A 230686-nucleotide genomic window follows, 5' to 3' on the forward strand; every position below is an offset into this window, starting at 1 on the left:
CTGTTACTCCAGAAAAAATGCCAATGGACATAGAAACATTTACAATTACTTTTGATGATGTTACTAACAATTCTGCTGTTTTGGGAATTCTTTGGGAGAATATTTATGCTGGTTTAAAATTTGAAACACCAACAGATGCAATGGTTTCTTCTAGTATAGACAAAGTAATGAATGGCCCAACTGCTAACGATATGTATGGAGCTGCGGTATATTATTTGGAAGCTGGAAAAGATATTAAACAAGCCCAAGAATGGATAGATAAAGCTGTTGCTATGACAGCAGACAAACCACGTTTTTGGTATTTACGTCAGCAATCTTTAATTCATGCAAAAGCTGGTAATACAAAAAGTGCAATAGCTGCTGCAAAAAAATCTTTAAAGTACGCCACTGAAGCTGGAAATGCAGGATATATAAAACTGAATACAGCATCTCTAAAAGAATGGGGAGCAATGTAGTTTCTTTCTTTTCTTATAAAATAAAAAAATCTCAAGTATTAACTTGAGATTTTTTTATTTTATATACCTATAAATATCATTAAGTACTAGAAAATGTAAACTAAATCTTAGCTAAAATAGTTTCTATATTATGTTTTTTAGCCAAATCTGAACCTTCACTTAAAGTGGCTGCAACACCACAGGCAACTCCCGAGCGTAACATGTCTTTAGGACTTTTGTTATGCACAATTGCATAAATTAAACCAGCAACCATACTATCTCCAGCACCTATAGTACTTTTTACCTCTATTTTAGGTGCTTGTACATGTACAATTCCGTTTTTATGCGCCATAAATGCTCCGTCTTTCCCTAAAGAAACCACAACATATTTTACTTTTTCAGCAATAATCATTTGCATTGCAAAATCTTCTTTTTCTTTAATTGTCATATCTTCTTTACCCGCCAATGCACACAATTCTTTTTGGTTGGGTTTTATTAAAAACAATTTATTTTTTACAACCTCATGAAAAGCAACTCCAGAAGTATCTACAATTATTTTTACTTTTTTAGCCTGTAGACTTTTTACTATTTTTGAGTAGTAGTTTATTGGAAGTCCTTTTGGTAAACTGCCACTAATTACAAAAATATCTCCAGTAGTTACTTCTTTATTAATTACATTTTCTAAAGCAGTCATATCTTCTTCTAAAAATGTTGTTGTAGGCATTCCAAAACGATATTGTAATTGAGTTTCTGTATTAAAAACCGCAAAATTTTCTCTTGTTAAAACAGATATTTCTGTGTTAACTACATTTACTTTTTGCTCTTGCAATAGCTCTACTAAGTGTTCTCCTGTTTTTCCTCCATAAGGAAACAAACAACTACTTTTTACTTCTAATCTATCTAAAACTCTAGAAATATTAATTCCACCACCTCCAGGGTGATAGGTTATATCATAGCATTCTAATTTATCAAAAGGAGACATTTTATCTATTTTCGCACTTTTGTCTAATGCAGGGTTTACAGTGAGGGTAACTACTTTCATTTCTATTTTTTATATAGTAAAGATAATTAGTTTTTTTACTTTTATTACCTTATTGTTTAAAATAGAAATAGTAGTTGTTAAAAAAATCGGTATTTTAGTAACAAATCATTTGGGTTAATCGTCTTATAAAAGAAAATCAACTTTATTCAAATCATTATGAAAAAATTGCTATTAACACTTTTAGTACTGATATTATGTATTGGATGTACTTCTCAAGAGAATTCTCAAGATTTTATCAAAAAAACCGAAGGAAGGTATTTGTTTAATGCCAATGAAGTTATAGAAATCTATTACAAAGAAAATGTTTTACATGCCAAATGGAGAGGAAATGACGACATTAAACTGCTTAAAGTTGACGATAGTAGTTTTTATATGAAAGAACTTAACGAAAAAATGATATTTGTCAATCAGCCTAAAATGCATATACAATTAGCTGAAAAAACAGAGCATAAAGGAATTAAGTATCATTTTGAAAAGATGAAAGGTGGAGAAAAAACAGCTATGGAATACTTTAAAGATAAAGAGTACGCAAAATCTTTAGAAACTTTTAAATCTATACAACAAAAAGACTCTTTAAATCCAACCATACGTCAGCGCAGAATAAATAGATTAGGCTACACATATATTAGAAACCAAGATTATAATGCAGCTTTAGAAATTTTTAAAATAAACACTATTTTGTACCCAAATAGTTCAAATACTTTTGATAGTTTAGGCGAGGCTTATTTTTTAAAAAAAGATACCCTAAATGCAATTGCTAATTTTAAAAAAGCATTATCTATAAACCCAGAAAACAGAAACTCTAAACGTTTTCTAAAAAAATTAAATACAAAGTAAATGGAATTAGAACAATTAAAATACCCCATTGGAAAAGCTCAGATTCCCGAACATATCACCAAAAAAAATATTGAAACTTGGATTTCTGACATAGAACGTTTTCCTCATGAATTGGAGTTTTTAGTCAAAGAATTATCTGATGCACAACTAGATACACCTTATAGAGATAAGGGTTGGACGATAAGACAAGTGATACATCATTCTTATGATAGTCACCATAACTCTTATACGCGATTTAAGTGGGCATTAACAGAAGATAAACCTATTATAAAAGCATATTATGAAGAACGTTGGGCAGAATTATCAGATTCAAAATCTGGCCCTATCATGTTAACTATAGATGCACTTAAAGCTTTACATGCAAAATGGGTGTTTTTATTGAATGGATTGACTGAAAAAGAACTATTGAAAACGTTTATTCATCCTGATGGGAATAAAGAGGTTTCTATCAAAGAAAATATTGGTATTTACGGTTGGCATTGTCAACATCATTATGCACACATAGAACAATTGATGCTAAGAAAAGGTTGGAAATAATATGAAAGAAGAAATTACTTTTGATGATTTTTGTAAAGTTGATCTTAGAATTGGAACAATTATTAAGGTTGATGATTTTCCGAAGGCCAAAAAAAAAGCGTATAAGCTACAAATTGATTTTGCCAGTTTAGGTATAAAAAAGTCAAGTGCTCAAATCACCAATTTATACACTAAAAACCAATTATTAGGCAAACAAGTTTCGGCAATCATAAATTTTAAACCAAGACAAATTGCTAATTTTTTAAGTGAAGTTTTGGTTTTGGGAGTCTATAATTCTGACGGAGATGTTGTTTTATTACAAGCTTCTACGCCCATAAAAAACGGAACTCAAATTAGTTAATTAACGTGAGTTGGGTTTAAAAAATTGGTTTATATTTTTATTTTTTAAAACGGATGTCATTTCTACTGTAATGGAGAAATCTTACTATAGATATGAGATTTCTCAACTACAATTCGTTTCGCTCGAAGTGATAATCATTTAATTTTCAATTAAATAACACTTAAATAATAGAAAAGTTATATCAAAATCACGTTAATTAAGCAATTATAATAAATAAAATCACGAATATTTAGGGTTATTTAAAATTACCAACGCGCCTATTACTCCAGGAATCCAACCACAAAGTGTCAACAAAAATATAATAATAAAAGAACCACATCCTTTGTCTATTACAGATAACGGGGGAAAAATGACAGCAAATAAAACTCTAAAAAAACTCATGCATCTAATTGGGTTGATTAACGCGAATTCGACCTAAGAAAACTTATAAAATTTAGCCTAATTTTTCATCAATATCATATTAAAATTTGTAAATTTTAAATCGAACTAACATTAGTAGTTATACAAATTTAAGACGAGTTATTCTTTATATTGTTACAGATTTTGTAAAAACTCTAAACCGACTACCAACAAACTTACATCATATCTCCAAAAAAGATTGTATTCATCAACAACTTGTTTGTTCCGAACCAAAAAGCCCTAAAGTTTGTATTGTCTGTAAAAACAATTACATTTCCTTTTCCGAATCGTTGTACTTTAAAAGGTACTGTATTTGGTATAACCTTTGCGTTTTCTTTAGAAATATAACCGCTTAATAACGGATTAGAGGTGTACTGAATAGGATTGTTGTAACTATATTTGTCTGGTTTTAAAAACAAAGTAGAGTTTCTAAATAACGCTATTTTATTGTTTTTGTAACCAAAATTAATAGGATGAGAACGGTCTATTTTTGCTTCAAAAATAGCTCCTCCTATATATTGTGCTCCAGATTGCAATGCTTTATTTTCAAAAGACACATTTTTAATTGTATCTATTTTGGCACTGTCAAATTGTAGAGTAATCATGTTATTACTAGCCAACCATCTTGCTGTATTTTTATAACCAATTACCACTCCTCCATTTTGTACCCAAGACTTTATTTTTTCTATTTCCTTGTTTTGCAAACTACTATTAGGAATAATAATATGAGTATATTTAGAAAGGTCTACGCTACTTAGATAACGTGTATCTATTCTAGTAACATGCATGTCAAAACGTTGGTCAAACAAATGCCAAATTTCTCCTGAGTCGTTTCCTGTAACTCCATCACCAACAATCATTGCTACTTTGGGTGTTGTAATTGCTCTAAAATTTCTACTACCCAAATCTATTCCGTTATTTAAACCTGTAGAAACACCTGTAATGTCTACATGACTTTTTGAAGCCACTTGTTGTAAAAATTGATACAATGCTACATCGTTTAATTTTTGATTTTGAACAGGTATAAAAATGGTTCCATATTCATATGTATTACCTCCATTTTCAAAGTTTTTCATAGAAAATTTAGCACGTAACCCTTTCTGTAAAATAGTGTTTAGGGCTTTGGGAGTATAATATTCGTTCCAAGACATTAAATAACCAACTCCACTTTTTGCAGTTACATTACCTTTTTTTAGCGTTACCTCTGCAACTTCTTTACCAGCTCTAGATAAAGAAATATTTTCTGCAAAATCTACCCCAAAAGCATGATTAAAAGTCCAAGCAGAGACATCATAAAATAAACTATCTTTAAATGAGGTTCTTACATCAAACATAGCTTTTACCAACCTATGATTTTTCTGATTCATAGGAACAATGTAGCTATACCCTTTTTTAAAGGTTTTTCCATTCTGATTAAAATCAGATTTTACTTCGTGAATTTTAATACGATGACGTTGTAAAACCTCTGCCAAATGAAAAGTTTTTGCAGCATCTTTTTCATCACCAAAAACAATAGCTTTTTTTAATGCAGTATTTCTTGAGGTTTCATAAAAATCTTGCTGATATTTTAAGATTTTTACTCGCATTTTATGCGCTGCTTCTAAAGTTGATAGCGCCGCTGTAAACTGATTTCTTATGGTAAACGGAAATGTTAAAATTCCGTTTTCGGTTTCTTGCGCATGCCCCCTAGAGCTACCTTGTTCAAAAAGAATACCTATACTACCGTTAATATCTGGAAATGTTGAGCCTTTGCCGTAATAAAAATCGTCAAAACTTTCTTCAGAATAATATAAAGACCCAATTTTGTCAAGCGCTTTTGCATGATAATTAGCAATTTCTTTGGTTAAATCTTGGTTCATTTGAGGAGTCAAAGGGTTGGTTCTAGAAGGGATTCCTGGTTGAAAAAAGAAAGTAGAATTACTGCCCATTTCATGATGATCTGTTAAAATATTTGGTAACCAATCATGAAAGGTCTGTATTCTTGCCTTACTTTCTGGTAGTTGTACAGGTAACCAATCTCTATTCATATCAAACTGATAGTGATTTGTTCTTCCTCTAGGCCAAATCTCTGCGTATTCTCTATCATTTGGATCTGGATTGATATTTTTACTTTTATTGGTATTTGCCCAATATGCAAAACGTTGCAACCCATCAGGGTTTAAAGAAGGGTCTAATAAAATAACCGTATTTTTTAACAGCTCTTGTACTCCTGCTGTTTCTGATGCAGCCAAATAATAGCCTAATGCCAATACTGCATTAGAACCACTTGCTTCATTACCATGTATAGAAAAACCTTGGTAAACTACTATTGGATCTTTAGTTACATTAACAGATATATCATTAGTTGCCTTACGATGTTTCTCTTTTATTTTTTCTATATTTTCATGATTTTCTGGTGAAGTGATGGTCAATAGCAATAAAGGTCTACCTTCAAAAGTTTTACCTCTATTTTCTATAGAAATTCTGTTAGATGAAGCAGCTAACACCTTCATGTATGCTATCAATTTATCATGCGTTATATGCCACTCTCCTACTTCATGATCTATTACCGACTTTGGTGTCGGAATTTTAGAATTGTAGGTTCCTTGTGGTACATAATATGATAAATCTATATCTTGAGCTAAAACTGAATAAGAAATAAATATAAGTAGAAGTAACGCTTTTTTCATGTAGAAGTAGTTTTAATTACTTAACAAAGATATCAATTCAGAATACGAATAAGATTCACTTTAACAATCATTTAAGAATTCAAAAATTAAAGCTACATTAAAATTATAATAGCTATAGCCACAAAAACAACAATTTGTCCCCATTTTAAATACACACCTATGTTAGTGTATTGTTTTATATACTTAGAAATGTTTCCGGCTAATATTGCTATACTTGCAAAGACAATAAAAGAAATTAAGATAAAAATTAATCCTAAAATATAAAATTGAATTTCTGTTGCCATTGTGTTAGAAAACAAAAACTGAGGAAAAAAGGCTAGAAAGAATAGGGTTACTTTTGGGTTTAAAACATTCATTAAAAACCCTTTTTTAAATAATGATAAAGTACTTTTCTTTTGAGTTTTAGGACTAAACAATACAATTTTAGCATCACTATTATAAACTTTATAAGCCAAATATAATAAGTATGCTGCTCCAAAAAGTTTAATTATAAAAAAAAGGCTTTCGTTTTTTTTAAGAATTGCGGAAACTCCAAAAGCAACAAAAGAAGTATGTACAATGCACCCAGACATTAATCCTAAAACTGTTGCTATTCCATATTTTTTTCCATTTACAATACTTTGTGTGAGTACAAAAATATTATCAGGCCCTGGTGAAATGGCTAGTATAGCTGTTGCTATTGCAAAAGAAATTAAAACCTCTAGCATTGTTTAAAGATACTTAAACTATGCTTTTTTTAAAATAGCTTTATTTATTTTTTTGATTAAACTAGGGCCCTCATAAATAAAACCGGTATAAATTTGTACTAAATCTGCTCCTGCCTCTAATTTCTCTAAAGCATCTTGAGCAGAATGGATACCGCCAACTCCAATAATTGGGAATGCTTTTTTAGATGTATCTGCCAAATATTTAATTACAGCTGTACTTTGCGCTTTTATAGGTTGCCCACTCAAGCCCCCATTCCCTATTTCTTGCAAACGTTTTTCTGAAGCTTTTAAGCCTCCTCTAGTAGTAGAAGTGTTAGATGCTATTACTCCGTCTATTTTTGTTTCATTCACCAATTCAACAATTTCGTCTAATTGATTTTGATTTAAATCTGGAGCAATTTTTAGCAAAATAGGTTTCTGTTTAGATGCTTTTACGTTTAATTTCTGACACTCAGAAATCAACTCTATCAAATAATCTTTGTCATTTAATTTTGCATGACTTCCAACGTTTGGGCAACTTACATTTAAAACAAAATAATCTACATAAGGGTGTAATGCTGTAAAAACTTGGCAATAATCTTCTGTATAATGCTCTGGCTTTGTGGCAGTATTTTTACCCAAATTACCACCAATGATTACATTTCCTTTATTTTTCTTTAAATTGTCTATGGCAGCGGCTATCCCATCGTTATTAAAACCCATTCGGTTTATAATTCCCTTATCATCTTTTAAACGAAACAAACGCTTTTTAGGGTTTCCTGCTTGCCCTTTTGGGGTTATAGTACCTATCTCTATAAATCCGAAACCAAAGTTTGCCAATTCATTATAAAGTACAGCATTTTTATCAAAACCAGCAGCTAATCCAACTGGATTTTCAAAAGTTAACCCAAATAAATTTCGTTCTAATTTTTTATCTTTTACAACATATAAACTTCTAAAAATTGAAGTAACAAAAGGTATTTTAGATAGTGTTTTAATTAATGAAAATGTAAAATAATGGATCTTCTCTGGATCAAATAAGAAAAAGATTGGTCTTATAATAAGGTTGTACATGAGTATCTAGAATTGTTATTTCTAGTTGGCAAATTTACACATTTTTAAACTGATAGCTAACCTCATTGACGCTTCAATTTCTGATTATTTAATTTTCATTACTTTAGTATAAAATACAAATCATTTTGGAGACTATTGTTACTTATTTTAAAACCATACCTTCTTCTCATAGAAGTATTATTCTAGTAGGAGGAATTACTTTTTTTTGGCTTTTAGAAGGAGCTATACCTTTATTTAAGTTTAACTATAAAAAATGGAAACATGCCTTACCAAACTTGTTTTTTACCTTAACTACAGTAGTTATCAATTTTGCTTTGGCTTTTTTATTACTAAACACTGCTGATTGGGTGGCTGCAAATAATTTTGGACTAATCAATTGGCTACCTAAGATGCCATTATGGTTGTATGTTGTGTTAGGTGTGTTATTTTTAGATTTTTTTGGTGCTTACCTTTCTCATTTTGTAGAACACAAAGTAAAACCATTGTGGATGGTGCATTTGGTTCATCATTCTGATCACAAGGTAGATACCACAACTGCCAATAGGCATCATCCAATAGAGAGTTTTATTCGTTTTGCGTTTACATTGTTAGGTATTTTTCTTGTAGGTACACCAATAGCTATTGTAATGTTGTACCAATCTATGTCTTTAATTTTTACACAATTTACTCATGCCAATATTAAAATATCTCCTAAAATTGATAAGTTATTAAGTTATCTTATCGTATCTCCAGACATGCACAAAGTACACCATCATAATATGCTGCCTTATACAGACTCTAACTATGGTAACATTTTTTCTATTTGGGATAGAATATTTGGTACATATATGAAATTAGATCGAGAAAAAATTGTGTATGGTGTAGACACATTTCCTAATGAAGCGACTAACTCTTCTTTAAAAGAGTTATTAAAACAACCATTTCAAGGGTATAGAAAACCAACAGGCATTGAGAAGATGTAATTTTACTCTTTTAAACATCAAATATTTAATCGTAAATCAAATATTTTGTTCTAAGAACCTTAAACGCTTGCAAACCGTTTTCCCAGGTTTTTCGAATTTCTTGTTCAGATAAACCTTGTTCTATTTGTTTTTGCAACGTTTCTGTACCTGCATGAATTGTAAAGGTCTTTCCAAAAAACAATTCTTTTTTAGGTGTTTTTTGGTATGCATCTATTAAAAAAGATAAGTCAATTTTAGACAAACGCTTTGTCTTTCTTAAATCTACACCATAGCATAATTTCTCTTTATGCTTGGGGTATTTGGCTCCTTCATTAGCTTTGGGTGTATAAGAAAAGGGCGTTTTATTAAAAAACGGAGCTCCATATCTTTGAAACTGATAAGCTGTTCCACGTCCCGCATTAATAGTGGTACCCTCAAAAAACCCTAAACTTGGGTATAAATTAATGCTTTTATCATTTGGTAAATTTGGTGAAGGTTTTATAGGCAAACTATATGTAGAATTGTGTGTGTAGTTTCTTAATGGAATAACCGTTAGATCACATTGTATGCCATTCTTCAACCATTTTTCTCCATTTATCATTTGTCCATATTCGCCAATTGTCATTCCGTACACTACAGGAACTTCGTGCTTACCAACAAAACTTGAATGTTTTGCTTCTAAAACAGGGCCATCTATATAGTGCGCATTGGGGTTGGGTCTGTCTAAAATTATTAACGGAATAGCATTTTCTGCACAAGCCTCCATAACATAATGAAGCGTAGAAATGTATGTATAAAAACGAACACCAACATCTTGTATATCAAAAACCAAAACATCTACATCTTTTAAATGTATTTTAGATGGTTTTTTATGCTTACCATGTAAAGATAAAATGGGTAACCCAGTTTTGGCATCTATACCATCTTCTACATCTTCTCCTGCATCTGCTGTTCCTCTAAAGCCATGTTCTGGAGAAAACACTTTTTTTACTGAAAGACCTAGATTTAGTAAAGAATCTACCAAATGTGTTGTTCTATTTTTTGTAACGTCTGTGTCCTTAAAAATTACAGATGTTTGGTTTGCTACCACTGCAATTTTTTTTCCCTTCAATAAATTAAGGTATTTAGAAGTTTGTACTGCTCCTACTTCAACTATTGTATCTGTACTTATTTCGTGTGTTTTTGTGTTTGATTTTTTAGCACTATTAGTACATGAGATCAACTGAAAATTCATCCCCAAAAACAAGAATAAATATGTACTTTTACGAAGGATAAAAACAATCATTAATTTGAATTACGAGTTATTTATTGCAAAACGCATTATTGCTGGCAAAAAGTATAAAAATAGTATTTCATCACCAATAATAAAAATTGCCATTACTGCAATTTCATTGGGTATTATTATTATGCTCATTGCTGTAGCTACTGGTGCAGGTTTGCAATACAAAATTCGTGATAAAATGGCGGGATTTAAAGGACATGTTCAAATTATCAATTACGATACTAACAACTCTAATGTTTCTACAGTTTCTATTGATAAAAACCAAGAGTTTTATCCAAATTTTAAAGAGGTAGAAGGCATTAAAAATGTTCAAGTTTTTGCTAATAAAGGCGGAATTTTAAGAACTCAAACAGATTTTGAAGGTATTATTTTTAAAGGAGTTTCTACAGATTATGATTGGTCTTTTTTTCAGGAATATATCACAGCAGGAAAAATCCCTAATTTTAAGCAACAACGTACTAAAGAAGTATTATTATCACAAACTGTAGTCAATCGTTTACAATTAAAATTGGGCGACACTATTTTAGCAACATTTCTAAAAACTGCTAATAGTAAATTACCATCTAACAGAAAATATACAATTGTTGGCATTTACAATTCTGGGTTTGCTGAATTTGATAAATCGATGATGATTGGAGATCTTAGGGAGGTTCAAAAATTAAACAAATGGACTGAAAACCAAGTAGGTGGTTTTGAAGTTATTTTAGATAATTTTGACAATATTGAAGCAAAAGGCGAAGAAATATATAGTGCTATTTCAGGAACTTTAAATGCAAAAACAATAATAGATAGTTATCCTAACGTTTTTGATTGGATTAAATTGTTTGACAATAATATTTGGTTCATTATTGGAATCATGATTCTTGTAGCGGGTATTAACATGATTACTGCATTATTAGTACTTATTTTAGAAAGAGTACAAATGATTGGTATTTTAAAAGCCTTAGGTAGCACCAACACAAGTATTAGAAAAGTATTTTTATACAATGCATCTTACCTAATTTTAAAAGGATTATTTTGGGGTAATATTATAGGTCTATCGCTTATTTTTATACAACACTATTTTAAAATAATTAGGTTGAATCCAGAAACCTATTATGTAAGTACAATGCCTGTACATATCTCGTTAAACTATATTATTTTATTAAATGTTGGTACTTTAATTATGTGTTTTTTAATGTTGATACTTCCTTCTTTTATCATCACTAAAATTCAGCCTTCAAAATCTATAAAGTTTGCGTAAAATACAATTTTACAAAACTTCTTTTCTTAAAATTTGTCAAATTATAGTTAATCTTAACCTTCAGGTATTAAAATCTTAAAAAATACTTTATTTTTGTTGTAGAACATTAAGGTATGAAATACGCAAAAAACATCTTAGAAACTATAGGTAATACCCCTTTGGTAAAACTAAACACTTTAACCAAAGAATTACCTTGTTTGGTCTTATCTAAATATGAAACTTTTAACCCTGGAAACTCGGTTAAAGATAGAATGGCATTGCAAATGATTGAAGATGCTGAAGCAGATGGTCGCCTAAAACCTGGTGGAACAATTATTGAAGGAACTTCTGGAAATACCGGAATGGGATTAGCCCTAGCAGCTATTGTAAAGGGGTACAAATGTATCTTTGTAATGGCAGACAAGCAGTCTAAAGAAAAGATAGATATTTTACGTGCTGTGGGTGCAGAAGTAGTAGTTTGTCCCACCAATGTAGAGCCTAATGATCCACGTTCTTATTATTCTGTTTCCAAAAGATTAGGAGAAGAAACTCCAAATTCTTGGTATGTTAACCAATACGATAACCCAAGTAATTGTAAAGCGCATTTTTTGAGTACAGGTCCAGAAATTTGGGAACAAACTGAAGGGAAAATTACTCATTTTGTTGTAGGTGTTGGCACTGGAGGAACAGTTTCTGGTGTTGGAAGTTATCTAAAAATGAAGGCCAAAGAAACAGGAAAGACTGTAAAAATCTGGGGAGTAGATACCTATGGATCTGTTTTTAAAAAATATCATGAAACTGGTATTTTTGATGAAAATGAAATCTATCCATACATTACAGAAGGAATTGGAGAAGATATTCTTCCTAAAAACGTAAATTTTAATGTCATAGATGGCTTTACAAAAGTTACGGATAAAGATGCTGCAATTTACACCCAAAAATTAGCCAAAGAAGAAGGTATGTTTTTAGGAAATTCTGCAGGAGCAGCCATAAAAGGAGTGTTGCAATTAAAAGAACATTTTAAACCAGATGATGTTGTTGTTGTATTGTTTCATGATCATGGTAGTAGATATGTTGGTAAAATGTTTAACAACGATTGGATGCGAGAACGAGGCTTTTTAGAAGAAGAAATTAAAACTGCTGCAGATTTGATAAAGTCTCACAAAGAAAGACCTTTGGTAACCGCTCAAACAGAAGAGTTGGTTTCTCATGCAATAGAGCGCATGAAACAGTATAAAATTTCTCAATTACCCGTAAAAGATGCAGATGGTCTTGTGGGTTCTGTTGATGAAACTGATTTGTTAAGAAGTTTTATGAATGACAAAGAAATTGCAGAAAAACCTATTAAAGACATCATGGGAAAACCTTACCCAATTGTAAAAAAATCTGCAAAATTAGAACATATTTCAAGGTTGATTTCCAAGAAAAATGAAGCTGTATTGGTAGATTTAGAAAATGGGAACCATCATATTATTACAAAATATGACATTATTAGCGCTATTTAAGGTTTTACAACTTTAAAAATATTGACTGTTTAAAACCATTAAAATTATCAAATAAAAAACCATCTCTATCGAGATGGTTTTTTTACAATCAAACTAATTCAAATAATTTACACTATGAAAACAATTTACTACGTTGTTTCATTTTATTAGTAACAATCTATATGCCAAAAAATATCTGAATTTTAATTTTTGAAATTTTTAATATTTATTTTCTTCTCATTTTTTTGTTAGATACCTGAGGCAAACGTTCTTTTAGTGCCTCTACTATATTATATGTTGCAGGACATACAAAAGTGTTTGCTACTGTTAAATCTGTAATTTGAATAAACTTTCTTCTATCTGTATGCGGGTATTCTGCACAAGCCTTTGGACGAACATCGTATATAAAACAACTATTATCAGATGTATCTAAAAAAGCACAAGGTGCTGTTTTTAGCACCATAAAATCGTCTGAATCTCTTTCTAAATAGGTATTTATAAAATCTGAAACCTTCATTTTTAAATGCTTAGAAATACGCTCTATGTCTTTATCTATAAAAATAGGACTTGTAGTTTTACAACAATTTCCACAATCTAAACAGTCTGTTTTAGCAAACTCTTTGTCATGTAATTCTTGCATTACATAGTCTAAATTTTTTGGTGTTCTGCGTTTCAAATTTGCAAAATATTTTTTGCTTTCTTTTTCTACTTCTGCTGCTAATTTAGGTAGTTGTTTTAAGCGTTCTTCCATCTTCGAAAAATACAATTATTTCTACTAAAACTTACACTAAAATATGTAATTTTGCATTTCAATTTTCGAGACTTTATGAGCATTCAAAATAGTATAGAAACTAACGTAAAAGAAGCTTTTTTAGCTTTATACAATGTAGAAATTCCTAGTGTAGAGTTCCAAGCAACAAGAAAAGAATTTGAAGGAGATATAACTGTAGTTGTCTTTCCTATGTTGCGTTACAAAAAAGGCAACCCTGCGCAAATTGGTGAAGAATTAGGGCAATACATTGTAAAAAACTTGAAAGAAATTACAGCCTACAATGTGGTAAAGGGCTTCTTGAATTTGGTGATAGATGATGCTTTTTATAGTAATTCTTTTAATACGATATATGCTGATAGCAAATATGGTTTTAAAACGCCAAAAGTAAATGAAAAAGCCATAATGGTAGAGTACTCGTCTCCTAACACTAATAAACCACTGCATTTAGGGCACGTTAGAAATAACTTGTTGGGTTATGGCGTTGCAGAAATTTTAAAAGCTGCTGGCCATAAAGTTTACAAGACCCAAATTATTAACGATAGAGGAATTCATATTTGTAAATCTATGTTGGCTTGGGAAAAATTTGGGAATGGAGAAACTCCTGAATCTACAGGCCTAAAAGGCGATAAATTGGTTGGAAATTACTACGTAAAATTTGATCAAGAATATAAAAAACAAATTGCTGAATTAATAACATCTGGTAAAACTGAAGAAGAGGCTAAAAAAGAAGCACCTTTATTTGTTGAAGCTCAACAAATGTTAAGAGACTGGGAAAATGGCTTACCTAAAGTAGTTGACTTATGGAAAAAAATGAACCAGTGGGTTTATGATGGTTTTGATGTTACTTACAAAAATATGGGTGTCAATTTTGATAACTTGTATTATGAGAGTAATACCTATTTGTTAGGCAAAGATGTTGTTGCACAAGGTTTAAAAAAAGGTGTTTTTTATAAAAAAGAAGACGGCTCTGTCTGGTGTGATTTGACTGACGAAGGTTTAGATGAAAAAATTGTATTGCGTTCTGATGGAACAGCCGTTTACATGACACAAGATATTGGTACTGCCATTCAACGTGTAAAAGATTACTCTGATGTTGGAGGCATGGTGTATACTGTTGGTAATGAACAAGATTACCACTTTCAAGTACTGTTTTTAATATTGAAAAAATTAGGATTCGATTGGGCTAAAAACTTATATCATTTAAGCTATGGTATGGTAGATTTACCATCAGGAAAAATGAAATCTAGAGAAGGTACGGTTGTAGATGCTGATGATTTAATGGTAGAAATGTCTGATACTGCAAAAACTATTTCTGAAGAATTGGGTAAGTTAGATGGTTATTCTGATGAAGAAAAAGAAGAGCTGTACAACACTATTGGTTTAGGGGCATTAAAATATTTTATTTTAAAGGTAGATCCTAAAAAGAGAATATTATTTGATCCAAAATCTTCTGTAGACTTTCAAGGAAATACAGGTCCTTTTATTCAGTATACCTATGCTAGAATTCAATCTATTATTAGAAAAGCTGCGTTTGATTATGCTAGTCCTGTAACCACAGATTTACATGAAAAAGAAAAAGAATTGATAAAACAATTGGCTCTTTTTCCTGAAACAATACAACAAGCGGCAGCAAATTACTCTCCAGCAATTATTGCAAATTATACGTATGATTTGGTAAAAGAATTCAATTCTTTTTATCAAAACGTATCTATTTTAGGAGAAGAAAATCAAGATAAAAAAATATTTAGAGTGCAAATTTCTAAAAAGGTGGCAGACACTATTAAAGCTGCTTTTTCTTTGTTAGGAATTGATGTTCCAGAAAGAATGTAGTTAATATTTTACAGTTACAACAAAAAGTTAGCGGTTAACTCACAAAAGTTAGTAAATTTGCATGCGTTAGGGATTGAACGGTCTGTTTGAGCTCTTTTTTAGATCTGTTCGAGTGAATTTACGAGGAAATCGTAAATTTGTATGTAGAACAGTCCTAAAAAAAGCGAGTAGTGAAAGCCCGTTAAAACGCTCAAATAAAAAGAATAAAGAAAACAAACATCTATCACATGAAATACGATATTATTATAATTGGAAGTGGACCTGGAGGATATGTAACTGCTATTAGAGCATCTCAATTGGGTTTTAAAACTGCTATTGTAGAAAAAGAATCTTTAGGAGGAATTTGCTTAAACTGGGGATGTATACCTACCAAAGCATTATTAAAATCTGCTCAGGTTTATGATTATTTGAAACATGTAGATGCTTATGGTTTAAAAGCAGAGGCTATAGATAAGGATTTTGATGCTGTTATTAAAAGAAGTCGTGGTGTTGCAGAAGGTATGAGCAAAGGTGTACAGTTTTTAATGAAGAAAAACAAAATTGACATTATTGACGGTTTTGGTAAAATTAAAGCTGGTAAAAAAGTAGACGTTACTGCAGAAGATGGTAACATTACAGAATATAGTGCAGATAATATCATTATTGCTACCGGTGCACGTTCTCGTGTATTGCCTAATTTACCACAAGATGGTAAAAAAGTTATTGGCTATAGAGAAGCCATGACCTTACCAAGTCAACCAAAATCTATGATTGTTGTAGGTTCTGGTGCAATTGGTGTAGAGTTTGCTCATTTTTATAATACTATGGGTACAGAGGTAACTATTGTTGAATTTATGCCAAATATAGTACCTGTAGAGGATAAAGATATTTCTAAACAATTTGAGCGTTCTTTAAAGAAATCTGGAGTTAAGATCATGACAAATTCTTCTGTAGAATCTGTTGATACTTCTGGTGATGGTGTTAAAGCAGTTGTAAAAACTAAAAAAGGTGAAGAAGTTTTAGAGGCTGATATTGTTCTTTCTGCTGTTGGTATTAAAACAAATATTGAAAATATAGGTCTAGAAGACGTTGGTATTATTACTGATAGAGATAAAATATTGGTTAACGACTGGTACCAAACAAACATACCTGGCTACTATGCTATTGGAGATGTTGTACCAGGACCTGCATTAGCACACGTAGCTTCTGCTGAAGGAATTACTTGTGTAGAAAAATTAGCTGGTTTACATACAGAGGCTATTGATTACGGTAATATACCAGGTTGTACCTATGCTTCTCCAGAAATAGCTTCCGTTGGATTAACAGAAGAAAAAGCTAAAGAAGCTGGTTACGATTTAAAAATTGGAAAATTTCCATTTTCTGCATCAGGTAAAGCAAAAGCTGCAGGTACACCTGACGGTTTTGTAAAAGTTATTTTTGATGCCAAATATGGTGAGTGGTTAGGTTGCCACATGATTGGTGCTGGTGTTACAGACATGATTGCTGAAGCAGTTTTAGGACGTAAGTTAGAAACTACTGGTCATGAAGTATTAAAAACCATACATCCTCACCCTACAATGAGTGAAGCTGTTATGGAAGCTGTTGCTGATGCTTATGATGAAGTAATACATTTATAAGACTGTATTTAAAGTAAAGGTGATCATTTTTTTATAAAATATTTCATCTTAAAATCATACAGACATAAAATATCTCAAATCTAAAAACAGGTTTGAGATATTTTTTTTATTGAAAATCAATAAGTTATTCTAAACTATTGGTATTCACTACAAAATTTTATCTACAAAAAGTGCTGATTAATCGAAAAACTGAAAATTGTTTATTTCTGTTTTTGTATCTTTAAATCATATAAAAATTATCAATTGTAAAAATTATAAAATGAAAGCAAAATATCAAAGTGTATTGGATCTAGGTGAACAATTAAATATTAAAAACGGTGATGTTAAAGAAGAGGACGGACAATTAAAAATTTATGGAACAGCAAAAACACCTTATGAAAAAGATTTAATTTGGGATGAGATAAAAAAAGCCGGAGGTGAAAACCCTACAGATATTATGGCAGACATACAAATAGAAGATGATTCTGTTTATGCAAGACATACTGTTGCTAGTGGAGAAACTTTAGGGAAAATTGCAAAAAAATACTACGGAAAACCAATGAAATATACTGCTATTTTTGAAGCAAATACAGATATTTTAAAAAACCCCGATGTTATTCATCCAGGGCAAGAGTTGGTCATTCCTAATTTATAAACTTCTATAAATTATTAAAAAGCCGAAGCAATTTGCTTCGGTTTTTTTTATTTTTGATCTTAAATACAACGCATTGATTACCGATAAAAAACAATTTTTTAAAGAAATTTTAAAAGCACTATCTAAACTTATAGTTGCGGGTCTTTTAATTGGCTTTTTAAAACAATATGATCTTATTATTGCTATTCTTTTAGTTCTAAAAATTTGTCATAATATCTATGTTGAAGTTATAAAACCAAAACATAAAAACTGGTTACTTTTGATAGGAATGTTGCTGACGGGGTTTGGAGGAATTATTGGCGAAACTTGGGGTGTAACTAATGAGTATTGGGAATACCATAAAGTGTCTAGAGAGTTACCCTTATGGTTACCTTTTGCTTGGATGCTTGCATTTCATTATTTATACAAATTAGAGCGTAATCTTATACCTTTATTACGAAAGCAATCACCGCAAAGTAAAATTATTCTAGCCATTATTCTAGCATTAATTTTACCTGCTTTTGGTGAAGTGATTACTATTTATATGGGAGTTTGGACTTACTATTGGCCTTATCAAATTTTTGGTGTTCCTTTATACGCCTTTTTGTGTTTATTGTTTGTACACATGCTAGTGTATACTATTTTACATTTTATTTGTAAAAAATATGAAATCAATGATGTTGTTTTTAATTGATGCGTTTTTAAATATTAAAACTGCCAACACACAATTCTGGTAACTTTATTACCCTGATTCATATGGATAACTCTAAATTGACTTACCCCTAATTTTTTAGAGGAATCTCGCAAACTTTCTACATTTTCTTTTTTTGAAACTAAACTTGTAAACCATTTGCTTATTTTTGGATACAAAGAGCTTTCATATAAATAATTATGTAAAAAAGCTTTTTCTCCTCCAATGTACCAAAGTTCATTATTATTCCCAGAAAAGTTTCTTACAGCATTGTTTCCTAAATTTCTTGTTTTTCTTCTGTTTGCACCTCTAGCCTCTTCTGCAGATTTGTAAAAAGGCGGATTACACATAGTGGCCGAAAAAGAATCATTTTCTTCTATAATTCCTTTTAAAATATGTTGTTCATCAAATTGTTGCCTCAGTTTAATAAACCCATCCAAATTATTATAATCTATAATATCTTGAGCAGTATCTAAAGAATCTAAATCAATATCTGTGGCTACAAAATTCCATTTGTATTCTGCAACTCCTAATAAAGGATATATACATGTTGCACCTGTACCTATGTCTAAAATTTTGACTTGGTCTTCTGTTGAGAGTAAATCTGATATATGATGAATGTAATCTAAACGTCCTGGAATTGGTGGACATAGATTTTCATCTGGAAAATCCCAAACAAATATTTCATCATAAGAAAATAATAATGCCTTATTTAACTCTTTTACTGCTTTCGGATTTGAAAAATCAATACTGAAGTTGCCATGTTTGTTTTTGGTTACAAACTGTTCTATTTCTGGATTTTTTTGAATAAGTTCATCAAAATTATATCCTTTATTAAATTTGTTTTTTAAATGCAGCCCTTTATCCTTCATAATTGCAAACTTACAACTCTAAGATTGTAAACTCCAATTGTAACGGTTTTAAAGCAGTTTTTAATGACGCTATAAACGAACTTCCGTATTCTAAATAATATTCAGAAAAATTACGCTGACGTTCCTCTAGACTCTGATTGGGTAATAACTCATTTTGCAACTTTGATATTCTTTCTACCAAATCTTTTTGCCTTCTTTTCTCTGCTCTTATCAACCTTTTTTGTAGATTTTCTAATCCTTTAATCTGCTTTATTTCTTGAGCTTCTACCGCTCCAATAAAAGAAGCATCAGTTTGTTTGGCAACTTTTTTTAACTCTGAAAATTGCTGTTCTAAAAAAAGAATTTTCTTATCAAAATCTACCTTAATATTAGCGTTTTCTATAACTTTTTTTGACAACAACTTGTTTTGATTTAAAAAGATTTCTTCTAATGAAATATTTAACTTGTCAAGTTTCTGTTTTTGTTTTGAAGAGATAACCTGCACAGAATTTCGAAGTAACAGAATAGGAAAAGGTACTTTAACAGCATCAAAAAAGGTTTTTAACTCCAACCAATACGCTTGCTCTCCTCCACCTCCAATATAGCACAAGTTTGGCAATATAACCTCTTGATACAAAGGTCTTAGAATAACGTTTGGAGAAAATGCTTTAGGGTTTTTCGCTAATTCTTCTAAAATTGCTTTTTTTGTAAAAGTTATGTCTGTATTGTTAACTTTATAAACCCCACCCTCATAAACAATACGTTCTCTAAAATTATTTCCTAAATAAAATAAATTAATCTCTCTAGGGTTTACCTGTATTTTATATTCTTTTTCTAACGCTAAAATTGTTTTAGATACCGTTTTAAAAGCGGTTTTATTTTCAAGCTCTTCTTTGATGTATGGGGTAAACACTGTTTTTAATGCATAATCATCACCATCTACTATAACCAAACCATATTTACCAAACAACTCATTAGCAATATAACGTGTTGCTTGTGCTAAATTTTGATGTTTTAAATATGCTTCTGAAAAAAGACTCTTTAAATACTGGGCATTTTTAGAATTTCCTAAATGATTGGAGAACACTCTATAAACAGCTTCTAAACTTTTTGTAGAAAACCGTCCTACAGCACCACCATCTTCACGTTTCCATTGCACTTTTTTTCCATCAAAATTAAAGTAATTGATTTCATCAAAATCATGATCTTCAGTCGCCATCCAATATACAGGTACAAAATTTTGTTTAGGATATTGTTCTGTTAATTCTTCACACAAATTAATGGCTGATACAATCTTGTACAAGAAATACAAAGGACCAGTAAACAAATTTAATTGGTGTCCTGTTGTAATTGTAAATGTATTTTCTTGCTGTAAAAGATTGATATTATCTTTTGTTTTTTCAGTTGCCATGAAGTCAGAATATTGACTTTGCAAGGCTTCTGACAATATTTTTCTTGTTTCTAAACTAAAAGATTGTTTCTTTTCTTTTATTTGATCTTTAAAACCTTCAACATCAGAAAAATTTTTATAAAAAGGTTTTATAGCTTCTTTTTGTGCTAAGTAATCTAGCATTGTTTTTGAAAAAAAACCTGTTTTTTTAAAGGGTATATGTGTTACATTCATAATTACTTACTAATAACACGTTTTATATAACAGTCAGATTCTGAAAAAGAATTCATATGGTTTGATTAATTTTTGATAAAAGTACAAATATTTCACCCTTTTTGTCGAAAAGGAGAAATCAATCTAACAAAGTTTTAACAGGTTAATGTTTTTGTTTTGTTAGATAGAAATATATATTCCTTATTTTTGAAAATCAAACTTTTTTTATGAAAATTAAATCTCTTTTGTTAGTTGCTTTTCTTATTTCCGAAAGCCTATTTTCTCAAACAATACAATCTCCTTCAGAATTTTTGGGTTACGAAATTGGCTCTCGTTTTACAAGGCATCATAAGGTTGTAGAATATTTTACGCATGTTAGTAACTCATTATCTAACGTTGTGCTTGAAAAATATGGAGAAACCAATGAACGTAGGCCTTTGTATTTAAGCTATATTTCATCAGAAAAAAACATCTCTAATCTAGAAACGATTAGAACAAATAATCTTGCTCAGACTGGTATTATTTCTGGTAAAGCCACTAATAATATTGCTATAGTTTGGTTGAGTTATAATGTTCATGGAAACGAAGCATCTAGTACAGAAGCTGCTATGTTGACTCTTTATGAATTGGTGACAAAGAAAAAAGAATGGTTAAAAAACACTGTAGTTATTATAGATCCTTGTATAAATCCTGATGGAAGAGACAGGTATGTAAACTGGTATAATCAAGTAAAAAGTACCCCATTCAATACCAATCAAGATGCAAAAGAACATTCAGAGCCATGGCCTGGAGGTAGGCCAAATCATTATTTATTTGATTTGAATAGAGATTGGGCATGGGCTACTCAAGTAGAATCTCAACAAAGAATAAAAATGTACAACAAATGGATGCCACATATTCATGTAGATTTTCATGAACAAGGAATTAATGATCCGTATTATTTTGCTCCTGCAGCAGAACCTTTTCATGAAATTATTTCTGATTGGCAGCGTAACTTTCAAAACGAAATTGGAAAAAATCATGCAAAATATTTTGACAAAGAAGGCTGGTTATATTTTACCAAAGAGAGTTTCGATTTATTATACCCAAGTTATGGAGATACTTACCCAACCTACATGGGTGCTATTGGAATGACTTATGAACAAGCAGGACATGGAAGAGCCGGTTTAGGCATAAAAACTGACGAAGGTGAGATATTAACACTTAAAGATAGAGCTTTACACCACATGACAACTGGTTTATCTACGGTAGAAATTTCTTCTCAAAATGCTGATCAATTGAATATTGAATTTAAAAATTTTTTTAATAACAACTCTTTACAATATAAAAGTTATGTTTTAAAAAATGATAATGTAGACAAAACAAATCGTCTAAAAGCACTCTTAGATCTCCATGAAATTGAATATGAAGTTGCTAAAAACGGAACTGTTAAAGGCTACAATTATATGAGCCAAAAAGAAGAGAAAATGATTGTTTCTACTTCTGATTTGGTTATTCATACCCAACAACCCAAAGGAAAAATGGTAAAAGTATTGTTTGAACCAAAAACAAAATTAGTAGATTCGTTAACGTACGATATTACAGCTTGGTCTTTACCCTATGCCCATGGTCTTAAAGCCGTTGCTTCTACTACTAAGGTAGCTTCATCAAAAAGTACTATACCCCAATCAACAACAAATACTATTGACACAAATGCTTATGCTTATATTTCAAAATGGAATAGTATTGATGATGCAACTTTTTTAGGAGCATTATTGCAAGCTGATATTACACCTCGTTTTTCTAATCAAGCATTTACAATTGATAAAAAGGTATACGCTGCTGGGAGTTTAATTATTTTAAGAAATGACAATAGAAGTGAAGATTTTGACTCTAAATTAGTTGCTATTGCAAATACGCATAAAAGAAGATTACAGCCTGTTACTACTGGTTTTGTAGACAAAGGTGTAGATTTTGGTTCTTATGCTGTAAACCCCATAAACAAACAAAGAATTGCTGTGTTGTCTGGTAAAGAAACTTCTTCTTTAAGTTTTGGTGAAGTATGGCACTTTTTTGAGACTCAATTACAATACCCTATTACAACCTTGAATTCTGATTATTTTAGTAAAGTAAACTTTTCTAATTATGATGTCATTATTATTCCTAGTGGATACTACAGTAAGGTTTTAAGTAAAACTATTTTAGAAAAATTTGTAAAATGGACCCAATCTGGAGGAACTTTACTGGTTATTGGAGAGGCTCTAAATAGTTTTGCGGATCACAAAAGTTTTGCATTGAAAAAGAAAAAAAATAGAACTAAAATAGAAGAACCCAATTTAACTCCTTATGCAGATAGAGAGCGTAACAATGTTAAAAATTTTATTACTGGAAGCATATTTAACAGCACGCTAGACCACACACATCCTTTGGCTTTTGGTTATGACAAAGAATACTTTTCTTTAAAATTAAGCGGAACGTCTTATGAACTGCTACAAAAAGGAAATAACGTAGGTTATTTTGGAAATTATACTACAAATGTTTCTGGTTTTGCAGGTAACGATGCTTTAAAGAACGTACCTAAATCTTTACTTTTTGGTGAAGAAAAGAAGGGAAGCGGAAGTATTATTTATATGGTAGATAATCCGCTATTTAGATCATTTTGGGAAAACGGAAAACTTTTTGTTGCTAACGCTGTATTTTTACTAAATTCTGATATCTTAAAACATTAGAAACATATTTTGGAAATTATTCTAAAGCTAAATCGCAATACCAAAAATAAGTGTTAAAACTCTTCATTTCTTGGTCTGTAGAGTTGTGATTGGAATCTTTATCATTTTCATTTAAAGTATAAGAGCGTAATACTTTTTCTCCTATTTTAAAGGGAATCGGTTTTGAAAACAAAGGGCCATCAAAAACAAAAGTATGAAACTCTCCATTTTCTCCGCAAACATCTACAGATTCTGGAAGTTCTTCTAAAAATTGTTCGTCTATAATTCTGCCCACAAACTCTTTACCTAACAATGTGGCATTTACACATACCGTTATTGCTTTAAAACCAAGATTTAAAAATTCATTTATGATGTGTTTGGTATCTTTTTTCCATAAAGGATAAACCCCCTTAATACCAACTTGAGTTAATTTAGTATCTCTGTATTTTTTTAAGTCTTCAAGAAAAATATCCCCAAAAACACTATGTGTATAATTTTCCAATACTAAAGAGCTCATGTTTTCCTCCATGATTTCTGAGTAATCATCCATCGTTACTTTTGCAGAAAACGCAATTGTTTTTAACGGTATACCTATTGATTTTACTTGTGCATACAGCAATTCATTTCGCAAACCATGCATAGAAACACGATTAAAATCTTTATTTATAGTAGTTACTAATAAGTCTATTTTATAAGTTTTATGTTGAAGTGTCTTGTAAAGTGCTAATGCAGAATCTTTACCCGTACTCCAATTAAAATAGGCTTTATGCATACAATATTTACTTTTTAATCTTTAATTTTTGATGTAAACTTTTAGGCTTTTCTTGTACGGTAATGGGTGTACCATACAAATCATAATCTCCTGCTTCATGTATTTTTATATCTACAAACTCGCCAATTTTAATGTAATGCGCTCTTGCATCAACTAAAACGTCATTATCTACATCAGGAGAGTCATACTCTGTTCTTCCATAAAAATATTCTCCATCTTTTCTATCAAACAAGCATCTAAATGTTTTTCCTATTTTTTGTTGATTCAGTTCCCAAGAAATTTGAGATTGAATTTCCATAATTTCATTTACTCTTCTAAACTTAACCTCTTCAGGAACATCATCCTCTAAAACATAAGCACCCGTATTTTCTTCGTGAGAATATTCAAAAGCTCCTAAACGCTCAAAGCGCATTTCTTCTACCCAATCTTTCAATTCTTGAAATTTCTCTTCTGTTTCTCCAGGATAACCTACAATTAGTGTAGTTCTAATTGCCATTTCTGGTACAACCTCTCTAAATTTATGTATTAAAGCCGTAGTTTTTTCATGAGTTGTTCCTCTCTTCATAGACTTTAACAGCGCCGTGTTAATATGTTGCAAAGGTATATCTAGGTAATTACAAACTTTAGGCTCTCGCTTCATTACTTCTAAAACATCCATAGGAAAACCTGTAGGAAATGCGTAATGTAAACGAATCCATTCTATACCATCTACTTTAACCAATGCTTCTAATAAAGCTGCTAAAGCCCTTTTTTTGTAGATATCTAAACCGTAATATGTTAAATCTTGCGCAATTAACATAATCTCTTTGATACCGTTAGCGGCTAATTTTTCTGCTTCTGTAACAACATCTTCTATAGGTGTAGATCTGTGTTTACCACGCATTAACGGAATCGCACAAAACGAACAAGGTCTGTCACAACCTTCTGCAATCTTTAAGTATGCATAGTGTTTTGGAGTTGTTGTTAAGCGTTCTCCTATCAATTCATGTTTGTAATCTGCTTCTAATACTTTTAATAAATTTGGTAAATCATGCGTACCAAAATATTGATCTACATTCGGAATTTCTCTCTCTAAATCAGGTTTGTAACGCTCACTCAAACATCCTGATACAAAAACTTTATCTACTTCTCCTGCTTCTTTTTTTTGTGCATAATGCAATATGGTATCTACACTTTCTTCTTTTGCTTTACCTATAAAGCCACATGTATTTATAACAACAATATTTCCATCATCATTTTCATCTTCATGTACTACATTTTTTCCGTTAGCTTTTAACTGCCCCATTAACACCTCACTATCGTAGATGTTTTTAGAGCAACCAAGAGTTACTACATTAATTTTATTTTTTTTGATGGATTTTGTACGCATTACATTGTTTTTAAGCAATTGCAAATATACGTTAATACAGTTCTTTTTTAGGTTAAGTTGTTAAAAACAATTAAGATAAAAAAAGAAAAACTAACTATACAAATTATATATAAAATCTAAAATTCAATATTCTTTGGATAATTTTTGTTGGTATATTGAAAACTGATTTCTATTTTCATACGGTAGCCTATCAATGCGAAAACAGTTATTTTGTATTTAGATGTTCTTCAATATCAGCAATATGGTGTTGCAGTGCCTGAGATGAAATCTGGATTTCTTTGATTAATAACCCTAAAGAAATAATTAATAAAATTAAGGCCAAACCAAATACATAGACTGCAATATCTTGTTGATGTATATAAATTAACAACATGGTAACCACGCAAAATAACAGACTTGTAATTCCAAAAATCTGCATCCAACGTGTTAAATTTAAACGTAACTTTAAATTTTTTATTTGTCGTATTAAAGATGCTTCTTTTCGTTCTAAGTAAATGTCATGTAAATTTCTAATGACAGCTGAATATGCTAAAAACCGATTGGTATATGCTAGCATAATTAAAGAAATTGCAGAAAATAATAATGCTGGTGTAGTTAGTGTTAGTGCCTCCATAGTTACTGCAAAAATACAGAATAATAAAATTGGAAAGAAAAAAAATCTATTTCTTCACTCAATTTATTATTCTATAAATGACAAAAATGATACATTTGTATGTATGCCTAATTTTAAAAACAAGTTGACAATTGGTCGTTTAGACAAAGTAGATTTTCCTGAATTTAATTTAGAGGATCTTGAAGTAAAAATAGACTCTGGCGCTTATACTTCTTCTATTCATTGTGTTAACATTATTGAAGCAAATAACGGAGCTAAAAAACACATTAAATTTACGTTATTAGACCAAAATCATCCTCAATACAGTGGTAAAGAATTTGTTTTTAAAGAATACGATGTTAAAATTGTAAAAAGTTCTAATGGAATATCTGAAAAAAGATTTTTAATTAAAACAAAAATTATTCTTTTTGACACCGAATTCCCTATATATTTGACACTTACTGAACGTAGTAATATGAAGTTTCCTGTTTTATTAGGAAGAAAATTTTTAAATAAAAAATTTGTGATAGACACCTCAAAAAAAGAACTATCTCACGTATCAAAATATAAATAATTATGAAAATTGTTATCCTTTCTAGAAATCCAAAACTTTATTCTACCAAAAGATTGATAGAAGCTGCAGAAAAAAGAAAGCATCAAATAATTGTAGTAGACCACTTAAAGTGCAATATAGAAATAGAAAAAAAAGCGCCAAAAATATTTTACAAAGGAGAATATTTGACAGATATAGACGCAATTATTCCTAGAATTGGAGCCTCTGTTACATTTTATGGTACTGCTGTTATTCGTCAATTTGAGATGATGAAAGTTTTTACTTCTGTATCATCTCAAGCACTAACAAGGTCTAGAGATAAATTAAGTAGTTTGCAAATTTTAGCGAGGGCTGGTGTAGGCTTACCCAAAACAGTATTTACCAATTATACAAAAGACGTAGAGCATGTTGTTAAATCTGTGGGTGGAGCTCCAATGGTTTTAAAATTGTTAGAAGGCACACAAGGTTTAGGAGTTGTTTTAGCAGAAACAAAAAACGCTGCAACTTCTGTACTAGAAGCCTTTAACGGTTTGGGAGCTAGAGTAATTGCTCAAGAGTTTATTAAAGAAGCTGGTGGTGCAGATATTAGAGCTTTTATTATAGACGGAAAAGTCATAGGCGCCATGAAACGCCAAGGTAAAGAAGGCGAGTTTCGTTCAAATTTACATAGAGGTGGTAATGCCACGGTTATAGAGTTAACAGATGAGGAAGAAAAAACAGCTATTAAAGCTGCTAAAGCATTAGGACTAGGAGTTGCAGGTGTAGATATGTTACAATCTTCTAAAGGACCATTGGTATTAGAGGTAAATTCTTCTCCTGGTTTAGAAGGTATAGAAACCGCTACTGGTAAAGATATTGCTAAAGAAATCATCCGTTATTTAGAGATTCATGTCGAATAAACCTTTTGTACTTCTCGGTAAAGAAATTCCGAAAGGAAAACGAACTGTAATTGATTTAAAAATTGCAAAACTACACACAAGAACTACTGTAAATGTTCCTGTGATTATAGAACATTCACACAACCCAGGCCCTGTAGTTTTATTGTTGGCAGGTATACATGGTGATGAAACCAATGGTGTAGGTATTGTTAGAGAAGTTATCAATCAAAAACTAAATAAGCCTAAAAACGGAACTATTATTTGTATTCCTGTTTTTAATATTTTTGGTTACTTGATTCAAACAAGAGAATTCCCTGACGGACGAGATTTAAATAGAATGTTTCCAGGAACTCAAAACGGTTCTTTAGCTAGTCAGTTTGCTTATCAGTTTTCAGAAAAAATAGCCCCTTTTGTAGATTATGTAATCGATTTTCATACAGGTGGAGGAGAACGAGATAACGTAGCTCAGATTAGATGCAACAAAGATGACGAAAGAGGTTTAGAATTGGCTAAAGTTTTTAATCCACCTATCATTGTATTTTCTAATAACATCGTAAAATCTTTAAGAGAAACGCTTTATAAAATGGGCAAAACCGTTTTGCTTTTTGAAGGTGGAAAAACCAAAGAATTGAATCCTGCCATTATTAATGAAGGTGTTAACGGAACACGAAATGTTTTAATTCATTTGGGTTTACTAGAAGGAGAGCTTAATGTTAAAGCAACACCTATTTTTGTAAAAAAAGCAAAATGGTTGCGCGCTCCTGATTCTGGAATGTTTAAAGTTAGAGCTAGCAATGGTACTTTTGTGAAAAAGAAAGAGGTTTTGGGCGTAATACAAGATCCTTTTGGTGAATTTAATAAAAAAATATATGCTCCTTTTGATGGTCATATTTTCTGCATCAACAAAACTCCAATAGTAAATAAGGGTGACGCTTTGTTTCATTTGAGTATTATTTAATGAAGAGTACTTATGTTTATAGCAAAAATATAGAAATGAAAAAAATAATTATTTTACTCTTATTTTTTATTTCCTCCTGCCTTTTTAGTCAAAACTCAGTTTATAAAGCTAATGTAAATGAAGAATTAACAAGATACTTTGAGCAAAAGATATCCAAAGAACTTTTAAAAAACATTACTTACCCTAAAAACGGTTCTAGTATAGAAATCGTTTTTTATGTAAACAAAGAAAATATTCCTTATAATATTCAAATAAGTTATAGTAGAAATTCTAATCTTAACAAAGCACTAAAAAAGGCTTTTGAAGAATATCCAACCGAAGATTTAAAAATAAATTTTGATACCAAAAAAAAATATTCTTTTCAGATTATAAAAAGAGTTTCAGGTTCAAATGTTATTAGTGTCAGCAATTCATTTACCGAAGTTACTCCCCCAAATTGTAATACCTGTAAAGATTTAGACTTTTTTTCTGATATACAAACCTGTATTAACTCTAAATTAAAAAATTATTTTAACGAAACAATTGATTATACTCTTGTCAATAAAAAAAATAAAAGCTCAAATATTTCTTTAGAAATTCATGTATTTATAGATCAAAATGGGTTTTTAAAACTTAAAAAACTAAAAGTTCCTATAGAGTTTGAAGAGCACATTAAACATATTGTAGATCAATATCCAGTTGTGTTTACCCCAAAAACAGTGAATAACAACTCAGAAACTTACAGTTATAGTTTTTATCAATCTTTTGAAGTTGGAAAAAAACCTGAGTTAGACACTAATTTTAATAATTTCGATTCTATTTTTGTTCCTTCTTATACTAACAAATTTGCAAAATACCTTCAAAAAAATCTAACCGAAAAAGAATTAAATTACGCAAATTTAAACAGAATCAACCAAAGGTTATCTTTGTATTTTGAATTGGATAAAAATGGTAATCTTATAGAGATATCTACAAATTCAAGATCAAAAACATTAGAAAAAAAAATAATTACATTATTTAAAAAGTTCGATTTAAATGAGCTTAATTTTATAAACAAAAACCGTTTGAATCGTTATTTTTCTCCAATAATAATTTTTGAAGATGGTAAAAATGTTGTAAAAACATACAATACTATTGGATATAGTAGAATTCCTATCTTTTCAGCTTGTAAAAACATGAAAACCTCTAAAGAAGCAAAAGCTTGCTTTAGTAGAAAAGTACAAATTCATTTTTCAAAAAAATTCAACCCTAAGTTAATTAACAGATTGGGGTTAAGTTCAGGTAGAAAAAGAATTTTTATACAATTTAGGGTCGACAAAAAAGGAAATATTGCAGACATTAAGGCCAAATCTCCTCATAAAAAAATAGAAGAAGAAGTTGTTAGAGTGATGAAAACACTGCCTAAAGCATCTCCAGCCGTTTTTGGCAATAAGCCCGCTAACATAAAATTTTCTATTCCTTTTACGATTATCGTAGAATAATTTAGATTTGTAATTTGTAGTAAAATTCTTATGAGAATAGACATCATTTCCGTAGTTCCTAATTTATTAGAAAGCCCATTTAATCATTCTATTGTTAAACGAGCAAAAGATAAAGGTTTGGTAGAAATTGTAGTACATGATTTAAGAGAATACGGTTTAGGAAACTATAAACAAATTGATGATACTCAATTTGGTGGTGGTGCTGGTATGGTAATGATGATAGAGCCTATTGTTAACTGTATAAAAAAATTACAATTGCAACGTAGTTATGATGAAATTATTTACATGACTCCAGATGCCCAAACACTAAATCAAGCTACTGCAAACACCCTTTCTCTCAAAGAAAATATAGTAATTTTAACTGGGCATTATAAAGGTGTAGACCAACGTATTAGAGACAAGTACATCACTAAAGAAATTTCTATTGGAGATTATGTCTTAACAGGTGGCGAGTTAGCTGCTGCAGTACTTGTAGATGCCACTATTCGCTTAATACCTGGTGTTATTGGTGATGAGCAATCTGCTCTAACAGATTCTTTTCAAGACAATCTATTATCTCCTCCTGTATATACTAGACCTGCCAATTTTGAAGGCATGAAAGTACCAGATATTTTATTGTCTGGCAACTTCCCAAAAATAGAAGACTGGAGAAGCGATAAGGCATACGAAAGAACACAACAAATAAGACCAGATTTGCTAAATGAATAAATTTCTATCTTTCGTAAATACAAACAAAGCAATTTCTTGGGTTTTCGGTTTTCAAATCTTCAGATTATTGCTCCTTCCTTTTATGGGTTTAATGCCTCAAGATGCCTATTATTATTTGTACGGACAAAACCTATCTTTATCTTATTTTGATCACCCTGGTATGATTGGATATATTTTACGGTTCTTTTCTGAAATTTTTGGTCAATCTGTATTTGTCATAAAACTCGCTGATTATACAATAACATCACTTACTATCTTAAGCTTTTACAAATTAGCCTCTTACTTTTTATCCAAAGAAAAAATAAAAAGAGCTTTAGTTTTATTAATTTCTACCATTTTTATCTCCATCTTATCATTTAACTCTACCCCAGATGTCCCCTTACTACTGTTCTGGACGTTGAGTTTAATTTGTCTATACAAGGCTATTTTTGAAGAAAAAAATTGGTTTTGGATATTAGCCGGAATCTCAATGGGGTTAGCTTTTAACAGCAAGTACACTGCGCTTACCCTGCAAATAGGGCTTATAGCTTATCTTTTATTTTCTAATAAACATAGAAAATTAATAGTATCTCCATGGTTATGGTTAAGCCTTTTGATTTCTATAGCCATTACTTTTCCTGTTTGGTATTGGAATATTCAAAACAACTTTGCCTCGTTTGCTTTTCAATCTTCAGAAAGAACAAGTTCTATTACAAAGTTTAAATTTTATCCTAATTTCTTTTTTGGGGCTATAGCACACCAAATTTTTATACTGTTGCCAGTTTTATTTGTCATTTTTATAACTTTTACTTTCAAGTATATAAAACGAGCTTTATTAAAATTTAAACTTCCGAAAGCTAAAACCCTTTTTTTACTCGCTTTTTTTATTCCTACGTTTGTTGGTTTTTTTAGTTTGACTCCTATTTATTGGGTAAAATTGAACTGGATGATGCCTTCTTATATTACAGGAATCATTTTAGCAGCTATGTTTATCAGTAAAAAATTATTGAAAACTCAAATTATCATAGCTATAGTTTTTCACATTTTACTAGGTATACAGGTTTTATTTTATGTAGTACCTATTAAAAGTGATGATACTTGGGTGGGTTGGAAAGATTTATCTACAGAAATTAACAAACTTCAAGAAAAACATTCTAATACATTTGTGTTTTCAGATGATAATTATAAAACAGCTGCCTGTTTAAACTTTTATATGAATCAAAAAGTATATGCACAAAATATTATTGGTTTGCCTGCTTTACATTTTGATTATTTAGGTGATGATTTATCAGACTTAACTTCAAAAAACGCACTATTTATTGATTCTGACAAACGTTTTAAAAACAACAAAAAAAAAGGAACACACCTTAATTTATTAAATAATTATTTTGATACGATTACAGAATTACATCCAATAATAATTAAAGTTAACGGTAGAGAGGTTCGTAAATTTTGGGTCTACTATTGTACTAATTACCAAGCTAAAAAATAATTAATTTTTATTTTTTCAACTCAAAAAAAGTACTATTTTTGCAACCGCTAAATTAACCTCTGACGAAGAAATCGTGAATGTTGTTTTAGAAAAACTATTAAATTAAAAGATATGGAATCTTTAATAAAATTTGTTCAAGACGAATTTGTAACAAAAAAAGAATTTGCAGAATTTGCTGCTGGAGATACAATTACTGTATACTACGAAATTAAGGAAGGTGAAAAAGTAAGAACTCAGTTTTTTAGAGGCGTAGTATTACAAAGAAGAGGTGCTGGTCTTTCTGAAACTTTTACAATTAGAAAAATGTCTGGTACTGTTGGTGTAGAAAGAATTTTTCCTGTAAACTTACCTTCTATACAAAAAATTGAAGTTAACAAAAGAGGTAAAGTACGTAGAGCTCGTATCTTTTACTTTAGAGGCCTTACTGGTAAGAAAGCTAGAATTGCTGAAAAAAGAAGATAATCTCTTTACAAATAACATTAAAAAAGGCGTTGTGAAATTTCACAACGCCTTTTTTAATGTATGATTGTTCAATTTATATTAAAATAACGTATTAGAAAATAACTTTATAAAACCATATCATTCTATGAATTTGTATGATATGGCTTTAATTTTTGTTAATTTAATAAACCTTTAAAAATATTAACAAAAACATAAAAAAACTAACTAATTAATAGCATTTTACCATTAAAAAACTCAAAGAGAATTCATAAATTTGCTCGCTTTCATAATGATGAAATATTTCTTATGAATGCCTATTAAAATCACTTAACATATAATATCAAGCACAATGGCTAAAATTGTTTACACAAAGACCGATGAAGCACCAGCTTTAGCAACACGTTCTTTTTTACCTATAGTAAAGGCATTTACAAAATCTTCTAATATAGATATTGAGGTTAAAGACATATCTCTAGCTGCAAGGATTCTTGCTAACTTTGCAGACTATTTAACAGAAGATCAAAAAGTTGAAGATGCTTTAGCAATCTTAGGTGATTTAGCTAAACAACCAGAAGCTAATATTATAAAATTACCCAACATAAGTGCTTCAGTAGCTCAATTGACGGAAGCAATTTCAGAATTACAAGCACTAGGTTATGCTATTCCAGATTTTCCTGAAGATCCTAAGACAGCCGAAGAAAAAGCAATTTTAGTACGTTATAATAAGGTAAAAGGATCTGCTGTAAACCCTGTATTGCGTGAAGGGAACTCAGACAGAAGAGCGCCTAAAGCTATAAAAAATTACGCTCGTAAGAACCCACATTCTATGGGAGCGTGGACATCTGATTCTAAGACTCATGTAGCAACGATGAATTCTGGTGATTTTGCTCACAATGAAAAATCTGTAACAGTAGCTAACGCAACAAACGTATCTATAAAACATATTGCCACAAACGGTACAGAAACTGTATTAAAAGATACTGTTGCCTTATTAGATGGAGAAATTATTGACGCTACTGTTATGAACAAAAAAGCGTTGGTAGCATTTTTAGAAGCACAAATTACAGAAGCTAAAGAACAAGGTGTTTTGCTTTCTTTACACATGAAAGCAACCATGATGAAGGTTTCTGACCCAATTATTTTTGGTCATGCTGTAAAAGCATTTTTTAAAGATGTTTTTGAAAAACACGCAGAAACTTTTGATAAAATAGGTGTTAATGCTAATGTTGGTTTTGCCAATATTTTAAGTAATTTAAGTGAAGTTTCTGAAGATAAAAAAGCAGAAATTTTAGCAGATATAGATAGTGCATACCAAAATGGTCCTGCTTTAGCTATGGTAAATTCTGATAAAGGAATTACAAATTTACATGTTCCTTCTGATGTTATTATTGATGCATCTATGCCTGCAATGATTAGAACTTCTGGTAGGATGTGGAATACAGAAGGCAAATTACAAGATACAAAAGCAATTATTCCTGATAGTTCTTATGCTGGTATTTATACAGCTACCATAGATTTTTGTAAGAAAAATGGAGCTTTTGACCCAACATCTATGGGTACTGTTCCTAACGTTGGTTTAATGGCTCAAAAAGCAGAAGAGTATGGATCTCATGACAAAACTTTTGAGATTGATGCAGCAGGAAAAGTAGTAGTAACTGATGCAAATGGTTCTGTTTTAATAGAACATGCTGTAGAAGAAGGAGATATTTGGAGAATGTGTCAAACAAAAGATTTACCAATACAAGATTGGATTAAGTTAGCTGTAAACAGAGCTAAAGCCTCTGAAACTCCTGCGGTTTTTTGGTTAGATGAAAATAGAGCACATGATGCAGAAATCATCAAAAAAATAAATACGTACTTACCAAATCATGACACTGAAGGGTTAGATCTTAGAATCTTATCACCTATTAAAGCAACTGAATTTACGTTAGAAAGAATTGTTCAAGGAAAAGATACAATTTCTGTTTCTGGTAACGTTTTACGTGATTATCTAACAGATTTATTTCCTATTTTAGAAGTAGGTACTTCTGCAAAGATGTTATCTATTGTTCCGCTGATGAATGGAGGTGGTTTATTTGAAACAGGTGCAGGAGGTTCAGCTCCAAAACACGTGCAACAATTTTTAGAAGAAAATCATTTACGTTGGGATTCTTTAGGTGAATTTTTAGCTTTAGCTGTTTCTTTAGAACATTTAGGAACTACGCACAATAACGCAAAAGCATTAGTTTTGGCAGAAACTTTAGATGATGCAACTGACAAATTCTTAGAAAATGACAAATCTCCTTCGAGAAAAGTTGGAGAAATGGACAATAGAGGAAGTCATTTTTACTTAGCATTATATTGGGCAGAAGGATTAGCAAATCAAGACAAAGATGTAGATTTAAAAGTGCAGTTTACTAAAATAGCTGCGGACTTAAAAGCTAATGAAGCTAAAATAGTTGAAGAGTTAAACGAAATTCAAGGTAGTTCTGTTAATATTGGAGGTTATTATCAACCAAATGATAATTTAGCAGATGCCGCAATGAGACCGAACCAAATATTAAATTCAATTTTGGCATCTTAAACAAAATACATATATAACTCTTATAAAAGTCGGTATTAGAAATACCGACTTTTATATATACAACAATTCGGTTTTACAACCCATTTTAACGTTTTCTTAAAATTTAGAGTTGTACTTTTGTTGAGTAATTAAATTTAATCATTAAACAAAATGTCAAACGCAAAAAAATTGCTCTTTTTGCTATCTTTATATACAATATCTCTTTTTAGTCAAGAAAAACATACTATTAGTGGAACTGTTTATGATGATAGTAGTAATGAAACCCTTATTGGTGTTTCTATTTATTTTCCTGAAGCAAATGCAGGTACCACTACTAATGAATATGGGTTCTATTCTATTACTTTACCAGAAGGAAATTATCAAATTCAAATCAGTTATTTAGGGTTCTCAACGATCACAGAAACTATTGAACTAAATCAGAAGATCACAAAAAACTACAAATTAAAAGAAGCGTCAGAAAGTTTAGATGAAATTATTATAGAGGGCAATATAGAAAAGCTAAACGTTAGAACTCCACAAATGAGTGTAAACAAATTAACTGCCTCTACTATAAAACAAATTCCTGTTGTTTTAGGAGAAGCAGATGTTATCAAATCTATTATTTTATTACCAGGGGTTACAAGTGCTGGTGAAGGTGCATCTGGTTTTAATGTACGTGGAGGAGCTGCAGATCAAAATTTAATTTTACTAGATGAAGCTATTGTATTCAATTCTTCACATTTGTTTGGTTTTTTCTCGGTATTCAATCCTGATGTTATTAAAGATATTCGTCTTTACAAAGGTGGTATTCCTGCTAAATACGGAGGGAGATTATCATCTGTTTTAGATATATATCAAAAAGAAGGAAATAGTAAAGACCTTAAAGTTACCGGAGGTATTGGTTTAATTTCTAGTAGATTGTTAATAGAAGGCCCTATTAAAGAAGAAAAAGTATCGTTTTTAATTGGTGGTAGATCTTCTTATGCGCATTTATTTTTACCTTTATTTAATAATGATAATACAGCTTTTTTTTATGACTTAAACACCAAAATAAATTATAGAATCAACGATAGAAACAATCTTTTCTTTTCAGGTTATTTTGGTAAAGATGTATTTGGTATTAGTGATAACTTTGTAAACGACTACGGAAATCAAGTAGCTAATTTACGATGGAACCATCTATTTTCTGATAAATTATTTTCAAACCTTTCTTTAATTTACTCAGATTATTTTTATGGTTTAACATTAGATTTTGTTGGTTTTGAATGGGATTCTGGAATAACAAACTATAATCTGAAATACGATTTTAATCACTTTGTTAGCGAAAAATTGAAATTGAGCTATGGTATTAACAATATCTATACTAAGTTTAACCCTGGAAACATTGCTCCAAATAGAGATGACTCTGGTATTGTTGCAGAAAAATTAATAGACAAATATGCAAACGAGTTTGCTGCTTATGTAGATGTAGAACAGAAAATAAGCAATAATTTTAGATTACAATATGGTATCCGCTTTAGTAATTTTACAAGGCTAGGACAAGATGAATTAAATGTCTATCAAAATGACCAAGCTGTAGTTTACAATTCGCAATTTAGAGTTTATGAATCTGCAGAACCTATTGGAATTGAAACTTTTGATAGAAGTGATGTACTTGCCAGTTTTAATAACTTTGAACCGCGTCTTTCTATGTCTTATATTTTAGACAATAAGACCTCTATCAAAGCAAGTTATAACAGAATGGCACAGTATTTACATTTGCTTTCTAATACAGCATCTCCTACTCCTTTAGATGTTTGGGCTCCAAGTGGCAGATTTATCAAACCCCAACTTTTAGATCAATATGCACTTGGTTATTTTAAATCTATAAAAGATGGAGATTATTCTTTAGAAACAGAAGTTTTTTACAAAGACATTAAAAATAGAATAGATTATATTAACGGGGCAAACTTAATAGCTAATAATGAAATTGAAACTGTTATTTTAAATGGCGAGGCAAGAGCCTACGGTTTAGAGGTGCTTTTTAAAAAAAATGAAGGTAATTTTAAAGGTTGGCTGGCCTATACCCTATCTAGATCAGAACAACGTACACCTGGAAGAACTTCTGAAGAACCTGGTATAAATCAAGGTGAATGGTACAGTACTCCTTTTGATAAAACACATGATATTTCTTTAAATGCAAGTTACGAATTAAATAAAAAGTGGACATTTAATAGCAATTTCTTGTTTCAAACTGGGCAACCTACCAATTACCCTGTTGGACAATACCAATTGCAAGGTTTAACAGTACCAATTTTTGATGATGATAGAAGAAATGCAGATCGTTTACCTGCTTATCATAGGTTAGATATATCTGCCACTTTAACACCCGAAAAAAATAAAAATAGAAGCTGGCAAGCAGAATGGGTATTTGGTATTTATAATTTATATAGTAGACAAAATGCGGCATCTATAAATTTTAGACAAAATAGAGAAACCTTAAGAAATGAAGCTGTACAAACTTCTATTTTCGGTATTGTGCCTTCAGTTACTTATAATTTTAAATTCTAAAGACATGAAAAAGATATACGTACTTCTAATTTTATTCTTAATCTTTTTATATAGTTGCGAAAAAGTAGTTGATGTTGATCTACCCTCAATTCCTCCAAAATTAATTGTAGACGCGTCTTTTGAAGTCTTCTTTAATGAAAACCCTGTTACTGCAAATACTACTGTTAAACTAAGATTGTCTGCAGATTTTTTTGAAGAAACAGTACCCACTGTAACAAATGCAACCGTTTTGCTTACAAATTTATCTGACAATTCCATCATTAATTTTACAGATGATAATGCAGACGGAGATTATGAACCAACTATTAGTTTTATTCCTGCAGATGATGTTTTGTATGAACTAACAATCGTTTATGAAAATGAAACATATAAAGCAATAGCTTCAAAAATAAAATCAACACCAATTACTAGTATAACCCAAGGAGATAAAACCTTGTTTTCAGGTACAGAAACAGAAGTAGACGTTAATTTTACTGATGATGGCACTGTAGATAACTATTATCTTTTTGATTTTACCAACAATTTATTTTTACCCATAGAAGATCGTTTCTTTAACGGTTCAGACTACAACTTCTCTTATTTTTATAATGAAGATGACCTAGAGTTACCTGCTACTGTTACTATAAAAATGTCAGGAATTAGCAGAGAATATTTTACATATTTTAGAGTTTTAGTTAGTCAAAGCGGACAAAATGCAGGAGGCCCTTTTGAAACTGTACCCTCGTCACTTTTAGGTAATATTGTAAATACTAGCAACCAAGACAACTTCCCTTTAGGGTATTTTCATATTTCAGAAACAGATACTTTTACTATTAGTTTAGAGGATAAAGAAGAATAATCTTATCTAAAAATCATCACTCAAAATGCAATAAAAATAGTATTTTTGAATGATGATTTTCACAAAAACTACAGAGCAAGATTCTCATTACAACCATCTAGAAAAGATGTCTGTATCAGATTTATTAGTACATATTAATAATGAAGATAAAACAGTGCCTATAGCTGTAGAAAAATCATTACCGCAAATAGAAAAACTTACCAAACAGATTGTAAAACAATTGCAGCTTGGTGGTCGTTTATTTTATCTAGGAGCAGGTACTTCTGGAAGATTGGGCATTGTAGATGCATCAGAGTGCCCGCCTACATTTGGTGTGCCTCATGAATTGGTAGTAGGTCTCATTGCTGGTGGAGATTCTGCTATTAGAAAAGCCGTTGAATTTGCTGAAGATTCTAAAAATCAAGGTTGGTTAGATTTAAAAGAACACAAGATTTCTGAGAAAGATATTGTTGTAGGTATTGCAGCTTCTGGAACAACACCTTATGTAATAAGTGCTCTTATAAAATGTAATGCTAAAAAAATACCAACAGGCTGTATTACTTGTAACAAAAACAGCCCACTTGCAAACACTGCAAAATTTCCTGTAGAGGTAATTGTAGGTCCTGAGTTTGTTACTGGTAGTTCTAGAATGAAAGCGGGTACAGCTCAAAAACTAGTACTAAACATGTTGTCTACAGCTACCATGATTCAATTGGGTAAGGTAAAAGGAAATAAAATGGTTGATATGCAACTCTCTAACAATAAATTGGTACAAAGAGCACAAAATATGTTAGTAAAAGAGTTAAACATCGACTTAGAAAAAGCAAAAGAATTATTAGAAAAATTCGGGAATGTGAGAAATGCCATTAAAAACCATAAGTAATGAGTACAAATGTTAACATATTGGCAAAAGGATTAAAAAGGCTGGCTATTTTAATCCTTTTATTTATCATTTCTCCTATTTCTCTTACTATGGGATTCAAGGGGCTAAAAGAATATCAAAATTCTCCTAAAGCTATTTTCTCTTACATTTTAATAAGTGTAGCTGGTTTGTTAATCATATACACCATTTTTTTTGCTATAAGAACATTTAAAATATTATTAAACGCTTTTTTTAACGATAAAAATGCCAAATTCTGACGGAATTATTGTCATCCTTTCTTATCCAGATACAGTAGTAAGACCTGCTTATTCTGAGTTTTCTAGTAAAATTTGGCCATTAATTGGTGTAGGTGGTAAACATGCTGTACAAGCTGGTCACGCTGCACTTTTGCTCATAAAAAAAGGAGAGTCTGAAATTAATTATTTTGATTTTGGAAGATACATTACCAGTTTTGGAAATGGTAGAGTCCGATCGAAAGAAACTGACCCTGAACTGGTTGTTCCTGTTAAAGCAAAGTTTGAAAAAGGCACATTGATAAATCTAGATGACATCTTACTTTGGTTAGATAAACATCCTGAAAAAACTCATGGAGAAGGAAGATTAATTGCATCAACAAACACAAAGATTGATTACACTAAAGCATCAATATTTATAAAAAAACTGATAGCCCAAAAAGAGGTTCCTTATGGTGCATTTGTAAAGAACGGAACCAATTGCGCTCGTTTTGTTACTGATACTATTGTAAACTCTACAAAAAATAAAAAAATAAAGAAACAGTTAAAAACTTCAAATTTACTAACCCCTAGCCCTATAGGGAATGTAATTAAAGGAAGTTCAAACAACAAAATTTTTGAAGTTAACAATCAAAAAATAGATAGCTACAAAAATAGATCTATACTTAAAGAATACAAAGAATGTTTCTTAAAAAGAATAGACATAGCACCTAATTTGATAGGAACAGAAAAACCAAATACTACCGTTTTTTCTCCAAAAAATGCAACTTGGTTAGGAGGCATAGGTAGTGGTGCTTGGTTTAAAGTAGGAAATCAAATTGATGAAAGAACCTTTACAATTTTTAGATATACATCTGAAGGTATTAAAGATTCAGAAGGTATTTATACAGCCAATTGCACCTCTTTTGATGCTAGCAAAAAGCATAAATTTATATACCCTACAAACTGCAAAGAAGCTTACATATATCAGCATCAAAAAAGATTTGTTTTAACGTTAAACAGTAAGTAATTGCATCATATTGTTTGACATAAAACCACGTTAATCATATAAATTAACAATTACACCTAAGACAATACACAATTCTAAATCTGTAAAAAAATTTTAGCTCTTATCAATTTTAAGTGAACTCAATTGCATTATTAGCCAATCTTTATAAAAAATAAAGCCTAAATTTGTTTACATCAATTTATATAAAATGGCTAAAAATTATATTGTATTTTTTCTTTTCCTTTTTTTTATTAACCAAAAATACTCAGCTCAAGATTATTCTACAAAACAAATACAAGAGCTCGTAGACGCTTATAAAAATGATATTAGAGGTCCTTATTATAGAATAAAATGGTTTTGTAAAGATGGTAGTATTCGCGATGCCAAAGATCCTTGTCCTGATGATATAGGAGGTGGTATACAGCACGCAAGTTTTAAAACATCTGCTTTAGAATTGAGAGATAAAAATCACCTGTTTTTTGGAGAAATTTTAGCTGCAAACAATCAGATTGAATTTTTAGATCAAAAGAACAATTATAGTCGTTTAAAACAATACCAAATAAATAATTATTTAAAAAGTATTGATGACGGATGGATTTTAAGAAAAGGACAATACTATAGAGGTGCTATACAGTCTGAGGACGAAGAGGCTTGGGGAAAAGGTTTTTTTGAAACCGTATTAAAAAATGATGACTTTATTACATCTAATTATTATTTAATTAAACAAATCTTAAAAGACGTACCGCATAATGGAGAAACCAATTTAGGTCAATTGATGCGTAGCGAGTCTAAAATTTTAGCAGAAGATATTCCTGAATTTATGAATATTCGTATTAAAATTCATGGTAATCCGCAAGAAAGTGATATCAATTTAGTACAAGACTTTGTTTCAAAAAACAAGGCAAATCTATCTCTACAACAACAAAAAGATTTACAGAATCTAGTTTTAACAATGCAAAAGTTTTATGCGCCCCTAGATTTTAAATCAATTGATAGCGTTGTGGCAAACTTTACCGAAAAGAATATTGTAGTAGAAGAACTGAAAAACTTTTCTAAATATTTTAATGAATACAAAACATCAAAAACGATAACAGAAAAATCAGCAAACCTTTTGGTTACTATTAGAAAAAGTATTTTAGACTTTAACTCTTCAAAAGATCGATTACAGCTCTTAGATATTAGCAATCAAATAGATAATATATTACTCATAGAAACTCAAAACTGGAAAACAGAAACACTTCAAGAAACCATAGGAAAAATCAAAACACTTTCATGTGCTGCTTTGGGTAATGGTCTTATAGAATTTTGGGAATATAATGAAGTAGAAAAAAGGTTTGATGACCTTTTGAAAAAAGAGACTACTACCATAGAAGAATTGAATAGTATATTAAATACTGCAAGAAGTATTGTTGAATGGAGTGCCTCTTTGATAAAAGCAAATTACAATCATGACGTCTTAAATTATACAAAGTTTGAGCACCTTGCATATGGTTTTATAGACGACAGAGTGCGTAACAGTATAGCCCTTAATTTGGGTGAAACCGTTAGTAAGCTTGGTACTTTTGTAGCCCAAATTTCTAATATTAATAATGATGTAATGTCTATTAAAAACCAGAGTTCTATTAGAGGTTTAAATCCTGGATATGCTTTTGGAAAGTTGGTAGTGGTAGATGGAAACCCAGACGAGGTTGAAGTCAATACGAACAATATTTATATTTTTCAAAACCCTCCATCAGATTTGAAACCAGTGGCAGGAATTATGACTGTTTCTGAAGGAAACTTGGTTTCTCATGTACAATTGTTGGCTAGAAATTTAGGAATACCAAATGCAGCATTATCAAATAAAAATCTTGTTGATCTAGCAAAATACAACGGTAAACAGGTATTTTACGCAGTTTCTCATAAAGGAAATGTGATTTTAAAATCTGAAGATGATATGACCAATGAAGAGCAGCTTCTTTTTGTAAAAAAAGAAAAAAGTAAAAACATGATTGAAGTGCCTACAAAAGAGATTCGTTTAGATGTTGCTAAAATCATAAACATGAATCAAGTTAATGCTTCAGATTCAGGCAAGTTATGTGGGCCAAAAGCAGCTAATCTAGGGGAATTGAAACAACTTTTTCCTAATCAAGTTGTAGAAGGTTTAATTATACCTTTTGGAGTTTTTAAAGCTCATATGAATTTAGAAATGCCCAATGAAAATAAAAGTTACTGGAGTTTTTTAAATGATACCTTTAAAGAAGCAAAATATAAAAAAGAAAACGGAATTTCTGAAGATCAAATAGAAACTTATCTCTTAGAATCTCTAGGAAAATTACACAAAGCCATTTTGGATATACCGTTAAATGATGCATTTATAGGCGATTTAAAGAATAGTTTTAAAACTATTTTTAAAAACGAAATTGGCAATATACCTGTATTTTTAAGGAGTGATACCAACATGGAGGATTTAAAAGAATTTACAGGAGCTGGTTTAAATTTAACACTATTCAATATAAAAAAAGAAAACGAAATAATACAAGGGATTAAACGCGTTTGGGCATCTGCATACACAGACAGAAGTTTTAAATGGAGGCAAAAATATTTGTTAAATCCAGAAAATGTATACCCTTCTATTTTAATAATACCAAGTGTAGATGTAGATTATTCTGGCGTTATGATAACAAAAGGAATAAATGTTGGTACAGATCAAGACCTAACCGTCGCTTTTTCTAGAGGTGCAGGTGGTGCTGTAGACGGGCAATCTGCAGAAACTAGGTTAATTACCCAAGAATCAGATTACTTACTTGCCCCTGCAAGACAATCAAACTACATTCGTTTACCCAATTATGGAGGCACAAAACAATATTTTACAACCTTTGAAAAAGAAATCTTAAATAAAGAAAATATACAAGACATCCGAGAATTGGCTAAAACCATTCGAAAAAAAATTGGTGAAAAAACAGATGATAAAAATCAAGCCTTTGACGTTGAGTTTGGTTTTAGAGATAATAAGTTATGGCTGTTTCAAATAAGACCATTTGTAGAAAACAAACAAGCCAAAAGTTCTGATTATTTAAACTCCATTACTCCAAAAATATCGGGTAACAAACAAATTAAGATTACTGAAAAAATATAAATATGAAAAAAATATACGTTTTAATCATTGCCTCAATAATCATTTCTTTAGGTTTTATAAAATATCCCATAGATGGTTACGAATATTCTGGTATCAAACGCTTATATCAAATAAGACAATTTCAAAAAGACAGTGTTAGGTATAATAGAATACCCAATGGCGCTTACAAAAAACTACAAGACATTAAGCTAAACCTGTTGCATAAAACAACCGATAGTGTAAACGATTTATTAGTTTTAGACGAAAATTTTGATCGAAAAATAAAGAAAATTACTCCTAGCGGAAACTACTCATTGGCAATTATGGATATGAGTAACCCTGATGCCTTACGATATGCAGAGCATAGAGAAAACATAGGCTATCAACCAGGTAGTGTAGGTAAAATAGCGGTTTTACTGGCGGTTTTTGACCAACTTGCAAAACTTTGTCCAGACTCTTTTGAAGAGAGAATAGCCTACTTAAAAAAAATAAAAGTGAATAGTAGATACTGGGGTCTAGGAGACCATCATACCATACCTATATACGATATTGAAAAAGACAGACTAAGCAAAAGACAAGTAATAGCAAGTGATGAGTTTTCACTTTTTGAATGGTTAGATCATATGGTTTCGGTTAGCAATAATGGTGCTGCAAGTATTATGTATAGAGAAGCGATGCTTATGGCTGCTTTTGGTCAAGACTATTTTTTCTTAAATGAAGAAAAGGCCGAAAAGTATTTTAAAGAAACGCCTAGAGATTCTTTAACCAACTTAGCAAACAGCGTGGTAAACCAACCTTTACGAAATTTAGGTATTGGAGAAAATGAATGGAGATTGGGTGGGTTGTTTACAAGACCTCCGGGGAAATACGTGGGTAGAAAAGGTGGTAGTATAGGCACTCCAAAAGGATTGATGAAATTTTTAGTAAAACTAGAACAAGGAAAAGTTGTAGACGAAAAATCAAGCTTAGAAATGAAACGTTTATTGTATTTAACAGACAGAAGAATCAGATATGCCAAATCTTCTAGATTGGATGATGCAGCTGTCTATTTTAAATCTGGTAGTTATTATAAGTGCGATAGAGAAAAAGACCCAAATTGTGCGAGTTATGCTGGTAACGTTTTTAATTATATGAACTCTGTCATTATTGTAGAGCACGACAACGGAATTAAATATATTGTGTGCTTAATGTCTAATGTTTTAAATAAGAATTCTGCTGGGGCTCATATGTATTTGGCTAGTAAAATTGACGACGTTGTTAACGAAACTGCAAACTTGAACAAGCCTAAAATACAAGAAGAAGAATACAAATCTGATAAAGACGAACAAGACAATTAATTCATATTTTTTAATAATTTCACATAAGTATCGTAAGCAAATTGTCCTACAATTCTATTACGATACTTTTTTAATGGAAGTAACACAGGAATAAATTCTCTGCTGTTAGAAATATTCACATAACTTATAACAAGATGTTTTATACCACTTCCACTAATATTCATGATTTTTTTTAGATAATCAACTTCTTTTAAAGTAGTTAAATTTAAAAACAATGTATTAACTGTATTCTTTTCTGCTACCTGATATTCTAGTAAAGGTAAAATTACCGCTCTTAAATTTCTTTCTAACAAATTTTCTAACAACTCTATAGCATTTATTTTAGCTTCTCTTACGCCACTGTTTATAGCTTTTTGAATTATTTTAACATCATTCTCATTATACAATAAGCTTAATAGATTAAACAGTGTAGTAAAAGATTTTTTCACTTCAATTTCTAAAACACTATAAATTTTCTTACGTGCCTCTATTAATTGTTTATTATGCTCTTTATCATCCATTAATTCTAGATTCATATGATGCTCAATAGAACTCATGATTTCTAAAATACTTTTATGATAAATACATTCTTTATAAATGCTTCTTTTTATGATTTTAGCAGAAATTAACAAATTCTCATCATTCCTTTTTAATCTTCTAAAAGCTTTGGAGGTCTCTAATCTAGTAGTTGTATTCTTACTTTTTAAAGTTATTTTTAATATTTTTAAAGCATTTCTATTTTTAAAAGCAGCAACTATTTTAGGTATATTTTTTTTAATATCGGGTTCAAGCTCATCCTTATATTCTAAATCTAACAATACGTTTATAATTCTTGGTCCATAACTTTTTAAAGCTTTTATCCCCTTTTTTCTGTGTTGTTTAGTTTTAAGAAGTTTTAATAAATCATCTATAAAAATTTTATGAGATGTTATACCCGCTGCAATTGTTGCAAACTTTATATTATATGGTTCTTCTGATTTTAAATTATCAGTTATTAAACTATAATAATTTGTAAACCTAGTATATGCAATACTTAGCAATAGTCCTGCAATAATTTCTTTTCTAGCATTACCTTCTTCTGTAGTGTAAAACTCTATTTTACTCTTCAAGCGATTTTTTAAACTATAGGTATTTGCTAATTTTTGGTTATGTTGACTTTGTTTGGCTAATGCCAAAATAGCTCCGTTTGCTACGTATTCGTCTTGATGATCTAAATAGGTGTTAAAAAAAGTTTTTTCGGTAATTGGAGAGTGCACTAAAATATATTCTAAGGCCACATACACCAAAACATCATCTTTTTTTGACACCAAAGAAGTAATCTTATTTAAAATATTATTATCATCAAAAGCATCTAAATAACTAATTGCAGCAACCTTTATTTTGTTTGAAGGGTGGTCTAGTAACTCTATAACCAAAGGTTGTAATACCTTTAATTTATAATCTTTTAACTGATTGAACATCTTTAAAATAGCTTCATCATCATCAGATTTCAAGACGTTTTTAATATGTAACAAACTGTCTTGTTTTTTTAGTTTATCTTTATTATAATTTACATTTTCTAATGTTGCTTGTATATTAGCTTTAAATGACTCAAAATAAGCTTCTCTTAATTTGTAGATCAACACAATCCAAACAAAAACAAAGAAGAGAATAATTACGGAAATATAAGAGGTACTTAAATTTAATTTTTTGATGAAAAAAATCAGTAAAAAACCCGCTACCCCAGTTGCTATACTATCTACAGCAACATCTATGTATGATTTTGCTTGATTTTTGACCTGAAGTGGAATAGGCATAATAGACAACTCTATAGCAGCTTTATTTAAACTTTGTTTGAAACTACCATCTATTCCTTTTACAATAACAAGTACCCACAATTCTGGGAATGTTAAAAAAAGTAGACCTCCTAGTCCTAAAGCTAATGGCAACAATAGAAGAGAAGAAGAAACACCAAGTTTTGTGATAACCTTATTGGTAAAAAATAACTGAATTATTAAGGCTATTACATTAAAAGTAGAAAACCAAAACCCAAAAAAAGCGGTTAAATCATCAGAATTTGATATGGCTTTGTTTGCAAAATCGCTAAATTGATAGTCTACTAGTTTGGCTACAATTACACTTATTCCAACAATAAAGGCTAAAAAGGTTAAATGTTTCGATTTAAAAATGAGTCTAACAGAGGAATTTTCTAATTGATCCTGACGCTCTATTATTTGTTTTCGCTTAAATGTGTTTAAATAACGTATTCTTAAATTGTAAACTTTTTTTAATATAGGAATACAAAATAACAGTAAAATTGAAGCTATAAAAATGGTGTATTCTTTACCAAAAGTACTTGCTACTAAACTAGTTAAGTATCCTCCAAAAATACCACCTGCTATAGCCCCAGCTCCAATAAAACCAAAAATTCTTTTAGCTTCTCTTGCATTAAAAACCATATTTGCAAAAATCCAAAACTGAGATGTAGCTAAGACTGCAAATAAAGAAACAAATATGTAATAGAAAAAAAGAAAAAAGGTGCTTGTAAAGTTATATTTGAGTAAAAACCCTAATAAAGCAAAAACAATACTAAATGTTAGGAGTGATAAAACAGTTATTTTAACCAATGAAAACTTTCTGATAGCTTTACTATAAAAATAAGTAGTGATTACCGCCGTAACTGCAACAAGAAGGTAGCCGTATGGTAATTGATCTGCCCCTAAATTAGAAATAAATAATGCATTTATTGAGGGTTTAACAATTAGTAAAACTGTTATGATAATAAAAATATATAATTGCATTAAAAAAGAGATGAATATTTCTCCATCTCTTAATCCTAATGTTTTATTTATAATTTTTCTCAATCTAGATTGTATTTACAAACTATAAAGAACGTGATTTTTTTAATACTTTTTCTAATGGTTTTACTAAATTTCTAATTAATTGCTCTCCATAGTCATAGTCTATTAGTGCTACGATGATGTATTTTCTATCAGGTCCCCAAACTAAAGCGGAGTCAGAATGGTAATTTCTCCAAGAACCAGATTTTCTATAAATATCAGCCTTTGGAGCCACTTTATCTAAAGTATTTACAAATTTATGGTGTAGCTCTGGATTTTTCATAATTTCTAACATTTCTTTAGAACGCTCTGTACTAATTAAATTTCCTAGGGCCAATTGATAGTAAAAACTACATACTTGTCTTGTAGTTGCTGCATGACTCAAACCTTTAATTGGGTCTGGGTATCTTTTACCCTTAGCCGCATAACGTTTTCCAACCCATAAACCTCCACCAACTTCTTCGTCATAAAGTTTATATTTCGGTGCTCTTAAAACATCTTCAATTTTTTTGTAACCTACCCTGTCTATCATTCGTGTAGATGCCTTATTGTTTGATTTACTTATCATTAATCGTAAATCTTTTTTTACTTCACTTGTATACGCTAATTCTCCTTTATCTATGGCATCCATAGAGGCTAATAAAATGGCAATTTTTGGTAAACTTGCCGCATACATCATAAAGTCATCGTTTAATCCTGCGTATTTAAAATTGGTACTATCACTCATATCTACAATACCTATAGACATTTGTTTTCCTTTAATCAAACGTTTCCAAGTTTTGTTAGCGTTTACCTCATCCTCTAGTATCGTTTGTAAATTAGCATTTTGAATTTCTTTAATTGGTTTAATCTCCTCGTTTAATTCAATCGGCAATGCCACTTTAGAGTTTTTATATGTATTTTGCCCTAAAATGCAGATAGAAAAAGTTAATAGTAAAATTGTAAAAATATTAGTTTTTTGTTTTTTTAAAATCATATCTGTTTTTTCTATTTATATACTTATATATTATACAAAATAAATGCCAGAATACAAATTATGAACACTTATTTTTTTAAAAAATAGTAGATTTTAAAACAAAGGGACTTAAGAAGCTTTTTTCTTTTTAGGTGTAGTTGGGTTAAATCCAAAACTTGAATCTGGTAGTTGAATTCCTAATTGATATATAATATAACCAATACTGGCAAAATGATGTATGGCATGACTGTGTGCTTGCATTAGTATAGCTCCTAAAGTATAATTAGCACCTACAACTCCTAATCCCATATCATCTTTAACAATAATATTTTTTTCTAAATCTGATTGTGATAATTTATGAAGTTGATTTAGTATTGTATCAAAATATTGCAAACCGTAAGTGGTCTGAATTTCTGCAGATTTATCTCTATTTCTTTTATTCAAAAATACCATATCTTCTTCCAAACCTTCAAAAACACATGAAAACACATCTAAAATATGTCTTATATGACATCCTATACTAGAATAATAAGGTGCTACAGAAGCATCTGAATATTGATCGTCTGAAATTGCGTTTATTAATTTGATTCCTTTTTGTAAGTTTTTTTCTATTGCTTCAATCATAATAGCATTTGTAAAGCTTTTCAGTCGTAAAAATTTTGTCCAATTTACCAAAAGTTATTGATTTTTTTAAATTTATTTGAATCCTTTTTTAAAGTTTTGAAAATCATAGAATTATATATATATCAAAATACAACATAATCGTTTATAAAACTTCCTTTTTGGTTTTTGGCATGCTCTTTGAAATTATATTATCAAATGCGAAAGCCGAAAAGCAATTAGAGTAGGCAAAACTTTTAAAACCATATATTATGAAAAAAGGTATACTTTTATTATTTGGATTATTTATGATGGTTTCTACTGTTGAAGCTAGTCATAACAACAAACTACTGATAAGAAACGGGTTTGACTACTCTTACACAAATGCTGTAAATTTTGTAGAACGTGGTATAGAATTCTATGTTTTTACGAATGGCGAATTTGATTTTGATACCAATTACAGAAACAGAGGAGTTAGAATACACAGAGATTACAGAGGTAGAATTAGAAATATTGGCAACGTATTTGTAAATTATGATAGATATGGAAATGTATCTAGAATTGGAAATATTTTTATAAGATATCACAGAGGAAGACTAGCTAGAGTTGGAAATTTACGAGTTGATTATGACAGATGGGGACTTCCTGTATTTAGAGGATATGTGAATGACAATTTTTATTACCATAATGGAGTTAGGTTTAGCATAAATTTTGGCGATGTTTGTAATTATGATGATGCTTATTTTTACGGAAGAGATTTTAGAAGAAATTATTCTCAAATTAGAGAAGACCGTAACTTTTATTATTACAGAGCAAACACTAATGCTAGAATTGGCAGTAGAAGTAAAATTTTAAGAAGAAAAAAACCATCTGTTACCAATAATAGAAGAACTATAGAAAATGCTACTAGAGATTATAGTTATAGGAGGTCTAATACAACAACCTCAACTAGAAAAAGTTCTGTAAAACGCAGTAATATAGGAAATACGAGATCTAGTAATTATAAAAAATCGAACATTACTAAAAGGAACGATAAAGACCTTACTAAACGTGGTAAGAGAAAAGGTATTAATGATACTAGATCTCGTAGAAACTAAAACAGGTGTTTACACGTATTTACATTAAAGAGTAGTTTTATATTTTTGATATTATAAATGTTTGAATTTGAAAATTTAACTAACTACTCATTGTGATAGGAAAAAGTAGAAGTTAAAAGCCCCATTTCTAAAAAAGGAAATGGGGCTTTTTATTTTTTGTTTGAATTGTAAAAATAGTAAAGAATTATCGAATTAATTTTTTGTACTTGATACGTTTTGGCATTAAATCTCCTCCCAAACGTTTCTTTTTATTCTCTTCGTAATCTGAGAAAGATCCTTCAAAGAAATAAACCTGACTATCTCCCTCAAAAGCTAAAATGTGGGTACAGATTCTATCTAAAAACCATCTATCGTGAGAAATAACTACGGCACAACCTGCAAAGTTTTCTAAACCTTCTTCTAATGCTCTTAATGTATTTACATCTAAATCATTGGTAGGCTCATCTAATAACAACACATTTCCTTCTTCTTTTAGGGTCATTGCCAAATGCAAGCGGTTACGCTCTCCACCAGATAAGGTAGCTACTTTTTTATTTTGCTCGCTACCTGAAAAATTAAATCTACTTAAATAAGCTCTAGAGTTTACTTGCTTACCTCCCATCATTACCAAATCTTGCCCATCAGAAAAATTTTCCCAAATGGTTTTTTCTGGATCTATATTAGAATGTGATTGATCTACGTATGCAATTTTAGCAGTTTCTCCAACATTAAAACTTCCTTTATCAGGGTTTTCTTCGTCCATAATCATCTTAAAGATTGTGGTTTTTCCTGCTCCATTGGGTCCTATAATACCAACAATTCCTGCTTGAGGTAAATTAAATTCTAAATTTTCATACAATAATTTATCTCCATAAGCTTTAGAAACTCCATTAGCTTCTATTACATTGGTTCCTAATCGTGGTCCGTTTGGAATATAAATTTCTAGTTTTTCGTCTACTTGTTTTTGGTCTTGACTCATTAACTTTTCATAGTTCTTCAAACGTGCTTTCTGCTTTGTTTGACGACCTTTAGCTCCTTGGCGCACCCAATCTAACTCACGTTCTAGTGTTTTTTGACGCTTAGAAGCTGTTTTACTCTCTTGTGCCAAACGTTGCGATTTTTGATCTAACCATGACGAGTAGTTTCCTTTCCAAGGAATACCTTCTCCTCTATCCAACTCTAAAATCCAACCAGCTACATTATCTAAGAAATACCTATCATGCGTTACAGCAATTACAGTACCTTTATATTGTGCTAAATGATGCTCTAACCAATGTACAGATTCAGCATCTAAATGGTTGGTAGGCTCATCTAACAATAAAATTTCAGGTTCTTGTAATAACAATCTGCATAAAGCTACACGTCTTTTTTCTCCACCAGAAAGTACTCCAATTTTCTTATCAGAATCTGGAGTTCTTAAAGCATCCATTGCTATTTCTAATTTGGTATCTAATTCCCAAGCATTCACTGCATCAATTTTATCTTGTAGATCTGCTTGTTGGTTCATCAATTTTTCCATTTTATCTGCATCAGAATACACTTCTTCTAAACCAAACATATCGTTGATTTTATTGTACTCATCTAAAATGGCTACTGTTTCTGCTACCCCTTCTCTAACAACTTCTATTACTGTTTTTTCTGGATCTAGTTGTGGTTCTTGTTCTAGATATCCTACTTTATAGCCAGGTGAAAAAGTAACATCTCCTTGAAAATTCTTTTCAACACCAGCAATTATTTTCAACAAAGTAGATTTACCGGATCCATTTAAACCAAGAATACCAATTTTGGCTCCGTAAAAAAAGCTTAAATAAATATCTTTTAAAACTTGTTTACCTGTAGATTGATAGGTTTTAGAAACCTTATTCATAGAAAAAATGACTTTTTTATCGTCTGACATTTTTTGTGATTTTATATTATAAATTTGAATTTGCTACTGAAAAAAGTAGACTTTATACTCTTCCTTTTAGGGCATTAAAAACCCAAGCTATACAGAAAAAGCCAATACCAACAGTTGCAAAACCCCAACCAGCAACATCCTTATATCTGTATGCGCCCATTAAGATTAAAATAACTCCCATAATAATCATTAAAAAAGTTGCCCAACCAAGGACAGTATTTTTATTCATTGTCATAAATCCGTAATTAATTAGTTAATGAGCAAATATCGATAAATTATTTGAATTTAGTAAAATTTATATCATAGATAAGCACCTTAGATTGACATCTACTTTTTGATTTTTTTGTTTATAAATCATATGAATTTGTCTTTTATAACAAAGAGAAAATGACCCATTATAATTTTATACTAAATTAAACTTTATGCTTAAATCACAAATAATTAGATGCTTTAAAAACCTCCTCTTTGTCTATTTCCTCTTTGTCCTTGACCTTGATTATTATTTCTTTGAGGTCTTTTAGGTTTTAATTTATCTTTTTTTGCTTTTTGATATTTCACCCATTTTTTTAGTTCTTTTTCAGTTAAGATATCTTTTAACCCGTTGTTTAAGTTTTTTTCATTTTTACGTACTTTTTGTCTAATGGGTCTAATTATTTCTTGCGCTTTTTCTCTAGTTAAACCTCTTTGATTGTTAACGCGATTGTTTCCTTGAGCACGTATTGATTTCATTTCTGCATTTACAATTTTATTCAAGTTTGTAAAAGTATCAGCATTTGAAAATTCTATTTCTTTAATTTGTGTATTGTACTTTTTTAAAAGACTTACAACTAAAGGTTTGGATTTGTCGTTTTTTAAGTTTAGTTTTTTTAATACCTTATCTATATCGTAAAAAAACAAGCCAGCAACTTCGCTTGCTTTAAACGCTCTAGGTTTTCTGTTCTGTTGATTTAGACGTTGTTGATCTGGTCTTACTCTTTCTTGACCTCTCCCTGCTCCTTGAGCTTGAGCGTGCATACTTACGCCTATTAAAATAATTATGAGGTAAACTATTTTTTTCATCATTAATATTTAGTGGATTATACTCTATTAGATGTAAAACATAAGAAAAACTTGCTATAAATTCTTATATTTTTCAAAATCTTACAATTTAGCAGCTAGTCTAGCACCTTGATTAATGGCTCGCTTAGCATCCAACTCACTCGCAAAATCTGCACCACCAATTACATGTACGTTTTTACCAGCCTCTAATAAAGGTTGGTATAAATCTTTAAATGGAGTTTGACCTGCACAAATAACAACATTATCTACATCTAAAACTTTCTGTTCTTGGTTTTGAGTGTAATGCAATCCTTCATCATCAATTTTGTTGTAAGAAACCTCTCCAATAAATTGTACTTTTTTCTTTTTTAAAGTGGCTCTATGAATCCAACCAGTAGTCTTTCCTAAATTTCCTCCAAATTTCCCCTTACTTCTTTTAAACATAAAAATTTCTCTAGGTGATGAATGAAATTCTGGTTTTACGCCTTCAATTCCACTTCTTGCTTCCATAGTTTTATCTATTCCCCATTCTTTTAACCAAGCATCAATATTTAATGCTGTAGATTCTCCTTCATGTGTTAAATATTCAGAAACATCAAACCCTATACCTCCTGCACCAATAACAGCTACTCGCTTTCCAACTAGTTTTTTATCTTTTAGAACATCTATATAACTCAATACTTTTGAGTGGTTAATACCTTCTATTTTTAATTCTCGTGGTTTGATACCTGTTGCTATAATTATTTCATCAAAATCAGAATTTTGTAAATCATCTATTAAAACTTTTGTGTTTAGTTTCACGTCAACATTTTGCAAATCAATTTGTTTTTGAAAATAACGGATGGTTTCATAAAATTCTTCTTTTCCAGGAACTTGTTTTGCCATATTAAATTGCCCCCCAATTTCTGAAGCTGCATCAAATAATGTTACAATATGACCTCTTTGTGCTGCAATAGTTGAAGCTGCTAAACCTGCAGGTCCAGCCCCAATTACGGCAACTTTCTTTTTATTTTGTGTTGGATGGTAATTCAATTCTGTTTCATGACAAGCTCTAGGATTTACCAAACAACTCGCCACTTTTTGCTGAAAAACATGATCTAAACAGGCTTGATTACAACCAATACAAGTATTGATTTCATCAGCCCTTTCTTCTTTGGCTTTTATAACCCATTCTGGATCAGCTAAAAAAGGTCTTGCCATAGAAATCATATCTGCATGCCCTTCTGCAAGAATATTTTCAGCTGTTTCGGGCATGTTTATTCTATTAGATGTAATTAACGGAATTTTAATTTCTGATTTCATTTTTTGAGTTACCCAAGAAAATGCAGCCCTAGGAACAGAGGTGGCTATTGTAGGAATTCTAGCTTCATGCCACCCAATACCGGTATTAATAATAGTAGCTCCTGCTTTTTCTATTGCTTTACCCAACTGAACAATTTCTTGCCAAGAACTTCCGCCTTCTACCAAATCTAACATAGAGAGTCTGTAAATAATAATAAAGTTTGTTCCAACAGCAGCTCTTGTTTGTTTTACCAACTCTATTGGTAAGCGCATCCTATTTTCATAGTTTCCTCCCCATTTATCATTACGTTTGTTGGTTCTTTTAGCTATAAATTGATTGATTAAGTATCCTTCAGAACCCATAATTTCTATTCCGTCATAACCTGAAAGCTTAGACAGTTTTGCGGTATTTACAAAGTCTTTTATGGTTCTTTTAATTCCTGATTCCTTAAGTTTAAAAGGTGTAAACCTATTTATAGGTGCTTTAATTTTAGAGGGCGCTACATTAAATGGATGATAACCGTAACGTCCTGCATGTAAGATTTGCATGCATATTTTACCTCCTGCATTGTGAACAGCTTCAGTAATTTTTTGATGTTGTTTTGCATGTTTTTTTGAAGACATTCTTGCAGCAAAAGGCCCTGTCCAACCTTGTATATTAGGTGATATGCCTCCTGTAACAATTAGGCCTACACCACCTTTAGCTCTTTCTTTATAATAAGCTGCTATTTTTTCTATTCCGTCTTTCTCTTCTTCTAAACCCGTATGCATAGAGCCCATTAAAATTCTATTTTTTAATGTTGTAAAACCTAGATCTAAAGGCTCAAAAATGTGTTTGTATTTCATAAAAAACCAATCTAAAAATTTATTATGCACGCATAATACTTGCAAGATAGGTGTATTTTATGAGAATAAAAAATAGCCACAAAAATCAGAATAATTACTTGTTTAAGCGTATCTAAAATTTTGTAGCCAAAGTAAATTTAAGTTTTTTTAATTTAATGGAACATCAATGACCAATAACTTACTTTTTGATGTTGCTTTAATATGAATTTTGTCTGTATCTGTAATACCAATTGCATCTCTTTTTTCTAGAATTTCTTTTGCTATAAGAACTTCACCATCAATTAAGAAAAAATACGCAGCATTTTTTAAACTGTACGCTGTTTCAAAATCTTTATCTAAATCTATTAGAGAGATATATGCTTGCTGATTAATAGGTAAAGAACCTTCTATCTGGTTGCTCTTAGGTGAAACCAATGTTTGAAATTGATTTTTTCTACCAGTCTCTTCAAAAAACTTTTGATTATAATATGGAGTTACCTCATTTTTTTCTGGGATAATCCAAAGTTGTAAAAAATTAGTTTCTTCAGTTTTGCTATCATTAAATTCTGAATGTGTTATACCAGTACCCGCACTCATTACCTGCACTTCACCTACTTCTATAGAGCGTTTATTATTCATACTATCTTTATGAGATAGAGCTCCTGAAATGGGTATAGAAATGATTTCCATATTTTTATGAGGGTGTGTTCCAAAACCCATTTTGGGTTGCACCACGTCGTCATTTAAAACTCTTAGCATCCCGAAATTCATCCTTTCAGGATTTTGATAACTTGAAAAACTAAAGGTATGATGTGATTTTAGCCAACCATGATTTACGTATCCTCTAGTGTTTGCTTTATGAATTGCTTTTATCATAATATATTTTTTTAAATTTTTTGATTATTAATATAAATACCCCATTTTTCCTTGTTGATAATCGCGCATTGCTTCAAGAATTTCAGTTTGAGTGTTCATAACATATGGTCCGTATTGAGTAACTTTTTCTTGAATAGGTGCTCCTGATAAAATCAGTAGGGTACTTTTAGATTTTGCATTAAAGTGAATTGTATTTCCATCTTGGTTAAAAGTAACCATTTGGTTGTTTCCTTTTTTTAGAGTTTCTTGTCCGTTAACCACCACCTCTCCTTCTAATAGGTACAGTAATGATTGGTGATGTTTTGGCACCTCAATTTCTAGGTTTCCATTTTCTTCAGCTTTAGCTGTAAAAACGTATACTTCAGTTTGTGTTTTAATTTTACCAGTTGCCTCTTTTTGAGTGCCTGCAATAATGTTTAGCTGAACTTTTTTATCATCTGAAAAGATTTTTGGTATTTCTTCATCTTCTAAATGTTGATAATTAGGTGTTATCATTTTGTCTTTTGCAGGCAAATTTAACCACAATTGAATCCCTTCTAAATCTCCTCCTTTTTTAACAAAAGTTTTGGTTGGGGCCTCTGCATGAATAATACCTCTTCCTGCTGTTGTCCATTGCACTCCACCTGCTTTAACCACCATTTCATTACCTAAAGAATCTCTATGAAGCTGCTCTCCTTTAAATAAAAGTGTAATGGGTTCAAAACCTCTGTGAGGATGAGGCCCTAAATCAAAAGGATTGTTAAACTCTGATATTGCATAAGGACCATAATGATGTAGTAATAAAAACGGATCTACATTTTCTATACCTTGAGTGGGTAAAGGCTGCCTTAATTTAATTGGCCCCATATTTACCAAAGGACTTGTAACGATATGCCGTATTGTTTTTTGTGTTTTCATTTTAGATATTATAATCCTGTACTCTTAGGGTTTATTATTACAACTATGCTGTATTATTTTTAAAAGCAAAAAATACATAGTGCTTTTCAATATGTATTTAAAGTACTCTTATTTTATTTTCCAAGGAAAATATTATTATAATTTTTTTTACCTTATTTTATCTAGCAAACTAGATAGTAATATAGCTTCTTCTTCTGTGAGGTTTTCTAAAAAAGATAGGTTTTTATTTACATCTATTGTCTCTAATAAAGTTAATCCCTCTCTTTTAATTTTAACATAAACTACTCTTCTATCATGATCGCAACGTTCTCTTTCTATTAAATTTTTGTCACATAACTTATCCATTAAACGCGTTGCATTAGGTGCTCTTTCTATCATTATGTCTTTTACAATTTGCACCTTTACCTTATCTTTTGCCCCTCTTAAAATTCTTAAAATGTTGAACTGTTGCGGAGATATTCCGTAAGGTTTAAAAAACTCATTTTCTTTACTGTTTAACCAATTTGAAGTATATTTAATATTAATTAAAGCCTTTAATTTATTGTTCTTAAAGCTCGTTTTTATGTCTTTAGAAATGTCACCCATGCTTATGCTCTTAATTTTAAGTCTTGCATTATTTTATTAAATTCTTCTGTTGTTGGGGTTACATATACTTTATCATCAACAAACAGGGTTGGAAATTTAACAACTCCGTTGTACAACTCTTTACTATGCGCTCTTGCTTCTTCATCCTTAGAAATATCTTTGTAAGTGTAAGAAACACCTGTAGAATTTAAAAAGTTTTTAAAGGCAACAGTGTATGCATGCCCTTGTTTGCCATATAAGGTAATTTTCATTTTTTTATTGATTTACAAAGTCTTCAAATGCTTGTGTTTTTTTTAGTAAAACATCTAATAAACCTTGATTTATTACTTTTTCTTCTTTGAAGTTGTCATAAAAATTAGGAAAAGAAAAACTTACCAATTCTTTAGCACCCATTCTAGAAAATCTTGCTATACCAGCTTCTAAAACAGATATACCTCCTCTGGCTCCAGGTGAAGCTGCCATTAATAGAAGTGGTTTATCTCTAAAAACGTTACCTTCTACTCTAGAACCCCAATCATAAATATTTTTAAATGCTGCTGTGTAAGAACTGTTATGTTCTGCTAGAGATACAATAAAACCATCATACTCATCAAACAAAGCAGAAAATTTCTTTGCATCTTCTGGAAGACCGTTTTCTTTTTCTTCATCTTCACTATAAATTGGGAGACTAAAATCTCTTAAATCTATAACTTCAAAAGCTGTATTTCTCAAATTTTGAGCCGCAAAAATTGCCAATTGTTTATTTATAGATGTTGAGCTTGTACTACCCGCAAATGCCAGTATTTTTTTCATATCAATTATTGTAATTTTTTATTTGTAAAATAAGAAGTCAATAATAAAATAATTGCCACTATTGCTCCCCCTTGTTCTCCATCATTAGTCATAACATGTGCAAAAAACGCTAGCAAAAATGCAAAGAAAAAACCTGAATACGCCCATTCTTTTAATGCTCTATTACCTGCAAACCATATTACTATAATTCCTGAAATTTTTAAAATAGCATATGGATAAATTATATAGGTAGGGTATCCAAAATTTGTGAATAATTTTGCCACCTCTTCATGATTAAAAAAATACATACCTGCAGAAAATAACATCAACAAAGTTAAAAGCCCAGTAGCGATATAATAAGTTATTCTTATTGCTTTCATTTTACATTATTTTTTAGAATTAGATTACAAAGTTACTAAATAAAATTTTATTTACCAAGGAAAATAAATCCAAGGAAATAAACTACAACTTTTCTAATTTTAAATACTGCAAAAGCAGTATAGTTCTAGCATCTATAATCTTTTGTGTTGCTATCATTTTAAAAGCTTCTGCAAAAGAAAACTCTAGTACTTCTATCTCTTCATTTTCAGATTCAAGCCCCCCTCCGTTCTTAGTTTTGTTTACCTCTTTATATGCTCCTATAAAAAGATGAACTCTTTCTTTTACCAAACCTGGCGATAGAAAAACGGTACTTATTTTGGTAATCTTATCAATTTTATACCCTACCTCTTCCTCTGTCTCACGAATAACACAATCTTCAGGAGATTCTCCTTCATCTAAAGCACCACCAACAACTTCTATAGAAAAACCATTAGAAACACCAGCAACAAAAACAGGCATTCTAAACTGTTTAGATAAAATAACTTTTTTAGTTTCTAAATTGTATAACAAAATAGCCACTCCGTCGTTTTTACCATAAACCTCATGCGTTAAGTTTTCAGTTTTACCGTTTTTAAAGGTAAAATTAAAGTTTACGTGTTCTAATGTTCCCCAAAAATTTGAAACAATTTTAGATGAGAGTATTTTTATCTTTTGATCTATATTCATGTGTTAAGTTTTTAAGAGCAATTTCGTTAAAAGTTTTAGAAATAAAGAATAATTTTACAATTAGATACCATTTTAAACTTTCTACAATTTTTTAGGTCTAATATTTTAATACAATACTATGTTATAACTAAATTCTTTCTATTTTTATACAATATCTAAATAACAAATAAAGCATTGAAATCTAAATTATATATATTCTTACTTTTATGCTCTTTTATATGCATAAAAAAAGTTAATGCACAGTTAAGCCAAAAACATTATATACCACCATTAACTACAGCAGATTCAAATAGTTCTAACCCTAATGAACAGTTTATATACATTTCTACACCCAGCAATCAAAATATAAATTACACCATAAAACAGATTGGTTCTAATAATGATATTACAGGAGTAGTATCAAAAACTAACCCTATAGAATTTTTTATTGGTGATGGGGCAAGCCAATTATTTGTCAATGCTAATGAAACCAGTAGAGTTCATAACAACAAAGGGTATATTATAGAGGCAGAAGGTGGTCAAATTTATGTTTCTGTTAGAGCAATTGGTGGTGGAGGTTCTCAAGCAGGAGCCTTAGTTAGTAAAGGTAATGCTGCTTTAGGAACAACTTTTAGAGCGGGTATGTTTGACAGTCAGAATCCGCAAGACAACTATTTAAATTTTATTTCTGTAATGGCTACAGAAGATGACACTAAAGTTAATTTTTCTGATTTACCTAGCGGAATTTCAATTACTAATTTTAATGGAGGAGCAAACATTCCTGAAATAACATTAAATGAGGGTGAAAGTTATATTGTAGCTACAAATTCTGATGAAAACCTTGTTAATAGAGATGCATTAATTGGTACCTTAATTCAAGCCGATAAAAATATTGTCGTAAATTCTGGTTCTGCCAATGGTAGTTTTGGTTCTGGACAAGCTAGAGATTATGGTATAGATCAAATTGTAGATGTTTCTAAAGTTGGTACAGAATATATTTTTGTAAGAGGTTTAGGTGCTGATGAATGGGAAAATGTATTAATTGTTGCCCATGAAGACAACACCAGAATAAACGTTAATGGCAACTTTTTTGACAGCATAAATGCGGGTGAGTTTGCTATTATAGAGGGAGACCGATATTCTAGTAATGAAAATATGTATGTTGCTACAAGTAGACCTGCATTTGCTTATCAAGGTGTTGGTGGTTTAAATAGAAATGGTAGCCCAAGTGAAGCTAACCAAGGTATGTTTTTTGTGCCCCCATTAAGTTGCGAAAGTAGAGGTAATGTAGACAATATTGCAGCTATAGATCAAATAGGTAATGTCACTTTTGATGGTGGTATTACTATTGTTACCAATAGTGGAGCTAACATACTTATTAACGGACAACCAATTAGTGCATTTTCTCCTGATGGACCTAGTACTGTTACCGGAAACAATGCCTATGTAACCTATAAAGTTACTGGTCTTTCTGGTAATGTAAGTGTAGAAAGTAGTGAAGAATTGTATTGTGCCTACTTTAATCAAAATGGAGCTGCTACTTCAGGGAGTTTTTACTCAGGTTTTTTAACGGCTCCAGAAATCAATTTTAGCACCACCATAACCTCTCTTGGAAACTGTATACCTAACGTTACATTAAGTGCTTCTAACACCAATTTATTTGATAGTTTTAGATGGGAGTTTTTAAATGAAATTACAAATATTTGGGAATCCAGAAGTACATCCTCTTCTTACATTCCTGATGTTCCTGGTAGGTATCGTTTGGTAGGTAATGTAGACTGTAATCCTACAGAAGATTTTATTTCTGATGAAATACCTGTTAGTGCTTGTCCTGATGATTTTGATAATGACTTAATCATCGATAATTTAGACTTAGATTTAGATAATGACGGTATTATAAACGATGTAGAATCTCTAGGTAACGCTTTTATTAACCTACTTGATATTGAAAATCCTGAAATAATTTTTCAAGATAACTCAACAAATAATAGTATTATTTCTAGTCAATACAGAGATAGTGAACCCAGTAATTCTCTTACCGGAGACAATAACGGTAATTTTCAATCTACTATTACTCCTGCTGTAAATTCTAATTTAGAATATGTACTAAACTTTACGCAAAATGTAAATTTTACAATAACACAAGATATTGCTAGAGACCACGAGATTACAGAAGGTGAATTTTTTATTATAAAAATTGGTCCAAATAACAAAAACGTTACGTTATTAGACCCAGATGATCAACTTTTAGTAGATACTAATTTTGATGGAGAATTTGAAACTGGTGTTACCACAATTTCTGCTTCAGAAATTCATTTTAAATACAAAGCAAATACTATAGGTGCAACAAGTTCTTTTGAGTTTTTAGCAGATCAAGTAAGTAGCATAGAATTTATACATCAATCTACAGGTATTACAAATACCTCAACTTTTAATGGAACAATTCAACTAACCTATTTTTTTAGAGATTCTGACGGAGATGGTATAGAAGACGCTAGAGATAATGATTCTGATAATGATGGTATTCCAGATTTTTTTGAATCAGTAGCAATTTCTGGCATCACTTTAAGTAATTTAGACATTAACCAAGATGGTATAGATGATATTTTTGATACCCTTACTTCAAACCAAGATACAGATAATGATGGTGTAGCTAATTATTTAGATTTAGATGCTGATAACGATGGTGTTTATGATCTTATAGAAAGCGGTGTAAACAACACACTTGATACTAATAATGATGGAATTATTGATGATGCAATCTCAAATTCTGGAACAAACGGACTATACAATCCTATAGAAGATACTATAGATTCTGGAACTATCAACTTTACACTAAGAAATTCAGACGCTAACTCAGAAATTGTTGCTAATAGAGATAGTTTATTTGATTTTGTAGATTTAGATGCAGATGGTGATGACTGTTTTGATGTTACAGAAGCTGGTTTTACAGGAAATGGTTCTGGTGTTTTAGCGCCTAATCCTCTAGATGTAGATGCTAGTGGTAAGGTAAATAATACAGACGGATATAACAACCCAAATAGTGATTATAGTACTTCTGCTCCTATTATTGTCACATCCTTTAATGATACTGTTATTTGTGAAAATAATTCAGGAAGTATCACTATCCAGACAAATGCAAATAACGAAATGCAATTTAGTTGGGAACAATCTACAGATGGTACAAATTGGAACGTATTAAGTAATAACGCTACTTTTATGGGGGTTACTACCAATATATTACAAATAACAAATACGCCAATAAGCTTAACAAACACTCAATACAGAGTTGTATTAACAAGAACAGGAAATAGTTGCCCTAGAACATCAGACCCTGTAACACTCACTGTTAATGCTTTACCTAATATTATAAATAACCCATCTACTTTACAACAATGTATTAGTGCTTCTAATGCAAATCCTACAGTAAACTTGACAAATGCCGAGGTTAATATTTCAGACACTTCTAACGTTACTTTTGAGTATTACACAGACGCTAGTGCTACTTCTAGAATTACAGACCCAACCGCTTACCCTGTTGCAGTAAATACAACAGAAACAGTATTTGTTAGAGTTATTTCTGACGAAGGGTGTTTTGATACTGCTGTACAGCTTGATGTTAATGTTGCTCAAGTTTCTGATAACCCATATAATGATCTACAACCCCCTGTTTGTGATGATTTTTTACAAGCAGATGGTACAAATGGTCCAAACAATAGCGATACAGATAACATTACAACGTTTATGTTAGACAAAACGAGTATTGAAAATGGAATAAATCCACCAGCGAATACAATAATTACGTATTATGAAAACATACAAGATAGAGCCAATACATTAAATGAAATTAATATTACCAATTTTAGAAATGATATTACTAAAAATGATGTAACTACTATTAATGGAGGCATTCAATTTCCTATTTACTATAGAATTACAAGTACGCTTAACAATAATTGTGCTGGTCTTGGACAGTTTATTGTTCAAATAAATAGTGTCCCAATAGTAAGTAGTCCTGTTTTAACGCCTATTGAAGATTGTGATACTGGCGCCATTGATGGCAATCAAAATAACGGACGTAATTCTGGTATAGATTTAACCATAAAAATTAACGAAGCTTTATCTGGTACTGGTCAAAATACTACAGATTTCCCTGTAGAATTTTATAAATCTCAATCTGCAGCATTTATAGGAGATACTAGTAGCAACGATTTTATTGCAAACCCTAGTGATTACACAAATGATGTTCCAACAAATTTTACTCCAGGAAACATATCTGTGCAAACTATATACTTAAGAGTAGAAAATACAGCAACAGGGTGTTTTAATGCAAACGCAAGTTTCGATATTATTATCAATCCCGCACCTGTGGTTCCTAACGTTATTACGCCTTTAGAAGTTTGTGATATTGGCTCTAATGATGGTGCAACAAGAAATGGTTTGGCACAAAATATAGATGTTAGTCAAAAAGATATTGAATTAACAGGCAGCGTAAACGCTTCTAATTTTACAGTAACCTATCATAAAACCATAACCGATTTACAAGATTTAAATTCAACAGGAATAGACAAATTTAGTTACGAATCAGATTTAAATAGAGTTACTATAAATACAACCACAAACGTTAGTGAAGAAAATCTATTTGTTCGTATTGTTAACAATAGTACAGGTTGTATTTTTGATGAAGGACAAATAACAATTATTGTTAATCCAGAACCAGAAAGTCAAGTTGTATCTAACCTTGCTACTTGTGATAATAATGAGGATGGAAATGACACCAACGGAATAGTTCAAAATATAGATTTAAATGGAAAAATTCCTGAAATTCTTGGACCAAATCAAAACCCAAATGATTTTACAGTAAGTTTTCACTTGAGTCCTGCTGATGCAGCTACGGGTTCAAGTAGTCTTTCTTCTCCATATCAAAATTCAGCTCCTCTAGAAACAATTTATGTACGTATTCAGAATAAAAGAACAAGTTGTGTAAATAGTGATGCTTTTTTTCAAGTCATAGTCAATCCTTTACCTGATTTTGATATCACAACTCCGCAAATATTGTGTTTAAATGATATTCCTCTACGAATAAACGTCGAAAACCCAGCTGATGCTTATAGTTATGTTTGGAAAGATGACCAAGACAACACTATAAGTACCTCAGAATTTGCAGATATTTCTGCTGGAGGAATCTACACTGTTACAGCAACTACTACAAACGGAACATTATGTTCTAGAGAAAGAGAAATTGAAATCATAGAATCTAACCCTGCTCTTTTAAACGAAAGTTTGATAACTATTATTGATGAATCTAACAACATTGGCTCAGAAGATAAAATTTCTGTAATTATCAACAATACAAATAATGCTCTCGGAATAGGAGATTATCAATTTGCCATTAGAAATGATGATACCAACACAAGAATCCCTTTTGTTGGGTTTCAAGCAGAACCTATTTTTGAAAACTTAGAAGGAGGTATATATACCGTAATTGTAAATGATAAAAATGGTTGTGTGCCTGATGCCGAATTGCAAATTTCTGTAATTCAGTTTCCTAAGTTTTTCACTCCAAATGGAGACAACACAAATGATACTTGGACTGTTAGAGGAGCAAACCAAACATTTTTTCCGAATAGTAGTATAAACATTTTTAACAGATACGGACAGTTAATTGCAAAAGTAGCTATAGATAGTGCTGGTTGGGATGGTATCTACAATGGCAAAGTACTACCTTCTGATGATTATTGGTATAGTGTTCAATTAATACCTGTAGATACTACCAAACCACCCATCTTAAAAAAAGGACATTTCTCATTATTAAGAAGATAAATAACACAAAAGAGGTTTTGCAAAAAGCCTCTTTTTTTTATGGTATCTTTAAGAAGATTATTTCTTAATTTAGCTACAAATTACAAATCAATTCTATGGATTTAAACTTCAATAAAAACGAAGATCACAACAAACTTTTAGTTTCAGATTTACGCAAACGTTTTGTAAAAGTAAAATTAGGTGGAGGTCAAAAAAGAATAGACAAACATCATGAAAAAGGAAAACTAACAGCACGAGAAAGAATTGATTACTTGTTAGACAACAATACTAAATCTATAGAAATTGCAGCTTTTGCTGGTGAAGATATGTATATCGAACACGGAGGATGCCCTTCTGGTGGTGTCGTTGTAAAAATAGGATATATAAAAGGCAAGCAATGTATTGTTGTTGCCAATGACGCTACTGTTAAAGCAGGGGCATGGTTTCCTATTACAGGAAAAAAGAATCTTAGAGCTCAGGAAATAGCTATCGAAAATAAAATCCCAATTATTTATTTGGTAGATTCTGCAGGGGTATATTTACCTATGCAAGATGAAATTTTTCCTGATAAAGAACATTTTGGTCGTATTTTTAGAAACAACGCCATCATGAGTAGTATGGGTATAACGCAAATATCTGCTGTTATGGGCAGTTGTGTTGCTGGTGGTGCATACTTACCTATTATGAGTGATGAAGCCATGATTGTAGATAAAACAGCTAGTATTTTTCTTGCAGGTAGCTATTTAGTTAAAGCTGCTATTGGAGAGTCTATAGACAATGAAACCTTAGGAGGAGCTACAACACATTGTGAAATTTCTGGAGTTACAGACTATAAGGCTAAAGATGATAAAGATGCATTAGATAAATTAAAGTTTATTGTAGATAAAATAGGTGATTTTGAAAAAGCTGGTTTTAGTAAAACAGAAGCTTTTCCTCCTAAAGAAAATGAAGAAGATATTTTTGGAATTTTGCCAAGAGAAAGAAATGCTCAATATGATATGTTAGAGATCATAAAGCGTTTGGTAGACAATTCTGAATTTGAACAATATAAAGAAGGCTACGGAAAAACCATTTTAACGGGTTATGCAAGAATAGATGGTTGGGCAGTTGGTATTGTTGCTAACCAAAGAAATTTAGTAAAAACTAAAAAAGGAGAAATGCAGTTTGGTGGTGTCATTTATAATGATTCTGCAGATAAAGCTACTCGTTTTATTGCCAATTGCAATCAGAAAAAAATTCCTTTGGTATTTTTACAAGACGTTACTGGTTTTATGGTTGGTTCTAAGTCTGAACATGGCGGAATCATAAAAGACGGCGCTAAAATGGTAAATGCAGTTAGCAATTCTGTAGTTCCAAAATTTACCATAATAATAGGTAATTCTTATGGAGCCGGCAACTATGCTATGTGTGGTAAAGCATATGACCCAAGATTAATTGTTGCATGGCCTAGTGCAGAATTAGCTGTAATGAGTGGTAATTCTGCTGCGAAAGTTTTATTACAAATTGAAACCGCTTCCTTAAAAAAGAAAGGAGAAGAGATTACCCCAGAAAAAGAAAAAGCACTTTTTGATAAAATCAAGTCGCGTTATGACAAACAAATCTCTCCGTATTATGCTGCTGCTAGAATATGGACTGATGCCGTGATTAACCCTTTAGAAACCAGAACATGGATTTCTATGGGTATTGAAGCCGCAAACCATGCTCCTATTGAAAAACAATTTAATATGGGTGTTTTACAAGTTTAAAACTGAGTTTTTTTTATTTAAATGACAAACATCACATGTAGAGATTTTGTCATCCTTTATTTTTATCTAAACCTAACACACTAAGCAAATGAGTAAAGCAATCTATGTAACTACCATAGAGTCTAATAGCGGAAAGTCTCTAATTTCTTTGGGTTTATTAAGAATGATGCTAACCCGTTCTTCTAAAGTAGGCTACTTTAGACCTATTATCAATACCAATACAACTGATGCTATTGATCATCATACCAATACCGCAATAAACTTTTTTAACCTGCAAACTAGTCATGATGAATGTTTTGCTTATCATCAGTATGAAATTGTTAACTTACTCAGTGACGGTAAACAAGATGAAATTATTCATAATATCATCAAAAAATATAAAGAACTTGAAAAAAAGTTTGATTATGTTCTAGTCGAAGGCACAGATTTTTCTGGTGAAGGTGGTTTTACAGAAGTTGATGTAAATTTAATGATTGCCAAAAATTTAGGCATACCTGTATTAATTGTTGGCGCTGGAAATGGTAAAAAGAAAAAAGATTTTATCAATACCATGCAAATTACCTATAACGCTTTTATTCAAAAAGAAGTAGATGTGGTTGGGGTTATTGCTAATAAAATTGAGGCTGATGAAGTTGATTTTATTCAAAATGAGCTCAATGCATTTATACCAAGTTCTGTTTCAATAGACATCATTCCAAACATAAAGTTTTTAGCCTATCCTACTGTAAAAGAAGTTGTAGAGGCTTTAGAGGGCACTATTTTATTTGGAGAACAATTTATAGATAATTCTATAGGTAGTTATAGTATTGGTGCAATGCAATTGCGCAATTACTTAACTAGAATTAAAGAAAATGCGCTTGTAGTTACCCCTGGAGATAGAGCAGATATTATTTTAGGTGCTTTGCAAGCCAATGCCTCTAGCAACTATCCTAAAATTTCAGGAATTATTTTAACAGGAAGCTTGGTTCCTGAAAAATCTATTTTAAAATTGATAGAAGGTGTAGAATCTACGATACCTATCATTTCTGTTAAAGGGGGTACTTTTGGTATTTCTAATAAAATTGCTGCTGTACAACCAAAAATATATGCTACCAATAATCGTAAAATTTTGTTGGCATTAGATACGTTTGACAATTATGTAAATGTAGAACGTTTAACAGATATTCTTTCTACTTTTCATTCAGAAAGATTAACCCCAAGCATGTTTCAATATAGTTTGTTACAAAAAGCAAAAACCAATCGTAAACATATTGTATTGCCAGAAGGCTATGACAATCGTATTATTAAAGCAGCAGCTCGTTTACAGCTTTTAAATATTGTAGATTTAACGCTATTGGGAGATAAAAAACAGATTCAACAAAAAGCAGATCAATTGGGTTTACAAATTGATTTAGAAAAAATAAAGATCTTAAATCCAGAAGACTCAATTCATAATGAAGATTTTGGAAAAACCTTATACAATGCCAGAAAACATAAGGGTATGACAGAAACTACTGCACATGATTTAACAAGAGATGTTTCTTATTACGGTACCTTAATGATACTAAACGGTTTAGCAGATGGTATGGTTTCTGGTGCTGTACATACTACAATGCACACTATAAAGCCTGCTTTACAAATTATAAAAACCAAACCAGGTGTTTCTGTGGTGTCATCTGTATTTTTTATGTGCCTTTCAGATAGAGTTTCTGTTATGGGTGATTGTGCTGTAAACCCAAATCCTAATGCAGAACAATTGGCAGAAATTGCACTTTCTTCTGCTGCCTCTGCTGCTGCCTTTGGTATAGAGCCTAAGGTAGCAATGCTATCTTATTCTTCTGGTAGTTCTGGAAAAGGAGAAGAGGTAGAAAAAGTTAGAAAAGCTACAGAAATTGCGAAAGCAAAAAATTCGCAATTAAAAATTGAAGGTCCTATACAATATGATGCTGCTGTAGATATGTCTGTTGCCAAAACTAAAATGCCAAATTCTTTAGTTGCAGGACAAGCATCTGTACTTATTTTTCCTGATTTAAATACAGGAAACAATACCTATAAAGCTATTCAAAGAGAAACAGGTGCATTAGCAATTGGGCCAATGTTACAGGGTTTAAATAAACCAGTTAACGACTTAAGTAGAGGTTGTACAGTAGATGATATTTTTAATACAGTTTTACTAACAGCCATACAGGCAAATCAACAATAACATGAACATTTTAGTCTTAAACGCAGGATCATCATCATTAAAATATCAATTGATAGAAATGCCTTCTCAAAAAGTAAAATGTGTAGGTTTGATAGAAAAAATAGGTTTTGATGATGCTATTTTTACTCATCAAAAAAATAGTGAAAAATATACTAAAATATTACCCATAACAGATCATAAACTAGGTTTACAAAAAATTACAGCAACGTTGTTAGATACATCAATTGGGGTAATTAGTACTGTTGATGATATAACAGCGGTTGGACACAGAGTGGTTCATGGTGGCAATAAATTTAGTAAAACTACCTTGGTAACTCAAGAAGTAAAAGACAACATTAGAGAATTGTTTGATTTAGCTCCACTACATAACCCTGTAAATTTAACAGGAATAGAAATTGCAGAAACCATTTTTACCTCCGCAAAACAAATTGCAGTTTTTGACACCGCTTTTCATCAAACAATGCCACAAAAAGCATATCAATATGCAATTAAGAATGTGTTTTTACATAAACATCATATTAGAGCTTATGGTTTTCATGGTACAAGCCATAAATATGTTTCTGAAAAAGCTATTGATTTAGTAAATAAAAAATCTTCTAAAATTATTACCATACATTTAGGTAATGGCTGTAGTATGGCAGCAATAAAAGACGGAAAAACAATTGATACTTCTATGGGATTTGGTCCTATGAACGGATTGATTATGGGAACTCGCTCTGGAGATATAGACCCTTCTGTAATTTTCTTTTTAATGAAAAAGTTAGACAAAACTGCCCAAGAAGTAAATACTCTTTTGCAAAAAGAATCTGGAATGTTAGGTTTATCAGGATTTTCTGATTTACGCGAAATTTCTAAAAAAGCATCTGATGGCAATGAAGATTGCAAAAACGCCCTACAACTTGCCGCTTACAGAATTCAAAAATACATTGGGGCTTTTGCCGCTGCTTTAAACGGTTTGGATGCCATTGTTTTTACAGCAGGAATTGGAGAAAACTCTGATTTAATGCGAAAATTAGTCTGCCAAAATTTAGATTTTTTAGGAATTGATTTAGATGAAGAAAAAAACTGCCTTAGATCTAAAGAAATAAGAGAAATTCAAAAAGATTTAGGAAAAGTAAAAATAGTTGTGATTCCAACCAATGAAGAAGTTGAAATTGCAAAACAATCTTATGATTTACTAAAATAAGTACGTCTCATTTTTCAAAAAAAAAGACCATCCAGGATTTTAAAATCGTGAATAGTCTTTTTCATCATAAAATTTTTCTCTATTTTTTTACAATTCTTTTTGTAGCAATTCTCCCATCAATCGTATTTACTTTTAAGATATATAGCCCGCTATCAATATCTTCTAGGTTTATGCTATTAGAGAAAGATGACATAATTTTCTTTCCTAAAATATTATAAACTTCCATATTTTCTAAAGAAAAACCTGTATCATCAATAGTTAATTTAGAAGTTGTTGGATTTGGGTATACTTTAAATGCAAATGAATTAAATTCGTCTCTACTAGCTGTAGCTCCGTTATAGTTATAAATTATTCTACTGTCTTCAGATGTTTTATTTAGAATCTTGTTTACAAAATTATCGCTCTCCTCAGGAAAAATTTCAACACCATACTTATCATTAAAAGGATGTATAACATTACTCATTAAAACAGTTGTATCGTATTGGTATGTATCAGGTTTAAAATTCACAATAGTTCCTCGATCAGAGTATCCACCAGTTTCTCTTATAACATTGTTATTAGAATCGTAAGAATAATTATAAAATTCTTCTAATTTAAAAGAACCATTATCATCACTACTAAAAAATTCTTCTTTAATTAATCTATTATTAGTATCGTAAGTATATTCATCTTTCCCTCCATTAACCCATTTTCCATCTTCATAATCCTCAGAGGTTATCATCGTTAAATTAACTCCCGTATAAATATATTTTAATCTTTCAGATTTTTCATCCTCTAAAACCCATGCTTGCCCATTCCAACCATATAATATGTAACTATCTATTCTATTTTGATTATAAGAAATCTCTATTCTAGACTCTCGTACCCAATTACCATCTTCTAACTCAAAAGAAATTACTAGTGTTGGTAAATTATTCGTATATGTATATTCATTTCTAAAATCTCCAAAATTTTCTTCTATCACTCTATTTGAACTATTATAAGTATATGTAGTTGTTTCTAATACATCAAGGTTACCGTCAGCATTATTATCGCTTAAATATTTCTCTATAACTACGTTACCTTTAGTATCATAAGTATACTCTGTTTTAGAGTTTATAGTCCATGTAGAACCATCAAAAAATTCATCAGTAGTAGATGTTAAAACGTCTTGGGCAAACACTGAAAAAGCCGCCAAAGACAAAAATAAAAATGTAATTTTTTTCATGATTAGTTAAGTTTGAATTATTTTTTTCAAACATAACTACTACCACTCATTTTTTTGATACCTACAAATAGGTAAATTAACGTGAGTTCGATATAACTTTTCTATTATACAAGTGTTATTTAACTGAAAAATAGATGATTGTCATTTTTAACTAAACAAAGTGTAGTTGAGAAATCTCATATCCATAGCAAAATTTCTCCATTTCAATCAAAATGGCATTCGTCTTAAACCATAAAAATAGTAATGACCAGATAAACAAAGTTTTTTATACAAACTCACGTTAAATCATAAAAAAGCCCTCTTAACAGTAAAAGGGCTATAAATTATAATTTAGCTTGTCTTTTGTATTTTTTTGGAAACTTTACTATCGGCTTAATAATGATATCTTTATAATAAGCTTCTGCAGCCTCAGATTGAATTTGAATTTTACCGCTGCTAATAGATCTTGTTTTTCCATCAATATCATAACGTGCATTTTTAACAACATTAACTACATGACCGTTTACGATATGCAAACTGGTATCTTCTACACAAATCAATTCAAAAGTATTCCATTCTCCATTTGGCTTTTCAAAAGATTTATTTCTTTTTACATAAGAAGAAGCAAATTTTTTACTTTTAAAAGAATGTAATTTTGCCTTAGGATTATACACAAATTGTTTTTTTCCTGAACTTGTTTTTTTTCTTTCAGAGGGCACGTCTCCGTACACATCTCCTAATGCATAAAAATCTCCACAATCTCCTTCTTGTACCTGAAACTCTAAACTATACATCCAAACATTCCAAAATGCACCTAAAACCCCTTGACAATGATACAAAATACCGTTGTCCATTTTTCGTTGTAATCTAGGTTCCCACTTTTTAGTTCCCCACTTAAATTTCGCCTTCAAATGGTAATTACCATACTCTTCTTTTGTAGATAATCCTCCATAAATTTCGCCAGATATTTTAAGAATTGTTTCTTTATTTTCCTCTAGTGTAGAAAAAACTTTTTTGGGATCATTATGAATACCTAAAGGTTTGCCAGATTTACCATCATCACTTTTCTCAACACCTTCAATAGCAATAGATTTATGAGGAGAACCTATAAAAACATCCCACTTACTAAGATCTTTATCTAATAAATTTTGCCATCCTTTTTTTAACGGAACATCAATTTTCTTTGCAGCCCACTCAACTCCATTTTTAACATGTTTTATAAAATCAGGATTTGCATAAATTTCATTGGTATGCCCCATACCTGTATAAAAAACACGTCCGCCTTCGTAGTAATGATACCATGAAATTGGATGGGATTTATCTTTCTTTTTACCTTCATAAGATGTATCATCTAAAGTCAATAAGACGTTAACCCTTGGTAAAACATCTTTTGTAAAATTGTACCACTCATCTTTTACAGTAAAGGTATTTTCAAAATGAGCTATAGATGGATGGTTACAACCTTTATGAACATTTAATCTTGCCGATTGTACTTTTGGATGATTTTTAAAATATGCCCCAATCATTTGATAATACCATGGCCAATGAAACTCTGTATCTGTTGCAGCGTGCAAACCTACAAAACCACCTCCGTTTTGAATGTATTTTTTAAATGCTTTTCTAGAAGCTTCATCTAAAACATCATGTGTTGTGTTTAAAAAAACAATAACATCTATGTTATTCAATTTTTCTGTAGTAATATCAGATGGTTCTTCAGAAAACTGAATATTCCAATTCTCTTGAGTTGCCCATGTTTTAAAAGCTTGTTTTCCTGTAGGAATAGACCTATGTCTAAAGCCTGAAGTTTTAGAGTATACAAGTACATTTATTGAGTTTTGAGCAAAAAAGGTTTGCATACCTATACCCAAAACAATTAGTAATATAATCCTTTTTTTTACCATTGTTTTATTTTTTGGTAAATATACTTTTTCTTGTTAAGAATTAAGTGTTTATAAAATTGCAAAAACATCGGTTAATTTTTACATTTGTCTGCATTTTAATTAAAACAATTTTCAAGAATGGGTAGAGCATTTGAGTTTAGGAAAGCAAGAAAAATGAAACGTTGGTCAGCCATGGCTAAAACGTTTACCAGAATTGGTAAAGATATTGTAATGGCTGTAAAAGAAGGTGGCCCTAACCCAGAGACAAACTCTCGTTTACGTGCTGTAATACAAAATGCTAAGGCTGCTAATATGCCTAAAGATAATGTAGAGCGAGCTATTAAAAAAGCATCTGATAAAGATACTGCCAACTATAAAGAAGTTCTTTTTGAAGGATATGCGCCTCATGGTATTGCAATACTTTTAGAAACTGCTACAGACAATAACAACAGAACAGTTGCCAATGTAAGAGCAGCATTTAACAAGTGTGATGGTAACCTAGGGACCTCTGGTTCTGTAGTTTTTATGTTTGATCATACTTGTAATTTTACAGTTAGTAAAGAAAATATTTCTGACTTAGAAGAATTAGAGTTAGAATTGATAGATTTTGAAGTAGAAGAAGTTTTTGATGATGAAGAAGGGGTTATTATCTATGCTCCTTTTGAACAATTTGGATCATTACAGAGTTACTTTGAAGAAAATAATATTGAAATTTTATCATCTGGTTTTGAAAGGATACCAACCACTACAACTAAATTAACTGAAGAACAAAAAGAAGACGTTAACAAATTATTAGAACGTCTTGAAGAAGATGATGACGTTCAAAATGTATATCATTCAATGGAAGAATAACTTTTTTGTGACTTTATAAAAATTGATGGGTCTTATAATTGAAGTCTCCTAAAAAGACACTTCTAACAAAAATCAAGAAAGAAACCAACGTTTTTAACGTTGGTTTTGTTGTATGTGACGCATAATAAGCTCATCAAACTCTTTACCTTTATTGTCTAAAAAAGAAGTTTTGATTCCTAAAAAAGAAATATTGTCTATTTGTGTAGATAAGCGAACGTAATCTTTCTCTGTAGTTAACAGTATTTTTTTTGAAGCTTTGAGTTTATGATACTTTGTTGTAATTGTTTGTATTTCTTTTATTGAAAATGCGTGATGATCTGGAAATTTTAAATGCCTAACACGAACTTCTTTTTCTTCTAAAAAAGACAACATAGGAGACGGATTTGCTATTCCTGTTACAAGTAAAACTGTATAATTTTTTAAATCATTTACATAAATTTGTTCACTCCCAGAAGTTGTCTCATCATAAGAAATAGTAGTAAAAAATATTTTTTTATTGTATTTTTTTAACTTGTATTGTATCGCTTTTTTTGATCTGTCTTTTAAGTTTTTGGGACATTTAGTAACCACAATTACATCTGTTCTTTGAGCCCCTTTTTTAGATTCTCTTAAATTTCCAGTGGGTAATAAAAAATCATTTACAAACAGGTCATTATATTTGGTTAGTAATACATAAAAACTTCCTTTTACATTTCTATGCTGATAAGCATCGTCTAGCAAAACAATCTCAGAAGAAGTATTTCTTAAAATATTAGAAATCCCTAGTACTCTTTTTTCTGCAACAGCCACATTAACAGTATCAAATTTATTAAAGTATTGTAAAGGCTCATCACCTATATCTTTAGATGTATGCGTATTATTTGCTAAAAAGTACCCTTTTGTTTTTCGACCATATCCTCTGCTTACCGTGGCTAATTTGTAACTGTCTTTTAGTAGACGAATTAAATATTCTACTTGAGGAGTTTTTCCTGTACCACCAACACTTAAATTACCCACTACTATTACAGGAATTTTAAATCTTGTTTGTTTAAAAAAACCTACATCAAAACAAAAATTTCGTATGCGAGTTATGACATCATAAAGAATAGCAAAAGGAAATAATAAATAGCGTAAAATTTTCATCATTACGAAAATAAACCATTTTTATGGATTGATGGATTGAAAATACTAACTTTGATAATTATACAAACTGTTTTTATGAAAATAAAAGACATTACAAATTACCTAGAGGAATTGGCACCATTGCAATATGCAGAAGACTTTGACAATGTAGGTCTATTGGTAGGAAATTACAATACCACAGTTTCTGGTGTTTTAGTTACCCTAGATACTCTAGAAGAAACTATAGATGAAGCTATTGCAAAAAACTGTAACCTAATTGTAAGTTTTCATCCTATAATTTTTAGCGGACTAAAAAAATTAAACGGAAACTCTTATGTAGAACGGGTGATTTTAAAAGCTATAAAAAACGATATTGCTATTTATGCAACTCACACTGCATTAGATAATAGCAAACAAGGAGTTTCAGCAAAAATGTGTGAAGTTATTGGGTTACAGAACACATCTATTTTAATACCTAAAAAACACCTGATAAAAAAACTAACAACTTATATTCCTTTAAGTGATGCAGATATGTTAAGAAAAAAACTTTTTGAAGCTGGTGCTGGCAATATTGGTAATTATGATAATTGCTCATTTAATATATTAGGAGAAGGAACCTATAGGGGTAACCAAAACTCAAACCCTACCCTTGGAGAAAAAGGGAAAATACATACTGAAAAAGAGGTTCAAATCTCCGTAATTTTTGAAAGTAAAAACGAAGCATCTATCTTAAAATCCTTACAAGAACATCATCCTTATGAAGAAGTAGCTTACCAAATTGTAAGTACAGAAAATACGCACCAAAACATAGGTATAGGAATGATAGGAGAATTACCAATAGCAATGGATGAAAAAGATTTTTTAGTTTTCTTAAAAAAAACCATGAACACAAACTGTGTACGTCATTCTAACTTGCTACATAAAAAAATAAAAAAAGTAGCAGTTTTAGGTGGCTCTGGCAGTTTTGCTATAGAAAACGCTAAAAGAGCAAAAGCAGATGCTTATGTAAGTGCTGACTTTAAATATCATGATTTTTTTAAAGCAGAAAACACTATTCTTTTGGCAGATATTGGTCATTATGAAAGTGAACAGTTTACAAAAAACCTTTTGGTTGACTATCTTACAAAAAAATTTAGTAATTTTGCAATCATTTTATCAGAAAAAAGTACAAATCCTATATATTACATTTAACAATGGCAAAGAAGAAAGAAGTTTCGGTTGAAGAAAAATTAAGAGCTTTATACGATTTACAGTTAATAGACTCAAGAATTGACGAAATTAGAAGCGTTAGAGGTGAATTACCTTTAGAAGTTGAAGATTTAGAAGATGAAGTTGCCGGTTTAAACAAACGTATTGCAAACTTAAACCAAGATGTTGCAAACTTAGAAACAGATATCAATAATAAAAAATTAGCGATTGAAGAATCTAACGGTTTAATGAAAAAATACGAAGAGCAACAAAAAAATGTTAGAAATAACAGAGAATTTGATTCTTTAGCTAAAGAAATTGAATTTCAAGAATTGGAAATTCAATTGGCTGAAAAAAGAATTAACGAATACAAAGCTAAGATTGCTCAAAAAATAGAAGTAATTGATGGTACTAAAGAAAAATTAGCAAAGCAAGAGCAACACTTAGGTCATAAAAAAGCCGAATTAGACGCTATTTTAAAGGAAACTGAAAAAGAAGAGCAATTGTTGATTGAAAAATCTGATGAGTTTTCAAAATCTTTAGATGCGCATTTATTTTCTGCCTACACAAGAATTAGAAACAAAGTAAAAAATGGTTTAGCTGTAGTTGCTATTGAGAGAGGTGCTTCTGGAGGGTCTTATTTTACAATTCCGCCACAAGTACAGTTAGAAATTGCGAACAGAAAAAAAATAACTATAGATGAACATAGTGGACGTATTTTAGTAGACGCTGCGTTAGCTGATGAAGAAAAAGAAAAGATGAATCAATTATTTTCTTAATCTTTGTATAAATACATAAAAAAACTCGAAGTTTAAAGCTTCGAGTTTTTTTATATCAAAAAGTAAAATTATACCATCTAATAATCTAATTTTCTTAGATAACTTAGCTTGTCTTTCCAAACAGATAAATCTACTTTAAACTCTTTTACTTTATTCTTAACATTGATAACTAAAGGATTATCATCTTTAGCATTAGAAAAGAAACTTAAATTATTTTCTAGTTGTTGAATTTCCCTAACAATTTCATCTATCTTTTTTCTAATAAACAATTGCTCAGAATCTAATTTTCTAATATCATTATCTGCAGCATAACCATCAACAACATTTTTAAATTTTAACATGGTTATTTCTTGTTTATCTATTGATAAGCTTTCTAATAACTTGTCTATTTGCTTATTAAACTTACCTTCTAAATGACGTGCATTTCTTGGCAACTTTCCTAAATCTCTCCAGGTATTAATAGCTTCTAGAACACCTTCTTTTGTAGGTTTTTCTGTAATCTTTAATTTTTCTAAAAATTCTTTTTTAATATCAACGATTTTCTGTTGCTCTTTATTTAGTACATTTTTTTGCTCATGGAGTCTATCAAAATAATGATTACAGGCTGCTTTAAATCGTTTCCAGATATCATCAGAAAATTTACGAGGTACATGACCAATTTTTTTCCAATCAGATTGAATTTTTTTCATTGTATTGGTTGCCTCTACCCAGTCTTCACTATCTTTTAAAGATTCTGCAATTTCAATAAGTGCTATTTTTCTTTTTAAATTTTCTTGCTGTCCGTTTTTTTCCAGTTTATAAAATGCATTTTTAGCACTGTTAAACTTCTTTGTTGCTCCTTTAAATTTTTGCCATACTTCTTCACTTTTATTATAGGGCAATTTTCCGACATTAAAATATTCTTGCCTTAAAACTTCTATTTCTTTAATACTTTTTTGCCAATCATTATGAGACAAATTATTGGAAGTATCATAAGTGTTTATTTTATCTATAATGGCTAATTTAGCTTCAATAATTTCTTGATATTTAGAACGCATTTCTCTAAAATGGTCATGTCTTTTATCATGAATTTTTTTAGTTGCTGCACTAAACTTTTGCCATACCTCTTCTCTCATTTCTCTAGAAACGGGACCAATATCTTCTTTCCAGATTTTATGTAAATCTTGTAACTCTTTAAAAGCTATATTTATGTCTTTTTCTTCTGATAGTGCTTCTGCTTTTTGTATAATTTTTAGCTTTTCTTCTAAATTGTGCTTAAAATCTAAATCTCTAAAATCATTACTTAAATGTAATAAATCATAAAAACGTTCTACATGATGATGGTAGGTTTTCCAAGTATCATTATATCTGTTTTTAGAGACTGGGCCAATGGCTCTCCAAGCATCTTGCAACTCTTTAAATTGCTTGTACATGGTAGATGCATCTGCATCTTCTATCAAATTTTTAAGTTGTTCTATAACAGTAAACCTTTTCTCTAGATTTTCAGATAATTGTTTCTCTAAATTATTATAGTATGCGTCTCTTTTCTTTTTGTAGTCAGAAAGTAAGGTATTGTATTCTGTTTTTATAGGACTAGAAAATTGAAAGTCGATTGAGTTACCTCCCGTCTCTAAAAATGCAGTCTTTTTTTCTGCTAAAAGTGTTCCAAATTTCTGATTAAAACTACTTTTAATACCCTCTACTTGAGTTTTTATTTTCTGAACTGGATTAATAGATAATACTTTCTTGAGTTCTGCAACAAGTTCTTCTAAACTAAGAATACTATAATCCAGACTTGGTACTTCATCTTCCTTAGAAACATCTTTTTCTGCTTCTTCTGCCATGGATTTTTCTATTTCATCTACAGCTTCTTCAGCTTTATCACTTGTATTAGAGACTTCTGCGTCTTGTTGCTTTTTTTCAGAAATATTTTCTACTATATTTCCTTTATTTTCATCATTCTTATCTAACATATCTACAATGTTTGAGGTCTGTTATATAATACTATTATTATATATGCATAAAGATAATGACTACAAAGTGAATTTACAAATGATGTTTGTGTTAAATAAAATTAGTCTTCATTCCAAATTCTCCAAGATTCTTCTGCTTGCAACTGTAACATTTCATATCCATTTTTTATTGTTGCTCCATTTTGTTGTCCTTTTTTTAAAAAGGTTGTTGCTTCTGGATTGTAAATTAAATCGTATAACAAATGTTTTTTTGTGATAAATTGATAAGGTATATCTGGGCATTTTTCGATTTCTGGAAATGTACCTAAAGGTGTACAATTTACAATTACATTGTATTTTTTTAGTATCTCTTGGGTAAGATCTTTATATGAAATCATATTTTCTTTATAAGGCTTTCTAGATACAAATTTAACTTTGATATCATTATTTTTCAATGCATAAGCCACAGCTTTTGAAGCACCTCCTGTACCAAGAATTAAAGCTCTTTTATGATGTTTTTTTAAAAACGGAGTTATGGAATTTTCAAACCCAACAACATCTGTATTGTATCCTTTTAAGTCACCTCTCTTTGTAAACTTTATGGTGTTTACTGCTCCTATTTTTTTTGCAGTTTTATCTAACTTACTCAAATGTTGTATAACTTCTTCTTTGTAGGGAATAGTAACATTCATCCCTTTTAGATAGTCGTCATTTTTTTCTATAACTTTAGGAAAATCATCAATTGTTTGAATATCAAAATTGACATACTTATGTTTTTTTAATCCTAATTTTTCAAATTTCTCTTTAAAATATCCTTTAGAAAAAGAATACGATATATTCTTACCCAACAATCCAAATAATTTATTTTTTCTTTCTTCCATAATAGTCTATTGCTAAAATTAGTCCGATTCCGAAAACAATATAAAATATTGCAAACCAAGTTTCTGTTATTGTTAAATCTGGAATAAAACGTTGATAGTTTTCTACAATTTTATTTCCTTTTTTATCTATTAAAAATGTTCCATTTTCTTTTAAATATACTGTTTTTTTCCATGGCCAAACTATGCCTAAGGACCCTGTTATAAAACCAATAATTATTGAATTTACAATTTGATTGTAGCGCTTTAAAACATAACCTAAAACATGTGAGATAGCTATTAAACCAAAGGCAGAACCTGCTGTAAATACACTAATAATTTTTAAATATCTAACGCGTATTGGATCTGATAAGACCTTGAAATTTCCAGATGCCAAATTTGTAATAATATAAAAAAGTTCATTTACAGAATCTATCAAAAGTAAAACATAGTTACCCATTAAAATTAAAATAAATGATCCTGAAAGCCCAGGGAAGGTCATTCCTGATACTCCTACAATGCCACAAATAAAAACAAACCAAAGATTATCATTTTCTGTTGCTGGTGTTAAAAAACTAATACCTAAACCTACAGAAGCCCCTATAATTAATGAGGTTGTATTTTTAAAATTCCAATCGCCAAAATCTTTGCCTATATAATAAATTGAGCCAATAATCATTCCGAAAAACCAACTCCAAACATACAATTCGTAATAAACTAACAAATAATCTAAAACTAAAGAAATACTAAAGTAACTAAAGATACTTCCTCCCATAATTAGGAGTAAAAATTGACCATTTATGTAGTTATAAAAGCTTCTGAAACGTCCGTTTAATAGTAATTTTAGTGCAATAGTATTTACTTTTCTAAAAGAATAAATAAGTTCTTCATAAAAACCAAAAACAAAAGATACTGTTCCTCCAGAAACTCCAGGAACTTTATTTGCAGCTCCCATGGTTAACCCTTTTAAAAAAAGATAGAGTTTTTCTAAAAAAGGTCTGTTTCTTTGCATTATTTTTTTTGAATTGCTATTCTTTCCATAAGTAAAATCAAACCAAAACCTAGTATTGCTAACAGTATTGCAAACATCAATTGAGCGTCTCCTTCAAAAGACAAAGGGGCAATACTTTTTTCTAATAATGGAACTTCCTCTCCATGTCTATCAATTCTTGTTGATATCACTTTTTTCCATGGCCAAATTTTATTTAATGAACCAATCATAAAACCCGTTAATACTGCTAATGTCAAATCTTTCTTATGAGTAAACATCCATTTTAAAACCTTAGAAAACAACTTTAAACCTACTAAACATCCTATAATAAAAGTAATAACTTTAATAAAATTGGTTTTAACTTGTTGCCATTCTCCAGATAATAAAGCCTCTATAAAATTTGTTAGTGCTGATAAGACAATACCATATGAACCTAACAAAACCAATATAAATGATCCTGAAATACCAGGTAATATCATTGCTATGATTGCTATTCCTCCAGAAATAAGGTAATAATACAGTTCATCTGGTGCTATAGAAGGCGTAGCTATAGTTACATAATAAGCTAGAGCAGTTGCTATAAGCATAAATAAAACAATACTTATATTCCATTTTTTTATCTGTTTACCTACATATAAAATACTTGCCAAAACTAAACCAAAAAAGAAGGACCAAACTAGTATTGGGTGATTTTCTAATAAAAATGAAATGACTTTTGCCAGCGAAATAACACTTGTGAAAATTCCTAAAAAAAGGCTTATCAAAAATCCAAGGTTGTACACCTCAAACATTTTTTTAAACCCCTCTTGTTTCCATGTCTTTAAAATACCTATTCCGAGATTATCAATAGTTTCAATGAGTTCTTGATATATACCAGAAATAAAGGCTATTGTTCCTCCTGAAACTCCAGGAACAACATCTGCAGCACCCATACCCATTCCTTTTAAACCTATTACGATATAATCTTTAAGATTTCTTTGCATTATAGTATTTTAAATTTAAAAAACGAAGATAACAGATTTTAGAGAAATGTTAACTAAAATCATTTTTCATTATCAGTATCTTTGAATTAATATACTAACAAATTTAAATTATACACATATGAAATTTTTGAAAAGTACGGTACTATTTATCTGTACCCTCGCCTTATTCAGTTCTTGTAAAAACGAAAAGAAAAAAGAAAACGTTGAAACAGAAAAAGTTGAAACAAGTGCAATTACAATAGAAAAATTGACTGACTCGCCCGCATATGAAAATGCAGTTTTACGATTAAAAGAGCCTACTGATACAAAAAACTTAAAAGAAGGACCTTTAGATTTTAAGTTTGAGGTTGCCAACTACGAACTAGGTGCTCAAACAGATAGTCCAAACGCTAGTTTGTTAGCTAATTCTGGAAAAGGACAACACATTCATTTTATTTTGAATAACCAACCTTATTCTGCTCATTACGACCCTAACTTTACAAAAGAATTACCTGCTGGAGTGCATCATTTGGTTGCTTTTTTAAGTCGTTCTTATCATGAATCTGTTAAAAATGATAACTCTGTAGTTGTAAAAAAAGTAGAAGTGGGTACCAACCCAAAAGACACTGTAGGTATTGATGCAGAAGCACCAACACTAATATACAGTAGACCTAAAGGAACGTACTCTGGTAAGGATACAGAATCTTTAATGCTAGATTTCTTTGTATTAAATACAACGCTTTCAGAAACTGGTAATAAAGTTAAAGCTACCATTAACGGTAAAGAGTTTCTTATTACAGAATGGGCACCTCAAGTAATTAAAGGTTTACCTAAAGGAGAAGTAACTATAGAATTAGAACTTATAGATGCAGAGGGTAATTTTATAGATGGCACTTTCAATAAAGTTAAAAGAACTATAACTTTAAAAGAATAAATTTATTAATAAAAAAACCGTTTGATGGGACATCAAACGGTTTTTTTATTGGTACACTATTCGTAAGCTTTTTTAAAATTTTTAATAAGTTGTTGCACTTCTGGTTTGTCAAAAACTGTTGGATACAGTTCATTTAAAATAGAATGATATCCGAAGTCTATTTTCATAGCAGCAATTAAATGATTGAATCCGTATTTTTCCTTTTCTAAAACAAAAAACAAACCAGATAACCTATATTCAATTTCTGCAAAATCCTTGTACAACTTCTGTGCTTTACATAAAATGTGTAACGCATCAGTAAACTCTCCTAAAAAAGACAAAACATCTGTTAGAGCCACAAATACCTCTAACTCTTCATCGTGTAATGTCAAACAATTTTGAAAACCTACTACCGCCTCTTCATAAAAGTTAAGTTTTAAGTTTATCTCTGCATAACGTCTCCAATACAGTGCATTATCCTCCTCTATTTTTAAGGCTTTAGAAATGTAATACAACGCTTTTTGATAATTTTCTTGGTTGTAATACAAATTTGTCAATTGCATCCAACCTTTATCTAATAAAGGATCTTCATGAACCGCTTTTTTATAAAAAGAAATAGCTTCATTAAAAGTACCAAGTCTTTCGTAACATTCTCCAATTCTTATATAAGCATAAGCTGTAGCATCATCTAACTCTAAAGTAATCATATAATTATCAATAGCTTCTTGATAACGCTCTAGTTGTTCTAATGTTTTTGCTTTTTCCAGATAGCCACCTATAAAAGATTCATCAATTAAAACCGCATAATCAAAAGAAGTTAATGCCTCTTTAAACATATCTAAAATAAAATATTGTCTACCTAATTGATGCCACGCAACTTCACAATAAGGATTAATATTTATGTAAGAATTTAAATATTTTATGGCAGATTCATGCTCTTTTTCCATATCAAAACAGTATACAACATTGTACAGAGCAGAATAATCTTCATAATCTACATCAATACATTTTATAAAGTTTAACCGTGCATTTTCAAACTCATCTAAATACAAATATTCCATACCCATTAAAGACCAAACATCTACCTTATCATTAGTATAAGAAAGTGCTTTTTTAAGAAAACTAATTGCTTCTTTATGATTTCCTTTTTTAGAACTTATTGTTGCTTTTTGAATGAAAACTTCATCATTATTAGGTTCTAATCTTTCTATCCTTTTTAAAAGTAGAGAGGCTTTTTCTAGAGCATCTTCAAAAATATAGATTTCTACTTGTAGCAGTTTTAAGTCTACTGATGCAGGGTGCTGTTGCAATCCTAAAGTAACTGCTTTTTTTGCTAAAGCGTGTTTACCTGCGTCTAAATAATGGATTATAATTTCCTCAAACTCAACCAAATCAAAGAAATAAACGGCATTGGTTTTGAGCATAGATTCAAATTTTACTAGAGACATAACTATGAGATTTGAATTATTACCTAAATGTAGTACAAGTCTTCATCAACTTTTACTACAGTTCTAATTGTTTTTAACAATTTAATTAACAAAAGCGAATTTTCTTTTTTGATCATTATAAATTTTGCACATACATTTATTTACATTAATTTTGATTTTCAATAACTATCAACCAAATTTGATAGGTCTTTTATGAGCAAAAAAACACTTCTTAACTCAAAAGATATTGAAATTATATTACATCGATTAGCGTGCCAGTTAATCGAAAATCATAATGATTTTTCTAATACTGTTTTAATTGGTCTGCAACCTAGAGGTATTTATTTGGCTAATAGACTGGTAGATTTACTAGAAAAAGAATACCAAGTTAAAAATCTTAAAATTGGACTTTTAGACATAACTTTTTATAGAGACGATTTTAGAAGAAGAGATGAACCTTTAGTAGCTACTGCTACAGAAATGAACTTTTTGGTAGAACATAAAAATGTAGTTATTATAGATGATGTTTTATTTTCTGGAAGAAGTATTAGAGCTGCTTTAACAGCTTTAGAGTCATATGGAAGACCTGAGAATATTGAATTGTTGGTCTTAATAGATAGAAGGTTTAGTAGACATTTACCAATACAACCAAATTATAGAGGTAGACAAGTAGATGCTATTAATGAAGAACGAGTTTTAGTAACTTGGAAAGAGACGCATAAAAAAGATGCAGTTTATATAGAAACCAAATAAAGTATGTCAGAATTAAGCGTAGAGCATTTATTGGGTATAAAATATCTGAAATCTTCAGATATTGATTTAATTTTTAAAACTGCAGATCATTTTAAAGAAGTTATTAATAGACCTATTAAAAAAGTACCTTCTTTAAGAGATATTACTATAGCCAATTTGTTTTTTGAAAACAGTACTAGGACTAAATTGAGTTTTGAATTGGCAGAAAAAAGACTATCTGCAGATGTAATAAATTTTTCAGCTAGTCAATCATCAGTAAAAAAAGGAGAAACTCTAATAGACACTGTAAACAATATCTTGGCTATGAAAGTAGATATTGTGGTAATGCGTCATTCTAATGTTGGTGCAGGTGTTTTCTTATCTAAACATGTAAATGCTAAAATAATAAATGCAGGTGATGGAACTCATGAACACCCCACCCAAGCTTTGTTAGACTCTTATTCTATACGTGAAAAACTAGGAAGTGTTAAAGGAAAAAGAATTGTAATTGTTGGGGATATTTTACACTCTCGTGTTGCATTATCTAACATTTTTGCTCTACAATTACAAGGGGCAGAAGTTAAAGTTTGTGGGCCAACAACATTAATTCCTAAATATATTTCTAGCCTTGGTGTTACCGTAGAAACCAATTTAAAAAAGGCTCTAGAGTGGTGTGATGTTGCTAATGTTTTACGAGTTCAACACGAAAGAATGGATATTAAATATTTTCCATCCACAAGAGAATACACTCAACTTTTTGGTATTAACAATGAAATTTTAGACAATTTAGGCAAGAAAATTGTAATCATGCATCCAGGACCAATTAACAGAGGTGTAGAAATTACTAGCGATGTTGCAGATTCTGATGAATCTATCATTTTAAATCAGGTAGAAAATGGTGTTGCTGTTAGAATGGCCGTGATTTATTTATTAGCACAACAGGTAAAAAGGTAGCAATGAAGATCTATAAAAATGAAAAGTTTACTAGAATCGTATTTTCTAACGAAAACTCTTTTCCCTCATTTTACACTAATTTTTTAATTGAAGAAAAAAAGTTAAAGGAAGAGAATATCATTGTTCAAGTTTCAGATAGCATTAACGTTTCTAAAGAAAATTTATTATTATTTTTGGATATAGCTATCCAAAAAAAAGGAAATGGCACATCATTTGTGATATTAAATCCAGAAATAGATATTGATGATTTTCCTGAAAATTTAAATATTGTTCCTACCTTGCAAGAAGCTGAAGATATTATAGAGATGGAAGCTATTGAAAGAGAACTTGGTTTTTAATAAATATAAATGAGCAAAAAAATACTTTTTATTATATTCTTAAGTATCACATTTTTAGGTTTTTCTCAAGAAAAAACTATCGATAAAGTATTTGCTGCTCCAAATCCTTTTACTAACTCAACAACAATAAACTTCACTGCTTCTAATATTTCTACAGTAAATTTTTCTATAAGAAATGTTTTGGGTAAAACTGTTTTAAAGAAAAATATTCAGGTAAAGTTTGGTAAAAACACCATTGCTTTCTATAAGAATGATTTGCCTTCTGGCATATACATTTATAGTATTCAAGATAAAAAGAAAATCATTTCGAAACGCTTTGTTATCAGATGAGTATTAGCTTAACCATTTTAGGTTGTCATTCTGCAACACCAAGAATCAACGCTTTTCCTACGTCTCAGTATTTAGAAATCAACAATTGCCATTTTTTAATAGATTGTGGAGAAGGTACACAGAGACAAATGCGTAAATATAAAGTAGGTTTTTCTAAAATTTCTCATGTATTTATAAGTCATTTACATGGTGACCACTTTTATGGATTAGTTGGTTTACTTTCTACGTTAGGTATTTTAAGTAGAGAAAAAGAATTGCATATCTATGGACCTAAAGGCATAAAAGAAGTAACATTATTACAACTTAAAATTTCTCAATCACATGCTAAATTTCCTATGATTTTTCATGAATTGTCTTCTACAAAAAGTGAACTGATTTTTGAAAATGATAAAGTAAGCGTAAGAACAATTCCGTTACATCATAGAGTATATACAAACGGATACTTGTTTACTGAGAAGAAGAAACCTAGAAAATTACACATGGCTAATATCAATCATTATGAAGAAATTGATAAGGCAGATTATTTGAATATTAAAGCGGGTAAAGACATTACATTATCTACCGGTGAAATTGTACCTAATTCTGAGTTAACATTACCTGCTCAAAAACCGTTAAGTTTTGCTTTTTGTAGTGACACTTCTTATAAACCCGATATTGTTCCAATAATTGAAAATACAGACTTACTGTATCATGAAGCTACATTTTTAGACGATAGAAAAGATTTAGCCACAAAAACGAGGCATTCAACAACAAAAGAAGCTGCACAAATAGCTAAAGATGCTAAAGTAAACCAGCTTATATTAGGCCATTATTCTGGGCGTTATAAAGATATTTCTGTTTTTAAAAAAGAAGCTCAAGAAATTTTTGAAAATACTGATTTGGCTGAACCAGGTAAGGTTTTTACTATAAAATAGAAGAGTTTAATCTCGTATTAAAGGTAAAGTAGAACAGCGTAATAACCCTTCTTGTTTTGCTATTTCTGCATACTGTACTTCCTCTACAGTAAACCCTTGTTCACGAAGCCACGTATTTAGTCTCAAAAAGTTTTTTTCTGAAATAACAATGTCTTCAGCTATAGAAAAGACATTACTATTCATATCATACATTTCTTGTTTTGTTATTTCAAAAATATTTTTTTTACCAAAAAAATCAACCAACCATTCATACTCTTCTTCAACTAAAAAACCATTTTTATGTAAAATTGCTTTATCTTTTCCTAACGGTTGAAAGCAACAATCTAAATGTAGCGCATTTTCTTTAGGATTTGTATTTGACTTTCTCAATTCGAAAGATTTCACAATTTTATTTGGAAACAATTTTTTTATGGCTTCTATTGCGTGGGTATTAGTTCTGGCGGTGATAAAATCAGCATAATTCTTTCCAGAATAAGTACCAACAAAAATATAATCGTTCCAAGGCATTACATCACCACCTTCTACATGACATTCTTCTGGTAAAACGATGATTTTATCTGAATCAATTTGAGAAATAACATTATAAATAGCTTTATATTCTCTTTCTCTATCTGGTAGAATATTGGCTTGAATAAATTTATCTTCTATTACAAAAGCAATATCTCTAGAAAAAATTTGATTGTAATTCTCTATTACATTAGGTCTGTATACTTTTACATTGTATTTTTTAAATATCTCAGCAACAGCATCAATTTCTTTTATCATATCTTTTTCAAGAGGATATGTACCAGATAAGACATGCTGTATACTTTTAGGGTCGTAACAATCCTTAACCTCAGGCACTCCGCCATTACTATTTGCAATGCCTAAAATAACTGCTCTAAGACGAGCAGTTTCATTATGAATATTTAGTTTTAGCATACTTTTGATGATAAAAAAAGCTTCATAAAAATGAAGCTTTAATTTTATAAATTTACTAAAAAAACTATCTATTTTGTATTTCTACAAACGGTCTATAATTTTCACCTGTATAAATTTGACGTGGACGCCCTATAGGTTCTTTACGCAATCTCATTTCTTTCCATTGCGCAATCCAACCTGGTAAACGACCTAAAGCAAACATTACTGTAAACATTTCTACAGGAATTCCCATTGCTCTGTATATAATTCCTGAATAAAAATCTACGTTAGGATATAATTTTCTATCTACAAAATAAGGATCATTTAATGCTTCTTGTTCTAAGCCTTTTGCTATCTCTAAAATTGGATCTTCAACTCCTAAATCATTTAATACTTCATCTGCAGCTTTTTTAATAATTTTAGCTCTAGGGTCAAAGTTTTTATATACTCTATGTCCAAAGCCCATTAATCTAAAAGGATCGCTTTTATCTTTAGCTTTAGCCATATATTTTTTAGTATCTCCTCCATCTTCTTTAATTGCTTCTAACATTTCTAATACAGCTTGGTTAGCACCACCATGTAATGGCCCCCATAAAGCAGAAATACCAGCAGACAAAGAAGCAAATAAGCCTGCATGAGATGAACCTACTATTCTAACAGTAGATGTAGAACAATTCTGTTCATGGTCTGCATGTAAGATTAATAATTTATCCAAAGCATCTTTAACAATAGGATTTACTTCAAAATCTTCGTTAGGTTGCTTGTACATCATATACATTAAGTTTTCTACATAACCTAATGTCTTTTTCCCATAATTTAAATGTAAACCTTGTTTTTTACGCATTGTCCAAGCCACTAAAACAGGAAACTTTCCTAGTATTCTAACAATAGCGTTATACATGTCTGCTGTAGACTCTATATTTACTGAGGAAGGGTTGAATGCTGTCAATGCACTAGTTAAAGAAGACAAAACCCCCATTGGGTGTGCTGTCTTTGGAAATGCCTCTAATATCTTTCTTACATCATCATCTACTAAAGATTGAGCTTTAATGTCATCATGAAATTTCTCTAATTCTTCTTTTGTTGGTAAATCACCAAAGATTAATGCATATGCTGTTTCTAAGAAGTCAGCTTTTTCAGCCAACTCTTCAATAGAATATCCTCTGTATCGTAAAATTCCTTTTTCACCATCTAAAAATGTAATCGCACTTTCACAAGAACCTGTATTTTTGAATCCAGGGTCTATGGTAATTACCCCGTCTGTTGCCCCTCTAAGTGTTTTAATATTGATAGCAACTTCATTCTCTGTTCCTTTAATTAGTGGGAATTCGTATGATTTTCCTCCTACTTCTAATTTAGCGATATCTGACATTCTATTGATGTTTTTTTGTATAGTTTTCTTTGGACGAAGATACTGTTTTTAAAAGAATTTAAAAAGTCAACTAGAGCAGAATTTATGGGATTTAAAAGAAAATTAACGTATTCCTTAATAATGTAAAAAAAGCTTCATAATTTCTTATGAAGCTTTTTAGTAAACAACTATTTTGTTATTATATCTTGAATGCTTTTTCTTTTGGAAAGTAAGCAACTTCTCCTAGTTCTTCTTCTATTCTTAGTAGTTGGTTATATTTAGCCATTCTATCAGAACGAGAAGCAGAACCTGTTTTAATTTGTCCACAATTTAAAGCTACTGCAAGATCTGCAATAGTATTATCTTCTGTTTCTCCTGATCTATGTGACATTACAGAAGTATAACCTGCGTTTTTAGCCATATTAACTGCAGCTATTGTTTCTGTTAAAGAACCTATCTGGTTTACTTTAATTAAAATTGAATTTGCAATACCTTCTTTAATACCTCTTGATAAACGCTCTACATTGGTTACAAATAAATCGTCACCCACTAATTGTACTTTATCTCCTATTAATTCTGTAAGATATTTTGTTCCTTCCCAGTCATTTTCATCCATTCCATCTTCAATTGAAATAATTGGGTATTTGTTTGCTAATTCTGCTAAATACTCAGCTTGCTCATTAGAGGTTCTAATTACTCCTTTGTCTCCTTCAAATTTAGTATAGTCGTATTTACCGTCAACAAAAAATTCTGCGGCAGCACAATCCAAAGCTATTTTAATTTCATCACCAAAAGAATATCCCGCATTTTTAACTGCTAAAGCAATTGTTTCTATAGCGTCTTCTGTACCATCTAAAGTTGGAGCAAAACCTCCTTCATCTCCAACGGCAGTAGATAAACCTCTGTCGTGTAAAACTTTCTTTAAATTATGAAAAATTTCAGAACCCATTTTCATTGCTTGAGAAAAGCTTTCTGCTTTTACTGGCATTACCATAAATTCTTGAAATGCAATTGGAGCATCAGAATGAGAACCTCCATTAATGATATTCATCATTGGCACTGGAAGTGTATTTGCAGATACACCACCTACATATCTATATAATGGCATACCTAACTCATTTGCAGCTGCTTTTGCCACTGCTAAAGAAACGCCTAAGATAGCGTTAGCTCCTAATTTTGATTTGTTTGGTGTACCATCTAAATCAATCATTAATTTATCTATAGCGTTTTGTTCGAAAACAGAAACACCTATTAATTCTTCAGCGATAATATCGTTTACATTTTCTACAGCTTTTAAAACGCCTTTACCCATGTAATCAGTTCCACCATCACGTAATTCAACAGCTTCATGTTCTCCTGTTGATGCTCCTGAAGGCACTGCAGCTCTACCTAAAACACCACTTTCTGTAACTACATCTACTTCTACAGTTGGGTTACCTCTTGAATCAAAAATTTGACGTGCATGAACGCTAAGAATAATACTCATTTTTTATTAATTTTTTATTAATTTTTTATCATTTTGTAATGTTGCTAAATTACAAAAATGTACTTAGCATTTGAAGATAAATGTCTAATAAATTACGAAAACGTTTACTCTAAAATAAACTTAAATAAAAAACCCACTCATAAAATGAGTGGGAAAATTGCTATGAAAAAGAATGTGATTTTTACATCACATTATAAAAGTAGATTTTTTTTGTCATTCCTTACAAAATAATTGATAAAAAACAATTAAGTGTAGACGAAATGCATTTAAGTTACGACAAAACCTTTTTTGACTTTTTAATATTATCTATAAATTGATCAAACAAATACTCAGAGTCATGAGGCCCAGGACTTGCTTCTGGATGGTATTGTACAGAAAATACATTTTTATCTTTTAACCGAATTCCTGCTACAGTATGATCATTTAAATGTACATGAGTAATTTCTACATTTGTTTTTGCTTCTGTTTCTTCTCTATTGATAGCAAAACCATGATTTTGAGAAGTAATTTCTCCTTTACCTGTAAGTAAATTTTTTACAGGGTGATTTATACCTCTATGTCCATTATGCATTTTATAAGTAGATATACCTTGAGAAAGAGCTATTACTTGATGTCCTAGACAAATACCAAATAAAGGTAGATTTTTATCTATAATTTCTTTTGCTACAGATTGAGCTTCTTCTAGTGGTTCTGGATCGCCTGGTCCATTAGAAATAAAATAGCCATCTGGATTAAAGTTTGCTAAATCTTCAAAAGATGAATTAAAAGGATAGACCTTGACGTAAGCACCTCTTTTCACTAAGTTTCTTAATATATTTTTTTTAATTCCAATATCTAAAGCCGAAATTTTAATCTCAGCGTTTTCATCTCCTACAAAATATGGCTCTTTTGTAGACACTTTAGATGCCAATTCTAAACCTTCCATACTAGGCACTTCTGCCAATTGTTTTTTTAATGCTTCAATGTTATCAATATCCGTAGAAATGATAGCATTCATTGCTCCATTATCCCTTATATAAGCAACCAAAGCTCTAGTATCTACGTCTGATATGGCTACTAAATTGTGTTTAATAAACCAATCTTTTAGATTACCATCAGAATCTACTCTAGAATGTGTAAAACTAAAATTTCTACAAATTAATCCTGCTATTTTAATTCCATCAGACTCTACCTCATTATTATTGATTCCATAATTACCAATATGTGCATTAGTTGCAACCATTAACTGACCAAAATAAGAAGGGTCTGTAAAAATTTCTTGGTAACCTGTCATACCAGTATTAAAACAGATTTCTCCTGTAGATGTTCCTTCTATTCCCACAGATTTACCATAAAAAATTGTTCCGTCTGCTAATAAAACTAAAGCCTTTTTTCTTGTTTGATATTTCATTGATAGTTGTTGTATTTCTTACGCGTCAAATTTACAAATTATAACCTTTGTTGATTTGAATTTTGTGCTATGATTTTAACAATTTTATAAAGATGTTAAAATGAGTTTAACATAAAAAAAGGGATAAACTGAAACGTTTACCCCTTTATATACTTTAAAAAATCATCATCTTTTATTCTTCAGATTTTTTTTCTGTTGCTGTTTCTTCTACTTGAGCAGTAGCTTCTGTTTTAGATCCACCACTTCTTCTACTTCTACGAGTAGATTTTTTAGCTTTTGCACCTTTAGGATTATAGATTTCGTTATAGTCAACTAATTCTACCATGGCCATAGGAGCGTTATCTCCTTGACGATTACCTAATTTAATAATACGTACATAACCTCCTGGTCTGTCACCTACTTTTACAGAAACCTCTCTAAACAATTCTGTTACAGCATACTTATTACGTAAATAAGAAAAAACAATACGTCTGTTATGAGTTGTATCAGTTTTAGACTTTGTAATTAATGGCTCAACAAAAGTTCTTAATGCTTTTGCTTTTGCAACAGTTGTGTTAATACGCTTATGTTCTATTAATGAACATGCCATATTAGCTAGCATTGCTTTTCTATGCGCTGTCTTTCTTCCTAAATGATTGTGTTTCTTTCCGTGTCTCATTTTTGACGTTTGTTTTAATCTTTCATCTTGCTCTACCCTTTTTGAGGAGCAAAATATGAAAGTGTTTAATTTTTATTATTAGACTTGATTAGTCTTTATCTAATTTATATTTTGTTAAATCCATTCCAAAACTTAAACCTTTAACAATTACTAATTCTTCTAGTTCTGTTAATGATTTTTTACCAAAGTTTCTAAACTTCATCAAATCACTCTTATTAAAAGATACTAAATCTCCTAAGGTATCTACTTCTGCTGCTTTTAAACAGTTTAAAGCTCTTACAGATAAATCCATATCAATCAACCTGGTTTTTAACAACTGACGCATATGTAATGATTCTTCATCATATGTTTCAGTTTGCGCTATTTCATCAGCCTCTAAAGTAATACGTTCATCTGAGAATAGCATAAAGTGGTGAATTAATATTTTTGCTGCTTCGGTTAATGCATCCTTAGGATTAATTGAACCATCAGTATCTATATCAAAAACTAATTTTTCATAATCTGTTTTTTGCTCAACACGATAATTTTCGATTGCATATTTTACATTCTTAATTGGCGTGTAAATAGAATCTGTAAAGATAGTTCCTATTGGTGCAGAAGCTTTTTTATTTTCTTCTGCAGGTACGAAACCTCTACCTTTTTCAATAGTAATTTCTGCATTTAATTTTACAGATTTTTCCATATTGCAGATAACTAAATCTGGATTTAGTACCTGAAAACCTGATATAAATTTCTGTAAATCTCCTGCAGTAAACTGCTCTTGATCTGAGATTGATATAGAAACCGTTTCTCTATCTGTTTCATCAATTTGCTTCTTAAAACGAACTTGTTTTAAGTTTAAGATAATCTCTGTTACATCTTCTACAATTCCTGAAACTGTTGAAAACTCATGCTCTACACCGTCTATTCTTAATGATGTAATAGCAAAACCTTCTAAAGATGATAATAATACTCTTCTTAAAGCATTACCTACTGTCAAACCAAAACCTGGTTCTAATGGTCTAAATTCGAATCTACCAGAGAAATCTGTAGACTCTATCATTATTACCTTATCTGGTTTTTGAAAATTTAAAATTGCCATTTTTTCTTCGTTTTAATTGTTATTAGGTTGCGCGGTTTATAAGTTTGAAGAAGTACAAATAAACCCTTTGGCCAAATACCAATATGATTAATATATTATTTAGAATACAATTCTACGATTAGCTGCTCTTTGATGTTTTCTGGAATCTGTAATCTTTCTGGTACTTTAACAAAAGTTCCTGTTTTTGTATCGCTGTTCCAAGTCAACCATTCATATACATTACTATTAGATGCTAAAGCATCTTCGATAGCAACTAATGATTTAGATTTTTCTCTTACTGCAACAACATCACCTTCATTTAATCTGTATGACGGTATATTTACAATATTACCATTAACAGTAATATGCCTGTGAGAAACTAATTGACGAGCACCACTTCTAGATTTAGAAACTCCCATTCTATAAACTACGTTGTCTAAACGTGATTCACATAATTGTAATAAAATTTCACCTGTAATACCTTGAGATGCAGATGCTTTCTTAAAAAGATTACTAAATTGACGCTCTAAAATACCATAAGTGTATTTAGCTTTTTGTTTTTCAGCTAACTGAGTAGCATATTCAGATTTCTTTCCACGACGTCTGTTGTTTCCATGTTGTCCTGGAGGGTAGTTTCTTTTTTCAAAGTTTTTGTCTTCTCCAAATATTGCTTCACCAAATTTACGAGCAATCTTTGTTTTTGGTCCTGTATATCTTGCCATTTTGTTGTTATTATAATTAGGGACTATGAATTAAGGCTTGATCCTTCGATAATCTTAATCCTAATTTGTTAAAATATAATTTTGATTTACTTCAATACTAAAATAAGTAGTTTATAATTTGAAAAACAGCAAATTATACTCTTCTTCTTTTAGGTGGACGACAACCGTTATGTGGAATTGGTGTAACATCTATTATTTCTGTTACTTCAATGCCTGCATTATGTAAAGATCTTATTGCAGACTCTCTACCATTACCTGGTCCTTTTACGTAAACTTTTACTTTACGTAAACCCGCTTCTTTTGCAACACCTGCACAATCTTCTGCCGCTAATTGAGCAGCATAAGGAGTGTTCTTTTTAGAACCTCTAAAACCCATTTTACCTGCAGACGACCAAGAAACTACGTCACCTTTTTTGTTTGTTAAAGAAATTATGATATTGTTGAAAGAAGCATTTATATGAGCTTCTCCAATAGCATCTACTATTACTTTACGTTTTTTTGCACTTGCTTTTGCCATAAGTTTTTACTTTTAGTTATTAAGTTTAGTAAGTTGTATAATAAAGATATACGGCACACTAAACCACAACTAGGTTAATCTCTAACTATTATTTTTTCTTGTTAGCTACTGTTTTTCTCTTACCTTTTCTTGTACGAGAATTGTTTTTAGTTCTTTGTCCTCTTAAAGGAAGCCCCATTCTGTGACGTATACCTCTCTGACAACCAATATCCATTAAACGTTTAATGTTTAATTGAACTTCAGAACGTAATTCTCCTTCAATTGTGAAAGCACCAACTTGTTCTCTAATTGCAGCGATTTGGTCATCAGTCCAATCTTGAACTTTTAAACTTTCATCTACTTTTGCTTTTGCTAAAACTTCTTTAGCTCTACTGTTTCCTATACCAAAGATGTAAGTTAAAGCAATAACTCCTCTTTTATTCTTTGGAATATCAATACCTGCTATTCTTGCCATTACCCTTGTCTTTGTTTAAATCTAGGATTTTGTTTGTTAATTACGTATAATCTACCTTTTCTGCGTACTATTTTGCAGTCGGCACTTCTTTTTTTAACTGATGCTCTAACTTTCATCTGTTTATTTTTTTTAGTATCTGTATGTAATTCTTGCCTTTGTTAAATCGTATGGACTCATTTCTAATTTTACCTTATCTCCTGGTAATAATTTGATATAATGCATACGCATTTTCCCTGAGATATGAGCCGTTACAATATGTCCATTCTCTAATTCTACTCGAAACATTGCATTAGATAATGCTTCTGTTATAGTTCCGTCTTGTTGAATTGCTGATTGTTTAGCCATATTATTTATTCGATTTTCTATTGCTGTTTCCCGTTTTCATTAAACCATCATAATGACGATTCAATAAATACGAATTAATCTGTTGTAATGTATCTATTGCAACACCTACCATAATTATTAATGATGTACCTCCGTAAAACATAGCCCAACCTTGTTGTACTCCAAATTGAACAACAATTGCTGGTAATATAGAAAGTGCTGCTAAAAATAATGATCCTGGAAAGGTTATTCTTGACAATACTGAATCTAATCTATCTGCTGTATCTTTACCTGGTCTGATTCCTGGTATAAAACCACCACTTCTTTTTAAATCTTCTGCCATCTTATTCGTAGGAATAGTAATGGCTGTGTAGAAATAACTAAAAATGATAATCAATAATGCAAAAATAACATTATATCCTAATCCATTAATATCTTGTAAGCTTGCGATTGCTGGAAATTTTTGAGCTAAAGCAACAGGCAAGAACATAATTGCTTGTGCAAATATAATTGGCATTACACCTGCTGCATTTAATTTCAAAGGAATATAATCTCTTGAACCTGCAACATTTTGAATATTCCCTGCAACTGTTCTTCTTGCATACTGAACTGCAATTTTTCGGACAGCCGTTACCAATAACACTGTTAATAAAATTACAACAAACCAAACAATGATTTCTATTAAAACCATCATAATACCTCCTGCACCAGCATTTGTTGTTTTAGCAACAAATTCTTGTAAAAAAGCAGCAGGAAAATTAGCAATAATACCTACTGTAATTAATAATGATATACCATTACCAACTCCTTTATCAGTAATACGCTCTCCTAACCACATTGCAAAAATTGTACCTGCAGTTAAAATGATTATTGATGAAACCCAAAATGTAGCTCCACTTACCAAAAAAGCTTCAGGTGGTAAACCAAACTGAGTTTTAATAGCTGTTATATAAGTAGGTGCTTGAACTAAAGTAATACCAATAGTTAACCATCTTGTTATTTGTGTAATTTTTTTACGTCCACTTTCTCCATCTTTTTGTAATTTTTGTAAATAAGGAACTGCTATTCCCATTAACTGAACCACGATAGACGCAGAAATATAAGGCATAATACCAAGTGCCATTACTGACGCTCTAGCAAATGCTCCTCCTGTAAATGCATTTAATAATCCTAAAAGACCTCCATCAGTACTTTGCTTTAATGCAGCCAATTGTAATGGATCTACTCCAGGTAATGGAATAGCAGCCATAAAACGATACACTGCAATTAAACCAATAGTTAAAAGAATTTTATTCTTTAATTCTTCGATACTGAAAATTTCTTTTAATCTGTTAATCAAATTCATCATTTACAAAGTCTTATAATGTAACAGCCTCTCCTCCAGTTGCTTCTATAGCAGCTTTTGCTGATGCTGTAAATTTATGTACAGTTATGTTTAATTTAGCTTTTAATTCACCACCACCTAATATTTTTACTAAGTCGTTTTTACTAGCTAATCTATTTGTTACTAAATCTTCTAATGTAACTGTATCTTTAACCTTACCACTATCAACTAGAGATTGTAATTTATCTAAGTTGATTCCTTGGTATTCTTTTCTATTGATGTTTGTGAAACCAAATTTTGGCACACGTCTTTGAAGAGGCATTTGACCACCTTCAAAACCAATTTTACGAGAATAACCTGAACGAGATTTAGCCCCTTTATGACCTCTTGTAGAAGTTCCTCCGTGACCAGAACCTTCACCACGTGCGATTCTTTTCCCTTTTTTTACAGATCCTTCTGCTGGTGTTAAGTTATGTAAACTACTCATTTTAAATATCTTATTTTAATTTCTCTACAGAAACTAAATGTGAAACTTTATTTACCATACCAACAATTGATGGAGTTGCCTCATGCTCAACAGTTTGGTTTAATCTACGTAAACCTAATGCTTCTAAAGTTCTCTTTTGATTCTTTAAACGCCCGATTTGACTTTTTACTTGTGTAACTTTAATTTTTGCCATCTCTTTTAGATTTATCCGTTAAATACTTTTTCCAAAGAAATTCCTCTTTGCTTTGCAATTGCAGTTGCGCTGCGTAATTGTAATAAAGCATCAAAAGTTGCTTTCACTGCATTATGAGGGTTAGAAGAACCTTGAGATTTAGATAATACATCATGTACTCCTACAGATTCTAAAACTGCACGTACTGCACCACCAGCAATAACCCCTGTACCAGGAGATGCAGGTTTGATGAATACTTTTGCTCCACCAAATTTACCTTTTTGCTCATGTGGTAATGTACCTTCTAAAATTGGTATTCTTACTAAATTTTTCTTTGCATCTTCAACTGCTTTTGCTATTGCTGAAGAAACATCTTTAGACTTTCCTAATCCATGTCCAACAACTCCGTTACCATCACCAACAACTACAATAGCAGAAAAACCAAATGCTCTACCACCTTTTGTTACTTTAGTTACACGTTGTACACCTACTAATCTATCTACAAGCTCTAATCCGCTTGGTTTAACTCTTTCTACGTTTTTATAACCTTGCATAATTTCTTAAAATTTTAAACCAGCTTCTCTTGCAGCATCTGCTAATACTTTAACTCTACCATGGTATAAATAACCATTTCTATCGAAAGCAACTGTTTCAACTCCAGCTTTTGTAGCTTTTTCAGCAATGGTTTTTCCAACCACTGCAGAAGCCTCTGCCTTTGTACTTGCTTTTATATCTCTTGATGAAACTGAAGCTAATGTTACTCCGTTTACATCGTCTACTAATTGAGCGTAAATTTCTTTATTACTTCTGTAAACCGATAATCTTGGTTTTGCAGCTGTACCAGAAACAATCTTTCTGATTCTACGCTTAATTCTAGCTCTTCTCTGTAATTTTGATAATGCCATAATGCTATATCTTATGCAGATTTTCCTGCTTTTCTTCTTAATACTTCACCTACAAACTTAACTCCTTTACCTTTGTATGGTTCTGGTCTACGGAAACCTCTAATTTTCGCAGCTACTTGTCCCACCAATTGTTTATCAAAAGAAGTTAACTTAACGATTGGATTTTTCCCTTTATCAGACACTGTTTCAACTTTAACTTCAGGAGCCAATTCTAAAACAATATTATGAGAAAAACCTAAAGCTAAATCTAATTTCTGTCCTTGATTAGATGCTCTATAACCCACACCTACCAATTCTAATTCTTTAGTCCAACCTTTAGATACTCCTTCAATCATGTTATTGATTAAAGCTCTCATTAATCCATGTTGAGCCTTATGGTCTTTACTTTCTGATGCTCTTTCTAATACAATTTGTGCATCTTCAATTTTTACTGTAATTCCTTCGGATATAGTTTGAGTTAACTCTCCTAATTTTCCTTTTACTGTAATTACGTTTTCTTTTATGCTTACATCTACACCTTGTGCGATGCTAACGGGATTTTTTCCTATTCTACTCATCTTTCAAGGTTTTTAATAAACGTAACATAAAACTTCTCCTCCAACATTTTCTTGACGCGCTTTTTTGTTTGTCATTACACCTTTAGATGTAGAAACAATAGCTATTCCAAGTCCGTTTAATACTCTTGGCATCTCTTTAGAGCCAACGTATTTACGTAAACCTGGTGTACTGATTCGTTGGATTTTTCTAATTACTGACTCTTTTGTCTCTCTGTCATATTTTAAAGCTATTTTAATGGTACCTTGTACAGATTCATCATTAAATTGATAACTTAAAATATACCCTTGATCAAACAAAATTTTAGTCATTTCCTTCTTCAAGTTTGAAGCTGGAATTTCTACTACTCTGTGTCCTGCTGCGATAGCATTTCTTACTCTTGTAAGAAAATCCGCGATTGGATCTGTATACATATTTATTTAAATTGCGATTACGGTTTTCAATTATCTCTATTTACCTACAGTTTATACTGTGAAAATTGAACCTATAATCAGTTAAAATTCTTATACTCAAAAAAAATAGAGCGTGCAAATGTACACATTCTATTTTTATTTTTAAGATTTAATTTTAGATTTCTACCAACTTGCTTTTTTAACACCTGGTATTAAACCTTGATTAGCCATTTCACGAAACGTTACACGAGAAATACCAAATTGTCTCATATATCCTTTTGGACGACCAGTTAATTTACATCTGTTATGCATTCTTACTGGTGAAGCATTTTTTGGTAATTTCTGCAATGCTTCATAGTCTCCAGCTTCTTTTAAAGCTTTTCTCTTTTCAGCATATTTTGCAACTGTTTTTGCTCTCTTACGTTCGCGAGCTTTCATTGATTCTTTAGCCATTTCTTATTTTTTTTTGAATGGTAAACCTAATTCTCCTAATAACGACTTCGCTTCTTTATCAGTATCGGCAGATGTTACAAATGTAATATCCATACCATTGATTTTTTTCACTTGGTCTATATTAATCTCTGGGTAGATGATTTGTTCAGTAATACCTAAATTGTAATTACCTCTTCCATCAAATCCATTAGCTTTTATACCGTTAAAGTCTCTTACACGAGGTAAAGAAGCAGTAACTAACCTATCTAAAAACTCATACATTTTATCACCTCTTAACGTAACTTTTACACCAATTGGCATTCCTTTACGTAATTTGAATGATGCAACGTCTTTTTTAGACATCGTAGAAATTGCTTTTTGACCAGTAATTTTAGTCAACTCTTCTACAGCATAATCTATTAATTTCTTATCTGCAATTGCAGCACCAACACCTTTAGAAACTACTATCTTTTCTAATTTTGGCACCTGCATTACATTTTTATAACTGAATTCTTCAGTAAGAGCTTTTATTACTCTTTCTTTGTATTCTGCTTTTAATCTTGGTACGTAACTCATGATTACTCTTATTTTTTAGTTTTTTTAGAGATTCTAGTTTTAGTATCTCCATCAACATTATAACCAACTCTTACAGCCACACCATCTTCTACCAACATAACGTTAGAAATATGCAATGATGCTTCTTTTTTTACAATACCACCTTGAGGATTTTGAGCACTTGGTTTTGTATGCTTAGAAACTAAGTTCACACCTTCTACTAATACTCTATCTTTATCCTTAATGATTTGTAAAACTTTTCCTTCAGACCCTTTGTGATCTCCTGCGATTACTTTTACAGTATCTCCTGATTTTAATTTGAACTTCTTCATTTTTGTATAATGATTTAAAGCACTTCAGGTGCTAATGATACTATTTTCATGAATTGTTTCTCACGAAGCTCACGAGCAACTGGACCAAATACACGAGTACCTCTCATCTCCTCTGTAGGATTTAAAAGCACACAAGCATTATCATCAAATCTGATATAAGATCCATCTTTACGTCTTACTTCTTTTTTTGTTCTTACAACAACTGCTCTAGATACTTGACCTTTTTTTACAGTTCCGTTAGGAGTTGCAGATTTAACAGATACAACAATCTTGTCTCCAATACTTGCGTAACGTTTTTTTGTACCTCCTAAAACTCTAATAACTAAAACTTCTTTAGCTCCAGTATTGTCTGCTACTTTTAATCTTGATTCTGTCTGTAACATATTATTTAGCTCTTTCTAGGATTTCTACTAATCTCCAACGTTTAGATTTACTCATAGGTCTTGTTTCCATGATCCTAACAGTATCACCTTCGTTGCAATCATTCTTTTCGTCGTGTGCAACATACTTTTTCGTTTTTAAAACGAACTTACCGTACATTGGGTGCTTTACTCTTTTTGTTTCTGATACAACTATAGATTTCTCCATTTTGCTACTTGAAACTACACCTATTCTCTCTTTTCTAAGATTTCTTTTTTCCATCTTTAAAACTGACTATAGAATTATTGTAATTCTCTTTTTGTTAATTCTGTTGCAATTCTTGCTACAGTTCTTCTTAAACTTCTCAACTGCAATGGATTCTCTAATGGAGTGATTGCGTGAGCCATTTTAAGATCAGTATAATTCTTTTGCAACGCTCCCAATTTTTCATTAAGATCTGCTGTAGATAATTCTTTAATTTCTGATTGTTTCATTGTATATCGAATTATGCGTTAATATCAAAATCTCTTGCGATTACAAACTTCGTTTTTACTGGAAGTTTCTGAGCTGCTAAACGTAAAGCTTCTTTCGCTACTTTAAGAGGCACACCACCTACTTCAAACAAAATTCTACCTGGTTTAATAACTGCAACAAAATGATCTGGTGCTCCTTTACCCTTACCCATACGAACCTCTAGAGGCTTTTTAGTGATAGGCTTGTCTGGAAATATTTTAATCCATAACTGACCTTCTCTTTTCATATGACGAGTTGCCGCGATACGAGCTGCTTCTATTTGACGAGAGGTTAATAGGTTTTGGTCTAAAGATTTGATTCCAAACATTCCGTTAGAAAGTTGGTTTCCTCTTTGAGAATTACCTGTCATATTCCCTTTCGCCTTCTGTACCTTACGGTATTTTACTCTTTTTGGCTGTAACATTTTTAATTTCTAATTTAAAAATTATTTTCTTCTACGAGGTTGACGTTTAGATCTATCACCACCACCTTTATTACCACCTTGCTTTTTAGACAAGCCAACTAATGGAGACAATTCTCTTTTACCATACACCTCACCCTTCATAATCCATACTTTTACACCTATTCTTCCATAAGTAGTATGAGATTCTACAAGCGCATAATCTATATCAGCTCTAAAAGTAGAAAGAGGAATTCTACCTTCTTTATAGTGCTCTGAACGTGCCATTTCAGCTCCGTTTAAACGTCCTGATATCTGAACTTTAATTCCTTCAGCATTCATACGCATTGTAGCAGCAATAGCCATTTTTATAGCTCTTTTGTATGAAATTCTATTTTCAATTTGGCGTGCTATACTAGTTGCAACTAATTTTGCATCTAATTCTGGACGTTTAATTTCGAAAATATTAATTTGAACTTCTTTACCTGTAATTTTTTTAAGCTCTTCTTTTAACTTGTCTACTTCTTGACCTCCTTTACCAATAATGATTCCTGGACGTGCAGTTGTAATAGTAACGGTTACAAGTTTTAAAGTACGCTCTATAATTACTCGAGAAACACTTGCTTTAGATAATCTAGCATTAATATACTTTCTTATCTTATCATCTTCAGCAATTTTATCTCCGTAGTCATTACCACCATACCAGTTAGATTCCCAACCTCTGATGATTCCTAAACGATTTCCTATTGGATTAGTTTTTTGTCCCATTTCTACTTTGATTAATTACTTAAATTTTTACTACCTAACTCTAAAGTAACGTGATTAGAACGCTTACGTATTCTGTGTGCACGACCTTGTGGAGCTGGTCTTAATCTTTTTAACATTCCTGCGCTGTCTACATAAATAGATTTCACAAATAACCCAGCATCCTCAATAGATGCATCTTCATTTTTAGCTTGCCAATTTGCTATTGCAGACAATAACAATTTTTCTAAGTTTCTTGACGCTTCTTTAGGACTGAATTTTAAGATTTGTAAAGCTTTTTCAACTTCAACACCTCTTACTTGATCTGCTACTAAACGCATTTTTCTTGGTGATGTAGGACAGTTAGTAAGCTTAGCGAAAGCGCGTTGCTTTCTATCTGCTTTTAACTGATCTGCCATATTTTTTTTACGAACTCCCATTTCCTACTTATTTTTTTCCTTTATTTTTTGCACCAGCGTGTCCTCTAAAAGAACGAGTTGGTGAAAATTCGCCTAATTTATGCCCTACCATGTTTTCTGTAACATAAACTGGTACAAACTGACGTCCATTATGAACAGCGATTGTTTGACCTACAAAATCTGGTGATATCATACTTGCTCTTGACCAAGTTTTGATTACAGATTTGCTACCAGATTCTACATTAGCCAACACTTTTTTCTCTAATTTATAGTGAATGTAAGGTCCTTTTTTTAATGATCTTGCCATAACTTAATTATTTCTTTCTACGTTCGATAATGTACTTATTACTAGCTTTAGTCTTAGATCTAGTTTTGAATCCTTTTGCAGGGATACCATTTCTTGATCTTGGATGACCTCCTGAAGAACGTCCTTCACCACCTCCCATTGGGTGATCAACAGGGTTCATTCTTACAGCATTTACTCTAGGTCTTCTACCTAACCATCTTCTTCTACCCGCTTTACCAGATACTAATAATTGATGATCTGAATTAGAAACTACTCCTATAGTTGCCATACAAGTCAACAAGATTAATCGAGTTTCACCAGAAGGTAATTTAACTGTTGCATACTTACCATCTCTTGCCATTAATTGTGCAAAAGAACCTGCTGAACGTGCCATAACAGCACCTTGCCCTGGACGCAACTCTATACATGAAATTGTAGTTCCTAAAGGAATTTCACTTAATGGCATCGCATTTCCTATTTCTGGAGCTATACCACTTCCTGAAACAATAGTTTGACCTACTTTTAAACCGTTTTGAGCAATTACATAACGCTTCTCTCCATCAGCATAACTAAGTAACGCGATAAACGCAGTACGATTTGGATCATACTCTATAGTTTTTACTGTAGCAGGAATACCATTTTTATCTCTTTTAAAATCGATAATACGGTATCTTTGTTTATGACCACCTCCTATATTACGAGTTGTCATTCTACCCTGACTGTTTCGACCTCCAGATCTTTTTTTCGGAGCAAGCAAACTTTTCTCCGGCTTATCAGTTGTTATGGTGTCGAACCCATTTACAACTCTAAAACGCTGACCTGGTGTTATTGGTTTTAATTTTCTAACTGACATTGTGTCTTTTCTTAAAGATTGTTATAAAAATCAATACTTTCTCCTTCTGCTAACTGCACTATTGCTTTCTTATATCCGCTTTTGATACCTGTTACTAATCCTTTTTTAGTATACTTCGTATTTCTTTGAATTGGATAGTTCAACGTTTTGACACTAGAAATAGAAACTCCATAAGCAGCCTCTACAGCTCCTTTAATCTCTACTTTGTTAGCATTTTTATCTACAACAAATGCATAACGATTAAATAATTCGCTATCGTTTGTTGCTTTTTCCGTGATAATAGGCTTTATTAAAATACTCATATCCCTATTTACTTAAGTTTGAGTTAATACCTTCTAAAGAACTTTCAGTAATTACTACTTTATTAGCATTTAAAACACCATATGTATTAATTTCTGAAGCTTTTACAACTTTAGAGTTCTTTAAGTTACGTGATGATAAATACACATTTGTATTCTCATTACCTAAAACAAACAATGACTTCTTTGTATCAAGCTCTAAAGCCTTTAATACATTAACAAAGTTTTTAGTTTTTGGTGTTTCAAAATTAAAATCTTCAACAACAACTAAATTCTTTTCGTTTGCTTGTATACTTAAAGCTGATTTACGTGCCAAACGCTTTAAGTTTTTATTCAATTTGAAAGAATAATTTCTTGGTCTTGGACCAAACATACGTCCTCCTCCTCTAAAAACACCAGACTTAATTGATCCCGCTCTTGCAGTACCTGTCCCTTTTTGTTTTTTTATTTTTCTTGTAGAACCAGCTATTTCAGCTCTTTCTTTAGATTTATGCGTTCCTTGACGTTGATTAGCCAAGTATTGCTTAACATCTAAATAAATAGCATGATCATTAGGCTCTATTCCAAATACATCAGCAGAAAGCTCAACCTTTCTACCTGTATCTTTTCCTGTAATATCTAAAACTGCTACTTTCATTATTTCTGAATAGTTACAAAAGCGTTCTTATGACCAGGAATAGCTCCCTTAACAACAAGTAGGTTCTTTTCAGCAACCACTTTTAACACTTTTAAATTTTGTACTTTCACTTTTTCTCCACCCATTCTTCCTGCCATACGCATTCCTTTGAACACTCTTGCAGGATAAGAAGCAGCACCAATAGAACCTGGAGCTCTTAAACGGTTATGTTGACCATGAGTAGCTTGTCCAACCCCACCAAAACCGTGACGTTTTACTACACCTTGAAAACCTTTACCTTTTGAAACACCAGAAACATCAACAAATTCACCTTCAGTAAAATGTTCTACTGTGATAGCATCTCCTAATTTGTACTCTTCTTCAAACCCTTGAAATTCAACAACTTTCTTTTTAGCAGTGGTGCCAGCTTTTTTAAAGTGACCGTCTAACGATTTGTTAGAACTCTTCGCCTTTTTGTCATCGAAACCAAGTTGTAACGCATTGTATCCGTCAACCTCTTCGGTTCTGACTTGGGTAACAACGCAAGGACCAGCTTCAATAACAGTACAAGGAATATTCTTCCCGTTCTCATCGAATAAACTAGTCATTCCAATTTTTCTTCCTATTAACCCAGACATTTAGTTAAAATTTTAGACGTATAGAATTCTTTCCAGCGCGTCTATTATTAATAATTCTTATTTTGAAACAAATGTTTCGTTTAAATCCTTTGAATTTCACTCAAAAAAAACAGCGCAAAAACACTTTCTACACTGAATTTGTTTTTACCGTTTTTCCTTTGCGAAACGCTCTGGACATGTTGCTGTCTACTAAAAACAGCTTCACCCTACTCTATTTCGGGCTGCAAAAGTATAAAAAACTTTCGGTTTAACAAAATTAAACCGAAAGTTAATATCAAATTTACTTATACTTTAATTTCTACTTCTACTCCAGAAGGCAATTCTAATTTCATTAAAGCATCAATAGTTTTTGAAGAAGAACTATAAATGTCTAACAACCTTTTGTAAGCTGCTAATTGAAATTGCTCTCTAGATTTTTTATTTACGTGTGGTGAACGTAATACAGTAAAAATCTTTTTATGTGTTGGTAGTGGTATTGGACCATTTACTACAGCTCCAGTACTTTTTACCGTTTTTACGATTTTTTCAGCAGATTTGTCTACTAAATTGTAATCGTAAGACTTTAATTTTATTCTAATTTTTTGACTCATCGTTTTCTTATTTAGTAGATTATCCTTTTGCTGCCGCTATTACTTCTTCAGAAATGTTAGATGGCGTTTCTGCGTAGTGAGAAAATTCCATCGTAGATGTTGCTCTACCAGAAGACATTGTTCTTAATGACGTTACATAACCAAACATTTCTGATAATGGTACAGTAGCTTTTACAACTTTAGAGCCAGCTCTATCAGACATGTCTGATACTTGACCTCTTCTTCTGTTTAAATCACCTACGATATCTCCCATGTTTTCTTCTGGAGTTAAGACTTCCAGCTTCATAATAGGCTCCATTATTTTAGCTCTTGCAGCTTTTGCAGCAGCTTTATAACCCATTTTTGCAGCCAATTCGAATGATAACTGATCAGAATCTACAGGGTGGAAAGAACCGTCTTTTAAAGTAACTTTCATAGAATCCATTTCGTAACCTGCTAATGGACCGTTTTTCATTGCTTCTTTAAATCCTTTTTCTACAGATGGCACAAATTCTTTTGGAACGTTACCACCTTTAATAATTGATTCAAATTGTAAACCTTGCTCTCCTTCTGCAGCAGGCTCCATTGTAAAAACAATGTCTGCGAATTTACCACGTCCACCAGATTGCTTTTTATAAACCTCTCTGTGGTCTGCAGCAGCTGTAATTGCTTCTTTATACTCAACTTGAGGTTGTCCTTGATTTACATCAACTTTAAACTCACGCTTTAAACGATCTACAATAATATCTAAGTGAAGCTCACCCATACCAGAAATAATCGTTTGACCAGAAGCCTCATCTGTTCTTACTGTAAATGTTGGATCCTCTTCAGCTAATTTACCTAAAGCCATACCTAACTTATCTACATCTGCCTTTGTTTTAGGCTCAACAGCAATACCAATTACTGGATCTGGAAAATCCATAGATTCTAAAACAATAGGATGTTTCTCATCTGATAAGGTATCTCCTGTTTTGATAGATTTGAATCCAACAGCAGCTCCAATATCTCCAGCCTCTATATGATCTAATGCATTTTGCTTGTTAGCATGCATTTGATAAATTCTTGAAATACGTTCTTTTTTACCAGAACGGTTGTTTAACACATAAGAACCTGCATCTAACCTACCAGAATAAGATCTAAAGAATGCTAAACGACCTACAAAAGGATCTGTTGCAATTTTAAATGCTAATGCTGCGAATGGCTCTTTTGCATCTGGTTTTCTTGTGATTTGATCACCTGTATTAGGGTCTGTACCTACAATATTATCTCTATCTAAAGGAGAAGGTAAATAACGACAAACAGCATCTAATAAGAACTGAACACCTTTATTTTTAAATGCAGAACCACAAATCATAGGTATGATTGCCATATCCATAACAGCAGCTCTTAAAGCAGCATGTACTTCATCTTCTGTAATAGAATCTTCATCTTCCATGAATTTTTCTAACAAGTTCTCATCGTAACTTGCTACTTCTTCAATTAACAAAGCTCTATATTCTTTTGCTTCCTCTTTTAATTCTTCTGGAATATCAATTACATCAAAAGTAGCTCCTTGTGTTTCGTCATGCCACACAATTGCTCTGTTTTTAACTAAATCAACAATACCTTTAAAATCTGCTTCTTCACCAATTGGTAAAACAATAGGCACTGCATTAGAACCTAACATTTCTTTTACCTGTGTATTTACGTTTAAGAAATCAGATCCTTGACGGTCCATTTTGTTAACGAAACCAATTCTTGGCACTTTATAGTTATCTGCTAACCTCCAGTTTGTTTCAGATTGAGGCTCAACACCATCAACAGCAGAGAATAAGAAAACTAATCCATCTAATACACGTAAAGATCTATTTACTTCTACAGTAAAATCTACGTGACCAGGAGTATCTATAATATTAAAATGATACCCTTTTGTATCTGGAGTTGGTTTTGCATTTTCTAATGGAAACTGCCATGTACAAGTTGTAGCTGCAGAAGTAATGGTAATACCTCTTTCTTGCTCTTGCTCCATCCAATCCATTGTAGCTGCACCATCATGTACTTCACCTATTTTATGAGAAACACCTGTATAATATAGTACTCGCTCAGTAGTTGTGGTTTTTCCAGCATCAATATGAGCTGCAATACCAATATTTCTTGTATATTTTAAATCTCTTGCCATTTCTTAGAATCTGAAGTGTGAGAATGCTTTATTTGCTTCTGCCATTTTGTGTGTATCTACTCTTTTCTTAACAGCAGCTCCTTCTTCTTTAGCCGCAGCTAAAATTTCAGCAGCTAAACGTTGAGCCATAGTTTTTTCATTTCTCTTACGAGTATATAAAATCATCCATTTGATAGCCATAGATACTTTACGGTCTGGTCTAATTTGCATTGGAATCTGGAATGTTGCACCACCTACTCTTCTAGAACGTACTTCTACGTGAGGCATTACATTTGACAAACCATCTTTCCAAATTTCTAAAGCTGATTTTTCTTCATCAGTCTTTTTTTCCTCTATGATATCCATCGCATCATAAAATACTTTGAACGCTACAGATTTCTTACCACTCCACATCAAGTTATTCACAAAACGTGTAACTAACTGATCATTAAATTTAGGATCTGGTAAAAGCTCTCTTTTTTTCGCTCTTCTTTTTCTCATGTCTTTACATTAAAAAAGTTAATAATTTTACTTCTTTGGGCGTTTCGCTCCGTATTTTGATCTACGTTGCGTTCTTCCTTCAACCCCTGCAGTATCTAAAGCACCACGAACTACGTGATATTTTACACCCGGTAAGTCTTTTACCCTTCCACCTCTAACTAATACTATCGAGTGCTCTTGCAAGTTGTGTCCTTCACCTGGAATGTAAGCGTTTATCTCATTACCATTTGTCAATCTAACTCTGGCAACTTTACGCATTGCTGAGTTAGGTTTCTTTGGCGTAGTAGTATAAACACGTGTACAAACACCACGTCTTTGTGGACTTCCTTGTAACGCAGCCGATTTACTCTTCTTAGTTATTTTGGTTCTTCCTTTACGAACTAATTGTTGAATAGTTGGCATACTAAATAATTATTGTTTTTCGTTTATATTAAACATTACCCTATTTTTAAGGGTCTGCAAATGTACAATTAATTTCTAATTATTCAAATATCAGTAAGTTATTTTTTAGAAAGATAGGTTTCTAGATTTATCTATCTTATTTTAAATTACTTTTGAAGCTGAAGAACACATAAGTTTGAAAAACAAATTTACACCTTATATATATGTCTTGTTGCTATTAATGAGCTGTTACGAGTTAACATCACAAGAAAAACAATTGTCTATTGTTAGCTGCAACAAAAAAGACACAATTCTTCTAGAAAAAATTAACTACAAGAGAAAACATAAAGATTCCGTTTCTATTTTAAACGAAATTAAAAAGACCTCTGAGTATTTAAAAAATATCGGATACTTTATAAACACTCTAGATAGTATCATTAAAAAAGACAACAAAACAGTTGCTTATTTTACTTTAAATGAAAAAATTGAAAATGTTTTTGTCTTTATTAAAAAAGATCTTCAATACTATTTTGATAAAAACAGTATTAAAAACGACTCTTTAAATATTCCTATTGAAGATCTCCAATCGATTTTAGCAGACATTACTCAAAAACTAGATGATGATGGGAAATCATTCTCTAAAGTCTCATTGACTAATATTAATATTAAAAGAAAAAAATTATTTGCTAACCTTAATGTAATACAATCTAAGAAAAGAATCATAAACAGAGCTATTATTAAGGGCTATGAAGAATTTCCAAAACCTTTTCTTAAGCATTATTTTAGTCTAGAAAAAAACAGTATTTTTAATCAGAAAAGGATTGAAGAAATATCTAACCTATCCAATAATTTAAATTTCATTAAAGAGATAAAGAAGCCAGAAGTTCTTTTTACGAAAGATTCCACAATACTATATTTATACCTAAAAAAACAACAAAACAATAGTTTTGATGGAATTATTAATTTTTCTTCTAATGAAGATGAAGGGTTGCTATTTAATGGAACTATTAATTTGACATTAAATAATATTTTAAATAAAGGAGAAAAATTTTCTCTACTATGGAATAGTATTGCTAATGAACGTCAAGAATTTCAAATATCAACCACAAGACCTTATCTATTTAAATCTAAATTCACTCCAGAATTATCTTTTACTTTATATAAACAAGACTCAACTTTTCTGAACACAAAATTTGATTCTAAAATTCTATACAATTTCAATCCTAAAAATCAACTTGCAATTACTTATTCTTCTGAAAACTCTTCAGAACTTGAGGAGATTTCAGAAGACAACATAAACTCGTTTAACAACTATTTTATAGGTCTACTTTATAGACATCAAAAACAATCACAAAATTTACTACTAGGGAATAAATTTTTATTCGAAGTAAATCCTTCTTACGGTGTTCGAAACTCAAATTTTAAAGAGAATCAATTCAAGCTAGAAATAACTTTATCTTACCTCCTAAGCATTAACAATAGAAATTACCTGTTCTTAAAAAATAAAACTGGTCACTTAACATCAGAAAATAAATTAACAAATGAACTTTTTAGAATTGGAGGTGTAAACTCATTGAGAGGCTTTAACGAACAGGAGTTTTTTACAGCCAGTTATAATTACACAAATATCGAATATAGATATCTTCTTAACGAAACTTCATTGTTTTATACTATAACAGATATTGGATTCTTAAATGAGACAAATCAAAAACCAATTGGTTTTGGTGTAGGATATCGTTTTACCAATGAAAAGTTTTTAATAAATTTAGGAATTGCATTAGGAAATGATAATGAAAATCAATTTAAACTGAATAATTCCAAAATATTGATTAATTGGGTTAATTTTTTTTAATAAAAAAAGAAAATAATAAAAGTTCTAGTTCTATGAAAGTAGTTCTAACATAGCATTTTAAAATATTTTTTAACATTATAAATAGAATTTGTGATATTTTAAACTTCATTTTTTTGTTAAAAAATTGTTTATTTAAATTTTATTTAAGACTTTTGAGATTAATTAATTCAAATAATTATACAATGAAGACAAAGTTTAATGGATTTTTAACGCTCTTTTTAGCGTTGGTCGTGCAAATTTCTTTTGCACAAGAAAAAACGATTTCTGGTACTGTATCTGACGAATCAGGTCCACTTCCAGGGGTTAGTGTTTTAATTAAGGGTACTACAACTGGTACTGAAACTGATTTTGACGGAAAATATTCTATCAAAGCTAAAACAGGTGATACATTAATTTTTAGTTACCTGGGTTATAAACCATCAGAAAAAAAAGTTGGTAATTCTTCTTCTCTTAATGTAATTTTAGAAGAAGATTCTAATGTTTTAAATGAAGTTGTGGTAACTGCATTAGGTGTTAAAAGACAAGCTAAATCTCTTGGTTATGGAGTAACAACATTAAAAGCCACAGAATTAAATGAAGTAAGAGCTACAAGTACATTAAGTGCTTTAGCTGGTAAAAGTTCTGGTGTTGTAATTCAAAATCAATCAGGTAACGTAGGTGGATCTCAAAGAATTTTAATTAGAGGAATATCTACATTAGGTGGCAATCAACAACCTTTATTTGTTATTGATGGTGTTCCTGTATCTAACTCTCAAACAGCCACAGGTAGTAGAATCTCAGGAGGATTTGATTTTGGAAACAGAGCGCAAGATATTAACCCTGATGACATTGAAACGATTTCAATTCTTAAAGGTGCCTCTGCTGCTGCATTATATGGTTCTAGAGCTGCAAATGGTGTTGTATTAATTACAACCAAAAAAGGAAAAAAAGGAAGTAAGGCTTCTGTTGTAGTTAATTCTACGTACAGATTTGATACTCCATTAGTTTTACCAGATTTTCAAAATGAATATGCTTTTGGTACAGAAGATGCTAATGGTGTTCCTGTAACTGATACTACTATTCCTATTAATGGTGATCCTGTTACTGGTAATGGTAACCCAGGTTTAGCTGGTTGGGGAGAAAGAATTAGTGACTTAGTAAGTGCAGGAAGAACATTTACAAACTACGATGGCACCACTTCTTCATTTAGAGCATTTAATAACAATGTTGAAGATTTTTATCAAACAGGAACTACGATTGTAAATTCTATAGCAATATCAGGTGCTAGTGACATTGCTGATTATAGATTCAGTTTATCTCACAATGACCAAACAGGTATTATTCCTGGTTCTGGTTTAAACAGAACAAATCTTGGTGTAAATTCAGGTTATACAATATCTGATAAATTAAAAGCTAGAACTAGCATAAACTATATTAGAACTAATATATCAGGAACTGCAGCAGCAGGAGCTAATGACCCAAATGTTTTGACTAATATTATTAATGGATTACCTAGAATAGCTGACATTAATATCTTTAGAGACTTTGTTGATAATGATGGAAATCAACTAAATAATGTAGGTTTACAGACAAATAATCCATTTTTTGTTGCGTTTCAAAATGCACCTACAGTTACTGTTCAGAGATTTTTTGGAAATTCTCAATTAGAATATGAGCCTATTGAAAGATTAAATTTCTTAGGAAGAGCTGGTTATGATACTTTTACAGACACAAGACTTCTAGTAAATAGAATTGGTACATTGGGTAGAGAAAGAGGTAGATTTACAGATGATATAATAAATCAAAGAGAATTAACTTTAGATTTTATTGCATCTTATAACTTTGACCTAAACGAAGACTTTAAATTATCATTAAGATCAGGTGTTCAGTGGAATGAAAGAGTATTTGAAAGATTTTCAAACACAGGAACAAATTTAACTGTACCTAATCTTTTCTCTCCAGGAAATGCTGAAGATAATGTTCCAACTAAAGACTTCAGAAGAAGAAGAATATTTGGTGTATTTGCAGATGTTAGTTTAGACTACAAGGATTGGGCTTTCTTAAATTTTACAGGTCGTAGAGACTCTTCTTCTACTTTACCTATTCAAAATAGAGACTTCTTTTATCCTTCAGTTTCGGCAAGTGTTGTTTTAAGTGATGCCTTAGACATTAAATCTGATTTTTTAAGTTATTTAAAGGTTAGAGGAAACTGGGCGAATGTAGGAAATGATACCGCTTCATTTTTAACTACATTTAACTTTACTCCTGATACAGGATTCTTTGGTCAGTTTGGTACTGGAGGTAATTTCCCATTTGATGGAAACGTTACATTCAATTCTGCTGGTGTATTACCTGATGCTGATTTAGTTGCTGAAAATCAAACAAATGTTGAGTTTGGTGTTGAGTTTGGACTATTTAACAACAGATTAACTGTAGACGCAACTTATTATAAAAACTCTACAAAAGATCAAATTGTTAATTTACCAACACCAGAAACTACTGGTTTTGGTGCTTTCTTAACTAATATAGGGCGAATAGAAAACGAAGGTATAGAAATTGAATTAGGTGCAAAAATCATAAGAACAGATGATTTTTCTTGGAATATAAATACTAATTTTACTACAAACCAATTTACAGCTGCTGATTTAGGTGGGCTTGAGAACTTTCAATTAGTTACAGGTTTTTCAAGTTTATCAGTTAGAGCAGTTCAAGGAGGAGAATTAGAGCTTTTTGGTACTGGCTTTGCAAGAGTTCAAGATGCTGACGGAAATGATATAGATGATCAAATATTAGTAAATGCTCAAGGTCTTAGAACACCTGGATCAGAAAGAAGTTTTGGTAGTATTTTCCCAGATTTCACTGCAGGTTTAACAACTGTATTTACTTATAAGGGTTTTACACTGTCTAGTACGTTTGACTACAGACATGGAGGTGTAATGTTTTCTAACACAGTTGGTCAGTTAAGAAGAAGCGGTGTAGCTGCTGAGACTGCTGCAAACAACAGAGCACCTATCGTTGATTCTGAAGCTTTTATGTTAGACGCAAACGGTGATGCAGTTCCTAACACTATTGAAGCTACGCCAGAAACATTCTGGAATGCTTTTGCTAGCGCTACAGTTCCTGAAGGAAATATTTTTGATGCAACTTTCTTAAAATGGAGAGAATTAAGTCTTACTTATAGTTTCCCTTCTAGTTATTTAGAAAAAATACCTTTTACAGGTATAACACTAGGAGTTCAAGCTAGAAACTTAGCTATATTCTTATCAGATGTTCCTCATGTTGATCCTGAAGCAAGTCTTGGGGGTGCAGCAAGTAACTTACAAGGAGTAGAAAGAGGTTCAGTACCTGGTTCTAGTAGTGTAGGTTTTAATTTAAATTTAAAATTTTAAAAAAACATATCCATGAAAAAAATAACAAACAATATAAAATTAATAGTCTTATTGCTATTTTCCATAACTTTTGTTAGTTGTGAGGGCTCTTTAGACATTAATGAAGATCCTTTGGCAGCAACTAGAATTGATGCTTCCTTGTTATATCCTCAGTTTTTCTTACAAATGTCTAGTAATAGAACTATTGAGTTAAATGCTGTTAATATTCAAGCTCAACAATGGGCAAGTGGTGGTTCTGCTGGAGTATTTAGAAACCCTGAAAGATATTCTATAAGCCCATTTACTATTGGTAATAACTTTACAGGTATATATACTGGTGTTTTACGTAATTTAAGTTTGGCTAGAGGTCTTATTGAAGAAAACCAGCCAGCTAATTTAAATTCTATTGGACAAATCAAAGTATTTGAAGCTTTTGCTTATTTACACATTACTCAAATTTATGGGGATGCACCTTTCACTGAAGCAATTCAAACAGCAGAATTTCCATTTCCTAGATTTGATGCACAAGAAGACTTATTAAGAGGTGTAGTTGGTAGATTAGATGAAGCCATTGGTCTTTTATCTAGCCCTACTGATATAGTAACTAATGCTGATTTAATATACAGTGGAGATAGAAATAATTGGATTAGATTTGCTAACTCTCTTAAATTAAAAGCATTGATGTTAATTGCAAATAGAGATCCGCAATCTGTAGCTGCTGAGATACAAGCTTTATCTACAAACCCTTTGTTAATTTTGGATAATTCTCAAAATGCTTATTTAAGATATCCTGGAACTGTAGGTCAGTCAAATCCTATATGGCAAACGTTAGATAACTTTGCAGGAGGTAGAAATCCTTTTTGGTATGCTGGTAGCACATTGGTGAATCTTATGAATGCAAATAATGACCCTAGAAGGGCGACATATTTTGATGAAGAAGATGGTGGAGTATATGTAGGGCAAGACCAAGGTGTATTTAGCCCAACTGGTATATCTAATATAAGCTTAAATATTATAAGACCTGATTTAGAAGACCGTTTTGCTACTGCAGCTGAAACAAATTTCTTTTTAGCTGAAGCTGTTTTAAAAGGTTATATTACCGGAAATGCTCAATCATTCTATAGAGCAGGTTTAGAGGCTTCTTTAAATTCTTATGATGGTGCTTTTGGTGGAGAAAATGGAGAAATAGCTCAAGCAGATAAAGACGCATATCTAGCAGCTAGAGGAAGTATATCTGAATTAAATATAAATGATGCTATTAGAAGAGTAAATGAAGAGCAATATGTAGCTTTATTTACAAGAGGTCTAGAAGCTTGGACTCACTGGAGAAGAACTAAAGTTCCAGATTTTCAACTACCTACTGGTGCTTTATTGTCTGATATTATTAGAAGATATTCTTATCCTACAGATGAAATTGTAGCTAATGAAAACTCTCCTGAAAGTAGTTTACCTTTAACTACTCCTATGTGGTTTGAACAACCTTAAAAATATTAGTATAATGTAAAAAACCACCTCTAAGAGGTGGTTTTTTTTTATATATTTATTTATAATTAGTATACATTTGCAGCATGACATCAGAAGCAACAAACATTTTTGGAATAAGAGCAATTATAGAAGCTATAGAGAGTGGCTCAACTATTAATAAAATATACATACAAAAAGGTTTACGAGGTGATTTATTTTACCAATTGGATAAATTGATAAAATCAAAAAAAATATCTGTCAGTTCTGTCCCTGTTGAAAAATTAAATAGATTATCTAAAAATAATAATCATCAAGGAGCTGTTGCACAAATTTCTCCTGTTGAGTTTTATGATTTAGAAGTACTTATTGAAAGTATTGTTGATATTGATGAAAATCCAATGTTTTTAGTTTTAGACCAATTATCTGATGTTCGAAATTTTGGAGCTATTATTAGAACAGCAGAATGTACTGGTGTAAACGGTATTATCATACAAAAAAGCGGTAGCGCTCCTGTGAATGCTGAAACTATAAAAACTTCTGCTGGTGCAGCTTTTAAAATACCAATTTGCAAAGTAGACCATATAAAAGATGCTCTTTATCTTTTTCAAGCATCAGGTATAAAAATTGTTGCCGCTACAGAAAAAACAGATGACTCTATTTTTGATATCAATTTTAATCAACCCATAGCAATTGTAGTGGGTTCTGAAGATAGAGGTGTTAATCCATCCGTTCTTAAAATGGTAGATTATAAAGCTAAATTACCCTTATTAGGTGAAATAGAATCACTTAATGTCTCTGTAGCCTGTGGTGCTTTTTTATATGAATCTGTAAGACAAAGATTATAAATTCAATATTTTTAGGTAAATATTTATTCTTTTTTAACATGACCTACAGTGCATTACAGTAACCCTATTTTTATTTTTTTGTAACTTTATATCTTGATTAAACTTACAAAAATAAATAAATATGAGCGTAATTAGATTAGGTGATGAAGCCCCAAATTTTATAGCACAAACTTCTGAAGGGGAACTTAATTTTCATGATTGGTTAGGAGAAAGTTGGGGGATACTTTTTTCTCATCCTGCAGATTATACACCAGTTTGTACTACTGAATTAGGAACTGTTGCTAAGTACAAAAATGAATTTGAAAAAAGAAATGTAAAAACTATAGCCTTGAGTGTTGATGGTCTTTCTTCTCATAAAGGTTGGATAAAAGATATTAATGAAACACAAGACACAACAGTAGATTTTCCTATAATAGCAGACGAGAACAAAAAGATATCTGCATTATATGACATGATACACCCTAATGCAGATAATAATTTAACAGTTAGATCTGTATTTATTATTGACCCAAATAAAAAAGTAAAACTTATTATTGTTTACCCTGCATCCACAGGTAGAAACTTTGAAGAACTTTTAAGAGTTATCGATTCTTTACAATTAACAGCATATCATAAAGTGGCTACACCTGCAAACTGGAAAAATGGTGATGATTGCGTGATTGTTCCTGCTGTTAGTGACGAACAAATTCCTGATTTATTTCCTAAAGGACATAAAGAAGTTAAACCATACTTAAGAACAACACCTCAACCAAATTTATAATGTCAAAAAGAGTTCAAATTGTTATTTGAACTCTTTTTTATTTTCAACCATTATTTTTTCTGACTCTTCTAAAGGTGGTTTAAAATTACCTTCTTCATCAAAATAAGTATCAAATTCAGTTGTAGAAAATTGATACGCTTCTTTTACCATTCCCTTTTTACGATATAAAATTGCAAATATCAATCCTACTAAGAAACCAGATAAATGTCCTTCCCAAGACATTCCTTCTTTAATAGGCAGCACATACCAAATCATACTTCCATATAAAAAAATAATAATTAAAGATAGCGCAACCAATCTGTAATGTTTTCTAATCATTCCACTAAAAAAAATAAAACTAAATAGTAGATACACTACCCCACTTGCTCCTATATGGTAAGATTCTCTTGCAATACCCCAAGTTAAAAATCCTGTGAAAAATGCTCCAAAAAGTAATACTTTGACGGCAAGATCTTTATAAAAATAAAAAAGACTGCTTAATAACACAAATAAAGGTATAGAATTATTGAAAAGATGGGATGTATTGCTATGTATAAAGTGTGTAAAAAAAACACCTCTAAATCCTTTAAATGTTCTTGGATAAACACCAAATTTATTAAAATTGAGTCCTAATTTTATTTCAATCCAATATATAAACCATATTATAACAACTAATAAAGCTGGAATAATAAATATAGACTGATTAAATTTTAATTGATTTTCTTGATCCATTGATTCTAAACTAAGCAAAAATCTAACCAAATAAACTTTATACAACTTCTGTCAGTAAACTTTATTATTTTTACTACATGAATGAACCTTTGGCAGAAAGAATTAGACCTAAAACGCTAGAAGATTATATTAGTCAGCAACATTTGGTAGGCAAAAATGGTGTTTTAACGAATCTTATAAAAAAAGGAATAATACCATCTTTAATTTTATGGGGACCTCCTGGAATAGGAAAAACAACGCTTGCCAATATTATAGCTACAGAATCTAATCGTCCGTTTTATACATTGAGTGCTATCAGTTCTGGCGTAAAAGACGTTAGAGATGTTATTGAGAAAGCCAAGAAAAGTGGAGGCTTATTTACTACAAAAAATCCAATTTTATTTATAGATGAAATTCACAGATTTAGTAAATCTCAGCAAGATTCTTTATTAGGTGCAGTAGAAAAAGGTTGGGTAACTTTAATTGGGGCAACTACAGAAAACCCAAGTTTTGAGGTAATTCCGGCATTACTTTCTCGTTGTCAAGTGTATATTTTAAATTCTTTTGATAAAAATGATCTAATTGCTTTATTAGATAGGGCTATGAAAAAAGATGCCATTTTATCAACTAAAAAAATTACCTTAAAAGAAACTGATGCATTACTACAGGTTTCTGGAGGTGATGCTAGAAAACTTTTAAATATTTTTGATTTACTGGTTTCTACTGAAGAAGAAATTGAAATTACAAATAGCTTAGTTTTAAAGAAAATTCAGAAAAATACGGTTAGATATGATAAAACTGGTGAACAACATTACGATATTATTTCTGCCTTTATAAAGAGTATAAGAGGGAGCGACCCTAATGCTGCTGTATATTGGCTAGCAAGAATGATTGAAGGTGGTGAAGATGTTAAATTTATAGCAAGAAGGTTACTAATTTCTGCTTCTGAAGATATTGGCAATGCAAATCCAACAGCTTTAATTTTGGCAAACAATACATTTCAAGCAGTATCTGTTATTGGTAATCCTGAATCTAGAATAATTCTAAGTCAGTGTGCTGTTTATTTGGCCAATTCTCCTAAAAGTAATGCCTCTTATTTGGCTATAAATAAAGCTCAAAATTTGGTTAAAGAAACTGGAGACTTGTCAATACCATTACATTTAAGAAACGCACCTACTAAATTAATGAAAGATTTAGATTACGGCAAACAGTATAAATATTCTCATGATTATCCTAATAATTTTACCGAACAAGAATACTTACCTGAAGAAATATCTGGAATGAAATTATACGAACCAGGAACAAATCAAAGAGAACATCAATTTAGAGAACTTTTAAAAAAACGTTGGAAAAGTAAATATGATTATTAAAATTTTATCTGATAAAATTCTTGAATGATTACTCCTTTATCATAATATTCTGCCACCCAATTGTCTTTATTTTGATATAAAATTCCGTTTCTATTACTTATAATATATACTTTTTCTACGTTAGTCTTTAAAATCGTGAACACAACTTCTGGCTTAGTATTTATAAGTTGAAAACCGTTTAATTTAGGTTGCGCATATAAAGTAGTAGTTGTATTTAAATTTTCTTGAACTAATTTTTTCCCTTTTTGTGCTGGTAATTTTACAACAGTGGCATCATTTTCAATCTCTATTGGGGCAACTTTTTCTACAGTTTTATTTAATTTCTTTGCATTATTACTGTATTGTAAATCTTCCGAAATCGTATTATAGGCTTTTCTTATGGCCTCTTGATAAGCTTTTTGATATTCTTTCTGTTTGCTTTTTCCAACATCAGTACTAAATACAATTTTACCATAACAATCTTTAAAAATAATTTTACTTTTTACAGTAAGCATATTAGATTCATCTTGAACACTTATGGATAAAGACTTACACTTATTTTTAATAATTTCTTCCGGTAATTTTTCATTTTCTAAAAAAACTTGAAAACCATTTTTCTTCAATAAAAATTTGGTTAAAGAACTTGTTTTATATTGATCTGATTTCTTCAAAAAATCAAACTTTTCTTCAACAACAAGATATTTGTACGTATTTATTTCTGTTATTTGAGCTTTTAAAACATAGTTTGTTAAAAGTAATGCTACTAAAATTATTTTTTTAATCATATTAATTAAATATTGTATTAAAGCCTAATTGGATACTCATGCTATTTGTAGAAGCAATATCGTTAAATTGTGCTAAATTATCTACCATACCATAAAAATTAATTTTACCTATTTGGCAAGATATACCTGCTCCTATATTGTATAATGAATAATCGTCTACTGTGTAAGTTACTTTTGCATGAAATTTTTTAGAAAGAGAAGTTTCATAAAACCCTGTTAATGCAACTTGAGGACTTAAAGGTCTGAAAATTGAGAATAATTGAACTCCAACAGCATTTTTATAAAAGTCTTTGTATGTGTTATCATAACAATATTTACTTCTTTTTTCTCCAAAACTATATCGTAAACTTGAGTTAATTTTTGTTGGCCTGAAAGACGTGTAAGGATTTAAATTGGATCCGCTAGGAATATTTTCTCTAAAATCTTTATCCAATTGTCTCCAATAATCTATTTGATTGTCTGCATCATAATCAAACTGTATGCCTTCAAAAATATAATCTCCTTTTACAAAGGAATTTTTAATGTTTTTTTTGTGCCTAACAAAACCAAAGTCTAGAATGCTTCCTGTTATTTCTAATTGTTTTGAAACGTTATACGTAAAACCAAAATCTATACCTATACCCAAATTAGGTCCAAAAAAAGTATTCTTTAAATAGCTTCCTACATCGGTTATAAATTCGTCATTTGTCTCGTTTACTAACCCCGAAGTTTTAAGTTCTATATCAACATCACTGAAGGTATGGGTAAAAATATTATTTGTACCTTCTGTAGTTGTTAGTGTTCCTCTATTATTTGCAGTTTCTAGATTTAGAGCAGAAGAATAAATCTTAAATCTGCCTCCTAAAGAAAGTTTTTCATTTATTTTTTTTGTAACTCCAAAATGTAAAACACCTAAAACATCTAATTTGTATAGTAATTGAGACGCAGTAAAGTTTCTGTTTAAAAATGATGCATTACCTTCTGTTATAAAAGTAATACCATCGTTTGGGAAATATAAAATTCCATCAGTTTCTTGATAAAAACCAAAACTAAAGTAAAGTTTATTATTGTATCTATATCCCCCACTCAATATTTCTATTTGAGTGTTGATTTTTAAAAAATCTCTCTCTGTCAAAGAATTAAGTACATTGTTTACCTTATCATTAAAAGAAACATTATTATTAGCAAATAAATCTGAAACTGTAAAGCCTGTAGAACCAAAATCTGCAGAAAAACCTGATAGCAATGGTACTCCAATATGAAATTTATAATTTGTTTCTATTGCTGGATTAAGCAATAATGACTGAGGCAAATCTGCAAAATTATAAAGCACTTGCCTATTTTGCGCATTAACAGTAACTGCTAGAAATAAAAATAGTAAGTACAAAGTTATATTCTTTTTAACCATTAGTTCTTATAAATAGTTTGGCTGATGACTTAAATAAAAGCTCATTAATATCAGATGGATCTAAAGGAGGGTTTGAAGAAGTAACTCTAGCTGTAATTCTAAGTTGACTAGTATTTTTTATTTCAGAATCAGGACTAATATCTATAGTTTCAGTGAACTTAAAATCATCATCATTGCCATTGACGATAATTTCTTTGAATGTATGCGTTGAGTTATTATTCTGGTCTAAAAAGTCAATTTGAATAGAAAAATCATTATCTATAGTGTTGATTATTTCTACATTAAATTCTATTCTAATTAGGTTTTTTCTAATAAAATCATTCTCAAAAATTAAAAAATCTGTGGTATCTGTTCGTTCTGTTTGTAGGGTTCCTGATGCATCAAAAAATTGTCTTGGTGTAAAACTAAAACCTATTAGAGAGCCTTCGAATACAGGTGTTAAACTGAAATCATTTATCTGATCAAAATCTAAATCTTGAATACATGAAGTAATCAGTATTAAAGTTGTAAAATAAATCAGTGCTTTTTTAAGGGACTTCATAAGATTTATAAAATAACGTTACAGAGCTAAAGATATTGTTTTATTTCTTTAAGTGAAGTAATACTGTTAAAGTTATTTTTAGCAACTTTTTTGTTCTCAAAATTACAATGCAGCGCTTTCATTCCAACATTAATTGCTCCTAAAATATCTGCTTCAATACTATCTCCTATCATTATTGAATTTTCTGCTTTGGCATTTGCCTTTTTTAATGCAAATTGAAAAACCTTTGCATTTGGCTTTTTTACACCAACTGAATCTGATGTAATTACCTCTTTAAAGTAAGGTAATATCTTTGAAGAAGCCATTTTTTTAGTCTGTATCTCTTCAAAACCGTTGGTAATAATATGTAATTCGTATTTATTTTTTAAATATTCTAACACTTCAAAAGTATGCTCAAAAAGGTTATTAAAATGGGGCAAACAATTGATATATTCTACTGCTAAAATATTTATCAAATCGTCTGAAATAGCATAATACATTTCATCAAATGTTTTTTTTAACCTACTATACCTTAATTCTTTTTTAGAAATTTTTTCTTCTCTATAAAGTTTCCAGTATTTTAGATTTAATGGCTTATATATAGCTAGGAATTCTTTTAGATTAATATTAATATTTTGTTTTAAAAATATTTTTTGAAAAGTTAAGTCAGAATTCTTTTCAAAATCCCACAAGGTATGATCTAAATCAAAAAAGACATGTTGTATTTTCATATTTTAAAAGTAAAAATTTAAACCTGAAAAATTACATCTTTTAGTTATTATATTTGCTTAGTTTAAATTCTATTTTTTTGAGTCAAAAATTGTCTGTTTTATTTTTATGTGGTTGGTATCCTTCTAAAGTTTCTCCGTATAACGGAGACTTTATTCAAAGACATGCAGAAGCAGTTTCTCTAGAGCACAATGTTTCTGTAATACACATCATTACAGACAAATCTTTACGTACTAAAATAAAATATACATCTCAAAAAATAAATAATATTAATTCTTACATTGGGTATATAAAACCTACTAGAAACCCTGTTTTTAAAGCATATCTTTTTTTTAAAGCTTTTAAATTTCTGATAAAAAAGGTAGGTAAATTTGATATCGTACATTTAAATGAAATTTTCCCTTTTGGTATTTTTAGTTTATATTTAAAGTGGTTGTACAAAAAAAGATATATCATTTCTGAGCATTGGACAGGTTATCATTTACCTCAGAATAAAAACATTAGTAATGTAGAAAAGATACTTTCTAAAATTATCATAAAAAATGCGTCTTATATTTGTCCTGTAACTAATGATCTTAAAAATTCATTAATTGATATGGGATTCAAAGGAAAGTATCATGTCGTAGAAAATGTTGTAGACACTAAAAGTTTTGCACCTATAAAATCGAATAACCAGAATTTCTATATCCTACACATATCCAACATGTTAGATCAACATAAAAATATTTCTGGGATATTAAATGTTGTCTATAAGTTACAAAATTCTATAACTAATTTTAAATTCACACTGATAGGAGAAAATTCTAAAAAATACAAACCTTACGCCATAAAAATAGGAATCGACTTAAATTTAATTGATTTTATAGATCAAATTCCTCATGAAGATGTTATAAATTACATTCAAAGAGCTAACTTGTTTGTTTTATTTAGCAATTATGAAAATTTACCCTGTGTTATCTTAGAATCTTTCTCTTGTGGAACACCCGTTATTTCTACAGATGTCGGGGGTATTAAAGAACACTTTCCTGATAATTTTGGAAAACTAATAAATGTTAGAAATGAGAATGAATTAACTTCTGAAATCAAAAATGTATATCTCAACAACTACAAATTGGCTTCAAAAACAGAAATGCATAAGTATGTAGATGATAATTTTAGCAAAAAAGTAATTTGTGAAAAATTCTCTAACTTGTACTATAACAGTTTAACTTTTTGATACTATAGTTAAGAAAAATGTTATAGCTATTTTTAGATGACCAATATTATAAACTATATAAAAGATTTTTTAGGCAGATCTGGAAGTTACGTATTTTCAGCATCTATAATCTCTAGGTTACTTTCTTTTTTGGCTTCGTGGTTAGCGCTTCAACTAGTGCCTAACAAAGAATTAGGAGTCGTTCTTTTTGCATATAATATCATTGCTTTTCTGACTCCTTTTGGAGGTTTAGGATTACCACAAAGTTTGATAAGATATGGTGCTTTATTACCTCTTGAAAAAGAAAAAGACAACTTATTTGTCTATGTCTTAAAAAAAGGACTACTGGTAACCTTTTATATTATTGTTATAATTATTATTTCAGGATATTTTATTCCTTTTAAATTTGAAAATACTGGTTACTACTTATCGCTACTTTCTTTTATTTTAATTCCTTTATTTGTTTTTGATATTATTAAAATTCAATTTCGATTAAAACATGATAATAAATCTTTCTCTAAAGCAGATATCGTTTATAATGTTTCTTTAACTGTAGGTGTTTTTCTATTGAGCTATTTTTTTCAAGAAAAAGGTTATATTTTGGCGTTAATACTTGCTCCTGCTGTTCCTTCTATTCTTTTTTTAAAAAAATTAAACATTAGATACACTGTTCAAAAAAAACCAAACGTTGTTAATTTTACGTTTTGGAAATATGGCTTTTATTCTAGCATTACAAGTATTGTTACCAGTTTACTATTAATTATTGATATTTTATTAATTGGACATCTAATGGAAGACGCAGAAATGGTTACAGTATATAAGTACGTTTCTATAATTCCTTTAAGCCTTTTATTTTTGCCTCAGGTATTTATGGCTACAGATTTTGTTTCTTTTACTGAAAAAATTAAAGAAAAAAAATACATTTTTAATTACATAAAAAATTACATGTCTTTGTTTTTTATTATTAGTCTATTAATTTGCCTATTCTTTGGTTTCTTTTCTAAAGAAACCTTGGCTCTTTTTAGCGATGAATTTGTAAAATACTCAGAAAGTTTCTTAATTCTGATATTAGGTATAACTGGTATTTTAGTGTTTAGAGGATTGTTTGGGAATTTGCTTTCCTCTATTGGAAAAATTGAAGTGAATTCTTATATTATAGGAGTAGCCTTGGTTATAAACGTAATTAGTAATTATTATTTGATACCTCTTTATGGTATTAAAGGTGCAGCTATAACCTCTGCTTTCTTAATGTGGTTTACAGGTATCTTTTCATGCTTAAGTTTCTTATACCTCTACAAAAGGTTTTTGAAAGAGTAATAAAGAATATACGTGTTACTAAAGAATAACCTGTATCCATAATATCTTTATTTAACTTACTATGTTTTAAAAAAAAGTTCAATATTATAACATTGTATTGTGGTGTAGCTTTCTGGATGAGCTCCAAAACTTCTGTAAAACTTACCTATATTGGGCATGTTGCCTCCCTCAAAATCCAAAATTATGTTATTTAAAGATTCTTGCTGAATCATATAAGATAATAAGAAACTTGAAGCTTGCATTTTTCTTCCTAAAGCATTAAATGCAGAAAATAAGTAGATAATCCTATTTTTATGTCTTAGAAAAAGACCTCCACCCAAAAAAGTATCTCCATCATAAACCCCTAGTAATTTCACAATTTTTCTTTCATTGGTGGCATAATACAGTTTCTTTAGTTTGTCTTCTGGGAATGAATATGTGTAGTTATTTTTTTGTAGCACTACAATTTCATCTAAATCAATAGTCTTTAATGTTAATTTTTTTCTAATTCCTTTCTGAATTGCATGTTTTCTTCCTTTAGAAAAATTCTTTTTTAGTATAGCATACTCAAAATTTAAATCTAAAAGATAATTAACACTAGTTTTATTTAAAAAATTATGGTTTTCAGCATTCAACGCTAAGGCTATTTTAATAAAAGAAAATGGTATTTTTTTTATAAAATTATTTTCATCTTTTTTAGATAATTCATGCAAAGAAAAAACACCTATTTGTTGGCAAAAATAGGGTTGTGTTATGTATTTTAAACCAAATTTACGTTTCCAAGGTAATGGCATAACAGCATCATAATCATTTAAAACTAGTACATCCCAATTGTCTGCAACAATATCTAAATACCAAGAAAAAGCATATATTCTAGATTGATGTGAATTTTCTATACAATAATCATATTTTATATTGTCAAGATGTTTCCTTTTTATCAGTTTAATCATCAAATCATACTAATTTTAATCATAGAATCATACAATCGTTTCCATCCTTTCCATCTTCCAAAGTCACTTAAACTTTCATTATGAAACAGTGTTATAAAAGTACCATTTACTGACATCACCTCATTTTTTAAATCTCTAATTCTTCCCAGAGATTGCTTTGGTGTCAATTTCATATAATCATTTAAAGTTGTATCCATTAATGCAAAAGGAAATACTTTTAATGGGGTCTGAATTTCAAAATCTAAATCATAAAAATAAAAAGGCGTACAGGTACCCGCTCTAAAACCTACGCAGCTTGCATATCCCATAGAATAATCTTCTTCTATTTCTAAATCAATTAAATTTTGATAGGTTTCTGGTAAGTTGAATCTAAGATAATGCTGTCTCGATTTCTGAACAGGCGTATTTACAATATCTTCTAAACGCTGTTTTTCTTTTTTTAATAACGCTGCGTTATTAATGGTAAAATATGATGGATGTAAACCTACTTTTGCGTAATCTAACATCTCTTTTATTAGTAGTTTAAATCTTGTTTTTGAAGCAGAAACATTAGTGTCGTAGGTTGTATAATCGCCAACTAAAAAGAAAAAAATGGTTTCGATTCCTTTTTCTTTTTTAACTTTTAAAATTTGATCAAACGTATCAAATGGATCTTTTTTAATCGTAAAAGTTACGGCAAATCGATTCCAAAGATTCAGAAGTCTAAAACGAAATAAATCTTTACAAAAACCACCTATGCTTCTAATAATACTTTTATGCTTAAATGCGTAAGCGTTGTCTATATCTATGGTAGATATAAAATCAAAAGAACGCATTTTATAATGATAATCGGGAAATTTTTCTTTTAACACTGCCAACATTTTATATGCCCAAATATCTACAACAGGTTTTTCTAGAAAGCCATATTTATAGGCTAAACTTTGTTCTGCGGTATATCTATTGTGTTGGTCTTTTACGTGCGGTAAATACTCCTCATACCTAGAAATTAAGTAAAAACTTGCGGCAAAAATATCATAGGGAATAGATGATTTGGGACCCGTTTTAAAAAAACAGGCTATTTCATCCCATTTTTGAATTACTATTTCCATATCGTTTACGCCCTGTTCAAAGAGTAAGTCATTACTTTTTATAAAAAACTCATTTCCTAATGGTGTTTTTGTATAAGACAATTTTGGACCACTATGCGCTACAAAATCTTCTACTTTAGAGGTAAAATCTACAGATATTAAAAGTGTTCTTGTAAAAATATGTTTAAAAATATAACGAACTCTTGGTGTTATTTTATGTGTGTAAATTAATATCAATTATGTATTGTTTGTTGTAATTTTGATTTTTAATTTGAAAAAAACTTTATAAAATTCCTTCATCTGCAAAGCTAAAATACGCTTTTTCAGTAATTATTAAATGATCTAAAAGTTTTATATCTAAAGTAAAACCTGCTTCTTTTATTTTTTGCGTTAACTGTTTATCTGAAGTACTTGGTTGTAATTTTCCTGAAGGATGATTATGACATACAAGTATACCTACGGCAGCCATTTCTAGCGCTTTTTTAAACAACAACCTAACATCTACAATGGTGGCTGTTAAACCTCCTTTACTAATTTGATTTTTAGCCAAAACTTTATTAGAGTTGTTTAAAAAAAGTACCCAAAATTCTTCATGTGCTAAGTCTCCAATTATAGGTTGCATTAAATTACAAACATCTTTACTACTTGTAATTTTTGGCTTTTCTAAAGCTGTTTCTAATTGTCTTCTTTTACCAAGTTCTAAACCTGTTATGATGGCTATAGCTTTGGCTTCTCCAATTCCATTAAACCTTACCAACTGTTCTATGGGTAGTTTTGCTAACTCATTTAAATTATCACTAACAGACTGCAAAATTCTTTGCGATAATGCTACAGCGCTCTCACTTCTATTTCCAGAACCGATAAGAATAGCAATTAACTCTGCATTAGAAAGTAATGTTTTCCCTTTTGCTATTAATTTTTCTCTTGGTCTGTCATCTAATGCCCAAGTTTTTATAGTTCTATGTTCCATTTTACAACTTTTTTAACAAAAATACAAAAAAGGCCTTAGTAAGTTATGCTATATAGAAGACTCTAAAACTAAATAATCTAAAGTATTAGCGTTAAAAAGACTGAAAATCTGCTTTTATTTGTATTTGCACCCAAACTCTTTATATCTTTGTAATATATCTATATTTAATATATGAAAATTATTATAGCTGGTGCTGGAGATGTTGGTTTTCACTTAGCTAAACTACTTTCTTACGAATCTCAAGATACTTACATCATAGATTTTGATGGTGACAAGTTAGAATATATTAACAATCACCTTGATGTAATTACTAAAAAAGGCGATGCTACTTCTATAAAACTACTTAAAGAAATTGGTATTGAATCTGCAGATTTGTTGATAGCTGTTACAGATAGTCAAAATACTAATTTTACCATTTCTGTTATTGGTAAATCTTTAGGAGCTAAAAAAACCATTGCTAGAATTGATAACACCGAATTTTTTGAAGAATGTGAAGTAGATTTTACTCAATTTGGCTTAGATTTTATGATTTCTCCGCAAGAATTAGCGGCAAATGAAATAAAGATGTTGCTAGATCAATCTTCTTTTAATGATACAGTAGCTTTTGAAAGTGGTGTTTTTAATGTAATGGGAACGCAACTAACTTATAAATCTCCTATTTTAGATTTGTCTGTTAAAGAGGCCAAACTAAAATTTCCAAATGTAGATTTTATAACTATTGCTATTAAAAGGCAAGGAGTTTCACAAACCATTATACCAAGAGGAGATACTACTTATGAGTTAGACGATCAAGTTTATTTTTGTGTTCCTAATTATAGTATGAAAGACCTCTACCCTATTATAGGTAAAAAACAGTTTAACATAAAAAATGTAATGATTCTTGGAGGAAGTAGCATTGGTGAAAAAACTGCAAGAAATCTTTGTAAAGATAATTTCAGGGTAAAACTGATTGAAAAAAATAGAGAAAAAGCAGAAACTCTAGCAGAACAATTAAATGATACGTTAGTTATTAATGGTGATGGACGAGATTTAGAGTTATTGGAAGAAGAAAATATTAGAGAAACTGATGCTTTTATTGCTGTTACTGGAAATTCTGAAACTAATATCATGTCTTGTTTGGTAGCCAAATCTAAAGGTGTAAAAAAAACCATAGCTTTGGTAGAAAATATGGATTATATAGATATTTCTCAAACTATAGGAATTCAATCTTTAATCAATAAAAAACTAATTGCAGCTAGTAACATTTTTAGACATATTAGAAAAGGAGAAATTTTAGCCTTGGCCAATTTGCATAATATAGATGCAGAAGTATTTGAATTTGAAGTACAAAAAAATGCTAAAGTAACCAAGTATCCTATTAAAGATTTGCGTTTTCCTAGAGAGGCTGTTTTTGGTGGAATCATAAGAAATGAAGAAGCTATCATGGCAACAGGTAATCAACAAATTATTGCTGGTGATAAAGTTATTGTCTTCTGTTTACCAGAAGCTATCAATACTGTAGAAAAGTTATTTAACTAACTCTATGGGAAATTTAAACACAAAAGTTATTTTCCGTTTTTTAGGTATTACCGCCATTTTAAATGGGCTGTTTATGTTTATTGCTTTCCCTTTTAGCGTCTATCATCAAGAGACTGCTAAGTGGGGAATTTTAAATGCAGGGTTTGTAACAGTAACTATTGGTTTACTGCTTTTCTTTTTTAACAAACCTACCAGTACCAATATTCAAAAAAAAGAAGGTTATTTAATAGTAACTCTAGGATGGTTAACCTTATCAATAACTGGTATGCTACCTTATCTTTTTTCTGGTGCAATATCTAATATAACAAATGCTTTTTTTGAAACAATATCTGGTTACTCTACAACAGGGTCTTCTATTTTAACCGATATTGAAGCAATGCCTAAAGGTATTTTATTTTGGAGAAGTGCTACACATTGGATTGGAGGAATGGGAATTATAGTACTTACCATAGCCATTTTACCTTTATTAGGAATTGGAGGAATGCAGTTGTTTATGGCAGAAGCGCCTGGTCCTTCTGCAGATAAGTTACATCCAAGAATTACAGATACAGCAAAACGCTTGTATTTAATTTATGTAACGCTAACTTTAGCGCAGTTTTTTTTATTAAAAATTGCAGGTATGACATGGTTTGATGCTATTAATCATGCAATGGCCACAATGAGTACTGGTGGTTTTTCTACAAAAAATAGTAGTGTTGCTTTTTACAATCATCTTCCTTTTGTTCAGTACATCATTATTTTTTTTATGCTTATAGCAGGTACCAACTTTGTGTTGACTTATTTTGCGTTAAAAGGTAAAATTCAAAAAGTTTTTCAGAGTGAAGAATTCAAGTATTATTTATTTGGTATAATTGGTATAGCTTCTCTAATAACGGTAATTATTGTTCATTTTCAAGATAGTAATTTACAAACTACTATAGCACATCCTATGATTTTTGGAAAAGAAGAGAGCGCAATAAGACATGCTTTGTTTATGGTTACTTCTGTAGTTACTACAACTGGCTTTGTTTCTGCAGATTTTACTATGTGGAATTTCTTTGCTACGGGAATTTTCTTTGCGCTATTTTTTACTGGTGGTTCTGCGGGTTCTACAAGTGGTGGTGTTAAAGTTGTAAGACATATTGTAATGCTAAAAAATAGTTTTTTAGAATTTAAAAAAGCTTTGCATCCAAATGCTATTATACCTGTTAGATATGATAAAAAAGCTGTACATCAAAACATTGTATTTAATATCATTTCTTTTTTTATTATCTACATGTTAATATTCATCATATCTTCTGTAATATTAACGTTGTTTGGCTTAGATTTTTTATCTGCTCTTGGAGCTGCATCTTCTTCTTTAGGAAATATTGGTCCTGCAATTGGTTCTGTTAGTCCTGTAGATAATTTTAATCATTTAACTACTGCTGCTAAATGGTTTTGTTCTTTTTTAATGTTAATTGGTAGACTAGAATTATTTACAGTTTTGATCCTTTTTTCTCCATTTTTTTGGCGTAAAAACTAACATTGATGTAATTGTTATAACTTTATCTTTATCAATTTAATTCTTGAAATCATTGAATATAAATTGATAATTTTTCTATATAGAAGAATGTTTTAGTGTTAGCTAAAAAATTTTAAATAAAAACGCCTCACAATTGAGGCGCTTTTATTATTTTTTGGTCATGTTCATGGTTACTTTTGTTTTGAGCTCTTGCCCACTAGCCAACATGTCCATATCTATTGTAGATTCAACTGGAATTCCTGTAAGTTTATCTACGTTCATTTTACCTGAAATTTTACCCGTAGCTAAACCCGACACTGTACCAGAAATGTCTAGCATAACACTTTCTTTAGTAATAGAATTTACAGTATATATAAAATCCATTTTCATTCCTTTATCTTCTTTCGTCATTTCCCAACTACTTCCTTTTTGTATAGCCTCTTTTGGGTATACAACACTAGATGACTGATTTGCGATGTCTTTTAAACTTGGTAAATTAGGTTCTACTTTTATCTCTAAAACTTCTCCTAAATTATTTCCTTTTGCATAAATTAAAGCTTCTAATATTGATCCCATTTGTTGCTTCATCATTTTACTTTCATCATCTAAATCTTCATCACTTTTTGAAGAATCAAAACTCATGGTTTTTTCTCCTTGGATCATATCCATAGTGAATTTCGAAAACTTCATTTCACTTTCGTACACATCTTCTTTTACATCTGTAATTTTAATACTCATATCTATACCCATATTCATAGCCATGATAGCCCCCATATTCTGACTCATCTTCATAGAAACAGTATAATTTGCTCCTTTTTCATAATTTAATCGTAATGTAACTGTTTCTTGGGCTAATGCAATATTAGTTAAGGCTAAAAATAGAATGGTTATAATTTTTTTCATTTTTTTTATTTATAATTTTTGTTTTTAACGATTGTTTTTTACGATTCTAAAGGTACTTACTTTTGTGTCTGAAATCACCTTTACTAAATACGTACCTACAGCTAATGAAGACATATCTATTTTTACTTCTTCATCTATTTTTTTTGCAAATGCTTCATGATATACATTTTGTCCTATAGTATTAAATATTTTAACCACCTCTATAGCATCATTAGATTTAATGGTTAATTCATTTTGAACTGGACTTGGGTAGTACACAAAATTTGACAAATTATTACTAGATGTACTTAAAACACTCTTTTCATCAATTTTAATTTCATCTAATAGTATATCGTTATATGCGGGATTACCTGTACTGTTTTCTGTTACACTAAACTGTATAGAAACAGAGTTTGTATTATATTTTTTTAAATCAAACGTATAGGTTTTCCATTTTTCAGTAGATCCTTGAATCCTAAAAATTTCTATAATTTCTCTTTCTCCTTCAGGATGCAACATTACTTTTAATGTGTTGTACGTGAGGTCTAGATTATTAACACTAAATAATGAAAAACTTAATTCTGGTTCAGATAAATTAGAAATATCTATACTAGGAGTGTAAAGACTTGAGGTATGCGTTCCTCCGTTTGGATAAGACCCGTCTATCCATGCATAATTTGTATTTCCTGAGGGAGAATTATCTCCTGCTGTTCTTGCATCAAACCCTGCTGTAGTGCTGAATTTCCAAGATTCTGATCCATTTTCTTCCCAACAGATTGGTTTAAATGGTTCTGTAAAGTCTTCATAGAATGGTGCACTTTGGGGGTCGCATTTTTGTGTTGCAAAAACATAAGGTCCATCCCATAAGCTATCATCTGTACCAGACACTTCTCCACAAACTGCTCTAATGTAAAATTCATAAATTGTCATAATACTCAAGTTTCTGAGAGTATATGGATTTGTTGTAACATCTACCCTATTTCCATTACCGATAGAAAAACCAGAAAAACCGTATTCTATTTGCCACTTTTCTTCATCTGCACCTGCATCCCAATTTAGGGTTACTTCTTTACCTTTAACGTTAGAAATTTCTATGTTGGTAGGTATTGGACAGGAACTAGTTAAACAATTTACCTGAGCTTCCCATCCTTTTCCAGTCGCAGAACTATCTGATATAAATAAAAATGTTAATGCTCCTGAAGGATGTGTTGATATAAATTTACCTGGTAGTGTTGTTCCTGAATAGTTTCCTAAAGATGGTGAGTCTACATCTGGACCATCAAAAACTAAAAGTCTATCACAACAACTTTCCATGTCAAATTCTAAGAATTCAACTTCAACATAATCTCCTGATATAGGTGCTATTACTGTAACTTCGTTTTCATTATCACTATAGTTAGCATCAGCACCTCCAGAGTCGTAAAATCGGTCTCCATCACAAAAGTTTGGTAATGTTTTTATTGATATTGGTTGCAGCCACTCACTGTCATCATCTCCAGATTTTTCACCACAAACTGCTTTTAGATAAAAATCATAATCAGTGTATTTTATTAAATCACTAATAGTATATGAGGTTGTATCTGCTAAAATTTTTGTTCCACTCCCTAAATCAAATCCTTTTTCTCCATACTCTATTTCCCATTTTTGCTCTTCATCACCAGCCTCCCAATTTAGAGATACTTCTGTTTGTTTTATTTCTGAAACTTCAAAATTTATAGGTTTTGGACATGTTATGGTTACACAGTTTACCTTTGCTTCCCAACCTCTTCCTGTTGATGATACATCTGACCTAAATACAAATGTTAATGCTCCTGAAGGATGTGTAGACACAAATTTACCAGGTAAAGTTCTTCCTGAAAAACCACCTAAAAATGGAGAATTTACATCTGGACCGTCATAAATTGAAAGCCTATCACAACAACTTTCTAAATCAAAATCTATAAATTCTACCTCAACAAATGTACTTGAAATGGGGGCTATTACTGTTGTTTCGTTTTCATTATCAACATAATTACCATTTGCTCCTCCTGAGTCATAAAAACGATCTCCGTTACAATAATTAGGTAATGTTTTTATTTGGGTAAGATCTATCCAATCACTATCGTCTTCATCAGGATTTTCACCACAAACGGCTCTTAAATAAAAATCATAATCAGTGTAAGTATTAAGGTTAGTAACATTAAAAGGGTTTGAATTGGCTAAAACCCTTGTTCCTTCTCCTAAATTAAATCCACTTTCTCCATATTCTATTTCCCATTTTTGTTCATCACCAAATACATCCCAAGTTAACTCTACACTAGTATCTAAAATATTTTGAGCTGCCAAGTGTAAAGGTGTAGGACATGTGGGCATTTCTATAATACTAACATCTTCTAATGCTATTTCACAATCATATGTACTACCCGATATTGCTCTGAATCTTATCTGTATAATACCTTTATAGTCTGATAAATTAATGGTATTTCTATGCCAATTATCTCTTGGAGTTGTTTGTTGTTGGCCTGTTATGACATATAGGTCATTCTCCCAAATATCATTAATTTTTACATCTACATGAAGTGCATCTACATTTTCTCCATACATGAAACTAAAAAACTCTAATGCGGGTACAGTTAGATTAGATGTATTGATTAAAGGACTGATTAAGGTTGCAACCTGTCCTGTAGTTTCATATCTATTTGGACTAGCCACAAAATAATTGTTTCCACTTTTTGCTTGATAAGGTCCTGTACTTCTCTCATAAAATGGACTACTTGCGGTATTCCAATAATAGTTAGATTCTGCTTGACCAGAAGTTATCCAACAATCATCAATACTACGTGTAGGTTGATTTTCTACATCATAGGTATAAGGTGAATCAAAAATTCCGCATGGTGTTTCTATACTTATTGGACCTATGAAATCGCTATCGTCTACTCCAGGATTGTCGCCACAAACTGCTTTTACATATATATCATAGGCTGTTTCAGAATCTAAACCTTGTAAAGTAAATGGATTTATGGTTGCTGAAACCTGTGTTCCGTTTCCTACAGAATACCCTTGTGTTCCATATTCTACTTGCCACTGGGTTTCTGTACCTGTAGAAATCCAACTTAAATCTACAGAATTATAAGTAATATTAGTTGCTGTTATATCTGTTAGGTTTAAACAGGTTGGGCTTTCATTAAATTTGATATCGTCTATATCTATTTCACAGTTATATGTTCCTCCAGAAATTGCTCTAAACCTTACCTGAACAATACCTGAATAATTACTTAAATCTACTAAGTTTTGCGCCCAAAAATCTGAAGGATCTGTTTGTTGTTGTCCTTCTAAAATTAGTACATCTTCTGTCCATGCTCCATTACTAAGTACATCTACATGCAAACTACCTACATTTTCTCCAAACATAAAACTATAGAAATCTAATACTGGATTGTTAAGAGAAGATATGTCTATTGATGGTGTTATTAGTTCTGTCACTTCTCCTTCTGTTCTAAAAGATCTTGGTAGCGCAGCAAAATATCTAAATCCACTTTTAGCTCTTAAGGGACCTGTATCTCCTTCGTTACCATAACTTTTTATATCCCAAGAATAATTAGAAGATGCACTTATATTTACATCCCAACATTGGTCTACAAATCCACTTGTTTGCTCTTCTACATTATGAAAATATGGTGCTTCAAAAATACCGCATGGAGTTTCTATAGATACGGGACCAACCCAGTTGCTATTATCATCTTCAAGATTGGTTCCGCAAATTGCTCTTATGTAAATATCATAATACGTTTCAGAATCTAATCCTTCTAAAGTAAATGGATTTGTTGTTGCTGTAACTTTAGTTCCACTTCCTAAAAAGTATCCTCTCTTTACGTATTCAATTTGCCATTGTGATTCTTCATTTTTAGCACTCCAATTTAACTCCGCAGATTCAAAGGTTACATTGGTAACTTCAAAATCTGAAGGATTTAAACAAGTAGGCATTTCATGTACATTAATTTCATCTATATCTATCTCTATAAGATTGTCTCCACCAGCAACTGCTCTGAACCGTATTTGAATAACATCACTAAATTCGCTCAAATCTACAATCTGTTGTTGCCATAAGTCTAATGAATCATCTTGTTGCTCTCCATCTATAACGAAAACATCATCTGTCCAAACACCTTGGTTAAAAATATCTATATGCAAGCTCCCTACATTTTCTCCATACATAAAACTATGAAAGTCTAAAACAGGATTAACTAGGTTGGTAATATCTATTAAAGGTGACAACAAAAGAGCTTTATCTCCTTCCTGTATTCTATATCCACTCGAAGTTGTACCAAAATGATAACGTCCGTTTTTAGATATCCTAGGTCCTGTTCTAGGAGCGCTAAAACTCCTTGCACTTAATGTATTCCAGAAATACTTTCCAGACTCATTATCTGGATTAGTAGACCAACAATCATATACATCTCCGCTGTAAGGTATGCTCTCTAAATCATATGCAAAAGGAGCTGTAAATGTGCCGCATAGCGTTTCTATAGATATTGGGCCAACCCATTTACTATCATCTTCTTCTGGATTCTCTCCACAGATTGCCTTTATATATATATCATAGTCAGAAACGGGTTGTAAGCCATTTAATGTAAAAGAGTTTGATGTTACCAATTCTTTAGTTCCTTGTCCTGGTATGTAATTTTGTTCACCATATTCTACCTGCCATTTTGTTTCCTGTCCATTTATTGTCCATGTTAAATCTACTGAATTACCGGTAACATTATCTGCCGAAAGATCTGTTGGACTAGGACAGGTTGGTTTTTCTATTACCCCTATATCATCAATATCAATTTCTATTAACCTACCATTACCTGCCTTTGTTCTAAATCTAACTTTTACTATTCCTTGATAATCATCTAAGTCTACAAAATGCTCATCCCACAGATCAGTATGTGTAGTTTGTTGCTGCCCTGTTAGCACAAAAACATCTTCTGTCCAAATTCCGTTATTATAAATATCTACGTGCAAACTCCCAATATTAGCTCCATACATGTAACTGTAAAAATTTAATACAGGAGTGTTTAAAGGTTCTATATTTATATCTGGTGTAGTTAACATAGCTTCTCGATCTGTATCCGCAGAATAATAATATTTAGAGGCAAAATAACTACTTCCGCTCTTAGCTTTAGCAGGCCCTGAACCTTCATCATAAAATTTAGAAGTTCTAGATGCCCAAAAATATCCTGAACGATATTCTTCTGGGTTAAATACCCAACAATTTTCACGATTTACAAAATCTATGTTTTCTAAATCTTCAAAATATGGAGCATCGTAAACCCCACATGGAGTTTCTACAAAAACTGGAGTAGACCAAAAACTATCATCCTCTCCCGGATTTTCACCGCAAATTGCTCTTACATAAAAAACATAACTTGTTGATGGTTTTAAGTTTTCTAATGTCAAACTCTTTTCAATGGTTGTAACTTTAGTTCCTGTACCTAGTTGAAAACCATATTCGCCATATTCTATTTCCCAAGAAGACTCGTCTCCATTTACACTCCAATCTAAATCTATAGATTTTGCTTGAATGTTTGTTGCGATAAGGTTGTTAGGAGCAGGACAACTTATGGTAATACAATTTACTTCTGCTTCCCATCCACTGCTAACTCCTGAGGATCCTGATAAAAAATAAAAAGCCAAATTATTACCAAAACTAGATCTAAATACAGGCGGTAGTCTATTGCCTGTATAACTACCTAAAAATGGTGCGTCCGAATCATCACCATCAAAAACATACAACCAATCTCCACCAGATAAATCGAAACTTAAAAACGTAACTTCTACTACATCTGCATTATTTGGAGAAACTACTGTTAGAGAAAACTCATCATTATCATAATCTCCATTTATACCTCCACTGTCATAAAAACGTTCTCCATCGCAAAAATTTGTGAGTGTTGAGAATGAAAAAGGTTCTAACCATTCACTTGAATTTGTATCATCACATAAAGACCTAACATATACATCATATTCTGTAGAAGATGTTAAATTCTCTGTTGTATATTTTCTTTCAGAAACAATATCTCCAGAACCTGTAGGTGTAGTTCCTTTTTCAACTACTTCTACTTCCCAAGAATCAGCATTTCCTTTCTCTATCCAACTTATGGTAGCTGAATTAACAGCTAGATTGCTAACACTAACTCCCTCAGGCACCTCACATTCTGTAGTAAAAGTATGAATATCTGAAAAATTTGTTTCTCCGCAAGAATTGCTCGCTTTTACCCTCCAAAAATAATTTGTACTAAAAGTGATATTAAATGGAGAATATGTGTTTTTTTGAACTGTTGCTGAATCTAAAATGTTAGAGAAATCATTTTCTAAAGATACTTCTACTGTATAATTTTCTACATTAACATCTGACTCCCATTGCAATAACACACTAGTTTCTACATTAGATGCATTATTTGATGGAAAACTAAGAACAGGCTCCGTTATGTTGTTTTCAAATCGATTTAAGTATAGTTTCGTCTTTTTTATGATATTAGAAACAGATGAAACTCCACTGATTTCAAATTGATTTTCTCCTACAGAAAAATTACTTGTATTTTCTATTTCTAAATTTATTACTGTACCGTTTTCTGTTGCAGATTCTGGTGTAAATGTAGCGCTAATGCCATCTGGCACATTTGTTAAACTAAAAGTAGTTTCTTCGTTAAAACCTGAAATTGTATTGTACGTAAATATATAATTTACAGCAGTAGAACCACAAACTTCTTGAGTATCATTATTAAAACTTAAGAAATAGTTTGATGTTTGAATACTAATATTAGATTGGTTTACTGCAAAGAAAATATTGTTTGATGCTTTTACCATTATTCTAGCTGCAGTAGTAGCATTTTCTATTTCAGGAACTATAATCTCTTCTGAACCATCATTGATTACATTTTTTGCAATTACATAAGGGTAAGTAAACCCTCCATCTACAGAAAGTAGAATATCTACATTTTCAGCACTTATAGGAGCCTGATTGGTATTAGCTACATCCCAATTTATTGTTTTTGTATCTCCAATATTCCAATTTTGTGCTGCTGATTGAGATGTCACTGTAAAAGGACCAAATCTAGCATCTACAGTAACTTTCATTTCATCTGAAGCCGTTCTTGCTCCTACTAAAGCATTATCTCTAACTGTTAAAACAAAATTTAAAACTCTACTTACAGATGGAGTTACCTCCCAGGTTGGAGTTAAATTTCCAGACAAAACATCTGATAGTTGAGGCATATATCTTACCGGATTACTAACAGGTAATTTAGACCTATACAAAGGGCCCACTACCCAATCTGAACTCGGAAAAAAATTAGATCTTGGGTCTTCAGGATTGTTTTGTTCCCAACAATAACTTAAAATATCCTCATCATCTATATCATTTGCTTTTCCTTCTAAAACATATGCTGTAGAGATTGGAATGATATAATCTACACCGGCGTTAACTTGAGGGTTTGTATTTTCTGTACTGATAAGTTCTGCACAAGAACTATCATTTCTAGTCCATTGAATAATATCTCTAATATCTACATAATTGAAATAATCATCTGCGTTTTTCTGTACATTAGGGCTACATATACCTGCATATCCCATTATAGAACTTCCGCTACCTGGTTCTACCTCTTGAAGACCCGCTGAACTTCTGCAATTAGAGCTACTCTGCACATGATATCCACCAAATTGATGACCAAACTCATGACTTGCAATCATATTAAAATCATCAGAACTAGGATTTCTATGCACTGTAAAACCACTACCTTTTGAACCAGATGTACAAACACATGCTATACAACCAGCATTACCATATGTACGATTTTCGTAACCAAACATATGACCAACATCATAATTCTCATCGCCAATAACACTATCTAATGTATTTTGCAACTCTCTATTAAAACTTACGGTAAAAGGATCTGTATTTGCATTTAAGTACAACAACTCATCGTTATTGGGTACTAGTTCTAAAGAAATTGAAAAATCTCTTTCAAAAATTCCATTAATTCTCGTTAATGATGTATTTATTGCTGCTAATACTTTTTCTTTTTTCTCTGTATCATTTGACTCTGAACCGTCTAAAAAGAAATTAGAAAATTCTCCTGTAGTGGCTATAGCAACTCTATATTTTCTAAGATAAGAATCATTAGATTGTAAACTATTTGTTTTTAACTCTGTTTTTTTTTTAATTTGATTTATGGTTTCACAATCAAAATCAGAATTAAAGTTTGTATTATTTCTTAGATAAGAAATATAAGTTTCTGACCTTAAGTTTGTAGGTTTAATTAAAATTGTGGAATTTTTATGATTAGAAATAGCTCCTACAAAACCTTGTGATGGAGAATAGCTAAACCTAACGGTTGATGAACCTTTGACACTCTTACCCACATAAGATTTAATTTTTTGGTATTTAGTTGACAACTGCTTACCTAAAATAGATATTTCAAAAATACGAAATGCTTCTAGATCTCCATTTTCATTAGGTAATTTAATGACTACATTAGATTTTTTTTGTTGATTTCTTAACCTAACAGAAGAAACTGTCTCTACAAAAAGAGATGTATTTAGTTTAAAATGTTGTGATTTAGAGGGATTATCTGCTATTTGAGATTTATAATTTATAGCATCAATTTTTGTAAAAATCTCTTGAGATTGTAATGATAAGGCACAGGCGAATACGGTAACAAATAAAAGGATTTTCTTTTTCATAGATTTTTCTAATTGTAGCCGTAAATCTATGTAATTTTTTTTGTTAAAAAAAACTTAAAAAAATAAAACACTAAAAATCTTGATCAAGACTCCAAGCTTCTAATGTATCTTTTAAAGTTTTAATAAACATGCCACCTAACGCACCGTTAACAACTCTATGATCATAAGAATGAGATACAAACATTTTTTGTCGTATTCCAATAAAATCACCTTCTGGAGTTTCTATAACCGCAGGAACTTTTCGTATAGCCCCTAATGCTAAGATAGCCACCTGAGGTTGGTTAATTATAGGTGTACCTAAAACCGAGCCAAAACTACCCACATTAGTAACCGTATATGTTCCGTTTTGAATTTCATCTGGTTTTAAAGCATTGTTTCTTGCTCTATTAGCCAAATCATTTACAGATTTTGTCATACCAACTAAATTTAGTTGATCTGCATTTTTTATTACAGGAACAATTAAATTACCATCTGGTAGAGCAGCAGCCATACCTAAATTAATATTCTTCTTTTTAATGATGGTATCTCCATTAACAGCAATATTAATTAGAGGATACTTTTTTATTGTAGACGCAACTGCTTGCATAAAAATTGGAGTAAAAGTTAATTTTTCTCCTTCTCTCTTTAAAAATGTATCTTTAACTTTATTACGCCATTTTACAATATTGGTAACATCTATTTCTATAAAAGATTGAACATGGGCAGAAGTTTGCAAAGAATCTACCATATGCTTAGAAATCAACTTCCCCATTCTACTCATTTCTATAATTTCATCTTCACCACTTACAGGAATAGGTACAACAGACTTGGCAACTGTTTTTTCTGCAGTTTTCTCTGTTTTTACAACTTTAGATTTTTCTACTTCTTTAGATGTTGTATGTATTGATTTTCTATCTTTGATATAATTAAGAATATCTTCTTTAGTTACTCTATCATCTTTACCAGAACCAGAAATAGACTCTAATTCTTCTATAGAGACACCTTCTGTTTGAGCTATGTTTCTGACTAATGGCGAATAAAATCTACCTGATTCTGAAGTTTTTGCAATAGGATTTAGAATTTCTTCAGCTTTTTGAATAGTCTTTTCAACTTCGTTTACATTTACTGAATTATCAGTAACCTCAACCTTATCATCTATAATAACTTCATTACTATTACTTTCTCCTTCAGTTTCAATAATAGCAATGGTTTGTCCAACTTCTACAACATCTTCTTTTTCAAATAAAATTTCTACAAGGGTTCCTTCTACTTCAGAGGGCACTTCAGAATCTACTTTATCTGTTGCAATTTCTACTACAGCTTCATCTAATTCAATGGTATCTCCAACTTCTTTTAACCAAGAAGTAATTGTTGCTTCTGCAACACTTTCGCCCATTTTAGGTAATTTTAACTCAAACCTTGCCATAATATTCTATTTTTTCAGAATGCAAAAATACTAAAAATCCAACGTTTGTTTATGTTTTATAATGTGAAAATTATTGTAAATAAATTTTACTATTTTGAATTATTCATAAAACATAAGACTTAAAAATAAATTTTTATGAATAAAGTTTTATTTTTAAGTCTCATAACTGATTATAACATAATAACTAGTTTTACTTATTACCTTAAGTTTAGCCTCTAAAACTATAAAATATATAAATATTGTTTTCTTGTGAATATTCTATATATTAAAACTTATGACTTAATCTCTAAATAAATTTCTTATTTATCTAATTTAGAAACAATATTTTTATTTACATTAATATCTGTAATAAAACTATTTTGTTTATTGTTTTTAAGTAAATTAAATGCTGTATTTAAAACCTCATCTTTTAATACACTTCTTTGAACCACTTTAAATTTTGGCACAAAATCTTCTCTTCTAGAGCCATTAATCTGAAATGATGCATAAGAAGTAAGGTTGTAACCATAATTATGATTTATAAAAGAATAGTTTTTGGCGGAACCTGATAGTTTTCTCATTTCTGTTCCTACCGTTTTAGCTCTATTCATTCCTTCTAAGCTAACCGCCATAGCCTCTGCTACATTAGCTGTCCATCTTCCTACTAAGACAATTACTGGTTTATCATATTGAATTCCTCTTGGATTCACATACTCTGTCCAACTTCTTATAATTTCAACATTATTTTTTAATTTGTCTTTTGATCTATTTTTTTGATAAGGCATTTCTTCATTTATTAATCTACCTATTAAAGCTTTAGCTATATGTGGATTTCCTTCACTTATAGTGTTTCTTAGGTCTAAAATCAATCCTCTAGCATCTAAATTTTTATTTAATTCTCTGTCAAATTGTTTTATTAGATTAATATTGTCAAAAGAATTATTTATTCTCATTACAGCTATTCCGTTTTTATTTGATACAGATAAAAGCTTTTTTTCTTTTTTTACTTTAATATGATCTATGTTTAGACTAATCTTTCTATTATCAGCTAATTTTAACGTTAGTATTCTTGACTCATGATATCTACCTGATACAATCTTGTTAGCTATCCACTCTCGTACTTCTGGAAGATTTTTATTAACACATTGTGCAGGAAATTTACCTATCACCTTATTAAACTCTTTACTGTTAAAATTTAAGACTTCTGCACCAATAATATTTTTACCAAAATCTTCAATTTGTGAGTACCAAATATTTTGAATGTAGAATTTGTTATTTTTTAATTTGAGATAGAAAGGAGAATTTAATCTATAAGATGTTTTTGTTTTTGTATGTAAAATTAAATTACTATCGTAAAATTCATTCAGCATATATTCAAAAAGAAGAATTTTTTCTTGATTGGTTGTTACATTAGGAAGTAAATAAGAATATGTTTCTTTTACACAATCAAAATCTGTCTTTTTATCTTCTAAATGAACATATTTGTCTGATAAATCTTGAATAATTTTACCAAAGTCTTGGTTAAGTTTGTAATTATCTATTCGATTATTTGATTGCGAGAAACCAAGGTTACATGAAAAAATTAAAATTAAGAATAATAACCGTTTTACTTGTATGTACTGTATCATAATTTTTAGTTGATAGATGTGTATACAAATTAGGAAATTTTAAGATATCAAAACTATTTACACTTTTCACTTATTAACAATTGTTAATAAGTGAAAAGTGTATTTGTTTACAAACAATTAAGTTCATAGAGTTAGTACTTCCTATTTAGATAGACCTAAAAATTTTAAATTACTTAACTGCAATAAAGAAACAAACTATTGCCTTAAAGGCTAATTAAATAAAGTAAAACTTGATATTATATAAAAAATTTTATCAACCAAAAAACAATAATCTCACATTGTCATAAATCAGTATCATTATAGCATAATCTACCTTTAACAAATATGTTTTCTTATAGTTATTAACAATTTCAATTACAAAATAAAAAAAATAGAGTTTACATTTTTATCCTATTTTTAAATTGTGTAATAACATTTTCAAAATCAAATCCAGTTTTTAGGTTGCGCCAATACCTCTAATAATTTTGCTTCTTCAGAATTTTCTTCTGGTTGATGATTGTATTTCCACTGCACTATTGGGGGTAAACTCATTAATATACTTTCTATTCTTCCGTTAGTCTTTAGACCAAAAAGCGTGCCCCTATCATGCACTAAATTAAATTCTACATAACGTCCACGTCTTATTTCTTGCCAATCTTTATGTGGTTTTTTATATGGTGTTTCTTTTCTTTTCTGCACAATTGGCACGTAACTTTCTAAAAAACTATTACCTACTTCCGCTACAAAGTTATACCTATCTTCTATAGAAAAATCTTTTACTTCTTTTAAATAATCAAAAAACAAACCACCTATTCCACGAGCCTCATTTCTATGTGCATTCCAAAAATAGGTATCGCACGTTTCTTTAAATTTAGGGTAAAAATCTAAATTGTGTTTGTCGCAAGCTTTCTTACAAACAGTATGAAAATGGATGGCATCTTCATTAAACAAATAATAAGGAGTCAAGTCTTGTCCACCTCCAAACCATTGTGTTACAATATTTCCATATTCGTCATACATTTCAAAATAACGCCAATTAGCATGAACCGTTGGTACAAAAGGATTTATTGGGTGCAGAACTAAGCTTAATCCACATGCAAAAAAATTACCTTCTTTGACACCAAATTGCTTTTGCAAGGGTTCAGGCAATTCTCCAAAGACCTTAGAAATATTAACCCCTCCTTTTTCAAAAATATTTCCATTTTCTATGACACGCGTTCTCCCTCCCCCACCTTCTGGTCTTTGCCAAACATCTTCTTGAAACTTAGAAATTCCATCTACTTTTTCTAATGTGGATGTAATTTTATCTTGCAGACTTTCTATATATTTATAAAATTTATCTTTCATAATGTAATTCGTATAACTCCATATCTTGTGATTTTGAATTTGGTGGAGTAAATGATTTTTCTAATGTTTTTATCCAGCTAAAGTTACAGTTTTGAGCCACTCTAATACTAGCTATATTTGTTTTATGTGAAATAATTTGTAGTTTTTTTAGCTTTAATTTTAAGAAAGCAAAGTTTGACAATTTCCTTACAACCTTAGTAGCAAAACCTTTATTTTTAATCTGATAACCTATACCGTAGGCAAATTCTGCCTGTTTTTTAACATTATCTATTTCTTTTAGATAAAAAATTCCATCTATAGTTTTGTCAATTGTATTTTTTAAAACAAAAACATACTCTTTACTTTCATCAATCAACTGAATTTTACTTTTTATAAATTGTTTGGATAATTCTGGAGTTAAATTTTGAGCTAATGTTGACGGTAAATACGTTTTAAACCTGTTTTCATTAGAAACCATAAAATCGCAAATTTTCCAATAGTCTTTTTCTTGAAGTAATTCTAATCTATGAGTTTCTATATCTACAATCATTATCCATTTTCTTTATTTAACAACTCAATTGTTTTTACAGATGCAGCAGTTACAGACAATGGTAAAACAAAAATTACCCCTACTACAGGAATCAACAAAAACAACACAAATACCAATCCGTTCCCTATGGCTAAACCTTTATTTTTTTTAACAAATTCAATACTTTCTTTATAGCTAAAATACCGTTCTAGAGTATAATCTATATTTCCAAAACCTGCATAATATCCTTGAACCAAAAATAAAGGAATTGTTGATAAAATATTTACAACAGGAATAAATTTTAACAACAATATTGGCAAGGTAATTAATAGTTCTTTTCCGAGATTTCTACCACTAATTCTAACACCTCTCCATAACTGCTCTTGAAAAGTTTTTTTTGTTATATTTTGTTGCAAACTACCATTTATATGAATTTCAATCTTTTCTGAGACCGGACTCATAAAGGGCGATGACAACGCAAGAATAATATGTTTGTATACAATCACACCTATTATCAAGACAACTACCAATGCAATGAAAGATGCAATTCTATTCATGGTTTCTTTACCCCAATTCCACATCCAAAATTTAGCTATAAATTCACCAATATCATCAGAGAGCCCATAAGCAAAAAGTCCAATTGAAACTGCAGTGATTAGACTTATTAAAACTGGTATTGCAAAAAATTTCCATAATTTTAATTTAGCAATTAACGCAAAAGCACCAACATATCCCTGAATTCCTAAAACTATACCGTTAAGCATTTAGACTGCAATATCTTCTTTTAAAACATCACGCTCTTTTTCTGTAATATTTTTAGACCAAATAGCTAATCCAAAAGTAAGCACTCCTAGTCTTCCTATAAACATTATTACAATAATTACAATTTTTGCAAATGATGATAAATCTCCTGTAATACCCCTACTTATACCAACCGTACCAAGCGCTGATGCAACTTCAAACAAAATATCTTTAAAGGCAAAAGTTTCTGAAAAAGTAATCAAAAAGGTTCCTATTACAATAATTATAGTATAAAAAATAAATGCCGATGTTGCAATATACAGGCGTTCGTAAGGTATTGTTCTTCCTAAAAAAGTAATTTGTCTATCACCTCTTATCCTACTTTTTAAAATGGAAAAAACTGCAGTTAATGTGGTTATTTTAATTCCTCCGGCGGTTCCTGAAGGAGAAGCACCAACGTACATTAAAATAACACAAATTAATACCATAGCTTGCGAAAAACCTGCAAAATCTACCGTATTAAAACCCACTGTAGTCATGGCAGTCATACATTGAAAAAAGGCAGTCAAAAATCTTGATTCAGATCCTAAAGCTGTAATTGATGGTTCAAAAAAATAGAAGAAAAAGGTTCCAAAACTTAGTAAAATTATAAAACCATACATCACAATCTTAGAGGTAAAACTTAAGGTATGTGTTTTATCTTTAATCATTAGGCCAAAATCTGTAATCACAATAAACCCTAAAGAGCCACAGATAGCCAACATAGAAATGATAAAGTTTATAAAATTATGATCTGCATAATCCATAAAACTGTTATTAAACAGACTAAAACCAGCAGTACAAAACGTACTTACACTATGAAATATAGAGGACCAAAGAGCTTCTATAGTTTCCATACCTTCTTGCTTAAAGGCTATAAAAAACAAAATAGCCCCAAGAACTTCCATAATTAAAGTGAATAGAATTACAGATTTTAAAAAGTCCTTTATTTTGATAGTTACTGGTAGTGTAAACTCTGTAGATAGTATTTTTTTATGCCAATTGGTTAATCTTCTTGTGGTAGACAACAACATAAATGTTGTAAAGGTCAAATAACCTATACCTCCTAATTGTATTAACACAAGAATCACAAATTGCCCAAAAAAGTTATAGGTATCAAAAATAGATATTGTAACTAAACCTGTTGTAGAAACTGCTGAAGTAGCTATAAAAAAATGATCTAAAATAGAAGCAGAAGTTTTTTGAAAAAAAGGCAGACTTAGTAAAATTGCACCTAGAATAATATATGTAATAAACCCATAAAAAAGATTTTGTTGTGGAGACCATCCTCTTTTTAGTAATAAATATTTGGTTATTACGTTTTTTAAAGGCTTTAACATGTTGTATATTTTAAGTTGAATATTTACACTATAAACTCTAATCTATTAAAATTAAGCTATTTTTCTAAATAAATAAGTTTATGAACTAACTTTTTAATTTCACTTTTTTTTGTGACTAAAATTGCATTTGAAAGCTCTTTTATTAAAAGTTCTACAATTGAGTTTACAGTTTCTTCTTTCCACGGTAAAAACTTGTTTCTTCCAAAAACATTGTTATGCAAATCCATCAAACGAGCCATTTCTTCATTTACAGAAAAATCTTCGTGCCAATCTGTAATTTTTTTGGTCCAATTTAATACAACTCTGTAATCTGTACTAAATTTTGCACACTGTTTTGCAATTAAAACATTCCATAAAGCATGACGAAAAGCGTTGGCTTTGTTATTTTTATCATGAATATCTGGAAATTTTTTTTGAGTTATTTTTAATGTGTAAAAAGTTGCTTTTATTGTTGCTAACATAAATATTGGATGCTTTACAAACCACACTATAACATGACTGAGAAGTTTATAGTTTAGGTTTTTAAGCATCCTGTAGAAAGACATCTTTTACGCTTTATACTCCTTTACGGCATCTACAAAAGCTTTTGCATTTTCTAGTGGGATGTTTGGTAAAATTCCATGACCTAAGTTTACAATGTATCTATCTTTTCCAAATTCATTAATCATTTGATGTACCATTCTTTTAATTTCGCTTGGTGGAGATAATAATCTTGATGGATCAAAATTACCTTGTAATGTAATGCTACCGCCAGACAAATAGCGGGCATTTCTTGCTGAACAGGTCCAATCTACACCTAATGCAGAAGCACCAGATTTTGACATTTCATTTAAAGCAAACCAACAACCTTTACCAAAAGCTATAACTGGGGCATCATCTTTTAAAGCGTTTATGATTTGTTGAATATATTGCCACGAAAACTCTTGATAATCTGTTGGTGATAACATTCCGCCCCAAGAATCAAAAATTTGAACAGCATTAACACCAGCTACTACTTTTGCTTTTAAATAAGCAATAGTAGTATCTGTAATTTTTTGCAATAAACTGTGCGCAACAATAGGATTTGTAAAACACAACTCCTTAGCTTTATCAAAGTTTTTTGAGCCTTGACCTTGTACACAGTAGCACAAAATTGTCCAAGGTGAGCCAGCAAAACCAATTAACGGAATTTCATCATTTAGTTTTTCTTTCGTTGCTTTTATAGCATCCATAACATAGCCCAAAGAATCTTGAATATCTGGAACAATTACCGAATCTAAATCTTTTTGATTGCGAATTGGGTTTGGCAAATAAGGTCCAAAATTAGGTTTCATTTCTACCTCTATATTCATCGCTTGAGGAATGACTAAAATATCTGAAAACAAAATAGCAGCATCCATACCGTATCTTCGAATAGGCTGAACCGTAATTTCTGAGGCCAACTCTGGAGTTTGACAACGTGTAAAGAAATCGTATTTCTTTTTGATTTCCATAAATTCTGGCAAATAACGTCCTGCTTGACGCATCATCCAAACCGGAGGTCTATCTACAGTTTCTCCTTTAAGTGCTCTTAAAAATAAATCGTTTTTTATCATCTTATAGCTTTTGGCTATTAGCTTCTAGCTTTTAGCTATAGGCTTTTAGCTATTTTTTATCGTTTTGATTAATCCGTTTATCATTTTACCTTCTTTAGCAATTAATTCAAAAATACTATTTAATTCTTCAGGATTTATTAATCCTAATTCTTGAATAATTATTAATTGAGTTTCAACTTCAAAAAGAGAACCCATGGCAATTTCTAAAAATCTTTTAAATTCAATTTCGCTATTTCTACTACAACCTTCTGCTATATTTGATTGAATAGAAACTGCTGCTCTATTAATTTGGCTAATTAATCCAAATTTTTAGTTTGAAGGAAGTTTTTGAGATAACCCATAAATTTCTTTAACAATGCTTATTCCTTGTAACCAAATATTTAGATCTTTAAAATTTCTCATAACTTACCAAGAGCTAAAAGCAAAAGGCTAAAAGCTATTTGCCACTTTTCCTATTGCTTTATCAACAGCATTAGAGAAAACCTGAATATCTTTTTCTGTAATTTCCGAATTTAAAAACCATGCTTCAAACTGAGATGGAGGTAAAAACACCCCATTTTTTATCATCTCCCAAAAGAAAACAGCAAACTTCTCTGTATCAGAACTTTGTGCTTCTTCAAAATTTGTAACCTTTATGTTTGTAAAAAATGGATTTATCATAGACCCAAACCTATTAACCGATAAATCAACATTATATTTTTTCGCAGTTTCAAGTAATATCACTTCTATAATTGCTCCTATTTCTTCAAACTTATCATAAGGATTTTGTTTTTTCAACTCGGTTAAAGTTGCAATTCCTCCGGCCATAGCAATCGGATTTCCAGATAAGGTGCCTGCTTGATACATTCCTCCCAATGGTGCAACATTTTCCATAATTTCATTTCTTGCTCCGTAAGCCCCCACAGGGAAACCTCCTCCAATAACTTTACCTAAACAAGTAATGTCCGCAACAACACCTAGTTTTTCTTGCGCTCCACCAAAGGTAGATCTAAAACCGGTCATTACTTCATCTGCTATTAAAAGAGCATTATTGTTTTGCACTAATTCTTGTAACTCTTTTAAAAAGTTGTTTTGAGGTACAACTACCCCCATGTTGCCTCCTATTGGTTCTATAATTACACCTGCAATATCGTCGTACTTTTCAAAATGCGCTTTTACACTTTCTAAGTTATTGTATTCTGCAATTAATGTGTTTTTTACAGCGCCTTCTGGCACCCCTTTAGAACCAGGTAAACTTAACGTTGCCAAACCAGAACCTGCTGCAACTAATAATGCATCTTGATGCCCATGATAACAGCCTGAAAACTTGATAATTTTGTCTTTTCCTGTATATGCTCTTGCAAGACGAATTCCGCTTAAAACAGCCTCTGTACCAGAATTTACAAAACGCACTTTATCCATTTCTGGAAACGCATCACAAACTATTTTTGCTAATTTTATTTCGGCTGCTGTAGATGCTCCAAAAGAATAGCCTTTTTTTAATGCTTTCTTTGCAGCTTTTTCTACTTTTTTATGTCTGTGCCCTAAAATCATTGGCCCGTATGAAACTACTAGATCTAAATATTCATTTCCATCAACATCATAGATTTTACTTCCTTTAGCTTTTTCTATGAATAGCGGATTTCCACCAACAGAGGCAAAAGCTCTTACTGGAGAATTTACAGCGCCAACAAGATTTTTTAATCCTTTTTTATATAATTTTTCTGATTTTTTGAACTTCATTTTATAGCTTTTTGCAATTAGCTTTTAGCCATTAGCAGATTGCTAACAGCAAACTGCTAAATGCTATTTGTTTAAAATTTTCGCTGCTTCTTTGGCAAAATAGGTAATGATAATATCTGCACCTGCTCTTTTCATAGATAGTAAACTCTCCATCATCACTTTTTCTCCATCAATCCAACCTTTTTGGGCAGCAGCCTTTACCATTGCATACTCACCACTTACATTATAACATGCAATAGGTCTGTCAAAATTATTTTTTAAATCTCTTATAATATCTAAATAAGACAATGCTGGCTTTACCATTAAAATGTCTGCGCCTTCTTGATCATCAAAAGTAGCTTCTCGCATACCTTCATCTCTATTTGAGGGATCCATTTGATAGGTTCTTCTATCTCCAAAAGTAGGTGCAGAGTCTGCGGCATCTCTAAACGGACCGTAAAAAGCCGATGCGTATTTTACAGAATAGGCCATTATAGGCAAATTTGTATATCCTGTATTATCTAAAGATTGGCGAATCATATCTATAGTACCGTCCATCATTCCTGACGGCGCCACCATATCTACCCCTGCTTTAGCGTGAGAAATTACTTGTTTTGCAATATTTACAAGAGTAGCATCATTATTTACATCATTGTTATGTATAATTCCGCAATGTCCATGAGATGTGTATTCACAAAAGCAAACATCAGTAATTACATATAAACTAGGATAATTTTTCTTGATAAAACGAATTGCTTGTTGCATTATTCCATTATCATTCCAAGTTTCTGTTCCTTCATCATCTTTCTTGGAAGGAATTCCAAAAAGTAAAACTGCGGGTATATTAAGTTGGGTAACCTCATCTAATTCTTCAGAAATTCTATCCAAGGAAAAACGATGAATACCAGGCATAGAAACAATTTCTGTTTTAATATTTTCTCCTTCTTCTATAAATAAAGGATAAATAAAATCATCTACAGATAACTTTGTTTCTTTAACTAATCTTCTTATTCCTTCTGATGTTCTGAGTCTTCTTGTTCTAAACATTTTTTTATGAACTAAAATGATTCTTAACCAATTCTAAAACACTTTCTACATTTGGCATTGTGGCAACTTCTACATTTTTAAAGTGTTTTTTTGCCTCTTTAGCTGTGGTCTCTCCAATGCAAAACGCAGTCTTATTTGCAATATTTTCTTTTAAATAACTTTCTATTCCTGATGGACTATAAAATAAAACACCAGAAACAGCCTCCTCTATTTTTACAGGACTTAACATTGTTTTATAGGCTTCTACCTCGTTTACAACAATATCAAAATCATTTAAATATGCAGGCAAAATATCTAACCTAATTCCGCTACAGAAGTAAGTAACTTCCTTTACCTTAGCTTCTTTATGTAAAAATTCTGCTAATTTTTTAGCATTTCTGGCTACATGAGCAACTTTACCTATTCTATTTTCAATTAATTTTTTTGTTCTTCTACCAACACAATAGATGTTTTTAAACTTAATTTCATCCTTAGCAAAAGAATGTAAGATGGCTTCTACACCGTTTTGACTTGTAATAACAACATTTTCAATTTCATTTTTCATCACTTTTGGTGAAATTCTATTGAATCTTATTTTAATAAAGTCGCTATCTTGAATACCTATAGTATGAGGCAAACTTTTTTTCTGAGCTTCAGATAATTTTTTGGTAGAATATATTGTGTGTTGTATTAAAGAAACATATTCATCTTCTAACATCAATTCTTTTCCTCCTCTATTGATTACATAATCTGCACAATCTTTGGCTAAAAAACGATGACGCCCCATTTTAGCGGTTTTGGTAACTGTAATTTTTTTAGAACCATCTCTTTTTAGCAATACCCCTTTAAAATTAATTTCTTCAGTTTTTTCATCTACATAAGCCAACGCTCCAATTGGTGCAGTACAACCTCCTTCTAATTTATTTAAAAAATCGCGTTCTATACCAACACAAACCTGAGTTTCGTAATGGTTTAGTTGTTCGCAAGCATCTTTTACAAAGTCATCTTTTTCTAAACAAGCAATCATAATAACACCTTGTGCAGGAGCAGGAATCATCCAACTTAAAGAAATGGCTCCTTTTGGTCTTATTCCTATCCTTTCTAAACCTGCAGCAGCAAATACAGCTCCGTTCCAATCGTTATCTTCTAGTTTTTGAAGTCGTGTATTTACATTACCTCTTAAATCTACAACTTTATGAGTTGGGTAACGGTTTAACCACATTGCCTTTCTACGTAAACTACCTGTTGCAATAACTCCGTTTGGTTGTCCAAAAAACTCTTCTGTATCTTTTAAAACAAGAATATCATTATAGTTAGCACGCTTTAAAACAGCTGCTTGAATTATACCTTCTGGCAAAACAGTTGGTACGTCTTTCAAAGAATGTACAGCTATGTCTATATCTCCATTTAACATAGCAATATCTAAATTTTTTGTGAAAATTCCAGTAATCCCTAATTCGTACAATGGTTTATCTAGTACGATATCTCCTGTAGATTTTATAGGAACTATTACAGAATCATACCCCAATTCTGTCAATTCTTTACGTACTTTGTTTGCTTGCCAAAGCGCTAATTGGCTATCGCGAGTTCCTATTCTAATAGTTTTTTGCATCTTTTATTAAGATTGAAATACCTTATTAATTACTTGAAGGCTTTGTGAAACAGATGTTTCTTCATCTTTAAGATGCTTCACAAATTGTGTAGTTATTTTTTGAATAAAACGAGACGCTAACAACTCTGCTTGATGTTCATCAAAATTTGCTATTTTTTTCTTTTGAAAATTAATCTCGTCGTTTTTTATAGTTTCTAAAGATTTTTTTAACGCTGTAATTGTAGGTGTAAATCTTCTTTGGTTTAGCCAATTGTTAAATTCTGACTTGTGGGTTTCTATGATTGATTCTGCCACAGGAACTTCTTGCTGACGAATGGCTAATGTTTCGTCTGTTATTTTTGACAGTTCATCTACATTAATTAAGGTAACACCTTTATAATTTGAAACATCTTTTGCTACATTTTCTGGCATAGACAAGTCTAAAACCAACAGCTCTCTATTTTCTGCAACATGCGTTTTGGTAATCGTTGGTTTTTCTGCACCCGTAGAAACAATAAGAACATCTGCTTTTGCTACTTCCTCAGACAAGTTTTCAAATAATGCTTTTCGTATAGAAGCATGTTCTTTAACAAACTCAGTTGCTTTTTCTTCAGTTCTATTAATTAGGCAAATTTGTTTGTTTTGTGTATATTCTGCTAAATTTTTACACGTATGTTTCCCCATTTTACCCAAGCCAAAAACCAAAATATTTTTTGAGTTATAATCTGGCAAATTCTTTATAATGTATTGCACCGCAGCGTATGAAACTGAAGTTGTGCCTGAACTTAACTTAGTTTCATTTTTAACACGCTTACTAGCTTGTAAAACAGAATTAATCAACCTTTCTAAATACCCGTTGGTGGTAGCCAAGGTTTTTGCCATTTTAAAAGATTGCCTTAGCTGACCTACAATTTCATAATCTCCTAGAATTTGACTTTCTAAACCAGTACCAATTCTAAACAATTGCTGTATAGCTTCTTGATTTGTATATATATTAGAGACTTTTGCAAACTCCTCTATTGTTCCTTCAGAAAATTCGCAAAGCAATTCGATTAACTGACAAGGTCTTTGTGCAAAACCTGAAATCTCAGTTCTGTTACAGGTAGATAAAACTAAAACTCCTTGAAACCCTTTTTCTTTTGCAGAAACTAACAATGCTTTTTGATTTTCTTTAGATAAAGAAAACTTACCGCGTGTTTTAGCGTCAGCTTTTTTATAACTAACTCCTATATTGTAAAAGTGCTCTTGCTTTGCCTCTTGCATGTTTTTGTAAAAGTTGGTCAAAAGTAAAAAGTTCAATTTAAAAAAAATGTCGCTTAAAGTACTTTTTATAACGTTATATGTTTTTTGAATGATTTTTAACAAAAATAATTACAAAAAAGCTTATTTTTGTAATGATTTCAAGGTTTTACAAGTTATTTATATAGAATCATTCTAAATAAAAATAATCTATTTAAGCTCATATTTTATGTTTAAAAATGTCGGAGAAAGTACTTTAGATGAAATTGTATTAGAAGATGGTTTTTATGTGCTTCATTTTCAGAATGAAAGCAAAGATGTTCAAATTTTTGAAAGACCCATAAATAGTACTTTTATTCAAATTCATTTTTGTTTACGAGGAAACTCTAAATTTCTTTTTAACGATAGCACATATGCTTTTGATGTATTAGATAACAGATCTATCTTACTGTACAACCCACAAAGAACACTACCTATTCACCTAGAAATTCAACCAAAAACAACGCTTGTTTCGTTGTTAATTTCTATTGAAAAATTTCACTCACTTTTCTCAAAAGAATCAGGTTATATCCCTTTTTTAAGTGATGAAAATAGCAATCGAAAATATTATGACGACACAGAAATAAAACCAACTGTTTCTATTGTGTTACAACAAATAATTGGTTCTAACGTTAATAGTTCTATCAGAAAACTATATGTAAAAGGTAAGGTATACGAATTATTAAGTTTACACTTTCAAAAGGGTGAAAATGTTGAAGGAGAATATTGTCCCTTTTTAGTTGATGAACAAAATGTTATTAAAATACGTAAAGCTAAAGAGATCATTATAGACAGAATGTCTGAACCCCCAAGTTTACAAGATTTAGCTAATGAAATTGGATTGAATATCAAAAAACTTAAAGAAGGTTTTAAACAAATTTATGGAGACACAGTTTATAGCTTTTTGTTTGACTATAAAATGGAACACGCTAGAAGACTTTTAGAAAGCAACCAATATAATGTTAATGAAGTTGGAATAAAAGTAGGCTACAGTACTTCTAGTCACTTTATTGCTGCTTTTAAAAAGAAGTTTGGTACTACACCAAAGAAATACATCATGAGTTTTAATAATTAATAGTGTGAATACAGTAAAGATTATTTTTTACAAACTAGAAATTTCATTTTTGCTTCTAGCTTTACTATTCTCTATCAACACAAATGCTCAGAGTTCTTCTTTTTTTAAAAAATCAGATACACTTAATACTAATAGAAGAAACGCAGTAGTAATAAGCAAAAGTGTGATAACTGGAGGCACTCTACTTGCCTTAAATGAACTTTGGTATAAAGGTTATCCTAGATCTAACTTTCACTTTATAAACGATAATAATGATTGGAAACAAATGGATAAAATAGGCCATTTTATGACATCTTATTATTTAGGAAAAATAGGAATGGACGCTTTAGACTGGGCTGGAGTTTCTAAAAAAAATCAATTAATTTACGGAGCAACTTATGGTTTCGCTTTTTTAACTGCTGTAGAAGTTTTAGATGGTTTTTCTAAACAATGGGGAGCGTCACCTGGAGATATTCTAGCGAATGCAGCCGGAAGTGCTTTGCTTATTGGCCAAGAACTACTATGGAATGAGCAACGTATTATAGTGAAGTATTCTTTTCATCAAACTAGATTTGCTAGACAAAGACCCGAAACCTTAGGTGAAAATTATATACAACAAGCCCTAAAAGATTATAATGGACAAACATATTGGCTTTCTACTAACGTTTGGTCTTTTAACAAAGAAGGTAACTTTCCTAAATGGCTAAATATTGCTCTTGGCTATGGAGCAGAAGGAATGCTATTTGGAAACAATAATGCGCAGAATTCTACCCTCCAAAATCCATACAGACAGTTTTATTTAAGCTTCGATATCGATTTAGTTAAAATTCCAACAAAATCAAAACTACTTAAATCCGTCTTTTCTGTTATTAATTTTATAAAGATTCCAGCTCCAACGCTAGAAATTAACACTAAAAACGGCATAAAATTTCATTATTTGTATTTTTAGTAAAATTTAACATACTGATAATCAGTAGAAACTATTTTTGACACTACATTTGCACCCGCAAAACAGAAAGATTATATATATCAAAAAATATTTCGTTTTATGCATTTTGTTTTTAGGGTTTATCAATGCTACTTCTATTGATAATAAAACAAGTGTATTAGATAAAGTTTATCTTCCAAAGAACATTGATTACAACATTCCTTATTTACAAAAAGATTTTGTAGGCTTTAAAGAAGCTTTAGCTTTTAAAGAGTCGCAAGGAAAATATACAGTAGTAAACACCTTAGGTTATTTAGGAAAATACCAGTTTGGCAAAACCACATTACATAGATTTGGCATTAACAATTCTCAAGCATTTTTACAAAACCCAGAATTACAAGAGCGTGCTTTTTTAGCTTTATGCAAAGTAAATAAATGGATATTAAGAAAGGATATTAGACGCTCTGTTGGAAAAACCATTAATGGTATTAAAATTACCGAATCTGGTATTTTAGCTGCGGCTCATTTAAGTGGAGCTGGAAACGTAAAAAAATTCTTACGAAGCAATGGAGATATTCGTTTTTCTGATGCTTATGGAGCTTCAATTCAATTGTATTTGAAGAAATTTGGAGGCTACAATGTGTCTAATATAATAGCTAATAGAAAAGCTAATGTCTAAATTATTTATTTCTGAATAATAAAAATTGCTGGTTTTTTATGTAAATCTGGCTGTTGATACTTCCAGTCCTTTATCATCATTGTTTTAATAAATTCTGTAGGTAATGTAATGTCTGCTGCAATACATAAATTGGTTGTTGGCAGTAAGGTAGACTTTAAATCGTTAAACATTTTCTCATTCCTGTAAGGAGTTTCTATAAAAATTTGTGATTGATTTTTATCTTTAGAAAGCCTCTCTAAATCTTTAATAGCTCTTTTTCTATCTCCTTTATCAATGGGCAAATATCCGTTAAAAGCAAAATTTTGCCCATTCATACCAGAACTCATCATTGCCATCAAAATAGAACTTGGACCAACTAAAGGAACCACTTGAATATTGTTTTGATGTGCTAATTTTACAATAGAAGCTCCAGGATCTGCAACTGCAGGGACACCTGCTTCAGAAAGTAAACCTATATTCACCCCTTCTCTACAAGCATCTAAATATTTTCTAGTCTCTAACTCTTCTGCATATTTATCTAACAACATAAGCCGTAGTGAAGGTTGCGATTTTTTTGGCGAAATTTTTTTTATAAAGCGTCTTGCAGATTTTTCATTTTCAACAATGTAATAGTCAATTTCTTCTACTACTTTTTTTACAGACAAAGGCATAACCTCTAAAGGTTCTGTTTCTCCTAAAGTTGTGGGAATTAAATAAAGTTTACCTAACATTTTATTTGATTTAAGAGAATTTATAATTTACTTGCTATAATTTCACAAGCTTTGTCTAACATTTGGTATACATTTTGAAAACCTTCATTACCTCCATAATAGGGGTCAGGAACATTATCATTCATCTCAGGATGAGTTTCATTTAAAATAAGTTTAACCTTTATCTCATCTTCTTTTGACCTGGCTAATGATTTGATATTTTTATAATTACTCTGATCCATTGCATAAATTACATCAAAATTATCAAAATCTTGCTCTGTAAATTTTCTAGCCCTTTGATTCCTAATATTTATACCATGTTTGGCTGCAATTTGAATAGAACGTTTATCAGGTAAATTGCCAACATGATAAGCTGCTGTACCCGCAGAATCTACATAAACCAAATCAGAATCAACTTTTGATGTCAAAATTCCTTCCGCTAATGGAGAACGACAAATATTACCTAAACACACCATTAAGATTTTTTGCATGTTATTTTTTGTTAAAAATAAGAAACTATTTTTATAGAGAGCGGAGTCTGCATAAATATATTATGAAGACTTTTTTGATGAGGAAAAACGAATACTAAACTCTTATCTAAAAAGTTAACTTTTTAGTCAAGTCATCTACATATTTTCTAAATTGCTTATCAGTTTCAGTAAGATTATCTACAGTTTTACATGCATGTAATACGGTTGCATGATCTCTCTGACCTATTTGATTTCCAATACTGGCCAATGAGGTTTTAGTTAATCTTTTTGCGAAATACATTGCCAACTGTCTTGCTTGTACAATATGCCTTTTACGAGTCTTTGATTGTAAAGTAGCTACATCCATATCAAAATACTTAGAAACTTCTTTTTGAATGTAATCTATAGAAACCTCCTTTTTTGTGTTTTTTACAAATTTATCTACAATTTGTTTTGCCAATTCAATAGAAAATTCTTTTCTATTGAATGAGGCCTGAGCAATCATAGAAATGATAACACCTTCTAATTCTCTAACGTTAGATTTTATGTTTTTAGCAATATATTCTACAATCTCTTTAGGCATTTCTACTCCATCTCTGAACAATTTATTCTCTAAAATAGAAATTCGCGTCTCGTAATCTGGCGCTTGTAATTCTGCAGACAATCCCCATTTAAAACGAGACAACAAACGTTGCTCTATATCTTGCATATCAACAGGTGCCTTGTCTGAAGTTAAAATTACCTGTTTCCCATTTTGATGCAAATGATTAAAAATATGAAAAAAGACATCTTGCGTACCTGCCTTACCTGATAAAAATTGCACATCATCTATAATAAGTACATCTATCATTTGATAGAAATGAATAAAGTCGTTTCTAGTGTTAGACTTGACAGAATCTATAAACTGCTGCGTAAATTTTTCTGAAGAAATATATAACACTGTTTTATCTGGATATTTGTCTTTGATATCTACACCTATCGCATGCCCCAAATGTGTTTTACCTAAACCTACTCCACCATAAATTAATAAAGGATTGAATGATGTTCCTCCAGGTTTATTAGCTACTGCCATACCTGCTGAACGTGCCAACCTATTAGAATCTCCTTCTATAAAGTTTGCAAAACTATAATTAGGGTTTAATTGAGATTCTATTTTTACTTTTTGTAACCCAGGGATTATAAAAGGATTTCTTAACTCTCTTTTGTTAGATTCTAAAGAAACGGTAACTTTTTGAGGTTTTAAAGGATCTCTATTTGAACTAGGAATTTTTACAATTTGCGGTCTAGTACTGCTATAATTGTTTTCCATTTTTACATCGTAAATCAATTTAGCATCATTACCCAATTGTCTTACTAATGCAACTCTTAATAATTTAATATAATGTTCTTCTAACCATTCGTAAAAAAATTTACTTGGCACCTGTATTGTTAATGCTTCTCCTGACAGTTTTACCGGTTTAATTGGTACAAACCATGTTTTATATGCTTGAGGCTTTATGTTATCTTTTATAAAAGATAGGCATTCCATCCAAACTGAGTCAGCAGTTATAGTCATTTAGGTAATGTAGATTATTTTTTTGGTTAATATATTGGTTACAAAGGGATTTTGTATCTTTTCTTAAGCCCTACAAAAATGTGAATAAAATTCAGTAAAAAAAAATGAATTTGCTATTGATTATTAACTTTTTTTTACGTAAAATAAACAGCTTAAATTTCAAATAAAAATATTGAAAACTTTTTTTACAAAAACCAGAATACGCTATTCTGAAACTGATCAAATGGGCGTTGTTTATCATGGTAACTACGCTCAATTTTTTGAATTAGGACGAACTGAATGGTTACGATTCTTAGGAGTTACATACAAAGATATGGAAATCAACGGAATAATGCTACCTGTTATTTCTTTAAAATGTAATTTTATAAAATCTGCTCTGTACGATGATATATTGACCATAAAAACAGTACTTAAGAAAAAACCAATGGTAAAAATTGAATTTGATTATGAAATTTTTAATCAGAATAGTGATTTGCTTTGTACTGGAAACACTGTTTTGGCATTTATGGACAGTAAAACAATGAAGCCCAGAAGATGTCCTGATTATTTACTAAATAGCTTAGAATTTTAGATGCTTCTATTCAATAATTTTTATTACAACTTTATATAGATCATCAAAAACAGTAAAAATTGTAGATGCCTCTTTTTTTCTAACAGAAATAAAGTATTCACAATCCATTTCTAAATTTTGACGAATAATTTTGATGTTTTTTTCTTTTATGATTCTTTGCACAGTATTCATCAAATCATACTCAAATTTTAACTTGAATTGTACATCAATTGTTTTTATTATGATTTCTGAAGTTCCTAAAGTTATTTGTGCAGATGTTTTATAGGCAGTAATTAAACCACCAACCCCTAATTTGATTCCACCAAAATAACGGACCGAAACCACTAATACATTAGTTACTTCAAAAGACTGAATTTGCCCATAAATAGGTAAACCTGCAGAATTATTAGGCTCCCCATCATCATTTGCCCTAAATTTTAGTTGTTCTATTCCTATTTGATACGCGTAACAAAAATGACGTGCAGCATGGTGTTGTTTTCTTAAATTTTCTAAGCAATCTTTTACGTCTTGCTCAGTATATACAGGAAACGCGTATCCGAAAAATTTACTACCTTTTTCTTTAAAGAGTGTTTCTTCGGATGGTTTAGCTATGGTTTTATAAACATCTTTAATCATAATTAAGCTATAGTAACTAACACGATTCCTATAATTGCCAAAAAGACACCAATTTTATTTTTTAAACTAAATTGTTCTTTAAATAAAATCAACCCTACTAGCGTAGATAAAATTACGATACCCACATTATTCACCGTAAACAAAACAGAGCTTTCAAAGTTTTTATTCTGTAAAGCTTTAATTAAAAAAACGATAGAATAATAGTTAGGAATTCCTAACACCACACCTGCAACAATATTTTTTGCTCCAAAAGGAGTAGTTTTTTTGATTGATTTTACGCCAAGAATTATCAATCCAAAAACAGCGGCAATAGCAAACACACTTCCAGAAAATAAGGCTACTTCATTTTCTGGTACATAATTTACTTCTACATATTTTAAAGTTGTGTCTATAGCACCTGAACCAAAAAAAAGCAACACAGGAAATAATAACCCTGCTTTTTGGGCATTACTTTTACCTTCTTTAAGAGAGGCTAAATAAACAGCTAGTAGCGCAATAGTAATACCTACAATTTTTAAAAAAGTAACAGATTCACCATACAAAAAAACTCCAAAAAACACAGGAATAACAACAGACATTTTACCCGCTATAGAAGCTACAGAAACTCCGTTTTTTTGAGCAGTCATTGCCATAACAAAAAAGATAGCAACGAAGAGCGCTCCTAAAAAAAACGCTCCATAAATCCAAGGTTGATGTAGTATTTCTGTAATAGAAATTGCATTTTCATAGGATAAAAAACCAAAAGAAAATGCTATTATATAATTGACCACTATGGCTTTTAAAACATCTATCTTATAAATACCAAAATATTTAAAAATAACAAATAAACCAGTTGAAATACTAATACTTAATAAAAGATATATCAAAATAAATCTGCTTTTTTAGTGTACAACTCTGTAACATCTTCTGTACCTGGTTTTAGATTCCAAACGTGAATTCCTAAAGTACTAGCTGCATCTGTATTTACTTTTGTATCATCTATAAATAACGTTTCTGAGGCAAGTAAGTTATTTTGTTGGAGTACAAATTGGTAAATATCTAAGTTGGGTTTTCTAAAGTGAATTTCATGAGATAGATAAAACTTTTCGTAACAATCTTTAAATTCTTGATACAACTTTTGCCCCCAGTTTTTTTGAATCCAAGAGATATGCAAGTCGTTGGTGTTACTCAAAAGAAAAAGTCTGTATTTTTTACTTTTAAACAATTCTTTTAAAAACGCTAACCTTTGCAAAGGGAAATCTAACAGAATAGAATTCCAAGCTTTCATAAATTTTTCTGGGGAAATATTGTTTTTTACTACAAAGAATTTGGCTATTTCTTCTGTAGAAATTAGACCCATTTCGTATTGATCTAAAACGAATTTTACTTCTTTATTTTCTTCAGAAATACCCAATAGTCGCATTTCTAAAGCAAATCTTTTTTTATCTAAATTGATAAAAATATCTCCAAAATCGAAAATGATATTTTTAATCATTCATATATATTTTTAAAACATCATTTTTGATGTAAATTTGTTTTTTTAGATTTTTCTTTAAAACAGGAGCATTAATTCCTTTTTCAAAAGAAATATCACCTATAAAAACCCTGGCTTCATCCCAAAGATTTTCATCAATAAATGTTTGTAAGGTTTGGGTACCACCTTCTATGATTACAGATTGAATTTTGTGGCCATGTAACTTACGACAAATTTGAGATGCTATTGCGTTTGAAAAATCGATAGCTTCAAAAACAAGGCTAGTATTATCTGTTTCATTTTTACTTATAGCTAAGTTTTCTTGTAGTTTCTTTTGTTTTTCGATAGCATAAAACACAATAGTTTTTACAGCACCATCAAAAACATTAGCTTCTTTTGGTAGTCTAAGATTTTTATCTAACACAATTCTAATAGGGTTCTGCCCAGACCAAGTTCTTACCGTTAGGTTTGGGTTGTCTGCCAACACAGTATTTGTTCCTACTAAAATAGCATGCTCTTCCGCTCTCCATTTATGTACCAATTGCTTAGAGTATGTGTTAGAAATCCAAACTGGCTGTTGTTTATTTTTGGTTAACGGAGCTACAAACCTATCTTTGGTTTCTGCCCATTTTAAAATGATGTAAGGACGTTTTTGCTCTTGATTTGTAAAAAAACGTTTATGATGTCTTCTACATTCGTCTTCTAAAACACCTACAACTACTTGAACTCCTGCTTTTTCTAGTCTTTCTATTCCCTTTCCAGAAACCAAACTATTGGTGTCTACACAACCTATAACTACCTTTTTAAGTTGGTGTTTTACAATTAAGTCTGCACAAGGTGGTGTTTTTCCAAAATGAGCACATGGCTCTAAAGTAACGTAAATAGTTGCTTCCTTTAAAAGTGATTTATCTTGTACAGAGGCTATTGCATTTACCTCTGCATGACTTTGCCCGTAAACAGAAGTAAAACCCGCTCCAATAATCACATCATTATATACAATTACAGCACCTACAGAAGGATTAGGGCGTGCTGTACCCATACCTTTTTTAGCTATTTGCAAACATCTTTTTATATAGGTTTCGTGTTTCAATTATAATTTTATTTCTTGTATATGATTCACTACAAAATCTCTTTTAAATACCAAATATCGGTATTCTAAATTTCCTTTAAATTGTACTTTAACAGATTTATTTAAAACAGCATTTAACAATCCTCCTAAAATTCCGTTTTTATTGTTTTCAAAAATACGTTTAGTAGGAATTATAACATATAAAGGCATTATAAATTCTTTTCTGGCAGGGACATTAAATTTGCTCGAAGATACTTGAGCCACTTCTGCATCATTGACAATTACCTTAATATCATCTGTAGTTATATTGCCACCAACATCATTAGGATTTTTAAAAAATGCTTCTGCTTTTAAACGAATTGTGTCAGATACTGCTGATATTACTTTTATATTATCAACCTTTAAAAAAATAGGTTGTTTATTTACTGAACAGCCAGAAATCAGTATAACTAAAAGGACAAAATATACGTGTTTTTTCATCTAAAATGTTTAAAAATTGGGTAAATTGCTCTTGCAAAAATAAGGGAATAAATGACAACAAAAGATTTTATAATCAGAGAAATTGAACCTAAAGATAATGCTCAAATTGCTACAGTTATTAGAAACGTTATTGTAGAAATGGGTGCCCCAAAAGTAGGAACAGCTTATGAAGATAAAGCTACTGATATGATGTTTGAAACCTACCAAAAACCCAAAGCCACTTATTTTGTTGTAGAACACGCTAATACCATTGTTGGTGGTGCAGGAATTGCACATTTAGACCAATATGACGGAAACGTTTGCGAATTACAAAAAATGTATTTTTTACCCATTGCCAGAGGAAAAGGCTTGGGTGCTCAATTGATTACTATCTGCTTAAAAAAAGCAAAAACCTTCGGTTTTGAAAGTTGTTACTTAGAAACGTTACCTTACATGGAAGCTGCTGTTAAACTCTATCAAAAAAATGGTTTTATCAATTTAAACAAACCCATGGGCAATACAGCACATTACAACTGTAATGTTTGGATGATTAAACAAATAAACTAAAGGCATTGATTTACTATATTTTAGCTTTTTTACATCTTATTCTATTTAGTTGGGCTTTTTACAATATTTTATATTTCGGCGTAAAACCCTCTAAATCTTTAAGTTGGATCTTAATTGCTTTTCTTTTTCCTTTTGTAGGTGTTTTTGTTTTTATTTTATTCGGAATTAACCGCAGAAAGATTAAGTTTTTTGAACTCAAAGAAACCAAAAAGAGAAAAAACTATATTAAAGAGACTTTTAAAGACAGTAAGGATAATAAAATAGCTGAAGAATTAGAATCTGAAAAAGCAAAAAAAATTGCTCATTTAATTTATAAAAACACCAGTATTTCCCTTACTAAAAAAAATAAAGTTACTGTTTTAAAAAACGGAAAAGAAACGTTTGAATCTATTTTTGAAGCCATTGAAAACGCAACCGATTTTATTCACTTACAATATTATATTATTGAAGAAGGTGAAATTTTCTCAAAATTTATCCATTTATTAAAACAAAAAAGAAAAGAAAATGTTGAAGTTAGAATTTTATATGATGCGCTAGGTAGCTTTTCTCTTAGTAAAAAAACAAAACAAGAATTAAAAAATGCTGGCATAGAAATATATCCAGAAACACCTCTAAGATATGGTTATTTTTTGTTTACCTTAAATTATAGAAATCACCGAAAAATATGTGTTATAGACAATAAAATTGGTTTTACAGGAGGCGTTAATATTACTGATGAATACATTACAGACGATGATTTTTTAGGCATTTGGCAAGATGCACATGTAAAAATAGAAGGTGAAGCAGTATTTAATTTACACAAATCATTTATTAAAGATTTTTACTACGCCACAGAAATAGATTTAGGTAAAGATAGAAAGTATACCACTTGCCATACAGCAAGTAATGACACTAAAATACAAATAGTTTCTAGCGGACCAGATTATGAGCAATCTGTAGTAATGCAACAATACCTTAGTTTTATAAATTTAGCAGAAACCTCAATCTGTGTATTGAATCCGTATTTTATTCCTACATTTTCAATATTAGAAGCCTTTAAAATAGCAGCTTTAAGTGGAATAAAAGTGACGCTTTTACTCCCCAAAAAGGGTGATTCTAAAATTGCCAACTACAGTATGTACTCTTATTTTGAAATTCTATTAAAAGCTGGTGTAGACATTTATTTGAGAGATGATTTTGCACATAGTAAAGTTATTTTTATAGATGATGAAATTGCCTCTATCGGTTCTACAAATTTTGATTGTAGAAGCTTTGAACATAACTATGAACTCAATGCTATTCTGTACAATAAAGAAATAACAGCAGAAATAAGACAAGAATTTGATGATAAAAAAAACAAGGCTCAAAAGGTTCATTTAGACGAATTTTTAAAAAGATCTAAAACTCAAAAAACGTTAGAAAGATTGTCGCGTTTTTTTAGCCCATTATTATAAAACTATGCTTTTAAAAGAATTCAAAACTTTTTTTTTCAATATACTCGTAGATAGTTATCCTAAAACAGAAATTGATACTTTTTTCTTTTTGTTGATAGAAAACAAACTCAATTTACAACGTATTGACAGTGTTTTACAACCTAATTTTAAAATTGAGGCAGAAAAAGTCTCTGAACTCAAAACCATCACAAAACAACTTTTAAAAGAAAAACCCATACAATATATTTTAGGAGAAACAGAGTTTTTTGGCTTTCCTTTTTTAGTTAATAAACATACCCTTATTCCAAGACCAGAAACGGAAGAACTTGTAGAATGGATTATTCTAGAAATTAATGCAATGAGAAATCATAATCAAAAAATTTCTATTTTAGATATTGGCACAGGCACAGGTTGTATACCCATCGCTTTGGCAAAAAAAATAAAAAATGTAGAAATTACGGCAATTGATGTTTCTAAAGATGCATTAACAATAGCTGCAAAAAATGCTGTACTAAATAATGTTGAGATTAAGTTTATAGAAATGGATATTTTAAATACCAACACCTTACCTCAACAATTTGACATTATTGTTTCTAACCCACCATATGTTAGAGCATTAGAAAAAGTAGAAATCAAAAATAATGTTTTACAGAATGAACCTCATTTGGCATTATTTGTAGATGATAAAAATCCCTTAGTCTTTTACAAAAAAATTGCTAATTTAGCAAAAAATCATCTTACCAAAAACGGACTACTTTTTTTTGAAATCAATCAATATTTAGGCAAAGAAACTACAGCTATGTTGTTTCAAAAAGGTTTTAAAAACACAATACTGAAAAAAGACCTGTTTGGAAATGATAGAATGATTAAAACAAATTAAGTTGGGGTTACTTTCTCATCTTTAAAACAAGGCCTTATTTACTATTTTTTACTGCCTTTATGTGTATTTATTACAGCTATTGGATTTTTAATATTGTAAAAATAATCCGATATTTTTCAATCAAAATCAAATTACAGAGGTTTATTTCCAACAGTTAATTTCATTACTTTTGCCTAATGATTAAAGAAATTCAACTTCGTGTAAATTTAATTGAAGAACGAAAAGAAAATATTTTACGCTTTAAAGCTTCTAAAGAATTAAAGATAGCTATTGCAGAAATTTCAGGAGTAAAAGTGTTGCGTAAATCTATAGATGCTCGTAAAAAAGATATTATCTTTAATTATAAGGTAGCTGTTTACATTAATGAAGCAATTCCTGAAAAATCGGATTATGATTTTGATTATAAAGATGTGTCAAACGCTAAAGAAATTCACATCATTGGTTTTGGTCCTGCTGGCATGTATGCTGCTTTACGATGTATAGAATTAGGTTACAAACCCATCGTTTTAGAGCGCGGAAAAAATGTACGAGACAGACGTAGAGATTTACGAGCAATCAATCAACACCATCAGGTAAACGAAGATTCTAATTATTGTTTTGGAGAAGGTGGAGCTGGTACATATTCTGACGGTAAATTATATACAAGAAGCTTAAAGCGAGGAGATGTAAGACGCATTTTTGAAAACTTGGTTTATCATGGTGCTACAGAGCAAATTTTAATTGATGCACATCCTCACATTGGTACTAATAAGTTGCCAAAAATCATTCAAAATATAAGAGAAACCATATTAAAATTTGGTGGTGAAATTCATTTTGAAACCAGGGTTGTAAATTTTGTAATTAAAGACAATAATCTTCAAGCCATTCACTTACAGAATGGTAAAGAAATGACAGTAAATTCGGTTATTTTAGCTACAGGACATTCTGCTAGAGATGTTTACGAGCTACTCCATCAAAAAAAAGTTGCGCTTAAAGCAAAATCTTTTGCTATGGGGGTTCGTGTAGAGCATCCTCAAGAAATTATAGATCAAATTCAATACCATTGCAAAGGCGATAGAGATTCATTATTGCCCGCGGCTGCATACAGTTTGGTACAACAGGTAAACCATAGAGGTGTTTATTCTTTTTGTATGTGCCCTGGTGGTTTTATTGTGCCTGCCGCTACTGCTAATGGTGAAGTTGTGGTTAACGGAATGTCTCCAAGTAAAAGAAATAACAAATTTGCAAATTCTGGAATTGTTGTCGAATTAGACATTGATAAAGATTTTAAAAAATACGAACATTTAGGAGCCTTAAAAGGCCTTCAATTTCAAAAAGACTTGGAGAAACTAGCCTATACGGCTGGAGGAAAAAACCAGACTGCACCCGCACAAAGGTTAACTGATTTTGTTGAAGGAAAACTCTCTAATTCACTTAACGATTGCTCTTATCAACCAGGATTAAAATCTTCACCTATGCATTCTTTACTCCCTAAAATTATTGGAGGCAGATTGCGTAAAGGCTTTGCTGCCTTTGGCCAAAAAATGCATGGATATTACACCAAAGAAGCTAATATAATTGGTGTAGAATCTAGAACGTCTTCTCCAGTAAACATCCCTAGAAATGATAATTTAGAACACCCCGTAATTAAAGGTCTTTTTCCGTGTGGAGAAGGTGGTGGTTATGCTGGAGGAATCGTTTCTGCTGCTATGGACGGAGAGCGTTGTGCAGAAGCAGCAATAAAAATTGGAAATTATTAGTAAAGATTATAATAGTATTTAAAAAATAGTAAGTCTATTTTTTTACTGTCTTTTGTTTTAATTGTATAGATATTGAACAATGTTTTGTATCAAAAACCAATATATCATATCTTAGTTTCAAATAAATAATAAAACAATGAAATTCATTCATTCTAAAAATAGATTAGAAAGCGTTAGCGACGCTGTTTTTGCATTTGCTGCTACTTTATTAGTTGTAAATATAGGTGCAAACACTACACTTACTTCTTTTAAAGAGGAACTACCAAATTTTATAAGTTTTGCAGTTAGTTTTTTTGTGATGATGGCTATTTGGAAAATACATTACAACTTTTTTAGACGTACAAATTATATAGATAATTGGATTATAACGCTAAACATGATTTTACTTTTTACGGTACTTTTCTACATTTTTCCTATAAGATCTCTCTTTTAAATACTGGCGTTGGAGGTGAGAGAATTACCATAAACGAATTTTCCAATATTTTTCAATTGTACAGTGCTGGTTTTTCTTTAATATTTTTCTGTTTGTACTTGATGTATTTACGTGCTTTTAAAAAAGACAGAGCTAATAGTAAGAACATTTATTTGAAGTTCTATTATCGTCATTTCTTTATTTTTGTTTGTGTTGGGGTGTTTTCCTTCTTTCTAGCTAAACTACAAATAGGCTTAAAGTTTGGTGTTCCTGGTTTTATATACGCCTTATTAGGTCCTGTTTGCTATGTGCATTCAATGAGGTTTCACAAAAAATATGACACTAACAGCTAATTGAATCGTTTATTAAAATGGTTTTTAAGAAAAATTATCTGAGTCATTAGCATCAATCCGAATAACGATACCGCTATCAAAAAAGTGTTAGATATTGTCAAAAAATCAGAAAAATTATAAAAAGGAATATTTTTTAAAAAAGAAAAATCAATTTCAATAAAACCAAACCATTTTTTATCTGAAGATTGAAAAGGTACAAACACCAAACTTAAAAATAATACTGATATACAAAACCATCCTTTTTTAGAAATTAAAGCTTTTGTTTTATTTAGATTTTTACTAGTTTTTTCTATAGCTATAGTCTTCATAACTATGCTAGTAAAATCTACAGAAGGTGCATTTTCATCAATCTCTTTTACGTACTTTTTTACAAAAGTGTCTAATTCTTTTAGATGTTTATTTTCTCCCATAATTTTCTATTATTTCTGGTTCTACAGTTTTTTCAACAATTACCAACAATCGTTTTCTTGCTCTATGCAACTTCACTTTAATGTTCGCTTCAGACAATCCACTAATCTCTATAATTTCCTTTAAACTTAACTCTTCATAATAAAACATCCAAATAATAGAGCGTTCTTCTTCTGGAAGCTTAAGTAAACATTCATTCAAAATTTTTGCCCTTTCTTTTCTTTCTATTCCTTCTAGAATATCTTCAACAGATTTAATTTGATTGTAGGTAATTTCATTTATTTCAAAAGTACTTGCGTTTCTTTTATTTTTCTTTACAGCATCTAAAGTTGCATGATACGCAATTTTATACAACCATGTAGAAAATTTAGAGTCACCTTTAAAATTACTTAAGTTTTTGTAAGCTTTTATAAACGTGTCTTGACTTATTTCTTCTGCCTCTTCTTTATTTTTGGTCATTTTATAAGCCAAACTATAGATCATATTTTTATAATTATCTACCAAATACGAAAATGCGTTAGTATCTCCATCAATTACTTTGTCTATATATAGTTTGTCTTTGGTGTTAGTCATTGTATATATGACATCGTAATTAAAAAAAAGGTTACAGTTTTTTTAAAAAAGTATTTTTAATTTTTTGTAACCTTTTTTATTCAGCTATCGTCAAAGCTACAAACACAATAAAATTAATCATTTAAACTTTAAAATTATATATTATGGAAATCGCAGTTTTGGCAATAATTTTTGGAAGCATATTTGGAGTGTTCTATTTGTATTTCTCTACAAGAAATAAAGAAAGAATGGCTTTGATAGAGAAAGGTGTAGACGCTAGCATTTTTATGAAAGGACATGCAAAAAATGCTGCTCCTTTTTGGAAAGTATTTGTATTAAATCTAGGACTATTAGCTATGGGTATAGGCGTTGGTATTCTTTTAGGAAGTCTACTAGATTATTATTTTGGTTACAATGGCCCATACAATGAAAGACCATACAATCATGTAAAATCTGAAATTTTCTATTTGGCTTCTATATTTTTATCTTCGGGTGGCGCATTGTTAATTGGTTTTAACCAAACAAAAAAATTAGATAAAGAATAAAAAAATATTAAATTATGTTAAAACCTTTTCATAACTATGAAGAGGTTTTTTTGTTTTTAAAAAGGGTAGTATATTTATCAATACTAATTATTTTTTATTAAAATAAAGTCATTTAGAATTGAACATTCTAAAATATAAAAATAAACTTCAAAAATTGAAAACACCTTATTTACTGATAACAACAATTTCTCCTAAAAATTTACACTAAAAAACATGAAAAAACTAATCTTACTTTTTCTAATTTCAGGAACTACCTTAGCACAAACAGATTCTAAAATTTATGATATTATCAATGCTGTTTCTGAAAATAGCATTAGAGCCAACGTGAAGACGTTAACAGAATTTGGAACTAGAAATACTTTTTCTGACACTATTTCTAATACTAGAGGAATTGGGGCGGCTAGAAGATGGGTTAAAAGTGAATTTAATGCAATTTCTAAAGATTGTAACAATTGCTTAAATGTATTTTATCAAAAGGATTTGGTTACTACAAAAATGGGGTCTAGAGTGCCTCATGACGCTTATGTGGTAAATGTTGTTGCCATTCAAAAAGGTACCAAATACCCCAACAGATTTATAATTATGAGTGGAGATATAGACTCTAGAGCTAGTGATACTATGGATTTTACAACAGATGCTCCAGGAGCCAACGATAACGCTTCTGGTATGGCAGGAACCATTGAGGCTGCGAAAGTTTTAAGTAAATACAAATTTGAAAGTAGTATTATTTATGTTGGGCTTTCTGGTGAAGAACAAGGGCTTTTTGGTGGGGCTGGTTTAGCAAAGTATGCTAAAGACAAAGGATGGGATATTATTGGTATTTTAAACAATGACATGATTGGAAACATTAAAGGTGTAGACGGAATTATAGACAACAGAGCCTTTAGAATTTTTTCTGAACCTGTACCTGCTAATGAAACAGAAAGACAACGAAAATTGAGACGTTTTTATGGTGGTGAAGTAGACGGAATTTCTCGTCAATTGGCTAGATATGTGCATAAAACTACAAAAAAATACATGCCCGAAATGAACCCTATGATGATATATAGATTAGACAGATTTGGTCGTGGGGGACATCATAGGCCTTTTAATGATTTAGGTTTTGCTGGTATTAGAATTATGGAAGCTCACGAAAACTATACACAACAACACCAAGATATTAGAACCGAAGACGGAATTAAATATGGAGATACCTTCGAACACGTCAACTTTCCGTATGCTAAAAAATTAACTGCGGTAAATGCCATTAATTTAGCAAGTTTAGCTTGGGCTCCTCCTGCACCGAAAGAAGTTGCTATAGGGGGTATTGTACAGGCATCAGCAAAACTAAAGTGGTCTAAGGTTGATGGGGCTGTAGGGTATAAAATTTATTGGAGAGATACCACTTCTCCTACTTGGGATAATAGTCGTTTTGTAACAGAAACTAATTTTACTTTAGAAGGTATTGTTATAGATAACTTTTTCTTTGGTATATCTGCCGTTGGTAAAAATGGTCATGAGAGTGTTGTAGTATTTCCGAATAAGGTAATGAGGTAAGTAAATATATTATCTACGTTTTATTTTTTTCCTAGCTTTTATATCATGTATACTAAGCCAGCATAAGCCTTGTTTTATTTCTTATAAAATAATTAATGATAATGTTCATATTTTTATTAGTAATACGCTGGATTGTCCTACCCACGTTATCATTAAAAATATGAATACCAATAAAACACAAAGAATTGAATGCGGCTTATCTAACATCAACAGAAAGAAACCATAAAATCATTGATCTGACAGAAAATAATGTTGATATCAATAAAACCCAATCTATCATTATTCAAAACTAAAGTAGTTTTAGCGATGAAATTATAAACAAAGTATCAGAAAAGAAATACAGAACAATACACTTATCCGTAGAAGATATATAAAATAATAAAATTAAAAATGTGTTTCACAATTTTGCGAAAAAATTGAACATGATAAATTAAATACAAAATTAATAACCCTTGAAGATATCGATATTGAAATTGGTCAAAACATATTTAAATATGTAAATAAAATATATAAATCTGAAATAGATAATACCTTAAAAACAGTTTAAATTTACTGGTTGCAAATTGGTAAATTTGTCGTAATATTTTTTAATTTTTGTTAGGTTGATTAATGTGTCTAATTTATGTAAGGCACCAATTTTTAATATATATACACTCTAAAAAATAATTATAACGATTTGGTGAAACCTCAAAAAATATCGATTTTACACCTAAATGAGTATCATTTATATATTCCTAAAAATATTGGAAATCCGTTTTACAATACAAAAAATAAACGTATTAAAGTAATCGCTAGCTTTAAAAAAACTTCTATTGACTATTATGCAGCCCTCAAAAAAGATAAAAAAACAGGGGATTTTAAAATGATGTTTAGCAAAGCAAAACAAAAAGAATTGAATTTAACTCTAGGGACGAATTTGAAATGCAATTATTTGAAGATACTAGTAAATATGGTGTAGATATGCCAGAAGAACATGAAGCTGTTTTAATGAGTGATTATGATGCGTATTGCATTTTCGAATCTTTTACAGCTGGAAAAAAAGAAGTATCATTTACGGCGTTATTCGTTTCAAGGGTAGCCAAAACAAAATAGACAAACCTCTTTTACTCTGTGAGAATTTGCCTAGAGGAAATACCCAAAATAGAGAATTGTTTCAATAAATATATGGGTTTAAAACCAATTATATAGTGTTTCAGTTTGCACATTTTTGATTAAAAAAATTACATCATCAAAATTATTGCTACAAGAATGAAGGGTTTAAAAACGTACACATGGGTTTTCAATTAATACTTCAATTTGGAATTAACAAAACTTTCTATTTGATTAGATAAAATTTTAGGATTTGCACCACTATTTGCAGCAACCATCGCCCCTACTGCACAAGCAAAATCTATAGCTTTTTGAGGATTTTTATGTTGTAGCAAAAAACTTAATAATGTAGCTAAAAAAGAATCTCCTGCACCAACTGTATCTTTTACCTTAATTTTATACCCACTATTGTAATACAATTTTTCATTGAACAACAAAACACCTCCGTGTTCCCCTTTAGTCACACAGATATGTTTGGTACTTGTTTTGTGAGATATAAAAAGTATGTTTTGTTCTAAATTGTGATAAGGAGAATCTAAAAAACCCGCTATTTCGTACAATTCTTCATCATTAAATTTTATAAACTTTGCCTTATTCATTAAATGAATTAGAATATCTTTAGTATAAAACGGAGCTCTTAAGTTGACATCAAAAACTGGATAAGAAGCATACTCTAAGAGTTTATATAGGGTTTCTTTTGATACATCATCTCTTGTAGAAAGGCTTCCAAACACAAAAGCATTTGCCTGTGCTACCTTAATTTTTGAAGTTGAAGTAATGGGTATTTTGTCCCAAGCGGAAGGATGGGGAATAGTGTAACTCGCATTCCCCTTTGTATTTAAGCTTACTTCAACCTCGCCCGTTTTTTGATTCTCTAAAATTGATATCTCCTCTGTTTGCACACCTTCCTTTTTCAAATAGCTGAGAATATCTTGTCCATTTTTGTCATCGCCAACTGCACTTATCAAGGCAACCTCATTTTCCAATTGTTGTAAACGACAAGCAACATTTAAAGGTGCGCCTCCTATTTTCTTTTCGTCAGGAAAAACATCAAATAAAACTTCGCCAAAACAAACAAATTTATGCATTCTAGTAAATATTAGATTCTGAAATTCTTTGATTGATAGAGCTTCTAAAAACGGTTAACATGCGTTTGGCAATTCCTGTCCAACCAAAATTACGTCTTGCAAAACGGGCACCCTCTACAGACATTTCGTTTCTTAATTGAGGGTATAATAAAGGCATTGCCATCATAGCACCAAATTCTTTTGGTCTATGAGGATCTGCAAATAATGCTTGGTTACCAAAATCTATTAGATCACACAACCCTCCATGAACGGTTACAACACTAGGTGTACCACAGGCCATAGCCTCTATGGCTACCATACCAAAAGGTTCGTATCTAGATGGCATAGCAAAAATACTTGCAGACCTATATACATTTGCTAAATCTTCATCTGCAATGTAATTTTTCCATTTTATCTTATCCATAACTCCTATTTCCGAAGCTACTTTTTTTAATTTTTCAATTCCTTCTCTATCCTGTTCTGAGTCTCCACCAATAGCTGCCACTAATTTTGCTTCAGGACACAGTTCAAAAACAGTTGGCAAAGAGTTAATTAATAAATCGTATCCTTTGTTATGAGCCATCCTTCCTAACGCTAAAATATCTGTTGGGTCTATATCGTATTTTAAGCGGATTTTATCATTCTCTTTAGAAGGTACAGGAAAAAATCTGTTTTCATCGATTCCTGGAGGAATCATACTGCAGTTTTTTGGTAAAACATCATACTGCTGAGTAAGCAAATCTACCTGTGGTAAAGTAGTTGCAATGACAAAATTACACATCTGATACACAAAATATTCTTTTCGAATTCTTTCTTTAAATCGATATGTTTTTTCCATTTCTTTTTCCTCCATATCGCTACCCATAGTGTGTTGCTTCCACCACCCTAAAGAGTGCGGTGTATGGACGTGGCAAATTCCAAGCTCTTCAGCAATTTTTTGTCCTGCCCAACCTGCATCCCAATAATGAGAGTACACAACATCATATTTTTTACTTTCTTTTTTGATAGCCGCTAAAGTGTTGGTAACAAATTTTTTAAGATGATCATGCATATCTTCTTTTCTGATGAATTCTTTTCCGCCAAAGGGAATTCTCCAAACATCATAATTTTCGTTTACATGGTCGTACTCTGGTTGGTCTTCAAATTGACGTGTAAGTAAATCTACTTTCATTCCTAATCTGCTAAATCGTTCTGCTAATTCAAGTACATACACTACTTGTCCTCCTGTGTCTGGCTTTCCTAATTCTGGGTTTGCTGCTACATAACCATGCAAGGAAATCATCAATATTGATTTCATATTTTTATAGTTTAAAATTTAGTTAATTAATTATTTTCAAATCGTGGCATGCAGCAATATACTGTGCTGCAGACCATGCTTGATATGCTTTACCCATTGGTTTTCCTGTTGTACCATGAGCCCATTCTGTAAATTCCCATTCTTCATTGATTCCTTCTTTATTGATTAATGCCAATTTATGAAGTTCTGAAATTGCCATGTCTTTGAAGCCTAATTTGTTGACAAACTTTACCCAAAATCCTCCAACAAAAGGCCAAATACCTCCGTTATGATAATGGTTAGGAAGGTTTAATAAATTAACGGTATAATAAGGTCTCCAATCTGGATCTCCAGGACTAACAACAGGGTATACGTTTGCTACTGGAAAAGGATCATTTACACCAACACCCAACATAAACTTAAAGGTTTGATGCGCTTTTTCTGAATCTAATGTACCATATAAAAATGCTAAAATATTGCCTAAAGTATCACAGCGCCAACTAAAATCAAATGGTGTTGTTTGTGCAATTAAATATGAGGTATCACCTAAAGTAAATTGTTTTTCTGCAAATGAAACGGATTGAAATAATTGCTGTTTTGTAGAAGGCCAAAAGTTTTGAACTATTTCTTTTTTAATAACTTGAGACCACCTGATGTATTCGCCTGCCTCTTCATTATTACCCAACATTTCTAACATTCTACCAAAACAAACATTAGCTCTGTACCATAAAATTTCATCATATAAAATGTTGTAACTTCTACCAAAAAGGTCTGTCCAATCTCCTGCCTCTGGTATTTCTAGAAGTGCATCATTATTACTATCATGTGCTGCCAACCAACGCATTGTTTCTTTTACATCAGGAAAATATTTTCGTAAAAACTCTATATCTTTAGTAACATTTACATATTCGTAGAAAGCAATAATTACCCAAATTCCACTATCTATAGAGCAAATACCTCCTACTCCAGAATAATCTGGGGTGTTGTCTTTTATTCTAACATTAGATGGTATTTGTCCGTTTTTAGAAATATGTTCTAATAAAGTAAGTAATGTTTGTCTTTGACAATTATGAATTTCTTCATCGCTTATAAGCGGTAATGAGCCTATAACTGTTATTGCACCATCTCTGGCCCAAACACTGTAATAATTTTCATCTGTACCATGTGCTACGTTATCTTTGATAGAACATGCCGAAAAGCCTAATGGTGTAATGTTCTTCTTTAGAGCTTCTACCGCCTTTTCATAACCTTCTTTAATAAGTGCTATTTTTTCATCTCCATTTTCTAAAGAGATATTGTTTAATTCTTGCTTGATAAAAAAGTCTTCTGAGTGGTCTCTATTTTTATCTATAATAGCATCTTCTGGAAGCACTTTATAATATACCAACCCTTCTATAATACCATCTCCTTTTTCTCTTTCTGAATGATACACTTTTTTATGTTTGGTATAGGCATATAACTCTTCATGGGCATTGGCAACTACGATTCCTGATACATCTTTCAAATCGAACATTGCAGAATCATTTCCACTATCCCCAGCTACTAAAACTTCATTTGTTTTTATATTCAATCTTTTTAATAACCATTGTAAAGCATTTCCTTTATTTGCAAATTTGGGTAGTATATCTAAAAATTTATCTCCAGAATAAACAACATTCACTTCCATACCAGCATTTGTAAAGTTTTCTTCTATGTCTGCAATCAAATCGTTAGTTGCATCATGAAAAAAATAACTTCTTTTATAGGAGTGTTGAAATCTACTGGGTTGTTCGCTCACAGGATGATCTACACTTGTGATAATTTTTTCTACAGATTCTAAATCCCATCCTTCATCTAAGACATCATTAAATTCTTTAACTAACTTTTTATTTTTATAATCATAAATATGTGTTCCAACGCCTGAAATAATATAATCGGGTTCTGGTAAAATTCGTTTTTCTATTAGACTTAATACGTCGTCTTTTAAACGCCCAGTATTAAAGGTTAATAAGGCTCCAGTTTGAGACTTGTATTTGTCCCAAACTTTGCCAAAATTACTATTGAATGTGTGAAAATCTATTAAGGTATTATCAATATCAAACGAAAGCAGTTTTATATTTCCATTGTTACCAATATTTTTATCCATATGTAATTTGTTTTATTGTGTTTTATATCTGTATTCTGCCTAATTTACTAATAATACCAAGGCTTTCCTAAGCTATACCTCTTTATTTGAAACTCAAAAATCATTTTTATGGGTGTCGTAAAAATTATAAACCTCATCTAGATATTAATAATTAAGCAACTCTTCTTTTGTAAAATCCTTAATCTAAATTATTAAAAAAAACCTCCTAAATTTCACATTTAGGAGGTTTCATTTTTACAATCCACTTATAAAATTACCATAAGGATCTTTAAATTGAGTACCTTCAGCAAACCTATATTTGCTAAGTTTTTTAAACTCTACTAACCCCCACAAGAGAAACTCTTTCACAAAATACTTATCATCTGTATTCATATTAGGTTGGTACTCTTTTAAAAAATTATCTATGGGGTCTATTTTATCCAATTCGTTCTTATACTGTTTATCTGTATAATCTTCTAGTAATTCAAAATCACCTTCTGTATTAAAGAACCAAGAAACAATCTCATCATAAGGAGATTCATCTGTTTGTTTTTCTAGTTTTTTGATTTCAGGAAAGTATGTTGGAAATAAAGTTTTGATCGCTTTTTTTATCAAACTATCTGCTACAACATGTGCTCCTTCTTGTTCTCCTTCATAAACCAGTTCTACTTTACCTGTTATTGCAGGAATAATTCCATCAAAATCACTCAAACGAATCATGGTTTCATTATCTCTAGCCAATAATGCTCTTCTTTCTGCTGTACTTATCAAATTTTCGAAAGCAGAAATACTTAAACGCGCACTTACTCCACTTTTAGCATCTATATACTCACTTTCTCTTGCCTCAAAAACAATTTGTTCTAACAAGTCTTTTGCTAATTCTGGTACTTTTATAAAGTTTTTCTGAACATTTTTGGCTTCTTGCTGCGTTATTATTTTTGCCGTTTCTATATCTTCTGGATAATGCGTTAAAATTTGCGAACCAATTCTATCTTTTAACGGAGTTACAATACTTCCTCTATTTGTATAATCTTCTGGATTTGCTGTAAACACAAATTGCATATCTAAAGGCAATCGTAATTTAAAGCCACGTATTTGAATATCTCCTTCTTGTAAAATATTAAATAGTGCTACTTGAATACGAGCTTGTAAATCTGGCAATTCATTAATTACAAAAATACATCTGTTAGCTCTCGGGATCATTCCATAATGAATAACTCTATCATCTGCGTAGCTCAATTTTAAATTTGCGGCTTTAATAGGGTCTACATCACCTATAATATCTGCAACTGTAACATCTGGTGTTGCTAGTTTTTCTGCAAAACGTTCTTCTCTATGCAACCAAAAAATTGGAGTTTTATCTCCTTTTTCCAGAATCGTTTCAATAGCAAATCTGGAAATTGGATTGAGAGGATCATCGTTAATTTCTGAACCCGTTACTACAGGAATGTATTCATCTAATAAAGTTACCATTAACCTAGCCAAACGAGTTTTTGCTTGCCCACGTAACCCTAATAAATTGATATTATGTTTGCTTAAAATTGCTCTTTCTAATTCTGGTATAACTGTATGTTCATAACCATGAACTCCTTTAAAAACGGTTTCTTTACTCATCATTTTGCTAATGAGATTTTCTCGCAACTCGTCTTTAATAGATTTTGATTGGTATCCATACTTTTTTAATTCTCCTAATGTTTTTATCTGCTCTAAATTCATCTCTTTTCTATTCTCTCTTCTCTATTCGTCTTAACTATCCTCTAATTCTTTTTTTTCTGTTACTTTCGTAATCTTCAAAAATCATCTCTCCTAAACCTTTTAAACCTGTATAAAATGCTTTTCCTTGGTTGGCTTGCGTAAAAGCTCTTACAAATTGCATTAAATAAGAATCTTGTGCAATCATAAATGTAGTAATTGGTATATGTAACTTTCTGGCTTGTTGAGCCATTGCATAACACTTGTTTACAATATACTTGTCTAACCCATTACTGTTTTTATAATACTGTCCGTCTGGTAAACGCAAACAACTAGGTTTGCCGTCTGTAATCATAAAAATTTGCTTGTTGGTATTTTTTTTTCTGCGTAGTAAATCCATTGCTAAATTTAAACCTGCAACCGTATTAGTATGATAAGGTCCCACTTGTAAATAGGGTAAATCTTTTATTTTTATAGTCCAAGCATCGTTTCCAAAAACCAAAATATCTAACGTATCTTTAGGGTAGCGTGTAGTTATCAATTCTGCCAAAGCCATTGCAACTTTCTTTGCAGGTGTAATTCTATCTTCTCCATATAAAATCATAGAATGACTAATGTCTATCATTAAAACGGTACTCATCTGACTTTTGTGTAGTGTTTCTTCTACCACCAAATCATTTTCAGACAAAGTAAAGTTGCCTATCCCATTATTAATTTGTGCATTTTTAATACTTTCTGTAACCGATACTTTATCTAGATTATCTCCAAATTGATACGCTCTAAAATCTCCTGTATGCTCATCTCCTGTCCCAGGAGATTTACTTTTATGATTTCCAGAACCGCTTCTTTTAATTTTTCCAAATATTTGATTTAACGCTTGCTGGCGAATAGCTCTTTCGGTTTTGGGAGTTATTTTAGTACCTCCTGTTCCATCTCCATCAATCTCTTCTTTAATATATCCTTTCTTTTTTAAATCTTCAATAAAATCATCTATAGTATACGCTGCTGTAGTTAATTTATATTCTTTATCTAAAGAACGTAACCAGTCTATAGCTTCATCAAAATCTCCAGAAGTATGCGTAATTAACTCTTTAAAAATTTCAAAAAGTTTTTCAAAAGGAGACTGATTTTTAGGTTCAAAACTTTTAAAAACAAAACCTTTTCGTTTCATATTTTCTTTCATCACCATAAAAATAAGGCTTTATTAGATGCTTTTAAAATTATTAACATTGCTTTAATACATATAATTAAAAAGCAGAACCATTCAATATAGAAAAAGTAGTACAAAACAATTATCTATCAATATTTTATAAAAAATGATAGAAAATAGCTGTTTTTTAATTTTATCATAAAATTAACATATGTATTGGGTCTCTAAAAGTAACTTGTCTGAGTATTAAACCAACTCATACTTTTTTATGAAAACACTCAATTTAAGCAAGTTAAAGATTATATCTTCTTTAGCTTTAGCCATTATGACTTTAGGTATCCAAGATGCAAATGCACAGTTCTGGAAAAAGAAACCCAAAAAAACTGCTGTTGTAAAAAAACCAATACCTAAAAAGAAAGGAAAATCTATTAAAGATTTAACAAAAAGTAGTAAAAAAATAGAAGGACTCTTTACCATTTATCAAGATACCGTAACAGGTTCTGTAAAACTATTGGTTAAAAAAGAACAACTAGATAAAGACTTTATTTATTTTTCTCAAATAGCAGATGGCGTTACAGACGCTGGTCAATTTAGAGGGGCTTACCAAGGCTCAAGCGTTTTTCATGTAAAAAAATACTTTAATAAACTAGATTTTTATGCGCCTAACACTTCTTTTTATTTTGATAAAAATAGCGCTCTTTCTAAATCTTCTGAGGCAAATATTAGTGATGCAGTAGTTGCTAGTGGAAAAATTTTAGCATCTGATGATGATAAGGGCGAGTATTTAATTGATGCTGATGGTTTATTTTTATCAGAAACTTTTACGAGAATTAAAAGACCTAGAAGACCAGGAACTTCTCCATTTGCTTTTGGTTTAGGAAGGTTTGATAAAAATAAATCTAAAATACATGCCATAAAAAACTATCCTGAAAATACTAACGTAAAAACAGAATACGTATACAGCAACCCATCTGTTTTAAACGGAGGTTCTACTGCTGTTACTGATGGTAGAAATGTGTCTATTAAGGTTTTTCATACATTTATGAACATGCCAGAAGATGATTATGAAGTTAGAATGGATGACCCTAGAGTTGGTTATTTTCTAACACAGACAAACAATATGACCTCTACCAAAACTATCAATTATAGAGATATGATACATAGATGGAAATTGGTAAAAAAAGACCCAACTGCTGCCATTTCTGAACCTGTAACTCCAATTACTTGGTGGATAGAAAACACGACACCTACAGAATGGAGAGAAACAATAAAAGAAGGGGTTTTAGCATGGAATGTTGCTTTTGAAAAAGCAGGATTTAAAAACGCTATGGTTGTAAAGGTACAACCTGATGATGCAGATTGGGACGCAGGTGATGTTCGCTATAATGTATTACGTTGGACATCTTCTCCTAATCCACCTTTTGGTGGATACGGCCCTAGTTTTGTGAACCCAAGAACAGGAGAAATTTTAGGCGCAGACATTATGTTAGAGTTTGTTCATTTTACAAATAGAGTTTTTGCTGATAAACTTTATAATGATGCCGCAGCTAATATGAAATTAGAAACTCTAGAAGAATTAGAAGCTAAAAAATATTTAGAAAAAAACAATCTTTTATATTGTTCTGCAGGACACGTGATGCATGAAAATTTACAGTTAGGAACAGCTGTTTTACAAGCTACTGGTGCTTCTGACTTAGATATGGAAGCGATAAAAAAAGAAGGAATGAAATCTTTGATTATGCATGAAGTTGGCCATACGTTAGGGTTAAACCACAACATGAAGGCGAGTCAACTTTTTTCTCCTGAGCAACTAGCAGATGCGTCATTTATTAAAGGGAAAGCCTTAACGGGGTCTGTAATGGATTATGCAGGAATTAACATAACAAATGATAGAAGTAAACAAGGGCAATATTATGATATGGCAGTTGGCCCTTACGATGTTTGGGCTATTCAATTTGGTTATACACCATTTTCTTCAGAGAACCAGAGAAAAGTATTGTTAGAGAGATCTACAGAACCTGAATTAATTTTTGGTAATGATGCAGATGATATGCGATCTTCTAGTAACGGAATAGACCCTAGAGTTATGATTGGAGATTTATCTAACGATCAAATTACATACTCTATAAATAGGTTTAAACTGGTTAACGATATGATGAAAAATCTAAAAACTCAGTTTTTAAAAGATGGCCAAACCTATGAAGATTTTAGAAGGGCTTTTTACACACTTCACAATCAAACAGCTATTGCTGGAGGTGTAGTTTCTAGATTTATTGGCGGGGTATATGTAGATAGAGCTACTTTTGGCCAAAAAGGAGGCAAACAACCGTATACTCCTGTAAGTTTAAAAGATCAAAAAAGAGCTATGTCTGCTCTAAAAAATTATATTTTTGCTCCAGATGCTTTTGAGACACCTAAAGAGGTTTACAATTATTTAGGAAGACAAAGAAGAGGCTACAACTTTTTTGGAAATACAGAAGATCCTAAAATTAATGAACAAATTCTAGGGTATCAAACTTATGTTTTATCGCATTTAATGCATCCAAATACACTTCAAAGAATTTCTAATTCTGAGTTGTATGGAAACGGTTACAAATTGTCTAGCTTTATGACTGATTTAAACAATATGTTATTTAAACCAGACATTTACGGTAGTGTAAATACTTTTAGACAAAACCTACAAACTGTTTATACACAAAGATTAATAAGTATGGCTACTGGCAAAACTAGCAACAGGTTTCCTATTGCTGCTAGATCTATGGCTGTTTATAATCTTAAAAATATTAAATCTTGGACAAATAGTGGTAAAGGAGATTTAGCTACAAAAGCCCATAAAAACCACTTAAAAACATTGATAACCAACGCTATGAAAGAAATAAAATAATTTTAAGAAAGTTTTAGAATACAAACCACAATCTAAACAGATTGTGGTTTTTATCTTTACACTATGGCTAGAATTTTAATTACAGGAGGAACAGGATTAGTTGGTACAAGACTTTCAAAAATGTTATCGGATAGAAAACATGAAGTTTTAATCTTAACTAGAAATCCTAAAAAAGAGAACGAATTTAAATGGGATTTAAATTCTAATTATATTGATGACAAAGCATTACTGCATACAGATTATATAATTCATCTAGCAGGAGCAGGTATTGCTGATAAACGCTGGACTGAAAAAAGAAAGAAGGTAATTATAGATAGTAGGGTTGATACTGCTAGTTTACTTTACAGGAAAGTCAATCAATTAAAAATCACTTTAAAAGGTTTTATTTCAGCCTCTGGTATTGGTTATTACGGCGCAAAAACTAGTGATATCATTTATGAAGAAAATCATAACTCTGGTACTGATTATATTGCCAATGTTTGTGTTTTATGGGAAGCTGCCGCAAAACAATTTGAGCGATTAAAAATACCTGTTACTATTTTAAGAACTGGTATTGTTTTATCTAACAAGGGTGGTGCTTTAGATAAAATGAAAACCCCAATCATATCACCTTTAGGTACTGGAGATCAATATTTACCATGGATTCATCTTGATGATTTATGTCAACTGTACATTAATGCTGTTGAGAATAACTTAACAGGAATTTTTAATGCTGTAGCACCTGAACATCATACAAGCAAAACATTTTCTAAAACATTGGCAAAAAGCCTAAAAAGACCATATTTAGGTATTGGAGTTCCTAGCTTTTTATTAAAATTAGTGTTTGGTGAAATGGCTATTATACTTTTAAAAGGAAGTAGAATTTCAGCAAAAAAAATCGAAAAGAATGGGGGGGATTATTCTTTTCGATTTTTAAAATTAGAGAAGGCTCTTAATGAACTATCTTAAATTTGTTAAAATTCATTCTCTTTCATTTTACCTAACCAAGTTCTTCCTCCGAGAGTAGATTTATACTCTACATAACCATTCTTGACTTTTGTAAATTCTATTTTCATTTTTGTCCCTCTTTCAAAAGGAAAATTAGGAATATTATAGTCTTCTATTGTTACATATACTAGATCTTTTTCTACCCAGAAAAGTTTAGACTTTATGAAATTTTGTCTGTTGTTATGATATTCTATATGTTCTTTACCCTTAAAGACAACAAAAACTTCTCCTCCATTATAATTATAAGTATAAGTTTTATCTTTAATTAGGGGTTCTCCCGCATATTCTTTAGCATCTTTATCAATAAAATTTAAAGAAGTTGGGTTTAATGTCATTAAATAATCTTGTGCGTTTACATAAATTGCAAAACATAACACTACTGTTAAAAATAATTTGTTTTTTAAGTTTTTCATTTTAATAAGATTTAGGGGTTAATAAAATATTAGGGGGTTAATTTATTCTCTTTTTAAATTCTTCATATAACTTATGGACTTACTCTACCTTCTAGAAAAATACATTTAGAGAATGAATTTGATCTACTTGTTTCTCCAGAACCATGTATAATACTACTGTAATAGTCTCCATTATTACCAGGGTTTGTGTCATCATAAGAACCTTGATCCGAGCCACTTTTAATATGACTCGGAACGGTTCTATACCCCACGCCTCTGCTACATCCTGCATGCCCTAAGGCTGCATATTCTGCTCCTCCAGTAGCTTGCATTAAACCACCAAGGATTTGAGAACCTCTAATTAAGTCCTCAAAAGTTAAGTTTTTATTATTTTCTATAAGATTCTTTATCGTTACTCTGGCAAACTCAATAACACTGGTTGTTGTATTATTTAAATTACCTTCAAATTCAAAAGTTTGGTTATTATCAACAAATATTATAGCATACGAATCTGTACCATTCCAGTCATCTCTGTAATCGTCATAAACTTTAACTGTATAGCTACCTTTTGGCGAGCTTATTCTTGTAGAATTTTGATTTAAAAATTTGATATTTTGTCTACTAACGTAATTATCTTCTATAGAAAGTACAACAGAATTAGAAGGGTTTATAATCTCCAATCTGTTTTCTGAAGACCAATTACCCCAATTTATATAAACGTCAGATTGAGATAAGACAAAAAAAGATTGGCTTATGAATAGTATAAGAACATAAAGTCTTAAATTTTTAGGGGAAAAAATTTTAGTCATTAATTTAAGGGGCAACGAAAAGTACTCAATTAATACTTAATCATTAGATTTTAGGGGTTAACTAATTATTAATTATGTCAAATAAATAACAAAAAAATGAAATATGCAAAAAAAAGTTAAAAAAATTAAAACTCTGATGTAATGTTTAATGCTACCTCACTCCATGTTTTAGAAATTCCATCAGCACCTGTGTGCAAATCTTTACAAACCGTATTTAGAGAATTTAAAGCCTCCAAAGCATTCCAATTGGCAACATCCATAGTAGCTTGCATTGAAAACTTTTTAGCTTCTATTGTATATAAAAAAGGAACTTTTTGAATAACATTATTCATTTTTAGATTTGCATAACCTGTTGAGTCATTTTCTAAAACCAACTTTCCAGAAAGTAATTTTGTTTTCTCCATTACTCCGAAAAAAAACTTTTTTATCTTATAGTCTCTACTTGCTTCTTTTGTAAAAATACTACTAACAGGAATAGAAAATTCCGTATTATGTACAGCTTCTTTTATAGTATTACCTTCTCCTCCAGAAATGATGTCCACTTTTTTAAATTGTCCTCCTACAGGTACTTTATCTGAAGTTTTATAAGCCGTGAATTTAATTGAATTATCGGCTTTTTCGAAAGCAAACGGTGCAGTACTTTTTTTCTTAACCTCTTCTACTTTTTTTTCTTCAACATATTCTGGTCTTTTTTCTGACTTACATGCTATAAAATTAAGAGCTAATACTACAAAACCAAATACTGTTATAATTTTTTTCATTTTTTTATTTGTTATTTTTTAAAACTTCTTTTGCTAAATTAATATATTCTTGCTTTGCTTGTTCTGACGACATACCGTTTAATTGCATCCAAGCGTTAAATTTAAAACCGCTTCTTACGTCTAATTTATTATTAAAAGAAAAGTTGTTTCCAAAATTAGCTTGCTTATAATAAGCATAGAACTTTAACATTAAATCGGGTGCTATAATCCTTTTTAGAGTAGATATTTTTTTGAAAGCTAGCTTAAACTCTTTGTCTAAATCAGTTTCCATCAATTTATTTTTCTGCAATAACTTGAATTCCTCCTTTTACTTTATCTCCTAAACCGACGTTTAGTTTTGTTTCTAAAGGTAAAAACAAATCTACTCTAGATCCAAATTTTATAAATCCTGCATCTGAACCTTGTACAACATGCGTCCCTTCTTCTGCATAATTAACAATTCTTTTAGCCAAAGCTCCTGCAATTTGTCTGTATAAAACATCTCCAAAAGATTTATTGTTTATCACAACTGTTGTTCTTTCGTTATCAGTAGATGCTTTTGGATGCCACGCCACTAAATATTTACCTGGATGATATTTACTGTATTTTACAACACCGCTCATAGCATACCTTGTTACGTGTACATTTATAGGTGACATAAAAATTGAAACTTGCAATCGTTTATCTTTGAAATATTCTGGCTCTTCTACTTCTTCTATAACAACTACTTTACCATCTACTGGAGCAATAATTGTATCTTCATTTATTAAAGTATTTCTTTTAGGGTTTCTGAAAAACTGTAATATTATTATTAAAAAAACAAGAATTAAAACTTGTGTTGCTTTCATCAGCCAAAAAACAGGAATAAATTTCTCTGCAAGAAAAATTGCTGCTACAGAAAATACAAGTGCAATGGTTATGATTTTATATCCTTCTTTATGAAAACGAATCATACTTAAATTATAAAATTAATATACAAATATACAAATGGTGCCACAAACAACAAACTATCCAAACGATCTAAAATACCTCCGTGACCAGGCATAATGTTTCCACTATCTTTCATATTTGCTTGTCTCTTAAATTTTGATTCTACCAAATCTCCTATTGTTCCCATTACACTAACAATTACTGCTATTATTAACCAGTGTAAAACTGAAAATTCAGTATTCAGTTTACTAATTATATATGCTGCTAATAAGGCAAAAATGAAACCCCCGACAAAGCCTTCTATGGTTTTTTTGGGTGATACAGAGACAAAAAGTTTGGTCTTTCCTATATTTTTACCAACTAAAAAAGCAAAACTATCGTTTACCCAAATTATAATAAGCATAGATATCATTATATTAGGACGATAAATTCCTTTATAAATAGGTAATAATATTAAAAAAATCATAGAAAATATAATGTACCTTATTACCATTCCTAGTTTAGATCTATCATTAAAAAAAGCGATCTCTTTTTTAGAGAAAAGTTGATAAACCAAATATAATGACGACAGTAAAGTGATTATTAAAACACCTACTACAGCAAAACTTTCAGGTCTTTTTAATATTAAGAACAAAAGAAATATGAAAAAAAAATAGCCAATAAAACTCTTAAAATCTATCAATCTAGAAAATTCCCAAATAGATAATAAACTGAATAAAGATATCAGTACAATGTAAGATTCTTTAGAAAAAAGAATAGCAGACAAAAATATTAATACGTAAATGATTCCTGAAAAACTCCTTCTAAAAAGGTTGCGCATACTATAAATCTTCTAATAGCAGCAAATATAAGTTTTTTGAATTACTGTTACCATAGTTTAGAAAATTATCCTCGTTTTTATCTGCCCCATAATTTTTTATGGCAGAGATATTTGTTGGTAAATTTCCTTTGTAATGTATTTTAATACCAGTTAATCCTTGCCCCATGTTTTTTACCAACTGACTCGTTTTAGCAAATACTATAAAGTTTGATGGCATATTGCAAAGTTTAATACTTTTTAATTGATTTGAAGAGAACAGGATATTACCGTTATCTGCAATTAAATGTTCGCAATTTAAAAAAACAGGAACATCAGCAACAAAGTCTGTACTTACTTTTACCTGTTTTTCATCAAAATACGATGATAAATCTTTACTCAAAAGAGTTATTTGATTCCAACTATTTTCTTGAAGAATATTATTTAGATTATTTAAAATCTCTGATTCTTCTATACAATATAAGAACTTTCCTCCTTTTTCTACAAAATTATGTACAAATAAGTCGTCCAAAGAAAGATCTACTTCTTGCTTCTGAATTTCTTTATCCTCTTTAATAGGGATATTGAAAAGCTTCTTAAAAAAATTCATTTAATAGAGACATTTATTTTTCAGTAGTTTTAGTTACTGGTGGAATATCTTCTCTTTCTTCAATTATTCTATCAATTTTTTCTTCTATTTCTTCAAAAGGTCGTTTACCAAATATTTTCTCTAAATCATCTTTAAAGATAACCTCTTTTTCTAGCAATAACTCTGCTAAAATGGTTAATTTTTCTTTATTATCTTCTAAAAGATTAATTGCCCTTTGGTATTGATTTTCAATAATTTTAGAAATTTCCTTATCTATTTTTTGACCTGTTTCTTCGCTATAAGGTTTAACAAATGCATCATTTCCAGAAGAATCATAATAAGTAATGTTACCCACTTCTTCATTTAAACCATATACAGTAACCATAGCCCTAGCTTGTTTGGTTACTTTTTCTAAATCGCTTAACGCTCCAGTAGAAATTTTATTAAAAATAATTTTTTCAGCAGCTCTACCACCTAATGTTGCACACATTTCATCCAACATTTGTTCTGTTTGTACAATCATTCTTTCTGCTGGCAAATACCATGCTGCCCCCAAAGACTGTCCTCTAGGAACAATAGTTACCTTTACTAATGGTGCTGCATGTTCTAACATCCAACTCACAGTTGCATGACCTGCTTCATGAAATGCAATTACTTTTTTCTCTTTAGGAGTAATTACTTTATTTTTCTTTTCTAAACCACCTACAATTCTATCTACAGCATCTAAAAAATCTTGGTGTTCTATTATTTTTTTACTTTTTCTTGCTGCAATTAAAGCTGCTTCATTACACATATTAGCTATATCTGCACCAGAAAAACCAGGAGTTTGTTGAGCTAAAAATTCAACATTTACATCATCGCCTAATTTTAATGGTTTAATATGTACATCAAAAATTTCTTGGCGCTCCTTTATATCTGGTAAATCTACATATATTTGACGATCAAATCGTCCCGCACGCATTAAAGCTTTATCTAAAACATCAGCCCTATTTGTTGCTGCTAAAACAATAACATTGGTATCTGTACCAAAACCGTCCATTTCGGTTAAGAGTTGATTAAGTGTATTTTCGCGTTCATCATTTCCTCCTGTCATACTATTTTTACCTCGAGCTCTTCCAATAGCATCTATCTCGTCAATAAAAATAATAGAAGGTGATTTTTGTTGTGCTTGTTTAAACAAATCACGAACTCTAGACGCTCCAACACCAACAAACATTTCTACAAAATCTGAACCTGACAGAGAGAAAAAGGGAACACCTGCTTCTCCAGCAACAGCTTTAGCTAATAATGTTTTACCTGTTCCTGGAGGGCCAACTAATAATGCGCCTTTTGGAATTTTACCTCCTAAAGAGGTATATTTTTCTGGACTCTTTAAAAAGTCTACAATTTCTTGTACTTCTTCTTTTGCGCCTTCTAAACCAGCTACATTTTCAAATGTAGTTTTTACTTTAGTATCTTTATCAAACAACTTTGCCTTCGATTTTCCAATACTAAATATTTGACCTCCTCCACCAGCACCTCCACCAGCACCAGACATTCTTCTCATAAAGAATAACCAAATAGCAATTAAAATAATAAAAGGTAGAAAGCCCAAAATTGTTTCAAACATACTTGTTCTTTCTACATTCTCTTTATCAAAATCTAAATCTCTTTCAGCTTTAACTTTTTCTATATCATTCTCAAAGTTTTGTAGGTCTCCAAAGTTATATTCATACAAAGCAGCGCCTCTAGAATAAAATGTAGAAGTTACCATTGTTTTATAACGGTCTTTCTCTAAAGCTTTTTCTTTGATAAAAATCTGTGCAATACTATTATTTACTACAACTATTTTCTTTATATCATCTTCTTTTAAAATTTCATAAAATTCGTTTTTCGAAATATTTTTTGAAGATAAATCTCCACTTCCGAAAAACTGAACAGCTATTATTACTAAAAATATAGCCCCGTATATCCAATATGCATTAAATTTAAATTTAGGCATGTTAGAATTATTATCTTTTTTTGAATCACTCATTTATTTAAAATCAAAAAATTAAACTGGATTTATCTCTGTTATTTTGGCATCACCCCAAAGACTTTCTATGTCATAAAAATCTCTAACGTGTTTCTGAAAAATGTGAACAACTACATTTACATAATCCATTAAAACCCATTCTGCATTGGTTTCTCCTTCAACATGCCAAGGTTTATCTTTAAGTTCTTTACTAACTACTTTTTGGATAGAACCAGAAATTGCGTTTACTTGTGTGTTTGAGTTACCTGAACAGATTACAAAATAATCACAAACGGTATTTTCTATTTCTCGTAAGTCTAATAGTTGTATATCTTCACCCTTAACGTCATCAATCCCTTTTAAAATTACAGCTATTAAATTATCTGTACTTACTTGTTTTTTTGTCATTAATTAATTTACTAATTTTTCGCAAAGTTATTATTTTTTTGCGAGTATTTTATGTATTATTACCGGAGTTTACACTTTATTTAACACTTGAAAATAATCAAACTTAATGCCATTGATTCTACTAATTCTTTTTTAAAAGATTTAGTACTTCATTCTGATTTAGAAAACTATTATACTGTAGTTACTCATAACCAAACTAACGGAAGAGGGCAACAGCATTCTAAATGGGTTTCAAAACCTTTTAAAAACCTTACGTTTAGTACTTTTATTGAGTTAAAAAATTTTAATGTTAAGAATAAAAAGTATTTTAATTTTGCAGTTGCTTTAGCTGTTTTTGATACTTTAACACAGAATGACGTACACAAAATTTCTATAAAATGGCCTAACGACATTATGTCAGCAAATCGTAAAATTTGCGGTATTCTCATTGAAAATACCTTTATTGGCAGTCACATAAAAAATTCTGTAGTAGGAATTGGTCTTAATGTTAACCAAGAAACTTTTCCTAACTTTTTACCAAACGCATCTTCTATGAAATTAGAAACCGGCATACATTTTAACTTAGATTATGTACTTGACCAAATCTTAAATAATCTTAAAAAAAGGATTAACACTTTAGAGTCCCTAAAATTTCAAGCACTAGAAAAAGATTATTTGAATGTATTGTACAAAAAAAACATTCCAACTATGTTTAAAAATAATCAGGATATAAATTTTATGGGTAAAATTATAGGTATTTCTTCTTTAGGCAATCTGGTTATAGAACTAGAGGATGAAACCATCAAAGAATTTGGTGTAAAAGAAATTACTTTTCTTTAAAGTTTCCTCAAATTCTCAGTTAGTGCATCAACAAATTTTGTTATTGGTTTTTTTATCATCATAGCCATCATAGGGTTAAACTCTCCTTCGAAATTAAGTTGGATTTCGCATTTATCGTCTACTAATTCTTTAATATCTGAAGACAATGTAAATGGCATCTTACTACTTGCTGCACCTAAAGTAATATTAGTAAAAGGCGTTTTTTCTTTTAAAACTAATCTAATTTCTGGCATTCCTGGTAAACCAAAAAGAAAAGAATCACCTTCAACTTCAAATTTTTGAATGTTGTCTGGCATTATAGTTTTAAAATTCTGCAAATCATCAAAATAAGTAAATACATCTTCTGCAGACTTATTTACAATTACTTTATTCCCTTCTATATTCATAGTTCAAATTTATTGATTCCACTCACTTGGATTTTTCCTCCAATCATTTAGTGTATTTAACTCTTTTTGAGTAATGTAATTGCTGTCTAGCGCTTGCTCTAATAGATTTTCATAATTACTTAAGGTATGCAATCTAACTGCTTTATCTTCAAAGTTTTTAGCAGCTTCATCAAATCCATAAGAAAAAATAGCAACCATACCTTTAACTACACCTCCCGCTTCTTTTAATGCTGCCACAGCATTTAAACTACTTTTTCCTGTACTAATTAAATCCTCTATCACCACAACGTTTTGACCACTTTCTAAATGACCTTCTATTTGGTTTTTTCTACCGTGTTTTTTAGGTTCTGGTCTAACGTAAATAAACGGAACACCAAGTTCTTGAGCCACTAATATTCCGATAGCGATTGCACCTGTAGCTACGCCAGCAATTACATCTGGTTTACCATATTCTAATTCTACAATTTTTGCAATTTCTGCTTTTAAAAAAACACGAACTGGAGGATATGATAACGTAATTCTGTTATCGCAATATATTGGCGATTTCCAGCCAGAAGCCCAATTAAAAGGTTCGTTTGGACTCAACTTTATTGCTTTAATTTGCAACAAAAGTTCAGCTGTTTTTTTTGCCGTATCTTTGTTTAAAATCATATCGCAAATGTATAAAGTTTTTGTAAATGATACTCCTATAATTATCACTTCTTCTTTAAAAAAAGAGAAAAATTTTACTTCTTACAATTTTAATAACATCAATTTTAAAGAAATTCTTCATCAAACTAAACAAAAAAAAGGAATTGGAATTTGCTTACATTCTGGTAATTTAGAAAGTGATTGGATTTCTTTTACCTCTAATTTTGAGGTGGTCTCTGCTGCCGGCGGTTTGGTAGTGAACGCTAAAAAAGAATACCTTTTTATTTTTAGAAATAATGTATGGGATTTGCCAAAAGGGCACTTGGAAAAAGACGAAACTACAGAAACTGCTGCTATTAGGGAGGTTGAAGAAGAATGCGGAATTTCTGATCTTACACTGATAAAGCCATTAACTACTACCTATCACTCTTATTATAGAAATGGTCTTAAATTAAAACAAACCTATTGGTTTTTAATGCATTCTGATTACGAAGGTGAGTTAAAGCCTCAAATAGAAGAAGGGATTACTCAAGTAAACTTTAAAAAAGAATCTGAGATTAGAGAAATTTTAAAAAATTCTTACGCAAATATTAGATTGGTTTACGATACTTATAAACAAGGATAGTTTTCTAAAAAAACACCCTATCTTTGCCGACTTGAAAACACACCGAAAATGACTAAATATTTCAGAAAAATTACCCCAAATGCCAAAGATGATGTTTTAGCAGGAATTACAGTTTCTCTTGCAATGATTCCTGAAGTGGTAGCTTTTGCTTTTGTTGCCCAAATAGATCCTTTAATGGCACTTTCTGGAGCATTTATTATTGGGTTAATTACTGCTTTTTTTGGTGGTAGACCTGGGTTGATTTCTGGTGCTGCCGGGGCTGTAGCTGTTATTTTTGTTCATATGATTGCAGAAGGTCATACCAAAGGAATGCTATTAGATCAACCTATAGAAAATATGGGGTTTTTCTATTTAATGGCCTGTGTAATTTTAATGGGTATTATTCAAATTTTTGCAGGTGTTTTTAAACTAGGTAAATTTGTTCGTTTAATTCCGCATTCTGTAATGATGGGCTTTGTAAACGGATTATCTATCGTTATTTTTATTGCTCAGGTAAAAATGTTTTCACACAAATCATTATCAGTTTCTGCTGAAGGCGTCAATGAGTATAAAAGTACGTTTATGCAAGGTACAGAATTGTACACCATGTTGGCATTAGTTTTGTTAACTATGGGAATTATTTGGTTACTACCAAAAATTACAAAAAAATTGCCTGCTGCCTTGACAGCTATTTTAGTCACTTCTTTACTCGTTATCGGTTTCAATATAGACACAACCACAGTAGGTTCTTATATTATTGAAGGAGGAGGAACTGGTTTAAAAGGCGAATTTCCTACTCCAAATCTAGAATTGTGGCAAAATTTACCTTTTAATCTAGACACGCTACAATTTATTGCCCTACCTGCATTTTTAGCGGCTTCTGTTGGTTTGATAGAAACCTTGATGACGATGAATTTGGTAGACGAGCTCACAGAAACTAGAGGAAACGGAAATAAAGAATGTATTGCTCAAGGTTCTGGAAATATTATTTCTGGTTTGTTTGGTGGAACTGGTGGTTGCGGAATGATAGGACAAACTGTAATAAACATTAACGCTGGTGGTAGAGGACGCTTATCTGGTATTATGATGGCATTAACCTTATTAACATTTATTTTATTTGCTGATAAATACATAGAAATGGTACCTATTGCAGCTTTGGTTGGTGTTATGTTTATGATGGTTATAGAAACATTTGCTTGGTCTAGTTTTAGGATTTTAAAGAAAATACCAAAATCAGATGCTTTTGTATTAATTCTAGTTTCTGCAGTAACTGTTTTTGTTGATTTAGCTGTTGCGGTATTCTTAGGCGTAATTGTATCTGCATTGGTTTTTGCCTGGGAAAACGCTAGAAGAATTAGAGCTAGAAAACGTTTTAAAGCAGATGGTACAAAAATTTATGAAATTTGGGGACCTCTCTTTTTTGGGAGTATTGCTGCTTTTAATGAAAAGTTTGATGTTAAAAATGATCCTGAAACTGTAGAAATTGATTTTGTTGAGGCTAGAATTTCTGATCATTCTGCTATTGAAGCCATTTTTAATTTAGTTGAAAAATACCAAGCTGCAGGCAAGAAAATCAGTTTAAAACATTTGAGTAAAGACTGTAAAATATTGCTGTATAAAGCAAGCCCTATTTTTAATGACATTATAGTAGAAGATATTGAAGACCCGCGTTATCATCTAGCCGCAAATCCTGAAAAATTTCCAAAACCGTTGGGAGAGTATAAGTTTTGATTGGTTGTTATTTTAGTTGAAAATTTTATAAACGGGTAACATTAGATGAGCCTGCTCATAATAAGATGAATTTTTATAAATAAAATCTAATTGCTCCTTAGGGTTTTCTGCAAATTTTTTATCCGATTGCTTTTTTTCTAAGAATTTGTTTTTTAATGATTCATTTTCGGCTAAAATCTTCTCTGCAATATCTTCAAAAACGTAACCAGAATACCCTTCTTTTTGTTGTAAGATGGTATCAAAAAAGTTCCAGTTGAAAAAAGAATCTACTGCTTCTGCTTCTAAAGTTTCCAGTAAATATCGAACTCCGTTTTGGTTTGTAGGTATCAATAAATCACCTTTTTTAAAGGTAATGTTTTCAATTGTTTTTGTTACTGATGTATTGTAATGTAAATAATGTCCTTCGTATGCAGAACTTCTCGTTTTATAGTCTTTTATATGATTAACCTCTACAGAAATAGTTGTATCATTTTGAAAGCGACTATAATTAATATGATTATTCTCTAATCTATCTACTATTTTATACCACCCTTTCTTTAAAATATAAGCATCTGGTATGAATATTTCTTTATCTACTATAAAACTGTTGTAATACTTTGTAGTTTTAATATATGGCCTATTCTTATCATAAAACAAACGTTTTCCAGAAGTAACTTTACTTTCTATAAATTCTCCTTCATAGCCTTTAAACTGAAGTTCTGTATATTTTTTTTTATCAATTTTAAAGCTTATCGGATACGTCTTTTTTGCTAAAATTTCTGCAACAGCCTTACTTCTTAAACTTTTAATTTTTGTAGACTTTTTTTCAGTAAAATCTAGCATAGAAAACATCAACTCATAGGTTTGAGATACTCTAAGAGCATAGGGTTTTAACATATGTGTTTCTACCATTAATCCTAAGGTATGAAAGAGTGTAGTATATCCAGTAGAGTATCTTGGTGAATCAAAAAATTGTGAAAATCCATTTTCTGGGGTAGTTCCCCAAACATTAACGTAAGGTGTTATAGAGATACTTTTATCTTCTAAAGCAGTTTCTAAATCTGGCTTCATTTCAGTTTCAAGAAAAGTACCTAAACTTCCTCCTAACTTATTATACTGGGTAAATAAATGAGTGATGGCGTATTGATAATCTGCTCCATTACTAACGTGGTTGTCTATAAAAACATCAGGGTTTATCAAATGAAAAATTTCAGTAAAAGTTGCTGCATTTTTTGTGTCTTGCTTTATAAAATCTCTGTTTAAATCGTAATTTCTAGCATTACCTCTAAAACCATAAACTTTTGGCCCGTTTTGATTAGCCCTTGTGTGTGAATTTCTGTTTAAAGCACCACCAACATTATAAATTGGAATAACACAAACAATAGTGTTTTTATATTTTTTTTGTAAAGAATCATTTTGAACAATATCTCTTATAAGCATCATAGAAGCATCTATTCCATCTGATTCTCCTGGATGAATTCCATTATTTATAAGTACTCTATTTTTTGATGATGTTTTTATTTCATCAATAGTATAAATTTCTTCTTGACTATATACCACCAAATGTAAAGGTTCACCTGAATCTGTTTGTCCAAAAGAAAATAAAGAAACTCCAGAATATTCTTCTGCTAGATCTTTGTAGTAAGAAATAACAGCTTTATACTCTGGAGTTTCAGTTCCTTTAGTTTGCTCAAAAAGTGTTGTAAAATCTTTGTTTTCTCTTTTGCTTTTGTTGCAAGAATAAATAATTAAAACGGTAATAAATACAACAATTTTCTTCATCTAATTATTCTGAAAAACGAAGACTTAAAGAATATTTAGAGTTGTAAGGTTTCCCCCTTTTCTGTGCAGGTGTCCATCCTTTCATTTCTGACAATATTCTTTCTACTTCGGTATTGTAATCAACTGTTAATCCTCTTATGATATTCACTTCACCTACAAAACCCTCTTCTGTTACTAAAAATGTAACAAACATGTCTCCAATTACACCTGCTGTATTACTGTTAAAATTTTTGTCTACATACTTTCTAACTGCGCTATTATCTTTCTTTTTATAATAAGCCGATGAGGTAACTGTCTTATAATTAAAAGTTTCTCCTCCAACATAACTAATTCCTTTTACTAATTTTCCATTTTTATATGTTTCTTCGTACTTTTTTGTATCTCCGTCAAAAGCAGTCCACAAACCGTTTTTTAAACCATTTTTGTAACTTCCTTTTTCAAAAAGCCCTTCTTCATTTGTAAACTGAGAAAATCCATTTCCGTCAGTTACGGTTTGCTCTCCTTTTTCATCCCAAAAACTCATTACTAAGTTTTTTGTACTATCATTAAAATAATTACCTGTAGACATTTTCTCTTCAGATTTTTTTTCACCATTTTCATAATAATATGTCCAAAGCCCTCCGTCTTTTTTTCCATTAATGGTTTTTCCTTCAGAAGCTTTATTTCCATTCTTATAGTAAGATATAAATTCTCCATTAGCTTTTAACAACTGTAAACCATTAGTAGTAAACTTAGAATCTAAGACAAAATCTTTATCTGCAGCATCTGCAACATATTTTTCTACCTTATATACGTTACTATTTTTACCCACATTGGTCTCTTTAATTATAACATAGGTATTTGTTTTTACAAAAGTTGCTCTGTTATTTGCGTAATACAGGGTATCTCCAACTTTATGATATGAACTTTGACCAAAACCTACAAAAGCCATTGCCATTAAAATTCCTGTGATTAAAAATTTCTTCATTTTTGTGATTAATTTATTTTGATTTTACTTTTTGTTGATTCTAACACTTTGTGGAACTAATTTTGTATAATCCCCATTATTAATAATAACTTCTCTTACTATTGAAGAGGAAATATAGGAAGTTGAAGCTGCCGTTAACAAAAACACTGTTTCTATAGGAGCCAAATCTCTATTGGTATGCGCAATGGCTTTTTCAAATTCAAAATCAGCAGGGTTTCGTAATCCTCTTAGAATGAATTCGACATTGTTTTGCTGACAAAAATCTACAGTTAATCCTTTGTAAGTTAACACCTTTATTTTAGGTTCATGCTTAAAAGAATCTTCTATAAATTTTTTTCGTTCCTCTAAAGAGAACATATATTTTTTATTAGAATTTACTCCAATAGCAATAATAAGCTCATCAAACAACTTTACTCCACGAGTAATTATATCATGATGACCAGATGTAATTGGATCAAATGATCCTGGAAAAATTGCTTTTTTCATGTACCCTCTTTAATACTAAGTAGTAAATATTTATATATTGATAAAAATAGAAAAATTATTATAATAATTTCAGTGTAAATTACAAACTGTTTATTGTAAGTAATTGAGGGAACTTTCTATTGCATTATCGAATAATTCTTTTAATGATATGCCTGCTTCCTTAGCTTGTTGAGGTAAAATACTCTCTTCGGTTAATCCAGGAACGGTATTCATTTCTAAGAAATATGGCTTGCAATTTACTAAAATATATTCAGATCGTGAAAAACCAGACATATTTAAAATAGAATACACTTTTTTGGCGGTTTTTAGCACCTCTTCTTCTTCTTCTTTGGTAATTCTTGCCGGAGTTATTTCTTCAGATTTACCCTCGTATTTCGCCTCGTAATCAAAAAAATCATTTTCAGAAACTATTTCTGTAATGGGCAAAACTGTTACTTCTCCTTTATATTGAATTACTCCAACAGAAACTTCTGTTCCGTCTAAAAAAGATTCTATTAAAATCTCTGTATCTTCTTTGTATGCTTTTTCTATTGCAGGAATCAATTCTGATGCAGAATGTACTTTAGAGATACCATAACTAGAACCTGCATTATTAGGTTTTACAAAACAAGGTAAACCTACTTTTTTAATAATTTTCTCAATTTCTATAACATCTCCTTTATTTAGGTATACAGAAATTGCAGTTTTTATACCGTATGATTTTACAACACTTAATGTATCTCTTTTATTAAATGTAAGTGCCATTTGATAAAATGGTGCAGAAGTATGGGGTATGTTAAGCAACTCTAAATAAGCCAATAGTTTTCCGTTTTCTCCAGGAGCACCATGAATTGCGTTAAAAACACAATCAAAAACAACTTTTTTTTCTTTAATTACAAATGAAAAATCATTTTTATTAATTGTATATTCATTATCGTCTTCATCTACAACTGCCCATTTTTCTTCCAAAATATGAACCCTAAAAGCATTGTATTTTTCTTTATCTAAATGTTTGTAAACAACATTACCACTTTTTAAAGAGATGTTTACTTCGGATGAAAAGCCACCCATTACGATTGCAATGTTTTTTATCATTGGTTGTTAAATAATAGCACAAATTTATCAAAATAATAATAGAAAAGACCACGTTTACTTTTTATATCTTTGTACGTCCAAAAAATCTAAAAATGAGTCTTTTTCAATTCTTAAAAAGTAAAACTTTTTTTATTCAAGTAGGTATTGCAGTTATTGGTTTGTTAGTTTTTGTTTTTTCTCTTAAGTATTGGTTAGGCATTACTACCAATCATGATCAAAAAATACAAGTTCCTAATTTACATAAGATGTCTTTAGATGATGTGCGTAAAAAACTAACTGAATTAGATTTAGATTTTAAAATTATAGATAGCGCTAGTTACAATCCAGAGTATCCTAAAAAATCTGTAATAGAGCAAACTCCAGAAGCTGGGGATTATGTTAAAGAAAAGCGTAAGATTTACCTAACGTTAAACCCATCTAAATACAGAGATGTTACAATACCCGATTTAAATGGTAGAACAAAAAGACAAGCAACTTCTCAATTGCGTTCTCTAGGCTTTAATGTTGGCACTAATTTTACTTATGTACATGATATTGGTAAAGATGTTGTACGTGGTTTGCGTTTTAATGAAAAAATCATAAATCCTGGAGATAAATTGCCACTAAATTCAATTTTAGATTTGGTATTAGGTGACGGAAGAGGAAATTAATTTTTCTTATCAAACAGGGTGTACCCAAAATAAAATGGAGAAAAATCAATCAGAAGATATAGAAAACGACGAATTATACGAACATTACAAGTTTACAGCTAGCATTGGACAAGTTCCTTTACGTGTGGATAAGTTTTTAATGAATTTTGTTGAAAATGCGACAAGAAACAAGGTACAGCAAGCTGCAAAAGCAGGTAATGTTTTGGTGAATGATATTGCTGTAAAACCAAACTACAAAGTAAAACCTAATGATGTGGTTCGTGTAGTTTTGGCTCACCCTCCTCACGAAAATTTATTAGTTGCAGAAGATATTCCTCTAGATATTGTTTACGAAGATGACACGTTAATTGTTGTAAATAAACCCGCAGGAATGGTTGTACATCCTGGACATGGTAATTATTCTGGAACTTTGGTAAACGGTTTAATTCACCATATTGAAAATTTACCCACTAACGCTAACGAACGCCCAGGTTTAGTGCATCGAATAGATAAAGACACTAGTGGGTTGTTGGTTGTTGCTAAAACTGAATTTGCCATGGCTAATTTGTCTCGTCAGTTTTTTGATAGAACTACAGAACGATTGTATTACGCATTAGTTTGGGGAAACATAGAAGATGATGAAGGACGAATTGAAGGAAATATAGGCCGCAGCCTAAAAAACCGTTTGCAAATGGCTGTTTTTCCTGATGGAGAATATGGTAAACATGCCGTTACACATTTTAAAGTTTTAGAGCGTTTAACCTATGTAACATTGGTTCAATGTAAATTAGAAACAGGAAGAACGCACCAAATTCGTGCGCATTTTAAGCATATTGGACATACACTTTTTAATGACGAGCGCTATGGAGGAAATGAGATTTTAAAAGGAACTACATTTACCAAATACAAACAGTTTGTTCAAAATTGTTTTAAAGTTTTACCAAGACAAGCATTACATGCAAAAACCTTAGGATTTACACATCCTATTTCTGGAGAATTTTTACAGTTCAATTCAGAAATTCCAAAAGACATAGCAGATTGTTTAGAAAAATGGAGAACCTATTCGGAGAATTCTAAAGAAGAACTTTAATTTTCTATACTTTCTTTAAAATAAAATAGCAGTTTACACTTTTTGCCTAAACTGCTATTTTAAAAAAACTGCCGTACTGCTGTTTATTATTTTCCTTTTATAGCACATGTTTTAATACCAAACACACTATAAATTGGGCAAAAATTGACCAAACTTGTCAATACAAACACTCCTGCTAAAATTAATAGCACAATACCTAATACTCCACTAATTACGCCTGTAAAGTATAATACAGAAACTACAACAGCTATTAGAATTCTTACAACTCTATCTACAGAACCCATATTTTTTTTCATGATTTTAAAATTTTAATGATTATTATTTTAACACCACAAATATGGATCATGAAAATAGACTGTGCAGTGACCTTAGTCACTACTTAGTAAAATAATCTCACCAGAATTTTGTGCGATTTTACCTTCTACTTCTAACTTTTTCATAACTCTAGAAATAACTTCTCTTGCTGTACCTAATTCGTTTGCTAGTTGAACGTGACTTACTTTTATGGTCTTAGAGTTGATTAGTTTTGTTTTTCTTTTTAAATGGTCATACAAACGTTTATCCATTTTATCTAACAGCAAATGACTAATGGTATCTAATAGTTCAGAATACCTTAAATTAAACTGATGGTAAAATAACTCGTTAAGTTTTGGATATTCTTTTAACCATTTGGGCAAATACCTTACAGGAAGTAACAAAATAGTTGAATCTTCTTCTGTTTCTGCAAATACCCTACTAGGTGTATTTTTTAACGCTGCATAAAAAGACATTACACAACTTTGTGCTGGTTCTATATAATATAACAACAACTCTTTTTCATTAAAACTAGAATTTACTTTTACCAATCCTTCTATAACTATTGGCAATACTTTTACATACTGTTGTTCTCTTAAAATTTTAGTTCCTTTTGCAAATTGCTGAATGGTAGACTCAGACAGAATTTTCTGTTGCAATTCTTTAGGTAGAAAAGAAAGTATATTTTTATCAAGTTCCATGTAGTATTTTTTAATTTAGCTAAACAAACTCATTACCACTTACAATATAAAATATTTGTTATTTAAAAGAAAGAAGTACTCTATAAAACAATTCTTAAATTTTTATTTATCCCAATCGTTTTTTAAATAATATAGTGCCTCCTCTAATGCTTTTTTAGAAGATTTTGGATAAAAATCCAGATCTTTTTCTGAGTTACTGGTATCATAATCTTGTTTTAATCCGTAAAACATATCTAAATATTGCCTTTGTAATTTAGGCTCTTTACCTGAAATTTTACTTGTTAATTCCATTAGAACTGCCACAACATATAATAACTTTTTAGGTACTTTTTTGGGCTCTTTAATGTTTAATTCTGGGTACAATTCCGATGCAATTTTAACACTCTCTTGCATTGAAGTATGCTTTTTATTTGCAAGAATATAACGCGCTCTATTTTTTCCTTTTAACATAGCGCTATACAATCCTAAAGCAACGTCTTTTACGTCTATCCAGTTTAATGTAATATTAGTATCTATAGGAATTTCTTTGTTTAAAATTTGATGTACTAATTTATTAGAATAACTTAATTTATAAGCCTCTGCTCCTATCATTGCAGAAGGAAGTACTACAACTGTTCTTATATTATAGGTTTTACTCAAATCTAAAGCTAGTTTATCAGAGTCGTTTTTAGAATTGTAGTACCAATTTCTACGATCTTTATTATACCCATTGGTTACAGAAGCTGGTAACTTTGTAAAATCTAAAGCAGCTACAGAACTTACATAAACAATGTTTTTAATACCACACTCTTTGGCAATATCAAATACATTTTGAGTGCCTTGCATATTGGTATCATAAATTTCTTTTTTAGGATTTTTGGCCCACATATTAAAATTTGCAGCAACAGCGTAAAGGTTTGTAACACCTTTAAACGCTTTTCTAAGAGATGCTTTGTCTGTAATATCTGCTTGAACAATTTCGCAATTTAAACCTTTAAACGGTTTTGTATTATTAGCATTTCTTACTGTTGTTCTTACTCTTAAACCTTTAGATAACAGTAACCGTAAAAGATTGTTTCCTAAATGTCCATTACCACCAGTTACTAAAGAAATTTCTTCGCTCATATTTTCTTTTTAAATCTGAGCAAATTTCTAAAGCTTTTAAGAAACTAAAAATAACATTTGTTAGAAAGTAAGTTGTCTTCTAATTCTACTTAAGGATTGTGGTTCTATACCAAGATAAGAGGCAACATTATCTACAGAAACCTCTAACGCTAATTTTGGATATTGTATTAAAAATTTTTCATAGCGCTGTTTGGCAGATAGTGTTTGAAAATCTTTAACCCTTTCCATTTTGCATGACAAATGCAAATTAGTAACTTCTTGAACCAATGCACCAAAAGATGGAATATTTTCTACTAAAATATCTAAATCTTGCTTATTTATAGCGCTTATTTTACATGCTGTAATAGTTTGTAAAAATTCTGTTGATGGTTTTTGATGAAAAAAACTATCTAACGAAGTGAAGAAATTTTCTTTTGGAATTAGTTGGCAAATCACAATTTTTCCATCATTATTTTCATAGCCTTTTACAATTCCTTTAGATAAAAAATAAATGTGATTTGCTATTTGTCCTTGTTTTAAAAGAACAGTATTAGCATCTACTTCTAGAGCAACAAAGCTTTTTTTTACAAGTTTTAACTCGTCTTCTGCTAAGACAGTTTTTGAGCTTATAAAATTTAAAAGAGATTCCATTACTATAACTAACAATTATTTTAATAGATTAGCAACATCCAGAATTTGGGTCGCAACTAGAAACTTTACCCAAATCAGAAATTCTTATTCTTGGTTTTTGTTTTGGAATTCCGCAAGCATCTTCTGCCAAACAAGCTGTTAGCTTTGAAGTTAGCAGAAAATTTGTCCCATTAAAATCCAAACCAAATTTACCAATAGTTTCTTTACCTTGGTATTCAACTTCTATCTCTAAATCGTCAAAGTCAAAAATCTTTTCAGAAAGTTCTATAATATTTACTAGTTTTTCTGGATGCAATCTATGATCATAATCATTGGCTTCCCATAATTGAAAGTTAATCACGGTTTCGTTTCTAACTTTACCTCCACAATCAATAAAGTCTTTGGTTACTTTACCTACCTCTGTTACGTGAAAATGACTAGGTACTAAATTTCCATTTGGTAATTGAAAAGCAATAGTATTCAATTCTTTTAAGTGATTTTTAATTTCTGATAATTTCATGGCTTATCTATTTTTTATTTTTTTATTGATGAAAACACATACAACATTTCTGTTGCTATTTGTAAGCTTCTTTCTTCGTATTTTTCTGCTTGATTTTCTTTGCAATCGAATAATTTTGGATCTTCGTAAGTTATAGGAATTCTTTTTTCTGCTCCAAAAATAAAAGGACAACCTTCATCTGCTTGCGAGCAAGTCATAATTGCAGCAAATTCTGATTTTGGGTTAAATTCATGGTCATGTTTTTTTGAAAAACCGATAATGGGCTGCGAATTATCATCATACTTAATCGTATAAATTTTATTTTTTACTTCAGCTATTTCCTGAATTTTGAATCCTTGGTTTTCTAAAGTTTCTGCTACTTTAAAAAACATAGCTGTAGCTTCTGTACCGCCTGAATACGTATTTACTTTCTCTACACCAAAGTACTCTGCCATTGATTTTGCCCAAATCTGAGTTAAATGACTTCTCCTAGAGTTATGGGTACAAATAAAATTAATATTTATTGGTTTGTTAGCAATTGTTTTTTCTTGAATAAAATCGATTAAAGGTTGTAAAGTTAATTTTCTCTCTTGAGAAATACTCCCAACTTTTAAAGTAGAAATTGTTTCTTCTATTTGCTTGTAAAGACTCATTCTATATTAAATTAACAACAGTTTTCTGTTGGGTTTTTGTTTAAAAAGTGATTTAAAGTATATTTAATTTCATTCCAGTTTTCTTCATCAATACAATAACAAACACTGGTTCCTTCTATTTTACCTTTTATTATCCCAACTTTTTTAAGTTCTTTTAAATGTTGAGAAATTGTAGGTTGTGCTAAACCTATTTCTTTTACCAAATCTCCACAAACACAAGATTGCAGTTTTATTAAAAAATCTAGGATAGCTATTCTAGCAGGATGCCCCAAAACCTTAGCTATAGTAGCAATTTGATTTTGTTCTTTGGTAAAGATATCTGACTTTGTTAACCCCATAATTATTTATATATTGCAATATTACGATTAATAACGTAAATAAAAAAGATTTATTTACTAAAATCAAATAAATAACCAAGAGAAAAACTTAAAAATCCAGTAGTTGGCAAATCGCTTTCGTTAGCAACAGCATTCGGTAAATTTAGCGCATACCCTAATTCAAAATCCCAAGATTTTAAGGTAAATGACACAGGTATGAAAACTTGGGTATTCAATACATTAAAAACTTCTACTGTTATTAACCGTCTAAAAGGCCTTGTTCTGAAACGCTGAAAATAAGTAAATGATTGCTTTGCTGCTATAAAACTTATTGTTGGTCTTATTCTTAACGCATAATTGGCTTTTCGTAATAAATTTATTCTTGCAAAAGAACTCGAAACAATTTGATAAGATTCATCTGAACCAAACAAATAAGAACCAGAAATAGTGCTCCCTAAAGTTCTTTTTTTATTTCGAATACCTAAACTAAGATCTATTGAATTTGTAAAATCATCAAAATCATCAGCATAAAAAAACTTAGTATATCCTGCACTGTAAATAACTGTATTGTTTTTTCCTAATGTATTTAAATAGCCTAAAGAAAGACTTGTAAAATCCCAATGTGGATCAAAATTTTGATAATATACTCCGGAAATACTGGCATTAAATCCAGAAGAATGATAGTAAGAAACTTGAGGTATGATATTAAATTGGTCGGTTCCAGAATCTCTACCTGAAAAAAAAGTATTGCTATTATAACCTAAGGAAGCGTAAATAAAATTGAAAGAACTGCCTCCTTCTACCAACTCATCAATAAACTGTTTGTCACTAAAAAACAAATCATCTAACAAATCGTCTATAACATCATCTTCTTTCTCTTGGGCATAAGAACAAAAAGAGGTTGCTACTGTAAACAGTAGCAACCCAAAAACTTTTATATTCGTTTTTATTTTTTGATAAAAATATATCATATATTCATCCTAATTCCCTCTTGTTGGCCTTGTCTTTCTTCCATCCGTATTGTTCTCTCTGGGACCATTTTTTAACTCACCTCTGTCTTTGCTATTTCTAATTTTATCTATCCTTTCCTGGAGTGTTTTACGTTGATCTCTAGTTAAGGTTTTTCTAAAACGCTCTCTAGTTTGTCTTAAACGCAGTTGCTGATTTCTAACCAAATCTTTCTGGGTTTTGGTAAATGTAGCCAGTAAACGTTGTCTTATTTCAGTTTTAGAAATTGTTTTATCTTTTAGAATAGCCAACTGCTCTTTAGTTAGTGTGGCTTTAAAAGCATCTCTATTTGCTTTCATTACCTCACGCTCTTTTTGTAAAAGTTCCTTTTGAGCTGCTGTGAGTTCTTTGGTAATTAGTTTATAGTTAGAATCTTGAGCAAAAATAGCACCTCCAAACAGCATCAAACTCATAAAGCTAATTTGTAATATGATAGTTTTAAATTTCATTTTCGTGTTTATTTTACTCAAGGTCTAAAAGTAATACTTTTAATTTATTCTTCACAACTTTCTTTGGCTGTAGCCATTTCTTCTGCACTATTAATAGTTGCTGTAGTTTCATCTTTATACATAATATCTACAGGAAAATTTAGTGTAGGCTTTTCTTCTACTTCTGGATTTGCTTTTTTCCATCTTCTAATTAGTCTAAACTCTTTTCTTTCAGTTACAGTTATTTCTGTAGCATCTGGCATTGTAAAAGTAACAGGTAATACTAGTCTAAAACATTTTCTTTTATCCTTTCCTTTTTTACAAGAATCTTTTACAGCTTTTAACTCGTCTCTATCTATTAAAGTTTGTACTGTACCATCTTCTAAAGTTACATCTAAAGGAAATACTAAAGTTGGTCTTTCTTCTGCATCTGGGTTTGCTGCATACCATTCTCTAATTAATGACCAATCTTCTTTGCTTTCTAAAGTAATTGATGAATCATCTGGCATAATAAAGTCTATAGGAAAAACAAATTGAAAACATTGAGCTCTACGTTTCTTTCTTCGCTCATCATTATCTTTTAATTTTCTTCCTTCTCTAGATAAAAACGCTTCACTAGTATTTTCTTCTCTAGATTCGTCATCAGTTCCTAAAGTTACTTTAAATCCTAAACCTTCTGCTACTTGTACGCTTTTTATATAAGTATCAGATAAATCTCCACTAAAAGCATTTGCTGCTGCTATTGGTAAATCTGATGCAGTTACAGTTACTTTTGCTGCGGTTTCTATTTCGGCAATTAAAGCTTGGTCAGATAAAGCTAATTCTGTTTCTAAAGAATCAACTGGCTCAGATTCTGAACAAGAAGTAAGTAATAGTGTTGATAAAATAAATGCGGTAATCGAGAAAAATAAAATACTTGATCTTAAAATACTCTTTGTTGAAATTGAAGTTCTCATAATTATAATTTTTTAGTTAATTATTGTTTCTAATTCTTAGAACCGCGTTTTTTAAAATAGTTTGAAAAAAAATTAAAATTTTATAAAATAATATTTTCAATCAGCTCATTTCCTAAGTAATCATCTAATAATGAGTCTTCTGAAATCATAGAATCTAATATTAAATTATCTAAATTTTGTTCAGAAAGTTCTGCTTTTATAACAACCTCATTAATTAATGTTGCTTCTGCAAAGGCATTCATTTGAGTGTCATCTATTAATAGTACATCTAATAAAACATCTTCATTAAAAGATAACAATTCTACGTTTACTTGACTTTCTTCTGTGTTAGATTTCACATTTTGCAACCAAATTGTTAAACTCAATAAGAATACAACAGATGCTGCTGCCATATATCTAAATTTAGGTTGTAACCAAAATACTTTTTGTTTTTTGGGAACCTCAACAACTTGTTGTTCTTCTTTAATCTTTTCTAAAATAGAGATTTTTGATTTCGCAAAATATCCTTCAGGTACATTGGTTCCTAAATATGTTTTATGATGTTTAGCAATATTACTTTGTAAACCTTTCTTTAAAAAAGTTTCTTTGTTGCTATTTTCTGTTGATTTTCTCATAATATATTATTTGACCCTAGTATTTTAAAATAGTTTGGATTTTATAAAAATATTTTTTCTTCTATAATTTTAACAACTGTATAATAAGTCGATTTTAAGGTACTTTCAGAAACACTTAAAATATCAGAAATCTGCCTAAAACTTAAATCGTCAAAATATTTCATTTGAAAAACGCGCCTTTGTTTTTCTTTTAGACCTTCTATGATTTTGTGTAGTTTTTTTTGAATTTCATCTCCATCAAAATACTCATCTTCAAATAAAACTTCTAAATGATTACTTGAAATTTCATCTATATTATCGTAAGATTTTTTCTTGTTTTTTTCTAAAAATCGCATAGACTCGTTATACGCAATTCTATACATCCACGTATGTAAAGCACTTTTCCCTTCAAATTTATTAATGCTTTTATACACCCTTATAAAGGTATTTTGCAACACATCATCTGCATTTTCGTGTGTAACTACTATTTTTCTAATATGCCAATACAAACGCTCTTGGTAAGCATCTAATAACTCGCTAAAAGCTTTATCTTTTAGCATAGAGCTTTGTAATTTTTTTACAAGTTCAGCGTCTTTACTCAAATATTGGGTTATTAATTGATATTTTTTAGACCTCTATAAATCAAATTAGTTTGATCAATGTAAAAAATAAATTCCATTTCTCTAAGATCTATCAATTTTATAAATAGTTTTATTGATATTAATTTGAGTTATCACTTAACTTTTTTTAAAATCCTTTGTATTTTTATACCTGTAATAACAAGCATTTTTTTCTTATGAAAATCATTATATCACCAGCAAAATCGCTAGACTTTGAAAGCAAGGTACCTACAAGCCTGCACACTCAACCTCGTTTTTTAGCACAATCTGAAAAGCTAAGTAAAAAACTAAAAACTATTTCTAAAAATAAGCTAGCTGATTTAATGTCTATTTCTGATGATTTAGCTAGGTTAAACTATGAACGTAATCAAGATTGGAAAACACCTTTTACACCAGATAACGCTAAACAAGCTATTTATGCTTTTACGGGCGCTGTTTTTCAAGGGATTGATGTAAACTCTTTAGAAGAAAAAAAAATTCCGTTACTTCAAGATAGACTTCGTATTTTATCTGGTTTATACGGTTTGTTAAAACCTTTAGATTTAATTCAACCTTATCGTTTAGAAATGGGAACAAAATTAAAAGTTGGTAGAAATGATAATTTGTACAAATTTTGGGACAAAGACTTGGCAAAATCCTTAAATGATGAACTAGAGAACGATGAATTGCTTGTTAACTTAGCCAGTACAGAGTATTTTAAAGCAGTTCCTAAAAAAGTTTTAAAAGTTTCTATGATTACTCCTGTTTTTAAAGATTTTAAAAACGGGCAGTATAAAACTATTATGACTTATGCTAAAAAAGCACGTGGTTTAATGGTACGTTACATCATAGACAATAATGTTAAGACAATAGATGAGTTAAAAGGTTTTGATACTGAAGGTTATGGTTTTTCTGAAGAATTTTCTTCTGGTAATGAATTGGTGTTTACAAGATAAGTATTAACAATTTTTAATTCATAATTACTTTTAACAATCTGCTAAACCAACATTAATAGCTAATCCCCCTTCTGAAGTTTCTTTGTAGTTTTTGTGCATATCTTTTGCAGTTTCCCACATGGTATCAATTACCTTGTCTAAAGGTACTTTAACATCTTTCGGGTTTGTTTCTAGTGCCATTTCAGCAGCATTAATTGCTTTTATAGCTCCCATAGAATTTCGTTCTATACAAGGTACTTGTACTAAACCTCCAATAGGGTCACAGGTTAAACCTAAATGATGTTCCATAGCTATTTCTGCAGCTACCAAGCATTGCGCAGGAGAACCACCTAATACTTCTGTTAACGCAGCGGCAGCCATAGCAGCAGAAACACCTATTTCTGCTTGACAACCACCAATTGCCGCAGAAATTGTAGCATTTTTTTTAAAAATACTACCAATTTCTCCTGCAGTTAACAAAAATTGTTTAATCTCTTTAAAACTTGCTTCATGATTCTCTATAACCAAGTAATACATTAAAACAGCAGGAATTACTCCTGCACTTCCGTTAGTTGGGGCTGTTACCACTCTCCCTAAAGAAGCATTAACCTCGTTTACAGACAACGCAAAACAGCTTACCCATTTTAAAATTTCTCTAAATTTCACTTCTGTACTTCTTATGGCAGCAATCCATTCTTTTGGGTTGGAGTATTCACTATTCTTTATTAATTTTTCATGAATATCAAAAGCACGTCTTTTTACATTTAAACCTCCAGGAAGTATTCCTTCTGTATGACAACCTATATACATACACTCTAACATAGTTTCCCAAATGCGTTCTAATTCAAAATTTATTTTTTCGGCAGTGTTAATTTCCAATTCGTTTTTAAATACAATTTCAGAAATTAACATATTGTCTTTCTCACAATAAAGTTCTAATTCTTTAGCTCTGTTTATAGGATAAGGAAAATTCTTCTTGTTAATTTCTATATCTCCTTCTAGAGTATCATTTTCTTGAACAATAAAACCTCCTCCTATAGAATAGTAGGTTTCTGTAGAAATTTCTTTTCCTTTTGACAAACCTCTAAAAGTAACTCCGTTAGCATGAAATGGCAAAAATTCTCTATGAAACTGTATCGCGTTATTTGGAAAAACAATTTTCTTTCCTCCTTTAAAATAAATTTCTTCTTGTACATTTATTCTGTCAACAATTGTAAAAATATCTTCAATTGGTATGTATTCTGGATCAGCTTCACTTAAACCTAATACTATTGCTAAATCAGTAGCATGGCCTTTACCTGTTAAAGACAAAGATCCGTACAAGTCTACTTTTATTTCATCAATAGTTTCAAAAAGATACGTGTCTCTGAGTTTCTTAACCCAATATTGTGCCGCTCTCCAAGGACCTAAAGTGTGTGAGCTAGATGGGCCAACACCTATTTTGAGCATATCAAAAACACTAATAAATTGAGACATCTTAAAAGAATTTAAAATAGAATTAATGTAAATGTAAAAAATCCAACTCAATGAGTTGGATTTTTAGTGTATTAATAAAATACTAAAATTTTAAAATCCGTATACAGATTCTTTATCAAATTTCTTAACCAACATGTAGTAAACACATGCTCTATATTTATTTCTTTCAGATTTTCCAATTCTCTCCATAACTTCTTCAATCCCTTCATCTAAGGCTGCCGTATCTGGCAAACCTAATTTTTTAATTAAAAAATTATTTTTAACGGTTGCCAGCTCTTTTGGGTCAGAACCAGAAACTGTTTCTGCATCTTTCTTGTAAATAGAAGGCCCCAAACCTTTTGTTACTGCTGCTAATAATTCTGTGTTAGAACGTAAATTTCTATCGTCCATAAATTTTTTGTACAAAGCAACTTTTTCGTCAAATTTACTCATAATTGTAGTTTTAAATATTTTTTTTAATTGTTTCACTAATTGAATATTCCAAATATATGAAAATTAAGGTGTAATTCAAATAGTTGTTATTTTCTACTCTTAAGACACAATTTATGTCAATGTGTCACATCTTCATTAAAAAAAAATAAAATCCTGACATTTTTTAGTGAAAAATGAGTTGGCATAGCATTTGACAAATAGTAATTGTAAAATTGAAAAAACGAATTTTAATATAAAATAAATAGTATGAGCAAAATTATAGGAATAGATTTAGGAACAACCAACTCGTGTGTTTCTGTAATGGAAGGTAATGAGCCAGTTGTAATTCCTAACGCTGAAGGAAAAAGAACTACACCATCTATTGTTGCCTTTGTAGAAGGAGGAGAACGTAAAATTGGTGATCCTGCAAAAAGACAAGCAGTAACAAATCCTACAAAAACAGTTTACTCGATTAAACGTTTTATGGGAAACAAATTTTCTGAATCTTCTCAAGAAGTAAAAAGAGTACCTTACAAGGTAGTAAAAGGAGATAATGATACTCCTAGAGTAGATATTGATGGTCGTTTATATACACCTCAAGAAATTTCTGCAATGGTTCTTCAAAAAATGAAGAAAACCGCAGAAGATTACTTAGGTCAAGATGTATCTGCTGCTGTAATTACAGTACCTGCATATTTTAATGATGCACAAAGACAAGCTACAAAAGAAGCAGGAGAAATTGCTGGTTTAAAAGTAGAAAGAATTATTAATGAGCCTACTGCTGCTGCTTTAGCATATGGTTTAGACAAAGCTAATGACGATAAAAAAATTGTTGTTTTTGACTTTGGAGGTGGTACACATGACGTTTCTATCTTAGAATTAGGTGATGGTGTTTTTGAAGTATTGGCTACTGATGGTGATACGCACTTAGGAGGTGATGATGTTGATGAAAAAATCATTAACTGGTTAGCAGACGAGTTTAATGCTGAAGAAAATATGGACTTGCGTAACGACCCAATGGCTTTACAACGTTTAAAAGAAGCTGCTGAAAAAGCAAAGATTGAATTATCTTCTTCTTCTGCAACTGAAATTAATTTACCATATATTACAGCTACAGCAAGCGGACCAAAACACTTGGTAAGATCTTTAACGAAAGCAAAGTTTGAGCAACTAATAGACGATTTAGTAAAAAGAACTATAGAGCCTTGTAAAACAGCTTTAAAAAATGCTGATTTATCTACTTCTGATATTGATGAAATTATCTTAGTTGGTGGTTCTACAAGAATACCGGCTATACAAGAAGCTGTTGAAAAATTCTTTGGAAAAGCACCAAGTAAAGGTGTAAACCCAGATGAAGTAGTTTCTTTAGGTGCTGCAATTCAAGGTGGTGTTTTAACTGGTGATGTTAAAGACGTGCTGTTATTAGATGTTACCCCTTTATCTTTAGGTATAGAAACAATGGGTAATGTATTTACAAAATTAATAGATGCAAATACTACCATACCAACAAAAAAATCGCAAGTATTCTCTACTGCTGTAGACAATCAACCTTCTGTAGATATTCATGTATTACAAGGAGAAAGAGCTATGGCAGCAGATAACAAAACGATAGGTCGTTTCCAATTAACAGATATTCCTCCAGCACAAAGAGGAGTTCCACAAATTGAGGTTACTTTTGATATTGATGCAAACGGAATTATTAAAGTTTCTGCCGTAGATAAAGCTACTGGTAAATCTCAAGATATTAGAATTGAAGCGTCTTCTGGTTTATCTGAAGAAGAAATTGAGAAAATGAAACAAGAAGCAGAGGCTAATGCAGATGCTGATAAGTTAGCAAAAGAAACTGCCGAAAAAGTAAACGGTGCAGATTCTATGATTTTTCAAACAGAAAAGCAATTGAAAGAATTTGGTGACAAATTATCTGCTGATAAAAAAGAACCAATAGAAGCTGCTTTAACTGAATTAAAAGCCGCTCATGAGTCTAAAGATTTAGCTCAAATAGACGCTGCAATGGAAAAAATTAATGAAGCCTGGAAAGTAGCGTCTGAAGAAATGTATGCTGCTCAACAAGGTGCTGCAGGTGCAGATGCAGGAGCGCAACAAGGTCAACCAGAATCTGGTAATGCAGACCAAGGTGACAATGTTGAAGACGTAGATTTCGAAGAAGTTAAGTAAGCTTTAACAAAGTTAAAAGTATAGATCTATGGGTTGCTTAAACAAGTCCACTCTCTGAATTTAGGTTCAGAATCTATATATACCCAATAAAACGCAATCATTAACTTGGTTGCGTTTTATTTTTAAAACCATTTTTTGTTTGAAAACATACAACCAACATAACTTTTTTAAACATACTTTTTGCGAATTTATTCAAGTAGATGATTTTAAATTTCCTGAGAAGACAAATTATAAAAGTAAGTCCAAAAGCTGCTATCATTACACAAAAGAAGGTGTTTATAGAAAATCAAATCATTGGGGAAGAGTAGCCAATTGTAGGTGGAAAATCATTTCAAATTCTAAATATAAAAATCAAAAAGAAGTTATTGGATTTGCAAAATGGTCTGATTTTTATCCAATCAATTCAACAGAAAAAATCTTTTGTATTGATGTTGATTTCATTACTAAAACCGTTCAACTGCAAAAGAAAAAAGAAAATTTAAACACACATTTATTCACATATACTGAGGCTCAAAAAAGAATAAAACAAATTCATGATTTATTTCAAAATGACAAATGGACTCTTTATTTTGAGGTAGACAAAGAAACTTTAGTACGCGAGGTTATTTTAGCATTAATCAACTCAAAAAAATCGTTACAAGAAATAAAAAAAAGTTTCAAATAACAAATCATACCTTTTCAGTAAATTTACAAATCTAAAATTTCAACTATTTAATTTATCCAAAAAATCTATAATGAATATTCCACAAACGAGTTTTCCTAGAGTAGTTATTATTGGTGGTGGGTTTGCAGGTTTAGCTGCTGCTAAGGGTTTAGAGGAGCAAGAACTACAAGTGGTTTTGATAGATAAGCATAACTACCATACGTTTCAACCATTATTATATCAAGTTGCTACAGGAGGTTTAGAACCAGATTCTATTGCTTTTCCGTTAAGAAAACGTTTTAATGATGTAGAAAATTTCTTTTTTAGACTAGCTGATGTAATAAATATCAATCCTGATAAAAATTTAATTGAAACTTCTATCGGAAATTTAGATTATGACGAGTTGATTATTGCTACAGGATCTACTACTAATTTTTTTGGCAATACAAACATCCAAAAGTTTGCTATGGAAATGAAATCTGTTCCGCAATCTTTAAACATCAGAAGTTTAATTTTAGAAAATTTTGAAGAAGCATTATTAACGTCTAATATTGATGATAGAAATGCATTAATGAATTTTGTAATTGTAGGTGGTGGCCCTACAGGCGTAGAATTAGCTGGAGCTCTTGCAGAAATGAAAAAAGGAATTTTACCTAAAGATTATCCTGATTTAGATATTCGTAAAATGCAAATTCATTTGATACAAAGTTCTAATTGCTTGCTAAAAGGCATGAGCGCAAAAGCCTCTGAAAAAGCAGAAGATTTTTTAATAAGTTTAGGCGTAAACGTATGGAAAAACCTACGTGTTTTAGACTACGATGGAAAAGTTGTAAAAACAAACGGAGAAGATCATTTTAGAGCAGAAACTGTTATTTGGGCAGCAGGTGTTAAAGGAGAAACTATTAACGGTTTAGCGCAAGAGTGTATTGTAGAAAGAGCTGCCAGAATAAAGGTTAACAAAATTAATCAGGTACTACCTCATCAAAATATTTATGCAATAGGAGACGTAGCTTGTATGGTCTCTGAAGAAACCCCTTATGGACATCCAATGATGGCGCAACCTGCTATACAACAGGGTAAATTAGTTGCTAAAAACATTTTAGCAAAAATAGCAGGTAAAACGCAAAAACCATTTTTCTATAATGATAGAGGCGCTATGGCTACCATTGGTAGAAATAAAGCTGTTGTAGACCTTCCTAAATGGAAATTTCAAGGTGTCTTTGCATGGTTTGTGTGGATGTTTGTACATCTTTTTTCTTTAATTGGCTTTAGAAATAGAGCTATTGTATTTCTAAATTGGGTTTATAACTACATCCGTTTTGATAGAGAAACACGGTTAATTATTCGTCCTTATAAACTTAAAAACAAACAGATTAATTTTTAAATGGGTACAAGAATCATCAAATGTCCTGAGTGTGGAACCATCAATAAAAATACTGATTATTGTACTTTTTGTAATGCATTAATTTCTGATACTAAAAAAAGAGAGATTAAAGCAAGAAAAGTTAAAGAAGCACTTATAAGAGAAGAAAAACACAAACTAGAAAACCCTAGTTTAGCAGAACGTTTAAAAAAACACCCTTTTTTTCTATATAGAGTTTTTGGTTGGGTGTTGTATTCTTCTATTATGGTAGTAAGTGCCATTGGTGCTGGTTTGGCTTGGTTTATTGCTATGGTAGCTGCTGGTTAATTTGAATAAAAAACTTACATATTATTTTATTTTTTGTGTAGTAACAGGAACAACTGTTTATTATTTACAACGTTTTTCTATAAAGCTTCCTCAAATATTTCGTTTTTATGTAAATGATTTTTTAATTGTTCCTATAGTACTTTTTATAAGTTTGCAAATTCTTAAATGGTCTAAAAACAACACGGACTATACACTTTCTATAGGTATCATTCTATACATCTGCCTTTTATATAGTGTGTTGTTCGAATTTATTTTTCCGAAATATATAGCAAGATATACCAAAGACTATGTAGATATATTTTTATATTTTGCAAGCGGATTTATATTTTATCAATTGCAAAAAAAAACAGATTGAACCACACAAAGGTTACCTTAGAAAATATTGCTAGATTAAATAAAGCAATAGATTTATAGAAAAAATTTGGATAAAAAATTGTCACTAGCTACTGTTGCTAAAGAAGCTTTTTTTTCTCCATATCATTTTCACCGTATATTTTCTTTGGCTGTAGGAGAAACTGTGTCAAAATATATTATAAGAAAATGAATTGAAAAAGCAGCTTCTTTTTTACTGTATCAAAAACAGAGAACAATTACAGAAATTTCAGAATCTGTTGGTTTTAATGATATTTCTTCATTTTTTAAAACTTTTAAAAGGTTTTACGAGTTTACTCCTATTCAATTTAAAAATGAAAGTCCTCAAAAATATAGCGAAATTTGCAACACCAACGATAATATTAACAAACATCAAATTTCTTTTAAACAGTATATTTACAATAATAACAACGCTTTAAATTGGTTAAAAATGAATGCTAAAACAGAAATTAAAAACCTTGAAAATTTAGATATTGCTTATATAGCTCATCAAGGAGAATTAGATAATATAGGTTTGGTTTTTAACAGGTTAATTAAATGGGCAACACCTAAAGGATTGATGTCTCAAGAAAACTTACGTTTATTAACGGTGTATCATGATAGTCCTAAAATTACGAGACCAGAAAATATAAGAACCAGTATTGGCATTGTATTAAATACTCCTGTAACAGTTGAAGGAGAAGTAAATTTAAAAACAATTTCTCCAAGAAAATGTATTGTAAATCGGTTAGAAATTAAACCTCATCAATTTCAACAAGCGTGGGAATCTTCTTTTGCTTGGATGATCGAAAATGGATATAAAAAATCAGAGAAAGATCCTTTTGAAATTTATTATAATAACGGAAATGAACATCCTGAAAATAAGTTTATCGTAGATTTGTGTATTCCTATACAATAAAAAAAATCTCGAAATGTTTTCAGGTTTTTTCATAACAAAAACACATTATGCACCCACATATTACAATACAAAAAAGGCTCTGAAAATTTCAGAACCTTTTTTTAATTAACAAAAAACTCAATCTAACTATAAACTATTTATTGTGCCGCTGTAATACCTCTATTTACTACTGGCCAAACTCCAGGATTAGGTACACTTACCCCTTTATTATCTCCTCTTTCTGTGTCTTGTCCAAAATAATACAAAGGCCATCCTTTGTATGTCAATTGCGTTCTTCCAAACACATCAATTGTACCAAAATCTGATCTTTCTAAAGTACTTGGTATTTGATCTAAAGTAATTTCTACAATTGGCCATACTGCATTATTAGAAAAATCTGATCTTGTAAACGTGTTTGTATTTCTAGAATCTCTTGTAAACGTGTACATAGTTCTACCTGCAATACTTACAAAGTAATTTGTTATTGCTTCACCCTCTACATAATCTTGAGTGTAGTTTACACCATCATTACCTACCAATTGAGCTGCAGCATACATTATTGAATAATCTGGTTTTGCAATAAACCAAACGCCACCTACTCCATCTCCATTAGTATCTCCTGCATTGGCATCATTTGCAAAATAATACAAAGGCCAATTTTTATAAGTAGTTTGTTTGCTACCATCTTCTCTAGTTATTGTACTAAAATCACTTGCATCTAAACCAGAACCAACAGCTATATTTTCTACATAAAAAACAGGCCAAGTATTTAAACAACCTCCTAAACAATTAGAAGTATCTTTAGAATCTCTGGCAAAAAAATATAGAGACCTACCATCTTGGTCTACCAAAATACTTCCTAAACTAGAGTCTGTTGCTAAATTTACACTTGTAGTTGCCTCTACAATACTTTCTTCGTTTTCTGTACAACTTGTCATTGTTAATGTAATTAGTGCTATACATGCAATTATTACCTTACTTTTTAGTGTTTTCATTTTTATCTTCTTTTTAAAAATTATTTATACTGCAAAGAAACCATCAAAAAGCGCTTTCATTTTAAACAAGCTTAGTGAAACGGAAAAAACCCTTGTTAATCAAGAAATTTTAAGTATCAAAACTATAATAGAGAGCAAAAACATGCTGTAAAGCCGAAATTTTGGCTTTGAAAACAACTCAGTTTACATTTTCTACAACTCAGTATTTGTTTTTACTACAGAAAAGAACCTCTTTTCATCTTTGTACTATCAAAAACCAATATGATGAAACGTATTTTACTTTTACTTTTTACAATAAGCCAGTTTTCTAATGTTGCACAAACTACTATCTCTGGAAAAGTTATAGACTCTAAAAATCGTCCAGTTGCTGGCGCAAGTATATATTTAGATGGTACCTATGATGGAAGTTCTTCTAATGATAACGGAGAATATGAATTTACAACGGAAGAAGAAGGCTTACAAACTCTTGTCATCTCATTTATTTCTTATGAAACTTTTATCAAAACTGCCAACGTTGCATCCTTTAAAAATTCAACCATAAAATTAAGAGACGATGTAAACACCTTAGATGCGGTAGTTATTAACGCAGGTACATTTGAAGCTGGTGATAATGCCAAAGTTACCGCCCTAAAACCTTTAGATGTGGTTACCACAGCTAGTGCCATGGGAGATTTTGTTGGTGCGTTACAAACATTACCAGGCACATCTACTGTTGCTGAAGATGGCCGTTTATTTGTTCGGGGAGGAGAAGCAGATGAAACGCAAATTTTTGTTGACGGAATTCGAGTTTTTACTCCTTTTACCCCCACACCTAATAACGTGCCTACTCGTGGTAGATACTCTCCTTTTTTATTTAAAGGAATTACATTTTCTACCGGAGGTTATTCTGCAGAGTACGGACAAGCACTATCTAGCATTTTACTCTTAAACACTATAGATGAACCAGACCAAGAAAAAACAGAATTATCATTTTTAACCGTAGGTTTAGGTGTTGGTAATACCCAAAAATGGGGCAGAAACTCACTAAGCATTAATACATCATACATAAACTTAGCACCTTATTTAGAAATTACTCCTAGTAGAAATGAATGGATTAAACCGTACCAATCTATGAGCGGAGAAACAGTATACAGACATCAATTTAAAGACGACTCCTTTTTAAAATTATATGGGGCATATAGTTATACCGAATTAGATGTAGTGCAGGAAGACATTAATTTTGACGATGGTGTTCTTTTTGGGCTACAAAATAGAAATCTATACTTTAATACTTCTTACAAAACTAAATTTGGTAACCGTTGGAAAATAGCAACAGGGGCAAGTTTTACAAACGACAACACTAACATAAAACTTGCAAACAATAAAATTGACAGCAATGATAATTCCGCTCATTTTAAAGTAAAACTGCACAAGCGTTTTTCAAGTAGATTTAGACTTTCTATGGGATCAGAATATTTTGTTACCCATTTTAAAGAACGCTTTTCTCCTATAAACAATACTAAATTCAACTATGGTTTTAACAACAACATTTTTGCTTCTTTTGTAGAAACAGACTTGTTTTTTTCTAAAAATTTAGCAACCAAAATAGGAATTAGAGCAGAAAAAACAGGTTTATTGAACGAATTTACACTATCTCCAAGAGCAGCTATATCTTATAAATCAGGAAAAAACGCTCAATTCTCTTTTGCTTATGGCAAATTTTTTCAAAACCCAAGAGCAGAATATTTAAAGTTTCATGAAGACTTTTCTTCAGAAAACACCTCTCATTTTATTGCAAATTATCAATCCGTAAAACAAAATCAAATTTTTAGAATAGAAGGTTATTACAAAGCATACAATAATTTAGTAAAATTTGACACACAAGTACCTAACTTTACTAGTAATTTTAACAACAACGGTAGCGGTTTTGCAAAAGGAATAGATATTTTTTGGAGGCAAAATCAAAAAATTAAAAATACAGATTACTGGGTTTCATATTCTTATTTAGAAACAGAAAGAGATTACAGAAATTTTCCTGTAGCAGCCACCCCTAATTTTGCTCCAAGACACAATTTTTCTTTTGTTGCCAAACATTGGGTGGCAAGTTGGAAAAGTCAACTCGGTTTAAGTTATGCTTTTGCTTCTGGCAGAAATTTTAAAAACCCAAATAAACCTGGTTTTTTAAATGATAAAACCAAAACATTTAATAGTTTAAGTCTCAATTGTGCTTATTTAATAGACCAACAAAAGATTTTATTTTTTGCCGTAAACAATGTTTTAGGCACTAAAAATATATTTGGCTACAACTACAGAAACACACCAAATGGTAATGGTTTTTTTGATAGACAAGCGAGAACACCAGATGCAGATCGTTTTTTTGTAATAGGTTTTTTCTGGACAATCAGTAGTGATAAAAAATCGAATCAATTAAACAATTTATAGTTTTTTACAGAAGCTATTTCCTGCTTTCGTTACTCGCTGTTTCGTTCCTCAACGAGCTCAAACACACCACTCAATCAGGGCTAAACATATTTGCAAACGTATTACATTAAAAAAATATATTAATTATATCTAAACACAACAATCATTAAACTAAAACATTTTATTAAAAAGACTAATTTCGCAATTCAGTAATAAAAAATAACAATTCGGTATTGTTCTTGTGTAAAGCTCATAAAAACATCAGATATTTGAATCATCAAAAAACAACCAAATGAAAAAATTATTATTCATAGCAGCTTTTATTTTTGGCGGATTTTTATTTACCAATGCACAAGACAAAGAAACTTTTAATCTAACTATTGAAATTTCAGGAATGAGATCAGACATAGGTAAAGTATATATTGCATTATACAACAGCGAACAAAATTTTTTAAAATCTTCTAAAGATACTAAAGGAACCAGTGCAATTATTTCTAACAAAAAAGCAGTAGCACATTTTAAAGAATTACCAAAAGGAGAATATGCTATTTCTTTATTTCATGATGAAAATGACAACAAAAAAATGGATACCAAAATTTTTGGCATCCCAAAAGAACCTTATGGATTCTCTAATGATGCATCTGGTTTCATGGGACCTCCAAAATATAAAGATGCTAAATTTATTGTAGATACCAACAAAACAATTTCAATCTCTGTAGACTAATGTTAACTCGAAAAATTTCATATTACATTCTAGCTATTTGTTGTATTTCAGTAGGGCTATATCCTGCTATCTATTTTGTAATTGATAGAAAATTTGGATTATTAAGAAGTAAATCTGTTTCACTTTTAGCAGACACTTTATGGAATACAATGTTTTACACACACATTATTCTTGGAGGAATTGCATTGTTAATTGGCTGGTTACAATTTAATAAAAAACTAAGGTTAAAAAACTTAAAACTACATAGAAAAATAGGTAAAGTATATGTAATTTCTGTTTTGTTAAGTGCAATTTCTGGATTTTACATTGGCTTACACGCAACAGGAGGTTTGAGTTCAAAATTAGGATTTACAGCTATGGCAGTATTTTGGTTTTTCTCTACACTCTTTGGATTTACAGTCATCAAAAATGGTAATGTTATTAAACATCAAAAATTAATGATTTATAGTTATGCTGCTTGTTTTTCTGCAGTAACACTAAGAATTTGGTTACCAATATTATCCAATATTTTAGGAGGATTCTTACCAGCTTACAGAATCGTAGCTTGGTTATCTTGGGTACCTAATATTATAGTCGCTTACTTTATTATTCAATATCAATTTAAGAACACAAATTAAACTCTAACATTATGAAAAAAGTATTTTTTATCATCGCAATTTTTGTTGCGACAGGGCTTTCTGCGCAAACAAAGTATCAAAAAGGAATGCAAAAAGCATTTGGATTATGGAAAAAAGGACAACTTACTGAGGCTTCTCAATTATTTGAAAGAATTTCTAAAGCTGAACCAGAAAACTGGTTGCCAGCATATTATACAGCACAAGTAGAAATTTTAAGTGGATTTGGCATAAAGGACGAAAGCAAACTAAACGCTAAACTTCAAAAAGCACAAGAGTTTTTAGATATTGCAACATCTAACTCAGAAAACAATCCTGAAATCATTATTACACAAGCATTATTAAATTTAGTTTACATTGCTTTTGATGGTCAAAAATATGGAATGACCTTATCTGGTAAAAACAATCAACTGTATGCCAAAGCAATCGCTTTAGCACCTAACAACCCTAGAGTTATTTTAGGAAAAGCCGAATGGGAAATGGGGTTTGCTCAATTTTTTGGAAAATCTACAAAACCATATTGCAGTCAAATAAAAAAAGCTATTGAGTTGGGTAAAAAAGAAAAAATTGAACAAGAGTTCTACCCAAAATTTCAAGTAAAAAGAGCAGAAGAAGTTTTACAAAAATGCCAAGGATAGTATTGGGTTTGTAGTAACAATTTAAGCTTTTAAAATCTTATTTACCAATTGTTGTTTTGCAACTTTATCATTACCAAACAACCATTGCAAGACGTTATCTTCCCAGATCTCGTCTTTTTCTTCTTGAGAAATAATCTCTTTTTCTATAGCTAAATCTAGTATTTTTCCAGGGTAAGAAGATTGTTTATCACTTTCCATTTCCCCTAAAGGATATGGGTCATCTAACCCCATCAAAACCTGTTTAGTTCCTTGTCTTTTAAACATTAAATGTAATGAATCTGTATCATGAACCAAGGTGTCAAAAAAGATATTTTTATGCCCAACGGCTTTTCTAGGGTGTATTTTGCCTTCAAATAAATCTGGCCTACCATCAAAACCCTGTATGCGTCTTCCTAGATTCATTTGTGCCAATTGTCCTCCATGTGCAAAACAAGTTCTAATATTAGGAAAACGCTCTTGCATGCCGTTTAGAGTGTAAAAATGATAGGCATCTCCGCATTGTGCTAACATCCAAATTAAATGAAAACGCCAATTGGTGTTTTCTAATTTTATCATTTTATCTCCATCATAAGGATGAATTTCTATGGCCAATTCGTATTGATCTGCTAGTTCAAAAATTCTGTGATTTTCTTCATCAAAAACACTACGCCATTGTCCTATAGAATCCATAAAATGAGTTGGCAAACACAATACTTTTAAACCCAACTCATTTATACAACGCTCCATCTCATCTAAAGCACCATAAATAAATCCTGGATGCACTACAAAGCCACATGTAAATTTATCTGGATGACTGTGTTGCACCTTTGCATTAAAATCATTTTGAAAACGAAGCGCTTTTTTCATTTCTTCTAAGCGTAAACCGTTACCATATAATTGTGATAAATTTAAAACTACGGCATGGTCTATTTTGTTGCGCTCCATCCATTTTAGCTTTTCATCTAAGAAAAAACTAGAATGGGTAACGGGTCGTTTCCATCCTTTTTGCAACATGTGTTTCCGCTCATCATCTACCCAAAAGATTTCTTTATCTTTCATAAATTTTGGAATTTCCTCTGGATAAGGCAATAAGTGAGAATGACCGTTAATGCGTAGTTTGCGTTTCATTTATTTTATTTTCTTTGGCGCCTGCATTACTGTACCACAAGTATTGCAAGTTCGCTTTTTTTTATCTGAATAAAATTTATCAAAAATTACAGGCATATCTTTTTCTATGTTATCTAGCTTAAATTCTTCTCTATACAATTGGTTGCCACAATTATCGCAATACCATTCTAATGCATCTAGCATTTCTTTAGAACGCGGATATTCTATGACCAAACCAACCGTATTTGCTTTTCGCTGTGGTGAGTGTGGAACTTTACTGGGTAGTAAATAAATATCTCCTTCTTGTATTGCTACATCTCTTTGCATGCCTTTGTCATCTATGATTTTTAAAATCATATCTCCTTCTACTTGATAAAAAAACTCTGGAGTTTCATTGTAATGATAGTCTTTTCTGTTGTTGGGCCCTCCAACAACCATTACAATATATTCTCCATTATCCCATACTTGTTTGTTGCCTACAGGTGGTTTTAATAGATGACGATGCTCATCAATCCATTTTTTAAAATTTAAAGGTTGTACTAAATTCATTGGTATTGTTTTGCTAATTCTATCAATTTTACTGTTGTTTTTAAATTTCGTGTTGTTGCGTTTACTTTTAACTTTTTTTCAAATAAATTGTTTGTCATTTTAGATTTTCCAAATCCGTTTACACAATAAAGATATACAACATCTTTGTCAATTTTAAATACTTCTTGCTCAAGGTTGTTAATTTTTAGTTCTAATATTTCAGGTTTCTTTTCTAAAAACACAAAACCTACTATCTTTTCATTTTCTGTAGAAAACGGATAATTGTTAACAGCTTGCTCCAACTCTAAAACTGTTCTAGATATTACAGAAACATCATAACCAAACGTATTTAAAATACCCTTTTTAATTATAGTATTAGTAATCGTTTTTGATTTTTTAGTTTGTAAAATAAGGTTTCCACTTTGTATGTATGTTATTACATTCATAAAACCCAAATTGCATACTAATTCACGCAAATCTACCATAGAAAGTTTACGCTTTCCGGCAACATTTATTCCGCGTAATAAAACAATATATGTATGCATTTACAAACCTGCTATATTATCTTCTTTTAAAATAGTTTTCGTTTTTTCTTTCACTTTTTCAAAGAGATTTTCTAACTCTTTTTCTGTCATATCATCTAGTGATGTGGCTATTTTTTTATCAGCAATTAAGTTTAACAATGCTTTGTCTTGTGCTCTTCCTTTTTTCATTGCTGTATTATACCCTATATTTTCATTAAAGGTAACTAAAGAATATTTAGATGAATATTGATTGGGAAACGCCTTTTCAAAAGCCATTTCTATCTTTCGTTTTTCTTTAAATAAAGGGTTAGCAACATGGTCTCTCATCTCATAAAAATTATCAATCGCTAAGTCTGCAATTGCATCTGTATCTTTTTTGCGTTCTTTTTGGTAGGCTTTAAAAACAGCTTTCCAAGATTCTAAATTTTTATTTAAAATCGTATCAAAAACTAGAACATCTTCAAAAGAAGCATTCATTCCTTGTCCGTAAAAAGGAACTATAGCGTGTGCTGCATCTCCTATTAAAAGCGTTTTATTTCTATATGACCAAGGTGTGCATTTTATGGTACCTAAAACTCCTGTTGGATTGTTTACAAACTCCTCTTTTATATTAGGAATTAATGCCAAAGCATCTGGAAATTCTTTTTCAAAAAAAGCTGTAATTTGACTTTCTGATTGCAAATTATTAAAATTATATTCACCTTCATCATAACTTAAAAATAGTGTTACCGTAAAACTACCATCTAAATTTGGTAGTGCAATAAGCATAAAATCTCCACGAGGCCAAATATGCAAATGATGTTTACTTATTTGATGTTTTTTATTATTGTCCGCAGGAATTTCTAACTCTTTATAACCATGGTTTAGATAGTTTTGAGCATAACTAAACAAAAATTTTCGTTCGGTTATATAACTTTTTCTTAGTGATGATCCTGCGCCATCAGCTCCAAAAATAACAGTAGCATCTACTGTAAATTCTTCTTTGGTTTTGTAATCTTTAAAATGAGCAACGGTATTGTCAATATCTACTTTTTTACATTTTTTATTAAAATGAATAGTAACATTTTGATGTTTTTCTGCTTCATCTAATAAAATAGTATTTAAATCTCCTCTTGAAATTGAGTTAATATATTCTCCTTCTCTACCAGAGTAATTAGAAGAAAAAGTGTTTCCTTTCTTATCATGTATTAATCTTCCGTACATGGGTATACAGATTTTTTTGGCTTTTTCTTCCATGCCGCATAATCGCAAAGCTTTTAAACCTCTGTCTGAGAGTGCCAAATTAATAGACCTTCCTGCAGAAACGTCTACTTTTCGTAAATCTGGTCTACTTTCGTACACTTCTACTTTATAGCCTCTTTGTGCTAAACGAAGTGCTAATAAACTACCACATAAACCTGCACCTATTATTAATATGTTATCTTCTTTGCTCATTAATTAATTGAATAACTTTTGTAAAAGTTTCCTTATCAGTTTTAGTTTTAATTCTTGGTATAAACTGTTCTCTTGGCACGCCATTAGTGTTGTACAACTTCTCAAATGGATAACAAAATCTTATTTTAGAGTTTGCTAATGTTCTACAATTAATTGCACCTAAGAGTTGAGCCATTTTTGTTCCGACAACTGTAGCTGTTTTAATATTGGAAAAACCTTGTGCTACTGCCTCTCCTACACTTCCTGTCCATCTACTCACCAAAACGTAAACCGGTTTTAAATACGGATTCTTTAAAGGTGATAAAATTTCTATATATTTTCTTTTAACACCAAATTCTCTCTCTAAACCAACTCTTTCATGAATTTGATAAGGTATTTCTTTTTCTATAAATTTACCCATGATAGCTTTAGCAACATCAGTATTACCACCACTATGCGTATTTCTTAAATCTATAATAATTGCTTTGGTTGTTTGTAATTGATTTACAGCTTTAGGAAATTCTTTAATCATATTGTTATTTCCTAAAGAATTATTTATTGTTATATAGCCAACATTATTGTTTACAATTTTAACATCTAGCAATGTATTGCTCTTTTTTATTGGAGTTGCTTTCTCTAATGCGATCGTTTTAATTTTTCCATTTTGACGCACTGTTATTTTTCTTGGTTCATTATGCTTACCCGCAAAAATTAAATTGGCAAAATACTCTTTTACCTCATTATTGGGATTTGTAATTGATTTTGGAAAATATCTTTTTAAAATATTTTTAAAATCTTCATTATTTATTGCTAAGATTTCATCTCCAATTTTTAACTTAGAATTGATAATTGTATACCCTTGTCTTATATCATCTATAAAATATCTATTGTTTTTAACAGTAATATACGCATCTAAATCGTTTGGTATTAATCTAAAAGAAAAAGCTAAGTTTTTATTTAAAGTAAAATGTGAATCATAAAGTTCATGCTTCATCAATTCTATTAAGTAAGTAAACTCCCAGTCTTTTTTTATTGTTTTTAAACGCTCACTATATATTTCTTTTACTTGTTTCCAATCTGTTTGTTTCTGATCAAAATAAGCATATTCAACTCGAACGACATTCCAGAAATAATTAAAATCTTGTTCGTATTTGTTTTGTGAAGTAACATTAAATAAAGAAAAAAAAACAAGAATTAATAAAAGATACTTTTTCATAAATTCTTTTTTAAAATTGAAACCATTTTATAAACATCTTCAAACGAATTGTACATTGGCACAGGCGCACAACGAATTACATCTGGTTCTCTCCAATCTGTTATTACCTTATTTTCTATTAATTTTTTATGTAAATTTTTGTTTGCATTTTTTACTTGAATAGACAATTGGCAACCACGTTCTTTAGGATTTCTTGGGGTGATGATTTTAATAGTATCAGAATTAATTGTGTTGATTAAAAATTCAAAATAACCTGTTAATTTTTCTGATTTTTCTCTTAAAGCTGTCATACCCACTTCTTCAAACATATCTAGAGATGCCTTAATGGCTGCCATAGACAAAATTGGAGGATTACTCAATTGCCAACCTTCTGCCCCAG

The 230686-nt window shown here is 30.7% G+C and carries 225 protein-coding genes and 1 pseudogene (2 of these 226 cut by a window edge); 82 read left to right on the top strand and 144 right to left on the bottom strand.

Annotated elements, in window-relative coordinates:
* Positions 1-455 carry the 3' portion of a DUF2911 domain-containing protein gene (locus DUT90_RS04570; RefSeq protein WP_114425830.1) on the top strand. It extends 394 nt beyond the left edge of the window, so only the last 455 of its 849 coding nucleotides appear in the window; its start codon lies off the left edge, out of view; it ends in the stop codon at positions 453-455.
* Between the two features lie 100 nt (positions 456-555).
* Here the strand turns inward: DUT90_RS04570 and DUT90_RS04575 are convergent, their stop codons facing one another.
* The gene (locus DUT90_RS04575) at positions 556-1476 is read right to left on the bottom strand and encodes a 1-phosphofructokinase family hexose kinase (RefSeq protein ID WP_114425832.1); all 921 of its coding nucleotides are present in this window, start codon (positions 1474-1476) and stop codon (positions 556-558) included.
* Positions 1477-1632: 156 nt separating this feature from the next.
* Between DUT90_RS04575 and DUT90_RS04580 the strand changes: the two genes are divergently transcribed.
* The 3 genes from DUT90_RS04580 to DUT90_RS04590 are packed head-to-tail and all read left to right on the top strand — an operon-like array spanning position 1633 to position 3190.
* A complete protein-coding gene (locus DUT90_RS04580) occupies positions 1633-2313 on the top strand; it encodes a lipopolysaccharide assembly protein LapB (RefSeq protein ID WP_114425834.1) in 681 nt (226 codons plus the stop codon).
* Complete coding sequence (locus tag DUT90_RS04585; protein ID WP_114425836.1) at positions 2314-2850, top strand: YfiT family bacillithiol transferase; 537 nt, start codon at positions 2314-2316, stop codon at positions 2848-2850.
* Between the two features lies 1 nt (position 2851).
* Positions 2852-3190 carry a tRNA-binding protein gene (locus DUT90_RS04590; protein WP_114425837.1) on the top strand — a complete coding sequence of 113 codons (339 nt, stop codon included), beginning with the start codon at positions 2852-2854 and terminating at the stop codon, positions 3188-3190.
* Positions 3191-3409: 219 nt separating this feature from the next.
* Here the strand turns inward: DUT90_RS04590 and DUT90_RS04595 are convergent, their stop codons facing one another.
* From DUT90_RS04595 to DUT90_RS04610, 4 genes are all read right to left on the bottom strand, one after another.
* Positions 3410-3571 (bottom strand): YqaE/Pmp3 family membrane protein, encoded by a 162-nt coding sequence (locus DUT90_RS04595; RefSeq protein WP_114425839.1) that lies wholly within the window; start codon positions 3569-3571, stop codon positions 3410-3412.
* A gap of 194 nt (positions 3572-3765) precedes the next feature.
* Positions 3766-6258 carry a M14 metallopeptidase family protein gene (locus tag DUT90_RS04600; protein WP_114425841.1) on the bottom strand — a complete coding sequence of 831 codons (2493 nt, stop codon included), beginning with the start codon at positions 6256-6258 and terminating at the stop codon, positions 3766-3768.
* A gap of 92 nt (positions 6259-6350) precedes the next feature.
* On the bottom strand, positions 6351-6965 hold the full coding sequence (locus tag DUT90_RS04605; RefSeq protein ID WP_114425843.1) for a LysE family translocator: 615 nt from the start codon (positions 6963-6965) through the stop codon (positions 6351-6353).
* 18 nt (positions 6966-6983) lie between these two features.
* Positions 6984-8018 carry a quinone-dependent dihydroorotate dehydrogenase gene (locus tag DUT90_RS04610; protein WP_114425845.1) on the bottom strand — a complete coding sequence of 345 codons (1035 nt, stop codon included), beginning with the start codon at positions 8016-8018 and terminating at the stop codon, positions 6984-6986.
* 125 nt (positions 8019-8143) lie between these two features.
* Here DUT90_RS04610 and DUT90_RS04615 point away from each other — a divergent pair, with 125 nt between their 5' ends.
* Positions 8144-8980 (top strand): sterol desaturase family protein, encoded by an 837-nt coding sequence (locus tag DUT90_RS04615; RefSeq protein ID WP_114425847.1) that lies wholly within the window; start codon positions 8144-8146, stop codon positions 8978-8980.
* A 25-nt stretch (positions 8981-9005) separates the two neighbouring features.
* Here DUT90_RS04615 and DUT90_RS04620 read toward each other — a convergent pair whose 3' ends face one another.
* Positions 9006-10244, bottom strand: coding sequence for an exo-beta-N-acetylmuramidase NamZ domain-containing protein (locus DUT90_RS04620; protein WP_114425848.1), 1239 nt, complete (start codon positions 10242-10244; stop codon positions 9006-9008).
* Between the two features lie 4 nt (positions 10245-10248).
* Between DUT90_RS04620 and DUT90_RS04625 the strand changes: the two genes are divergently transcribed.
* Positions 10249-11484: an ABC transporter permease gene (locus DUT90_RS04625; RefSeq protein WP_114425850.1), complete on the top strand. Its 1236-nt coding sequence runs from the start codon at positions 10249-10251 to the stop codon at positions 11482-11484.
* A 113-nt stretch (positions 11485-11597) separates the two neighbouring features.
* Positions 11598-12968: a pyridoxal-phosphate dependent enzyme gene (locus DUT90_RS04630; RefSeq protein ID WP_114425852.1), complete on the top strand. Its 1371-nt coding sequence runs from the start codon at positions 11598-11600 to the stop codon at positions 12966-12968.
* Positions 12969-13173: 205 nt separating this feature from the next.
* On the opposite strand, the gene DUT90_RS04635 is transcribed toward DUT90_RS04630, so the two are convergent.
* Positions 13174-13698, bottom strand: coding sequence for a YkgJ family cysteine cluster protein (locus tag DUT90_RS04635; protein WP_114425854.1), 525 nt, complete (start codon positions 13696-13698; stop codon positions 13174-13176).
* A gap of 75 nt (positions 13699-13773) precedes the next feature.
* Here DUT90_RS04635 and argS point away from each other — a divergent pair, with 75 nt between their 5' ends.
* The 4 genes from argS (at position 13774) to DUT90_RS04655 (ending at position 18472) form a co-directional block, all read left to right on the top strand.
* Positions 13774-15549 (top strand): arginine--tRNA ligase, encoded by a 1776-nt coding sequence (gene argS, locus DUT90_RS04640; protein ID WP_114425856.1) that lies wholly within the window; start codon positions 13774-13776, stop codon positions 15547-15549.
* Positions 15550-15776: 227 nt separating this feature from the next.
* A complete protein-coding gene (gene lpdA, locus DUT90_RS04645) occupies positions 15777-17165 on the top strand; it encodes a dihydrolipoyl dehydrogenase (RefSeq protein ID WP_114425858.1) in 1389 nt (462 codons plus the stop codon).
* Between the two features lie 259 nt (positions 17166-17424).
* A complete protein-coding gene (locus DUT90_RS04650; protein WP_114426323.1) occupies positions 17425-17799 on the top strand; it encodes a LysM peptidoglycan-binding domain-containing protein in 375 nt (124 codons plus the stop codon).
* Between the two features lie 73 nt (positions 17800-17872).
* Positions 17873-18472, top strand: coding sequence for a hypothetical protein (locus DUT90_RS04655; RefSeq protein WP_114425859.1), 600 nt, complete (start codon positions 17873-17875; stop codon positions 18470-18472).
* Between the two features lie 14 nt (positions 18473-18486).
* On the opposite strand, the gene rlmF is transcribed toward DUT90_RS04655, so the two are convergent.
* Positions 18487-19341 (bottom strand): 23S rRNA (adenine(1618)-N(6))-methyltransferase RlmF, encoded by an 855-nt coding sequence (gene rlmF, locus DUT90_RS04660; protein ID WP_114425861.1) that lies wholly within the window; start codon positions 19339-19341, stop codon positions 18487-18489.
* A 10-nt stretch (positions 19342-19351) separates the two neighbouring features.
* Entirely contained in the window at positions 19352-20944 is a 1593-nt protein-coding gene (gene bshC / locus DUT90_RS04665; protein WP_114425863.1) for a bacillithiol biosynthesis cysteine-adding enzyme BshC, read from the bottom strand.
* Positions 20945-21150: 206 nt separating this feature from the next.
* On the opposite strand from bshC, the gene DUT90_RS04670 reads away from it, so the two are divergent.
* Positions 21151-23631 (top strand): M14 family metallopeptidase, encoded by a 2481-nt coding sequence (locus DUT90_RS04670; protein ID WP_114425864.1) that lies wholly within the window; start codon positions 21151-21153, stop codon positions 23629-23631.
* Positions 23632-23647: 16 nt separating this feature from the next.
* Here DUT90_RS04670 and DUT90_RS04675 read toward each other — a convergent pair whose 3' ends face one another.
* The 3 genes from DUT90_RS04675 to DUT90_RS04685 all read right to left on the bottom strand — a co-directional run bounded on the left by DUT90_RS04675 (position 23648) and on the right by DUT90_RS04685 (position 26364).
* Complete coding sequence (locus tag DUT90_RS04675) at positions 23648-24382, bottom strand: diphthine--ammonia ligase (protein WP_114425866.1); 735 nt, start codon at positions 24380-24382, stop codon at positions 23648-23650.
* Positions 24383-24389: 7 nt separating this feature from the next.
* Complete coding sequence (rimO, locus tag DUT90_RS04680; protein WP_114425867.1) at positions 24390-25751, bottom strand: 30S ribosomal protein S12 methylthiotransferase RimO; 1362 nt, start codon at positions 25749-25751, stop codon at positions 24390-24392.
* A 205-nt stretch (positions 25752-25956) separates the two neighbouring features.
* Complete coding sequence (locus DUT90_RS04685) at positions 25957-26364, bottom strand: DUF2721 domain-containing protein (protein ID WP_114425869.1); 408 nt, start codon at positions 26362-26364, stop codon at positions 25957-25959.
* Positions 26365-26467: 103 nt separating this feature from the next.
* Between DUT90_RS04685 and DUT90_RS04690 the strand changes: the two genes are divergently transcribed.
* From DUT90_RS04690 to DUT90_RS04760, 15 genes are all read left to right on the top strand, one after another.
* Entirely contained in the window at positions 26468-26917 is a 450-nt protein-coding gene (locus tag DUT90_RS04690; RefSeq protein WP_114425871.1) for a RimK/LysX family protein, read from the top strand.
* Positions 26918-26919: 2 nt separating this feature from the next.
* Complete coding sequence (rimK, locus tag DUT90_RS04695) at positions 26920-27795, top strand: 30S ribosomal protein S6--L-glutamate ligase (protein ID WP_114425873.1); 876 nt, start codon at positions 26920-26922, stop codon at positions 27793-27795.
* Positions 27785-28732 carry a succinylglutamate desuccinylase/aspartoacylase family protein gene (locus DUT90_RS04700; RefSeq protein WP_114425879.1) on the top strand — a complete coding sequence of 316 codons (948 nt, stop codon included), beginning with the start codon at positions 27785-27787 and terminating at the stop codon, positions 28730-28732. The genes rimK and DUT90_RS04700 overlap by 11 nt, the downstream gene beginning before the upstream one ends.
* A gap of 35 nt (positions 28733-28767) precedes the next feature.
* Entirely contained in the window at positions 28768-30192 is a 1425-nt protein-coding gene (locus DUT90_RS04705) for an energy transducer TonB (RefSeq protein WP_147266195.1), read from the top strand.
* Positions 30193-30222: 30 nt separating this feature from the next.
* Entirely contained in the window at positions 30223-30900 is a 678-nt protein-coding gene (trmD, locus tag DUT90_RS04710) for a tRNA (guanosine(37)-N1)-methyltransferase TrmD (protein ID WP_114425882.1), read from the top strand.
* Positions 30893-32371, top strand: coding sequence for a glycosyltransferase family 39 protein (locus tag DUT90_RS04715; protein WP_114425884.1), 1479 nt, complete (start codon positions 30893-30895; stop codon positions 32369-32371). The genes trmD and DUT90_RS04715 overlap by 8 nt, the downstream gene beginning before the upstream one ends.
* 111 nt (positions 32372-32482) lie before the next feature.
* Positions 32483-32833 (top strand): 50S ribosomal protein L19, encoded by a 351-nt coding sequence (gene rplS, locus DUT90_RS04720; protein ID WP_114425886.1) that lies wholly within the window; start codon positions 32483-32485, stop codon positions 32831-32833.
* Between the two features lie 328 nt (positions 32834-33161).
* Complete coding sequence (locus DUT90_RS04725; protein WP_114425888.1) at positions 33162-35375, top strand: NADP-dependent isocitrate dehydrogenase; 2214 nt, start codon at positions 33162-33164, stop codon at positions 35373-35375.
* Positions 35376-35525: 150 nt separating this feature from the next.
* Positions 35526-37904 carry a TonB-dependent receptor gene (locus DUT90_RS04730; RefSeq protein ID WP_114425889.1) on the top strand — a complete coding sequence of 793 codons (2379 nt, stop codon included), beginning with the start codon at positions 35526-35528 and terminating at the stop codon, positions 37902-37904.
* A 4-nt stretch (positions 37905-37908) separates the two neighbouring features.
* Positions 37909-38742 (top strand): DUF4249 family protein, encoded by an 834-nt coding sequence (locus DUT90_RS04735; protein ID WP_114426324.1) that lies wholly within the window; start codon positions 37909-37911, stop codon positions 38740-38742.
* 52 nt (positions 38743-38794) lie between these two features.
* Positions 38795-39604 carry an N-acetylmuramic acid 6-phosphate etherase gene (gene murQ / locus DUT90_RS04740; protein WP_114425892.1) on the top strand — a complete coding sequence of 270 codons (810 nt, stop codon included), beginning with the start codon at positions 38795-38797 and terminating at the stop codon, positions 39602-39604.
* Positions 39604-39861 carry a DUF6095 family protein gene (locus DUT90_RS04745; protein WP_114425894.1) on the top strand — a complete coding sequence of 86 codons (258 nt, stop codon included), beginning with the start codon at positions 39604-39606 and terminating at the stop codon, positions 39859-39861. Before murQ ends, DUT90_RS04745 begins: the two co-directional genes overlap by 1 nt.
* Entirely contained in the window at positions 39848-40846 is a 999-nt protein-coding gene (locus tag DUT90_RS04750) for a DUF6695 family protein (RefSeq protein WP_114425895.1), read from the top strand. Before DUT90_RS04745 ends, DUT90_RS04750 begins: the two co-directional genes overlap by 14 nt.
* A 187-nt stretch (positions 40847-41033) precedes the next feature.
* On the top strand, positions 41034-43943 hold the full coding sequence (locus DUT90_RS04755) for a PEP/pyruvate-binding domain-containing protein (protein ID WP_114425897.1): 2910 nt from the start codon (positions 41034-41036) through the stop codon (positions 43941-43943).
* Between the two features lie 2 nt (positions 43944-43945).
* Entirely contained in the window at positions 43946-45259 is a 1314-nt protein-coding gene (locus tag DUT90_RS04760; RefSeq protein ID WP_114425899.1) for a serine hydrolase, read from the top strand.
* On the opposite strand, the gene DUT90_RS04765 is transcribed toward DUT90_RS04760, so the two are convergent.
* The 3 genes from DUT90_RS04765 to DUT90_RS04775 form a co-directional block, all read right to left on the bottom strand.
* Complete coding sequence (locus tag DUT90_RS04765) at positions 45256-48081, bottom strand: NTP/NDP exchange transporter (protein WP_114425901.1); 2826 nt, start codon at positions 48079-48081, stop codon at positions 45256-45258. The genes DUT90_RS04760 and DUT90_RS04765 overlap by 4 nt on opposite strands.
* Positions 48082-48100: 19 nt before the next feature.
* Positions 48101-49033, bottom strand: a complete 933-nt coding sequence (locus DUT90_RS04770; RefSeq protein ID WP_114425903.1) for a serine hydrolase — start codon at positions 49031-49033, stop codon at positions 48101-48103.
* 108 nt (positions 49034-49141) lie between these two features.
* Positions 49142-49636 carry a DinB family protein gene (locus DUT90_RS04775; protein ID WP_114425904.1) on the bottom strand — a complete coding sequence of 165 codons (495 nt, stop codon included), beginning with the start codon at positions 49634-49636 and terminating at the stop codon, positions 49142-49144.
* Positions 49637-49884: 248 nt separating this feature from the next.
* Here DUT90_RS04775 and DUT90_RS04780 point away from each other — a divergent pair, with 248 nt between their 5' ends.
* Positions 49885-50709: a hypothetical protein gene (locus tag DUT90_RS04780; RefSeq protein WP_114425906.1), complete on the top strand. Its 825-nt coding sequence runs from the start codon at positions 49885-49887 to the stop codon at positions 50707-50709.
* Between the two features lie 184 nt (positions 50710-50893).
* On the opposite strand, the gene ettA is transcribed toward DUT90_RS04780, so the two are convergent.
* From ettA to DUT90_RS04835, 11 genes are all read right to left on the bottom strand, one after another.
* Positions 50894-52585: an energy-dependent translational throttle protein EttA gene (ettA, locus tag DUT90_RS04785; RefSeq protein WP_114425908.1), complete on the bottom strand. Its 1692-nt coding sequence runs from the start codon at positions 52583-52585 to the stop codon at positions 50894-50896.
* Between the two features lie 52 nt (positions 52586-52637).
* The gene (locus tag DUT90_RS04790) at positions 52638-52820 is read right to left on the bottom strand and encodes a CAL67264 family membrane protein (RefSeq protein ID WP_114425910.1); all 183 of its coding nucleotides are present in this window, start codon (positions 52818-52820) and stop codon (positions 52638-52640) included.
* Between the two features lie 215 nt (positions 52821-53035).
* A complete protein-coding gene (locus tag DUT90_RS04795) occupies positions 53036-53644 on the bottom strand; it encodes a hypothetical protein (RefSeq protein ID WP_114425912.1) in 609 nt (202 codons plus the stop codon).
* Between the two features lie 81 nt (positions 53645-53725).
* Positions 53726-55750 carry an NADPH-dependent 2,4-dienoyl-CoA reductase gene (locus DUT90_RS04800; protein ID WP_114426325.1) on the bottom strand — a complete coding sequence of 675 codons (2025 nt, stop codon included), beginning with the start codon at positions 55748-55750 and terminating at the stop codon, positions 53726-53728.
* Positions 55751-55897: 147 nt separating this feature from the next.
* Positions 55898-56605 (bottom strand): pirin family protein, encoded by a 708-nt coding sequence (locus DUT90_RS04805; protein WP_114425914.1) that lies wholly within the window; start codon positions 56603-56605, stop codon positions 55898-55900.
* A 27-nt stretch (positions 56606-56632) separates the two neighbouring features.
* Positions 56633-57502: a pirin family protein gene (locus tag DUT90_RS04810; RefSeq protein WP_114425916.1), complete on the bottom strand. Its 870-nt coding sequence runs from the start codon at positions 57500-57502 to the stop codon at positions 56633-56635.
* A gap of 147 nt (positions 57503-57649) precedes the next feature.
* Entirely contained in the window at positions 57650-58087 is a 438-nt protein-coding gene (locus tag DUT90_RS04815; RefSeq protein WP_114425918.1) for a MarR family winged helix-turn-helix transcriptional regulator, read from the bottom strand.
* A 2-nt stretch (positions 58088-58089) separates the two neighbouring features.
* Positions 58090-58338 carry a glutaredoxin domain-containing protein gene (locus tag DUT90_RS04820; RefSeq protein ID WP_114425920.1) on the bottom strand — a complete coding sequence of 83 codons (249 nt, stop codon included), beginning with the start codon at positions 58336-58338 and terminating at the stop codon, positions 58090-58092.
* Between the two features lie 4 nt (positions 58339-58342).
* Positions 58343-58879: an NADPH-dependent FMN reductase gene (locus tag DUT90_RS04825; RefSeq protein WP_114425922.1), complete on the bottom strand. Its 537-nt coding sequence runs from the start codon at positions 58877-58879 to the stop codon at positions 58343-58345.
* A gap of 5 nt (positions 58880-58884) precedes the next feature.
* Complete coding sequence (locus tag DUT90_RS04830; RefSeq protein ID WP_114425924.1) at positions 58885-59238, bottom strand: DoxX family protein; 354 nt, start codon at positions 59236-59238, stop codon at positions 58885-58887.
* 82 nt (positions 59239-59320) lie between these two features.
* The gene (locus DUT90_RS04835) at positions 59321-59905 is read right to left on the bottom strand and encodes an NUDIX domain-containing protein (RefSeq protein ID WP_114425926.1); all 585 of its coding nucleotides are present in this window, start codon (positions 59903-59905) and stop codon (positions 59321-59323) included.
* 174 nt (positions 59906-60079) lie between these two features.
* Here DUT90_RS04835 and DUT90_RS04840 point away from each other — a divergent pair, with 174 nt between their 5' ends.
* The 4 genes from DUT90_RS04840 to DUT90_RS04855 all read left to right on the top strand — a co-directional run bounded on the left by DUT90_RS04840 (position 60080) and on the right by DUT90_RS04855 (position 70799).
* Positions 60080-65707 (top strand): T9SS type B sorting domain-containing protein, encoded by a 5628-nt coding sequence (locus DUT90_RS04840; RefSeq protein WP_114425928.1) that lies wholly within the window; start codon positions 60080-60082, stop codon positions 65705-65707.
* 95 nt (positions 65708-65802) lie between these two features.
* Positions 65803-67431 carry an acyl-CoA carboxylase subunit beta gene (locus DUT90_RS04845; protein ID WP_114425930.1) on the top strand — a complete coding sequence of 543 codons (1629 nt, stop codon included), beginning with the start codon at positions 65803-65805 and terminating at the stop codon, positions 67429-67431.
* An 88-nt stretch (positions 67432-67519) separates the two neighbouring features.
* Positions 67520-69613 carry a phosphate acetyltransferase gene (gene pta, locus DUT90_RS04850; protein ID WP_114425932.1) on the top strand — a complete coding sequence of 698 codons (2094 nt, stop codon included), beginning with the start codon at positions 67520-67522 and terminating at the stop codon, positions 69611-69613.
* A gap of 1 nt (position 69614) precedes the next feature.
* Positions 69615-70799: an acetate/propionate family kinase gene (locus DUT90_RS04855; RefSeq protein ID WP_114425934.1), complete on the top strand. Its 1185-nt coding sequence runs from the start codon at positions 69615-69617 to the stop codon at positions 70797-70799.
* A gap of 79 nt (positions 70800-70878) precedes the next feature.
* Here the strand turns inward: DUT90_RS04855 and DUT90_RS04860 are convergent, their stop codons facing one another.
* Both DUT90_RS04860 and DUT90_RS13475 read right to left on the bottom strand, forming a co-directional pair.
* Positions 70879-72006, bottom strand: a complete 1128-nt coding sequence (locus DUT90_RS04860; protein ID WP_114425936.1) for a T9SS type A sorting domain-containing protein — start codon at positions 72004-72006, stop codon at positions 70879-70881.
* Between the two features lie 323 nt (positions 72007-72329).
* Complete coding sequence (locus DUT90_RS13475) at positions 72330-73886, bottom strand: ThuA domain-containing protein (RefSeq protein ID WP_258848499.1); 1557 nt, start codon at positions 73884-73886, stop codon at positions 72330-72332.
* A 117-nt stretch (positions 73887-74003) separates the two neighbouring features.
* On the opposite strand from DUT90_RS13475, the gene DUT90_RS04870 reads away from it, so the two are divergent.
* On the top strand, positions 74004-74717 hold the full coding sequence (locus DUT90_RS04870) for a YebC/PmpR family DNA-binding transcriptional regulator (RefSeq protein ID WP_114425938.1): 714 nt from the start codon (positions 74004-74006) through the stop codon (positions 74715-74717).
* A gap of 93 nt (positions 74718-74810) precedes the next feature.
* Here the strand turns inward: DUT90_RS04870 and lpxK are convergent, their stop codons facing one another.
* Complete coding sequence (gene lpxK, locus DUT90_RS04875; RefSeq protein ID WP_309477130.1) at positions 74811-75842, bottom strand: tetraacyldisaccharide 4'-kinase; 1032 nt, start codon at positions 75840-75842, stop codon at positions 74811-74813.
* 72 nt (positions 75843-75914) lie between these two features.
* On the opposite strand from lpxK, the gene DUT90_RS04880 reads away from it, so the two are divergent.
* Positions 75915-77009, top strand: coding sequence for a Nif3-like dinuclear metal center hexameric protein (locus tag DUT90_RS04880; RefSeq protein ID WP_114425940.1), 1095 nt, complete (start codon positions 75915-75917; stop codon positions 77007-77009).
* A gap of 2 nt (positions 77010-77011) precedes the next feature.
* Positions 77012-77785: a zinc ribbon domain-containing protein gene (locus DUT90_RS04885; RefSeq protein ID WP_114425941.1), complete on the top strand. Its 774-nt coding sequence runs from the start codon at positions 77012-77014 to the stop codon at positions 77783-77785.
* A gap of 77 nt (positions 77786-77862) precedes the next feature.
* Here DUT90_RS04885 and DUT90_RS04890 read toward each other — a convergent pair whose 3' ends face one another.
* The 4 genes from DUT90_RS04890 to DUT90_RS04905 form a co-directional block, all read right to left on the bottom strand.
* Entirely contained in the window at positions 77863-79737 is a 1875-nt protein-coding gene (locus tag DUT90_RS04890; RefSeq protein ID WP_114425944.1) for a DUF349 domain-containing protein, read from the bottom strand.
* 101 nt (positions 79738-79838) lie between these two features.
* Positions 79839-80597, bottom strand: a complete 759-nt coding sequence (locus DUT90_RS04895) for a shikimate dehydrogenase (RefSeq protein WP_114425945.1) — start codon at positions 80595-80597, stop codon at positions 79839-79841.
* Entirely contained in the window at positions 80578-81585 is a 1008-nt protein-coding gene (locus DUT90_RS04900) for a DUF368 domain-containing protein (RefSeq protein ID WP_114425947.1), read from the bottom strand. The genes DUT90_RS04895 and DUT90_RS04900 overlap by 20 nt, the downstream gene beginning before the upstream one ends.
* Positions 81585-82547, bottom strand: a complete 963-nt coding sequence (locus DUT90_RS04905; protein WP_114425949.1) for a DUF368 domain-containing protein — start codon at positions 82545-82547, stop codon at positions 81585-81587. The genes DUT90_RS04900 and DUT90_RS04905 overlap by 1 nt, the downstream gene beginning before the upstream one ends.
* 118 nt (positions 82548-82665) lie before the next feature.
* Between DUT90_RS04905 and DUT90_RS04910 the strand changes: the two genes are divergently transcribed.
* On the top strand, positions 82666-83460 hold the full coding sequence (locus tag DUT90_RS04910) for a hypothetical protein (protein WP_114425950.1): 795 nt from the start codon (positions 82666-82668) through the stop codon (positions 83458-83460).
* Positions 83461-83516: 56 nt separating this feature from the next.
* On the opposite strand, the gene DUT90_RS04915 is transcribed toward DUT90_RS04910, so the two are convergent.
* On the bottom strand, positions 83517-84887 hold the full coding sequence (locus DUT90_RS04915) for a tetratricopeptide repeat protein (protein WP_114425952.1): 1371 nt from the start codon (positions 84885-84887) through the stop codon (positions 83517-83519).
* Between the two features lie 192 nt (positions 84888-85079).
* On the opposite strand from DUT90_RS04915, the gene pyrR reads away from it, so the two are divergent.
* From pyrR to DUT90_RS04940, 5 genes are read left to right on the top strand one after another with little or no spacing between them, the layout of a single operon-like run.
* On the top strand, positions 85080-85619 hold the full coding sequence (gene pyrR, locus DUT90_RS04920) for a bifunctional pyr operon transcriptional regulator/uracil phosphoribosyltransferase PyrR (RefSeq protein ID WP_114425954.1): 540 nt from the start codon (positions 85080-85082) through the stop codon (positions 85617-85619).
* Between the two features lie 3 nt (positions 85620-85622).
* Positions 85623-86552 carry an aspartate carbamoyltransferase catalytic subunit gene (locus DUT90_RS04925; protein ID WP_114425955.1) on the top strand — a complete coding sequence of 310 codons (930 nt, stop codon included), beginning with the start codon at positions 85623-85625 and terminating at the stop codon, positions 86550-86552.
* A gap of 2 nt (positions 86553-86554) precedes the next feature.
* Positions 86555-86890: a hypothetical protein gene (locus DUT90_RS04930; protein WP_114425957.1), complete on the top strand. Its 336-nt coding sequence runs from the start codon at positions 86555-86557 to the stop codon at positions 86888-86890.
* A gap of 9 nt (positions 86891-86899) precedes the next feature.
* A complete protein-coding gene (locus tag DUT90_RS04935) occupies positions 86900-87220 on the top strand; it encodes a T9SS type A sorting domain-containing protein (RefSeq protein WP_114425959.1) in 321 nt (106 codons plus the stop codon).
* Entirely contained in the window at positions 87217-88134 is a 918-nt protein-coding gene (locus DUT90_RS04940; RefSeq protein WP_114425960.1) for a ribonuclease Z, read from the top strand. The genes DUT90_RS04935 and DUT90_RS04940 overlap by 4 nt, the downstream gene beginning before the upstream one ends.
* Positions 88135-88140: 6 nt before the next feature.
* Here DUT90_RS04940 and DUT90_RS04945 read toward each other — a convergent pair whose 3' ends face one another.
* The 36 genes from DUT90_RS04945 to rpsL form a co-directional block, all read right to left on the bottom strand.
* A complete protein-coding gene (locus DUT90_RS04945) occupies positions 88141-89055 on the bottom strand; it encodes a dimethylarginine dimethylaminohydrolase family protein (protein WP_114425962.1) in 915 nt (304 codons plus the stop codon).
* Between the two features lie 64 nt (positions 89056-89119).
* The gene (locus tag DUT90_RS04950; RefSeq protein WP_114425964.1) at positions 89120-90406 is read right to left on the bottom strand and encodes a citrate synthase; all 1287 of its coding nucleotides are present in this window, start codon (positions 90404-90406) and stop codon (positions 89120-89122) included.
* Positions 90407-90584: 178 nt separating this feature from the next.
* Positions 90585-91871 (bottom strand): phosphopyruvate hydratase, encoded by a 1287-nt coding sequence (gene eno / locus DUT90_RS04955; RefSeq protein ID WP_114425966.1) that lies wholly within the window; start codon positions 91869-91871, stop codon positions 90585-90587.
* Between the two features lie 271 nt (positions 91872-92142).
* The gene (gene carA, locus DUT90_RS04960; RefSeq protein WP_114425968.1) at positions 92143-93261 is read right to left on the bottom strand and encodes a glutamine-hydrolyzing carbamoyl-phosphate synthase small subunit; all 1119 of its coding nucleotides are present in this window, start codon (positions 93259-93261) and stop codon (positions 92143-92145) included.
* A gap of 172 nt (positions 93262-93433) precedes the next feature.
* Positions 93434-93919: a 50S ribosomal protein L17 gene (gene rplQ / locus DUT90_RS04965; protein ID WP_114425970.1), complete on the bottom strand. Its 486-nt coding sequence runs from the start codon at positions 93917-93919 to the stop codon at positions 93434-93436.
* A gap of 88 nt (positions 93920-94007) precedes the next feature.
* Positions 94008-95000 (bottom strand): DNA-directed RNA polymerase subunit alpha, encoded by a 993-nt coding sequence (locus tag DUT90_RS04970; protein WP_114425972.1) that lies wholly within the window; start codon positions 94998-95000, stop codon positions 94008-94010.
* Between the two features lie 95 nt (positions 95001-95095).
* The gene (gene rpsD, locus DUT90_RS04975; RefSeq protein ID WP_114425974.1) at positions 95096-95701 is read right to left on the bottom strand and encodes a 30S ribosomal protein S4; all 606 of its coding nucleotides are present in this window, start codon (positions 95699-95701) and stop codon (positions 95096-95098) included.
* Positions 95702-95834: 133 nt separating this feature from the next.
* Positions 95835-96218 carry a 30S ribosomal protein S11 gene (gene rpsK, locus DUT90_RS04980; protein WP_114425976.1) on the bottom strand — a complete coding sequence of 128 codons (384 nt, stop codon included), beginning with the start codon at positions 96216-96218 and terminating at the stop codon, positions 95835-95837.
* A gap of 88 nt (positions 96219-96306) precedes the next feature.
* Positions 96307-96672 (bottom strand): 30S ribosomal protein S13, encoded by a 366-nt coding sequence (rpsM, locus tag DUT90_RS04985; RefSeq protein ID WP_114425978.1) that lies wholly within the window; start codon positions 96670-96672, stop codon positions 96307-96309.
* Positions 96672-96788 carry a type B 50S ribosomal protein L36 gene (ykgO, locus tag DUT90_RS04990; RefSeq protein ID WP_004568720.1) on the bottom strand — a complete coding sequence of 39 codons (117 nt, stop codon included), beginning with the start codon at positions 96786-96788 and terminating at the stop codon, positions 96672-96674. Before ykgO ends, rpsM begins: the two co-directional genes overlap by 1 nt.
* Before the next feature lie 13 nt (positions 96789-96801).
* A complete protein-coding gene (gene infA, locus DUT90_RS04995; protein WP_015482241.1) occupies positions 96802-97017 on the bottom strand; it encodes a translation initiation factor IF-1 in 216 nt (71 codons plus the stop codon).
* 1 nt (position 97018) lies between these two features.
* Positions 97019-98341, bottom strand: coding sequence for a preprotein translocase subunit SecY (gene secY / locus DUT90_RS05000; protein ID WP_114425980.1), 1323 nt, complete (start codon positions 98339-98341; stop codon positions 97019-97021).
* A gap of 13 nt (positions 98342-98354) precedes the next feature.
* Complete coding sequence (gene rplO / locus DUT90_RS05005) at positions 98355-98807, bottom strand: 50S ribosomal protein L15 (protein ID WP_114425981.1); 453 nt, start codon at positions 98805-98807, stop codon at positions 98355-98357.
* A 10-nt stretch (positions 98808-98817) separates the two neighbouring features.
* Complete coding sequence (gene rpmD, locus DUT90_RS05010) at positions 98818-99000, bottom strand: 50S ribosomal protein L30 (RefSeq protein ID WP_114425983.1); 183 nt, start codon at positions 98998-99000, stop codon at positions 98818-98820.
* 11 nt (positions 99001-99011) lie between these two features.
* Complete coding sequence (gene rpsE, locus DUT90_RS05015) at positions 99012-99536, bottom strand: 30S ribosomal protein S5 (RefSeq protein WP_114425985.1); 525 nt, start codon at positions 99534-99536, stop codon at positions 99012-99014.
* A 3-nt stretch (positions 99537-99539) separates the two neighbouring features.
* Positions 99540-99884 (bottom strand): 50S ribosomal protein L18, encoded by a 345-nt coding sequence (gene rplR / locus DUT90_RS05020; RefSeq protein WP_114425987.1) that lies wholly within the window; start codon positions 99882-99884, stop codon positions 99540-99542.
* Positions 99885-99895: 11 nt separating this feature from the next.
* On the bottom strand, positions 99896-100441 hold the full coding sequence (gene rplF, locus DUT90_RS05025; protein WP_114425989.1) for a 50S ribosomal protein L6: 546 nt from the start codon (positions 100439-100441) through the stop codon (positions 99896-99898).
* Between the two features lie 12 nt (positions 100442-100453).
* Positions 100454-100852, bottom strand: coding sequence for a 30S ribosomal protein S8 (gene rpsH / locus DUT90_RS05030; protein WP_114425991.1), 399 nt, complete (start codon positions 100850-100852; stop codon positions 100454-100456).
* 162 nt (positions 100853-101014) lie between these two features.
* Positions 101015-101284, bottom strand: a complete 270-nt coding sequence (rpsN, locus tag DUT90_RS05035; RefSeq protein ID WP_068363324.1) for a 30S ribosomal protein S14 — start codon at positions 101282-101284, stop codon at positions 101015-101017.
* Positions 101285-101287: 3 nt separating this feature from the next.
* Positions 101288-101839, bottom strand: a complete 552-nt coding sequence (gene rplE / locus DUT90_RS05040; RefSeq protein ID WP_114425993.1) for a 50S ribosomal protein L5 — start codon at positions 101837-101839, stop codon at positions 101288-101290.
* Between the two features lie 8 nt (positions 101840-101847).
* A complete protein-coding gene (gene rplX, locus DUT90_RS05045; RefSeq protein ID WP_114425995.1) occupies positions 101848-102150 on the bottom strand; it encodes a 50S ribosomal protein L24 in 303 nt (100 codons plus the stop codon).
* Positions 102151-102164: 14 nt separating this feature from the next.
* Complete coding sequence (rplN, locus tag DUT90_RS05050) at positions 102165-102533, bottom strand: 50S ribosomal protein L14 (RefSeq protein ID WP_015482230.1); 369 nt, start codon at positions 102531-102533, stop codon at positions 102165-102167.
* A 1-nt stretch (position 102534) separates the two neighbouring features.
* The gene (gene rpsQ, locus DUT90_RS05055) at positions 102535-102792 is read right to left on the bottom strand and encodes a 30S ribosomal protein S17 (RefSeq protein WP_091891527.1); all 258 of its coding nucleotides are present in this window, start codon (positions 102790-102792) and stop codon (positions 102535-102537) included.
* Positions 102793-102812: 20 nt separating this feature from the next.
* On the bottom strand, positions 102813-103004 hold the full coding sequence (rpmC, locus tag DUT90_RS05060) for a 50S ribosomal protein L29 (RefSeq protein WP_114425997.1): 192 nt from the start codon (positions 103002-103004) through the stop codon (positions 102813-102815).
* 11 nt (positions 103005-103015) lie between these two features.
* Positions 103016-103447, bottom strand: a complete 432-nt coding sequence (gene rplP, locus DUT90_RS05065; protein WP_114425999.1) for a 50S ribosomal protein L16 — start codon at positions 103445-103447, stop codon at positions 103016-103018.
* Between the two features lie 21 nt (positions 103448-103468).
* Positions 103469-104191 carry a 30S ribosomal protein S3 gene (gene rpsC, locus DUT90_RS05070; RefSeq protein ID WP_114426000.1) on the bottom strand — a complete coding sequence of 241 codons (723 nt, stop codon included), beginning with the start codon at positions 104189-104191 and terminating at the stop codon, positions 103469-103471.
* Positions 104192-104202: 11 nt separating this feature from the next.
* Complete coding sequence (rplV, locus tag DUT90_RS05075) at positions 104203-104607, bottom strand: 50S ribosomal protein L22 (RefSeq protein ID WP_114426002.1); 405 nt, start codon at positions 104605-104607, stop codon at positions 104203-104205.
* 7 nt (positions 104608-104614) lie between these two features.
* Positions 104615-104893: a 30S ribosomal protein S19 gene (gene rpsS / locus DUT90_RS05080; RefSeq protein WP_114426004.1), complete on the bottom strand. Its 279-nt coding sequence runs from the start codon at positions 104891-104893 to the stop codon at positions 104615-104617.
* A gap of 7 nt (positions 104894-104900) precedes the next feature.
* Positions 104901-105725 carry a 50S ribosomal protein L2 gene (gene rplB, locus DUT90_RS05085; RefSeq protein ID WP_114426006.1) on the bottom strand — a complete coding sequence of 275 codons (825 nt, stop codon included), beginning with the start codon at positions 105723-105725 and terminating at the stop codon, positions 104901-104903.
* Between the two features lie 11 nt (positions 105726-105736).
* On the bottom strand, positions 105737-106027 hold the full coding sequence (gene rplW / locus DUT90_RS05090; protein ID WP_114426008.1) for a 50S ribosomal protein L23: 291 nt from the start codon (positions 106025-106027) through the stop codon (positions 105737-105739).
* Positions 106028-106031: 4 nt separating this feature from the next.
* Positions 106032-106661, bottom strand: a complete 630-nt coding sequence (gene rplD, locus DUT90_RS05095; RefSeq protein WP_114426010.1) for a 50S ribosomal protein L4 — start codon at positions 106659-106661, stop codon at positions 106032-106034.
* Positions 106661-107278, bottom strand: a complete 618-nt coding sequence (gene rplC, locus DUT90_RS05100; RefSeq protein ID WP_114426012.1) for a 50S ribosomal protein L3 — start codon at positions 107276-107278, stop codon at positions 106661-106663. Before rplC ends, rplD begins: the two co-directional genes overlap by 1 nt.
* 284 nt (positions 107279-107562) lie before the next feature.
* The gene (gene rpsJ, locus DUT90_RS05105; protein WP_068363283.1) at positions 107563-107868 is read right to left on the bottom strand and encodes a 30S ribosomal protein S10; all 306 of its coding nucleotides are present in this window, start codon (positions 107866-107868) and stop codon (positions 107563-107565) included.
* Between the two features lie 19 nt (positions 107869-107887).
* Positions 107888-110005, bottom strand: a complete 2118-nt coding sequence (gene fusA / locus DUT90_RS05110; protein WP_114426014.1) for an elongation factor G — start codon at positions 110003-110005, stop codon at positions 107888-107890.
* A gap of 3 nt (positions 110006-110008) precedes the next feature.
* Entirely contained in the window at positions 110009-110485 is a 477-nt protein-coding gene (rpsG, locus tag DUT90_RS05115) for a 30S ribosomal protein S7 (protein WP_114426016.1), read from the bottom strand.
* 27 nt (positions 110486-110512) lie between these two features.
* Complete coding sequence (gene rpsL / locus DUT90_RS05120; protein ID WP_015482216.1) at positions 110513-110887, bottom strand: 30S ribosomal protein S12; 375 nt, start codon at positions 110885-110887, stop codon at positions 110513-110515.
* A gap of 175 nt (positions 110888-111062) precedes the next feature.
* Here rpsL and DUT90_RS05125 point away from each other — a divergent pair, with 175 nt between their 5' ends.
* The 5 genes from DUT90_RS05125 to DUT90_RS05145 all read left to right on the top strand — a co-directional run bounded on the left by DUT90_RS05125 (position 111063) and on the right by DUT90_RS05145 (position 119134).
* On the top strand, positions 111063-112718 hold the full coding sequence (locus tag DUT90_RS05125; protein WP_147266196.1) for a hypothetical protein: 1656 nt from the start codon (positions 111063-111065) through the stop codon (positions 112716-112718).
* A 182-nt stretch (positions 112719-112900) separates the two neighbouring features.
* A complete protein-coding gene (locus DUT90_RS05130; protein ID WP_114426019.1) occupies positions 112901-116086 on the top strand; it encodes a SusC/RagA family TonB-linked outer membrane protein in 3186 nt (1061 codons plus the stop codon).
* A 12-nt stretch (positions 116087-116098) separates the two neighbouring features.
* The gene (locus tag DUT90_RS05135) at positions 116099-117550 is read left to right on the top strand and encodes a SusD/RagB family nutrient-binding outer membrane lipoprotein (protein ID WP_114426021.1); all 1452 of its coding nucleotides are present in this window, start codon (positions 116099-116101) and stop codon (positions 117548-117550) included.
* 83 nt (positions 117551-117633) lie between these two features.
* Positions 117634-118374 carry a 23S rRNA (guanosine(2251)-2'-O)-methyltransferase RlmB gene (gene rlmB / locus DUT90_RS05140; RefSeq protein ID WP_181858144.1) on the top strand — a complete coding sequence of 247 codons (741 nt, stop codon included), beginning with the start codon at positions 117634-117636 and terminating at the stop codon, positions 118372-118374.
* Between the two features lie 121 nt (positions 118375-118495).
* Positions 118496-119134 (top strand): peroxiredoxin, encoded by a 639-nt coding sequence (locus DUT90_RS05145; protein ID WP_114426025.1) that lies wholly within the window; start codon positions 118496-118498, stop codon positions 119132-119134.
* Positions 119135-119155: 21 nt separating this feature from the next.
* Here DUT90_RS05145 and DUT90_RS05150 read toward each other — a convergent pair whose 3' ends face one another.
* Positions 119156-119845, bottom strand: coding sequence for a rhomboid family intramembrane serine protease (locus tag DUT90_RS05150; protein ID WP_114426027.1), 690 nt, complete (start codon positions 119843-119845; stop codon positions 119156-119158).
* A gap of 77 nt (positions 119846-119922) precedes the next feature.
* Here DUT90_RS05150 and DUT90_RS05155 point away from each other — a divergent pair, with 77 nt between their 5' ends.
* Complete coding sequence (locus tag DUT90_RS05155) at positions 119923-121194, top strand: replication-associated recombination protein A (RefSeq protein ID WP_114426028.1); 1272 nt, start codon at positions 119923-119925, stop codon at positions 121192-121194.
* Here the strand turns inward: DUT90_RS05155 and DUT90_RS05160 are convergent.
* From DUT90_RS05160 to DUT90_RS05175, 4 genes are read right to left on the bottom strand one after another with little or no spacing between them, the layout of a single operon-like run.
* Entirely contained in the window at positions 121191-121958 is a 768-nt protein-coding gene (locus tag DUT90_RS05160; RefSeq protein WP_114426030.1) for a hypothetical protein, read from the bottom strand. The two genes, DUT90_RS05155 and DUT90_RS05160, sit on opposite strands and share 4 nt — an antisense overlap.
* A gap of 1 nt (position 121959) precedes the next feature.
* A complete protein-coding gene (locus tag DUT90_RS05165; RefSeq protein ID WP_258848500.1) occupies positions 121960-123324 on the bottom strand; it encodes a DUF5723 family protein in 1365 nt (454 codons plus the stop codon).
* Positions 123325-123337: 13 nt separating this feature from the next.
* Positions 123338-123886, bottom strand: a complete 549-nt coding sequence (locus DUT90_RS05170) for a hypothetical protein (RefSeq protein WP_114426034.1) — start codon at positions 123884-123886, stop codon at positions 123338-123340.
* Between the two features lie 26 nt (positions 123887-123912).
* The gene (locus DUT90_RS05175; protein ID WP_114426036.1) at positions 123913-124596 is read right to left on the bottom strand and encodes a YjjG family noncanonical pyrimidine nucleotidase; all 684 of its coding nucleotides are present in this window, start codon (positions 124594-124596) and stop codon (positions 123913-123915) included.
* Positions 124597-124673: 77 nt separating this feature from the next.
* Between DUT90_RS05175 and DUT90_RS05180 the strand changes: the two genes are divergently transcribed.
* Together DUT90_RS05180 and DUT90_RS05185 are read left to right on the top strand one after the other, a co-directional pair.
* Positions 124674-125810: a glycosyltransferase family 4 protein gene (locus DUT90_RS05180; RefSeq protein WP_181858145.1), complete on the top strand. Its 1137-nt coding sequence runs from the start codon at positions 124674-124676 to the stop codon at positions 125808-125810.
* A gap of 36 nt (positions 125811-125846) precedes the next feature.
* Entirely contained in the window at positions 125847-127106 is a 1260-nt protein-coding gene (locus DUT90_RS05185) for a polysaccharide biosynthesis C-terminal domain-containing protein (RefSeq protein WP_114426039.1), read from the top strand.
* A gap of 59 nt (positions 127107-127165) precedes the next feature.
* Here DUT90_RS05185 and DUT90_RS05190 read toward each other — a convergent pair whose 3' ends face one another.
* The 3 genes from DUT90_RS05190 to radC are packed head-to-tail and all read right to left on the bottom strand — an operon-like array spanning position 127166 to position 130072.
* Complete coding sequence (locus DUT90_RS05190; RefSeq protein WP_114426041.1) at positions 127166-128035, bottom strand: GNAT family N-acetyltransferase; 870 nt, start codon at positions 128033-128035, stop codon at positions 127166-127168.
* Positions 128035-129339, bottom strand: a complete 1305-nt coding sequence (locus DUT90_RS05195; protein ID WP_114426043.1) for a polysaccharide deacetylase family protein — start codon at positions 129337-129339, stop codon at positions 128035-128037. The genes DUT90_RS05190 and DUT90_RS05195 overlap by 1 nt, the downstream gene beginning before the upstream one ends.
* A 46-nt stretch (positions 129340-129385) precedes the next feature.
* Entirely contained in the window at positions 129386-130072 is a 687-nt protein-coding gene (gene radC, locus DUT90_RS05200; protein WP_114426044.1) for a RadC family protein, read from the bottom strand.
* Between the two features lie 171 nt (positions 130073-130243).
* Here radC and trkA point away from each other — a divergent pair, with 171 nt between their 5' ends.
* Positions 130244-131590: a Trk system potassium transporter TrkA gene (trkA, locus tag DUT90_RS05205; protein WP_114426046.1), complete on the top strand. Its 1347-nt coding sequence runs from the start codon at positions 130244-130246 to the stop codon at positions 131588-131590.
* A gap of 4 nt (positions 131591-131594) precedes the next feature.
* Entirely contained in the window at positions 131595-133094 is a 1500-nt protein-coding gene (locus DUT90_RS05210; protein ID WP_114426048.1) for a TrkH family potassium uptake protein, read from the top strand.
* A gap of 147 nt (positions 133095-133241) precedes the next feature.
* On the opposite strand, the gene DUT90_RS05215 is transcribed toward DUT90_RS05210, so the two are convergent.
* From DUT90_RS05215 to hemA, 15 genes are all read right to left on the bottom strand, one after another.
* The gene (locus DUT90_RS05215; protein ID WP_114426050.1) at positions 133242-133976 is read right to left on the bottom strand and encodes a hypothetical protein; all 735 of its coding nucleotides are present in this window, start codon (positions 133974-133976) and stop codon (positions 133242-133244) included.
* A gap of 24 nt (positions 133977-134000) precedes the next feature.
* The gene (locus tag DUT90_RS05220; protein ID WP_114426052.1) at positions 134001-142664 is read right to left on the bottom strand and encodes a fibronectin type III domain-containing protein; all 8664 of its coding nucleotides are present in this window, start codon (positions 142662-142664) and stop codon (positions 134001-134003) included.
* A 70-nt stretch (positions 142665-142734) separates the two neighbouring features.
* A complete protein-coding gene (locus DUT90_RS05225) occupies positions 142735-144069 on the bottom strand; it encodes a dihydrolipoamide acetyltransferase family protein (RefSeq protein ID WP_114426054.1) in 1335 nt (444 codons plus the stop codon).
* 299 nt (positions 144070-144368) lie between these two features.
* Positions 144369-145676, bottom strand: a complete 1308-nt coding sequence (locus tag DUT90_RS05230; RefSeq protein WP_114426056.1) for a S41 family peptidase — start codon at positions 145674-145676, stop codon at positions 144369-144371.
* A 423-nt stretch (positions 145677-146099) separates the two neighbouring features.
* Positions 146100-147002 (bottom strand): oxygen-dependent coproporphyrinogen oxidase, encoded by a 903-nt coding sequence (gene hemF / locus DUT90_RS05235; RefSeq protein WP_114426058.1) that lies wholly within the window; start codon positions 147000-147002, stop codon positions 146100-146102.
* Positions 146992-147531, bottom strand: a complete 540-nt coding sequence (locus tag DUT90_RS05240; protein WP_114426060.1) for a GNAT family N-acetyltransferase — start codon at positions 147529-147531, stop codon at positions 146992-146994. The genes hemF and DUT90_RS05240 overlap by 11 nt, the downstream gene beginning before the upstream one ends.
* Complete coding sequence (locus DUT90_RS05245) at positions 147531-148274, bottom strand: EI24 domain-containing protein (protein WP_114426061.1); 744 nt, start codon at positions 148272-148274, stop codon at positions 147531-147533. Before DUT90_RS05245 ends, DUT90_RS05240 begins: the two co-directional genes overlap by 1 nt.
* Positions 148275-149630 carry a TrkH family potassium uptake protein gene (locus DUT90_RS05250; RefSeq protein WP_114426064.1) on the bottom strand — a complete coding sequence of 452 codons (1356 nt, stop codon included), beginning with the start codon at positions 149628-149630 and terminating at the stop codon, positions 148275-148277.
* 56 nt (positions 149631-149686) lie between these two features.
* Positions 149687-150175: a DUF6973 domain-containing protein gene (locus DUT90_RS05255; RefSeq protein WP_408962303.1), complete on the bottom strand. Its 489-nt coding sequence runs from the start codon at positions 150173-150175 to the stop codon at positions 149687-149689.
* Positions 150176-150178: 3 nt separating this feature from the next.
* A complete protein-coding gene (gene hemE, locus DUT90_RS05260; protein WP_114426067.1) occupies positions 150179-151204 on the bottom strand; it encodes a uroporphyrinogen decarboxylase in 1026 nt (341 codons plus the stop codon).
* 45 nt (positions 151205-151249) lie between these two features.
* On the bottom strand, positions 151250-151501 hold the full coding sequence (locus DUT90_RS05265) for a four helix bundle protein (RefSeq protein WP_258848511.1): 252 nt from the start codon (positions 151499-151501) through the stop codon (positions 151250-151252).
* Between the two features lie 132 nt (positions 151502-151633).
* The gene (hemL, locus tag DUT90_RS05270) at positions 151634-152926 is read right to left on the bottom strand and encodes a glutamate-1-semialdehyde 2,1-aminomutase (protein ID WP_114426068.1); all 1293 of its coding nucleotides are present in this window, start codon (positions 152924-152926) and stop codon (positions 151634-151636) included.
* 63 nt (positions 152927-152989) lie between these two features.
* Positions 152990-153952: a porphobilinogen synthase gene (gene hemB / locus DUT90_RS05275; RefSeq protein ID WP_114426070.1), complete on the bottom strand. Its 963-nt coding sequence runs from the start codon at positions 153950-153952 to the stop codon at positions 152990-152992.
* A gap of 4 nt (positions 153953-153956) precedes the next feature.
* Entirely contained in the window at positions 153957-155543 is a 1587-nt protein-coding gene (gene hemC / locus DUT90_RS05280) for a hydroxymethylbilane synthase (protein WP_114426072.1), read from the bottom strand.
* Positions 155544-155549: 6 nt separating this feature from the next.
* Positions 155550-156785 carry a glutamyl-tRNA reductase gene (hemA, locus tag DUT90_RS05285; RefSeq protein WP_114426328.1) on the bottom strand — a complete coding sequence of 412 codons (1236 nt, stop codon included), beginning with the start codon at positions 156783-156785 and terminating at the stop codon, positions 155550-155552.
* A gap of 205 nt (positions 156786-156990) precedes the next feature.
* Between hemA and DUT90_RS05290 the strand changes: the two genes are divergently transcribed.
* From DUT90_RS05290 to DUT90_RS05300, 3 genes are read left to right on the top strand one after another with little or no spacing between them, the layout of a single operon-like run.
* Entirely contained in the window at positions 156991-157875 is an 885-nt protein-coding gene (locus DUT90_RS05290) for a helix-turn-helix transcriptional regulator (protein WP_114426074.1), read from the top strand.
* A gap of 4 nt (positions 157876-157879) precedes the next feature.
* Positions 157880-158803 (top strand): YfiM family protein, encoded by a 924-nt coding sequence (locus DUT90_RS05295; protein ID WP_258848501.1) that lies wholly within the window; start codon positions 157880-157882, stop codon positions 158801-158803.
* Between the two features lie 37 nt (positions 158804-158840).
* On the top strand, positions 158841-159461 hold the full coding sequence (locus DUT90_RS05300) for a peptidoglycan-binding protein LysM (RefSeq protein WP_258848502.1): 621 nt from the start codon (positions 158841-158843) through the stop codon (positions 159459-159461).
* A 5-nt stretch (positions 159462-159466) separates the two neighbouring features.
* Here DUT90_RS05300 and DUT90_RS05305 read toward each other — a convergent pair whose 3' ends face one another.
* The 3 genes from DUT90_RS05305 to dnaA all read right to left on the bottom strand — a co-directional run bounded on the left by DUT90_RS05305 (position 159467) and on the right by dnaA (position 162175).
* Positions 159467-160171, bottom strand: coding sequence for an SAM-dependent methyltransferase (locus DUT90_RS05305; RefSeq protein WP_114426076.1), 705 nt, complete (start codon positions 160169-160171; stop codon positions 159467-159469).
* 20 nt (positions 160172-160191) lie between these two features.
* Positions 160192-160641 carry a low molecular weight protein-tyrosine-phosphatase gene (locus tag DUT90_RS05310; protein ID WP_114426078.1) on the bottom strand — a complete coding sequence of 150 codons (450 nt, stop codon included), beginning with the start codon at positions 160639-160641 and terminating at the stop codon, positions 160192-160194.
* Between the two features lie 106 nt (positions 160642-160747).
* A complete protein-coding gene (gene dnaA, locus DUT90_RS05315; protein WP_114426080.1) occupies positions 160748-162175 on the bottom strand; it encodes a chromosomal replication initiator protein DnaA in 1428 nt (475 codons plus the stop codon).
* A 172-nt stretch (positions 162176-162347) separates the two neighbouring features.
* On the opposite strand from dnaA, the gene DUT90_RS05320 reads away from it, so the two are divergent.
* Positions 162348-162746, top strand: coding sequence for a thioesterase family protein (locus tag DUT90_RS05320; RefSeq protein ID WP_114426081.1), 399 nt, complete (start codon positions 162348-162350; stop codon positions 162744-162746).
* A gap of 6 nt (positions 162747-162752) precedes the next feature.
* On the opposite strand, the gene DUT90_RS05325 is transcribed toward DUT90_RS05320, so the two are convergent.
* The 5 genes from DUT90_RS05325 to DUT90_RS05345 are packed head-to-tail and all read right to left on the bottom strand — an operon-like array spanning position 162753 to position 166363.
* Positions 162753-163361 (bottom strand): YigZ family protein, encoded by a 609-nt coding sequence (locus DUT90_RS05325; RefSeq protein ID WP_114426083.1) that lies wholly within the window; start codon positions 163359-163361, stop codon positions 162753-162755.
* A 2-nt stretch (positions 163362-163363) separates the two neighbouring features.
* On the bottom strand, positions 163364-164227 hold the full coding sequence (locus DUT90_RS05330) for a DMT family transporter (protein WP_114426086.1): 864 nt from the start codon (positions 164225-164227) through the stop codon (positions 163364-163366).
* Positions 164224-164835, bottom strand: a complete 612-nt coding sequence (locus DUT90_RS05335; protein ID WP_114426087.1) for an HAD-IA family hydrolase — start codon at positions 164833-164835, stop codon at positions 164224-164226. Before DUT90_RS05335 ends, DUT90_RS05330 begins: the two co-directional genes overlap by 4 nt.
* On the bottom strand, positions 164828-165853 hold the full coding sequence (ribD, locus tag DUT90_RS05340; RefSeq protein ID WP_408962304.1) for a bifunctional diaminohydroxyphosphoribosylaminopyrimidine deaminase/5-amino-6-(5-phosphoribosylamino)uracil reductase RibD: 1026 nt from the start codon (positions 165851-165853) through the stop codon (positions 164828-164830). Before ribD ends, DUT90_RS05335 begins: the two co-directional genes overlap by 8 nt.
* Positions 165854-165904: 51 nt before the next feature.
* The gene (locus DUT90_RS05345; protein ID WP_114426089.1) at positions 165905-166363 is read right to left on the bottom strand and encodes an LEA type 2 family protein; all 459 of its coding nucleotides are present in this window, start codon (positions 166361-166363) and stop codon (positions 165905-165907) included.
* Positions 166364-166414: 51 nt separating this feature from the next.
* On the opposite strand from DUT90_RS05345, the gene DUT90_RS05350 reads away from it, so the two are divergent.
* The 5 genes from DUT90_RS05350 to DUT90_RS05370 all read left to right on the top strand — a co-directional run bounded on the left by DUT90_RS05350 (position 166415) and on the right by DUT90_RS05370 (position 171373).
* On the top strand, positions 166415-166909 hold the full coding sequence (locus DUT90_RS05350; protein WP_114426091.1) for a GNAT family N-acetyltransferase: 495 nt from the start codon (positions 166415-166417) through the stop codon (positions 166907-166909).
* A 5-nt stretch (positions 166910-166914) separates the two neighbouring features.
* Complete coding sequence (cls, locus tag DUT90_RS05355) at positions 166915-168342, top strand: cardiolipin synthase (protein WP_114426093.1); 1428 nt, start codon at positions 166915-166917, stop codon at positions 168340-168342.
* A 4-nt stretch (positions 168343-168346) separates the two neighbouring features.
* Positions 168347-169201 (top strand): peptide chain release factor N(5)-glutamine methyltransferase, encoded by an 855-nt coding sequence (gene prmC / locus DUT90_RS05360; protein WP_114426095.1) that lies wholly within the window; start codon positions 168347-168349, stop codon positions 169199-169201.
* 176 nt (positions 169202-169377) lie between these two features.
* A complete protein-coding gene (locus DUT90_RS05365; protein WP_114426097.1) occupies positions 169378-170940 on the top strand; it encodes an NAD(P)/FAD-dependent oxidoreductase in 1563 nt (520 codons plus the stop codon).
* A 136-nt stretch (positions 170941-171076) separates the two neighbouring features.
* A complete protein-coding gene (locus DUT90_RS05370) occupies positions 171077-171373 on the top strand; it encodes a TMEM175 family protein (RefSeq protein ID WP_114426099.1) in 297 nt (98 codons plus the stop codon).
* Between the two features lie 328 nt (positions 171374-171701).
* Here DUT90_RS05370 and DUT90_RS05380 read toward each other — a convergent pair whose 3' ends face one another.
* On the bottom strand, positions 171702-172115 hold the full coding sequence (locus DUT90_RS05380; RefSeq protein ID WP_114426103.1) for a hypothetical protein: 414 nt from the start codon (positions 172113-172115) through the stop codon (positions 171702-171704).
* The gene (locus tag DUT90_RS05385; protein ID WP_114426105.1) at positions 172102-172686 is read right to left on the bottom strand and encodes an RNA polymerase sigma factor; all 585 of its coding nucleotides are present in this window, start codon (positions 172684-172686) and stop codon (positions 172102-172104) included. Before DUT90_RS05385 ends, DUT90_RS05380 begins: the two co-directional genes overlap by 14 nt.
* A gap of 143 nt (positions 172687-172829) precedes the next feature.
* On the opposite strand from DUT90_RS05385, the gene DUT90_RS05390 reads away from it, so the two are divergent.
* The 3 genes from DUT90_RS05390 (at position 172830) to DUT90_RS13480 (ending at position 175838) form a co-directional block, all read left to right on the top strand.
* Positions 172830-173210, top strand: a complete 381-nt coding sequence (locus DUT90_RS05390) for a DUF6249 domain-containing protein (protein ID WP_114426107.1) — start codon at positions 172830-172832, stop codon at positions 173208-173210.
* A gap of 213 nt (positions 173211-173423) precedes the next feature.
* Entirely contained in the window at positions 173424-174746 is a 1323-nt protein-coding gene (locus tag DUT90_RS05395) for a M28 family peptidase (protein ID WP_114426109.1), read from the top strand.
* Between the two features lie 921 nt (positions 174747-175667).
* Positions 175668-175838 carry a hypothetical protein gene (locus tag DUT90_RS13480; protein WP_258848503.1) on the top strand — a complete coding sequence of 57 codons (171 nt, stop codon included), beginning with the start codon at positions 175668-175670 and terminating at the stop codon, positions 175836-175838.
* Between the two features lie 191 nt (positions 175839-176029).
* Here DUT90_RS13480 and DUT90_RS05405 read toward each other — a convergent pair whose 3' ends face one another.
* From DUT90_RS05405 to DUT90_RS05425, 5 genes are all read right to left on the bottom strand, one after another.
* Positions 176030-176923, bottom strand: a complete 894-nt coding sequence (locus DUT90_RS05405; protein WP_114426111.1) for a carbohydrate kinase — start codon at positions 176921-176923, stop codon at positions 176030-176032.
* A 1-nt stretch (position 176924) separates the two neighbouring features.
* Positions 176925-178199 carry a glycosyltransferase gene (locus DUT90_RS05410; RefSeq protein ID WP_114426113.1) on the bottom strand — a complete coding sequence of 425 codons (1275 nt, stop codon included), beginning with the start codon at positions 178197-178199 and terminating at the stop codon, positions 176925-176927.
* Between the two features lie 22 nt (positions 178200-178221).
* A complete protein-coding gene (locus DUT90_RS05415) occupies positions 178222-180303 on the bottom strand; it encodes an HAD-IIB family hydrolase (RefSeq protein ID WP_114426114.1) in 2082 nt (693 codons plus the stop codon).
* 234 nt (positions 180304-180537) lie between these two features.
* On the bottom strand, positions 180538-181998 hold the full coding sequence (locus DUT90_RS05420) for a magnesium chelatase (RefSeq protein WP_114426116.1): 1461 nt from the start codon (positions 181996-181998) through the stop codon (positions 180538-180540).
* Positions 181999-182032: 34 nt separating this feature from the next.
* On the bottom strand, positions 182033-183157 hold the full coding sequence (locus tag DUT90_RS05425; RefSeq protein WP_114426118.1) for a VWA domain-containing protein: 1125 nt from the start codon (positions 183155-183157) through the stop codon (positions 182033-182035).
* Between the two features lie 235 nt (positions 183158-183392).
* On the opposite strand from DUT90_RS05425, the gene DUT90_RS05430 reads away from it, so the two are divergent.
* Positions 183393-186008, top strand: coding sequence for a zinc-dependent metalloprotease (locus tag DUT90_RS05430; protein WP_114426121.1), 2616 nt, complete (start codon positions 183393-183395; stop codon positions 186006-186008).
* A 63-nt stretch (positions 186009-186071) separates the two neighbouring features.
* Positions 186072-186956 carry a TIGR01777 family oxidoreductase gene (locus DUT90_RS05435; protein WP_114426123.1) on the top strand — a complete coding sequence of 295 codons (885 nt, stop codon included), beginning with the start codon at positions 186072-186074 and terminating at the stop codon, positions 186954-186956.
* A gap of 5 nt (positions 186957-186961) precedes the next feature.
* Here the strand turns inward: DUT90_RS05435 and DUT90_RS05440 are convergent, their stop codons facing one another.
* From DUT90_RS05440 to rsfS, 9 genes are all read right to left on the bottom strand, one after another.
* Positions 186962-187408, bottom strand: a complete 447-nt coding sequence (locus DUT90_RS05440; RefSeq protein ID WP_114426125.1) for a hypothetical protein — start codon at positions 187406-187408, stop codon at positions 186962-186964.
* Between the two features lie 71 nt (positions 187409-187479).
* Positions 187480-188196: a hypothetical protein gene (locus tag DUT90_RS05445; protein ID WP_114426127.1), complete on the bottom strand. Its 717-nt coding sequence runs from the start codon at positions 188194-188196 to the stop codon at positions 187480-187482.
* Between the two features lie 125 nt (positions 188197-188321).
* Positions 188322-188957, bottom strand: a complete 636-nt coding sequence (locus DUT90_RS05450; RefSeq protein ID WP_114426129.1) for a YceI family protein — start codon at positions 188955-188957, stop codon at positions 188322-188324.
* A gap of 4 nt (positions 188958-188961) precedes the next feature.
* The gene (locus tag DUT90_RS05455; protein ID WP_114426131.1) at positions 188962-189228 is read right to left on the bottom strand and encodes an acyl-CoA-binding protein; all 267 of its coding nucleotides are present in this window, start codon (positions 189226-189228) and stop codon (positions 188962-188964) included.
* 4 nt (positions 189229-189232) lie between these two features.
* Positions 189233-189889 (bottom strand): phosphatidylserine decarboxylase family protein, encoded by a 657-nt coding sequence (locus DUT90_RS05460; protein ID WP_114426133.1) that lies wholly within the window; start codon positions 189887-189889, stop codon positions 189233-189235.
* 2 nt (positions 189890-189891) lie between these two features.
* Positions 189892-190686, bottom strand: a complete 795-nt coding sequence (locus tag DUT90_RS05465) for a phosphatidate cytidylyltransferase (RefSeq protein ID WP_114426135.1) — start codon at positions 190684-190686, stop codon at positions 189892-189894.
* A 1-nt stretch (position 190687) separates the two neighbouring features.
* Positions 190688-191272, bottom strand: a complete 585-nt coding sequence (locus DUT90_RS05470) for an LUD domain-containing protein (RefSeq protein ID WP_114426137.1) — start codon at positions 191270-191272, stop codon at positions 190688-190690.
* Positions 191273-191285: 13 nt separating this feature from the next.
* Positions 191286-193265 carry an ATP-dependent zinc metalloprotease FtsH gene (gene ftsH / locus DUT90_RS05475; protein WP_114426139.1) on the bottom strand — a complete coding sequence of 660 codons (1980 nt, stop codon included), beginning with the start codon at positions 193263-193265 and terminating at the stop codon, positions 191286-191288.
* Positions 193266-193283: 18 nt separating this feature from the next.
* Positions 193284-193652: a ribosome silencing factor gene (rsfS, locus tag DUT90_RS05480; protein ID WP_114426142.1), complete on the bottom strand. Its 369-nt coding sequence runs from the start codon at positions 193650-193652 to the stop codon at positions 193284-193286.
* An 87-nt stretch (positions 193653-193739) separates the two neighbouring features.
* On the opposite strand from rsfS, the gene DUT90_RS05485 reads away from it, so the two are divergent.
* The gene (locus DUT90_RS05485; RefSeq protein ID WP_114426144.1) at positions 193740-194471 is read left to right on the top strand and encodes a biotin--[acetyl-CoA-carboxylase] ligase; all 732 of its coding nucleotides are present in this window, start codon (positions 193740-193742) and stop codon (positions 194469-194471) included.
* Here the strand turns inward: DUT90_RS05485 and DUT90_RS05490 are convergent.
* A complete protein-coding gene (locus DUT90_RS05490) occupies positions 194468-194857 on the bottom strand; it encodes an SRPBCC family protein (protein ID WP_114426145.1) in 390 nt (129 codons plus the stop codon). The genes DUT90_RS05485 and DUT90_RS05490 overlap by 4 nt on opposite strands.
* Positions 194858-194866: 9 nt before the next feature.
* Entirely contained in the window at positions 194867-195508 is a 642-nt protein-coding gene (gene pyrE, locus DUT90_RS05495; RefSeq protein ID WP_114426147.1) for an orotate phosphoribosyltransferase, read from the bottom strand.
* Positions 195509-195515: 7 nt separating this feature from the next.
* Here pyrE and DUT90_RS05500 point away from each other — a divergent pair, with 7 nt between their 5' ends.
* A complete protein-coding gene (locus tag DUT90_RS05500) occupies positions 195516-196112 on the top strand; it encodes an NUDIX hydrolase (protein WP_114426331.1) in 597 nt (198 codons plus the stop codon).
* 48 nt (positions 196113-196160) lie between these two features.
* Positions 196161-197822 (top strand): SulP family inorganic anion transporter, encoded by a 1662-nt coding sequence (locus DUT90_RS05505; protein ID WP_114426149.1) that lies wholly within the window; start codon positions 196161-196163, stop codon positions 197820-197822.
* 12 nt (positions 197823-197834) lie between these two features.
* Here the strand turns inward: DUT90_RS05505 and DUT90_RS05510 are convergent, their stop codons facing one another.
* The 4 genes from DUT90_RS05510 to DUT90_RS05525 all read right to left on the bottom strand — a co-directional run bounded on the left by DUT90_RS05510 (position 197835) and on the right by DUT90_RS05525 (position 202110).
* Positions 197835-199583, bottom strand: coding sequence for a M14 family metallopeptidase (locus DUT90_RS05510; protein ID WP_114426151.1), 1749 nt, complete (start codon positions 199581-199583; stop codon positions 197835-197837).
* A gap of 4 nt (positions 199584-199587) precedes the next feature.
* Positions 199588-200550, bottom strand: a complete 963-nt coding sequence (locus tag DUT90_RS05515) for a hypothetical protein (protein WP_147266197.1) — start codon at positions 200548-200550, stop codon at positions 199588-199590.
* A gap of 24 nt (positions 200551-200574) precedes the next feature.
* Complete coding sequence (coaD, locus tag DUT90_RS05520; protein ID WP_114426154.1) at positions 200575-201036, bottom strand: pantetheine-phosphate adenylyltransferase; 462 nt, start codon at positions 201034-201036, stop codon at positions 200575-200577.
* Positions 201037-201126: 90 nt separating this feature from the next.
* Entirely contained in the window at positions 201127-202110 is a 984-nt protein-coding gene (locus DUT90_RS05525; RefSeq protein ID WP_114426155.1) for a D-alanine--D-alanine ligase, read from the bottom strand.
* Between the two features lie 92 nt (positions 202111-202202).
* Between DUT90_RS05525 and DUT90_RS05530 the strand changes: the two genes are divergently transcribed.
* Together DUT90_RS05530 and DUT90_RS05535 are read left to right on the top strand one after the other, a co-directional pair.
* The gene (locus tag DUT90_RS05530) at positions 202203-202760 is read left to right on the top strand and encodes a PASTA domain-containing protein (protein WP_114426157.1); all 558 of its coding nucleotides are present in this window, start codon (positions 202203-202205) and stop codon (positions 202758-202760) included.
* Between the two features lie 34 nt (positions 202761-202794).
* On the top strand, positions 202795-203829 hold the full coding sequence (locus DUT90_RS05535) for an RluA family pseudouridine synthase (RefSeq protein ID WP_114426159.1): 1035 nt from the start codon (positions 202795-202797) through the stop codon (positions 203827-203829).
* An 86-nt stretch (positions 203830-203915) separates the two neighbouring features.
* On the opposite strand, the gene DUT90_RS05540 is transcribed toward DUT90_RS05535, so the two are convergent.
* From DUT90_RS05540 to DUT90_RS05595, 12 genes are all read right to left on the bottom strand, one after another.
* Entirely contained in the window at positions 203916-204125 is a 210-nt protein-coding gene (locus DUT90_RS05540) for a DUF2892 domain-containing protein (protein ID WP_114426161.1), read from the bottom strand.
* Positions 204126-204197: 72 nt separating this feature from the next.
* A complete protein-coding gene (locus DUT90_RS05545; protein WP_114426163.1) occupies positions 204198-204824 on the bottom strand; it encodes a Crp/Fnr family transcriptional regulator in 627 nt (208 codons plus the stop codon).
* Between the two features lie 102 nt (positions 204825-204926).
* The gene (locus DUT90_RS05550; protein ID WP_114426165.1) at positions 204927-205928 is read right to left on the bottom strand and encodes an NAD-dependent epimerase/dehydratase family protein; all 1002 of its coding nucleotides are present in this window, start codon (positions 205926-205928) and stop codon (positions 204927-204929) included.
* A gap of 60 nt (positions 205929-205988) precedes the next feature.
* The gene (locus DUT90_RS05555; RefSeq protein ID WP_114426167.1) at positions 205989-206558 is read right to left on the bottom strand and encodes a Crp/Fnr family transcriptional regulator; all 570 of its coding nucleotides are present in this window, start codon (positions 206556-206558) and stop codon (positions 205989-205991) included.
* Between the two features lie 28 nt (positions 206559-206586).
* Entirely contained in the window at positions 206587-207057 is a 471-nt protein-coding gene (locus DUT90_RS05560) for a DUF6428 family protein (protein WP_114426169.1), read from the bottom strand.
* Positions 207058-207071: 14 nt separating this feature from the next.
* A complete protein-coding gene (locus DUT90_RS05565; protein WP_114426171.1) occupies positions 207072-207689 on the bottom strand; it encodes a low molecular weight phosphatase family protein in 618 nt (205 codons plus the stop codon).
* Positions 207690-207700: 11 nt separating this feature from the next.
* Complete coding sequence (locus DUT90_RS05570; protein WP_114426173.1) at positions 207701-208027, bottom strand: helix-turn-helix transcriptional regulator; 327 nt, start codon at positions 208025-208027, stop codon at positions 207701-207703.
* 50 nt (positions 208028-208077) lie between these two features.
* A complete protein-coding gene (locus tag DUT90_RS05575; protein ID WP_114426174.1) occupies positions 208078-208929 on the bottom strand; it encodes a hypothetical protein in 852 nt (283 codons plus the stop codon).
* Positions 208930-208986: 57 nt separating this feature from the next.
* Complete coding sequence (locus tag DUT90_RS05580) at positions 208987-209463, bottom strand: hypothetical protein (RefSeq protein WP_147266198.1); 477 nt, start codon at positions 209461-209463, stop codon at positions 208987-208989.
* A gap of 44 nt (positions 209464-209507) precedes the next feature.
* Complete coding sequence (locus DUT90_RS05585; protein WP_114426178.1) at positions 209508-210398, bottom strand: hypothetical protein; 891 nt, start codon at positions 210396-210398, stop codon at positions 209508-209510.
* A gap of 80 nt (positions 210399-210478) precedes the next feature.
* Positions 210479-211012, bottom strand: a complete 534-nt coding sequence (locus DUT90_RS05590) for a hypothetical protein (protein ID WP_114426180.1) — start codon at positions 211010-211012, stop codon at positions 210479-210481.
* Positions 211013-211053: 41 nt separating this feature from the next.
* Positions 211054-211551 carry an RNA polymerase sigma factor gene (locus DUT90_RS05595; RefSeq protein ID WP_258848504.1) on the bottom strand — a complete coding sequence of 166 codons (498 nt, stop codon included), beginning with the start codon at positions 211549-211551 and terminating at the stop codon, positions 211054-211056.
* A 236-nt stretch (positions 211552-211787) separates the two neighbouring features.
* Here DUT90_RS05595 and yaaA point away from each other — a divergent pair, with 236 nt between their 5' ends.
* The gene (gene yaaA, locus DUT90_RS05600; protein ID WP_114426184.1) at positions 211788-212546 is read left to right on the top strand and encodes a peroxide stress protein YaaA; all 759 of its coding nucleotides are present in this window, start codon (positions 211788-211790) and stop codon (positions 212544-212546) included.
* Positions 212547-212576: 30 nt separating this feature from the next.
* Here the strand turns inward: yaaA and DUT90_RS05605 are convergent, their stop codons facing one another.
* Positions 212577-214001, bottom strand: coding sequence for an L-serine ammonia-lyase (locus tag DUT90_RS05605; protein WP_114426185.1), 1425 nt, complete (start codon positions 213999-214001; stop codon positions 212577-212579).
* Positions 214002-214091: 90 nt separating this feature from the next.
* Positions 214092-214433, bottom strand: a complete 342-nt coding sequence (locus DUT90_RS05610; RefSeq protein ID WP_114426332.1) for a DUF2853 family protein — start codon at positions 214431-214433, stop codon at positions 214092-214094.
* A gap of 246 nt (positions 214434-214679) precedes the next feature.
* Here DUT90_RS05610 and dnaK point away from each other — a divergent pair, with 246 nt between their 5' ends.
* The 7 genes and pseudogenes from dnaK (at position 214680) to DUT90_RS05645 (ending at position 220190) form a co-directional block, all read left to right on the top strand.
* The gene (gene dnaK, locus DUT90_RS05615) at positions 214680-216587 is read left to right on the top strand and encodes a molecular chaperone DnaK (protein ID WP_114426186.1); all 1908 of its coding nucleotides are present in this window, start codon (positions 214680-214682) and stop codon (positions 216585-216587) included.
* 139 nt (positions 216588-216726) lie between these two features.
* Entirely contained in the window at positions 216727-217251 is a 525-nt protein-coding gene (locus tag DUT90_RS05620; protein ID WP_114426187.1) for a hypothetical protein, read from the top strand.
* A gap of 70 nt (positions 217252-217321) precedes the next feature.
* Positions 217322-218614 carry an NAD(P)/FAD-dependent oxidoreductase gene (locus DUT90_RS05625; RefSeq protein ID WP_114426188.1) on the top strand — a complete coding sequence of 431 codons (1293 nt, stop codon included), beginning with the start codon at positions 217322-217324 and terminating at the stop codon, positions 218612-218614.
* A complete protein-coding gene (locus tag DUT90_RS05630) occupies positions 218615-218920 on the top strand; it encodes a hypothetical protein (protein ID WP_114426189.1) in 306 nt (101 codons plus the stop codon).
* Between the two features lie 421 nt (positions 218921-219341).
* The gene (locus DUT90_RS13555; RefSeq protein ID WP_408962305.1) at positions 219342-219464 is read left to right on the top strand and encodes an AraC family transcriptional regulator; all 123 of its coding nucleotides are present in this window, start codon (positions 219342-219344) and stop codon (positions 219462-219464) included.
* Positions 219465-219596: pseudogene (locus DUT90_RS13560) on the top strand (helix-turn-helix domain-containing protein); the annotation flags it as partial.
* A gap of 126 nt (positions 219597-219722) precedes the next feature.
* Positions 219723-220190 (top strand): GyrI-like domain-containing protein, encoded by a 468-nt coding sequence (locus DUT90_RS05645; protein ID WP_114426192.1) that lies wholly within the window; start codon positions 219723-219725, stop codon positions 220188-220190.
* 137 nt (positions 220191-220327) lie between these two features.
* Here the strand turns inward: DUT90_RS05645 and DUT90_RS05650 are convergent, their stop codons facing one another.
* Positions 220328-221164, bottom strand: coding sequence for a hypothetical protein (locus DUT90_RS05650; RefSeq protein WP_114426193.1), 837 nt, complete (start codon positions 221162-221164; stop codon positions 220328-220330).
* Positions 221165-221428: 264 nt separating this feature from the next.
* Here DUT90_RS05650 and DUT90_RS05655 point away from each other — a divergent pair, with 264 nt between their 5' ends.
* The 4 genes from DUT90_RS05655 to DUT90_RS05670 all read left to right on the top strand — a co-directional run bounded on the left by DUT90_RS05655 (position 221429) and on the right by DUT90_RS05670 (position 225540).
* Positions 221429-223585, top strand: coding sequence for a carboxypeptidase-like regulatory domain-containing protein (locus tag DUT90_RS05655; protein ID WP_114426194.1), 2157 nt, complete (start codon positions 221429-221431; stop codon positions 223583-223585).
* A gap of 271 nt (positions 223586-223856) precedes the next feature.
* Positions 223857-224288, top strand: a complete 432-nt coding sequence (locus DUT90_RS05660; protein WP_114426195.1) for a DUF2141 domain-containing protein — start codon at positions 223857-223859, stop codon at positions 224286-224288.
* Entirely contained in the window at positions 224288-224905 is a 618-nt protein-coding gene (locus DUT90_RS05665) for a DUF2306 domain-containing protein (RefSeq protein ID WP_114426196.1), read from the top strand. The genes DUT90_RS05660 and DUT90_RS05665 overlap by 1 nt, the downstream gene beginning before the upstream one ends.
* 11 nt (positions 224906-224916) lie before the next feature.
* Positions 224917-225540 (top strand): M48 family metallopeptidase, encoded by a 624-nt coding sequence (locus tag DUT90_RS05670; protein ID WP_114426197.1) that lies wholly within the window; start codon positions 224917-224919, stop codon positions 225538-225540.
* Positions 225541-225561: 21 nt separating this feature from the next.
* Here the strand turns inward: DUT90_RS05670 and DUT90_RS05675 are convergent, their stop codons facing one another.
* The 6 genes in view from DUT90_RS05675 to kynU are tightly spaced (each overlapping or abutting the next) and all read right to left on the bottom strand, a layout consistent with a single transcriptional unit that may run on beyond the window.
* Complete coding sequence (locus DUT90_RS05675) at positions 225562-226647, bottom strand: amidohydrolase family protein (RefSeq protein WP_114426198.1); 1086 nt, start codon at positions 226645-226647, stop codon at positions 225562-225564.
* Positions 226648-227175 carry a 3-hydroxyanthranilate 3,4-dioxygenase gene (locus DUT90_RS05680; RefSeq protein ID WP_114426199.1) on the bottom strand — a complete coding sequence of 176 codons (528 nt, stop codon included), beginning with the start codon at positions 227173-227175 and terminating at the stop codon, positions 226648-226650.
* Positions 227172-227699, bottom strand: coding sequence for a DUF1697 domain-containing protein (locus DUT90_RS05685; RefSeq protein ID WP_114426200.1), 528 nt, complete (start codon positions 227697-227699; stop codon positions 227172-227174). Before DUT90_RS05685 ends, DUT90_RS05680 begins: the two co-directional genes overlap by 4 nt.
* Complete coding sequence (locus DUT90_RS05690) at positions 227700-229112, bottom strand: NAD(P)/FAD-dependent oxidoreductase (RefSeq protein WP_114426201.1); 1413 nt, start codon at positions 229110-229112, stop codon at positions 227700-227702.
* The gene (locus tag DUT90_RS05695) at positions 229096-230307 is read right to left on the bottom strand and encodes a S41 family peptidase (protein WP_114426202.1); all 1212 of its coding nucleotides are present in this window, start codon (positions 230305-230307) and stop codon (positions 229096-229098) included. The genes DUT90_RS05690 and DUT90_RS05695 overlap by 17 nt, the downstream gene beginning before the upstream one ends.
* On the bottom strand, positions 230304-230686 hold the 3' end of the coding sequence (gene kynU, locus DUT90_RS05700; RefSeq protein WP_114426203.1) for a kynureninase. The gene runs 880 nt beyond the window's last position; the window shows 383 of its 1263 coding nt (coding positions 881-1263); the start codon falls outside the window, past its right edge — the gene reads right to left on this strand; its stop codon occupies positions 230304-230306. Before kynU ends, DUT90_RS05695 begins: the two co-directional genes overlap by 4 nt.

The sequence above is a fragment of the Polaribacter sp. WD7 genome, from assembly GCF_003335085.1.
Lineage (GTDB): Bacteria > Bacteroidota > Bacteroidia > Flavobacteriales > Flavobacteriaceae > Polaribacter.

What these genes read in the sequence shown, in the direction of transcription:
- DUT90_RS05290 (WP_114426074.1), top strand. Translation starts at nt 156,991, where the DNA reads ATGTTTAAAAATGTCGGAGAAAGTACTTTAGATGAAATTGTATTAGAA.
- DUT90_RS04885 (WP_114425941.1), top strand. Translation starts at nt 77,012, where the DNA reads ATGGCAAAGAAGAAAGAAGTTTCGGTTGAAGAAAAATTAAGAGCTTTA.
- DUT90_RS04725 (WP_114425888.1), top strand. Translation starts at nt 33,162, where the DNA reads ATGGCTAAAATTGTTTACACAAAGACCGATGAAGCACCAGCTTTAGCA.
- rpsN (WP_068363324.1), bottom strand. Translation starts at nt 101,284, where the DNA reads ATGGCTAAAGAATCAATGAAAGCTCGCGAACGTAAGAGAGCAAAAACA.
- DUT90_RS05405 (WP_114426111.1), bottom strand. Translation starts at nt 176,923, where the DNA reads ATGCATAAATTTGTTTGTTTTGGCGAAGTTTTATTTGATGTTTTTCCT.
- DUT90_RS04630 (WP_114425852.1), top strand. Translation starts at nt 11,598, where the DNA reads ATGAAATACGCAAAAAACATCTTAGAAACTATAGGTAATACCCCTTTG.
- DUT90_RS05555 (WP_114426167.1), bottom strand. Translation starts at nt 206,558, where the DNA reads ATGGAATCTCTTTTAAATTTTATAAGCTCAAAAACTGTCTTAGCAGAA.
- DUT90_RS05210 (WP_114426048.1), top strand. Translation starts at nt 131,595, where the DNA reads ATGGGAAATTTAAACACAAAAGTTATTTTCCGTTTTTTAGGTATTACC.
- rpsM (WP_114425978.1), bottom strand. Translation starts at nt 96,672, where the DNA reads ATGGCAAGAATAGCAGGTATTGATATTCCAAAGAATAAAAGAGGAGTT.
- DUT90_RS04930 (WP_114425957.1), top strand. Translation starts at nt 86,555, where the DNA reads ATGAAGATCTATAAAAATGAAAAGTTTACTAGAATCGTATTTTCTAAC.
- rplR (WP_114425987.1), bottom strand. Translation starts at nt 99,884, where the DNA reads ATGGCATTATCAAAATTACAGAGAAGAGCTAGAATTAAGCGTAGAATC.
- infA (WP_015482241.1), bottom strand. Translation starts at nt 97,017, where the DNA reads ATGGCTAAACAATCAGCAATTCAACAAGACGGAACTATAACAGAAGCA.
- argS (WP_114425856.1), top strand. Translation starts at nt 13,774, where the DNA reads ATGAGCATTCAAAATAGTATAGAAACTAACGTAAAAGAAGCTTTTTTA.
- DUT90_RS05445 (WP_114426127.1), bottom strand. Translation starts at nt 188,196, where the DNA reads ATGACTAAAATTTTTTCCCCTAAAAATTTAAGACTTTATGTTCTTATA.
- DUT90_RS05560 (WP_114426169.1), bottom strand. Translation starts at nt 207,057, where the DNA reads ATGAAATTATCAGAAATTAAAAATCACTTAAAAGAATTGAATACTATT.
- hemE (WP_114426067.1), bottom strand. Translation starts at nt 151,204, where the DNA reads ATGATAAAAAACGATTTATTTTTAAGAGCACTTAAAGGAGAAACTGTA.
- DUT90_RS05240 (WP_114426060.1), bottom strand. Translation starts at nt 147,531, where the DNA reads ATGATTGTAGATATAGAAACTCATAGATTAGAATTACTTCAAGAAAAA.
- DUT90_RS04670 (WP_114425864.1), top strand. Translation starts at nt 21,151, where the DNA reads ATGAAAATTAAATCTCTTTTGTTAGTTGCTTTTCTTATTTCCGAAAGC.
- DUT90_RS04835 (WP_114425926.1), bottom strand. Translation starts at nt 59,905, where the DNA reads ATGAATATAGATCAAAAGATAAAAATACTCTCATCTAAAATTGTTTCA.
- DUT90_RS05515 (WP_147266197.1), bottom strand. Translation starts at nt 200,550, where the DNA reads ATGAAGAAATTTTTAATCACAGGAATTTTAATGGCAATGGCTTTTGTA.
- DUT90_RS04905 (WP_114425949.1), bottom strand. Translation starts at nt 82,547, where the DNA reads ATGCAAAGAAATCTTAAAGATTATATCGTAATAGGTTTAAAAGGAATG.
- DUT90_RS05310 (WP_114426078.1), bottom strand. Translation starts at nt 160,641, where the DNA reads ATGCAAAAAATCTTAATGGTGTGTTTAGGTAATATTTGTCGTTCTCCA.
- rplW (WP_114426008.1), bottom strand. Translation starts at nt 106,027, where the DNA reads ATGAGTATTTTAATAAAGCCTATTATCACGGAAAAAGCAACAAACGAT.
- DUT90_RS05430 (WP_114426121.1), top strand. Translation starts at nt 183,393, where the DNA reads ATGAAAACACTCAATTTAAGCAAGTTAAAGATTATATCTTCTTTAGCT.
- DUT90_RS04705 (WP_147266195.1), top strand. Translation starts at nt 28,768, where the DNA reads ATGAAAAAAATAATTATTTTACTCTTATTTTTTATTTCCTCCTGCCTT.
- DUT90_RS04870 (WP_114425938.1), top strand. Translation starts at nt 74,004, where the DNA reads ATGGGTAGAGCATTTGAGTTTAGGAAAGCAAGAAAAATGAAACGTTGG.
- DUT90_RS05695 (WP_114426202.1), bottom strand. Translation starts at nt 230,307, where the DNA reads ATGAAAAAGTATCTTTTATTAATTCTTGTTTTTTTTTCTTTATTTAAT.
- rplV (WP_114426002.1), bottom strand. Translation starts at nt 104,607, where the DNA reads ATGGGAGTTCGTAAAAAAAATATGGCAGATCAGTTAAAAGCAGATAGA.
- yaaA (WP_114426184.1), top strand. Translation starts at nt 211,788, where the DNA reads ATGAAAATCATTATATCACCAGCAAAATCGCTAGACTTTGAAAGCAAG.
- DUT90_RS05365 (WP_114426097.1), top strand. Translation starts at nt 169,378, where the DNA reads ATGATTAAAGAAATTCAACTTCGTGTAAATTTAATTGAAGAACGAAAA.
- rpsK (WP_114425976.1), bottom strand. Translation starts at nt 96,218, where the DNA reads ATGGCAAAAGCAAGTGCAAAAAAACGTAAAGTAATAGTAGATGCTATT.
- DUT90_RS05535 (WP_114426159.1), top strand. Translation starts at nt 202,795, where the DNA reads ATGGAGAAAAATCAATCAGAAGATATAGAAAACGACGAATTATACGAA.
- lpdA (WP_114425858.1), top strand. Translation starts at nt 15,777, where the DNA reads ATGAAATACGATATTATTATAATTGGAAGTGGACCTGGAGGATATGTA.
- DUT90_RS04830 (WP_114425924.1), bottom strand. Translation starts at nt 59,238, where the DNA reads ATGAAAGCAATAAGAATAACTTATTATATCGCTACTGGGCTTTTAACT.
- DUT90_RS05415 (WP_114426114.1), bottom strand. Translation starts at nt 180,303, where the DNA reads ATGGATAAAAATATTGGTAACAATGGAAATATAAAACTGCTTTCGTTT.
- DUT90_RS05335 (WP_114426087.1), bottom strand. Translation starts at nt 164,835, where the DNA reads ATGATTAAAAATATCATTTTCGATTTTGGAGATATTTTTATCAATTTA.
- prmC (WP_114426095.1), top strand. Translation starts at nt 168,347, where the DNA reads ATGCTTTTAAAAGAATTCAAAACTTTTTTTTTCAATATACTCGTAGAT.
- rpsH (WP_114425991.1), bottom strand. Translation starts at nt 100,852, where the DNA reads ATGTATACAGATCCAATCGCGGATTTTCTTACAAGAGTAAGAAATGCT.
- DUT90_RS04675 (WP_114425866.1), bottom strand. Translation starts at nt 24,382, where the DNA reads ATGCATAAAGCCTATTTTAATTGGAGTACGGGTAAAGATTCTGCATTA.
- DUT90_RS05230 (WP_114426056.1), bottom strand. Translation starts at nt 145,676, where the DNA reads ATGATACAGTACATACAAGTAAAACGGTTATTATTCTTAATTTTAATT.
- DUT90_RS05425 (WP_114426118.1), bottom strand. Translation starts at nt 183,157, where the DNA reads ATGAAAGAAAATATGAAACGAAAAGGTTTTGTTTTTAAAAGTTTTGAA.
- DUT90_RS04890 (WP_114425944.1), bottom strand. Translation starts at nt 79,737, where the DNA reads ATGTTAGATAAGAATGATGAAAATAAAGGAAATATAGTAGAAAATATT.
- DUT90_RS04900 (WP_114425947.1), bottom strand. Translation starts at nt 81,585, where the DNA reads ATGCAAAGAAACAGACCTTTTTTAGAAAAACTCTATCTTTTTTTAAAA.
- DUT90_RS05510 (WP_114426151.1), bottom strand. Translation starts at nt 199,583, where the DNA reads ATGAAGAAAATTGTTGTATTTATTACCGTTTTAATTATTTATTCTTGC.
- DUT90_RS04750 (WP_114425895.1), top strand. Translation starts at nt 39,848, where the DNA reads ATGCCAAATTCTGACGGAATTATTGTCATCCTTTCTTATCCAGATACA.
- DUT90_RS05225 (WP_114426054.1), bottom strand. Translation starts at nt 144,069, where the DNA reads ATGGCAAGGTTTGAGTTAAAATTACCTAAAATGGGCGAAAGTGTTGCA.
- fusA (WP_114426014.1), bottom strand. Translation starts at nt 110,005, where the DNA reads ATGGCAAGAGATTTAAAATATACAAGAAATATTGGTATTGCAGCTCAT.
- DUT90_RS05440 (WP_114426125.1), bottom strand. Translation starts at nt 187,408, where the DNA reads ATGAAAAACTTAAAAAACAAATTATTTTTAACAGTAGTGTTATGTTTT.
- DUT90_RS05605 (WP_114426185.1), bottom strand. Translation starts at nt 214,001, where the DNA reads ATGTCTCAATTTATTAGTGTTTTTGATATGCTCAAAATAGGTGTTGGC.
- DUT90_RS05690 (WP_114426201.1), bottom strand. Translation starts at nt 229,112, where the DNA reads ATGAGCAAAGAAGATAACATATTAATAATAGGTGCAGGTTTATGTGGT.
- bshC (WP_114425863.1), bottom strand. Translation starts at nt 20,944, where the DNA reads ATGAATGTAACACATATACCCTTTAAAAAAACAGGTTTTTTTTCAAAA.
- DUT90_RS05410 (WP_114426113.1), bottom strand. Translation starts at nt 178,199, where the DNA reads ATGAAATCAATATTGATGATTTCCTTGCATGGTTATGTAGCAGCAAAC.
- DUT90_RS05305 (WP_114426076.1), bottom strand. Translation starts at nt 160,171, where the DNA reads ATGTTAGGTAAACTTTATTTAATTCCCACAACTTTAGGAGAAACAGAA.
- DUT90_RS05470 (WP_114426137.1), bottom strand. Translation starts at nt 191,272, where the DNA reads ATGAATTTTTTTAAGAAGCTTTTCAATATCCCTATTAAAGAGGATAAA.
- DUT90_RS05215 (WP_114426050.1), bottom strand. Translation starts at nt 133,976, where the DNA reads ATGAAAAAAATTATAACCATTCTATTTTTAGCCTTAACTAATATTGCA.
- DUT90_RS05395 (WP_114426109.1), top strand. Translation starts at nt 173,424, where the DNA reads ATGAAAAAACTAATCTTACTTTTTCTAATTTCAGGAACTACCTTAGCA.
- secY (WP_114425980.1), bottom strand. Translation starts at nt 98,341, where the DNA reads ATGAATTTGATTAACAGATTAAAAGAAATTTTCAGTATCGAAGAATTA.
- DUT90_RS05450 (WP_114426129.1), bottom strand. Translation starts at nt 188,957, where the DNA reads ATGAAAAAAATTATAACAGTATTTGGTTTTGTAGTATTAGCTCTTAAT.
- rplF (WP_114425989.1), bottom strand. Translation starts at nt 100,441, where the DNA reads ATGAGTAGAATAGGAAAAAATCCCGTTAGCATCGCACAAGGTGTAGAT.
- rpsS (WP_114426004.1), bottom strand. Translation starts at nt 104,893, where the DNA reads ATGGCAAGATCATTAAAAAAAGGACCTTACATTCACTATAAATTAGAG.
- DUT90_RS05565 (WP_114426171.1), bottom strand. Translation starts at nt 207,689, where the DNA reads ATGAGTCTTTACAAGCAAATAGAAGAAACAATTTCTACTTTAAAAGTT.
- DUT90_RS04915 (WP_114425952.1), bottom strand. Translation starts at nt 84,887, where the DNA reads ATGTCTCTAGTAAAATTTGAATCTATGCTCAAAACCAATGCCGTTTAT.
- DUT90_RS05540 (WP_114426161.1), bottom strand. Translation starts at nt 204,125, where the DNA reads ATGAAAAAAAATATGGGTTCTGTAGATAGAGTTGTAAGAATTCTAATA.
- DUT90_RS05345 (WP_114426089.1), bottom strand. Translation starts at nt 166,363, where the DNA reads ATGAAAAAACACGTATATTTTGTCCTTTTAGTTATACTGATTTCTGGC.
- DUT90_RS04760 (WP_114425899.1), top strand. Translation starts at nt 43,946, where the DNA reads ATGAAAAAAATATACGTTTTAATCATTGCCTCAATAATCATTTCTTTA.
- DUT90_RS04910 (WP_114425950.1), top strand. Translation starts at nt 82,666, where the DNA reads ATGAAATTTTTGAAAAGTACGGTACTATTTATCTGTACCCTCGCCTTA.
- DUT90_RS05545 (WP_114426163.1), bottom strand. Translation starts at nt 204,824, where the DNA reads ATGGAACTTGATAAAAATATACTTTCTTTTCTACCTAAAGAATTGCAA.
- rpmD (WP_114425983.1), bottom strand. Translation starts at nt 99,000, where the DNA reads ATGGCAAAAATTAAAGTTACACAAGTAAAAAGTCAAATCGGGCGTTTA.
- DUT90_RS13475 (WP_258848499.1), bottom strand. Translation starts at nt 73,886, where the DNA reads ATGGTAAAAAAAAGGATTATATTACTAATTGTTTTGGGTATAGGTATG.
- DUT90_RS04855 (WP_114425934.1), top strand. Translation starts at nt 69,615, where the DNA reads ATGAACATTTTAGTCTTAAACGCAGGATCATCATCATTAAAATATCAA.
- DUT90_RS04820 (WP_114425920.1), bottom strand. Translation starts at nt 58,338, where the DNA reads ATGAAAATTACCTTATATGGCAAACAAGGGCATGCATACACTGTTGCC.
- DUT90_RS05530 (WP_114426157.1), top strand. Translation starts at nt 202,203, where the DNA reads ATGAGTCTTTTTCAATTCTTAAAAAGTAAAACTTTTTTTATTCAAGTA.
- DUT90_RS04845 (WP_114425930.1), top strand. Translation starts at nt 65,803, where the DNA reads ATGGATTTAAACTTCAATAAAAACGAAGATCACAACAAACTTTTAGTT.
- DUT90_RS05385 (WP_114426105.1), bottom strand. Translation starts at nt 172,686, where the DNA reads ATGACTAACACCAAAGACAAACTATATATAGACAAAGTAATTGATGGA.
- DUT90_RS04950 (WP_114425964.1), bottom strand. Translation starts at nt 90,406, where the DNA reads ATGTCAGATATCGCTAAATTAGAAGTAGGAGGAAAATCATACGAATTC.
- DUT90_RS05350 (WP_114426091.1), top strand. Translation starts at nt 166,415, where the DNA reads ATGACAACAAAAGATTTTATAATCAGAGAAATTGAACCTAAAGATAAT.
- rpsC (WP_114426000.1), bottom strand. Translation starts at nt 104,191, where the DNA reads ATGGGACAAAAAACTAATCCAATAGGAAATCGTTTAGGAATCATCAGA.
- rlmF (WP_114425861.1), bottom strand. Translation starts at nt 19,341, where the DNA reads ATGAAGGATAAAGGGCTGCATTTAAAAAACAAATTTAATAAAGGATAT.
- carA (WP_114425968.1), bottom strand. Translation starts at nt 93,261, where the DNA reads ATGAAATATCAAACAAGAAAAAAGGCTTTAGTTTTATTAGCAGACGGA.
- pyrR (WP_114425954.1), top strand. Translation starts at nt 85,080, where the DNA reads ATGAGCAAAAAAACACTTCTTAACTCAAAAGATATTGAAATTATATTA.
- rplX (WP_114425995.1), bottom strand. Translation starts at nt 102,150, where the DNA reads ATGAAGAAGTTCAAATTAAAATCAGGAGATACTGTAAAAGTAATCGCA.
- DUT90_RS04575 (WP_114425832.1), bottom strand. Translation starts at nt 1,476, where the DNA reads ATGAAAGTAGTTACCCTCACTGTAAACCCTGCATTAGACAAAAGTGCG.
- DUT90_RS04815 (WP_114425918.1), bottom strand. Translation starts at nt 58,087, where the DNA reads ATGGGTGACATTTCTAAAGACATAAAAACGAGCTTTAAGAACAATAAA.
- DUT90_RS05185 (WP_114426039.1), top strand. Translation starts at nt 125,847, where the DNA reads ATGACCAATATTATAAACTATATAAAAGATTTTTTAGGCAGATCTGGA.
- DUT90_RS05655 (WP_114426194.1), top strand. Translation starts at nt 221,429, where the DNA reads ATGAAACGTATTTTACTTTTACTTTTTACAATAAGCCAGTTTTCTAAT.
- DUT90_RS05175 (WP_114426036.1), bottom strand. Translation starts at nt 124,596, where the DNA reads ATGAAAATACAACATGTCTTTTTTGATTTAGATCATACCTTGTGGGAT.
- DUT90_RS05130 (WP_114426019.1), top strand. Translation starts at nt 112,901, where the DNA reads ATGAAGACAAAGTTTAATGGATTTTTAACGCTCTTTTTAGCGTTGGTC.
- rplC (WP_114426012.1), bottom strand. Translation starts at nt 107,278, where the DNA reads ATGTCTGGGTTAATAGGAAGAAAAATTGGAATGACTAGTTTATTCGAT.
- ftsH (WP_114426139.1), bottom strand. Translation starts at nt 193,265, where the DNA reads ATGAGTGATTCAAAAAAAGATAATAATTCTAACATGCCTAAATTTAAA.
- DUT90_RS05590 (WP_114426180.1), bottom strand. Translation starts at nt 211,012, where the DNA reads ATGAGAAAATCAACAGAAAATAGCAACAAAGAAACTTTTTTAAAGAAA.
- hemC (WP_114426072.1), bottom strand. Translation starts at nt 155,543, where the DNA reads ATGCAAAAAACTATTAGAATAGGAACTCGCGATAGCCAATTAGCGCTT.
- hemB (WP_114426070.1), bottom strand. Translation starts at nt 153,952, where the DNA reads ATGTTTAGAACAAGAAGACTCAGAACATCAGAAGGAATAAGAAGATTA.
- DUT90_RS04825 (WP_114425922.1), bottom strand. Translation starts at nt 58,879, where the DNA reads ATGAAAAAAATACTGGCATTTGCGGGTAGTACAAGCTCAACATCTATA.
- rplO (WP_114425981.1), bottom strand. Translation starts at nt 98,807, where the DNA reads ATGAGTAGTTTACATAACTTAACACCAGCAGAAGGATCTGTAAAAAAA.
- DUT90_RS04895 (WP_114425945.1), bottom strand. Translation starts at nt 80,597, where the DNA reads ATGGAAGAAAGAAAAAATAAATTATTTGGATTGTTGGGTAAGAATATA.
- DUT90_RS05630 (WP_114426189.1), top strand. Translation starts at nt 218,615, where the DNA reads ATGGGTACAAGAATCATCAAATGTCCTGAGTGTGGAACCATCAATAAA.
- DUT90_RS04685 (WP_114425869.1), bottom strand. Translation starts at nt 26,364, where the DNA reads ATGGAGGCACTAACACTAACTACACCAGCATTATTATTTTCTGCAATT.
- rlmB (WP_181858144.1), top strand. Translation starts at nt 117,634, where the DNA reads ATGACATCAGAAGCAACAAACATTTTTGGAATAAGAGCAATTATAGAA.
- DUT90_RS05220 (WP_114426052.1), bottom strand. Translation starts at nt 142,664, where the DNA reads ATGAAAAAGAAAATCCTTTTATTTGTTACCGTATTCGCCTGTGCCTTA.
- DUT90_RS05325 (WP_114426083.1), bottom strand. Translation starts at nt 163,361, where the DNA reads ATGATTAAAGATGTTTATAAAACCATAGCTAAACCATCCGAAGAAACA.
- DUT90_RS05160 (WP_114426030.1), bottom strand. Translation starts at nt 121,958, where the DNA reads ATGATTAAAAAAATAATTTTAGTAGCATTACTTTTAACAAACTATGTT.
- DUT90_RS04635 (WP_114425854.1), bottom strand. Translation starts at nt 13,698, where the DNA reads ATGGAAGAACGCTTAAAACAACTACCTAAATTAGCAGCAGAAGTAGAA.
- trmD (WP_114425882.1), top strand. Translation starts at nt 30,223, where the DNA reads ATGAGAATAGACATCATTTCCGTAGTTCCTAATTTATTAGAAAGCCCA.
- DUT90_RS05250 (WP_114426064.1), bottom strand. Translation starts at nt 149,630, where the DNA reads ATGTTAAAGCCTTTAAAAAACGTAATAACCAAATATTTATTACTAAAA.
- DUT90_RS04580 (WP_114425834.1), top strand. Translation starts at nt 1,633, where the DNA reads ATGAAAAAATTGCTATTAACACTTTTAGTACTGATATTATGTATTGGA.
- DUT90_RS04770 (WP_114425903.1), bottom strand. Translation starts at nt 49,033, where the DNA reads ATGATTTTAAAAAAACAAAAAACTAATATTTTTACAATTTTACTATTA.
- DUT90_RS05650 (WP_114426193.1), bottom strand. Translation starts at nt 221,164, where the DNA reads ATGAAAACACTAAAAAGTAAGGTAATAATTGCATGTATAGCACTAATT.
- DUT90_RS04755 (WP_114425897.1), top strand. Translation starts at nt 41,034, where the DNA reads ATGGCTAAAAATTATATTGTATTTTTTCTTTTCCTTTTTTTTATTAAC.
- rplE (WP_114425993.1), bottom strand. Translation starts at nt 101,839, where the DNA reads ATGAGTTACGTACCAAGATTAAAAGCAGAATACAAAGAAAGAGTAATA.
- DUT90_RS05155 (WP_114426028.1), top strand. Translation starts at nt 119,923, where the DNA reads ATGAATGAACCTTTGGCAGAAAGAATTAGACCTAAAACGCTAGAAGAT.
- DUT90_RS04745 (WP_114425894.1), top strand. Translation starts at nt 39,604, where the DNA reads ATGAGTACAAATGTTAACATATTGGCAAAAGGATTAAAAAGGCTGGCT.
- DUT90_RS05585 (WP_114426178.1), bottom strand. Translation starts at nt 210,398, where the DNA reads ATGAGAACTTCAATTTCAACAAAGAGTATTTTAAGATCAAGTATTTTA.
- radC (WP_114426044.1), bottom strand. Translation starts at nt 130,072, where the DNA reads ATGGAACATAGAACTATAAAAACTTGGGCATTAGATGACAGACCAAGA.
- rpmC (WP_114425997.1), bottom strand. Translation starts at nt 103,004, where the DNA reads ATGAAACAATCAGAAATTAAAGAATTATCTACAGCAGATCTTAATGAA.
- hemF (WP_114426058.1), bottom strand. Translation starts at nt 147,002, where the DNA reads ATGAAAGATAAATTTTATAAATATATAGAAAGTCTGCAAGATAAAATT.
- ykgO (WP_004568720.1), bottom strand. Translation starts at nt 96,788, where the DNA reads ATGAAAGTTAGAGCATCAGTTAAAAAAAGAAGTGCCGACTGCAAAATA.
- rplD (WP_114426010.1), bottom strand. Translation starts at nt 106,661, where the DNA reads ATGAAAGTAGCAGTTTTAGATATTACAGGAAAAGATACAGGTAGAAAG.
- ettA (WP_114425908.1), bottom strand. Translation starts at nt 52,585, where the DNA reads ATGTCAGACGATAAAAAAGTCATTTTTTCTATGAATAAGGTTTCTAAA.
- dnaA (WP_114426080.1), bottom strand. Translation starts at nt 162,175, where the DNA reads ATGACTATAACTGCTGACTCAGTTTGGATGGAATGCCTATCTTTTATA.
- trkA (WP_114426046.1), top strand. Translation starts at nt 130,244, where the DNA reads ATGAAAATTATTATAGCTGGTGCTGGAGATGTTGGTTTTCACTTAGCT.
- DUT90_RS04600 (WP_114425841.1), bottom strand. Translation starts at nt 6,258, where the DNA reads ATGAAAAAAGCGTTACTTCTACTTATATTTATTTCTTATTCAGTTTTA.
- rpsL (WP_015482216.1), bottom strand. Translation starts at nt 110,887, where the DNA reads ATGCCAACTATTCAACAATTAGTTCGTAAAGGAAGAACCAAAATAACT.
- DUT90_RS05380 (WP_114426103.1), bottom strand. Translation starts at nt 172,115, where the DNA reads ATGGGAGAAAATAAACATCTAAAAGAATTAGACACTTTTGTAAAAAAG.
- DUT90_RS05370 (WP_114426099.1), top strand. Translation starts at nt 171,077, where the DNA reads ATGAAATTCATTCATTCTAAAAATAGATTAGAAAGCGTTAGCGACGCT.
- rplN (WP_015482230.1), bottom strand. Translation starts at nt 102,533, where the DNA reads ATGTTACAGACAGAATCAAGATTAAAAGTAGCAGACAATACTGGAGCT.
- DUT90_RS05390 (WP_114426107.1), top strand. Translation starts at nt 172,830, where the DNA reads ATGGAAATCGCAGTTTTGGCAATAATTTTTGGAAGCATATTTGGAGTG.
- DUT90_RS04610 (WP_114425845.1), bottom strand. Translation starts at nt 8,018, where the DNA reads ATGTACAACCTTATTATAAGACCAATCTTTTTCTTATTTGATCCAGAG.
- hemL (WP_114426068.1), bottom strand. Translation starts at nt 152,926, where the DNA reads ATGAAGTTCAAAAAATCAGAAAAATTATATAAAAAAGGATTAAAAAAT.
- DUT90_RS04970 (WP_114425972.1), bottom strand. Translation starts at nt 95,000, where the DNA reads ATGGCAATTTTAAATTTTCAAAAACCAGATAAGGTAATAATGATAGAG.
- DUT90_RS05465 (WP_114426135.1), bottom strand. Translation starts at nt 190,686, where the DNA reads ATGCGCAACCTTTTTAGAAGGAGTTTTTCAGGAATCATTTACGTATTA.
- DUT90_RS04880 (WP_114425940.1), top strand. Translation starts at nt 75,915, where the DNA reads ATGAAAATAAAAGACATTACAAATTACCTAGAGGAATTGGCACCATTG.
- DUT90_RS13480 (WP_258848503.1), top strand. Translation starts at nt 175,668, where the DNA reads ATGCAATTATTTGAAGATACTAGTAAATATGGTGTAGATATGCCAGAA.
- rsfS (WP_114426142.1), bottom strand. Translation starts at nt 193,652, where the DNA reads ATGACAAAAAAACAAGTAAGTACAGATAATTTAATAGCTGTAATTTTA.
- rpsQ (WP_091891527.1), bottom strand. Translation starts at nt 102,792, where the DNA reads ATGGAAAAAAGAAATCTTAGAAAAGAGAGAATAGGTGTAGTTTCAAGT.
- DUT90_RS05675 (WP_114426198.1), bottom strand. Translation starts at nt 226,647, where the DNA reads ATGAAACGCAAACTACGCATTAACGGTCATTCTCACTTATTGCCTTAT.
- DUT90_RS04945 (WP_114425962.1), bottom strand. Translation starts at nt 89,055, where the DNA reads ATGCTAAAACTAAATATTCATAATGAAACTGCTCGTCTTAGAGCAGTT.
- DUT90_RS05595 (WP_258848504.1), bottom strand. Translation starts at nt 211,551, where the DNA reads ATGCTAAAAGATAAAGCTTTTAGCGAGTTATTAGATGCTTACCAAGAG.
- DUT90_RS05420 (WP_114426116.1), bottom strand. Translation starts at nt 181,998, where the DNA reads ATGAATTTAGAGCAGATAAAAACATTAGGAGAATTAAAAAAGTATGGA.
- DUT90_RS05460 (WP_114426133.1), bottom strand. Translation starts at nt 189,889, where the DNA reads ATGATTCGTTTTCATAAAGAAGGATATAAAATCATAACCATTGCACTT.
- DUT90_RS05645 (WP_114426192.1), top strand. Translation starts at nt 219,723, where the DNA reads ATGAATGCTAAAACAGAAATTAAAAACCTTGAAAATTTAGATATTGCT.
- DUT90_RS05550 (WP_114426165.1), bottom strand. Translation starts at nt 205,928, where the DNA reads ATGAGCGAAGAAATTTCTTTAGTAACTGGTGGTAATGGACATTTAGGA.
- DUT90_RS05505 (WP_114426149.1), top strand. Translation starts at nt 196,161, where the DNA reads ATGACTAAATATTTCAGAAAAATTACCCCAAATGCCAAAGATGATGTT.
- DUT90_RS04940 (WP_114425960.1), top strand. Translation starts at nt 87,217, where the DNA reads ATGAGTATTAGCTTAACCATTTTAGGTTGTCATTCTGCAACACCAAGA.
- rpsD (WP_114425974.1), bottom strand. Translation starts at nt 95,701, where the DNA reads ATGGCAAGATATACAGGACCAAAAACAAAGATTGCTCGTAAATTTGGT.
- DUT90_RS04860 (WP_114425936.1), bottom strand. Translation starts at nt 72,006, where the DNA reads ATGAAAAAAATTACATTTTTATTTTTGTCTTTGGCGGCTTTTTCAGTG.
- rpsJ (WP_068363283.1), bottom strand. Translation starts at nt 107,868, where the DNA reads ATGAGTCAAAAAATTAGAATAAAATTAAAGTCTTACGATTACAATTTA.
- DUT90_RS05190 (WP_114426041.1), bottom strand. Translation starts at nt 128,035, where the DNA reads ATGATTAAACTGATAAAAAGGAAACATCTTGACAATATAAAATATGAT.
- DUT90_RS04775 (WP_114425904.1), bottom strand. Translation starts at nt 49,636, where the DNA reads ATGATTGAAGCAATAGAAAAAAACTTACAAAAAGGAATCAAATTAATA.
- rimK (WP_114425873.1), top strand. Translation starts at nt 26,920, where the DNA reads ATGAAAATTGTTATCCTTTCTAGAAATCCAAAACTTTATTCTACCAAA.
- DUT90_RS05435 (WP_114426123.1), top strand. Translation starts at nt 186,072, where the DNA reads ATGGCTAGAATTTTAATTACAGGAGGAACAGGATTAGTTGGTACAAGA.
- eno (WP_114425966.1), bottom strand. Translation starts at nt 91,871, where the DNA reads ATGAGTATTATTCTTAGCGTTCATGCACGTCAAATTTTTGATTCAAGA.
- DUT90_RS04605 (WP_114425843.1), bottom strand. Translation starts at nt 6,965, where the DNA reads ATGCTAGAGGTTTTAATTTCTTTTGCAATAGCAACAGCTATACTAGCC.
- pta (WP_114425932.1), top strand. Translation starts at nt 67,520, where the DNA reads ATGAGTAAAGCAATCTATGTAACTACCATAGAGTCTAATAGCGGAAAG.
- rpsG (WP_114426016.1), bottom strand. Translation starts at nt 110,485, where the DNA reads ATGAGAAAAAGAAGAGCGAAAAAAAGAGAGCTTTTACCAGATCCTAAA.
- rplQ (WP_114425970.1), bottom strand. Translation starts at nt 93,919, where the DNA reads ATGAGACACGGAAAGAAACACAATCATTTAGGAAGAAAGACAGCGCAT.
- ribD (WP_408962304.1), bottom strand. Translation starts at nt 165,853, where the DNA reads ATGGGTACAGCACGCCCTAATCCTTCTGTAGGTGCTGTAATTGTATAT.
- murQ (WP_114425892.1), top strand. Translation starts at nt 38,795, where the DNA reads ATGATTTTCACAAAAACTACAGAGCAAGATTCTCATTACAACCATCTA.
- rimO (WP_114425867.1), bottom strand. Translation starts at nt 25,751, where the DNA reads ATGCGTACAAAATCCATCAAAAAAAATAAAATTAATGTAGTAACTCTT.
- DUT90_RS05610 (WP_114426332.1), bottom strand. Translation starts at nt 214,433, where the DNA reads ATGAGTAAATTTGACGAAAAAGTTGCTTTGTACAAAAAATTTATGGAC.
- DUT90_RS05580 (WP_147266198.1), bottom strand. Translation starts at nt 209,463, where the DNA reads ATGAAATTTAAAACTATCATATTACAAATTAGCTTTATGAGTTTGATG.
- rplP (WP_114425999.1), bottom strand. Translation starts at nt 103,447, where the DNA reads ATGTTACAGCCAAAAAGAGTAAAATACCGTAAGGTACAGAAGGCGAAA.
- DUT90_RS04790 (WP_114425910.1), bottom strand. Translation starts at nt 52,820, where the DNA reads ATGACAATGAATAAAAATACTGTCCTTGGTTGGGCAACTTTTTTAATG.
- DUT90_RS05685 (WP_114426200.1), bottom strand. Translation starts at nt 227,699, where the DNA reads ATGCATACATATATTGTTTTATTACGCGGAATAAATGTTGCCGGAAAG.
- DUT90_RS05170 (WP_114426034.1), bottom strand. Translation starts at nt 123,886, where the DNA reads ATGAAGTCCCTTAAAAAAGCACTGATTTATTTTACAACTTTAATACTG.
- DUT90_RS04650 (WP_114426323.1), top strand. Translation starts at nt 17,425, where the DNA reads ATGAAAGCAAAATATCAAAGTGTATTGGATCTAGGTGAACAATTAAAT.
- lpxK (WP_309477130.1), bottom strand. Translation starts at nt 75,842, where the DNA reads ATGATGAAAATTTTACGCTATTTATTATTTCCTTTTGCTATTCTTTAT.
- DUT90_RS04730 (WP_114425889.1), top strand. Translation starts at nt 35,526, where the DNA reads ATGTCAAACGCAAAAAAATTGCTCTTTTTGCTATCTTTATATACAATA.
- DUT90_RS05665 (WP_114426196.1), top strand. Translation starts at nt 224,288, where the DNA reads ATGTTAACTCGAAAAATTTCATATTACATTCTAGCTATTTGTTGTATT.
- DUT90_RS04800 (WP_114426325.1), bottom strand. Translation starts at nt 55,750, where the DNA reads ATGAAATACAAACACATTTTTGAGCCTTTAGATCTAGGTTTTACAACA.
- DUT90_RS05500 (WP_114426331.1), top strand. Translation starts at nt 195,516, where the DNA reads ATGTATAAAGTTTTTGTAAATGATACTCCTATAATTATCACTTCTTCT.
- DUT90_RS04715 (WP_114425884.1), top strand. Translation starts at nt 30,893, where the DNA reads ATGAATAAATTTCTATCTTTCGTAAATACAAACAAAGCAATTTCTTGG.
- DUT90_RS04935 (WP_114425959.1), top strand. Translation starts at nt 86,900, where the DNA reads ATGAGCAAAAAAATACTTTTTATTATATTCTTAAGTATCACATTTTTA.
- DUT90_RS04810 (WP_114425916.1), bottom strand. Translation starts at nt 57,502, where the DNA reads ATGAAAACACAAAAAACAATACGGCATATCGTTACAAGTCCTTTGGTA.
- DUT90_RS05255 (WP_408962303.1), bottom strand. Translation starts at nt 150,175, where the DNA reads ATGTCTTTCTACAGGATGCTTAAAAACCTAAACTATAAACTTCTCAGT.
- DUT90_RS04690 (WP_114425871.1), top strand. Translation starts at nt 26,468, where the DNA reads ATGCCTAATTTTAAAAACAAGTTGACAATTGGTCGTTTAGACAAAGTA.
- DUT90_RS04780 (WP_114425906.1), top strand. Translation starts at nt 49,885, where the DNA reads ATGAAAAAAGGTATACTTTTATTATTTGGATTATTTATGATGGTTTCT.
- DUT90_RS04595 (WP_114425839.1), bottom strand. Translation starts at nt 3,571, where the DNA reads ATGAGTTTTTTTAGAGTTTTATTTGCTGTCATTTTTCCCCCGTTATCT.
- DUT90_RS05150 (WP_114426027.1), bottom strand. Translation starts at nt 119,845, where the DNA reads ATGGATCAAGAAAATCAATTAAAATTTAATCAGTCTATATTTATTATT.
- DUT90_RS04585 (WP_114425836.1), top strand. Translation starts at nt 2,314, where the DNA reads ATGGAATTAGAACAATTAAAATACCCCATTGGAAAAGCTCAGATTCCC.
- DUT90_RS05570 (WP_114426173.1), bottom strand. Translation starts at nt 208,027, where the DNA reads ATGGGGTTAACAAAGTCAGATATCTTTACCAAAGAACAAAATCAAATT.
- DUT90_RS04805 (WP_114425914.1), bottom strand. Translation starts at nt 56,605, where the DNA reads ATGATAAAAGCAATTCATAAAGCAAACACTAGAGGATACGTAAATCAT.
- DUT90_RS05660 (WP_114426195.1), top strand. Translation starts at nt 223,857, where the DNA reads ATGAAAAAATTATTATTCATAGCAGCTTTTATTTTTGGCGGATTTTTA.
- DUT90_RS05525 (WP_114426155.1), bottom strand. Translation starts at nt 202,110, where the DNA reads ATGATAAAAAACATTGCAATCGTAATGGGTGGCTTTTCATCCGAAGTA.
- DUT90_RS04735 (WP_114426324.1), top strand. Translation starts at nt 37,909, where the DNA reads ATGAAAAAGATATACGTACTTCTAATTTTATTCTTAATCTTTTTATAT.
- DUT90_RS05625 (WP_114426188.1), top strand. Translation starts at nt 217,322, where the DNA reads ATGAATATTCCACAAACGAGTTTTCCTAGAGTAGTTATTATTGGTGGT.
- rplS (WP_114425886.1), top strand. Translation starts at nt 32,483, where the DNA reads ATGGAATCTTTAATAAAATTTGTTCAAGACGAATTTGTAACAAAAAAA.
- pyrE (WP_114426147.1), bottom strand. Translation starts at nt 195,508, where the DNA reads ATGATTTTAAACAAAGATACGGCAAAAAAAACAGCTGAACTTTTGTTG.
- rplB (WP_114426006.1), bottom strand. Translation starts at nt 105,725, where the DNA reads ATGTCAGTTAGAAAATTAAAACCAATAACACCAGGTCAGCGTTTTAGA.
- dnaK (WP_114426186.1), top strand. Translation starts at nt 214,680, where the DNA reads ATGAGCAAAATTATAGGAATAGATTTAGGAACAACCAACTCGTGTGTT.
- DUT90_RS05490 (WP_114426145.1), bottom strand. Translation starts at nt 194,857, where the DNA reads ATGAATATAGAAGGGAATAAAGTAATTGTAAATAAGTCTGCAGAAGAT.
- DUT90_RS04925 (WP_114425955.1), top strand. Translation starts at nt 85,623, where the DNA reads ATGTCAGAATTAAGCGTAGAGCATTTATTGGGTATAAAATATCTGAAA.
- DUT90_RS05245 (WP_114426061.1), bottom strand. Translation starts at nt 148,274, where the DNA reads ATGCTTAACGGTATAGTTTTAGGAATTCAGGGATATGTTGGTGCTTTT.
- DUT90_RS04590 (WP_114425837.1), top strand. Translation starts at nt 2,852, where the DNA reads ATGAAAGAAGAAATTACTTTTGATGATTTTTGTAAAGTTGATCTTAGA.
- coaD (WP_114426154.1), bottom strand. Translation starts at nt 201,036, where the DNA reads ATGAAAAAAGCAATTTTTCCAGGATCATTTGATCCAATTACATCTGGT.
- DUT90_RS04620 (WP_114425848.1), bottom strand. Translation starts at nt 10,244, where the DNA reads ATGATTGTTTTTATCCTTCGTAAAAGTACATATTTATTCTTGTTTTTG.
- hemA (WP_114426328.1), bottom strand. Translation starts at nt 156,785, where the DNA reads ATGCAAGAGGCAAAGCAAGAGCACTTTTACAATATAGGAGTTAGTTAT.
- DUT90_RS04795 (WP_114425912.1), bottom strand. Translation starts at nt 53,644, where the DNA reads ATGAAAAAAATAGTTTACCTCATAATTATTTTAATAGGCGTAAGTATG.
- DUT90_RS05145 (WP_114426025.1), top strand. Translation starts at nt 118,496, where the DNA reads ATGAGCGTAATTAGATTAGGTGATGAAGCCCCAAATTTTATAGCACAA.
- DUT90_RS05135 (WP_114426021.1), top strand. Translation starts at nt 116,099, where the DNA reads ATGAAAAAAATAACAAACAATATAAAATTAATAGTCTTATTGCTATTT.
- DUT90_RS05455 (WP_114426131.1), bottom strand. Translation starts at nt 189,228, where the DNA reads ATGGAAACTGATTTAGACAAAGAGTTTAAGCTAGCTTTCAAAAAAATA.
- DUT90_RS05680 (WP_114426199.1), bottom strand. Translation starts at nt 227,175, where the DNA reads ATGAATTTAGTACAACCTTTAAATTTTAAAAAATGGATTGATGAGCAT.
- DUT90_RS04700 (WP_114425879.1), top strand. Translation starts at nt 27,785, where the DNA reads ATGTCGAATAAACCTTTTGTACTTCTCGGTAAAGAAATTCCGAAAGGA.
- DUT90_RS05670 (WP_114426197.1), top strand. Translation starts at nt 224,917, where the DNA reads ATGAAAAAAGTATTTTTTATCATCGCAATTTTTGTTGCGACAGGGCTT.